This window comes from Verrucosispora sp. WMMD573, from assembly GCF_027497175.1.
Taxonomy (GTDB): Bacteria; Actinomycetota; Actinomycetes; order Mycobacteriales; family Micromonosporaceae; genus Micromonospora.
In genome coordinates this window covers 4,766,189-4,996,874 of the sequence record NZ_CP114901.1, presented here as the reverse complement: position 1 = coordinate 4,996,874, position 230,686 = coordinate 4,766,189, and the positions used below count along the sequence as shown (strand labels likewise).

The following is a 230,686-nucleotide window of genomic DNA, read 5'->3' as shown; positions in this document are numbered from 1 at the left end:
GGCACGCAGAGCAGGACGACGCAGGTGCTCAGGACGGCGCCGGTGGCGACCAGTAGCGCGACGGTCAGGGGCCCAGGGCCCTGCGGGTGCGCGACCCGGGCGGCAAGCAGGCTGCCGGCGAGCGTGGCGAACGCCGCGGCGACGTGGATCGAGCGCAGGCGTCCCATCAGCGGCTCAGCGTCCCACTGACCGAGGATGGTCAGCGGGCGCCCGGACCGGGCGCGCTCCGGAGGACGGAACGCGTTGAAGGAACGTCCGGGGCGGGTGCTGGCCCACCAGATCAGCCCGATGGCGGCGGCCGGGACCAGTGCGAGCGTCGCCAGCCGCAATCCGGTGGGTCGTCCACCCAGCCAGGACAGCCAGCTGCGGCCGGACAGACAGGCCGGGGCGGACATGCACTGCCAGGCGATCAGGTCCAACGCCACTCCGACGGTGGTGAGCACGTACAGCGCCGTGAGGGTGAGGCCGAGCACCCGGCACAGGGCCCGCACGGCGGGGTCGGTGGCGGGATTTCCCGGGCGCATCCAGGCCGCGACGTTGAGCAGCATGAACGGCAGCAGGAAGACCAGCGACAAGGTCCGGGTCATGGTGCCGGAGGGCAGATCACTCCAGCGGTACGCCTCCACGGTGCCGGCGTCCGTCCGGTCACGCTCGGCATCGGCGGATCGGGGTCGGTAGAAGCCGGCGTTGCGATCTCCCGCCACCTGCACGGGCGGTTGCGCCCCCTGGTCGGCCGCCGGGGCGGAGACTCCGTGCACCCGCAACTGCACCAGGTTCTCAGCCCTCGCCTCGCCCCCCGCTCCCGCTGACTCAGCCGACATCGACCCTCCGGGATTTCGCAGTGCGGGCGGCGTCACCCGCAGCAGAGCGGCCTACCCCACCCGAGCCGGTCCACGCCTTCGAGCCGAGGTGGCGGGCCGGCCCCGGATCCTGAACGCCGCGGCCCTGGTCACCAGCACCGGCCGAGCCTGCCGCCCGAGAAGCATCCGGAAGGGCGCTGGAAGTTCCGGTTGGCAGTGGCCTTGACCTGGCGTAGCCGATTGTTACCGCATGTTGCGGTGACCTGCCGGCCTGTTGTTGCTGACCAGCACCAACGCGCCTACACCTGTCGACGGCTGGCCGAGGAAGGTTTCGAGAGTATTTCCGGAAGTTGTTGACGGCTCGGCGGGGGCATGCCAATACTGTTGCCCATCGACGAATCTGGATGATCGTCGATTGTCGCTACCTACTCCGCCGGTCACGGTGCATCCCGACCGGCAGACCACCACCCGGTACGACGTCGACTGTCGATGGTGCCGACCAGCCACCGTGGCCGCCGGTTTCGTAGCACTGCTGGCCGTCGGCCAGCTGTCACGAGGAGGAAGCATGAACAACGTCCCCGTCCCACCACGAAGTCGCAGGCGTGGACGCCTCAGGTCGCTCATCGGTGCCGCCTGCGCCGTGGCGCTGATCACGACCGGCACCGTCGCGATCTCGGCCAGCCCCGCGCAGGCCGAGGCCGACCGGCAGGTCTGCTCGAACACGGAGGGCACCCACAACGGGTTCTTCTTCTCGTTCTGGAAGGACAGTGGCGACGCCTGCATGGTGTTGCGTGAGAACGGTCGCTACACCAGTTCGTGGAGCAGGAGCACCAACAACTGGGTCGGCGGCAAGGGCTGGAACCCGGGAACCCGCCGCACGATCACCTATTCGGGCAGCTACAACCCGGGTAACAACAACAGCTACCTCGCCCTGTACGGCTGGACCCGTAACCCGCTCGTCGAGTACTACGTCGTGGAGAACTTCGGCAGCTACAACCCGAGTAGCGGGGCCACCCGGCTGGGCAGCGTCACCACCGACGGCGGCACCTACGACATCCTGCGCAGCCAGCGGGTCAACCAGCCCTCGATCGACGGCACCGCGACGTTCTACCAGTACTGGAGCGTCCGGCAGCAGAAGCGCAGCAGCGGCACCATCACCACCGCCAACCACTTCGACGCCTGGGCCCGGGTTGGCCTGAACCTCGGCAATCACTACTACCAGATCATGGCTACCGAGGGTTACCAGAGCCAGGGCAGCTCGGACATCACCGTCCGCGAAGGCGGCAACTCCAACCCCAACCCCAACCCCACCACCACCGCCCCGCCGCCGGGCAACGGCAACTGCTCCGTCAGCGTGAGTCGTGCCGAGGACTGGAACGATCGGTTCAACACGACCTTCTCGGTCAGTGGCAGCAACAACTGGACCGTCACCATCCGTACCAACGGCGGCCAGAGCCTGCAGAACAGCTGGAACGCCTCGATCAGTGGCAATAGCGGCACGATCACCGCACGTCCGAACGGTAACGGCAACAACTTCGGCATCACGCTCTGGAAGAACGGCAACAACACCACGCCAACCGCCACCTGCTCAAGCAGCTGACCTGGTGCGCCGGGTGGGATGTCGACCTCGGTCGACATCCCACCGCCGGCATCGGCATTCGGCGGGCCGACCCTGCGGGGTCGGCCCGCCGTCGTCGCCGGCAACTGCGGTTCGTATTGACATCCATCGACGTTGGGGTGACGCTGGTCTGAGAGCGCTCTCTCGATAAGCACCGCACCCACCACCAGTCCGGCCAGGGAAGCTCCGATGTCTACGGCGGCGGCGCCGGAAGGACCCTGACCCTCCCCGACAGGAGCCATGAGATGGAAAGCGCCGCACCCCAACCCGTCGGCCGCGGCCGGCTACGCCTCGCCACCGCGATCGGCGCCCTGCTGGTGCTGCTCGGCAGCTACGTCGTGGCCACCACCGCGCCGGCCGACGCCGCCCCGGGCGTCAATGCCATCCGGGTGGCCGAGTTCCCGGCCGACTGCACGTACAGCCACCGGCTCCCGGACGACCCCATCGTCCTGCCCGGGCTGCCCGGCGCCTCGCACATGCACAGCTTCTTCGGTAGCACGGTGACCAACGCCCACACCACGCTGCCCGACCTGGTCCGCTCCACCACCACCTGCAATCCCCGGGTGGACGTCTCGTCGTACTGGGTCCCGACCCTCTACCGCGACAACGTGCCGGTGGAGCCGTCCATCGCCACCTTCTACTATCTCGGCGAAGGGGTGCGTCCCGACGTCGTCGCGCAGACGCAGCCGTTCCCGCTGGGCCTGCGCCTCGTCGCCGGAAACGCCCGGGCCGCCGGACCGGGCGACAGCATCGCCCGCTGGTCCTGCCTGCACGCCGGGCACGTGCCGCCCTCGAAGGACTTCGTCAACTGCCCGGCCGGCACCATGCTGGAGTCGTACCTGGACTTTCCGCAGTGCTGGAACGGCCGCGACCTCGACTCGCCGGACCACAAGAGCCACCTGGCCTACCCGGTGAACCAGGCCTGCCCGGCCAGCCACCCGGTGCACGTGCCGAAGCTACGGCAGGTGCTGCGGTACCCGGTCAACGGTGACCCGTCGCGGCTGCGGCTCGCCTCCGGGCCGGGCTACACGATGCACGGTGACTTCTTCAACGCCTGGCCGGTGGAGGAGCTGGCCCGCCGCGTTCGTGACTGCATCCGTCCGGTTATCAAGTGCGGGCACGACGGCAGGCCGCTCTGAGTCGACAGGTGACACCCGGCGGCGGAGCCGGTCGTGCCGGCCCGCCGCCGGGCGCACGCGAAGGAGGTTGCGTGCGAGGTCCACTCGCCGCGTTGCTCGCCGCCCTGCTGCTCGTCACCGGATGCGACGCCGGAACACCGCCGATCACCGGAACGCCAACCGCCACGGGACCAGCGCCGCTGAGCACCGGGTCGCCGCCAGCCCTCGCACCGGCGGCCTCGCCACCCTCGGCCGTCGGGTCGCCCACCGCGGTGCTGCCCGGTCCGACCGGACACTTCAGCGCCACCGACATCGCCTGGCTGCAACTGTCGGTGGCGATGGCCGAACGGCTGCTGCCGATGCTCGATCTGGTGCCGGACCGGACCACCGATCCGGCCTGGCGTCGGCTCGCCATCCGGATCGGGACCAGCGAGCGTACCCACCTGACCCGGTCCCGACGGCTGTTGGCCGACTCCGGCGCGCCGGTGGTCAATCCACACGAGGGCCACGACATGCCCGGCATGGTCACCGACGCGGAACTGACCGCGCTGCGCTCGGTCACCGGGCGGACGTTCCACCACCTGGTCGCCGGGCACCTGCGGGCGCATCTGACGCAGTCGGTGCGGATCGCCACCGCCGAGCGGCGGGTCGGGACCGACCCGGCGACCATCGCGCTGGCCGCCGCTGTGGTCCGGGCCGGCACCGCCGACCTCGCCCGGCTCGACCATCTGGACCGGTCGCCGACGCTTACCACGGTACCTGCTCCACCACAGTGACGGAGGCCCCTGACGGCGACCCGCAGCCCTGTCGAACCGGCCACGGCCGGTCAGCGGGCAGGCCGGGAGCGGGCCAGCGCGACCCCACCGAGAATCACGGCGATCAGCCCCACCATCAGCGCTACGTAGCCGCCGCCCCGTCCGTTGCCGGTGCCGATACCACTGTCCGAGCTGAGCACGACCAGGCCGCCGAGGCCCATCCCGCCCGCCCCGGCAGCCAGGGCGATCAAGCCCGCCCCCCGGGGCCGGCCGGTGCGAGGGCGACCCGAGACGAGCGCACGTACGCCGGCGACCACCCCCGCGAGCGCCAACAGGGCGGCCACCGTCGATCCGATCCGGCCGGCGCTCATGCTCGCTGCGTGAGCAGCGATGTACATGGTCGGCGGTGCGGCGACCCCGACCGCCCCGGCCGGGGCGGTCACGAGGTCGGCGAGCACGAGCTTGACGGCCATCATGGTGGTGGCCGAGGCCGCCGACGGCCGGCAGGCGCTGACCCTGGCCAGGGTGCACCTGCCCGACATCGCGCTCGTCGACATCCAGATGCCGGTCATGGACGGCATCGAGACGACCCGGCAGCTCGCCGCGGATCCGGCACTGGTCGGCGTGCACGTGGTCATCCTGACCAACTACGGTCTGGACGAACACGTCTTCCACGCGCTGCGCGCCGGTGCCGCCGGCTTCCTGGTCAAGGACATCGAGCCGGCGGATCTCGTGCACGCCGTCCGGGCCGACACCTGGAGACCGGGGGAACAGCCGCTCACGGTTGGAGCAACTGGTGCTCCACGGTCGCCAGGACCAGCCGGAGCAGCTGCTCGTCCAGCGGCTCCTGCCAGGCAGAGATGAACACCGTGACGACGGCGTACCCGATCGCCATCATCACGTACGCGTTGGCCGCGGTGACGGTGGTGCCGTCGGCGAGATCAGCTGTCATCGTGCTGTCGTACCGCCAGCTCAACTCGCCGAGCCCCGGCGCGGTGGCGGCCCGGACCTCGACGTCCAGTGTGTCGTCGAGCGTGAACGAGGGGCAGGCCCGCCGGGCGTCCCGGGCAGCCGTCAAGACGGTTTCGCCGACCGCAGCGTCGTACGCGTAGACGGTGACGGTCAGGTCGCTGTAGGGAAATTCTCCGTCCGTGGGCTCACTGGTGTAGGTCTGCTTGCCGGTGGCGCGCAGGTTGGGCTCGCCCACCGTCAGAAACCGCTCCCTGACCAGGGGCTCACACTCCGGAACGGACACGGCGACCCGCGCCGACGCGATGCCCTGACCCGCGGGACCCGACTCGACAACGCCCCAGCTGGACGGGATCACCTGCACGCTGGACTGGGCAGCCCGGTCGGCCTGCTCGGCGGTGAGCACCCGCCGCGCCACCTCGTACCGGCGGTCGAAATCCGCCAGCCGGCGCTGGCCGGCGTTCATGGCGACGCCACCGGGCACGCCGACATTGACGACCACGACCGCGACGGCGGTGACCAGTACCGCCGTCGCGGTCGTCGTGGCTGTCGTACCCAGCCAGGCCGGCGTGGTGCGGCCCCGCCCCGGGCTCTCGGTGATCATCGGCCCGCGCCGCGCGGCGCTCAGCGGTATCAGCAGCGCCGCCAGCAGCATCACCGCGTAACCAAGCCAGAGCGGGCCAACTGCGACGTCCCTGGTGAACATGTCCGGTTCGGTGGGCCGGTCCGTCAGCCGGCCGTACCCGTAGTGCGCCGCCGTGGCCGTGACTGTGGTCGCGGTCGCGGCGAGCACCCCTCGTGTCCAGCCGTCCGGCCAGCCGGTGCTCAGCGTCACGACGACGAGGACCACCACTCCGGCGGCGGCACAGAGCCACCACCGTTGCTGTTGCGCCCGCAACTGGTCGGTCAGGTCGGCGCTCTCCGCCGTCACCAGGATCGCCGCGGCGCCACCGAGCGCCGCCGCGACTAACGCCACCAGCCACGACCGGCGTCCTCCGGGCAGGCGTCGCGGCGACAGCAACGCGTAGACCGGCAGCGGCCCGAGGAGGAGGGCCGGCCACGCCTGGTTGGCCAGCCCGTAGGTGAGCAGGTAACGCAGGTCGTCGAGATCGTGCAGGACCGCGGCCACCACACCGACGGTCCAGAGCGCCGCGACGGCGGCCAGCCCGGCCGCGCCACCGGCCAACCAAGCGTGGACCGGCCGCTGCCGGCGGGCCGCCATGTCGGCCAGGTGGGCGGCGAGCGCGACCGCCCCGGCCGCGACAAGCATGACCAGCACCACGGAGAGTGCCGTACGCGCCGGTTCACCCGGCTGTGCCAGCGGGTAGCGAAGTGGCTCGGACAGAAACACGACAGGCATGAACACCGCTCCGCCGCCAACTCCGGCAGCGGTGCCGAGCACCGGCCGCCACCACCCCCGGTGCGGCAGCCGGGCCCGCCGCAGCAGCGACGGAAACAGCAGACCGAGCACGGCGACACCGGCCACCACCGGGACGATCCCGCTACCCCAGGTGTACCACTGTGGATCGCCGAAGGAGGCCATGACGAGGGTGGTGTACATAGCGGCGACGGCGACGAAGCCGACCGCCAGCGCCTGCGCGAAGCCGCCCTCGTAGCCGGGGGCCGGCTGCCGTAGCGCGCGTACCCGGTCCGCCGGTCGGGGATGGCGGGCCAGCATCCGGCGAGCCCAGCCGAACGGTCGATGCCGCGCTGCCGACGCCGTTCGCGCGAACGAGGCCGTCAGGGCGACCTCGGTGCCCACGCTCGCGGCGTAACGGTCGGCCTCGTGCTCGCGCAGCCGTAGCAATGCGGCCGCGAGCAGCGTCACGACCACCGCCAGCAGCGCGACCCCGAGCTGTGCCGCGATCCGCCCTGGGGTCACGCCGAACAGGTTCAGAAAGGGAACGCCGGCCAGCACCACGGCAGGCGGAGCCAACCATGCCGGACCTCGGGTCGTCGAGACCAGACTGACGTCGCGGGCCAGCACATGCGCGATCTCATGGGAGACGACCGCGTCGAACCGGTCACCGGCGTCGAGGGCCAGTCGCGCCGGCACCACCACGGTGGGTCGTCGGCCGGGCAGGGCGGTGGTGAAGGCGTGGCGCACCGCCGGCCCGGCCACCCACAAGCGAGGGGTACGTCCCCTCGACAGCCCCTGCCGCTGGCACAGCTCGGCGAATCGCTGCTGGGCCGGCGGGACGTCGAGCTGGCCGAGGCGACCCAGCCGACGCAGATCCCACCACGGTACGACCACCGCCAGCGTGAGGGTGCCGGCGAGCAGGACGAGCGCGACGGCTGCGACCACCAGCCCGTGGACACGCAGCTGCTCCGCCGCGCAGTCACCGAACATGTCGAGGGACTCTCGGTGCAGCGCCTCGCATCGCGCCGTCGTCAGGCCGTACGGAAGCAGCAGGGACCAGGTGCCGCGGAAGAACAGGTTGCCGGCCGCCACGCCCAGACTGGTGAGGGCGACCGCGATCAAGCCGTACAGCCACCACAGTGGCCGAGGTCGATGCTGGTCAGGGGTGCGTGTCATCAGGCGGCGCCGCGTTGAGGTGAACCGCGCCGACCAGGGCGTCGGCGAGCAGGTCGGCGGCGGCCTCGTCGAGCCCGAGCGTCATCGCGTGTCCCCGGGCCACCGCCCGCAACCCGGCCAACTGGGCGGCGGTGAGCACGACCCGACCGTCGATCGCCGGCAGAGCGGCGCGGTCCAGGTCTTTCGCGGCAGGCCGACGCCGGTCGCGTGCCCGCCAACGCCGCCACCGCGATCGAACAGTGGTGGCACCGAGACGCAGCACGTCCAGGATCGACGCGGCCACCACCTCGATGACGATCGCGCTGACCAACGCGTCCTCGATGCCGAAACCGACCCCGCCGCCCGGTGCCCGGCGTTGTGCCGACCCGGCCCGCCAGGCGGTGGCCACCTGGTCGAAGATGCCCGACTCCTCCGGGGCGATCCGCCCGCTCACCTCCCGGGCCAACCGGATCACGGCTTCGGAGCCGTCGACCGTCACCGCTGGACGTGTGGGTTCGATCGTCAACGCCGGCTCCCCGAGGCACCTCATGCACGGACGGCAGGTCCGCCACAGACTACCGTGCGCTACGGGCCCGGCAGGGTCCCGTGACCCGGCGGAATGACGCGCCGGGTGGCCGCCGAACTCGCCGCCGGTCGGACCGCCGTGGCACGATCGCTCAGGTGACCAGCAGATCCGCCACCGAACAGCGCCTCGGCGACCTGGCCCGGCTGCGCCGCGTGCGCGACCGCATCGACCGGGAGTACGCGCAGCCGTTGGATGTCGAGGCGCTCGCCCGTGGGGTCAACATGTCGGCCGGGCACCTCAGCCGCCAGTTCCGGCTGGCCTACGGCGAATCCCCGTACGGCTACCTGATGACCCGGCGCATCGAGCGGGCCATGGCGCTGCTGCGCCGTGGTGACCTGAGCGTCACCGATGTCTGTTTCGCGGTCGGCTGTTCGTCGCTGGGCACCTTCAGCACTCGCTTCACCGAACTGGTCGGCGTGCCGCCGACCGTCTACCGGCGCGACGCGGCCCGCTCGACGCGGGGGATGCCCTCCTGCGTGGTCAAACAGGTGACCAGACCGGTCAGGAATCGAGAAGCAGCGGCCCTCGCGGCGCAGCTAGCGTGACCGGCATGGACATCACGATTCACGCCAGCTTCCTGCCGCACAACGACCCGGACGCCGCCCTGGCCTTCTACCGGGATCTCCTCGGCTTCGAGGTTCGCAACGATGTCGGCTACCAGGGCATGCGCTGGATCACCGTCGGCCCACCCGGTCAACCCGGGACCTCGGTCGTGCTGCATCCACCGGCGGCCGATCCCGGGGTGACCGACGAGGAACGCCGTACCATCACCGAGATGATGGCCAAGGGCACCTACGCCTCGATCCTGCTGGCCACGCCCGACCTCGACGGCGTGTTCGAGCGGTTGCAGGCCAGCGACGCCGAGATCGTGCAGGAGCCGACCGAGCAGCCGTACGGGGTTCGTGACTGCGCCGTCCGGGACGCCGCCGGCAACATGATCCGTATTCAGGAAGTGCGATGAGCAGGGACGACCGGTCGGCGCCATCCGCCGCCGACAGCCACGATCTGATCCGGGTGCAGGGTGCCCGGGAGAACAATCTCAAGGACGTCACCGTCGAGCTGCCGAAGCGCCGGCTCACGGTCTTCACCGGCGTCTCCGGCTCGGGCAAGAGCTCGCTGGTGTTCAGCACCATCGCGGCGGAGTCGCAGCGGCTGATCAACGAGACCTACAGCGCGTTCATCCAGGGCTTCATGCCGACGCTGGCCCGGCCGGAGGTCGACGTCCTCGACGGGCTGACCACCGCGATCATCGTCGACCAGGAGCGGATGGCCGCGAACCCGCGGTCCACCGTCGGCACCGCCACCGACGCCAACGCCATGCTGCGGATCCTGTTCAGTCGGCTCGGCAAGCCGCACATCGGATCGCCTCAGGCGTACTCCTTCAATGTCGCCTCGATCAGTGGCGCCGGCGCGGTGACCATCGAACGTGGTGGCACCACGACGAAGGAGCGGCGGAGTTTCAGCATCACCGGTGGCATGTGCCCGCGCTGCGAAGGCACCGGGCGGGTCACCGACATCGATCTGACCGCGCTGTACGACGACAGCAAGTCGCTCAACGAGGGCGCGATCACCGTGCCCGGTTACAGCATGGACGGGTGGTACGGCCGGATCTACCGGGGGAGCGGCTTCTTCGACCCGGACAAACCAATCCGGAAATACACCAAAAAGGAGCTGCACGACCTGCTCCACAAGGAGCCAACCAAGATCAAGGTTGACGGGATCAACCTGACCTACACGGGTCTGATCCCGCAGATTCAGAAGTCGTTCCTGTCCAAGGACGTCGAGGCGATGCAGCCGCACATCCGCGCCTTCGTGGAACGGGCGGTCACCTTCACGATCTGCCCCGACTGTGGCGGCACCCGGTTGAGCGAGGCGGCCCGCTCATCGAAGATCGACGGCGTCAACATCGCCGACGCCTGCGCGATGCAGATCAGCGATCTCGCCGGGTGGGTGCGCGGGCTGCGCGAGCCCTCCGTGGCGCCGCTGCTGGCATCGTTGCAGCACACCCTCGATTCCTTCGTCGAGATCGGGCTCGGCTACCTCAGCCTGGACCGGCCGTCCGGGACGCTCTCCGGCGGCGAGGCGCAACGCACCAAGATGATCCGCCACCTCGGGTCGTCGCTGACCGACGTCACCTACGTCTTCGACGAACCCACCATCGGGCTGCACCCGCACGACATCCAGCAGATGAACCGCCTGCTGCTGCGGCTGCGCGACAAGGGCAACACCGTGCTCGTCGTGGAGCACAAGCCGGAGACGATCGCCATCGCCGACCACGTCGTCGACCTGGGCCCCGGGGCCGGCACGGCGGGCGGCACCGTCTGTTTCGAGGGCACCGTCGAGGGGCTGCGGTCCAGCGGTACGCTCACCGGCCGCCACCTCGACGACCGGGCCACCCTCAAGGAGTCGGCGCGTACGCCCACCGGGCACCTGCCGATCCGCAGGGCATCGACGCACAACCTGCGCGACGTCGACGTCGACATTCCGCTCGGGGTGCTGGTCGTGGTCACCGGTGTCGCCGGGTCGGGCAAGAGTTCGCTGGTGCACGGGTCGATCCCGCCCGGCGCCGGGGTGGTGTCGATCGACCAGGGCGCGATCCGTGGCTCGCGGCGGAGCAACCCGGCTACGTACACCGGGTTGCTCGACCCGATCCGGAAGGCGTTCGCGAAGGCCAACGGGGTGAAGCCGGCGCTGTTCAGCGCCAACTCCGAAGGCGCCTGCCCCAACTGCAACGGCGCCGGCGTGATCTACACCGACCTGGCGATGATGGCCGGCGTCGCCACCGTGTGCGAGGAGTGCGAGGGCAAGCGGTTCCAGGCATCCGTCCTGGAGTACCGCTTCGGCGGCCGGGACATCGCCGAGGTGCTCGCGATGCCGGTGAGCGAGGCGGAGGAGTTCTTCGGGTCCGGCGAGGCGCGTACGCCGGCCGCGCACCGCATCCTCAGCCGGCTCGCCGAGGTCGGCCTCGGCTACCTCAGCCTCGGCCAGCCGCTCACCACGCTCTCCGGCGGTGAGCGGCAGCGGCTCAAGTTGGCCACTCACATGGCCGAGCAGAGCGGGGTCTACGTGCTCGACGAGCCGACCACCGGGTTGCACCTCGCCGACGTCGAGCACCTGCTCGGTCTGCTCGACCGGCTGGTCGACTCCGGCAAGTCGGTGATCGTCATCGAACACCACCAGGCGGTCATGGCCCACGCCGACTGGATCATCGACCTGGGTCCGGGCGCCGGTCACGACGGCGGCCGGGTGGTCTTCGAGGGCACTCCCGCCGATCTCGTCGCTGCCCGGTCCACCCTCACCGGCGAGCACCTCGCCGCCTACGTGGGGGGCTGAGCCCGCCCACCCACCCGTGGCGTTGCTCCACCCCACGGTGATGATCATCACCGTGGGGTGGAGCCCACCCTCTCCGCAGGGTAGGTTTCGTGGTGGTCGTCGAGGTGCGGCGATGGTCCCTCGCGATCTTCATTGAGCGGTGCTTTCCCGGGCGACGATGCTCGGAGGCGGTCCGGCCCTGCCCGACCGGCACTGGTATGTGCAGATCACGTCGGTCCCGGACGGGAGCGGCATCGTGTGTGCGCCCGACGCGTGCACCCTGAGTGGAAACGGCTGTATGTCTTCGATGATGTCCGCGGTCGCCCGGCCGCGTCTGTCCCGCCCGTCCTGGCTGTCGCCGAAGGTGTTCCGGACCGAGGTCCTCGCCGGGCTGGTGGTGGCCCTGGCATTGATTCCGGAGGCGATCAGCTTCTCGATCCTGGCCGGGGTGGATCCGCGGGTCGGATTGTTCGCCTCGTTCACCATGGCCGTGGTCATCTCGATCTGCGGTGGCCGGCCGGCGATGATCAGCGCGGCGACCGGCGCAATCGCCCTGGTCGTCGCGCCCCTGGCGAAGGAGCACGGCCTCGACTACCTGGTCGCGGCGGTGATCCTGGGCGGGGCGATCCAGGTGCTGCTGGCCGCCCTCGGGGTGGCGAAGTTGATGCGGTTCATCCCGCGTAGCGTGATGGTCGGTTTCGTCAACGCGTTGGCCATCCTGATCTTCGCCGCGCAGGTGCCGTACCTGCTCGGCGTGCCGTGGCTGGTCTACCCGCTGGTCGCCCTCGCCCTGGTGATCATGGTTGGACTGCCCCGACTCACCCGGGCGGTTCCCGCCCCGCTCGTGGCGATCGTCGTGCTCACCGTGATCACGGTGGCCGCCGCGGTGACCGTACCGACCGTCGGCGACCAGGGTGAACTGCCGGACAGCCTGCCCACTGTCGGGCTGCCGCAGATCCCCTGGACGATGGACACCTTGGCGCTGATCGCCCCCTACGCCGTCGGTATCGCGCTGGTCGGGCTGATGGAGTCACTGATGACCGCCAAGCTGGTCGACGACATCACCGACACCCACTCCAACAAGACCCGCGAGTCCTGGGGTCAGGGCGTGGCCAACATCGTCACCGGCTTCTTCGGTGGCATGGGCGGTTGCGCCATGATCGGCCAGACGATGATCAACGTGAAGGCGTCCGGTGCCCGGACCCGACTGTCGACGTTCCTGTCCGGTGTCTTCCTGCTCATCCTGGTCGTGGCGCTTGGCGACGTGGTCGCCACCATCCCGATGGCCGCCCTCGTCGCCGTGATGATCATCGTTGCGGTCTCCACCTTCGACTGGCACTCGGTCGCCCCCGCCACGCTCAAGCGCATGCCACTTGGCGAGACCCTGGTCATGGTCACCACGGTCGCCACCACCCTGGCCACCCACAATCTGGCCATCGGTGTCGTCGCCGGCGTGCTCACCGCCATGGTGATCTTCGCCCGCCGGGTCGCCCACCTCGTCGAGGTCACCAGCGTGCTCGACCCCGAGGGCGGTACCCGCATCTACTCCGTACACGGCGAACTCTTCTTCGCCTCCAGCAACGACCTGGTCTACCAGTTCGACTACGCCGGCGACCCCGACAAGGTGATCATCGACATGAGTCGCGCCCACGTCTGGGACGCCTCATCCGTCGCCGCCCTGGACGCCATCACCACCAAGTACGCCGACCGCGGCAAGACCGTCGAGATCGTCGAACTGAACCAGCCCAGCGCGGCGATCCACGGCAGCCTCGCCGGCACCCTCAGCGCGGGCCACTGATCCCGCTCACCGCCGGCCTGGGGGCCCGTGCCATCCGTCACCACTAACAGGTCGGCTCATCGTCCCGTCGGCCCGCACCGATGGCCGTGTCCGCCGCCACACCGCCCCCGACCTGGATCGCCTCGGGATGGTCAAGTCGACCTGCAAGGTTCACCCCGGATGTCGTCCCGGCCACCTGTTGTCCATGCGGTGTCAACCTGAACTCCGCCCAGTGCCGGTACCTTGCGGTCTCCGTGAGTCGCGCCGGACCTGCCCGGCGGGCCGTCACGGTGCGCCAACGAATTCAGACACCTGCTCAGACGGGTATGCGGGGGAAGGCGGTTCTTCGGGTGTGGCTCGGGGCTGACAAGAAGGAGTTCGAGGCCTTCCTCGATTCCGCTGACGTTTACTGGCGCAAGAACCTCGGCTCCACGACGTCCCAGAACTACCTCGTCGTCGAGGTGTTCCACCAGGACATCAGGGTGGCGATGCGCAATCTGTCGGTCGCCAACGCGATCCGCCGCATCGTCCCCGCCCAACTGGTCGTCGTGACCGGGGTGGAGCAGATGTGGCACGAGGCGCTGTGGACCGATTTCGACGTGAAGCTGGTAGAGCGGATCGCGGCCGCCTACGGTGCCAGCCAGGTCATCGACCTGTACCGCCTCGTCGAAGGGCCGGCCAACTCCGCCACTCCGGGTGCCGTGCCGGTGGAGCTGTTCGGACGAACGCTGCCGCCCGGCGCGCCGATCAGCGAGGAGACCCTCGCCGAGTTCGTCAGCGCCACCTACTGCCGGGTGACCAAGCGGCCCCGGCCGCCGGAGAACCCCACCGCCGACCCGCGCTACAGCCGACGGCAGGCGCTGGCCCGGGCCATCTCCTCGGCCTACGACGCCCTGCTCGGCAGCGGCTCGGTGGTCGCGTTGGTCACCAGTCATGTCGACTACGACCACTGGGGGCTCGCGGTGGACTCCGCCCGTCGGGCCGGGGTGCCTGTCGTGCACACCCAGCAGACCGGGTGTCTCAAGGCGTACGCGCTGTTCCCCGAGAACGACACCGGTGAGCACACCTTCCGGGGCGAACTCACCCACCAGATCGGCACCTTCTTCGAACAGCGGGTGTGGTCGCGACGCCACGAGGTGCGGCGCAACGCCGAACTCGTCGCCTGGCGGTCGAAGGTCAACCTGGGTCGGCCCAGCTGGTGGCGGGGCGGTGCCAGCGCCTCCGTCGACATCACCAACAGCAGTGAGCGAGCCCGGCTGCGTACGCACTTCGCGGCGCGCCTGGGGTTCGACCCGGCTCGTCCGGTGGTGGCGGTGTTCAACCACGCGGTGTCCGACGCGCCGGGCACGAACCACCAGTCCTTCCCCACACTGGCCGACTGGTTCGAGGAGACCGCTCAGTTCGCCAGCACCGCCACCGAGGTGCAGTGGCTGTTCCAGGACCATCCGAGCCAGTTCCGTTACGACAGCACCGACTTCTTCGACTCGGTCGCCCGACGGTACGCCCGACACCGGCACATGGTGTTCCAGCCCAGCAAGGACCTGAGCAAGAACGGTCTGTGGAGCCTCGTCGACCTGGGCGTGACCGTTCGCGGCAGCGTCAGCAACGAGCTGCCGGCGTACGGCATCCCGGTGATCCAGGCCGGCTGGTCCGAGTGGAGCGAGTGCGGTCTGTCCACGGTGGTCAACGATCCGGAGACCTACTGGAAGGCACTCGACGCCGCGATCAGCGCCATGCTCAACGGCGAGGAGATCATCTCCGCCGAGCAGGTCGAGCGGGCCCGCCTGTGGTTGTGGTTCTACCGCAGTGCCACGGACCTGTTCACCCCTCAGGTGCCGCACTGGGAGGTCTGGCCGGCCGACTATCTGCTGCGCGCGGTGCGGACCTCCTTCCGGCACATCGAGAGCGACGCGGACCCGGTCTTCGAGGCCGTCGAGCGCATGTGGAACCGGCGCGAGCCGGTGCTGACCCGGACCGATCTCCAGGTGCCGGGAGGTGTCCGGTAGTGGCGATCGGTACGTGGTTCGCCACCGAGTTCGACGAGCCGATCCCGGCCCGCGAGCTTCCCGCGACGTTCACCTCGGGTGGAGATCCCGAGGTGTTGCTCGCCGACCAGGTCGCCCGGGGCGTCGCGATCGTGGGCCGGGTCCAGAGCGGATCCGGCGCGGTCGTGCTCAAGGTGCGCACCGACGGCCGCCCGGTCCGCGTCCGGGTCGACCTGCACATCGACGGTGCCTCGCAGACCGCCTGGTCGCGGGCGGCGGCACCGGCTCGGGGCATGCGCGAGCTGCCGCGACTGGTCATGGTCCGAGCCCAGGGCGCGGACCGCGCAGCCGCCCTGCTCAGCCGCCAACGGGGACGGCTGCGGATGGTGGAGGCCCACGCCTGGGTGGAGTTCGACCTGCGGGCCGACGAGGTGGGCGACGACGGCCTCCTGATCATCGAGGTGGTGGACGGCGCGTTGCCGGCCTGGGCGTCGACCGAGCTCAGCCCGTTGGCGGCGATCGGCGTTCGGATCAACCAGGTCGAGATCGTCGCTATCGACGCGGTCGAACGGGGCGGCGGTGCCGCTCGACTCGCCGGTGCCGCCGCGCAGTTGGCCGGGCTCGTCAGTGCCGGCGGCCTGGTCGGGGCGCGGGGCCGTGGACAGGGACACGCCCGATCGAGGTTCGTCGTGGTCAACGCCGCCGACCCCACCGTGCGGTGCCGGCTGCGGATCTCGGCCGCCACGGCCCCACCGGCCGCGGTGCGTCAGCCGAGCCAGAAGTGGCTGCGCCGCCAACGGGGCCAGACCGTGTTGAAGGCGTTCCGGGTGGCGCAACGCGGGGCGGGATACGCGTTGTTCGAGGCGTCGCCGTTCACCCGGCCGCCGCACCCGGACCGGCTGGTCGTCCGGGGCGTACATCTGGTCGACGGCACCGAATGCCGGGTGAGCGCCACCCCACAGGGTGAGGACTGCCTCGACGTCGTGGTCGAGCGTACGGCGCCCGGTCCGGTGCTGGTCGGGCTCGCCGAGCGGGACACCCCGGCGGTACGGCGGCGGGTCGCGGAGACCGTCTGCCAGCTCGTCGAGCTGGAGTGCCGCAGGTGAGCGAGCACAACCAGCACGACCTGACGCTAAGCGACGATCCAGCGGCCAACCGGCGGGCTATCGAGCAAGTCCTGGCGTCCGGGATCGGAGGCACCCTGCGGCTGCCGGCGGGCACCTTCACCCTGGACCGGGGAGTGGTGCTCGGCTCGGGCTGGACGCTTACCGGCGCCGCGCACGGACCCGGGCCGGCGACCACGTGGCTGACGTCGTCCTCGTCGGCCGGTGAACCCATCGTCCACGTGCTCGGTTCCCGGGTGACGGTCCAGGACATCGGCTTCCGCCCGCCGCCGTGCGCGCCGGGCGAGCACGGCGGCGACCGGGGGACCGCCATCACCATCGGGAACTACCTCTACCCGGCCGAGACGGAGTGGATCGAGGACATCCAGATCCGACGCGTCCAGGTCGAGCGCCACGACGAGCGCGCGGCCAACTGTGTCGCCGTCATGGGCGCGGTACGCGACATCACCATCAGCGAGGTGTCCATCGTCGGCGGCTGCACCGGCGTCGCCGTGCACTGGGGGGCGGTCGGCGACGGTGTCGACTCGATCGTCGGCCCCTCCTACCATCCGCACCACCTCGACATCCGTGACCTACGCGTGTCCGACGCGTTCGAGGGGTTCTACCTCAGCTCGGTGCACGACGTGACGGTGGACCGGGTCCACCTGAGCGAGGTCGAGATCGGCTTTCGGCTGCTGCCGGGGGACAACACGGACCGGTTCCACTCCGGCGGCGACAACCCGGTCGGCGCGCGGATCCGCGTTTGCGGCGTGTACGTGGCCTGGAACGGTCCGTTGTACGCGGTCCGAATCGCGGGCTGGGGACGCAGCGAGATCGACCGATCGTTCCGGGTACTCGACTATCGGGACGTGGTGGTCCGGGACTGCACGTTCGTGCCGCTACCGCTCGCCACGACCGGGTCCGGCGAGGCGCGGCGTCCGCGGTCGCCCGTCGTCGTCGAGCAGGCCTCCGGTGTGATCCTGGAGGGGATCCGCGTCGACCTGCGGGCGGACCCGGCCGCAGCCGGCCCGCAGGTCGACGAAGCGGCGACCGCCGTTCGCCGCCAGCCGGCCGGGCACCGGTAGCCGGAGGCCGATCAGCACGGCCGTTGGCGGTGACCCAGGTATCACACGGGAAGCGCCGTGTCCGCCCGGGCGCGCCGACCGCGAACCGCCGGGTGTGCTCCGGCGGTACCGCCGCGCCGCCGGATGATCCATTCCGCCAGCATCACGTTGATCAGCCAGGCGGCGGTCATCGTCCCGGTCCGGCCGGACGTGGTGAGTGGACCGACGGCGGCGAGCCAGGCCATCTGGGTGAAGAACTGGGTGCCCGCGCCCATCCCGATGGCGTAACCACGGATCATCCAGGCGCGGTGCCGGCCGAAGTCGCGGCGCCGGATCGCCACGAAGCCGAGGACGATCGACCCGGCCATGGCGACGCTGACCACCACGCGGACGGCGACCAGCGCGCCGCTGTCGAGTTCGCCCGGGGGCAGGAACAGGGTCAGCCACAGCCCGCTCAGTGCGGTGAGCAGCCCACAGGGGACCAGGATCCGGCCGGCGGTCCGGTGCCAGCGGCGGTGACGTCGACGGAACCGGGGTGCGAACTGGAAGGCGCCGAGGACGCTGAACATGGTCACCGCGACGATGTGGGCGATCACGGGCAGCGGGGCCGAGGCGATCCGGTCACCGTCGGGCAACACCCGGGCGCCACCGGCCAGTTCGGTGAGGCGGAGGCCGCCGGCGACCACCGGCACCGCGCTGAGCAGCAGTAGACCGGCGGGGATGAGCCAGGTCGGCCTGTCGGAAGACGGCACAGCGGTGAGTCCCTTCTCGCGGCGACCAACACCTCCGAGCGCGTCACCGCTCCGGACCCGTCCGAGCCTGGACGGACGCGGTGCGGTTCAGTGGAGGAGGGCCTCGGTCGCGTCTGCTCCGTCGATCCTGGCAACCCGGCGGGCCGTACTCATCGCCGTGCGGGCCGGCGTCATCTCGGCCGAAGGACGGGGAGGCCGGCCGTACTTTGGGCCGGGCCGCCAGCCGTGTTCAATCGTGGGGTGGCCATTCGTGTGATCGTCGCCGACGACCAGGAAATCGTCCGTACCGGCCTGGCGATGATCCTCAACGCTCAACCGGACATCGAGGTGGTGGGCGAGGTGGGCGACGGTCACCGGGCCGTCGAACTCGCCCGGCGACTACGTCCGGAGGTGTGCCTGTTCGACATCCGGATGCCCGGCGTGGACGGCATCGAGGCCACCCGTCGCCTCGCCGGCCCGGCCGTGCCCGACCCCTTGGCGGTGGTCGTGATCACCACCTTCGACCTCGACGAGTACGTCTACGCCGCGCTCCGCGCCGGAGCCCGTGGTTTCCTGCTCAAGGACGCCGGCACGGCGCTGCTCACCCAGGCCGTGCGGGCCGCCGCCGCCGGTGACGCGCTCATCGCGCCGAACATCACCACCCGACTGCTCCGGGCCTTCGCCGACGCGGGTCCGGCTGCGCCGCCGCGGCAGCCGGTCGACGCGCTCACCCTGCGCGAGGAGGAGGTGCTGGTGGCCGTCGCGCGCGGTCGCACCAACACCGAGATCGCCGAGGAGTTGCACATCAGCCTCAGCACGGTGAAGACCCACATCGCCAGCCTGATGGTCAAGCTCGGCGTCCGAAACCGGGTGGAGATCGCGATGTGGGCGTACCACACCGACCGCGTCCGTAACGGCCCGGCGTAGCGCCGCGACCGCCTGTCCGGAATCCGTCTCGGCCCAGACTTGTCATCGTCCACCTTGTTTCGTAACGTGACGTCGCCACAACGATGTGAATGCATTCCGGTCCGAGCTCACGGAGCGTTCATGCAACCGTCGGAAACCGACGTCGACAATTCCACAGTCGTACGCGAGATTCCGCTCGGCGAATCCGTCGATCTTCAACACCTCAAAGAGGTGTTCCGGCAGCGAGGCATCCGGTCGGACGACGACGCTCTCACCCTCATCGACTTCCGTGGCAGCCGCACCTTCGACGTGGTCGCCCTGCTCTGGGTGCTGGCGATGATGGGCACCCGGATCACCAGTGACCGGTTGACCCGCTTCCGGCTTCCCCTCGTCCGTGCCGCCCTCGACGTGCTGCGGCGGGACCGGTTCTTCGAGGCGGCCTGCCAGGTCGCGCAGGCGCCGCTGCCGATGCTGCTGCATCTGGAGGACGTCAAGCGGGTCAACGAGAGCGCCCCCGCCCCGTTCGGCACCTGGACGTCGGGCGATCCGAGTGACCAGATCGTCCAGCACCTGCGCAAGAAGCGCGTGTTCGGGCTGTCGCTGTACCGTCTCGACAGCGCCGACGCCCGGACGGCGATGATGCGGGAGGAACTCGGGCGGTGGACGGATCCGCTCGCGCTGGCCCTGTTCAGCCGGCATCTCAAGGGCACGGCGGAGTGGGACGTGGCTCGGGTGGTCGTGCACGAGATCCTGGCCAACGTCCAGCAACATCCGAACGCGTCGACCGCCGTCGTGGCCTCCGACATGGTGCTGCCGCGCGACGACGTACCGCAGGCCGTACTGACCATCGCGGTCTGGGACAATGGCGACTCCATCGTCGATACGCTGCGCAGGGGCCTGGTCGGGCGGGGCGACGTGCGGGTCGCGGCTGCTCCGGCGACGGACACCTTCAGGATCCGTCGGGAGGGAGCCGACCCACCGGTCGCGGACGAGCTACGGACGTCGGACTGGACGCCCGACGTCGCCAGCGACGACCGTGACCTGCTCATGGCCAGCCTGCTGCCGGGCATCTCCAGCAAGTCGGACGACGGCGACGCGCGGTCGCGGGACCGGCTGCTCGGCTGTGGGCTCTACTTCCTCTACCACCATGTGATCGACGTCTTCCAGGGCTCACTGGACATCTACGTCGGCGCGATCCGGTTGACCGTGGAGGCGGAGTACGAGCCCGACTCGTCGGCGCAGTACGTGGTCACCCTCCGGGAAGGGCTGGGTATTCCGAAGATCCGCGGCAACCTCGTCGTCGCCCGGTTGCCGACCCATGGCTGAACGCTGGCGGATCATCCCGAAGGTCATCCGGCTCGGCAGCGCGACCACAGAGGACGTACCCGACGAACGGCTGCGTTTCTACCGCGACCTCGTCGCCGACCTCCACCCGGGTACGGTGAGCGCGGAGCCGAGTCAGACGATCTATCTCAGCTTCGAGCAGTTGAGGTCAGCGTGGCAGGTGTACGACCGGCTCATCGCCGACGTCTCGGCGAGCGAGGACCCGGTGGAGGGCACGGTTGTCCTGGTCGATTTCACCCTGAGCCCGCCCGAACTCATCATCCAGACCGTCGCCGCGTACACCGGCAAGGCCCTCGGCACCCTGCTGCTGACCAGTCCGGGCCTGGAGGTGCTGGTCCTGATGCCGGCGATGGGGACCGGCCTGCAACAGGCGTTCCGCGACATCGTCGGCACCGACCATCCCGGCCACATCGTCATTCAGTACGGCGACGGCTCCCGCGTCCGGGTCTCGGCGGGGGAGACCGACGACGAACCGATCCAGCCGCCGGATCCCGAGTACGCCGAGCAACTCCAGCGACTGAACCAGCCGATCGGCGACCGGCTGGGCGGCAAGATCCTCCGTCGACTGGGTCACTACAAGTTCGGCACCAGCGAAAGATACTGCACCCGGTACTTCTTCGACGCGTCGTACGCCATCCAGGAGGTCAGCCAGCTGACCAAGGAGATCGTCCTGGAGGAGCAGAACGGCAGCTCCGGACCACTGATGATCGTTACCCATCAGGCGCACTCTCCGTGGCTCGTCGAGGTGGGCGCGGAGGTGGCGCAACGCCTGGGAATCAGACATTTCCCGGTCTCCGCCGGTGACGACCTCGCGAACCTGCCGACCTCCGGCGACGCGCTGCTGATGTTGGACGTGGTCAACACCGGCCAGACGACCGAGGCGCTGATCGGTCGGCTTGGTACGCGCGGCCTCGTGGTGCGCCCCACGATCATCGCGGTCTTCATCGACCAGGAGTGGTTGGGGCAAGCCAGGGACTTCTTCTCGATGGTGGTCGACCGGCGCACCTACCGGGTGCGTGGTGTGGCCGGCGCGATCGCCCGCCGGAAGACCGAACGCACCCGGTGCGAGCAGTGTCTCGCGAAGAGCCTCCCGGCCGATCCCCTGGCGGACGGGCCCGGCATCCGGTCCTACGACATGTGGGAGATGCTGCTGACCCACGCGTGGGTGCCGGAGAAGTACGGCCCCGGCGACCCGGACCAGAACTCTCCCGGGCCGCCACGGTTCTCCCTGGTGCCCGACTTCAAGCGGATGTTCGAGGAGTACGGCGACTGGATCGCCTACAAGCTCGACGAGATGCTGGAGGCGACCCGTATCGGCGGCGCGGGCGTCGAGGAGGCGGTCTACGTCTGTCCGGCGGAGCCGGCCATGAACACGCTCACCGACCAGCTCAAAGCCCGCCGGGGTGCCCGCCCGGTCGCGGTCAAGATTCCTCGCCGGATCCTCTGGGCGGCGGAGCGGGACAACTTCTCGGAGGTCGACCGGCACGCGGAGATGGGCTGGGGTCGCCAGGTCAGCCTGCTTGCCGAAAAGGACATGGGCTGGGGTCGGCAGCTCAGCCTGCTCGCTGAGCGCGACTCGTACGCCGTCGCCATCATCGACGAGTTCAACGGCTCGAACACGACCGCCCTGTCGATGCTGAAGATCCTGCGACGGTTCGGGATCACCGCGCTGGCCTACCTCCCCGTGATCAACCGCAATCCCGGTTCGGCGCTGCGGTTGGCCGGCGGCCCGGAGGTGCCCATCCGCCCGCTCTACGAGATTCCGTCCCCGCGGCTGTCCGTGCTGGACGCCGCTGACGCTGTGGGCGGCCGATGAGCACCGACGAACCATCCGAACGGCTGGCGCGGGTGTTGGAGGCCGTACCCGACCACGACGAAGGGGCGGTCACCACCGACCAACTCTGCTCGGCAGCCGGGTTCGGCGACGCCGGGCCAGCGGCGGAGGTGGTCGCCGGGTTCCTGCGGCTCTCGGGTGCCGTGGTGCTGACCGAGGATCCGGCCACCGGCCGGCACACGGTGAAGGCGGCGAGCCCGGCGGCGGCCCTGTTCCTCAAGAGCCTCGCCGCCTACGTACGCAGCGGCACCCCGGTGCTCGACAACTGGGCGCGAGCGGGTACCACCGAGCCGCCGTACCAGCCGCAGCAGGTACTGGCCGGCGCGCAGTTCCTGTACGTGATCGAGCACCGCCGTCTCAGCCTCGACCCGCAGGCGTCGCCGCTACGGTCCGGGCGGGTGGTCCAGGTGCTGATCAAGACACGCCTGCGGCTGCTCGGCCCGCGCTACCTGATGATCTACGACCGGGCGGCCCGGCAGTATCAGCTGCCCGGCGGGCACGTGCGCTCCGACGACCTGGACCCGTTGGCCACGGCGGTCCGGGAGTTGGAGGAGGAGCTACCCGGGTTCACCTTCGACCTCCGGCGGGACCGGCTGGTCGAGTTGGGCGAGGTCGAGGTCGTCCAACAATCGCGCACCTACGGTGCCGTCACCCGGTACCGGATGCACTTCGTCCAGTTGACGTCCACCCGCCGGGAGCTCAAGGCGGGACCGGACGGGCAGTGGGTCACCGAGCGGGCCCTGCTGGAGGAGGGGCGGCTGGTCGAGGGCAGCGGTGTCAACACGACCGGGTTGCGGCGGCTCGTCGCGGGACTGCCCGGTGGGCTGGGCCGGCTGGCACCTGGGCTCGTGCTGGGTCGGCGGCCGTCGACCACCGTACTGATCAGGGAGAAGCCCTGGGAGGTGCTCGGCGCGGTGCTTAGTGTCGCCGGGATCGTCGTCGCGATCGTCCAGCTGGTCGCCGAGTGGGGAGTCGGCTGATGCCCGACGAACCGGAGCTTACCGGGGACTGGAGTCGGATTCCGGCCGAGCAGACAGCCGCCTTCGAACGCTGGGCCCGGGTCAAGCGGGTCTCCGTCGACATCGTGCGCTATCAGCAGGGCGGCTTCAGCGGAACACCGATAGCGCTTGTGGTCTGGCGGGAGCCGGGCCAGCGTGACCGGCAACGGTTTCTGCGCTTCTACGAAGGTCAGACCGGCGAGATCGAGCGCGCGCGCGATGCGTACGTCGACTCACCGCCGACCTTCGTACGCCGGCATCTGCCCGCCGCACAGCTGGAGTCGCTCGGCGACAGCTGGGTCGCGGTGTTCGACGTCGCCGCCGGAGACCTGCTGGCCTGCCCGCCGCTGACCGAGGTGATGACGCAGTCGGACTTCCCCACTCAGCTACGAACCATCGTGCAGTCGGTGGCGCACGATTGGAACCAACCACCACCGGCGAGCCAACAGCGGACCACCACCGTCGGCGGTTACCTGAGCGAACTTCTCGACGGACGGCCGGAGCGGCGCGGTACGCCCGGTGCGCGCCTGCGGGCCTGGGCGAAGCGGGCGGGCGTACCGGCCGAGCAGGCGCGGGTCCAGTTGGGCTGGTGGCGGTCGGAGCTGCCCAACCCGCTCGCCTTCCTTGCCGGCACCGCGCCACGAAGCAGCGAGGAACTGTCGCTGCTGACCGGCCGTACCCATGGTGACCTCAACATCGGCAACATCCTGGTGCAGACCGAGCCCACCCTCGACGGGAACGGGTACCAGCTGATCGACCTCGGCGGCTACCACAACGACGGGCCGTTGGCCCGCGATCCGATGCACCTGCTGCTCTCCATGGTGGCGCACTGGTTGCGGACCTCCACCCGGATCGAGGGCGACACCGGCACCGAACTGATCCGTGCCCTGCTGCGCGCCGCCCCGGCCACCGACCCCCGGCCAGAGCTGCTCGGGCACGCCGAGGTCAGCGCGGCGGTCCATGAGGCGGGCCGGGCCATCGCCGCGATCCAGGGCTTCGGTGAGCGGTGGCGATTGCAGACGCTGTTGTCGTTGGCCGGCTGCGCGCTGCTCTTCGCTGACCGGAACCTGCGGATGCGCGACGAGGACCAGGCCCGTGGCTGGTTCTTCACGCTGGCCGCCACGGCACTGGAGGAGTACCTGTGGCAGACGAGAGCCTCGTCGGCGGCACCAGAAATCGGCGCTCAGCCGGCAGCCGACCTGCGTCGGCCGACGGCGGCGAAGCCGGCGGACGGCCTCGGGCTCGACGAGGTTGCCGCGGCCCGTGAGTCCTGCGCGGCGATCGTGCATCATCTCGTGCTGCGGGCCCGCTCGCCGCGTGGGTTGATCCCGGAGCAGGTTCACCTGCTCCTGCTCGATTTCGGTGCCCGGGCCCCGCTGCTGGACGAGGCGGAACATGCCCGACTTTCGGTGCAGGCCATGCACGCCTTCTCACCGCAGTCCACCCTCGGCGACGAACGTGACCGGGAAGCGACCGCGCTGTCGGTGCCCCGGCAGCCGTCGACTCAGCGACCCGCCCCGCCGACGACCGGTGCCGCCGGCAGATCGACGCGTCGCGGCGTACCCGGCACGCTTTCGGCGGAGTCGGCGAGGCGGGCCGACATCGCGGTGCTGACCTCGCACCCCGCGGAGTACCGTGCGGCGCTCCAGGTCTTCGTGCCGGAGCAGGCGTCGCAGAGCCGGGCCACGGAAATCGGCCGGTGGATCGAGGTGTCGGCGGAGCGGGCCGATCGACCGCTCTCGGTCTACCTTGCCCGGTCACCGGAGCGCTTGACTCCCGGGCGGGCAGGCGCAGTCCGGAACATCGTGGAGCGGTTCAACCCGTCGGCGTTCTTCCTGGTCGGCACGGCGCGAGGGGACGGCGCCGAATCGGGCCACGTCGTGGTGCCGCGCTGGGTCGGCCACTATGAGCTGCTGGAGTCGGGGGAGATGGTGACCCGGGTGCCGCAGCTGTGGATTCCCGACTATGTGCGGACTCTGCTGGCCTACTACCGCCGGGTCAACACCCGGTTCCAGGATCTCGTGGTCGACTTCCGCAAGTCGGCTCCGGCAGCGGACCTACCGGCCCCGCCGACGGCACTCCGTCCCGAGATCGACTTCGACGGCGCGGTGGCCAGCGGGCCGCCGGAGCTGATGACTGCGGCGGCCCTGACGGAGCTGCGCGATCAGGACGGACGCCTGGCGGCGCTGGACACCGAGTCGTACGAGTTCGGCCTCTGGAACGAGCGGCGGCTCTGGGCGGTCTTCCGGGGAGTGGTCGCCGAGGACGTGGCCAGTTCCGGCTCGGCGGCGGAACTCTTCCTGGCCGCCGGCCACGCGGCCGCCTGTCTCAAGGATTTTCTCGAGCACGAGTACCTGCCCGAATGAGCCACCGGCTGGTCTTCATGTGACGTTCACGGGGCTTGCGGCCCGACGACACGTATTGATCCGCATGTTTGCGAGAATCCTGGTGTCCCCTGCCGCGCCCCCAAGTCGGGTTCCCCCACCCGCCGTCGCAGGAGACAGTCAGGAGTCGCCCCGTGGCTCAGCTACGCAAGGTCGCCATCGTCTCGGTGGTCGCCGTGGCCCTGTCGGTCGTACTCGTGCCGCCGGCCGCCCACGCCACACCGCCCAACATCCCCTCCCACAGCACGGCGGTGAGCCGGCTGAACTCGCTCACCGTCGCGGCCGAGTCCAACCAGTCCAGCTACAACCGCGACCTGTTCCCGCACTGGATCACCATCACCGGTGCCTGCAATACCCGCGAGCAGGTGCTCAAGCGCGACGGCAGCAACGTCGTGGTGAACTCCAGCTGTTATCCGACCTCCGGGTCCTGGTACAGCCCGTACGACGGGGTGACCCGTACGAACCCCGCCGACATCTCCATCGACCACGTGGTGCCGCTGGCCGAGGCGTGGCGTTCGGGCGCCTGGGCCTGGAGCACCTCGCGTCGCCAGACCTACGCCAACGACCTCGGCGGGCCGGAGCTGTGGGCGGTCACCGGCACCGTCAACTCGTCGAAGGGGGACAAGGACCCGGCCGCCTGGAAGCCGCCGCGCGCGGCCTTCCACTGCACCTACGCCCGGGCCTGGATCCAGGTGAAGTGGTACTACGGCCTCACCGTGAACAGCGCGGAGAAGTCGGCGTTGAACACCATGCTCAACACCTGCTGAACTGTCGCCCGCCGGGGCGACACCGGTGATCGGGGCGTGGCGTCGACGGCGTCACGCCCCGTTGCGGTCGCTGGCGCCGTGCCCGGCCCATCGCGTCGTAGTCCCGCTGCGAGCCGTACAGCATGATCATGCATTTTCACGGTGTCCCCCTCTCGCGTCCGCCACCAGCTCCGGTGCCGGTTCGTCGGGGACGCCGGAGCCGGACGTCCGTGCCGGACACCGTAGGCGGTAATTCACCCGACCGGCCCGGCAAAGCCGGATGACACCCGCCGGCAGCCGGGCAACTGAACCGGACGGGACGGTCAGGCGTACCTGACGGCAACGGGCGTGACGGTCGTATCGTCGGGGTACTGGACCGGCGACGTCGAGGCGGGAGGAGCGCGGTGGCGGCAGGTGGGCGAGGGCGACGCCGGGGCAGGCTCGCCGGCCTGGCGGTGGCGCTGGTGACGGCGGCCGCCTGCATGGTGGAGCCGGTGGGTGGACCGGTGGAACCGGGCGGGCAGCGGGAACCGGCCGAACCGACGGCCGAGGTGACCCGTGCCGACGGCACCGACACGGTAGAGGAGTTCCGGCAGGACGTGGCCGACGCGCAGCGGCTCGCCGAGCTGTACTGGGCCGACCAGTTCGAGGCGTCGGAACAGTCCTTCCGGCCGATCCGGCAGGTCATCGCGTACCAGCGCGACGGTGAGGTTTCCTGTGGCGGGCAGGAGGTACCCCGCAACAACGCGGTCTACTGCACCGTCGACGACTACATCGCGTACGACATCAACTGGTCCTTCGGGGCCTTCCGGCAGATCGGTGACGCGTTCGTGTTCTACCTGCTCGGCCACGAGTACGCGCACGGCATCCAGACCCGGCTGGGCATCCGCTACAGCTTCACCATCCAGCAGGAGTTGCAGGCCGACTGCATGGCTGGGGCGTTTCTCGGCGACTCGGTCCGGGCCGGGCGGCTCACCCTTGAGGAAGGCGACCTCGACGAGTTCAACGATGGGCTGCTGGCCGTCGGCGACGAACCCGGCCAACCGTGGTTCGCCGAGGGCTCCCACGGCACCCCCGAGCAGCGGACCGAGGCGTTCTTCCGCGGCTACGAGCGGTCCCTGTCCGCCTGCGACCTCGGTTGAGAAAGGTCACTGTCGCGGGCACCGGACCACGCCGGCTGACAGGATTCACCGGTTACCCGAGCCCGAGGAGGATCCGGTGAACAGCACCCGTCCAGCCGCTGTGCTCTTCGACATGGACGGCACGCTGGTCGACAGCGAGCGGTTGTGGGACGTCGCGTTGGCCGAACTCGCACAACACTACGGCGGCACCCTGTCCGCCGACGCCCGCCGGGCGATCGTCGGCACGGGGATGGCCGACTCGATGCGCATCCTGCACGACGACCTGGGGCAACCGCACCGGGATCCGCGGACCAGCGCCGAGTGGATCAACGCGCGAATCCTGGAGCTGTTCCGCACCGGGCTGCAGTGGCGACCGGGGGCGCTGACGCTGCTCGGCGCGGTCCGGCAGGAGCGGATCCCGACGGCCCTGGTCACCTCCAGCGGGCGGGCCCTTGTCGAGATCGCCCTGGACACCCTCGGCCGCGACAGCTTCGACGTGGTGGTCTGCGGCGACGAGGTCGACGCCACCAAGCCGCATCCGGAGCCGTACCTGACGGCCGCCCGACTGCTCGGAGTGCCCATCGAGCGGTGCGTGGCGATCGAGGACTCGGCGACCGGGGTGGCCAGCGCGGTCGCCGCCGGGGCCGCGGTGCTGGCCGTACCCGCCGAGGTGCCGCTGGCGCCCGCCGACGGCGTACACCAGTTGGAGAGCCTGCTGCTGGCGGACCTGGACCTGCTGGCGGGGCTGCTGCGCCGAACCCCCGCCTGACACTGCCACCGTCCGGCCGATCTGCTGGGCAACACGCAGCGCGAGGCCCCTGCCACCGAGCCGGTGACAGGGGCCTTCGCTGCGGCACACCTCAGTCGTGGGCGATGGCGCCCAGCACGTTGATCCGGGCGGCCCGGATCGCCGGCAGCGCCGCCGCGATCACCCCGATGATCGCGGCCAGGCCGAGGAAGACACCCATCTGGCCCCACGGCAGCACCAGCTTGGTGATTCCCTCGTCGCGCAGCGCCTCCACCACCGCGGCACCCAGGCCGGCGCCGACCACGACGCCGAGCAGCGCGCCGAACACCGAGATCACCACCGCCTCCACAGTGATCATGCCCATGGTCTGCGACCGGCGCAGGCCGATGGCGCGCAACAGACCCAGCTCCCGGGTCCGCTCCAGCACCGACAGGGCGAGGGTGTTGACGATGCCGAGCACGGCGATCACGATCGCCAGCGCCAGCAGGATCTGGATCATCTGGAGCAGCCCGTCGAGCTGCCCGGCCTGCTGCTCGATGAACGCGTCCCGGTCGGCGACCGACACCTCCGGGCTGTCCGCCAGCAGCGCCTCCACCCGGGGCAGCACGTCGGCCGCCCGTACTCCCGGCTCCAACTGGAGGTAACCCTGGATGGGCTGCGGGATGGCGAAGTCACGCGCCGCCTCGGCGGGCAAGGTGATGCCGCCGAACAGCGGGGTGCTCTGGTAGATGCCGGTGACCGTGTAGCTGCGCTCCTCGCCGCGGGCCAACTGCACCGGCACCGTCGAGCCGACCGACAGGCCACGCGACTCCGCCGCGTCGGAACTGATCAGCATCTGGCCCGGCCCCAGCCGCCCGATGTCCCCGGCGGTGGCGGTCGCGCCGAACATCTCCACCAGCGCGCTCGGTTCGCTGCTGGCGCCGACCCAGGTACTCTCGCCGCCGACGAGCGCCATGTCGCCGTACTCGCCGTCGACGAGGCGGACACCGGGGATCGCCTTCGCCTCGTCCAGCACCGCCGGGTCGAACGTCGGCGGGCGCGGACCCGACTGCGCCCCGGCGATCACCAGCTCGGCGCGGATGCTGTCCTGCGCCAGCCCGCTGATGCTGCTCTTGGCCGAATCCAGGATCACCGTGATGCCGGTGACCAGGGCGATACCCACCATCAACGCGGCGGCGGTGATCGCGGTGCGGCGCGGGTTGCGACCAGAGTTGAGCCGACCCAGCTTGCCCGGCACCCAGCCGGAGAAGACCGTGCCCAGCGCCGCCACCACCGGACGACTGATCAGCGGCGTCAGCAGGGCCACCCCGATGAACGAGAACAGCACGCCACCGAGGATGGTGGCCAGCGTGCTGTCACCGGCGTGCCCGCCCAGGCCGAGGAAGAGCAGGGTGGCGCCGATCGCGGTGACCAGCGCACCGCCGACGGTCACCTTGGTCAACGGCCGGTCCGGCGTGGCCACGTCCTGCATCGCCGCGATCGGTGGGATCCGCGCGGCCCGCAGCGCCGGCAGCAGCGCCGCCAGCACCGTGATCACCAGACCGACACCGAACGCGCCGATCACCGCCGACGCCGGCACCGCTACCCCGGCCAGGGCCAGCCCACCGGCGAGGTTGCCGAACAGGTACGCCAGCAGCGCGCCGACGCCGATGCCGGCGGCCAGGCCGAACACCGAGGCGATCAATCCGACGGCGATCGCCTCCAGGACCACCGAGCCGATGATCTGCTTGCCGCTGGCGCCGACGGCCCGCAGCAACGCCAGTTCCCGGGTGCGCTGCGCGACGATGATGGAGAACGTGTTGAGAATCAGGAACGTACCGACCAGCAGGGCCACCGCGGCGAAGCCGAGCAGGATCCGGTTGAAGAAGGACAGCCCCTCCTTCAGGCCGGCGGCGGCGTCGGCGGAGAGCTGCTCGCCGGTCTTGACCACGTAGCCGTCGCCGACCGCCGTGGCCACCGCGTCGCGCAGTTGCTCGTCGGACACCCCGTCGGCGGCGGTGACCACGATGTTGCTGAACACGTCCGACTCGCCGAGCATCAGCTGCTGGGCCACGGGAGTGGTGAACATGACCTCGTTGGCGCCGCCGAGGGAGTCCCGGTCACCGCTGTAACCGAAGATGCCGACGATCGTGAACTCCTCGCGCGGCTGGAGGGTGAGCACACCCACCCGGTCGCCGAGCGCCACCCGGCCGGCGTCCGCCAGCCCCTTGTTGATCACGATCTCGTCGTCGGCCTGCGGCGCCCGACCCTCCCGCAACCGCACCAGGTCGCTCTCGCCGGTCCAGTTGCCGCCCAACTGCGGCGGCCCGAACGAGGTGACGGCCTTGCCGTTGCTGCCGATCAGCCGGGCCCCGTCGACGGAGACCACCCCGGTCGCCTCGGACACCCCGTCCACCGCGCGCACCGTCTCCAACGTGGCGGCCGGGAATGGGCTGGCGAGCTGCTCGCCCTCCAGCTCGCCGAGTTCCAGCTTCGGCTTGGCGGCCACGTTGACGTCCACCTCGGCGTACGCGTCGGCGAACAGCGAGTCGAAGGAGCGGCCCAGGGTGTCGGTGAGGACGAAGGCGCCCGAGACGAACATCACGCCGAGCACCACGGCCAGGCCGGACAGGATCAGCCGGACCTTGCGGGCCAGCAGACTCTTCACAGTTGCCCGGAACATCAGCCGGCCACCTCGGCGGGCGTGTCCAGCTTCTTCATCGTGTCCAGCACCGTGTCCGCGGTCGGCTCGATCAACTCCGAGACGATCTGCCCGTCGGCGAGGAACACCACCCGGTCGGCGTACGCGGCGGCCGTCGGATCGTGAGTGACCATGACGATGGTCTGCCCGTGCTGGCGTACCGAGTTGCGCAGGAAGTTCAACACCTCCGCGCCGGAGCGCGAGTCCAGGTTGCCGGTCGGCTCGTCCGCGAAGATCACCTCGGGGCGGGCGACCAGGGCCCGGGCGCACGCCACCCGCTGCTGCTGGCCGCCGGACAACTGCGCCGGCCGGTGACCCAACCGGTCCCGCAGACCCACCGTGTCGATCACGACGTCGAACCAGGCCGGATCCGGCCTGCGCCCGGCGATCGACAACGGGAGCAGGATGTTCTCCTTGGCGGTCAACGTCGGCAGCAGGTTGAACTGCTGGAAGATGAAGCCGACCTTGTCGCGGCGCAGCTTCGTCAGGCCCGCGTCACCGAGCCCGGTGACGGTGGTCTCGCCGATCTCCACGGTCCCCCTGGTCACCGAGTCCAACCCGGCGAGGCAGTGCATCAACGTCGACTTACCGGAACCCGACGGTCCCATGATCGCGGTGAACCGTCCGCGCTCGAACTCCGCGCTGACCCCCCGCAGGGCGATGACCTGCGCCTCGCCGCTGCCGTACACCTTCCACACGTCGCTCGCCCGGGCTGCGGCCGATGCCGGCTGGCCTGTGGTAGCGGTCACGTCACGTACCTCTCCGTCGCGTCTGCTCGCACCGCCCCCGCTGGTCCGGTGCGAGTCCATCATCTGTGCTGCCCACCGCCGATCCGTCCGACTCCGGACGGAGCCGAAGCGGATTTCCGGCTGCGGGTACCCCCCAACCGAAGTCAGGGTTGTCCCCGACTCCGGTAGCTGTCGGCCACCTGCCGCCGGTGTTCACGGTCATCCTGGACGTTGCCGTCGCGTGAGGGTCAACCGATTTCCACCGGAAGCCGTCACGGTAGGTGACTGATGCAACGGGGGCGTTAACCCCCAGGTCGGACCAGGCCCGACTCGTACGCCAACACCACCGCCTGCACCCGGTCGCGTAGCCCGAGCTTGGTCAACACATGTCCGACGTGCGTCTTGATGGTGGTCTCGCTCACCGACAGCGCTCGGGCGATCTCGGCGTTCGACAGGCCGCGGGCGACGTGCACGAGCACCTCCCGCTCCCGCTCGGTGAGTGCGCCCAGTGCCTTCGGTGGCGTCGCGGACGGATCCGGCAGCACGTCGGCGAAGCGGTCCAGCAGCCGGCGCAGGATCCGCGGCGCCACCACCGCGTCGCCGGCGGCCACCGTGTGGATCGCGGTGACCAGATCCTCCGCCGGCACATCCTTGGCCAGGAAGCCGCTCGCCCCGGCCCGCAGCGCACCCACCACGTACTCGTCCAGATCGAAGGTGGTCAGAATGAGCACCCGCACCGGCAGCCGGGCATCCACGATCGCCCGGGTGGCGCTCACCCCATCCATCCTTGGCATCCGGATGTCCATCAGCACCACGTCCGGCAGCAACCGACGGGACAGTTCCACCGCCTCCACCCCGTCACCGGCCTCCGCGACGATGTCCAGGTCGGCCTCCGCGCCCAGGACCATCCGGAATCCGGTACGCAGCAGCGGCTGGTCGTCGGCGAGCAGGATCCGCACCGGCCGGGCCTGCCCCGTCGAATCGGCCATCTGGTCCTCCCTGTCGACTGCACCGCTCACCAGAGCCACCTCACCGCCGGCTGGCCTCGGGCAGCGGCTCGACCGGAATCCGGGCGTACACCCGGTACCCGCCGCCGCTGCGCGCGCCGGTGCGCAGGGTCCCACCGTAGAGGCCGACCCGTTCCCGCATCCCGACCAGGCCGTGCCCGATCCGATCGGTGTCCGGTGACGGCCCGCGACCGGTGTCGGTGACCTCGACCTCCACCGCGTCCCCACCGAAACCCACCCGCACCTGCGCGGTCGCCGAACCGGCATGTTTGAGGGCGTTCGTCAGCGCCTCCTGCACGATCCGGTACACGGTCAGCGCCACCCCCTCCTCCAACTGCCCCGCCGTTCCCGTCACGGTCAAGGTCACCGGCAACCCGGCCTCCCGGACCTGATCGGTGAGCGTCGCGATACCGGCCAGGCCCGGCTGCGGCGCCAACTCCGCCGCCGGCTCGGCCTCGGTACGCAGCACGTCCAGCAGCCGGCGCAGCTCCCGCAGCGTCGCCCGGCTGGTCTCCTCGATCGTGGCCATCGCCTCGTCGGCGCTGTCCGGGTCGCGCCGCAGCACCCGGCGCACCCCGGTGGCCAACACCCCCATCACGCTGACGTGGTGGGCCACCACGTCGTGCAACTCCCGGGCGATCCGGCGCCGTTCGTCGGCCACCGCCTGTTCGGCCAGCGCCCGCTGGTTGGCCTCGGCGACCCGGGCCCGTTCCCGCAACGCCTCGGTGGAGGAGCGGCGGGCGTGCACCGTCCGGCCCACCGAGAACGACACGATCCCCACCAGGATGTTGTTCGCGATGAGGAACGCCGTGCTGACCTGCGGAACACCCTCCGGCGGCACCACCGTGTTCACCACGGCGACCGGAAGCCACAACCCCGCCGCCGCCACCACCGCCGGACGCGCCGGACGGTAGGCCGCCATCGTGTAGGTGAGCACCACGAAGGTGAGGCTCTGCGTCGCCGGCGCCACCTCGATGACGACCGGGAACAGCAACGTGACCAGCGCGGCGAGCAGGGCCGGCCACGGCGCCACCCGGCGCAGCACCACCGGCGTCGCGCACAACACGCTCCACCCCAGCGCCGCCGGCAGCGGTCGAGACCAGAACTCGCGGGGGGTGAGCAGGGTGAACACGGCCTCGCCCAGCACCAGGCCAACGGCCAGCAGCGCGTCGCCGGCCGCCGGATTGCGACCCAGCCACTGCCTCAACGCGTTACCCACGCCCCGACGCTAGCCGCCCCCACCGCTGAGAGATCGTCTTGTGTGGTGACTCGCCCCTCATCCCCGGGAAGGAGGGACGCTACTCGTCGGCGCCCGGTGGCGCGGGGGAGGACCGGGCGTCACGCAGCGGATCGGGCGTCGCCGTCGGCTCCGGGAAGGGCGGCGGAGTCCCGCCGTAGCTGGGGCAGCGGGCCTGATGACTACACCAGTCGCACAGCCGGCTCGGCCGGGGCCGGAAATCCCGGGCAGCGGTGGCCTGCTCGATCGCCCGCCACAACGCCACCACCGTCCGTTCGAAGCGCACCAACTCCTCGGCGTCGGGGGCGTAGTCGCACACCTCGGCGTCCTTGAGGTAGAGCAGGCGCAGCACCCGCGGCACCACGCCACGGGTGCGCCACAGGACCAGGGCGTAGAACTTCAACTGGAACAGCGCCCGCGCCTCGAACGCCTCCCGTGGGGCGCCGCCGGTCTTGTAGTCCACCACCCGCAGCGCACCGTCGGGAGCCACGTCGAGCCGGTCGAGATAGCCCCGAATCAGCAGCTCGTCGTCGACCACGGCGGAGATCAGACTCTCCCGCTCCGCCGGCTCCAGCCGGCGCGGATCCTCCACCGCGAAGTAGCCGCCCAGCAGGGCCGACGCCGATCGAAGGAACTCCGCCGCGGCGGCCGGGTCGTCATCGGGGAACAACCCGGCCAACTCCGGCTGCTCGGTGACCAGGCGGTCCCACTGGCCGGCCACGAGATCACCGGCGGCCTCCGGAGTGCGGGCGGCCGGCGCCAGGTCGAACAACCGCTCCAGCACCGCGTGCACCAGCGTGCCCCGAGCCTGCTCCACGCTGGGCCGCTCGGGCAGCCGGTCGATGCTGCGGAACCGGTAGAGCAGCGGGCAGGTCTTGAAATCCGCCGCCCGCGACGGTGACAGCGAGGCCCGCACCGTCGCCGGCAGCTCCGTCGGGGTCGGGGCCTGCTGAGTGATCACCGGATCGGCCGTCATGCCCCGGAAGGTTAGGCCACCGGTATGACAGGCCGGCCGCCGCCGCTCCGGTACGTGATCTCCCGCCGCGTAGCATCAGCCCGATGGAACAGCGCAGGCGACCACGGGCCGGCCAGCGCCCCGGCATGCGGGTGGGTCGGATCCTCGGGGTGCCGCTCTACCTGAACGCCTCGATCCTGCTGCTCGCCCTCCTGATCACGGTCCTGTACGGCGAACTGGCCGGCCAACGACTGCAACTGTCCCCGCTCGGCGGCTATCTCGTCGGCGCCGGGTTCGTCCTCGCGCTGCTCGGCTCGGTGCTGGCTCACGAACTCGGCCACGCCCTCACCGCCCGCCGCTTCGGCATCGGGGTGCGCGGAATCACTCTGGAACTGCTCGGCGGCTACACGGAGATGGACCGCGACGCACCCTCCCCACGGGTGGACCTGCTGGTGTCGCTGGCCGGGCCGGCCGTCTCCGCCGTGCTCGGCGCGGCCGCCGTCGCCGCGACGCTGGCCCTGCCCGACCGCACCGTGGCCGACCAACTCGCCTTCCAACTCGCCGCGAGCAACGTCATCGTCGCGCTGTTCAACATCCTGCCCGGGCTGCCCCTGGACGGCGGTCGGGCGCTGCGCGCGGTGGTCTGGGCGCTGACCCGGGACCGGCACCGGGCCACCGAGGTCGCCGGTTGGGCCGGACGGATCCTCGCCGTCGGCACCGCGCTGCTGGTGGCGGCGCTCTACGCGATCGACGTGCTGAGCCTGCTGGCCCTGCCGCTGACGGCGCTTGTCGCCCTCACCCTCTGGCACGGCGCCGGGCAGTCGATCAGGATGTCCCGCATCGGCCGGCGGCTCCCCCTGATCGACCTGGCCACCCTCGCTCGCCCGGTGCACACCGTGCCCACCGGCACCCCGCTGGCCGAGGCGCAGCGCCGCGCCGCGCAGACGCACCCGACTTCCGGGCCGCAGCATCCGGCCGCGCTGCTGGTCACCGACTCCGCCGGTCGGCCGGTGGCCCTGGTCGACCCGGCCGCCGCCGCGGCGGTGCCGGAGGCCCGCCGCCCCTGGCTGGCCGTGGACGCGGTCGCCCGTACCCTCGCCGACCTGCCGGCCATGCCGGTGGACACGGACGGCGAACGGGTGCTGGAGACCGTGCAGACCCACCCGGGCGCACAGTACGTCGTGACGGCAGGCGAAGATGTCGTCGGCGTTCTGCACATCGCGGATCTGGCTCAACTGCTCGAACCTCACCGGAAGATGAACACGTGACCGTCACCCACTCCGCCCACCCGGCCAGCGACCTTCCCGAGCAGAAGGTGGAGCCGCCCGCGGTGCGGCGTGGGCCGTTCCAGCCCGGTGACCGGGTGCAGCTGACCGACCCCAAGGGGCGGATGCACACGGTGACCCTGGAGCCGGGCAAGGAGTTCCACACCCACCGCGGCATCCTGGCGCACGACGCGCTGATCGGGCTGCCCGACGGCAGCGTGGTGACCACCTCCGGTGGTGGCACCGCCTTCCTGGCCCTGCGCCCCCTGCTGTCGGACTACGTGCTCTCCATGCCGCGCGGCGCCCAGGTGATCTACCCCAAGGACGCCGCCCAGATCGTCGCCATGGGTGACATCTTCCCCGGCGCCAAGGTTCTTGAGGCCGGCGCCGGCTCCGGAGCGCTGAGCTGCTCGCTGCTGCGCGCGGTCGGCACCGCCGGCGAACTGCACTCCTACGAACTGCGCGACGACTTCGCCCAGATCGCCCGCCGCAACGTCGAGTCGTTCTTCCAGGGTCCGCACCCGGCCTGGCAGCTGCACGTCGGTGACGTCGCGACGTGCCGCGAGACCGGTTTCGACCGGATCATCCTGGACATGCTGACTCCCTGGGAGAACCTCGAAATGGTCGAACGCGCGCTGCTGCCCGGCGGCGTGTTCATCGGCTACGTGGCCACCACCCCGCAGCTGTCCGAGCTGGTGGAGGCGCTGCGCGAGCGCGGCGGCTGGACCGAGCCCCGGGCCTGGGAGTCACTGGTCCGGGACTGGCACGCCGAAGGGCTGGCGGTCCGCCCCGATCACCGGATGATCGCCCACACCGCCTTCCTCGTCTCCGCGCGTAAGCTCGCCCCCGGAGTCACCGCCCCGCCACGGCGCCGCAAGCCCAGCAAGGGCACCGAGGCGTACGCGCAACGCCGGCAGGCGCTGCGCGAGGCGGAGGCGGCCCGGCAGGCGACAGCGGTGCCGCACGAGGCGCCCGCCGAGCAGACACGACCCGACATGGCGCAGGAGACGGACAGGCCGTGACGGCGGAGGTGATCCGATGAGTGAGCGTCAGCGAGCGAATCATCAACTCGGCGCCCAGCGCGGCGGAGGGCCGGCATGAGCCGTCCCGGCTTCGGCGGTGGCGACCTGCCTGCGGTCTTTCCCGACTGGTCGCCGTACACCGACCTGGAATCCGCGGCGCGCGCCTACCTGCGCGACCCCGACGTCGCCCTGGAAGCGCTCGGCGGCGTCCTGCGCGGGGCGTCGGTGCTCGGCTTCACCCTGGAACGCTTCGTCAACGAGGTGAACGGCGTGTGGCAGGAGGTCGTCGTCTGCGACGGCAGCCGCCTGGTGCTCTGGCACGGCGAGGACGTGCCGCCGGGGGAGGGGCCGCCGGGCTCGATGACCTCCTCGCTGCGGGTGGTGCCGGTCTCCTCGGTCACCGAGGTGGGCTGCCGACGCCGGTTGTTCCGCCACGACAACGGTGAGATCCGGGTCGACAGCATCGACGTCTACCTGCTGCTGACCTCGCTGGACGAGTCGCCGCCGGGTGAGGAGGCCGCCGGCGGCCCGCGCCACGACGCGCTGCGCTTCGGCAAGACCCTCGACGACGGCGGCGCCGGACAGATCGCCCGGTTGGAGGAGTTCGCCCGGCTGGTCGCCTCGGTGGTCGGTCGTCCGTTGCTGTAGCCCGACCGGGTGATTCCGGGATCAGCGGGTCAGTCCTCGGCCTCCGGGCCGGCCACCTCGACACCGTCGCTGCCGCGTACGACGTGAATGCACTCGCCCGGGCACTCCTTCGCCGAGTCGATCACCTCAAGGCGCAGGTGCTCCGGCACGCCCACCCGGCCGCCCGGTGCCTGCACCAGCTCACCGTCGGGGCCCTTGACATAGGCCAGCCCGTCGACGTCGAACTCGAAGACCTCCGGCGCGTACTGCACGCACAGCCCGTCGCCCGTGCACAGATCCTGGTCGACCCAGACCTGCAGCTGGTCGGTCGCGACCTCGGCCACCGGTGCACCCCCCATGTTCTCCCGTCCCACCCCTCGACGGTACCCGAATGCCCGTACCCGCCCGTCGACCCACCCTTGGCGATCAAGCTTCGGTGACGGGCGCGTTGCGGAGGACCGAATCGGGCTCATAGCGGCTAGTGTTAGGTCAGAACGTTCAAGCCCCCCGGGGAGGTGGGACGTGGCACGCAGCGACGACGCGGACTCGCGCGCCGCACGGTGGGAGAAGGAGGCCCACGATCTCTCCACGCAGGTCGCGTTCCTTCAAGAGGAACTCGCTCTGGTGCGGCGCAAGTTGACCGAGAGCCCCCGACACGTCCGGCAGCTCGAAGAGCGGCTGGCCGCCACCCAGGCGCAGTTGGCGCGGCTGACCGAGAACAACGAACGGCTCGTGAGCACCCTCAAGGAGGCTCGCGCGCAGATCGTGACGCTCAAGGAGGAGATCGACCGGCTCGCTCAACCCCCAAGTGGCTACGGCGTCTTCCTGGCCCGGCACGACGACGGCACGGTCGACGTCTTCACCGGCGGACGGAAACTGCGCGTGGCCGTCTCGCCCTCGCTCGACGTCGACGAGCTGCGACGCGGCCAGGAGGTCCTGCTCAACGACGCGCTCAACATCGTCGACGCGTTCGGCTACGAGCGGGTTGGCGAGGTGGTCATGCTCAAGGAGATCCTCGCCGGTCCCGAAGGCGCGCCGGGTGACCGGGCGCTGGTGGTCTCGCACTCCGACGAGGAACGCATCGTGCACCTGGCCGAGACCCTGATCGGCAGTCCGATCCGGGCCGGTGACTCGCTCATGATCGAACCGCGTTCGGCGTACGCGTACGAGCGGATCCCCAAGAGCGAGGTCGAGGAACTCGTGCTGGAGGAGGTGCCGGACGTCGACTACACCGACATCGGCGGCCTGCACTCCCAGATCGAGCAGATCCGCGACGCGGTGGAACTGCCGTTCCTGCACGCCGACCTGTTCCGCGAGCACCAGCTGCGCCCGCCGAAGGGCATCCTGCTCTACGGCCCGCCCGGCTGCGGCAAGACGCTGATCGCCAAGGCGGTCGCCAACTCACTCGCCAAGAAGATCGCCGAGCGGCGGGGCGAGGAGAAGCACACCAGCTTCTTCCTCAACATCAAGGGCCCCGAGCTGCTCAACAAGTACGTCGGCGAGACCGAGCGGCACATCCGACTGATCTTTCAGCGAGCCCGGGAGAAGGCCGGCGAAGGCACCCCGGTGATCGTCTTCTTCGACGAGATGGACTCGGTCTTCCGCACCCGCGGCTCCGGTGTCTCCTCCGACGTGGAGAACACCATCGTGCCGCAGTTGCTCAGTGAGATCGACGGCGTCGAAGGGCTGGAGAACGTCATCGTCATCGGCGCCTCCAACCGGGAAGACATGATCGACCCGGCGATCCTGCGTCCGGGACGACTCGACGTGAAGATCAAGATCGAGCGTCCGGACGCCGAGGCGGCCAAGGACATCTTCTCCAAGTACATCCTCTCCGGCCTGCCGCTGCACGCCGACGACCTGGCCGAACACGGCAGCGACCCCCAGGCCACCGTTGCCGCCATGATCGACGCAGTGGTGCTGCGGATGTACTCGGAGACGGAGGAGAACCGCTTCCTGGAGGTCACCTACGCCAACGGTGACAAGGAGGTCCTGTACTTCAAGGACTTCAACTCCGGCGCGATGATCCAGAACATCGTCGACCGGGGCAAGAAGATGGCCATCAAGGAGTTCCTCACCTCCGGACGCAAGGGGCTGCGCCTGCAGCACCTACTCGACGCCTGCGTCGACGAGTTCCGCGAGAACGAGGACCTGCCCAACACCACGAACCCGGACGACTGGGCTCGCATCTCCGGCAAGAAGGGCGAGCGGATCGTCTACATCCGCACGCTCGTCTCCGGCGGCAAGGGCGCCGAGGCCGGACGCTCCATCGAGACCGCCAGCAACACCGGTCAGTACCTCTGACCGAGGCGCGCCATCGGGGCCCGCGACGCACCGCGTCGCGGGCCCCGTCGTACTCCCGGACCGGGTCGCACAAGGCCCGCCACCCCGGTCCAGGGACGGACCCGCCCCACCGCCACGCCCCCGGGTGGCGAAGTGGCGACTACGCTCGACATGACGGGGACCGGTCGGGCAAACGAAGCGGGTAGGTCGATGAGCGTTAGACGAATCATGGGCACCGAGGTCGAGTACGGCATCTCCGTGCCCGGTCAGGCCGGCGCCAACCCGATGGTCACCTCCTCCCAGGTGGTCAACGCCTACGGCGCCCGACCGGAACTGAACCGCGGTGGCCGGGCCCGCTGGGACTACGAGGAGGAGTCGCCGCTGCGGGACGCCCGGGGCTTCACCTACTCCGGCGCGGCCTACGACCCGGCCGAGGCGCTCGCCGACGAGGACCTCGGCCTGGCCAACGTGATCCTGACCAACGGGGCGCGGCTCTACGTCGACCATGCCCACCCGGAGTACTCCACCCCCGAGGTCACCAACCCCCGCGACGTCGTCCGCTGGGACAAGGCGGGAGAGCGGGTGATGGCGGAGGCTTCGCGGCGGGCCGCCACGATCCCCGGCACGGCACCGATCCACCTCTACAAGAACAACACCGACAACAAGGGCGCCAGCTACGGCGCGCACGAGAACTACCTCATGCGCCGGCAGACGCCGTTCGCCGACATCGTGGCGTACCTGACGCCGTTCTTCGTCACCCGACAGATCGTCTGCGGTGCCGGCCGCGTCGGCATCGGCCAGGACGGCGGCCAGAGCGGCTTCCAGATCTCCCAGCGCGCCGACTTCTTCGAGGTCGAGGTCGGCCTCGAGACCACGCTCAAGCGGCCGATCATCAACACCCGCGACGAGCCGCACGCCGACGCGGACAAGTACCGCCGCCTGCACGTCATCATCGGAGACGCGAACCTCTCGGAGATCTCCACCTACCTCAAGGTGGGCACCACCGCGTTGATCCTCACGATGATCGAGGAGAAGGCGCTCGGCCCCGACCTCGGCATCGCCGATCCCGTCGGCGAGCTGCGCGCGGTCAGTCACGACCCGTCTCTGTCGCACCTGATGCGGCTGCGCGACGGACGCCGGCTGACCGCGATGGACGTGCAGTGGGCCTACCTGGAGCGGGTGCGCGCGTTCGTTGACGACCGCTACGGCAACGACGTGGACGAGCAGACCGCCGACGTGCTGAACCGGTGGGAAGACGTGCTCGACCGGCTGGGGCGCGATGTGATGCTCTGCGCCGACGAACTCGACTGGGTGGCGAAGCTGCGGCTGCTGGAGGGCTACCGGGAGCGGGAGAAGCTCGGCTGGGGCTCGCACAAGCTCCAGCTGGTCGACCTGCAGTATTCCGACGTACGCCCGGAGAAGGGTCTCTACCACCGGCTGGTCTCCCGCGGATCCATGAAGACGCTGCTCAGCGACGAGGAGAGCCGTACGGCGATGACGGAGCCGCCCGAGGACACCCGGGCCTACTTCCGGGGCCGCTGCCTGGCCCAGTACCCCTCCGAAGTGGTCGCCGCCAGCTGGGATTCGGTGATCTTCGACGTCGGCCGGGAGTCGTTGGTGCGGGTGCCGATGATGGAGCCGGAGCGTGGCACCAGGCGGCATGTCGGCGAGTTGTTCGACCGCTGCGCCAGCGCCAAGGATCTGCTGGAGACCCTGACCGGCGGCTGACCCACCGGCTCACGTCCACCAGCTGTTCGTCCCCGCGCGCCGGTACCGGCGCGCGGGGAACGTTTCGTCGCTCCCGCGAGGTAAGTTCATCGCAGGGAGATCGTGGAGGAGGCAACGATGGCCACTCGTGACAGCGGCGGTCAGTCGCAGTCCGGCAAGTCCCGTCAGGGCGAAGAGGTCGAGGACGTCACCGTCGAGGCGAACCCGGAGGTCGCCGAGCGGCACGCCGAGATCACCGAGGACGTCGACGACCTGCTCGACGAGATCGACTCCGTCCTTGAGGAAAACGCCGAAGAGTTCGTGAGAGGTTACGTACAGAAAGGAGGTCAGTGAACATATAGGCATAAATCGGACATGGCAGATTTTTCGGATGACCGGCAAGGTCAACGCCGATGTCGTGACTGCGAAGAGTGGAAGTCGCTGGCGGAGTTTTGTGCGAGTAGCAAGCGTCCCAGCGGTCGTGGCAGCTACTGCAAGCCTTGCTTCAATGTCAGGTCGAAGGCGAGCTATGCCAAGCGAGTGAAGCTCCAGTTTGGCCGAGAGGTGAAGCCAGCCAACGAGACCAAGCAGCGGCTCTACGGCGGCAATCGCGAGTACCACCTGCGGCGGCGGTACGGCACCGGGCAACAGGAGTTCGACGAGCTGCTGGCCGAGCAGGGCGGTGTCTGTGCGGTCTGCGATGACCCCCGATCCGGAACATGTGGACCACGATCATCGCACCGGGTGGGTGCGCGGGATACTCTGCTTCAACTGCAACGGTGGTCTTGGCCAGTTCCGTGACAGTCCGACGAGGCTGGCCAGGGCCGTCACGTACCTGAGAGGAACCACGTGGCAGCGGGTTTTGATCCATCCGGGCGTCTTCCAGATGTGTTCACCAACGCGGGGACGTCCTCCTTCACGGCATTCCTGAGCAAGGTGGCCCCTGAGATGCTGCCGGGCCGTCGGGCGCTGCCCCCGGGCATGGCCGCCGACATGGCCCCGCACGCCACCACGATCGTGGCCATCGCCGCGGCCGGTGGTGTCGTGATGGCCGGTGACCGGCGGGCCACCATGGGAAACCTGATCGCCCAGCGGGACATCGAGAAGGTGCACCCCGCCGACGCGTACTCGCTGGTGGGCATCGCCGGCGCCGCCGGCATCGGCATCGAGCTGATGCGGCTGTTCCAGGTGGAGCTGGAGCACTACGAGAAGATCGAGGGCGCGATGCTGTCCCTCGACGGCAAGGCGAACCGGCTCGCCTCGATGATTCGCGGCAACCTGGGTGCGGCGATGCAGGGGCTGGCGGTGATCCCACTCTTCGCCGGGTTCGACCTGGCGGCCAGCGACCCGGCGTGGGCCGGGCGGATCTTCAGTTTCGACGTCACCGGCGGCCCGTACGAGGAGACTGGCTACGACGCCATCGGTTCGGGTTCGCTGTTCGCCAAGTCGGCGTTGAAGAAGCGGTTCCGGACCGGGCTGTCCGTCGACGACGCGGTGCGGTTGGCGGTCGAGGCCCTCTACGATGCCGCCGACGACGACACCGCGACCGGCGGTCCCGACCTGACGCGGCGGATCTACCCGGTGGTGATGACCGCGACGGCGGAGGGCACGCACCGGCTGACCGACGCGGAGACCTCGGCGATCGCGGAGAGCGTCGTCGCCGGTCGGATGGAGAATCCGGGCGGCTGAGCCGCCCGTCCGCAGCTGATCCCGTTTCCCGAGTACCGCCCGAAGGAGAGCCGCCGCCGTGGCCATGCAGTTCTACGCCTCGCCCGAGCAGATCATGCGCGACCGTTCCGAGTTGGCCCGCAAGGGCATCGCTCGGGGCCGCAGCGCGGTGGTCGTCAGCTACGCCGGCGGGGTGCTCTTCGTTGCCGAGAATCTCTCCAGCACGCTGCACAAGGTCAGCGAGATCTACGACCGGATCGGCTTCGCCGCCGTGGGGCGGTACAACGAGTTCGAGAACCTGCGCCGGGCGGGTGTACGGATGGCCGACCTGAACGGTCTGAGCTACGACCGCCGGGATGTGACCGGTCTGGCGTTGGCAAACTCGTACGCGCAGATTCTCGGTGCCATCTTCACCGAGCAGTCGAAGCCGTTCGAGGTGGAGATCTGTGTGGCGGAGGTGGGTGCCACGCCGGAGGAGGACTCGTTGTACCGGTGCACCTATGACGGGTCGGTGACCGATGAGCCGGGCCGGATGGCCATGGGCGGTCAGGCCGAGGCGATCTCCGGGGTGCTCAAGTCGAACCATCGGCCGGACATGTCGCTCGGCGACGCGGTGAAGGTGGCGGTGCAGGCGCTGGGCAGCGTCGGCGGCGAGGGCGGTGCCGCCCGCACGATCGCCGGCGACCAGCTGGAGGTCGCGATCCTGGACCGTAACCGGGTGGGGCGTACCTTCCGACGGATCACCGGGGCCGCGTTGACCGCTCTGCTCGACGGCGATGCGGCCGGCGAGTCGGCGGCGGAGGGTGATCGGGCGCAGACCCCGACCACGCCGACCGAGGAGGGGCACAAGCCGACCACTTCGGCCGGCTCCGCCGACCTGGAGGACAAGCCGGGCGACAAGTCCGACAGCTGATCTTCATCCCGAGCAGCGGCGGTGCCCGAGCGGTTTCGACAGCTCGGGCACCGCGTCGTTCGGGTCGCCGGCCGGCGTACGGTGCGCGGCTTCGGGGTGGGTCAGTGGCGGGCGAGCAGCGGCCGGGCGACCGCCCACCACCCTGCGGCGACCGCGTTGAACACGCCCATCCCGGGTGGTGCTGCCACGTTCGACGGAGCGACGCGGGCGGTCATCAGGTCGGCGAGGGTACCGTCGCCGACGGTGCGTTCGGCCTGTAGGCGGCGCCGACGGGCGCGTATCCAGTCCCGGTGCCGCCACAGCCACGCCCAGCCGCGGGTCTTCTGGTGTCCCCAGCCGCCCGCCAGCGCGGCGGTGAGCATGGCAGCCTCGGTGAGCAGCAGCATCGGTGCCAGCAGTGCCAGGGTCCGGCCCTGGTACGCGGTCAGCAGGGTGAGCAGGCGGTTGCGTTCGACCAGGTAGAGCTTGAGGTCGTTGCGGGAGAACTCGTAGTGGTGCAGGACGACGGCGTCGGGCACGTATTCCAGCCGGAGGCCGCGTTGCCACAGCCGCAGGCTGAGTTCGGTGTCCTCGTGGTAGGCGAAGTACTCGTCGGGGAAGCCGTCGAGTTCCTGCCAGCGGTGCCGGCTGATGACGAAGCAGCAGCCGCTCAGCGAGGGTACGGCGGTGCGCCTCGCGTGGGCGCTTACCGGTTCGCCGTTGCCGCCGGCCCAGGACAGGCCGGTGAAGTGCAGCGGGTTGCCCGAGGTGTTGATCAGGTCGGGGTCGTGGGCGAGCCGGATGGAGGCCATCGCGGCGCCGATCCCCGGCTCAGCGGCCACCGCGATGATCTTGGCGAGGGCGTCGGGCGCCACGATGGCGTCGGAGTTGACGAAGGTCAGCCAGTCGCCGGTGGCCTCGGCGGCACCGAGGTTGCAGCCGCCGGCGTAGCCGGTGTTCGCCTCCGGCCGGATGACCCGCACGCCGGGCAGGCCCTTGACCACGTCGATGCCGTGCCCGGTGCAACCGTTGTCGACCACGATCAGTTCGACGTCGACGCCGGTGCTGGCCAGTACGGCCCGCGCGGCGTCGACCAGCCAGGGTTCGGCGCCGTAGGCGAGCATCACGGCGGTGACGCGGGGCCGGCTCATCAGGTTCCTCCGCTGGTGGTGGCGGGCAACGGCGCCGCGATCGGTGGGCCGGGCGGGGTGGCCCGGCGGCGGCGTAGCAGAGTGACCATGATGCCGGCGGCCACCACGGAGCCGACGGTGTAACCGAGTTCGACGCGCAGCGCGACGGGCAGCGGGGGCAGGGTCGCGACGACCAGCGCGGCGACGCCGATGGTCCAGGCCAGTGCCGGGGCGTGGTGCCGGCCGTGGGCCAGCAGGGCCTGACCGAGCACCATCGCCCACAGGTACGCCAGGGTGGCCACCGAGAGCCAGGCGAAGTCGCCGTGGCCGAGGACGTCGGGGGTGTCGAAGAGAGCCCGCACGAGCGCCGGGCCGAGCAGGGCAGCGAGGATGCCGCCGAAGGCCCCGAGGGCGGTGACGACGGCCAGGGATCGGTGGAGCAGGGCGCGGAAGGCGGGTCCGTCGCCGGTCGCGGCGGCGGTGGACAGACCGGGTAGCAGCGCGGCCTGCATCGCGCCGAAGACGAACAGCGGTATGCGGACCAGCACCAGCGCGGAGAGCAGCGCCCCGGCGACGGCGACCTCGGTCGGGTCGAGCAGCCGTACGTTGATCACTCCGACGTTGACGACCACCTGGGCGAGCAGGCTGGAGACGGTGAGCAGCGCGAGTCCGCGTAGCAGCGGCGGCCAGGGGACCGTCGGTCCGCGGCCGATGGTCCGGGCGACCGGCGCTACGGTCAGAGCGACGGCGGCCAGCGGTGCCGCGACCAGGACCAGCGCGTAGGCGACGGGGGAGTCGACACCGGCGACGGCGAGCGCGGCGACCAGGACGATGCGCAGTCCGCCGTCGAGGCCGAGCTGGGAGCCGTACCAGCCGAAGCGGCGCAGGCCGGAGAGCACACCTCGGCTGGTGTGCGCGACGGCCAGGGCGGCCAGCGCGCCACCGAGGGCGGGCACCATCGCGGGGTCGCCGTCGAAGAGCCGGTCGGTGAGGAGGTCCGCGCCGCCGATGGTGAGCGCCAGCAGCAGGCCGAGCACGGCGGCGGCGACGGCGGCGCCGCGGGCCAGTACCGGCCCGGGTGGTAGCCCGCGGGTGTGCCGGGCCGCGACGAGGCGGGCGACCTCCTGCTCGACGGGGAGGAACACGCCGATGCCGAGGGTGAACACGACGGACCAGAGCACCGACAGTGAGGAGTAGTCGGCGGCGTCGAGGTTGTGTCCGGCCACGGCGAGGTGGACGTAGGAGGCCAGTCCGACCACGGCGAGTCCGATGGCGACGCCGACGGTGCCGGGTGGGACGAGACGGAGCAGGCGGCGGATCACCGGCGGATGAGGGCGAGGGTGAGGACGGCCAGCGCCCGGCCGAGATAGATCAACGCCCGGGTGGGGGAGTGGCTGGGGGTGCCGGCCATCCGGCGGCGCATGGCGACCGGGACCTGCTGGATCCGGTAGCCGCGGCGAGCGGCGTGCACCAGCGTCTCGACGGTGTCGCCGAGGTACTCGACGGGGTACCAGTGGGCGAACATCGCGATCATCCGGCGGTTGGCGGCGCGGAAGCCGCTGGTGGTGTCGGTCAGCGTGGCGCCGGCCAGGCCGGACAGCACCAGCGACAGCACGGCCATCGCCCAGCGGCGGGGGCCGCGTACGGTGTATTCGCCCTCGCCGGCGAACCGGGCCCCGATGACGAGGTCGTAGTCGTCGAGCAGGTCGACCAGCTTCGGCACGTACCGGGGGTCGTGCTGCCCGTCGGCGTCGACCTGCACGGCGGCGTCGTAGTCGTGGTCGTGGGCGTAGCGGTAGCCGAGCCGCATGGCGCCGCCGACACCGAGGTTGTAGGGCAGCCGGGCGACGCGGGCGCCGGCGGCGGTGGCGACGGCGGCGGTGTGGTCGGTGGAGCCGTCGTCGACGACGAGCACGTCCGCTGCGGGTAGTTCGCCGCGGATCTCGCCGACGACGTCGCCGATGGTGGCGGCCTCGTTGAGCGCCGGAACGATGATGAGGAGTCGCTTGCCGTCAACCATCGCGGGAGGTCACTTCCGTCCGGTCCAGGGGGCGGGGCCACTGCGCCCGTGCCACCCGTTCGGCTTCGACTTCGGCGCGGAGCAGGGCGAACTCCTCGGCGAGGGTGCGGGTCTCCTCCTCCAGCGCGCTGACCTCCCAGCTCAGGTGGATGCAGACCAGCAGGAGGAAGACGATGCCGAGGAAGAGCACCAGGCTGACTCCGGAGGCGACGCCCAGCAGGTCGGCGACGCCGTCCAGCAGCCGGGGGAACAGCGACAGCGGGATCACCACGAACAGCAGGCCGAGCCAGAGCATGCCGTACTTCTCGCGTAGTTGGCGGCGGCGCAGCAGCTCGACGATGGCGGCCAGCAGAAGCAGGCCGGTCAGGCCGGTGACCAGGGTGAGCTTCATACGACCTTCTGCGGGGAGGGTGGGGCGGCGAGGGTGAACGCGTCGGCCAGGGTGGCGTGCCAGTCCGGTAGGGGCGGCAGCCCGGCCTCCGCCCACCGGCCGTGTGCCAGCACACTGTACGTCGGTCTGGCTGCGGGTCGCACGAACCGGGCGCTGGTGGTGGGGCGGATCCGGTCCGGATCGAGGCCGCGCTGGGCGAACACGGCGCGGGCGAGGCCGTACCAGGTGGTCTCGCCGGAGCAGGTGCCGTGGTAGATCCCGGGTGCGGCGTGTCCGGTGTGGGCGGCCTCGGCGAGCTTGACCAGGTGGCGGGCGAGGGCGTGGGACCAGGTCGGCTGGCCGCGCTGGTCGTCGACGACGTCGAGGGTGTCGCGCCGGTCGGCCAGGTCGAGCATGGTGGTGACGAAGTTGCGGCCGTGGGTGCCGTAGAGCCAGGCGGTACGCACCACGTATCCGGTGTCGGGCAGCAGGCGGGTCACCGCTTGTTCCCCGACGAGCTTGCCGCGACCGTACGCGTTGAGCGGGGCGGTCGGCGCGTCCTCGGGGTAGGGGGTGCTGGCAGTGCCGTCGAAGACGTAGTCGGTGGACAGCTGCAGCAGGCGGGCGCCGTGCGCGGCGCAGGCGGTGGCGAGGTGCACGACGGCGTCGCCGTTGACGGCGGTGGCCGCCGAGTCGTGTGTCTCGGCCCCGTCGACGTCGGTCCAGGCGGCGGTGTTGACCACCACGTCGTGTCCGTCGACGGCGGCGTGCACGGCGGCGCTGTCGGTGATGTCCAGTTCGGTGCGGGTGACGGCGGTGACCTGGTGTTCCGGTCGTGCGGCGAGGACGTCGACCAGGTCGCGTCCGAGCATCCCGCCGGCGCCGGTCACCAGCAACCTCACGCGTTCGCTGCTTTCAGCGGCTCCCACCAGGCGCGGTTGTCCCGGTACCAGCGGACGGTCTCGGCGAGACCGGTGTCGAGGGTGATGCTGGGGGCGTACCCGAGCTCTTTGCTGATCTTGGTGATGTCGAGGGCGTAGCGGCGGTCGTGTCCCTTGCGGTCGGCGACGTTAGTCACCCGGTCCCAGCCGGCGTCGCAGGCGTCGAGGAGTCGGGCGGTCAGTTCCTTGTTTGTCAGTTCGGTGCCGCCGCCGATGTGGTAGATCTCGCCGGCGCGGCCCCTGTCCTGGACGAGGGCGATGCCGCGGCAGTGGTCGTGCACGTGCAGCCAGTCGCGGACGTTGCCGCCGTCCCCGTAGAGCGGGACGCATTGTCCGTCGAGGAGGTTGGTGACGAACAGCGGTACAACCTTCTCCGGGTACTGGTAGGGCCCGTAGTTGTTGGAGCAGCGGGTCACCACCACGTCGAGTCCGTGGGTGCGGTGGTAGGCCAGGGCGAGCAGGTCGGAGCCGGCCTTCGACGCCGAGTAGGGGGAGTTGGGGGCCAGTGGCCAGTCCTCGGTCCAGGCGCCGTCGGTGATGGAGCCGTAGACCTCGTCGGTGGAGACGTGCACGAACCGGGCGGTGCCGTGGCGCAGCGCGGCGTCGAGCAGGTTCTGGGTACCGAGGACGTTTGTGGTGACGAAGGGGGCGGCACCGGCGATCGAGCGGTCGACATGGGACTCGGCGGCGAAGTGCACGACGACGTCCTGCCCGGCGACGGCCCGGTCGACCACGTCGGGGTCACGGATGTCGCCCGGCAGGAAGCGCAGCCGGGGGTCGTCGGCCACGGGCGCGAGGTTGGCCAGGTTGCCGGAGTAGGTGAGCGCGTCGAGCACGGTGACCTGGGCCGGTTCCCACGGCGGCACGTCCGCCGCGTCGCCACCGGGAACGCCGAGCAGCGTCCGGACGTACTCCGAGCCGATGAAGCCGGCGCCGCCGGTGACCAGGATCCTCACGAGTCCGAAAGTCTACGCGAAACGGCCACATCGACAGTGCAGGCGATGCGCGGTTGCTTGTCCGATCGCCGGTAGGCTGCGCGGGATGCGTGGAATCCTGCTGGCCGGTGGCACCGGGTCCCGGCTGTGGCCGATCACCCGGGCGGTGTCGAAACAACTGATGCCGGTCTTCGACAAGCCGATGATCTACTATCCCCTCTCCACCCTGGTGATGGCCGGGATACACGAGATCCTGGTGATCACCACGCCGGAGGAGCAGGGCCAGTTCCAGCGGCTGCTCGGCGACGGCGGTCAGTTCGGGCTCCGGCTGGAGTACGTCGCCCAGCCTCGCCCGGAGGGCATCGCGCAGGCGTTCGTGCTCGGCGCGGACTTCATCGGCGACGACTCGGTGGCGTTGATCCTCGGCGACAACATCTTTCACGGGATGAGCCTGGATCGGCAGTTGGCGGCGGGCGAGCCGGTGGGTGGCCGGATCTTCGCCTACCCTGTGGCCAATCCGCAGGCGTACGGCGTGGTGCACTTCGACGCCGACGGTCGGGTGCTGTCGATCGAGGAGAAGCCGCAGCACCCGACGTCCCGGTACGCGGTGCCCGGCCTGTACTTCTACGACAACCGGGTGGTGGAGATCGCCCGGGGGCTCACCCCCAGCTCCCGGGGCGAGTTGGAGATCACGGCGGTGAACGAGGCGTATCGGCGGTGGGGTGAGCTGTCGGTCACCGTGCTGGACCGGGGAACCGCCTGGCTGGACACCGGCACCTTCACCTCGCTGATGCAGGCCGCGGAGTTCGTCCGGGTGATCGAGGAACGACAGGGCATGAAGATCGGCTGTGTCGAGGAGGTTGTCTGGCGGGCCGGGCTGATCGACGACGCCCAGTTGCGTGCCCTGGCCGAGCCGTTGACCAGGAGCGGCTACGGGGACTACCTGCTCGATCTGCTCGCCGCTGGTGGGCGGCAGGAGCCGACGGGTGAGTTCTTCGAGGTGGGGGCGGCCCGATGAAGCTGCGGCCGTTGAGCGTCGAGGGCGCCTGGGAGATCACCCCGCAGCAGCACGGCGACCCGCGCGGGTTGTTCCTGGAGTGGTACCGCTTCGACCGGTTGGGCGAGGTGGTCGGGCATCCGCTGCGACTGGCCCAGGCAAACCTGTCCATCTCGGCCCGGGACGTGGTGCGCGGCATCCACTTCGCCGACGTGCCACCGGGGCAGGCGAAGTACGTCACCTGTGTGCGGGGGGCCGTGCTGGACGTGATCGTCGACCTGCGGCTCGGCTCGCCCACCTTCGGCAGGTGGGAGGGGGTGCGCCTGGACGACGTGGACCGGCGCGCGGTCTATCTGGCCGAGGGGCTCGGCCACGGGTTCTGCGCGTTGACCGACGACGCCACCGTGACCTATCTCTGCTCGACCACGTACGACCCGTCGGCCGAGCGCACGGTGTATCCGCTGGACGACGAGTTGGGCATCGACTGGCCGACCACCGGGGCGCAACTGTCCGCCCGCGACGCCGCGGCGCCGACCCTGGCGCAGGCCCGGGCGGCCGGGCTGCTGCCGCAGTACGACGCGTGCCGTCGGTATGTCGAGACTCTCGCCGTCATGGCCGGTTCCACCGACGGCTGAGGCCGGCAGCTCCCTGACAGTGACGAACAGGGCCTCCTTACGGCTAATGTCTCATCATGGAACGGCGAATCTTCGGTCTGGAGACCGAGTACGGCGTCACCTGTACCTACCGCGGACAGCGGCGGCTGTCCCCTGACGAGGTGGCCCGGTACCTCTTCCGCCGGGTCGTGTCCTGGGGTCGGTCGAGCAACGTCTTTCTGCGTAACGGCGCGCGGCTCTACCTGGATGTCGGCTCACATCCCGAGTACGCCACCCCGGAGTGCGACTCGGTGGTCGACCTGGTCGCCCACGACCGGGCCGGCGAGCGGATCCTGGAAGGGCTGCTCATCGACGCGGAGAAGCGGCTGCACGACGAGGGCATCGCCGGAGAGATCTACCTGTTCAAGAACAACACCGACTCGGCCGGCAACTCGTACGGCTGCCACGAGAACTACCTGGTGTCCCGGCACGGTGAGTTCGGCCGGCTCGCCGACGTGCTGATCCCGTTCCTGGTCACCCGGCAGCTGATCTGCGGCGCGGGCAAGGTGTTGCAGACGCCGCGCGGCGCGGTCTACTGCCTGTCCCAGCGGGCCGAGCACATCTGGGAGGGTGTCTCCTCGGCGACCACCCGCAGCCGCCCGATCATCAACACGCGGGACGAGCCGCACGCCGACGCGGAGCGCTACCGCCGGCTGCACGTCATCGTCGGTGACTCCAACATGAACGAGGTCACCACGCTGCTGAAGGTCGGCACCGCCGACATCGTGCTGCGGATGATCGAGGGTGGCGTGGTGATGCGCGACCTCACCCTGGAGAACCCGATCCGGGCGATCCGGGAGGTGTCGCACGACATCACCGGCCGGCGGAAGGTGCGGCTGGCCTCGGGCAAGGAGATCAGCGCCCTGGAGATCCAGCAGGAGTACCTCGCCAAGGCCACCGAGTTCGTCGAGCGCCGGGGCGGCGACCAGACCGCCAAGCGGGTGGTGGAGCTGTGGGGTCGGGTGCTGCGGGCGGTGGAGACCGGTGACCTGGAACCGGTCTCCCGGGAGATCGACTGGGTGACGAAGCTGCGGCTGATCGAGCGTTACCAGCGCAAGCACGACCTGCCGCTGTCGCACCCCCGGGTGGCGCAGATGGATCTGGCGTACCACGACCTGCGTCGGGGGCGGGGCCTCTACGCGCTGCTGGAGCGGCGTGGCGACGTGGACCGGGTGGCCACCGATCCGGAGATCTTCGAGGCGAAGGAGACGCCGCCGCAGACCACCCGGGCCCGGCTGCGTGGTGAGTTCATCCGGCACGCCCAGGAGAAGCGACGGGACTTCACCGTCGACTGGGTGCACCTCAAGCTCAACGACCAGGCGCAGCGGACCGTGCTCTGCAAGGATCCGTTCCGGGCGTACGACGAGCGGGTGGAACGGCTGATCGCCAGCATGTGACCGGCCGACCGGGGCCGTGCCGACCGGCCGGCCCCGGGTAGGCTGGTGGGGTCATGATTCCTCCGGAACCTCCCAACCCGGGCGCTCAGCGGCAGGGCTGGCTCGAACGCCGCCGCGACAAGATCCGCGCCGAGATCGAGCGTAACCGCCGCGGCGAGTACACCGTGCCCACCTGGGTGCTGGCCGTCGCCCTGGCCCTGATCGTGGGCGCCTGGGCCGCGCTGATCATCTTCGCCTGAGGTGCCGGGAAGGGCCCTGGCTCATCCCGGCGTCGGCTGGTCAGCGGTCGGCCGGTGGCGGGGGTGTCTGCGCCGCCAGCCGGGCGGCGTGCCGGCCGGCTGCGGCGGCGGCCAGGAAGTAGGCGTGGTCGGCGTCCAGCCCGCGCCCCATCGTCGACAGCGGCACCGGGCTTCGTCGCAGCGCCGCGTCCAACCCGGTGGTGGCCACCCGCACCAGGGTGTGCCGCCCGGCGAGCGGTTTCAGCGCGGCGTCGACCTCGGCGGCCAGCAGCGGCTCCAGGTCCGTCGGCACCACCAGCTCCGCACGGGCCAGCGCCACCCGGCCGTACGCGGTGAGGCTGTGGTGCGACACGCCACGGTGCCGGGGTCGCGGGTCGGCGGCGGAGATCCGCACCGAGCCGACCGGGCGTCCGCCGAGGGTGGCCACGGCGTTGACCGCCTCGCCGACGGCCACCCCGGAGAATCCCCACCGGGTGCCGGTGCCGAGATTGCCTGGCCCCTGCGCCACCACCGCCACGTCGGCGTCGAGCACGTGCCGGGCGGCGAGTAGCCCGCTGTGCAGTGTCGACGCTTCCAGGTCGCCGCCGAACGCCTGCCCGACGCTTATCGTGCCGACCAGTTCGTCACGCAGCCCGGCGAGGGTGCGGGAGAACCAGGCGGGTAACGCCCCACCGTCGGTGAGCAGGTACGCCACCCGCGCCTGCGGCGCGTCGACCCGAATTCCGGCCAGGATCGCCGGCAGCGCGGAGTGCAGGTCGGCGGTCACCACCGGCAGACCGGCCAGGTCGTCGGCGGCGGCCATGACCTCCCGGTGCGGTGACGCCTCCTCGTCGACGCCGAGCAGGATCGGCTGCAGCGGGGTGTAGCGGGACTTGACCAGATGACCCGCGTCCCGGGAGTCGAGGGCCTGCGGTGGGTCCGGCGGCAGCCGCTGGGGCAGCGCCACGACCAGGGCGTACCCGCCGGTGCCCAGGCCCATCAGCAGCGCACCGGCGTTGAGCAGCACCCGATCGCCCGGCTCGGGCTCACCGACCAGCGCGGGATAGGCCAGCGCCCGCATCGAGCCGCCGCCGTCCACCTCGACGTCCAGCTCCACCGCCCCGGCCCACCGCCGACGCACCCTGACCACCGCACCAACCCGCCACCGCACCACCCCCGCACGCTAACCCCCACCCACCCACCCCGACCCGCCGGGTCCCGCCGCCGATCATGCACTTGTGGCAGGAGCAAACTTCGTCTACCGGGGCAATTCGCCGACCACAACTGCATGATCGGCGAGACGGGGCGAGTGGGTGGCGTGGGGTACCTGCGGGCGGGGTGCGGGCTGCTAGCGTCTACGGGGTGTCGCGTAGTCGCACCGAACGGCTGGTCAACCTGGTGATCTGCCTGCTGTCCACGCGGCGGTTCCTGACCGCCGCGCAGATCGCCGCGACCGTGCCCGGTTATGAACACGATCCGGACGACGCTCGTGAGCACGAGGCGTTCCAGCGCAAGTTCGAGCGGGACAAGGCCGAGTTGCGGGAGCTGGGCGTACCGCTGGAGACCGGGACGGCGAGCGCTTTCGACGCCGAGCCCGGATACCGGATCGCCCGCCGGGAGTACGCGCTGCCCGACATTCCCCTCCAGCCGGACGAGGCCGCCGCGGTCGGCATCGCCGCGCGCCTGTGGCAACACGCCGGCCTGGCCGCCGCCGCCTCGTCGGGGCTGGCGAAGCTGCGCGCCGCCGGCGTGGACGTGGATCCGCAGGCCACCCTCGGGCTGGAGCCGATGGTCACGGTCGATCCGGCGTTCGCGCCACTGACCGCGGCCGCCCGCGACCGGCGGGAGGTCCGCTTCGACTATCGGGTGCCGGACCGCGACGCGCCCGCGCGGCGCCGGTTGCAACCGTGGGGTGTGGTCTGCTGGCGGGGCCGGTGGTACGTGGTCGGCCACGACCTGGACCGCGACGCCACCCGCTGTTTCCGGTTGTCGCGGGTGGTGGGCCCGGTGCGGGCCGTCGGTGAGCCGGGCGCCTACCAGCCACCCACCGGAGTCGATCTGATCAGTCACGTGGCCCGCTGGTCCGGCCCGGTCGAGCGACCTGGCCGGGCGACCGTGCTGGTCACCCCGGGTCGGGCCGCCGGCTTGCGCCGCTGGGCGGTCGAGGTCACCGCCGGGTCGGACGTGGACCGCCTGGTCCTGCCGTACGGCGACGCCTGCTCGCTGGCCGGTCACCTCGTCGGCTACGGGCCGGACGTGCGGGTGATCGAGCCGCCCGAGGTTCGGGAGGCGGTCATCCAGCGGCTCAAGGAGATCGCCGCCCGCCACGACACCCTGACGGTTGTCCGGTGAGCGGCACGACCCGTCCGGCGGTTCGCAACGGCTCCCGGGCGTCGGCCGACCGGCTGGCCCGGCTGCTGAACCTGGTGCCGTACCTGCTCGCCCGGCCCGGGATCGAGCTCGCCGAGGCCGCCGGTGACCTGGGCGTCACCGAGCGGCAGCTGCGGGAGGATCTGGAGCTGCTCTGGGTCTGCGGGCTGCCCGGGTACGGCCCGGGTGACCTGATCGACATGGCCTTCGACGGTGACCGGGTGACCATCACCTACGACGCGGGCATCGACCGGCCGCTGCGGCTCACTCCGGACGAGGCGCTGGCGCTGGTGGTGGCGTTGCGCATGCTGGCCGAGACGCCCGGAGTCGCCAACCGGGAGGCGGTCGAGCGGGCTCTCGCGAAGATCGAGGACGCGGCCGGTGACCTGGTCGCCGCGCCGGTGGAGGTGCGGCTGCCCGGCGACACCGGGCGGGTGGAGCAGTTGCGTGCCGCGGTGGAGGGTGGCCGCGCGCTGCGCATCACGTACTACACGGCGACGCGCGACGAGACCACCGAGCGGGTCATCGACCCGCTGCGGGTGCTGATGGTCGGTGGCCGGACGTACGTGGAGGCGTGGTGCCGTCGCGCCGAGGCGGTGCGGCTGTTCCGGGCCGACCGGATCGACGCCGTCACCGAGCTGGCCGAGCCGGCCGTGGTGCCGCCGCAGGCCCGGCCGCAGGACCTGCGCGAGGGGGCGTTCCGGCCCTCGCCCGACCTGCCGCTGATCACGTTGCGGATCGGTCGGCGTGAGCGGTGGATCACCGAGTACTACCCCTGCGAGCGGGTCGAGTCCGACGGCGAACGGTGGGTGGTGTCGCTGCGGGTCAGCGATCTCGGCTGGGCCCGTCGGTTCGTGCTGGGTCTCGGCCCGGACGTCGAGGTCGTCGCACCGGCCGAGCTCGCCGGGCAGATCCACGAGTCGGCGGTGGCGGCCCTGGAGGCGTACGCCCGGCCGGTGGCCGCCGACGCGGACCCGGCGGCGGCCGGCGACAGGCAGTAGGCTGGCCGGCGTGCTGAAATGGATCGTGCTCGCGCTGGTGCTGGTGCCGTTGGTTCTGCTCGCCCTGGCGGTACGACCCGTGTTGGCGCGACTGCCCCGGTTGCGTCGGGCGGCGCTGGCGTTGCAGCGGCGCGCCGACGAGGCGACGGCGCTGCGTGACGCGGCGGAGAGCCTCCAGCAGCGGGCGGAGGGGTTGCAGAGCCGGCTGGAGACGACCCAGCAGCGGCTCACCGTGATCAAAGCCCGTCGCGGCGACTGAAGGCGCCGGTCCACCGGCGGAGAACGCGCTGTGCGCGTTTCTGCCCGCACGGTGCATCCTCCTGCACGCGGCGGGTCGACTTCGCGCAGAATGATCCAGCTGCCTGGTTGACGGGACACTCGCGGTTGGCCGAGACTTCACCCGCCGGGACGAACCACCACCGCCCCGGCGGGTGGCAATGGCCCTCGTCGCACGTACGATGGGCTGCGGAACCACCCCCGTTGGCACAAGCGACTGGAGCTTCACATGGGTGCCCTCAAGCCGTGGCACATCGCCGTACTCGTGGTCGTGCTGATCCTGCTCTTCGGCGCGAAGCGGCTTCCCGACGCCGCCCGGTCCCTCGGTCGCTCGCTGCGGATCATCAAGGCCGAGACGAAGAGCCTTGCCGACGACGACCGTGACCTCGCCGGCAAGGCCGACGCGCAGGCCGGCTACCAGCCGTACCCGCCGCAGCAGCCGGCGCCACCGCCGCAGCAGCCCTACCAGGGCACCGTGCAGCAGCCGGTCGTCGACCCGGTGCAGCGCGTCCGCGAGAACTGATCCCCGGGTCCGGTAACCGTGGCCTTCGGACTCCGCAAGCGCGAACCGAGCAACTTCGAGCGGGCCGCCGACGGCTCGATGACCCTCGTCGAGCACATCCGCGAGCTGCGCGACCGGCTGTTCCGTGCCTCGCTGGCGATCGTCGTCGGACTGATCGGCGGCTACCTGCTCGCGCAGCCGGCGTTCGACCTGTTGAGCCAGCCGTACTGCCGCCTGCCGGGGATGATGGTCGACGGCGAGTGCCAGCAGTTCCTGATGCTCGCCCCCGCGGACGGCTTCATCCTCAAGCTCAAGCTGGCTCTCTGGATCGGTCTCATCCTCGGTGCCCCGGTCTGGCTCTACCAGCTGTGGGCGTTCATCGCCCCCGGGCTACACCGGCACGAGCGCAAGTGGGCGTACGTCTTCGTGGCGATCGCGGCACCGCTGTTCGCCGCCGGTGCGGTACTCGCCTTTTTGGTCGTCGACAAGGGCTTGGCGTTTCTGCTCGAGGCGGGTGTCACCGGCACCGACTCGCAGCTGGAGGTCACCCGCTACATCAGCTTCGTCACCACCATGATCCTGCTTTTCGGGGTGGCGTTCGAGTTTCCGCTCACCCTGCTGATGCTCAACTTCACCGGCGTGGTGAGCGCCCGGCGGCTGCTCAGCTGGTGGCGGGTCGTGGTGTTCATCTGCTTCGCGTTCGCCGCCGTGGCCACGCCCGACCCAGGGCCGTTCGGCATGACGCTGCTGGCGCTGTGCCTGTCGTTGCTCTACTTCATCGCGGTCGGTGTGGCGTTCCTCAACGACCGGCGGAAGGGCCGCGGTAAGGAGCTTTACGCGGACACCGACGACGACGAGGCTTCCCCGCTGGAGTTCGACCGGGACCCGGTGGAGGCAGGACAGCCGGTCGGCGGGGCCAGCCCGATCGAGGCCCCCGAGCCGGTGGCCCGGCCGCTGTCGATCGAACGGCGCTACGACGACATCACCTGATCGGTCCCTACCGCGAAGCTGCTGACGGCCTCGGAACACCCATCGGTGTCCCGGGGGCCGTGTGCGGCGAAGGGCGCGTCGCGGAGCGGTCTGCCGGATCGGGACCGCCCGGCGAAGACGGCATCGACCGCTCGTGCCGGCCGATCGCCGGCGGTGACCACGGCCGCGACGGGCCTGGTGCCGCTGCCCGGGGTGGCAGACGTCATCGCGCACCCGGCGGCCGTCACGCGGCCGGTGCTGGCCACGGTCGTCGCGACGGTGTCGTCCGGCGTGGCCGCGGTGACTACGCCGGTCGTGCGGGTGGTGGCTGCGGTCCTGTTGACGGATTCGAGTCTGTCCGTCCGGCCTATGGCGTCTCCAGTGTTCTCAGTCAAGGATATGAATGCGTGCCGCACGCGGTCATGACAAATGACAGTTGCGCCGCGGCCGGTGGGACTGTTCCGGCCGGCCCTTCCGGGGTCGGCCCGACGCTGGGCGGCCTCCTCGCGCCGGCGCCGGCCAGGCAGTACGGTGCTCGCCGTGACCTCAGACGATCACCCATCGGTGCCCGGCGGGCCCGTCGCCGTGCTGGCCAACCCGACCGCCGGGCGGGGCCGGCACCGGGGCCTGCTGCCGGACCTGCTGAACCGCCTCGCGGCTGCCGACCGGCCGGTGCGGCTGTTGCGGGCCGGCAGTGCGGCGGAGGCCGAGGCGGCCTGCCGAACCGCAGTGGCCGAAGGGGCCGGGGCGCTGGTCGCGGTGGGTGGCGACGGCACCGTGCACCGGGCGATGCAGGCCGTGGCCGGCACCTCGGTGCCGTTCGGGCCGGTCCCGGCGGGTACCGGCAACGACTTCGCCGTGGAGACCGGCTACCCGGCCGACCCGCGGGCGGCGGTCGACGTCATCGCGGCGGCCCTGCGTGAGGGACGCAGCCGGCCGGTCGACCTGGCCCGGATGACCGGGGCGGACGGCACGGTCCGCTGGTACGGCGCGGTGCTGGCGGCCGGGTTCGACGCGATCGTCAACGAGCGGGCGAACCGGATGCGCTGGCCGCGCGGCCCACGCCGCTACGACCTGGCCATCCTGGTGGAGCTGGCCCGACTACGGCCACGCCGCTACACCCTGACCCTCGACGGAGAGCGGATCGAGGTCGACGCAGTCCTGGTGGCGGTCGGCAACGGCGCCAGCTACGGCGGCGGTATGCGGATCTGTCCCGACGCGGACCCGACCGACGGCCTGCTCGACGTGGTGGTCGGCGGCCGGTTCGACCGACGCACCCTGATCCGGGTCAAGCCGCGCATCTATGCCGGCACCCACGTCGCCCATCCCCTGGTGCACACCTACCGCGCCCGCACCGTCGCCCTAGCCGCGGCGGAGGGCATCACCACCTACGCCGACGGCGAGCGCTCCCTCCCGCTCCCACTGACCGTCACCGCCGTCCCCGCCACCCTCCACCTCCTCCGCTGACCCCCGCCCCGCCTTCCCTGCGGATCATGCAGTTGTGGCACCGGATGAAAGCCGCTCAAGCGGACGAATCGGGTGCCACAACTGCATGATCGCGGCGGTCAGGGGGTGGGCAGGAGGTCGAGGACGGAGCCGAGGGCGTTGGGGCGGCCGGGGTCGGCGGCGGGAAGGATCAGCGCGGCGCAGCCGGCGGCGGCGGCGCCGGCGTCGGCGGGGGTGTCGCCGACCATTAGCGACTCCTCGGGGTCGACGCCGAGCAGACCGCAGGCCCGCCAGAAGATCGCCGGATCGGGCTTGCAGCGGCCCACCTCGTACGACAGCACGTGGGCGTCGACCAGGTCGGCCAGCCCCCAGGCGGCGAAGAGCGGCCGGATGTCGAAGCCGATGTTGCTGACCACGGCCACCCGCACGTCGGCGGCTCGCAGCGCGGCGAGGGTCGGCGCGGTGTCGGGGTAGGGCACCCACCCCTGCGGCGTCAGCACCCGCTCGTACAGCGCCTCGGCGAAGCCGTCGATGCCGGTGTCGACCGTGTCGGCCAGCCCGGTGTACGCACCACGGTGAGCGTGCTCGTACAGATCCCGGTCGGCCCACAACTCGGCCAGGTGGGGTGGTACCCGGGCGGGCAGCGGCCCACCGGCGCGGCCTGCGGTGAGCAGCCGGTCGGCCAGGGCGGTCGCCCGGGCGCGGTCCAGGTCCACCCCGCATGCCGACGCGGCGGCCAGCACCCACTGGCTGGGCTCCTCCACCTGCGCCAGGGTGCCATGGAAATCGAACAGGACCGCCCGCACCTGCCGACGGGACGGACCCCGACCGTCGACGTCGGGCACGGGGCTGGTCGGTTCGGCATGATCCGGCACGTCGTGCACCCTACCGACCCACTCCGACCGCCCCGGCGGTCGGCCTTGCCGGGTGCCCGTCGTGGGCACGCACTAATCTTGGTGACATGTCGAGCCCCGCCGAGCGGTACGCCGCGGCGCGCCGCCGGGCCGCCCAGGCCTCACAGTTCCCGGCGCTGGAAGAGTTCACCGCTGACCTGGGGTTCGACCTCGACGACTTTCAGCGGGAATCGTGTCAGGCCCTGGAACGGGGCAGTGGCGTGCTGGTCTGCGCCCCGACCGGAGCCGGCAAGACGGTGGTCGGCGAGTTCGCCGTACACCTGGCGTTGCGGGGTGCGCCGGGGCGGCCGGCACCGGCCGACGGGGCGCGGCTCAAGTGCTTCTACACCACGCCGATCAAGGCGCTGTCGAACCAGAAGTACCACGACCTGGTCGACCGGTACGGTGCCGCGCAGGTGGGGCTGCTCACCGGCGACAACGCCATCAACGGCGACGCCCCGGTGGTGGTGATGACCACCGAGGTGCTGCGCAACATGCTCTACGCCGGCTCGGCCACCCTCGACGGCCTGGCGTACGTGGTGATGGACGAGGTCCACTACCTGGCCGACCGGTTCCGGGGCGGGGTGTGGGAGGAGGTCATCATCCACCTGCCCGACTCGGTGACCCTGGTGTCGCTGTCGGCGACGGTCTCCAACGCCGAGGAGTTCGCCGACTGGCTGATCACGGTTCGGGGTGAGACCACCGTGGTGGTCAGCGAGCACCGGCCGGTGCCGCTGTGGCAGCACATGCTGGTCGGCAAGCGGATGTTCGACCTGTTCCACGACGCGGCGGCGGCACGCAAGCACGACGTGCACCCGGAACTGCTGCGCTACACGCGGGACACGATGCGCCGGCTGGATCTCGGTGAGGGACGCTCCGGCGGCTTCGGCGCCGGCCGGCGTGGCCCCCGCTGGCGCGGGCCGCTGCGTCCGGACATCGTCGACCGGCTGGACCGCGAGGGGCTGCTGCCGGCGATCCTGTTCATCTTCAGCCGGGCCGGCTGCGACGCCGCGGTGCAGCAGTGCCTCGCCGCCGGGCTGCGGCTCACCTCACCCGAGGAACGGGCGGAGATCCGCCGCGTGGTGGAGTCCCGGGTGACCGCCATCCCCGGCGAGGATCTGTCGGTGCTCGGCTACTGGGAGTGGCTCGACGGGTTGGAACGCGGGCTGGCCGCGCATCACGCCGGGATGCTGCCGGCGTTCAAGGAGGTCGTGGAGGAGCTGTTCGTCCGTGGCCTGGTCAAGGCGGTCTTCGCTACCGAGACCCTCGCCCTGGGCATCAACATGCCGGCCCGTTGCGTGGTGCTGGAACGCCTGGTCAAGTACAACGGCGAGGCGCACGTGGACCTGACCCCGGGGGAGTACACCCAGCTCACCGGCCGGGCCGGTCGACGGGGCATCGACGTGGAGGGGCACGCCGTGGTCGTGTGGTCCCCGGAGACCGACCCCCGGCATGTGGCGGGTCTGGCCTCCACCCGGACCTATCCGCTGCGATCCAGCTTCCGACCGTCGTACAACATGGCGGTGAACCTGGTCGGCAGCGTCGGCGCGGAGTCGGCGCGGGCGCTGCTGGAGTCGTCGTTCGCGCAGTTCCAGGCGGACCGTTCGGTGGTCGGCCTGGCCCGGCAGGTGCAACGCAACACCGAGACGATCGAGGCGTACGGCGTCGAGGCGGAGTGCCATCACGGCGACTTCGACGAGTACTTCGCCCTGCGGGTCGCCATCGCCGACCGGGAGCGGGCCATCGCCCGGCAGGGGCAGAGCCAGCGACGGGCGGCGGCGGTGGCGGCCCTGGAGCGGCTGCGGGTCGGTGACGTGATCCGGGTGCCGTCCGGACGGCGGGCTGGCCTGGCCGTGGTGCTCGATCCGGCGGCGGGTGGCTTCAGCGAGCCACGTCCGCTGGTGCTCACCCAGGACCGCTGGGCCGGCCGGATCAGCCCCGGCGACTTCACCACCCCGGCCGAGGTGCTGGCCCGTATCCGGGTGCCGAAGCACTTCAACCCACGCAATCCGGCGGCCCGGCGGGACCTGGCCGCCCAGGTCAGCGGCACTGGTCTGGACCGGCATTCCCGCCGCGGGGCCCGGGGTCGGCAGTCGGGCGAGGACCACCAGCTCAGCCAGCTGCGTACTGAGCTGCGCCGGCATCCCTGCCACGCCTGCCCCGAGCGGGAGGAGCACGCCCGCTGGGCCGAGCGCCGTCGCCGGCTGGAACGCGACACCGAGGAACTGCGGCAGCGGGTTGCCGGCCGGACGGGGTCGTTGGCGCGTACCTTCGACCGGATCGTCGCGCTGCTAACCGGGCGCGGCTATCTCGCCGCCGACGGCGCCGTCACCGATGCCGGCCGGACGCTCGGGCGGATCTGGACGGAGGCGGACCTGCTCGTGGCGGAGTGCCTGCGGCGCGGGGTCTGGGACGGGCTGTCGCCGGCCGAGCTGGCCGCGGCGGTGTCGGTGGTGGTCTTCGAGGCCCGTCGCGACGTCGACGAACGGGCCTCGCTTCCCCGTGGAGCGGTGGCCGAGGCGGTCGACGCGACCCTGAAGCTGTGGAGTGAGATCGAGGCCGAGGAGGCGTCGCGCGGGCTGGCCGTCACCCGCGAGCCGGATCTCGGTTTCGCCTGGCCGGTCTACCGCTGGGCCCGGGGTGAGGCGTTGGCGAAGGTGCTGGCCAGCGGGCACGAGCTCGACGGCGAGATGCCCGCCGGGGACTTCGTCCGGTGGGCCCGACAGGTGGTGGACCTGCTCGGCCAGTTGGCCGACTCCGGTGGTGCCTCGACCGAGCTGCGGGCCACCGCGCGGCAGGCGATCAACGCCGTCAACCGGGGTGTGCTGGCATACCACTCTCCGGCCTGAACCGGCCCGCCGGCCGTCGGAAACGACGCATCGCTGCGTTACCGCAGCGGCACCCCACGAATTGCCCGGGGGGCCTGTTGTGCCTGGTGAGAGCGTCCCGGATCATGTTACCGGCGCGTGCGCTACGCGCCGGTAGCAGCTCTGGGGGGAGCCCACGTGGCGGACATCAATCACTTTGAGTACGGCTGGATCACACCGGCGCTGAGCTACGCGCTGTCGGTGCTCGGCTCCATCCTCGGCCTGGTCTGTGCCGGCCGTATCCGGACCGCCGGCCGCACCGGTCAGAAGCTCTGGTGGGGCACCCTGGCCGCCTGGGCGCTCGGCGGCACGGCGATCTGGACGATGCACTTCATGGCGATGCTGGGCTTCGCGGTGACCGGGTCGCGGATCCGCTACGACGTGCCGATCACCGTTGCCAGCGCGCTGCTCGCGGTGGTCGCGGTCGGCACCGGGCTGGCGATCGTGGGCACCGGGCGGCTCTCGGCGAGGCGGATCCTCGGTGGCGGCCTGTTCACCGGCACCGGGGTGGCGGCGATGCACTACACGGGCATGGCGGCGATGCGGCTGGACGGTCGCCTGCTCTACGACAACCTCCGGGTGGGGTTGTCGGTGTTGATCGCCGTGGTCGCGGCCACCGTCGCGCTCTGGCTCGCGGTGACCGTACGCAAGGGGGCGGCGATCTTCGCCTCGGCGCTGGTGATGGGGGTGGCGGTCAACGGCATGCACTTCACCGGGATGAGCGCCCTGTCGGTGCACCTGCACGAGGAACGCGGCGAGATCAGTGGGGCCGGTGTCGGTACGTTGCTGATCCCGATCGTGCTGCTTGTCATTTTCGGCGTGGTCGGCCTGGTGTACGCGTTGCTCGCCGCACCCACCGACGAGGACCGCGCCGCGCTCGCCTACCTGGACGCCCGGCGACCGCAGCCGGCCACGGCCACCGCGACGCCGGACGCCGACGCACCCGATCCGGTGGGGCTGCGCGCCCGGTCGACGCTGGCCCGCCCCGGCGCCCAGTTTCCGTCCCGCCGGGACCATTCGTCGCGCTGACCGTCGCGGAAAGTGTCGTACCCGGCACCGACCATGTATTCATGGCTGTCCCCGCCCTCACTCCGCGAAACGCCCCGGCGCGCTCGCTGCCCCTTCGCGAGGCGCGCACCCGACTCAGCCAACTCGTCGCCATGGCCGACTTGACCGACTCGGTCACGGTGGTCACCCGGGACGGCGACCCCCGGCCGGTCGCCGCGATCGTGCCGGCGGCGGCCGCCCGCACCGTCGCTGAGGCCCGCGCTGACGCCGCGCGTCTGGCCGAGGTCACCGCCGGCTGGTCCCGGCGCCTCGACGCTCAGCGGCAGCAGAGCGGGCGTCGGCACGCCGCCGAGCTGCGGGCGGTGACCTCGGCGCTCGCCGAGGTCTGGGCGGAGCTGGATCGACGCTGCCCGCCGGGAAGTGATCCCGCGCTGACCCGGTTACGCGCGGCCCACGCCCAGCTGCTCGCCGGCTGAGCGACCGTCGGGGGCCCGTCCCGAGGTTCCCGACGGTCTCCGGGCCGGACCCTGCTCCGGTGCAGCTGCGCCGGCTCGACCCGCCCCGGGCCTCGGTTCCCGGGCCTAGGCCCGACCGGACCGGCCCTTGAGTCGGCGGCCCAGCTCGCGGGCGATCTCCCGGTTCGCGTCGCGCTCGGCCAGCACCTGCCGCTTGTCGTACGATCGTCGGCCCTTGGCCAGTGCCAGCTCGACCTTCGCCCAGCCGCCGGAGAAGTACATCGACAACGGCACCAGGGTGATCCCGCCCTCGCGGGTCCGGTCAAGGATCCGGGCGATCTCCACCCGGCGCAGCAGCAGCTTGCGGGTACGCCGGGGCGCGTGGTTGGTCCAGCTGCCGTAGCCGTACTCGGCGATGTGCAGCCCGTGCAGCGTGATCTCCCCGTCGTGTTCCTGCGCGAAGGCGTCCACCAGCGAGACGCGTCCAGCCCGCAGCGACTTGACCTCGGTGCCGGCGAGCACGATGCCGGCCTCATACGTCTTGAGCACGGCGTAGTCGTGGCGGGCCCGGCGGTTCGACGCGATCACGGTCCGCTCGGCGCTGCGGGGGGTGCCCATCCGGGGAGGATAGCCCGCACCGCCGGTCGGCTCAGGCCGGCTTGTCGTGTTCGCGCAGCTTCGCCCGCAATCGGTAAGCCAACTCCTTCACCGCGGTCTCGAAGCGCGGGTCGGCCTCGCCGGGCCAGTGCCCGATGATCGGTGGCGGGACGCTGTCACCCGGCGGCGGGACGACGTCGACCGGGTCGCACAGGCGCCGGTCCACCCTGCCGGCGGCGTCGGGGACGGTCGGCGGACGGTCCGGTCGGTGCGGCGAGAAGACCCAGCCGCCGATCGGGTCGGTGTCCCGCCACAGGTTCATCCACCGCCAGCCGACCCGGTCGCCCACATCACGGAGCACCTCCTCGCTGACATAGGCGGGAAACAGCCGGGTGTAGAGCCGGCGTAGTGGTGAGCCGTAGGTCAGTAGTGCCAGTCGGCCGCACACCTGGGGTGGCAGTTGCAGGATGGTGGCCGCGAGCAGCACCGAGCCGTGGCTGTGCCCGGTGAGCAGGACTCCGTGCCCCTGTTCGGTGAGGTAGACGATGCGTCGGCTCAGCTCCGGAACCGCGCGTTCGGCGTAGCAGGGTGGCGCGAAGGGGTGCGCCACCCGTGGCCAGAAGGTACCGAGATCCCACAGCACACCGATGTACCTGCGGAACTGGGCCGTGCGGTACGCGAAGATGCCGCCGACGAGCAGCGCGAGCACCACCACCCCGATGAGGAAGCTGCCCAGCTGGATGCCGAAGTCGGTCGCCGCCGCCGGGATGCCGGTCAGCTGCTGCACCGTGGTGCCCGGCGCCAGCCCCAGCATGCCGAGCAGGCTGCTGGGCATGCCCGCCCCCACGACACAGGCGTACACCACCGCGAGTGTCTCCAGCCGTTCGGTGAAGCGCGCCCGGGCGATCATCCGCTCGATCTGGCGCAGCCGGTATCCGGCGGCCGGTGGTGCGTCGGGATAGTCGTGCGCGACGGTGGCCCGGGCGGTACGCGTTCGGGCGGCCCGACTGGCCAGAACGGTGATCACGGCCGCCACCAGGGTGGCCGCCGCCGCCACCAAAAACACGAAGATGGCCCACTTGTACCCCAGCGGGGGACTGATCTCCTGCTCACCGTCGGCGTCGGCACGGCGGTTGAGGAAATCGGCGACCCGATAGACAAGATCGGCGGAGATCGCCACTGCCAGACCGGTCGCGGCGGCCGCGATCACGGGCGCGCCCAGCCCATGCAGCGGCCCGGCGCCCAGCCCGTCACGACCGAATCCGCGACGCGCCTCATCGGGCTCGACACTGGGTGCGGGTGCCACCTCGCGGCCGGTGTCTCGACGGTTGGACGAGCCGGCGTTGCCGGCGGGGTGGGCGGTGCCGTGGCGTCGCCGTCGGGCGATCAACGCGCCGGTGCCGAGCAGGAACAGCAGGACCGCCTGGGAGAAGATGACCAGACCGACGGCGGTGGCGTAGCCCGGCAACCCGTCCCGGATCCGCCATGGCGTGGGGTCGACCGACAGCGCGACCAGCACCACTGCGATCAGTACGAAGGCCAGGTTACGCAGCCCGCCCGCGACCCGGTCGGCGTACGAGCCGGTCGGCAGCACGTCGACGAACGAGTGCGCGCAGACCAGCACGATGCAGGCCAGCAGCATCGCCCCGCTGACGACGGCCAGTGTCACGCTGAGCGGCGACGGGCCCGACCTGATCCGGGCGGCGACCAGACCGAGACCCAGGGTCGTCAGGCCGGCGGCTCCGTGCAGTGAACAGAGCCGGTCCACGGTCGGCGCGCGGTCCCACTGGCCCACCGCGCTGAGCTGGTAGGCCCCCGAGGTGCTGAGGGGGGTGTGAAAGGCGTCGAAGTTGCGGCCGGGGCGGGCGCTGAGCCGCCAGACCAGCAGGAGCGCGCCGAGGGGCAGGAGCGCGAAGACGGCCAGGGTCAGCCCGGGAGGTCGGTCGCCGATCCAGGACAGCCACGGCCGCCCGGCCAGACAGGACGGGTTCGGCACGCACCGCCAGGCGATCAGGTCCAGCGCCACGCCCATCGCCGCCAGCACGTACAACAGGGTGAGGCTGAGAGCGAGCAGCCGGCACATCGCCTTCATCCCGGAGCCTGACCTGTCCCGGGGGGCCGGCCGCATCCAGATCGCGACGTTACAGAGCATGAAGGGCAGCAGGAACATCAGCGACAGCGTCCGGATGATGGTGCCGGAGGGCAGGTCGCTCCAGCGGTACGCCTCCGACGTCCCACCCGCCGGGCCGGTGGTGTCCGGATAGCCCGGGCGCGGGCGGTAGAACCCGCCGTTGCCGTCCCCGGCGACCTGGTGACTGTGTGGGCGGTCGAGGATCTGTTCGGCGTCGGCACCGGACACCCCGTGCACCCGTAGCTCCACGACGTCGTCCGACGTCCCCGGTTCGTCGTCCATTGGCCCCCCGGAACGTGTCCATCGGCCCGACCCGGCGCAGGCCCACCGCTCCGGCGTCCCGGTGCGGCCTCGCCCGTCTACCCGGATGGCCGCCAGCCACGCCTGCTCCCGGCGGCCGGCGGGTCAGGTCGACCGGCGGGCGAGGAACTGGGCGAGCACCTGGGTGTGGGTGGAGAAGGCCAGTTCGGTGGGCTCGATCAGCACCAGCCACTCGGTGGCCTCGGCGGTCGGCGCCGACGGCGGAAGATCCTCGGCTCGGCGTACCGGCAGCTCTCCGAAGATCAGCATGGTGCCGCCGGCCGGCGCGCTCTGCACGGTGACCAGCCTGGCACCGGCCGCCTCGGCCCGCAGCCCGGTCTCCTCGCGCAGCTCGCGGACCAAGGCGTCCTCCCACCGTTCGCCGTACTCGACGAACCCGCCGGGCAGCGCGAGCAGCCCTCGGGCGGGTTCGATGTCCCGCCGGACGACGACCACACCGAGACCGGTGGCGGTCAGCACCGGCTGTACGGCCACCGCCACCGGCAGCGGGTTACGCCAGACCTGCTGACCACAGCTCGCGCAGAGCCGGGGCCAGCCGACCGGCGGCGGGTAGGCCACGCCGCAGTACGAACAGTGCGAGTACGCCACGCCAGTCATGCCGCAGCACGTTACTCGGCGTGTGGCCGGGCGCCGCCGACGGCGGCGCCCCGGGCGGACGCCCCACCGCCGTCCGGAGGGCCTGGACAGCGCAATCGACCCGTTCGGTGGCGGCCCGGACGGCTCGGCCGGCGGACCGGCTCACCTCGTGTCACCGCGCGCTGCTGGTAGACCGTCGGCCCGGGCGTTGCCGATCGCGTCCTTACGACCCCAGCGCCCGGGAATGTTCAGCAGCTCGATCCGGCCGAAGCGCGGCGGGATCTCCGGATGCACCACCAGATGGTCACCATAGGGCTCCAGGCCGAGCAGGGTGCGCAGCAGCAGAAGGGTGGCCCCGGTGGCGGAGGCCTGGGGGCTGTTCGCAGCCGGGTACGGCACCGGAAAGCGGGTCAGCTCACGGTCGTAGCCGGCGAAGGCCTCCGGCATCCGCCCGGCGAAGTGCTGGGACGCCTCGATGACGGACTCCGCGATCACCCCTGCCTCCTCGACGAACCCGTAGTGGCGCAGTCCGCAGGCGATCAGCGAGTTGTCGAACGGCCACACCGTACCGACGTGGTAGCCGAGTGGGTTGTAGCTGGCCTGCCCGGTGGCCAGCGTCCGCACCCCCCAGCCGGAGAAGAGCCGGGGCCCGAGCAGGTGATCGGCGACCGCGGCGGCCCGGGAGGAGTCCACGATGCCGCTCCACAACAGGTGCCCCATGTTCGACGCCAGCGCGTCCACCTGGTCACCGTCGGGGCCGAGCGCCAGCGCGAAGTACTCGCCCCCGTCGATCCAGAAGTCCCGGTTGAACCGTCGCTTGAGCTGCTCTGCCTGCCGTTCCAGACGGTCGGCGTACATCGGGTCGCCCCAGAACTCGCGAGCCAGCCGGGCCCCGCGCCGCTTGGCGTCGTACGCGTACCCCTGCAACTCGCAGGTGGCGCGGGGCAGCCCTGGCAGCCGGCCGTCGCGGTAGCAGATCGCCTCCGGCGAGTCCTTCCAGCAGTGGTTCTGCGCCCCGCTCTCGTCGTTGCGTGGCTGGTACCAGAGGTAGCCGTCGCCGCGCAGGTCGCCGTACTCGTCGATCCAGTGCAAGGCCGCGCGGGCGGCGTCCTCCAGTTCCCGCACCAGCGCGGCGTCGCCGGTCCAGCGCTCGTACTCGTCGAGCAGCACGATGAACAGGGGAGTCACGTCAGCTCCGCCGAAGTACGGGGACTGGGGACGATGTTCGAAGGCGGCCATCTCCCCGTACCGGAACTCGTTGAGGATCTTGCCGGGTTCCTCGTCCCGGAAGTCGTCGAGCACCGTGCCCTGGTCGATGGCGAGCAGGCGCAGGGTGGTCGCCGCCATGCGGGGCACGAACGGCAGGGTCTGGTAGCAGGTGAGCAGGTTGTCCCGGCCAATGATGGTGGCCGACCAGGGCAGCCCGGCGGCGAGCATGGTCTCGTGCGGCAACGCCAGCGGGGAGAAACGCAGGCCGGCCAGGTCGTCCAGCCCGCGCCGGTAGGTGGTGCACAACGCCTTCCAGTCGCAGTACAACTGGGGGGCTTCGGCAACCCACTCGCTGAGGTCCTGGCGCAACTCGGTGCCCGCGTAGCCGTTCGGGTGCAGCAGCCGTGCCCGCACGTCTGTCCCGTCCGGACGCAGCACCAGTCCTTGCACCCGCAGGGTCGTGCTCCACCGGCCCTGCCGGTCGACCCGGATCCGGAAGGTCAGCCCGCGCTCGTCGAACTCCGCCGGTTCGCTCGTCGAGACGTCGGTGACGCGGTGGAACTTGTCCCGTCGGTAACCGAGCCGCAGGCCGTCCGCCGACACCTCGCGGTAGCCACGCAGCGCCGACCCATGCGGCCAGATCACGTTATAGACCGGCGCGAAGTCGCTGTCCACGTCGATGCGCAGCACGTAGTCGACGGGGCTGTTGGTGTGGTTGAGCACCATGAGGTGCTCGACGAAGGAGCTGTCGGCAACCCACCGGTCGCGGATCACCGAGACCTTCGCGTCGACGTAGTGGGTCGGGTGGCCGGGGACCAGGAAGAACCGGATCTTGTAGTAGCTCGGATCGTGCACGGCGAGCGGGTGCAGCGGCTCCCCGTCGAGACGCAGCTGCCAGGTGGACAGGAAGCGGGTGTCGAAGGCGAAGAAACCACTCGGGTTCGTGGGGCTGAAGACCATGTCGCCGTTGTCCGCGCTCAACGCGAAGATGTTGCCGTCGAGGATGCGGACCAGTTTCCTCACTGCGGTTCCCCGTCACCGGCCGGGGACGCCGCCTCACCCGGTGCCGGCTGCTGGTGTTCGGCCAGGGGGCGGGGATGCCGGCGGGCGGCCACCTCGCGGGGGTGATGGGCGTCGGGCGGTGGCGCGAACAGCCGTTCGAGCATGATGACGAGACGGAACTCACCGTCGGCGGTGAAGTCGTTGCGCAGCCACGCCGGCAGGGGTTTGACCTCGCCGCGAGCCATCCGCAGGAAGAGTCCTGTGTCGGTGTAGATCACCGTGTCCGCATGCGATGCGTCGTCGCGTGACACCGTGATCCGGCCCTGGTCGATGTTGACCAGCCAGTGGTCGACCCGGTCGGGGTAGCGTAGATCGAAGCGCACGGTGCCGCAGACCTGCCGAAGCATCCGCCCCCCACCTTCGGCGAGGCCGTCGAAGAAGTCGCGCACCGCCTCCGACATCCCGGCACCTCCTGCGGGGCGTTGCCGGCCGACGAGGGCTGGTGCCAGGGCGGCCCGAGCCGGCGGCGAAGCGCCGGTCGAACTCCTCCGCCACCGTCACCTTAACGGCTTTGGTCCGCCTTGGTGCTGGTCTGCGCGGGCCGGCCATCCTTCAGGTAGGTCCGGGTGGACCGGCCGCCGCACGTCTCACGGGTACGGCGGCCGGTCCGTGGCCACCTCGGGCTGGTCGCGCAGGCTGGCGGTGACAGTCGCGGTCAGCCCGTCGGACCGGCGGGTCAGCGTCAACGCCCCGGTCAGGTGATGGGCGAGCCAGAGACCCCGGCCACCCGGGGTGTTCGTCGCCGGCAGGTTCACCGGCAGGTCTCCGCCGCGCTCATGGCCGTGATCGGTGACCTCGCAGACGAGCAGGTCGGCCCGCCGGAACAGGTCCAGCCGCCCCCGGCCCCCGCCGTGCAGCACGGCGTTGGTGACCAGTTCGTGCACGGCCAGGACGAGATCCTCGGCCACGTCGCCGGTGAGACCGGCGGCGGCCACCCGGGCGGTGAGCAGGTGCCGCAGCGCCGTCACGGTCTGTGCGGTGAACGACTGGGACAGCAGTGGGGTCGCCTCGCCGTCGCCAGGGGCCGGGTCGCGGGAGTCCCGGGCGTCCGGCGGGCCGAGGTAGTTCATGCAGGCAGATTACGTCGTCCGCGAGCATCCGCGACCTTTGCCGAGGGGCAACCATCCGGACGCTACTGGCCACCCTCCACCGACGTCCGACCGAAGGACCGGCCGAGGCGGTGTACCTCCGCCTCCAGCCGCTCGGCCAGCTCGGCGCCGCCGAACCGGTCGATCAGCCGGTCGGCGAACCCGCTGAGCAGCACCGGACGCAGCGCCTGGACCAGAGCGATGGACCGTGGCACGTAGACCTTGCGTCGACGGCCTTCGACGCCACGTAGCAGTGCCTCGGCGCACCGTTCGACACTGACCACGGTGTTCAGCGGCCAGGGCAGCTTGCGCTGGGCGGCGTGGAACGAAGCGAGGTCGTCGCGGAAGTCACGCACCAGGTCGGTGTCGATCCAGATCGGGTGTGCGGTGCCCACGGTCAGTCCCTGCCGGCGGTTCTCCAGCCGCAGCACGTTGCCGAACTGCTCAACCCCGGCCTTCGACGCACAGTACGCGGCCATTCCAGGCATTGCGGCGAAGGCCGCCGCCGACGAGACGATCAGGACGTGGCCGCGGGCGGCGCGTACGTGTGGCAGCGCCGCGCTGACTGTGCGTACCACGCCGGTCAGGTTGACCTCGATGGTGCGTGCCAGGGCGTCAACCGGGCCGGTGGACACGGTGCCGATGTTGGCGATGCCGGCGTTGGCCACCACCACGTCGATGCCGCCGTAGCGTTGCACGGTCGAGGCGACGGCATCGTCGAGGCCAGCCTGGTCGGTGACGTCGCACTCGTACCAGTGCCCGCCCACCTCGGCGGCGACCTGCCGCAACAGCACCGGTTCCAGGCCGACCACGGCGACCCGGGCACCCCGTGCCGCGGCGGCTCGGGCCAGTTGGGCGCCGATACCCCGCGCCGCTCCGGTGATCAGGATGGTCCGGTCGCGTAGGTCTAGCCGCATGCTGCGCTCCTGGTCCCGGTCGCCGCCGGCGGCGACCCAGTGGTGGTCTGCCGAACGGTACCGGGCATCCGCCGACCTACCCATCCGGTGCCGGTCCGCCCGCCCGGCCCGCCGCACCCGGCGTCCGTGCAGCCGTTCGTGGTCAGCGGCGCGGACATCGGGAAGGATCTACCCCCGAGGCCGTACCGCAGCGAGGACCAGGACAAGGAGAACCGCATGGCTGACTTCGTCGGCGCCGTGGACCAGGGCACCACCAGCACCCGGTTCATGATCTTCGACCACGGTGGCAACGAGGTCGGCCGCCACCAGCTCGAACACCAGCAGATCCTGCCGCGTGCCGGCTGGGTCGAGCACAACCCACTGGAGATCTGGGAACGCACCCAGACGGTCGTGCGTACGGCGCTGAACACACACAGCCTGGCGGCGGGCGACCTGGTGGCCCTCGGTGTCACCAACCAACGGGAGACGACCGTGGTGTGGAACCGGCGCACCGGCCGGCCGTACTACAACGCCATCGTCTGGCAGGACACCCGGACCGACCGGATCGCCGCGGCGTTGGAGCGCGACGGGCGTGGCGAGATCATCCGGCGCAAGGCCGGTCTACCGCCGGCGACCTACTTCTCCGGCGGCAAGATCCAGTGGATTCTGGAGCACGTCGACGGGGTGCGGTCGGCCGCCGAACGCGGTGAGGCGATCTTCGGCAACACCGACACCTGGCTGCTCTGGCACCTCACCGGTGGCCCGGACGGCGGCGCCCACGTCACCGACCCCACAAACGCCAGCCGGACCATGCTGATGAACCTGGAGACCCTGGACTGGGACGACGAACTGCTGTCCATCTTCGGCATTCCCCGCGCCATGCTGCCCCGGGTCGTGCCGTCGTCCGATCCGGACGCCTACGGCGTCACCCTGCCCAACGGCCCCTTCGCCGGCTCGGTGCCGATCACCGGCGATCTGGGCGACCAGCAGGCGGCCACGGTCGGGCAGGTCTGCTTCGCCCCGGGCGAGGCGAAGAACACCTACGGTACGGGCAACTTCATGCTGTTGAACACCGGGCCGGAGATCGTCCGCTCCGAGGCCGGGCTGCTCACCACCGTGTGCTACCAGTTCGCCGGCCAGCCGCCGGTCTACGCGCTCGAAGGTTCCATCGCCGTCACCGGTTCGGCCGTGCAGTGGCTCCGCGACCAGCTGAAGATCATCAGCAGTGCGGCGCAGAGCGAGGACCTCGCCCGCCAGGTCGACGACAACGGCGGGGTCTACTTCGTACCGGCCTTCTCCGGCCTGTTCGCCCCGTACTGGCGATCCGACGCCCGGGGCGCGATCGTCGGCCTGTCCCGCTACAACACCGACGCGCACATCGCCCGGGCGACGCTGGAAGCCATCTGCTACCAGAGCCGCGACGTGGCCGAGGCCATGGCGCGGGACTCGGGCGTACCGTTGGAGCGCCTCAAGGTCGACGGCGGCGTCACCGTCAACGACCTGTGCATGCAGCTACAGGCGGACATTCTCGGCGTGCCGGTCAGCCGGCCGGTGGTCGCCGAGACCACCGCCCTTGGCGCGGCCTACGCCGCCGGGCTGGCCGTCGGATTCTGGCGGAACACCGAGGAACTGCGGGAGAACTGGAACGAGAGCCGGCGTTGGCAGCCGTCCTGGTCGCCCGAGCAGCGCGCGGCCGGCTACGCCCGCTGGCGGAAGGCGGTGCAGCGCACCCTCGACTGGGTCGACGTCGGTTGACCGCACCCATCACGCAGCTGATCACGTTACGTCGACGTAAACGTTACTGCGTGTCTATGTCGCGGTCGCGGAATGTCCGGTGAGTCTGCCTTAGCATCCCGATGTCCGGCAGCTGCCGGAGGTGGGCACAGGGAGGGCATCCATGCGGATCACGCGCGCGATCATGGCGGTCGTGGTCGTCCTGTCGGCCGGCGTACTGGCTGGCGCGGCGCACGCGGCGTCACCGTTCACCGTGGTCAACGGCTCGATCCAACCGGCGACGGGCACGCCCCGGCCGCCGTCGGGCACCCACGCCACGCTGTGGCACAACGCCAGCCACGCCAGCATTGCGGTGCGAGGTGCCGGCCGGCTGGTCGTCGGGGCGATCGGCGATCACTGCGACGGCTGGCCGACCCTGCGGGTCAGGGTGGCCGGCGCGCCGATCGGCGAGGTCACCGTGACCAGCGCCACCGACTACGGCAGCTATCCGATCGGTGCCGAACTGCCGGACGGGACGCACGACGTTCGGATCGAGCTGGTCAACGACCGCTACACCGGCGCGTGCGACCGCAACGCACACCTGGCGTACGTGCGGACGCAGTCGCCACCGGCGGTCGACCCGCGCTTCACCTTCGCCGTGGTGCCGGACACGCAGGAGGAGGTGCTGAGCGCCCGCGACACCCGACTGCGTCAGCGCGTCGACTGGCTGGTCGCCCAGCGCACCACCCTCGACCTGCGGTTCGTCACGCACTCCGGCGACGTGGTCAACTACGACACCCCCGACCACGCGCAGTACGAACGGGCCCGCGCCGCGCTGCGTCCGCTGGAGACGGCCGGCCTGCCGTACACCCTCGCCGTCGGCAACCACGACACCCAGGCCGCCGGCCCGGACGGGGAGCTGCGCACTCCCGCCGGACAGTTGCTGCGCGACACGACGGTGTTCAACAGGTACTTCACCGCCGGGCGGTTCGGCGCGGTGGGTGGCCAGTTCGAGGCGGGCAAGGTGGACAACGCCTACGCCACCTACACCGCCGGCGGGGTGCGGTGGCTGGTGCTGAGCCTGGAGCTGTGGCCGCGCCGGGCGGCCGTGGACTGGGCGAAGGCGGTCGTGGCGGCCCATCCCCGGCACAACGTCGTGGTCGTCACCCATCACCACCTGGAGAGCGACGCCTCGATCGGTCAGTCGGCCGGCTACGGTTCGACAAGTCCGCAGTACGTCTTCGACAATCTCGTGCGGCGCTACCCGAACATCCGGTTCGTCTTCTCCGGGCACACCGGCACGGCGGCGTCCCGGGTGGACACCGGGGTGCACGGCAACCGGATCTACTCCTTCCTCCAGACGTTCCACTCGCGCAGTACCAACCCGGTGCGGCTGGTGGAGATCGACACGACGGCCGACTCGCTGCGTACCTGGATCTACGCCCCGCACACCAACGAGGAGTTTCCAGCGCACGGGCGCACGTACGCCGGGATCGGCCTGGTGCGGTGACCTGCCGGCGCTGTCTCAAAACTATCTTGTAACCGTCTCGCTATCCTGGTCCGCTTCGAGGTGGCGGTAGACGGTCGCGCGCGAGACGCCGAACTCGGCGGCGATCTCGTCGGCCGAGTGGGTGCCCGTCCCATGCATCCGGCGGGCCGCCCGCACCTGGTCCGGACTCATCGACCGGGGTCGTCCCGGCCGTCGCCTCCCCACCCGGTCGGGCGTCGCCGCGACGGTGCCGGTGGGTGCGCCGGTCACCGGCCCGGTCCGGTCGGTCACCACCACCTCAGCGGGCGTCTCGCCCAGTAGCCGGCAGGCGCCGTCGAGCATGTCTCCGCGCAGGACCGACGCGGGCACGTCGATCATGAAAACCACCGGATCACTGCACATGGCGATGGCCTGGATCGCCCGGACCCGGTCCCGGCGTTCGGCGTCCGGTCCGGCGACGATCTCGTTGGCCCGCATGGCGATCTGCACCAGCCGGTGGTAGGTGCTGCCCCGGTCGACGAGCGCGAGATCGTGGAAGAGCATGCCGAGCGGGCCGCGGTGGGCGAGCATGGTGTCCACCCAGCCCTCCAGCAGCGCCCACCTCGCCTGCCGGCTGGGCAGGGCCCCGGCGGTGTCCAGCAGCGCCTCCAGATCGCGGACCAGCGGCTCGGCGAGTGCGGCGAGCAGGTGCGCCTTGCTGGGGAAGTGGTAGAGAATCGCGGCCTTGGTCAGCCGCAACCGTTCGGCGATCTGCCGCAGCGAGGTGCGTTGGTAGCCCTGCTCGGCGAAGAGGTCCAATGCGGCGCGCAGGATCCGACTGCGGGTGCCGTCGGTCTCCTCGCTGGTCATGGCCCTCAGCGTAGTCGCTCCTGACCGCCGGATGGTGGTGGTGCGTGCATCACTTACCATCGGTCAGTGGCAGACACTGGTAACGACGGGAGGCGTCCATGTCCGTGATCTCCATCGAGAACCTCGTCAAGACCTTCGGCGGCGTACGCGCGCTCGACGGGCTCGACCTGACGGTGGAACCGGGGGAGGTGCACGGATTCCTGGGACCCAACGGATCGGGCAAGTCCACCACCATCCGGATCCTGCTCGGCCTGCTGCGCCGCGACTCGGGGCAGGTCCGCATCCTGGACGGCGACCCGTGGCGCGACGCGGTCGCGCTGCACCGGCGGTTGGCGTACGTGCCGGGCGACGTCAACCTCTGGCCCAACCTCTCCGGCGGGGAGGCGATCGACCTGTTCGGTGCGTTGCGCGGCGGGCTGGACCCGCGTCGCCGCGACGAGCTGCTGCAACGCTTCGATCTGGACCCGACGAAGAAGTGCCGCACCTACTCGAAGGGCAACCGGCAGAAGGTCGCCATCGTCGCCGCCTTCGCCTCCGACGTCGAACTGTACGTGCTGGACGAGCCCACCTCCGGCCTGGACCCGCTGATGGAGGCGGTGTTCCAGGAGGAGGTTCGCCAGCTCACCCAGGCCGGTGCCAGCGTCCTGCTCTCCAGTCACGTGCTGGCCGAGGTCGAGGCGCTCTGCGACCGGGTCAGCATCATCCGGGAGGGCCGGATCGTCGAGTCCGGCACCCTGTCCGAGCTGCGCCACCTGGCGCGCACCACGGTCACCGTCGAGACCGGACGCCCGGTGACCGGCCTGACCGAGCTGCCCGGCGTGCACGAGGTCCGCCCCGTCGACGGTCGCGTCCGGCTGGAGGTCGAGCCGGAACACCTCGACGCGCTCCTGGCCCACCTGGTCCGCTTCGAGGTCCGCGCGCTTACCAGCACACCGCCCACCCTGGAGGAACTGTTCCTGCGGCACTACGGCGAGGCCATCGACGGTGACCGGCAGGCGACCGCCGGAGGTGCCCGATGAGCGCCTTCAGCGGCACCGGCCGGCTCACCCGGCTGGCCCTGCGCCGCGACCGGGTCCGCCTGGCCATCTGGACGCTGGGCAGCCCGCTGATCGGCTACGCCCTCGCCGAGAGCGTGGCCAGCATCTACCCCGACGAGCAGAACCGCATCGGGTACGCCGAGGTGGCCAACACCAGTGTCGTCGCCCGCGCCTTCAACGGCCCGGTGGCCAGCACCGATCTCGGTGCCGTGGTGGTCACCGAGACGTACCTCACCCTGGCCGTGCTCGCCGCGCTGCTGAGCACCTTCGCCGTGGTCCGGCACACCCGGCAGAACGAGGAGACCGGCCGCGCGGAACTGCTCGGTGCCGCCGCCGTCGGCCGGTACGCGCTGCTCACCGCGGCCCTGGTCGTCGTGGTCGGCGCCAACGTGCTGGCCGGTGTGCTGCTGGCGCTCGCCTTCGTCGGTGCCGGGCTGCCGGCCGCCGGCTCGGTGGCCGCCGCCGCCGCGATCGTCGGGGTCGGCCTCGCCTTCACCGGCGTGGCCGGCGTCACCGCCCAGCTCTCGGTGACCTCCCGGGGCGCCAACGCCCTCGCCTCGGCCACGGTCGGGGTGGCGTTCCTGCTGCGGGCCACCGGTGACGTGCTCGGTCAGCCCGCCGCCGACGGGGTACGCCTGGACAGCGCCTGGCCGACCTGGTTGTCGCCCCTGGGCTGGGGCACCCAGATCCGTGCCTTCGACGACGAGCGGTGGTGGGTTCTCGCGCTGCCGGTCGCCCTGCTGGTCGCCGGGGTCGCCGGGGCGTACGCGCTCGCCGAGCGGCGTGACCTCGGTGCCGGCCTGCTCGCCGCGCGCCGAGGGCCGGCCCGGGCCACCGCCGGCCTGCTCAGCCCGGCCGGACTGACCTGGCGGCTGCACCGTGGCGCGTTGACCGGTTGGGCGGTCGCGGTGGCGGTGCTCGGCCTCGCCATGGGCCTGGCCGGCAACGAGGTCGACGACATGATCGCCGACAACCCGGCCGCTGCCGAGGCGATCGCCCAACTCGGTGGTGGTGCCGCCCTGGTCGACGCCTTCCTGGCCGCGATGCTCGGGCTGTTCGCCCTGACCATCGGGGCGTACGTGGTGCAGGCCCTGCTGCGGGTACGCGGTGACGAGTCCGACGGCATCCTCGAACCGCTGCTCGCCACCGCCGTCAGCCGCTACCGGTGGTTGGGCACGCAGGTGGCCGGAGCCGTGCTCGGTGCGCTGGCGCTGATGCTGCTGGCCGGCGCCACCACCGGCCTCGGGTACGGGCTGGCGGTCGGTGACCCGGTCGGCTGGACCGTCGAGCTGACCGGTGCGGCGCTGCTGTGGTTGCCCGCCCTACTGGTCGTCGCCGGGGTGGTGACCGCCCTGTTCGGCGCGCTGCCGCGCTGGTCGGTCGCGTCGAGCTGGGCGGTGCTCATCGTGTTCCTGCTGCTCGGCCAGCTGGGTGCCGCGCTGGACCTGCCGCAGGCGGCGCTGAACCTCTCCCCGTACACCCACGTGCCGTCGGTGCCCGCCGTCGACGTAACCGTCCTGCCCCTGGTGGTCCTCACCGCCGTAGCCGCCGCCCTGCTGACGCTCGGCCTCACCACCTTCCGCCGCCGCGACACCCCCACCTGATTCGGACCGATACGACTTGATCACTTGCAGTCGAGAATCTGGGCCAGGGACAGCAGCGGTGCGGTCATGTTGCCGGCACCTTGAGGGCGGCGGCGAGCTGGACGATCGTCGTCGGGGCGTGTCGGCTCCGGAGCACCTCGGCGAGCAGATCGCGGGCGGCGGGCCGGTGCCGTACCTCAGCGGGTGCGATGCTCTGGGCTTGCAGCAGGGTCCGAGCCGCGCTGGTGGGATCGTGGGCATGCAGGTGCGCGCGGGCGGCGTCGATCAGGTGGGCGGCGCGATGCTCGACGGGTAGCCACCGCCAACCGTCGCGTTGGACCGTCCTCTGATGCCAGGCCACCGCCTCACCCGCGTCGCCCAACTCCAGTGCCGCCACGGTCCGCGCTGCGGTGACGGCGGTGGGCCCGAAGGCGGTGCGATGGTGGTCATGACCGTCGCCTACCCCGTCGGCCAGGTCGGCGGCCTCGTCGAGCAGGTCGGCGGCGGCGCGCTCGTCGCCGTCGCCGGCCGCCGCCAACGCGCCCTGCACGAGCAGCGTTCCGCACAGGGACAACTGCGCCGACGAGCCGCCGTCGAGGTCCGGCGGGGCGATCCGGTACGCGGCGGTCCGCACGGTCGACACCGCCGATCGCGCCCGCCCGGTGGCACGCAGCACCTCGCCGAGCTGCACCGCCGCCATGGCGACCAGCACAGCATCGCCGGTGGCCAGCGTCATCGCCCGGTCGGCGGCCAACCAGGCCAACTCGGTCTCACCGAGCTTCGTCAGCAGTGCCGCGCCGATCCGGTACGCCTCCACCAGTGGCACGCGCCCCGACGCCGGCTCGCGGGCGTAAGCGCCCTGCGCTCCGCTGATCAGCTCGGGCAGCAGTTCGGTCAACTGGGGATACTGCGCGTGCTGGTAGCTGGTCCAGGCGTAAGCCACGCCGCGCGTCACCTGAGCTGCCGCCGATACGTCGCGGGCCGGCACCCGTCGGCCCACCGCGATGTCGTACGCCGACAGTGCCGCCCGGATACGCTCCACCCCGCCGGTCCGCTCGCTGTCGGCGACGGGACTGACCTCGTGGCCCAACAGCACCGACTGATCGACCCGCAGCACAGCGGCGATCTCCGCGATCGTGGATACCTTGTCCAGCGACCGGGCACCCCGCTCGACCTTGTCGACCCAGCTCTTCGACTTGCCCAGCCGGTCGGCGAACACCTGCTGCGACATCCGTCGCCGCCCCCGCCAGTACGCAACCCGCCGACCGATCGGCAACCCGTCACCCACGCCGCCACCGCCGATCCGGCACCGTACGGGTCGTCTCCTCGACCGGTATCCGTTCCGCCTCGGCCTGCGCGAGCACCCGCCGCCGCGCCGCTTCCCGCTCGCCCGCCTCGATCCGCTCGCCCCTACTTGGCGTACCGGCGTTGTCCATACCGCTCATCCCCACCTCCGCTGGTAGGGGTGCGACGGCTCGATCAGACCGAGAATCGTTACCACCGCACCGGCTACGGGCGGGTTCGCGATCTACGACCTACCTGAGGACTGTTTGCAGTGCTCCCGCCACCGATCACAGCATGTGGTGACTGGATGGTGACGGAAAGATAACGGCTGTCCGCTGGTAGCGCGTGCTGTCCGCTAACGGGTGGGCCGGTACGCCTTGTATACCTCGCGGAACGCCGCCGCCTCCGCTGTACCGGTCAGTTCGACCCGCCGAAGCACCTCCCGCGCCCGCCACCAGTTCGACGACACCACCCGCCCCGACCGGACCGCGTCGGCGGCGATCACGCTTGCCTCGTCCGGCTGGTCGGCGGCCAGCAGCGCCATGGCGAGATCCAGACGCGCCGACGCAGAGCGCCGTGGCCGCTCTCCACCGTCGCCGTGCGGATCCAACTCCGCCAGAGCGGTCCGAGCGATCTGCTCAGCCGCCGGATCGCCCGCCCACGCTAGCGTCGTCGCCGTATATGCCAACGCCTTCGTCGGGTCGTACCGGTAGTGGTGCTCGGCTCGCTCCGGCACGGACAGGTTTGCCGTCAAGCGATCCAGCCGATCCAGCGCATCACGCGTCCGTCGTAGGTCGGACAGCCGCGCCCACACCCGTGCCTCCTGAGCGGTCGCCTGAATGTGCGCCGAGCTACCCCTGGGAGCCGCTCGCTGAGCCTGCTGCGCGAGACTGATGGCCCGCCGGTAGTCGCCTCGGGTCAGTCGATCCCACGCCTGCGTCTCCAGGCACCATGCCTGGACCTCTGGATCCTCACCATCCTCCGCGAACGCCATGGCGGTCCTCAGGTGCGCGCCGGCCGCAGACCGCTGCAAAAGATCAATATGCACTGTTGCCCGCAAGACTGACAACCAACCACCGGCGACCACGAGCCGTCGCCGTTGCGCCAACGTCCCGCGACCCTCCAGCAGCCGCCCTACATAAGCCAGTTGCCTCCGCACCCTCGGCAGAAGATCCACCGGCCGCGTGGTCGCATACGCGCTTGCCAGATCGTCCACACCCGCCTCGATCCGGGCGAGCGTCTCGGCGCTCACATCGCTTGCCCGCGCCCGGGCCAGCAGTTCGCCGGCCTCAGCGTCGTGGTCGACGGGCTGGTGAACCAGACAGGCGAGTGACCCGCCTGCGCGCAGCACCTCATCGAGGTGACGGGCCGTCTCAGGCGTGGGAGCCTTCGTGCCGGTTTCCAGGTCATGCAGGTGGCTCTTGCCTCGATGCGCGAGCTGACCGAGCGCACGTAGCGAGAGACCTTGGCGTGTGCGCAGGGTGCGGAGTAGCACACCGAAGCGCGGATCGACGTGCGACACGATGGTGCTCCCAGTTCGTCAGCCGGGAACGGAACCCGAACCGGGTCGACGGATTTAATGTCACGGACAGTACTAGGGACGACCATCTGGCGGACAGCCGAGGGTTCGACGCTGCCGACGGGTACGCCCAACGTATCTTCACATGAATTCCTTACACATTCGGTTTGGGTGCGCCGTGGGGGACGACGCGCCGGCACCTTGAGCAACTGCTCGTTCCTCCCTTATGGATAATGGCCTTATGGCGCTGATCAACATGTCGCTCCTCGATGGGAATCCCAGCGATTTGTATTCCCTGGCCGACTGGCTTCAACGCACCGATGACTTCCGGGGGAGGGTCAGGACGGTGCCCCGCCAAACGGGTCCGGAGGACATGGGCAGTGCTATGGAGATCCTTTCCGTAGCGCTCGGCAGTGGTGGTGCAGGCGCCGTACTGGCCGGCGCGCTCTCCACCTGGTTGCAGACACGAAGGGCACGCATCAGCGTGGAGTTCGTCGAGAGCGACACGGGCGAGACCGTCCGGAGGGTGGAGGTCGAGGCCAACAACGCGGAGTCCGTTAAAGATCTGTATGCCCTGCTGGCCCCCGGCCGGGTGGTGCCATGAACGCTCGGCTACCGGAGCGACAGGCATCGCGGGCACTGCTCATCGGGGCGTCACAGTTCAGCTACCCGGGTCTGCATGCCCTTCCTGCCGTGGTCAACAATGTGCAGGCGTTGGCCGACGTGCTCACCGATTCGGAGTTCGGTGGGTTTGATGAGACGAACTGTCGAGTTTTGACCGATCCCACGGCGCAACAGGTAGGCGACGCCATCCATGCCGTCGCCGACGAGGCGTTAGACACCCTCGTGTTGTACTACAGCGGCCACGGAGTACTGAGCCAACGCGGTGACCTGTTCCTGGCGGTTGGCGACACCAACCCGGACCCACGACGCGTCCGCTACTCAGGGGTTCCGCTGGACTGGTTCCGATCCGCGTTGGCCGAGAGTCCCGCCCAGAACCGGGTACTGATCCTCGATTGCTGCTTCTCGGGCCGGGCTGCGGAAGCAATGTCGGACACCGCCTCGATGGTCCGCGGCGCACTCGACATCCGGGGCACCTACACGCTGACGTCCGCGCCTGCCCATGAAACCGCTGTCGCGCCGGTCGGCGCACGCTTCACCGCATTCAGCGGCGAGTTGCTGATGGCGTTGCGGCAGGGCATCCCTGGCGGTGGGCCGCTGCTGACACTCGGCGACATCTATCCCGCGCTGACCCGGGCGCTGCTGGCCAGCGGCCTGCCCCGCCCGCAGCATCTCGGCACGGGTCTGGCCGACCACATCGCCCTGACCAGGAACCCCGCACATCGGGCACCGGCAATGACACCCCCGGAGTCACATACCGTCTCGAAACAGCGGCGAAGCCGTGCTGCGTCACAACGGCAGTCCCCTGCTGAGCCCGGCCCGAAGTCCGCTGCGGACTTCCACAGCGCCATGCTGGATGTGTACCGGAAGGCCAAGAAGGAGGCGGGCTACAACGCCGCCTACTTCTTACAGATGGTGCAGGAAGCTGGTGGTCTGGAGGCAGCCCGAAGGTTGATCCGGGCGGGCTCGGTTTCCAGCGGCTTCACCGCCCTCTGGGAGAAGGGTCGGCTCGACCTCTCCGTGGAGGCCGTCGTGCTGCAAGACCGGTTCGCGGGGCTGTTCACCGACGAGGAACTGGACATTGCCCAAGACCGGTTGGCCCAGTACGGGTACTCGCCGGCTCAGACCTCGTAGACCTTGACCACCTCGTCGCCGTAGTGGTTGACCACCTTCACGGCGATCTTCCCTGACTCCGGCCGGGGGAACGGGCGAGAACGGTGGCCGTAGAGGCTCTCCCAGGCCGACTCGTCGATCTGTGCACGGAGCACCTTGCGCAGTCGGGAGTAAGGGTCCAGCCCGTCCGGCTTGCCCTCCTTGCCGGCGAAGTAGATGTGGCGGACGAAGAACTCTTCCTCGTTGTAGTCGGTGTCGATCATCCACAGGGCGATGTCGCCGACGCCGTTGTCCGGCCGCAGCTCACCAGTGGTCGGGTTGTAGACGTCTACACCGCGGATCTCGACCACGAGCCCATCCGGCGCCGGATCGATGGCAATGTCCGGCTCGCCGAAGACCGTGAACAGGTTGGCCGTTCCGGTCTTCTTGAGCAGCGTGTCGCCCATCGCCAGGTCCGCGTTCATCCGGACCAACAGGATCGGAAGGCGACCGAGCTGCCGCTGCTCCGCGACGGTGGCGAAGTCGTTGCCTTCTGGAGCGAACTCACCGGCAGCGTCGCTGGCCCGCCCGTCGAAGCCGAACGCGCATACGAGCAGCAGGTCGAAACCGACGCCTTTGAGTGCCTCCCGGGCCGCGTCCTTGACCCAGTCGGCGTCCACTGTGCCGTACTGAGGGCCGACGCTCACCGCGATCCGAGCCGACGTGCCCTCGTCGTCGTTGCGTCGCGCGGCTTCCGCGTGGACGAACTTGCCGGGGTACGGATTCAGCGAGGCGAACTCCAGCCGCTCGTTGCGCCAACCGTTCTGTACCCCTGCCTTGGCGAGGTTGTCCAGGATCGTCTTGACGTAGGCGTTGACATCAGTCCCGTTGGCCTGCTCCTCGCCGACCGAGAAGCTTGCCGGCCGATGCGGCGACAGGCTCTCTACGGTGAATCTACCGGCGACGCGGATACGCTTCTTGTCCTCGTAGGGCCGGTCGTAAAGCAACTCGGTCTCGGCATGACGAGCGATCGCCGCGTCGATCTCCTTGCGGCTCATGCCTTCCTTGATATCCGGGTTGTTGGCGATCGACTTGAGCGTCACGTGCGGGACACGCTCGTAGACGAAACCCTTGCGGATGTCGTTACCGGGCGGTGTAGGGGCCACCTCGCTGCCGGACAGCTCGCGCTCTTTAGCCCGGCCTTCAATAGAGTCAGCGAGTAGGTAGGCAGGGTACTTGGCACCGACCAGCCGCTGGCGGGCTAGCGTAATTGCCACCCGCGAGGTGTCGATTGTGATCCACCGCCGCCCCCACTGCTCAGCCACGTACGCCGTGGTACCCGATCCACAGGTCGGGTCCAGGACCAGATCCCCGGGATCGGTGCACATCAACATACACCGCTCTACAACTTTGGTGTTGGTCTGAACGACGTAGACCTTGGGGTCGCCGAAGCCCGAGGTCACTGTGTCGTCCCAAAGATTTGTATGTGGACTGACGGGGAAGTCGGCAAGATAGCGGACGTACTCCAGGGTCTTTCCGATGGCAATCAGCCGATTTGCAGCACGGAGGCGAGACATTCCCTGTTCGTTCGTCTTCCAGCGCTGCTTGCCGGGGGTGAACACCTTTCCCTCAATCTCAATTTCAAACCACGAGGCGGCACCATCGCCTTTTGCCCTACCGATGCTCTGGCTGGTTAGTGGACTGTGGCGGAGGCGTGGCAGATGTTCATCGCCCTTTTGTGCTCGCCGGAAGTGACCGTCTTTCTCCACCCATGAGTACTGGCCGTTGTCGTCGACTTTAGCCTTCGGTTTGTACATCTGCCGGTATCTGGTGCTCTCTCGGTGGCGACCATACCAGATTATGTAGTCGTTAATGCCACCTAGGAAATCGGTTGTAGCGCCACTCGTCTTCTTGAAGGTTATCAAGGAGATGAAGTTTTCGGGGCCGAAGATCTCATCGAGGAGGCAGCGGACGAGGTGGACGTTTTCGTCACCGATCTGGACGAAGATGCTGCCGGACTCGGTGAGTAGGTCGCGGGCGATGATCAGCCGGTCGCGCAGGTACGCCAGGTAGGAGTTGATGCCCAGCTCCCAGGTGTCCCGGAACGCCTTGATCTGCTCGACCTCGCGGGTGACATCGGCGAGGTTGCCGTCCTTGACGTCACGCTTGCGTGCTGACATCTGCCAGTTGGAGCCGAACTTGATGCCGTACGGCGGGTCGATGTAGATCATCTGGACCTTGCCGCGCAGTCGTTCCTTCTCGGCGAGTGACGCCATGACGCGCAGCGAGTCGCCGAGGATCATGCGGTTGGACCAGTTGGCCTCGTGTTGGTAGTACTCGACCGACTGCCAGTCGTCCAGTCCGTCGAAGTCGGCGTAGTCGTCGGCGAAGAGGCCGAGCTGCTCGTTGTCACGAGGGCGGGACTCCTCGCTTGCCCTGCGCAACTCCTCAACCAGGGTGCGTGGGGCGATTTTCTCCTGGATGTAGATCGGTGGAGCCTCGACCACCAGGTCTTCGGCGTCCTGGTCCTCCTTGCCGATCCAGACGAGCTGCGGGTCCAGGCTCGGGTCGCGCTCCTTCTTGACCTGCTCGATCCGGGCGGCGTCGGGCGAGACGAATTCCTGGCCGTCCGCCGTCGGGATGTGCACTCGCCGTTCCGTCGGGTGCGCGATCGCCTGCACCGGCACGGTGCTGACGGCGGGCTTGCGACTCCTCGGGGGCATCAGACCAGCTCCTCCTCGGCGGATACGGCATCGGTGATCGCCGCCGCGCCTTGCAGGGCGAACAGCGCATCTATGGCGGGTCGAAGGTCTCGTTTTGCGGTCGTCGGATCACGAAGCTCGCAAAAGCTCCAGCGCCCGAACCGGCCGTTGTTGTTGACCGCCTGCACCCAGAGATTGCGGGCGGCCCACGCCTTCTGCGCAGCCTCGGACTGTGACTTGCGACCGCCGGACACCTCGACGATCAGGGTGCGGGCTATCCCATCGCCGGCATCGGCCAACTTGACCAGGAAGTCCGGGTAGAACCGCCGGCTCCGCCCGGCGTGCTCGTACGGGATGAAGAAGTCGAGGTGGTCGTTGCGGACGTACGCGGCGACCTGGTCCTCCGGCAGCGACTCGATCGCCTGGGCGACCGCCCGCTCCCAGGCGTTGCCATCCTTGCCGTCGAGCGTCACGAGGTTGACCTGGCACCGTCGCGGATCCGTTGGCCAGACCTCCCTGGTCGTCCGGAAGTCGACGCTGGACGTGGTGCCGATCGGATCGGTCGTCCGCAGCACGGGCAGCACCCAGCGTTCCCGCCGACGACGCTGCCATGCGATCGACTGCCAGATCTTCTCCACCGCCTCGGCCTCCCGAAGCAGGATCAGACCGATCGCCTGATCGTCCCGGATGTCGACGCAGCGACGGAGCCACTCCTGAGCGATCTCCAGCACCTGCGGGAAATACCACGGCCGCAGGTCACCGTCCCCGGTGCGCAGCTTGCGGGTGAGTACCTCACTGGCCAGCCGGTAGGCCACGAACTGCCCACGCAGGCCCTTCAACCGTTCAAGGTCGTGCACGTCCTCCTCGCCGACCTGTCCCGCCACCATGGTCTTTGTCGGCAGATCCTGCCGAGACAGGATCATCTTCAGGTCGGGATCCGAGAAGTCGCCGACCAGCGGCGCGTCGGGTATCTCCAGGTGGTACCCGACCACCCGCGGAAAGGTGATCTCTAGCTTCGCCGCGTCGCGGTCCGGCTCGGCCCGCACGTTGCGAACCGGCTTCATCGGCAACTCACGGGACACGGCCACCGTGGGGATGAACTGGAACGGAACCCCGTAGACATCCGCGTACTCAGGGGTGAACATGCCGTCCTCGTCGGCGACGTACGAGCGTCGCCGCAGGCCCCGGCCGACCACCTGCTCGCACAGCAACTGGGTGCCGAAGGCTCGTACGCCGAGAATGTGGGTGACCGTGTTGGCGTCCCAGCCCTCCGTCAGCATGGAGACGCTGACGACACACCGCACCGGTTCGCCGAGCTTTCCCGGTTTGCCGACGGTGTTCATCACTTCGCGCATCAGTTCCGCGTCGCCGATGTCGTCCGCGCTACGGCCTGGGAAGCGGTCCGCGTACTCCTGTTTGAACTCGGCGATCTCGCGGGCCGCCGTGCGGCGGAACTCCGGTGACAGGCTGCCGGACTCGAACTCCGCTGCGTCGACGAGAATCGTTCGCTGCCGGTGCAGCCACCGCCCGTCCGCCACGTTGCTGAACAGGGGTAGCTGTCCGGCGGTCGGCAACAGATGACCGGCCTGCTCACGGTCGTAGCCGCCGATCCACTCGTAGACGGCCTTCGAGATCGTCGTGTTGCTACAGACGACGATGAACACGGGCGGCGGTTGCCCGTGCGCAGCAGCCTCTGACTTCTCCCAAGCCTCGAACGCTGACACGTAGGAGCCGTAGAGGCTGTGCAGGGCGGCGGTCAGCGCGCCGGGCAGATCCGCTGCGGTGAAGTCCTGGTTGGACCGGCGTCCACCCTTGGGTAACGAATCCCGGATCTCCTGCCAGAGGTTCAGGTAGGTCACGCGGTTGGCGACCCGGTCGTCGTCGACCGGCACCCGGGGGATCTTGACGATGCCGGCCTCGATGGCGTCGATCAGCGAGAAGTCGCTGACCACCCAGGGGAAGAGGGTGCCCTCCCGGTAGCCGGATCCGGCCAGGAAAAAGGGCGTCGCGGACAGGTCGTACACCCTCTTGATGCCGACCTTCGCCCGGACCGCTTCCAGGCCGCTGAACCAGATCCGAGCGTCCTCGGCCCGGTCGGCGGCCTCTTTGCGCTCGTCGCCGCGCAGATTCTCGACGGTGTCGGCGTCCGGTTCCGGCTCACCGGCACGTCCCCGGTAACAGTGATGTGCCTCGTCGTTGAAGACGACGATCTCCGACGAGCCGCCAAGCTCGCGTAGTACCCGGCTGACCATCTGGGCCGGGGTTTCCCGGAACGGGTCAGGTCGACCGGGTGCCACCAAAGCCTTGGTGTTTCCGGTCGCGTTGCGGCCGAAGCGGGTTTCGCGGAGTTGGAAGGCGTGGAAGTTGGTGATGACGATCTTTGCCTGGCCGAGGTCATCGGTGAACTCGGCCGGCACCAGATCGCGCTCGCGGTAGTAGTTGCCCGGATCTTCCGGCAACAGGACCCGCAGCCGGTCACGGATGGTGAGGCCGGGAGTCACCACCAGGAAGCGCTTGGCGAACGTCTTGTCGTACCGCGCGTGGACCTTGTTGATCGTCTGCCACGCGATCAACATGGCCATAACGACTGTCTTGCCGGTGCCGGTCGCCATCTTGAGGGCGACTCGTGGCAGACCGTTGTTGTGCTCGGTGTTGTGCGCGTCCAGGTCGTTGTTGATCCAACTGCCCTGCCACTTGGTCGCACCCTCGGCGAGGAAGATCGCCGTTTCGACCGCCTCGCGCTGGCAGAACAGGATCTTGTTGTCCCGCTCCGGATCGTTCCAGTACTCCAGCAGGCGGCGGGTCACCGGTGTGACGTTGGGCCAGCCCGCCTCCCGCCACGCGTCGACGCGTTCCCGGACATCATTGACCTGCTTGTTGGGCTTGATGTCGTCTTCGGTGAAGACCTGCAGCTCAAGCTGCTGCCCACGCTTGCGAGGTCGCGGCACCGGGATGAAGAAGCTCGACGGCCGCCGCTCCTCCTCGATCCGGTCGGTGATGCCGTCCCGGTCGAAGGCGAAGTGGCGGGTGGGCCGGCCGTACGGTGAGTTGATGATCGGGTTGTCGATGACCCGGTCGCTCAACGTAGACCTCCCGCTTAAGTTGGATGTTGCAGATTCGAGCGACAGCCTATACCGGGCGTTAGAAGCCGAGGTTGCGGAGCCTGCCGTGGCGACCGGACGGCGCGTCACTGCAACGCAAGGTGCATGGAAGCGTGTACCGGAGGGTGATGTTCGACGCGCTCGCGTCGGTCTCACAGCACCTGGGACAGGAAGCGGCGTAGTCGTGGGTGCTGGGGCGACTCGAAGACGGCGGCCGGCTCGCCGGCCTCCAGCACCATCCCGGCGTCCATGAAGGCGACGGTGTCGGCGACCTGGCGGGCGAAGCCCATCTCGTGGGTCACCACCACCATGGTCATGCCCTGGGCGGACAGCTCCGCCATCAGCGCCAGCACCCCCTTGACCAGTTCCGGGTCGAGCGCCGAGGTGGCCTCGTCGAAGAGCATCACCTGCGGCCGCATGGCGAGTGCCCGGGCGATGGCCACCCGCTGCTGCTGCCCGCCGGACAACTGCGCCGGCCGGGCGTCGGCCTTCGCGGCCAGGCCGACCCGGTCGAGTTCGGCCCGGGCCCGGGTGACCGCCTCGTCCTCGCCGAGCCGGCGGATACGGCGCAGCGGCAGGGTGACGTTGCGTAGCACGCTCATGTGCGGGAAGAGGTTGAACTGCTGGAACACCATGCCGATCCGCTGCCGCAGCGCGTCCGGGTCGTCGCGCAGCACGCTGCGGCCGTCCAGCAGCACGTCGCCCCGGTCCGGTTCGAGGAGCCGGTTGACGGTGCGCAGCAGGGTGGACTTTCCCGACCCGGACGGGCCGATCACGCAGGCGGTGCCGCCGCGCGCCACGTCCAGGTCCACCCCGCGTAGCACCCGATGGTTGCCGAAGGCCAGGTGCACGTCGCGCAGGCTGAGACTGACCGAGGTGTTCATCGTTGGTTGCCTCCGGCGGCGCCGGGCAGCGCCAGGTCCAGGTCGTCGGGGTCGTCGGTCGGCCCGGCCGCCGGCCGGCCGTGTCGCAGCCGCCGGTCGATCCAGTTGACGACGTGCGTCAGCGGCACGGTCAGCACGAGGTAGCACAGCCCGGCCAGCAGCAGCGCCGACTGGTTGCCGGTGTTCGCGGCGTAGTCCTGACCGATGCGGAACAGCTCGCGCTGGCTGGCCAGCAGGCCGAGGAAGTAGACCAGGCTGGAGTCCTTGATCAGCGCGATGAGCTGGTTCACCCAGGCCGGCAGGATCCGTCGGACGCCCTGCGGGATGACCACCCGCCGCATCGCCTCCCGCCAGGAGAAACCCAGCGCGCGGGCCGCCTCCAACTGGGTGGCCTCCACCGACTGGATGCCCGCGCGGAAGATCTCCCCGAGGTACGCCGAGGCGATCAGCGACAGCGCCAGGATGCCCAGCGGGTACGGATTCGGCCCCCACACCTGCAACCCCAGCGGGGCCAGCCCGACCCCGATCAGCAGGATCGTCGCCGCCGCCGGTAGGCCCCGGAAAATGTCGGTGTACACCCGCGCCGGCCACCGCAGCCAACGGGTACGCGAGATGCCCGCCACCGCCAGCACGATGCCCAGCGCCGAGCCGAGCAGGGCGGCGGTGACCGCCAGGATCAGCGTGTTCGGCAACCCGACGGTGAGCATCTCGGGTAGCGCCTCGCGCATCGACTCCCAGTCGAAGAACGTCTCCCACAGGGTGCGCAACGGATCCACGGTCAACCTCCGCCCTGCTCGCTCGTGGTCCTAGCGTCAGGAAGCGGCCGACGCCGACGGTGCCGCCGCGCCGACCGATGCGGAGGGTGCCACCACGTCGCCGCTGCCCGGGGTGAAGTCGGCCGGGATCGGCCGGCCCGGGTAGTACTGCTCCTGCAACCGGGTCCAGGTGCCGTCGGCGATCACCTCGTCGAGGGCCTTGTTCAGTGCCTCGCGCAGCGCGTCGTTGCCCTTGGCGAAGGCGTACGCGGTTGGCGCCGGGCTGAGTTCCTTCGCAGCCACGGTGATCTTGCCGCCGCTGTCTGCGGCGGTCTTCTCACCGATCTCGGCGGGGGCGATCCACGCGTCCGCCGTACCGGCCTTGAGCTGGTTGATCGCGCCGTTGTAGTCGGGCACCCGCACCGGGTCCAGACCCTTCCCGGTGGCGTAGTCGTCCTGGACGGTCCCCTGCACGACCACCACCCGCTTGCCGGGCAACTCGTCGAAGCTGGTCAGCGTCGAACCGGCGGGCACGTCGAGCCCGAAGTAGCCGAAGTCGTACCCGTTGCCGAAGTCCACGGTCTTCTTCCGTGCCTCGGTGATGGTGATCGAGGAACTGCCGACGTCGAACCTGCGGTTGCCGACCTGGGCGAGCAGGGCGGAGAAGTCGGTGCCGACGAACTCCACCGTCAGGCCGAGCCTGTCGGCGGCGGCGACCAGCAGGTCGTTGTCGAAGCCGGTGAACCTGCCGTCCTTCAGGTACACGTTTGGTGGGGCGTCGGTGAGCGTGCCGGCCCGCAGCACACCTGGCTGCGCCAGGTTGTACGGGTTGTCGGCCGCGTTGCCGGCGGTGTCGGAGCCGCAGGCGGTGAGGGTGGCGGCGGCGAGGATCGCGGCGACACCGACGGCGGCGGCGCGGGTCAGGGCGGGAGGGAATCGCACAGGTGTCTCCTGGTTGAGCTGCGGCGGGCACGGACGTGCCGCACCGACGGTCCGCCGCCGGGCGGACCGCTGGGATGGGATCGATGGCAGAGGGTCAGCCGACCCGTGCGGGATCGGTGACGGGGAGCGACGCGGTCAGCTACACGCGGCGCTGCACACCCGCATCATGTCGACGTGCCGACGCCGGGTCAGGCCCGGGCGGGCCACCGAACGATCGCGGTACGACATGGTGCTCCTCAAGGTCGTGATGACCTGGGAACCCAGGCCACGCTTGCACCGAAGATCGCTCCGATGCCTGGTCCTCACCCGGGGCACCCCTGCGCGGTGGAGGGTTGCCGGCCAGCGAGCCGGGGCTTCGCGCTGGCACTCATGACCTGCCGCCGACGCTATCAGCCCCCGCCCGCCCACCCACCGTCCACCCCCTATGACCCCCCTCACGCCGGCCCCCTCACACCCCGCCGAGTTGACCATGAGGTTGGCGGCGAGTTCGATCTCCCTGACTGCCGCTAACCTCATGATCAACGCGGCGGGGTTGGTGCGTACGGCGGGTGGGGGTGTTGCCGGGGGAGTGGGTGATCCCTTACGGTCTGGTCAGCGGTGGGCGGTGCGGTCCGCATCCGATGACACCGCCGGTGGTCCGTCACGTGGGCCGGGAGGGTGGAACTCCCGGGTCCGACGCGCGTGACGGTCGAGTCGGCGGGCGAACCCCGACCCGTGCGGCGGCGCGTCGAGGCGCCGGGCCGGCGGTCGACGGGAGCGCGGACATCCACCGGGAGCCACCCGTGTATCTCACCCCCCACGAGCAGGACCGCCTGCTCGTCCACGTGGCGGCGGACGTCGCCCGGCGTCGCCGCGAGCGCGGCCTGCGCCTGAACTATCCGGAAGCCGTCGCGGTGATCACCGCCTTCCTGCTCGAAGGGGCACGCGACGGGCAGTCCGTGGTGGACCTGATGGCCGCCGGGCGCACCGTGCTCAGCCGCGACGACGTGCAGGACGGCATCCCCGAGTTGCTGAGGGAGGTGCAGGTGGAGGCGACGTTCCCGGACGGCACCAAGCTGGTGACGGTGCACCACCCGATCCCGTGATCCCCGGGGAGATCCTGCCGGCCGACGGACCGGTGGAGATCAACGCCGGGCGGCCGGTGACCACACTGCTGGTGGTCAACACCGGTGACCGGCCGGTGCAGGTCGGCTCGCACTACCACTTCGCCGAGGCCAACCCGGCGCTGGACTTCGACCGGGACGCCGCCTGGGGGCAGCGCCTCGCCGTACCGGCCGGCACCTCGGTGCGATTCGAGCCGGGGGTGAGTCGCCGGGTGGACCTGGTGCCGCTGGGCGGCGCGCGGATCGTGCCGGGCCTGCGCGGCGAGTGCGCCGGAGCACTTGACGAAGGACGGACGGCATGAGCGCGCGGATCAGCAGGTCAGACCCGCCGCCCGGCGGCATGGAGCGAAGCGGAGTGCTGGCATGAGCAGCGTCGAGCGGGGCCGCTACGTCGCCCTGTACGGGCCGACCACCGGCGACCGGATCCGGCTGGCCGACACGAACCTGCTCATCGAGATTGAGCAGGATTACTGCGCCGGTGGGGACGAGGCGGTCTTCGGCGGCGGCAAGGTGATTCGTGAGTCGATGGGCCAGTCCCGGGCCACCCGCGCCGAGGGTGCCCTGGACACCGTGATCACCGGTGCGGTCGTCCTCGATCACTGGGGGGTGGTGAAGGCGGACGTCGGGCTGCGCGACGGGCGGATCGTGGCGCTCGGCCGGGCCGGTAACCCGGACACCATGGACGGTGTTCACCCGGACCTGGTGATCGGCCCGGCCACCGAGGTGATCGCCGGCAACGGTCGGATCCTCACCGCCGGGGCGGTCGACACCCACGTGCACCTCATCTGCCCGCAGCTGGTCGCCGAGGCCCTCGCCAGCGGAGTCACCACCCTGGTCGGCGGCGGCACCGGACCGGCCGAGGGCACCCGGGCCACCACCGTCACCCCGAACGTCTGGCACCTGGCCCGGATGCACGAGGCCCTCGACACCTTCCCGGTCAACGTGCTGCTGCTCGGCAAGGGAAACACCGTCTCGGAAGAGGCGCTGTGGGAGCAGCTGCGGGCCGGAGCCGGCGGATTCAAGCTGCACGAGGACTGGGGCACCACCCCGGCGGCGATCGACGCCTGCCTGCGGGTCGCCGACGCCTCCGGCGTGCAGGTCTCCATCCACACCGACACCCTCAACGAGGCCGGGTTCGTCGCCGACACCCTGCGCGCCATCGGCGGCCGGGCGATCCACTCGTACCACACCGAGGGGGCCGGTGGCGGACACGCGCCGGACATCATCACCGTCGCCGGTGAGCCGAACGTGCTGCCGTCGTCGACGAACCCGACCCGCCCGTACACCCGCAACACCCTTGCCGAGCACCTCGACATGCTGATGGTCTGCCACCATCTCAACCCGGCGGTGCCGGAGGACCTGGCGTTCGCCGAGAGCCGCATCCGGCCGTCCACGATGGCCGCCGAGGATCTGCTGCACGACCTAGGCGCGATCTCCATCATCGGCTCCGACGCGCAGGCGATGGGCCGGATCGGGGAGGTCGTGCTGCGTACCTGGCAGAGCGCGCACGTGATGAAGGCCCGGGTGGGCGCCCTGCCCGGGGACGGCGCCGCCGACAACCACCGGGCCCGTCGGTACGTCGCGAAGTACACCATCTGCGCGGCCATGGCGAACGGTCTCGACCACGAGATCGGGTCCGTGGAGTCGGGCAAGCTCGCCGACCTGGTGCTGTGGGAGCCGGCGTTCTTCGGCGTACGACCGCACCTGGTCGTCAAGGGCGGCCTCATCGCGTACGCCCAGATGGGTGACGCGAACGCCTCGATCCCCACCCCACAGCCGATGCTGCCCCGGCCGATGTTCGGCGCGTACGGCGGCGCGGCGGCGGCCACCAGCCTGGCGTTCGTCGCGCCCGCGGCGCTGGAGGCCGGGCTGCGGCTGGACGTACGACGTCGGGTGGTGCCGGTGACCGACGTACGGTCGCGCGGCAAGACCGACCTGCCGGAGAACGACGCCCTGCCACGCATCGAGGTCGACCCGGACACCTTCACGGTCCGGATCGACGGCGTGGTGGTGGAGCCGGATCCGGTTGCCGAACTGCCCATGGCCCAGCGGTACTTCCTGTTCTGATGACCGCCACGACGATGCTGCTGCTCCTCGCCGACGGGCGCTTCCCGGCCGGTGCGCACGCGCATTCGGCCGGGCTGGAGGCGGCTGTCGCCGCCGGCCGGGTGACCGACCTGGACACCCTGGGGGAGTACCTGCGGGGCCGGTTGGCCACCGCAGGACTTGTCGCGGCGGCGTTCGCCGCCGCCACCTGCCGGATGGCCTCGGGATCGCCGGGTTGTCCGGTGACCGGTGGCCGTCCCGCCGGGGGCCGGCCACCACGGCCGTCGGCACCGGAGCGGGTCGCGCCGGGCCGACGGGCGGCGCTCGTGCGCCTCGACGCCGAACTGGACGCCCGGACCGCCTCGCCGGCCCAACGGTCGGTGTCCCGTCGGCAGGGGCGGGCGCTGCTGCGGGCCGGTCGCCGGATCTGGCCGGCGACCACCTTCGACGACCTGCCCGCCGGGCCGGACGGTCCACACCAGCCCCTGGTGCTGGGGCTGGTCGGTGCCGCCGCCGGTCTGAACCCCGGTCAGGTGGCCACCGTCGCCGCCCACGCGACGGTGACCGGCTCGGCCAGTGCCGCCGTACGCCTGCTCGGCCTGGACCCGTACCAGGTGCAGGCCCTGCTGGTGCGGCTCGCCGGCGCCTGCGACGCCACCGCGGCGCGGGCGGCCCGCGCCGCCGAGGAACCACCGGAGCGGCTGCCCGCCGCCGCCGCTCCGCTCGCCGACATCCACGCCGAAGCTCACGTCACCTGGGAGGTGCGTCTCTTTGCGTCCTGAAGTCGACCACGACGAGTCCGTTCCCCACACCCACCCCGAGCCGGGGGTCGACCCGCACGCCCCGCTGCCGACTGCCGCGCGGGCACTGCGGGTCGGCATCGGCGGGCCGGTGGGCTCCGGCAAGACCGCCCTGGTCGCGGCGCTGTGCCGGGCGTTCGCCGACGAACTGCGCCTGGGGGTGGTGACGAACGACATCTACACCACCGAGGACGCGGACTTCCTCAAACGCGCCGGGGTGCTCGATCCGACCCGGATCCGCGCGGTGGAGACGGGCTGCTGTCCGCACACCGCCATCCGCGACGACATCGGCGCCAACCTCGACGCCGTCGACGACCTGACCGACGCGCTGGGTCCGCTGGACCTGGTGCTTGTGGAGAGTGGCGGCGACAACCTGACGGCCACGTTCAGCCGGGGCCTGGTCGACCGGCAGATCTTCGTGGTGGACGTGGCCGGCGGGGACAAGGTGCCCCGTAAGGGCGGCCCGGGGGTGACCGCCGCCGACCTGCTGGTCATCAACAAGACCGACCTGGCGCCGATGGTCGGTGCCGACCTGTCCGTGATGGACCGCGACGCCCGTGCCCGCCGCGGCGACCTGCCCACGGTGTTCCAGTCCATCAGCGAGGACCCCCTGGCGACCCAGGTCGCCGGGTGGATCCGTCACGAACTGGCCCACCACCGGGCCGCGTCGGCAGGCGCGGACCGGCCCGCGCCGGTCGTGGCGGCCCCCGCCGGGCAGGCCTGATGCGGGCCACCGCCCGGCTGGCGGCCCGCGTCGACAGGAACGGCCGTACCACCCTGGTCGAGCTGCGCGGCGAGAGTCCGCTGCTGCTGCGCCAGGTGCCGGCCCCCGGCGGTGGCCTCACGGTGTACGTCGTCGGCGGCGCGGCCGGGCCGCTGGCCGGCGACGACCTGCGGCTGGATGTCGAGGTCGGCCCCGGTGCGGCGGTACGCGTGCACACCGTGGCCGCCTCGGTGGCCCTGCCCGGCCGCCCCGGCGCGGTGTCCCGGATGCTGGTCCGGGCCACCGTCGCCGAGCGGGCGACCCTGCTCTGGCTGCCCGAGCAACTGGTCGCGGCGGCCGGCTGCGCGCACGTCGCCGACTCGCGGGTGGACGTCGCGGCCGGCGGCACCCTGCACTGGCGGGACGAGCTGATCTGCGGCCGGTATGGCGAGCAGCCCGGCAACGTCGAGGTCAACACGTGGGTGGACCTGGACGGTCGGCCGCTGCTGCGGCAGTCCCTGACGGTCGGGCCGAACGCCGCCGGCTGGGCCGGACCGGCGGTGCTGGCCGGCGCGCCCGCCACCGGCTCGCTGCTGATCGTGGACCCGGACCGCCCGGCGGAGCCGCCCGCCGTGGGCGCCACGTGGGCCCGGCTGCCGCTGGCCGGTGGCCCGGCGACGCTGTGGAGCGCCACCGCGCCGGACGCGCACACCCTGCGGGAGTACCTCGAACCGGAGACCGCTCTGGATACCATCGCTGCTTCGGGCGGGCGAGGGGAGCGTGGGGTTGTACGAGTTGGGTGAGGTCGTCGCCGAGCGGCGGATCGCAGTGGTCACTCCGGACGATGTCACCTCGGAGGTGGTCGTCCGCTTCGGCAGGCCGCACCCCGACCCGTTGCCGGGCGGTGACTGGCGCTGCCCGTTCCAGATCGAGGGGCTGGCCGACGGTGCGGTCGACGCCGCGTACGGGGTGGACTCCCTCCAGGCGATGCTGCTGGCCGTGTACAGCGTGCGGCTGCTGCTCACCGAACACGCCGAGCGCATCTCGGCCCGACTGGACTGGCTGGACCAGCCGGACCTGGGCCTGCGCGTCGATCCGGGGCTGGTGCCCGAGAACATCACCACCCGGAGCGCCTACCTCGCCACCGCCGACATCGCCGCCGCGCTGCTGCGTACGCCGGTGCTGGCCGAGCGTTGGACGACGCCGAGCGCTCTGCCGCACTGCTCCACCGGCGGGCTGGCCCGGCACCTGGCCAACCAGATCACCCGGACCGCCGAACTGCTCGACGCGCCGCCGGGACGGACCGCGATCGACGTCCTGGCGCACTTCACCGGCAGCGCGTGGGTGACCACCGGTGCCGAGGAGGAAGACAACACCGACATCCGCGAGCGGGGGGAGCGGGCCGCCGCCGAGACCACCGCCAGTCGACTCGCCGCCGAGGTCGACGAGTTCCTGGGCCGGCTGCGCCGCACCGTGCCGACACAGCCCTCGTACCGGATCGTCGACCTCGGCGACTGGGGACTGGCCGTCGACGACTTCCTGCTGACCCGGCTGCTGGAGCTGGTGGTGCACACCGACGATCTGGCGGTCAGCCTGGGCCTGCCGACGCCCGAGATGCCGGCCGCCGCCACCGAACTGACGAGTGACCTGCTCACCCGGATCGCCGCCTGGCGGCACGGTCCGCTCGCGGTGGTGCGGGCACTGTCCCGCCGGGAACGGGCGCCGGAGACGATAAGCGGGCTCTGACCGGTCCGGTGTCGGCAAGTGTCCTCTGTGGACATGTGGCAGGGTGGGTCAGGTGCCGGCGGTCGCCGGTGGCAGCGGAAACCCTGGGAGAGGCAATGATCAAGCGGGTCAGTCGTCGGGCCGCGATCGGATTCGGTGCGGCAGCTGTGACGTTGGCGGCGACGCCGTCCGGTGCGGTGGCCGCGCCGGCTGACGGCACCACGGCGGGCATCGACAGGGTGCCGCCGCGAGAGGTGATTCGCCGGACGTACCGGCAGCAGAAGGCCCGCGCCGGTGGGGTGTGGCGCTCGCACGTCGCGATGCTCGACGCCAACGGGACCCTCCGGACCGTGATCGCCGACGACGCGGACCGGGTGACGCACGGGTACAGCGTGCAGAAGCTGGCGGTCGCGGTGGCGGTCATGGACAAGATCGACCGGGGCGAGCTGCGGCTGGACCAGCGGCTCGACCTCACCGCCGACATCATCCTCGGCGGCAGCGGGATCTACTTCCTGCAGACGGTCTGGGGCGACGAGGTCACCGTGGCGAACTTCCTCACCGCGATGCTGCTCGTCAGCGACAACACGGCGGTACGGATGTGCGGCCGGGTGGTGCCGGCACTGGAGATCAACGAGATCCTGGCGGCCAAGGGATTCACGCACACCCGGGTCGAGCCGGTGGCCAACCCGAACCGGTTCTTCCTCGGTGTGACCACTCCGCGCGAGACCCACGACCTGCTGTGGCGGCTGGCCAACAAAACCCTGCTGTCGGCCCGGTCGAGTGACTTCCTGCTCGGCATCCTGCGGTGGATCAACGGCTACCACGACGGCATCCGCCGCGACATGTCCTCGGCGGAACGCAGCCGGGTCGCCACCAAGTACGGCGCCGACTTCGATGCCTCGGGTGCCGCCCGGCACGAGGCCGGCATCATGTTCGACGCGACGGGCGCACCCACCCTGACGTACGCCTTCTTCGCCGACTCCCTCGGCGACCTGGACAACTACGGCGGCACCCACCCGGCCGTACGCGCACACGCGGTCCTGGGCCGGACCATGTTCGACGCCGTCGCCCGCACCACAAGCCCCACCCCCCGCGCCCGCCACACCGTCCCCCACTTCCGCCCCGTCAACGGCGGCTGACCCATTCCCCACCCCCACGTTCGGCGATCTTGCACTTTTGGTCGGGTTGTAAGCCGCAAATAGTGCTTATCGGCGACCGAAAGTGCAAGATCGCGGCGTTCGGGGTGTGGGGCGTCCTCGGCGCTGGGCGGGGGCAGGTCAGGCGGGGGTGGGGGTGCGGTGGCTGGTGTCGAGGCGGGTGATGAGGGCGTCCAGTAGGACGGCGAGGGTGGTGTCGTCGGTCGCGTCGAGGCCGGCGAGGTGGGCGCGGATCTCGGCGTCCACCCGCTCGTGCTCGCGGCGGCCCCGTGCGGTCAGGTAGGCGCGGATGCGACGGCGGTCGATCGGATCGACGCGGCGGAAGACGAGGTTACGGTCGACGAGTTGGTCGACAAGCTTGGTCAGCGTGCCGGGTGGCAGCGACGCCTCGGCGGCGACCTCGCTCATCGGATGACCGAGACCGTCGGCGAGCAGGCAGAGGACCCGCCACGCCTCGATGGTGAGCGACTCGGCGGCGAGCACCCCGCCGACCCGGCGCGAGAGCAGCCGCTCGGCGCGGGTGAGCAGGGGTAGCAGGTCGGCTGCGGAACCGGGAAGGTCTGACATGGCACTCCCGCCTCGCGGTTGCGGTGTCATCGTAGCGAGATGTCCCGGTGACTGGGGAGGGCTGGTCTTCACCAGCGGCGGCGGCCACCATGTGTTCATGTCCGCGCCGGCACCGGGGTCCGGGCGCCCGCAGGCGGGGGAGAGCATCTCCGCCGGGGCGTCCTGGCTGACCGTCGATCGCGGTGTGGTCAGTATCGCGTTGGTGTATCCGATGCGTGGGCCGGCGGGCATGTTCGGCCCGAGCTGTGAACTCTGTGCGCAGCTCGCGGTCGAGGAACTCAACCGGCGTGGCGGCGTGCTCGGCCGGGAGTTGCGGCTGGTGCCGGTCGACGGCGGGGCACCGCCGGCCGAGGTGGCCGCCGAGGTGGAGGCGCTGGTGTCGGTGGGCGCGGTGCAGGGCGTCACCGGCTGGCACATCTCCTCCGTGCGTCAGGCGGTGGCGCCGCGCATCGCGCACCGGGTGCCGTACGTCTACACCGCCCTGTACGAGGGTGGCGAGCGTACCGAGGGTGTTTTCCTGACCAGCGAGACGCCGGACGCGCAGCTGTGGCCGGCGATGCGGGTGCTCGCCGGGGATCTCGGGGTGCGGCGCTGGTTCGTGGTCGGCAACGACTACGTCTGGCCGCGCCGGACGACCCGGGCGGCACACCGGTACGCGCTGCGCAGCGGCGGACGCGTGGTCGGCCAGCACTTCCTGCCGTTGGAGACCCACGACTACGCCGAGGTGCTGCGGCGCATCGAACGCAGCGACGCCGACGCGGTGCTCATGATGCTCGTGGGGGCCGACGCGGTCCGGTTCAACCGGGCGTTCGCCCGAGCCGGTCTGGACCAGCGTTGTCTGCGCCTGAGCACCCTGATGGACGAGAACATGCTGCTCGCCAGCGGTGCCGCCAACACCCGGGGGCTGTTCAGCACGGCGGGTTTCTTCGCCGGCCTGGTGACCCAGGAGAATCTCGACTTCCACGGCAGCTTCGGTCGGCGCTTCGGCCTGGAGGCGCCACCGCTGGGCAGCCTGGGGGAGTCCTGCTACGAGGGTGTGATGTTGCTGGCCGCGTTGATCGCCAAGGCCGGCACGCTGGACGTACGGGCGGTGGAGGCCTCCGCCGACGTGGTGTCGTACGACGGGCCGCGCGGAGAGTTGCGGCTGCGCCGCCGGCACGTCCGTCAGCGGATCTACCTGGCCGAGGCCGACGGCCTCGACTTCACCGTCCTGACTGAACTGTGATCTCCGCCGGGTGTGACCGGACCGTGCCTTGACAGGTCCGCCGGCCGGCGGCCAAGATACTTCCTACGTGAAGCATCCGACCGTAGCGTCGGATATCACCACCCGTCCGGCGATGGACGGAAAGTGCAGCCGAATGCGGCTGAAAAATCGTGTGCCGGTGTCATTCCGTCGATTCTGCATCGGCGATGCGCCGGCATTTTTCGTGCCCTCGTCGAAGTGGTCGGGCCAGCGGAAACACTCTATTGAGGACTGGGAAACATCCGTGCAATGAAACGGATCGAAGCTTTCCCTGCCCGATATCCGAATCGCCGCCCGGGTCGGTGTCCACCCGCCGCACCGGGCAGCGCCAATGTTCCGACGGACCGCACCGCAGTTAGACAGATCCGCACTTCGACTCGGGGCCGACGATCGTTCCCGGGCACTGACTGACGTCACACGCGCGACGCAGGGAGAATTGATGACACTGATCCGGGGACGCCGCATCCTGGCGGGTGCCATGACCCTGGTCGCCGCGGCCGCGCTGGCCGCGTGCGGCAGCAAGACCACCGACGGAAACACCGCTGCGGGCGTCGCCGCCGACGTCTCCGGCGACACCGTCAAGGTGGGCCTGCTCAACTCCCTATCCGGCACGATGGCCATCAGCGAGGTCACCGTCCGAGACGCGATCATGCTGGCGATCGAGGAGATCAACGCCGCCGGGGGCGTGCTCGACAAGAAAATCGAACCCGTCGGCGAGGACGGCGCCTCGGACTGGCCGACCTTCGCCGAGAAGGCCGAGAAACTGATCCGGGAGGACCGCGTGGCGGCCGTCTTCGGCTGCTGGACCTCGGCCAGCCGCAAGGCCGTCAAGCCGGTGTTCGAAAAGAACAAGTCGCTGCTGTTCTACCCGGTGCAGTACGAGGGGCTGGAGCAGTCGCCGTACATCTTCTACACCGGGGCCACGACGAACCAGCAGATCGTCCCCGGCCTGGACTACCTCAAGGCGCAGGGGGCCACCTCGCTCTATCTGGTCGGTTCCGACTACGTCTTCCCGCGCACCGCAAACAAGATCATCAAGGCGTACGCCGAGGCCAACGGGATGAAGGTGCTTGGCGAGGACTACGCCCCGCTGGGCTCCACCGAGTTCGGCACCATCACGAACAAGGTGAAGTCCGCCGGCGCCGACGCGGTGTTCAACACGCTCAACGGTGACAGCAACGTGGCCTTCTTCAAGGAGTACAAGTCGGCCGGGCTGACCGCCGCCAGCATGCCGGTGGTGTCGGTGTCGATCGCCGAGGAGGAGGTCAAGAGCATCGGCACCCAGTACCTGGAGGGCCAGCTCACCGCCTGGAACTACTACCAGACCACGCCCGGGACGGCGAACGAGAAGTTCGTGGCGGCGTACAAGGCCAAGTACGGGGCGGACAAGCCGACCAGCGACCCGATGGAGGCCGCGTACGTCTCGGTCTACCTGTGGAAGGCGATGGTCGAGAAGGCCGGCACCTTCGACGTGGAGAAGGTCCGGGAGGCCTCCGACGGCATCACCTTCGAGGCGCCCGAGGGCATGGTCACCGTGGACGGCGCCACCCAGCACATCGCCAAGACGGCACGCGTCGGCAAGGTCGGTGCGGACGGACTGATCACCGAGGTCTGGAACTCCGGACAGCCGATCACTCCCGATCCGTACCTCAAGAGCTACCCGTGGGCCGGTGGCCTGAGCTGACCCGGTGGGCCCGGGCGGCACACCCGCCCGGGCCCACCCCCACCAGCAGTTCGGAGTACGCACCGTGACAGTTCTCATCGGCCAACTCTTCACCGGCGTCAGCATCGGGGCGGTGCTGCTGCTCATCGCGCTCGGCCTGGCCCTCACCTTCGGCCAGATGGGCGTGATCAACATGGCCCACGGCGAGTTCATCATGGCCGGGGCCTACACGACCTACGTCCTGCAACAGGTCATCACGGCGGCCGGCTGGTCGCTGCTGATCGCACTGCCGGTCGCCTTCGTGGTGGCCGGCGCGATGGGGGTGCTGTTGGAGGTCCTGCTGATCCGCCGCCTCTACGCCCGCCCGCTGGACACCCTGCTGGTCACCTGGGGGGTGTCGCTGATCCTGCAACAGTTGGCCCGGGACATCTTCGGCAGCCCCAACGTGCAGACCCGCGCACCGGAGCTGTTGACCGGCAACATCGCGCTGCCCGGCGGCATAACCGTGGCCAACAACCGGTTGTTCATCCTGGCCCTGGCCGGCGGCGCGGTCGTCGCGTTGACCCTGGCCCTGCGGGTCACCCCGCTGGGCCGCCGGATCCGGGCCGTCGTGCAGAACCGGGACCTGGCCGCCGTATCCGGCATTCCCACCGCCCGGGTCGACCGGATGACCTTCTTCATCGGTTCCGGCCTGGCCGGCATCGCCGGAGTGGCCCTCACCCTGCTCGGGCCGATCGGTCCCACCATGGGCACCAACCTGATCATCGACGCCTTCCTGGTCGTCGTGGTCGGCGGGATCGGCCAGCTCAAGGGCACCGTCATCGTCGCCTTCGCCCTGGGCGTGCTCCAGGCCACCGGCGAGTACCTCACCACCCTCAGCGTCGCCAAGGTGATGGTCTTCATCGCCATCGTCGCGTTTCTCCAGTGGCGACCCCAGGGCCTGTTTACCCTGCGTACCAGGAGTCTGGCATGACCACCGTCGCCGGAGATCCCGTCACCGCCGCCGACCCGGCGTCGACGCCACCGACCAGACCGGCGGCCGGACCGTCCCGCCACCGGTACCGGGCCGCCGTCGGGTTCGCCTTCGGCGCGGCACTGCTCTTCGCCGTCGCGCCGCTGCTGCTGTCGGACTTCCGGCTCTCCCTGCTGGCGAAGTATCTCTGCGTGGCCATGGTCGCGGTCGGCATCGGCCTGGCCTGGGGGCGCGGCGGCATGCTCACCCTCGGCCAGGGGGTCTTCTTCGGCCTCGGCGGCTACGCGATGGCCATGCACCTCAAGCTCGCCGACGCGGGACCGGGCAACATGCCCGACTTCATGATGCTGTACGGGCAACTCGACGAGCTGCCCCTGTGGTGGCGACCGTTCGCCAGCCCATGGTTCGCGCTGCCCGCCACGGTGCTGCTGCCGATGGCGGTCGCCTTCGTACTCGGATCGCTGGTGTTCCGCCGCCGGGTGCGCGGCGCCTACTTCGCCATCCTCAGCCAGGCCCTCGCCGCCGCCATGGTGATCCTGCTGATCGGCCAGCAGGGCACCACCGGCGGCACCAACGGGCTCACCGACATCCAGGGCTTCTTCGGCTACGACCTGGACGACCCGGTCAACCAGCGGATGGTCTACTTCATCATCGCCGGCACCCTGCTGGCGCTGCTGGCTGTGGCTCGACACCTGATGCAGAGCCGCTACGGCGAGCTGCTGGTGGCCGTCCGCGACTCGGAGGAACGGGTCCGTTTCCTCGGCTACGACCCGGCCACCGTGAAGCTGGTCGCCTACGTGGTCGCCGCCGGCATGGCCGGGTTGGCCGGCGCGCTTTTCGTGCCGGCGGTGGGCATCATCTCCCCGGCGCTGATCGGGATCGTGCCCTCCATCGAGTTCGTCATCGGCGTCGCCATCGGCGGCCGGGCCACGCTGCTCGGCCCGGTACTCGGGGCGGTCGCGGTGGCGTGGGCGCGTACCGCCCTGTCGGAGCGCTTCCCGGGCACCTGGACGTACCTTCAGGGTCTGCTCTTCGTGGTGGTGGTGGCGTTCCTGCCCGGCGGCCTGGCCTCGCTGATCGGTCTGGTCCGGCGTCGCGACGACGGCGAACCCCGCCCGAGCCGATTCGGCCGATTGCGACCACGGCGGCGGGAGGGGGCGGCATGACCGGGCAGTTGCACGGGCTCTACGTGCGTGACCTGCGGGTCAGCTTCGACGGGTTCACCGCGGTCGACGGGGTCTCCCTCGACGTCGCCCCCGGCGACATCCGGTTCCTGATCGGGCCCAACGGCGCCGGCAAGACCACTCTGGTGGACGCCGTCACCGGCCTGGTCCGGGCCACCGGCTCGGTGCGCTTCGGCGACCGGGAGCTGCTCGGCCGGCCGGTGCACCGGATCAGCCGGCTCGGCGTCGGCCGCACCTTCCAGACCTCCACGGTGTTCGAGGAGCTGACGGTGTTGCAGAACCTCGACATCGCCGCCGGGGCCCGACGCGGCTGGTCGACCTTGCTGCGTCGCCGCCGCGGCGTGCCCGACGAGGTGGCCGAGGCCCTCGACGTGATCGGCCTGTCAAGCCGGGCCGACCAGCTCGCCGGCACCCTCGCCCACGGGCAGAAGCAGTGGCTGGAGATCGGCATGCTGCTGGTGCAGGACACCCGGCTGCTGCTGCTCGACGAGCCGGTCGCCGGCATGAGCCACGAGGAACGCGACGCCACCGGACAGCTGCTGGAGAAGGTGAGCCAGGACCGCACGGTGGTGGTGATCGAGCACGACATGGACTTCCTGCGCCGCTTCGCGCGTACCGTCACCGTGCTGCACGCCGGCCGGGTGCTCAGCGAGGGCACCGTCGCCCAGGTGCAGGCCGACCCGCGCGTGCAGGAGGTCTACCTCGGTCACCCGGTCGACGCCGGGTCGGCCCCGACACACACGGAGGCATGATGCTCGCGATGCGCGGCGTGCACGCCGGTTACGGGCGCAGCCGGGTGCTGCACGGCGTCGACGTGACGGTGCCCGCCGACGGGGTCGCCACGGTGCTGGGCCACAACGGGGCCGGCAAGTCCACCCTGCTTCGGGTGTCCGCCGGACTGCTGCGCCCCAGCGCCGGCCGGGTCGAGCTGGACGGCGAGGACATCACCCGGCTGGCTCCGCACGAGCGGGTCGCCCGGGGGATCGCGTACGTGCCGCAGGGGCAGCAGTGCTTTCCCCATCTGACCGCGGCGGAGAACCTGCGCCTGGTCGCCGACGGTCGTCGGGACGGAGCAGCGGCCACCGCGGAGGTGCTGGACCTGTTCCCGGCGTTGCGTCCACTGCTGCGGCGGCGGGCCGGGCTGCTCTCCGGCGGCCAGCGTCAGCAACTGGCCATCGCCCGGGCGCTGATCACCCGGCCCCGGCTGCTGATGCTCGACGAACCGACCGAGGGCATCCAGCCGTCGGTGGTGACCGAGATCCAGGACCGGATCGTGGCCCTGATCGCGCAGACCGGGTTCAGCGTGCTCCTGGTCGAGCAGCACCTCGGCTTCGCGCTGCGGGTCGCCGACCGCTACCACGTCCTGGAGTCTGGCCGCGTCACCTCCGCCGGCGACGGCGGCACCACCGCCGAACACACGGTCCGGGAGGCCCTCGCGGTGTGACGTGGCTTCCCCTGGTGGCCGAGACCGCCTAGGGTGTCGATGGAAGCGCTCCCACGACCCTTGGGCACGGGTCGTCGACGTTCCTCGTCACCCATCACCAGAGGAAGTCGCATGTCCGCACGTACCAAACTCACGGCCGTCGCGGCGGCGGCCGTCGTCCTGTTCGGCGTGGCCGCCGCCGCGCCTGCCGCGACGGCGGCGCCGACGGTCGGTGCTCCGGCCGTCGCCGCCGCACCCACCGACGACTGGCTGCACACCGACGGCAACCGGATCGTTGACGAGGCCGGCAACCAGGTCTGGCTCACCGGGGCCAACTGGTTCGGCTTCAACGCCAGCGAGCGGGTCTTCCACGGCCTGTGGTCGGGCAACCTCGAATCGATCACCCGTCAGATGGCCCAGCGCGGCATCAACATCGTCCGGGTGCCCATCTCCACGCAACTGTTGCTGGAGTGGAAGGCCGGGCAGACGATCCGGCCGAACGTCAACACGTACGTCAACCCGGAGCTGGAGGGCCTGAACAACCTCCAGGTCTTCGACCACTGGCTCGCGCTGTGCGAGAAGTACGGTCTGAAGGTCATGCTCGACGTGCACAGCGCCGAGGCGGACAACTCCGGCCACGTCTATCCGGTGTGGTGGAAGGGCAGCATCACCCCGGAGCTGTTCTTCCAGGGCTGGGAGTGGATCACCACCCGCTACCGGACGAACGACACGATCGTCGCGATGGACGTCAAGAACGAGCCGCACGGGACGCCGAACGATCCCCAACGGGCCAAGTGGGACTCCAGCACCGACCAGGACAACTTCAAGTACGCGTGCGAGACGGCGGGCCGGCGGATCCTGGCGATCAACCCGAACCTGCTGATCCTCTGTGAAGGCATCGAGATCTACCCGCGCGCCGGTGCCACCTGGAACTCGCCCAACACCAACCCCGACCGCAGCCCCAACTACCACTACAACTGGTGGGGCGGCAACCTGCGCGGCGTCGCCGAGCACCCGGTCAACCTCGGCGCCCAGCAGGACCAGCTCGTCTACTCCCCGCACGACTACGGACCGCTGGTGTACGAGCAGCCGTGGTTCACCGGCGACTTCGACAAGGACTCGCTTACCAACGACGTGTGGCGGCCGAACTGGTTCTACATCCACGAGCAGAACATCGCGCCGCTGCTGATCGGGGAGTGGGGCGGCCGGCTGGGTCAGGACGCCCGGCAGGACCGCTGGATGGCCGCGCTGCGCGACCTGATGATCGAGAACGGCATCCACCACACGTTCTGGTGTCTCAACCCCAACTCCGGCGACACCGGGGGCCTGCTGCTCGACGACTGGGCGAGCTGGGACGAGACGAAGTACAACCAGATGCTCAAGCCCGCGTTGTGGCAGCACAACGGCAAGTTCGTCGGCCTCGACCACCAGGTGCGCCTCGGCGGCGCCGACTCCACCACCGGCATGAGCCTCGCCGAGCGCTACGCCGGCGGCCCCGGCCCCGGTGACACCACCGCGCCGACCGCACCGGGTCGGCCGGCCGCCACCGAGGTGACCGCCACCGCCGCCACGCTGAGCTGGGCGGCGGCCACGGACAACGTGGGTGTCACGTCGTACGAGGTGCTGCGGGCCACCGGATCCGGGGCGGCCACTGTGGTCGGCACGGTCTCGGGCACCACCTACCGGGCCACCGGGCTGAGCGCCTCGACCAGCTACATCTTCACCGTGCGGGCGCGCGACGCGGCCGGCAACGTCTCGGCGGCCTCGCCGTCGTCGACCGTCACCACCCCGGCCGGCAACGACAACGGCAACGGCGGGTGCGCCGCGACGTACCGGGTCACCAGCTCCTGGCAGGGTGGCTACCAGGCGGAGGTGACCGTACGCAACACCGGCACGTCGGCCACCACCGGCTGGACGGTCAGCTGGACCGCCCCCGCCGGCACCACTATCGCGTCACTGTGGAACGGCCGGCTCACCACCTCCGGAACGACGGTGACGGTGCGCAACGAGCCCTACAACGGGCAGCTCGCGGCAGGCACCAGCACCACGTTCGGGCTGACCGGCAGCGGATCGGGTACGCCCTCCGGGCTGACCTGCACCGCGTCCTGACGATTGGTGTCCCTGCCCCGCCCGCTTGATCGTGGGTGGGGCAGGGGCCGTCCGGGGGCGTGACGCCACCTCGGACGGCCCCGCGCGGCCCGGGCCTGGGTGGGCCGCGTCACCGCGTTCGCATCGCCGGGCGCCGGGTCAGGCCAACCGGATGGCGTCCCCGTCGACGGTGACGTTCGCGGCGGGCAGCGGCGCCCTCGCCGGGCCGCTGCGCACCGAACCGTCGGCGATGTCGAACACGCTGTTGTGGCAGGCGCAGACGATGGTGCCGTCGGAGACCGAGGTGACCGTGCAGCCCTGGTGGGTGCAGGTCGCCGAGTACGCCTTGATGGTCCCGTCGGTCGGCTGGGTCACCACCACGCCGGCGTCGGCGAAGATCGCGCCGCCACCGACCGGGATGTCGGCCAACGTGGCCAGTGCCGGCGTACCGGGATCTGCGTCGTCGTCGCCCGGGGTGGCGGTGCCGGACGGGTCGACACCCGTGGTGCCCGACGGGTCGACGCCGGAGGTGCCGGCGGGTGACGCGGCCGGCGGTGCCGCGGTGGGCTGACCGTACGTCGCACAACCGGTCAACGCGGCCACGCTCACCGCGCCGGTACCGGCCAGCAGGGCTCGTCGCGACCGGCAGCAGCCGACCTGCTCGTGGTTCATCCGAGGTGCCTTGCCTTTCCGGGGATCAGAACTGGATGCCGAACGTGGTGAAGTACCAGACCGACGAGGTCAGGAAGACCCCGATCAGGGCGACGAACACGACCCCGCCGACCGTGGGGAGCACCCAACCGGCAAGGCCCCGCTTGGGCAGGGTCAGCATCTTGGTGGCGAAGGCACCGAAGAAGAAGCAGCCCAGCAGGGAGTGCAGCAGCGTACGGGTGTCGTAGTCGGCGAAGCCGAGCGCGTAGAGGCAGTGCACCGCGACCGGCACGGTGAGCAGGAACGCGATCCGCCCCGACCACCGGTGCGCCGAGCCGGCCCAGGACGGGGAGAAGCCGCCGAGCCGACCCCACATCGCCAGCGCGGACAGCAGTTGGATGACGGCGAAGAAGGCCGCCCCGGTGCCGAGCCACACCTTCACCGTCAGCGGCGAGGAGAAGCCGGCCACGTTCACCGCGATGCCGGTGGGGGTGTGGGTGCGTCCGTAGACACCGAGCGCCACCGCCACCCCGGCCCCGACCACCAGCGGCACCAGCAGCGAGGGCCGCCGCCTCGGTGCGCTCGGCGGCGGGGCCCCGAAGTCACGCATCACCTCGACGGTGGGCTCAGGCGCCCGGCGGGGCACCGTGCGTGCCCCGCCCTGCCGGTGCTGGGACATCACCGCGCCCCGGGGACGACCGGCTCGGCCACGAGGGTCACTCCGTTCACGACGGTGCTGTTGAAGGCGGGGTCCAACGGCGGTGCCGGAATGGGCTGGCCGTTCCAGGTGACGATGCCGATCTGGGTGCCGTCGGGCAGCATGATCCAGCCGCCGTCGAAGCCGGCCTTGCGGGTCTCGTCGGTCACCCGGTAGATCGCCGGAGCGGTGCCCGAACCGGATTTCACCACCGCTTCGTCGGCCGACGTGTCGTCGGGTCGGGCGGTGAACTTCCAGCGCCGTACGCCGACGACCATCTCACCGCTGGCGCGGTCACCCCGGATGACACCGGTCAGCTTCGCGTCCTTGCCGGTCAGTTCGAGCTTGCCGTCGCGCACCGTGCCGGACAGCCACAGTTCCATGCTCCGGCCGTCGCAGACGTACGCCTCGGCCTTGCCGTCCTTCACGGTGATGGCGATGGTGGCCCCGTTTTCGAGTTCACCGATCCAGTTCTGCTCGACCGACGTCACCTCGGTGCCGGCCGACGAGGCATCCGGATCCGTCGGCGGCGAGGTGCCGGCCGGTCGCCGGGCGTCGGCGTCGGTCGGTTCCTCCCCGGGCACCTCGGCGTCGGGGTCCACCGCGGCGTCGGCGTCCGCCTCCTCGTCGGCGGGTGCGGCCGGCGCGGCGGCCGGTGCACCTCCACCGGCCTCGGGTTGGGTGCCCGGCGGAGATGCCTGCGCACTCATTGTGAACAGCACAGCAGCCGTCACCGCCCCCGACAGGAGGGTGAGCAACGGGGTCAGGCGCTTCATGGGCCACTCCCTTCGCCCTCAGGTACGGGCGGAGGTGGTGGATCGGTTCAACCGCGCGCCAGGAACCTCTCGCCCGCGCCGTCGGCGCGCGAGTGGCCCGACGGACGCGCCCAGCTCCGGCCCGAAAACAAGCAGCAGGACGGCGGCGACCAGACACAGCGCACCCAGCGCGATGGCCGGCAGCACGAGCCCGTGGCCGAGGGAGAGGACCAGCAGCGTGGTGGATGGTCCGAGGATGCCACCGACCTTGGTGGCCGCACCGGCGAAGCCGGAGCCGGTGGCCCGCATCGCGGTCGGGTAGATCTCAGCGCTGTAGGGCAGCAGCATCGCGTTGACCGCGGACAGCGACAGCACCAGCACGCCGATGGAAGCCAACAGCAGCACCGTCCCGCCGCTGCCGGCGGTCCAGAGGGCCACTCCGCCGAGCCCGATCGCGGTGATCGCGATGAACAGCGCCAGTGCCCGGCGACCGCTCCAGGCCGCGTAGAGCAGCACGACGAGCGCCAGGGCCGGGGTCGAGTAGAGCGCCGAGTCGGCCAGCAGTCCGCTCGCGACGCCACCGGCCAGCCCGGCCTCGCGTAGTTGCGCGGGCAACATGACCAGGAAGCCGAAGTTCACCAGCCCCCACACGACACCGACCACGCCGATCACCGACGTCACGACGGGATACGCCCGCAGCATCGCCCCCACGCCGAGGCGTGTCGCCGCGAGCCCGACGGCCGGTGGCGTGGCGCCAAGACGGGATCCGTAACGACGGAGCACCGCCTCCGCCTCGGTGCGCCGCCCGGCGCGCAGCAGGTACAACGGCGATTCGGGAATCAGCGGTGCCATCAGCAACAGCAGCAGCCCGGAGGGCAGCCCGACCAGCCAGAGCGCGCGCCAGGTCAGCGCCGGCTCAAGGTGACGCGCCGCCTCACTGGCCGCCAGGTACCCGCCCAGACCACCGATCCCACCGACGGTCACCGCCACCCAGCCGCGATGTCGACGTGGAGTCAGCTCGGCGATCAGCGTGAACACCAGGGGCAGCAGGCCACCGGCGGAGGTGCCCATCGCGAAGCACATCACCAGGTTCCACTCGAAGCTGGGCATCGCCCCGCACGCCGAGGTGGCGATGAACAGCAGGGTGGCCAGGAGCAGGGCGGTCCGCCGCCCGTACCGGTCGCCGAGCAGGCCCCAGAGGACCGACCCGACGGCGGTACCGGTGAGGGCGACCAGCGGCAGGACCGAGATCGATTCGAGCGACATGTCGTACTCGTCGCTCATGCCGGGCATGACGAAGCCGAGGGTGAGTGGCTTCATGATGTCCACCACCAGGGCGATGGTCAGCACCGCGCAGGTGATCCAGTAGGCCGGTCTCAGCCGACCATGCTCGATCGACTCCACGGTGACGCCTCCGGAGTCCGGTCGCTGGATGCCCGCGAACAACGCCCGCCCAGCCATCAGCAGGCCGGCGAGGAGCAGCAGCATGCCGAGGATCATCGTGGGCGTCCACATGTCCATCGGCTCGCCGGGGGGAGTGCCCTCCATACCCGGCATACCGGGCTGTGCCGGTTCCATGCGGGCATGCTCGATCATCATCCGCACGTCGGGCAGTTGAAACAGGACGCCAGCCGTCACCAGCGCCACGCCGAGCGGGAATCCGGGCCGTCCGCGACGTCGCGTGGACACGACGCCGGTATCACGGGATTCGGGCATGGATCACCGACCTCCGGACTGTCCCGGTACGGGAAGAATGTCGGCGGATTGACGACTACCGAAAGCTACGGGTGCTTTATCAGACAATCATCAATGCGGCGCGGCGTCAGACGGTGACGCGGCTTGCCGGACGGCGGCTCGTGGGCAGCGACGACACCTCGGCGGCGGGCCGTGGCACGTCGCTGGGAGTCACGTCGACCGACGAGATGCCGACCGAAACGGCGTTCTGCACCGCCGCGGCACTCAGTTGATCGAGAGCAGCGTCGAGGCTGTCGAAGATCGGGAAGACCCCGTCGAGCTTCATGGTGTGCAGCACGGTGCGGATGAACCTCGACGGCGCGGCGAGACACAGCCGCCCGCCCTGCTCGCGTACGTCCCGGTGGGCCCGGACGAGCATGCCCAGCCCGACCGAGTCGATGACCTGTACCTGGGTCAGGTCCACCACTACCGTCCCGGCCAGGTCGAAGGCGGCGCGCAGCGAGGCCCGCAGCGGGTCGCCGGTGCCCGGATCGGCACCGCTGTCGGCGGGGGCCGCCGCCGCCTCGGTGCCGCCGCCCGACCCGCCGCGGTCGCCGTCACCGAGTGGGCTGCCCGGCGGCAGTGAACTGCACCGGGGACAGCGGTGCGGACCGGTGGCGAACGGTGAACCGCTCCACCCGTGATCGGAGACCAGCGTCCAGACAACCTCGGCGTCGGGCAGCACGCAGGCGGTGCCGGTGGTGGTGTCACCACAGACGTCGCAGATCAGGGTCATCAGGTTGTCGTCCGGTACGACGGTCATCCTGCTTCCTCTCCGGTGCCGCGGCCGCTCGGCCGGGGTACGGAACTCGGGGCGGCGGGGGAGCACCGTCGCCGGGCGGACTACTCACCGGGAGTCGGAGCGTTCCTTGCCGGTCGTGGCGACCACGATCACCACCGCGATCGCGGCGAGCCCGGCCTGCACCACCAGACCCAGCAGGCTGAACCCCTGAACGCCGGCGAGCCAGGCGGTGATGGCGCCGAGCAGCGCGGCAACAGCTCCGATGGTCGTGGTGAGCCACAACGGCACGGCCGGGCGGCCGGGCAGGACCAGTCGGCCGAGGGCACCGACGGCAAGGCCCACGGCGAGAGCCGCGACGATCCCGGCGCTGGTCATGCTGCTCCTCGTGCTCACGGTCTGGTGCGGTCGGCTGCGGTGGGGTCAGGTGCGTACGGTGACCGCGGCGCGGCCGTACGCGGCAGCGCGCGGCGCCGCACCCGGCGACGGTGTCCCGCCGGCCGGTAGGACTGCCACTTCGGCGGAGGTAGGTGCGGCGGAGGCAGCTGGGGCGGCTGCCTCTTCGGTGGCCGGGGCCGGGGCGGCTCCGGCATCGTTGTGCACCGGCAGGATCTGGTCCAGCCGGGCGGTCTGCAGGATCCGGGTGATGCGCGGGTTGGGATTGCGTACCGCCAGCACACCCCCGGCACGGACCATCCGGCGGTGCACATCGAGCAGCAGGCCGATGGCGGCGGCGTCGATGTGCCGGCAGCCGGCCAGGTCGATCACGACCTGCTGGGGGCGCAGGGCCAGTAGCTGATCGAGCACCGCGCCGGTCTCGGGCAGGCAGCTCAGATCGAACTCGGTGATGGACACCTCCACCAGCGGCACCGAGCACTCGGGGCGTCGTGGTGCGGTCACGGCCAAGGCCCCCTCTCCTGCGGTCTCCGGGTGGCTCTCACCCTGCCCAGCGGGGTTGGCGGGCACCGCGCGGACGGATGACAGTTGCGTGACAAAACACCCTGTTGTCGATCGCGGTTGGCCCGGCGGCCAGGGCTTGGGGATGATTCCGGTATGACAGCGGTACTGGTGATCGAGGACGACGACCGGATCCGGTTGGCGTTGCTGCTCGCCCTGGAGGACGAGGGCTACGAGGCCCGGGGAGCGGCCACCGCCGAGGAGGGCCTGCGCACGCAGCGCCGGGATCCCGCCGACTACGTCCTGGTCGACCTGATGCTGCCCGGCATCGACGGCTTCGAGGGCATCCGGCAGCTGCGCCGCGACGACGACGTCCCGATCGTCGTGGTCAGCGCCCGCGATGACACCCACGACATCGTCGCCGCGCTGGAGGCCGGCGCCGACGACTACGTGGTCAAGCCGGTGGCGATCAAGGAGCTGACCGCTCGGCTGCGCGCCCTGCGCCGACGCGGCCGGGCGGCGACCGCACCGGACGGTCCCGAGCCGGTGCCGGTGCTCGCCTTCGGCGACCTGGAGGTAAGCCCCGAGGCGGGGGAGGTGCGGCGGTCCGGCGAACCGGTCGCGGTCACCCGTACGGAGTTCCGGTTGCTGTGCGAGCTGGCCGAACACGCCGGTCGAGTGCTGTCGCGCCAGCAGCTGCTCAGCCGGGTCTGGGGGTACGACAGCGGCGACGAACGGCTGGTCGACGTGCACGTCGGTCGGCTGCGCCAGAAGATCGAGGCCGACCCGGCCAATCCCCGGCACCTGGTGACGTTGCGCGGTCTCGGTTACAAGCTGCAACGATGAGACGTCTCGGACTGCGGGCCCGGGTCACCGCCGCGTTCGCGATCGGTGCGCTGCTGCTGTCCGCCTCGATGGCTCTGGTGTCGTACGAGCTGACCCGCCGTACGTTGCTCACCGAGCGGGAGCGCACCGTGTTGCGGGCGGCGTACTACGACGCGGCGGTGGTCCGCGCCGGCCTGAACACCGAGAACCCGGACGTCGCGGAGGCGCTGCGGGCGCTGGACACCGGCACCGGCCGACGCCCCCTGGTGCTGCTCGACGGCGAGTGGTACGCGCGCAGCGCCGACACCGGGCTCACCACCATCGTGCCGGCCCGGCTTCAGGACCTGGTCTCGGCGGGGGAGCCGGCGGTGCAGCGGGTCCGCCTCAACGACAACCCGGTGATGCTGGTCGGCGTGCCGCTGTCCGAGTCGACAGCCTTCTACGAGATCGCCTCGCTGCGGGAGCTGGAGCAGACCTTCCAGGTGCTGGCGCTGGCACTCACCGCGGTCGCGATCATGGTGGCCGGGTCGGGGGCGGCCCTCGGGTGGTACGCCACCCGACACGGGCTGCGTCCGCTGACCGCAGTGGCCGACGCGGCCGAGCGGATCGCGGCCGGCGACTTCACCACCCGGCTCGCCCCGGACACCGACCCGGACCTGACCCGCCTCTCCACCTCCTTCAACCGGATGGTCGACGAGTTGGCCGGGCGGATCGACCGGGACCGGCGCTTCGCCGCCGACGTCAGCCACGAGTTGCGCTCGCCGTTGCAGACTCTCGCCGCGGCCGCGAGCGTGTTGTCCCGGCGTCGGGAGAACCAGGACGAGCGGACCGCCACCGCAGCCCGGCTCGTCGCCGACGAGATCGAACGCTTTCAGCAACTGGTCAACGACCTGTTGGACCTGGCCCGTGGCGATCAGCCGGTGCACCGGGAGCCGGTCGACCTGCCCGAGCTGGCCCGACAGGCGTGCCGGGACCGGGACCTGCCGGAGACGATGGTGCAGCTGGAGACGGGGACGCCGTCCAGCTGGCGGGTGGACCGCCGCCGGGTCACCCAGGTGTTGGCCAACCTGCTGGACAACGCCGAGCGGTACGGTGCCGGGCCGGTCGCGGTGCGGCTGTCCCATGTCGCGGACACGGGCGTGATCGAGGTCGACGACGAGGGCCCGGGAGTGCCGATGGAGGACCGCAAGGTGATCTTCGACCGCTTCGTCCGGGGCCGGGCCGCCAACTACCGGGGCGGCGGCGACGGCACCGGCCTGGGGTTGGCCCTGGTGGCCCAGCACGCCGCCGCGCACGGCGGCGACGCCTCGGTCAGCGACCGCCCGGAGGGCGGTGCCCGGTTCCGCGTCACCCTGCCCGGGAGCGTCTGATGACCCGACCCGCCAGCGTCGAGCCCGAGCATGCCGGTCAACCAGCCCGCACCGGGCGTACCGTGCGCAAGACCGGGGTAGCCCTGGCGGTCGCCGCGGTGCTCGCCCTGCTCGGGGCGTGTGGGGTGCCCGTCGAGGACCAACCTCGCGCGGTCACCCCGCCACCCGTGCCCTTCCCGTCCACCGCCACGGCGGCACCGACGGCGGCCGAGACCGGCGCGGTCACCGAGGTGCTCTACTTCTCCCGCGACGAACGCCTGGTGCCGGTGATCCGCCGCGCCGACCAGGTGCCCGCGCTCGACGCGCAGTTGCGGGCCCTGCTGGCCGGGCCGACCCCGGCCGAGCGCGACGACGGGCTGACCAGCGCTCTGCCGGGGGCCTTCACCAGCGCGGTGGTCGAGCTGGTCGACGGGCTGGCCCGGGTCACCGTCGGGCTGACCGCGGTGGACACCGGCCGCATCGACGGTCGGCTGGCGTACGGCCAGATCGTCTGCACCCTTGGCGCCCGCACCGACGTCACGGCGGTGCTGTTCCTGGAGGGCGGCACGCCGTTGAGCGTCCCCCGGGCGGACGGCTCGCTGTCGTCGGGGCCGCTCACCGCGGCCGACTACGCCGTGCTGATCAATCCGCGTTGAGAACAAGCGGACCACCCGACGCACGCGCAGCGCGACGACTCGTATCCTTTCCGCGAACCGCCGTGGCGACGACCGGAAAGGACTTGGTGTGAACGACCGGGCCGAGACGTTGGAGTTCCAGGCCGAGGCGCGTCAGCTGCTCCGGCTGATGGTCCACTCGATCTACTCGAACAAGGACGTGTTCCTCCGCGAGTTGATCTCGAACGCCTCCGACGCGCTGGACAAGCTGCGCCTGGCGTCGATGGTCGACAAGGACCTCGCCGTCGACACCGGCGATCTGCACATCGCCATCGAGGTCGACCGGGACGCCCGTACCCTCACCGTGCGGGACAACGGCATCGGCATGAGCCGTGACGAGGTGGTCTCCGTCATCGGCACGATCGCCAAATCCGGCACGGCCGAGCTGCTGCGGCAGTTGCGGGAGGCCAAGGACGCCGGTGCCTCGCAGGAGCTGATCGGTCAGTTCGGCGTCGGCTTCTACGCCGTGTTCATGGTCGCCGAGCGGGTCGAGCTGGTCACCCGCCGGGCCGGCGAGAGCGGCGGTACCCGCTGGGAGTCCACCGGAGAGGGCACCTACACCATCACCGAGCTGGACGACGCTGCCCAGGGCACGGCGGTGACCCTGCACCTCAAGCCCGCCGACGCCGAGGACAATCTGCACGACTACACGGCCGAGTGGACGATCCGGGAGATCGTCAAGCGCTACTCCGACTTCATCGCCCACCCGATCCGGATGACGGTCGAGCGTCCCGGCACCGACGACGCCCCCGCCACCATCGAGACGGTCACGCTCAACTCGATGAAGGCGCTGTGGGCCCGGCCGCGCGGTGAGGTCGAGCCCACCGAGTACCACGAGTTCTACAAGCACGTCAGCCACGACTGGGCGGACCCGCTCGAGACCATCCACATGCGCGGGGAGGGGACCTTCGAGTACGAGGCGCTGCTGTTCATCCCCACCCACGCGCCGCTGGACCTGTTCTCCCCTCAGGGCCGCCGGGGGGTGCAGCTCTACGTCAAGCGCGTGTTCATCATGGACGACTGCGACGCGCTGATGCCCAACTATCTGCGGTTCGTCAAGGGTGTGGTGGACGCACACGACCTGTCGCTGAACATCTCCCGGGAGATCCTCCAGCAGGACCGGCAGATCCGGGCCGTGCGCCGCCGCCTGGTCAAGAAGATCCTCGCCACGGTCAAGGACCTCAAGACCGACCAGCCGGAGCGCTACCGCACCTTCTGGGGCGAGTTCGGGTCGGTGGTCAAGGAAGGTCTGCTGGAGGACACCGACAACCAGGAAACCCTGTTGGAGATCCTGTCGGTGGCCTCGACCCACGACCCGGCCGAGCCGACCGACCTGGCTGGCTACGTCGAACGCATGCGGGAGGGGCAGAGCGACATCTACTACGCCACCGGCGAAAACCGGGCCACCATCGAGAACTCCCCGCACATGGAGGCGTTCCGCGCCAAGGGCTACGAGGTGCTGCTACTCACCGACCCGGTCGACGAGGTCTGGGTCGAGCGGGTCGGCAGCTACGCCGGCAAGACGCTGCGCTCGGTCGCCAAGGGGCAGGTCGACCTGGACACCGAGCAGGAGCGGACCGAGGCCGAGGCCGAGCGGGAGCGGCAGCGCACCGAGTACGCCGACCTGCTCGGCTGGATGGGCACCGTGCTGGCGGACCACGTCAAGGAGGTCCGGCTGTCGTCGCGGCTGACCACCTCGCCGGCCTGCGTGGTCGGCGACGCCCACGACCTCACGCCCACCCTGGAGAAGATGTACCGGGCGATGGGGCAGGAGGTGCCGAAGGTCAAGCGGATCCTGGAGATCAACCCCACCCACCCGCTCGTCACCGGCCTGCGCAAGGCACACGAGCAGGGTGCCACCGGCGACTCCCTCGCGGAGACCGCCGAGCTGCTCTACGGCACCGCGCTGCTCGCCGAGGGCGGAGACCTGACCGACCCGTCGCGGTTCGCCCGGATCCTCGCCGACCGCCTCGCCCGCACCCTGTAGCCACCCCCGCTCCCGGGATCGAGTGGCGTCGGAGCCCACTCGATCCCGGGAGCGAACCCTGACCGTCGCGGTGTCGGCCGGCCCCCCACAACATGTCGTCGGGACGCGGGGCGGCGTGGGGTCCCGACGTCGGTCGGGGCGACGGCTCAGCGGGTGAGGCCGGCGAGAGGAACGGAAAACAGCCGTGAGGAATGCATGCCCTCTGGTGTGTTTCGCACCTTGCCCCGGCGATCGGCACGCGGATAGCTTCCGAGAGGGAAATCTGAACGTGAAGCAGCTGAAACCGCAGCGTAATACCAGAGTAAGGGACGCCAACTGATGATCATTCTGGGGTGCAACGGTTTTTCCCGCAGCGCGGAAATGTTTGCCGAGCATTATGGCGCAGTTGGCACCGAGAAGCATTATCTGCTCGGGCACGACGCCGGCGCGGCGCTGCTCGTGGACGGCGAGCTGGTCGCGGCGGTGGAGGAGGAGCGCCTCAACCGGCAGAAGAAGACGTCAGACTTCCCGATCAACTCGGTCCGCTGGGTCCTGGATCATGCCGGGATCGATTTCGATGACGTCGACCTGATCGCGATCCCGTGGAACTTCGACGCCAAGGTCTTCGACAGCACGCTGGCCGAACTGGCGTCGATCCCGATGCCGCCGACGCAGAAGCTGGTTCGTCTCAACCATATCGGCATGGTGTTCGCCACGGTGCTGGGACACGACGCGATCCTGGCTGACTTCGCCGCTCGAACCGGGTTCACCCCGGATCCGGCGAAGGTGGTATTCGTCCCGCACCACTTCGCCCACGCGATGACGGGCTACTACATGGCGGGGGTCAAGGACGCGGCATTCCTGATCAGCGATGGCCGGGCCGAGCTGCTGTCGTCGTTGACCGGGGAGATCCGGGACGGCCGGATCCGGGTCTTCGAGGACTCGTTCGTCACGGCCAATGACTCGCTGGGCAATCTCTACTCCTGCGTCACGCGGTTCTTGGGATTCGTACCCAACAACGACGAGTACAAGGTGATGGGCCTGGCCGGGTTCGGCGAGCCGCCGTCGCCCAACCCGTTCTTGGAGCACTTCGTCGAACTGCACGAGGGCGGGCGGTACACCATGGTCCTGCCGAACGACCTGGAGAACCCGCGGCAGTTCGAGCCCCTGCTGGAGAAGCACTTCGGTCCGGCGCAGGACACCATCGAGTACCAGTCCCGGGTCGCGGCGGCGGTCCAGGAGATGGTCACCGTGGTGACCCGGCACCAGGTGGCGGCGCTGGAGACCCGGACCGACCTGGATCACCTGCTGGTCGAGGGTGGGGTGGCGCTCAACTGCGTCAACAACACCGAGCTGCTGGAGGGCTCGCGGTTCTCCGACGTATCGGTGAGCTTCGGCGCCAGTGACACCGGTGTGGCCATCGGCGCGACGGTGTTCGCGTGGGTCAACCACCCGGCCACCACCGCCGAGGTGAAGTACGCGCCGTCGGTCACCCCGTACCTGGGGCCGGAGTACGACGACGCCGAGGTCGAGCGGGCGCTCGGTGAGTTCGCCGACCGGGTGGAGTGGACCGCCCGGCTGACCGACGACGAGGTCGTCGACCAGGTGGCCGAGCTGCTCACCGGCAAGGTCGTGATCGGCTGGTTCGAGGGTCGGATCGAGCACGGGCCCCGGGCCCTCGGGCACCGCAGCATCCTGGCGAACCCGAACTTCCCCGACATCAAGGACATCATCAACAAGCGGGTCAAGCACCGGGAACCGTTCCGGCCGTTCGCGCCGCTGGTGCTGGAGCACGACGCGCCGAAGGTCTTCGAGATGGGCCGCAAGGTCCGGTCGCCCTACATGACCTTCGTCTTCCCGGTCCGGCCGGAGTTCCGGGAGGTCATCCCGGGTGCTGTGCACGTCGACGGCACCTCGCGGGTGCAGACCGTCACCACCGAGCAGACCCCGAGGCTGGCGGCGCTGCTACAGCGGTTCACCACGCTGACAAACGTGCCGTGTCTGATCAACACGTCCTTCAACGTAGCCGGCGAACCGATCGTGTGCAGCCCGACCGACGCGCTGAACTGCTTCCTGAGCACCGAGATCGACCACCTCGTGCTCGGCAACCGCATGGTGGCCAAGCGTGTCACGGGTGCCTGACCGTCACGAGCGCCCACGGAGAGCGGACCGTGGACCTGGCGGTGACACAACGTCTCCCGACTACCTCCACCAGGCGTGAAATCGCTGGCCGTCGGGTACCACTGCCGGCATGAGTGCGAGTGTGCTGGTGGATCCGGACCGGCCGGCGCCCGCCGTGGCGGTCGGCGCCGTCGCGGTCGTGGCCCACCGGAAGAAGAACCTCGGTGGCGGCCTGGACGAGCTGCGCGCCGCCCTCGTCGGCGCGGGCGTCGAACATCTGCTCTGGTACGAGGTACCCAAGAGCCGTAAGGCGCCGAAGAAGGTCCGCAAGGCGCTCGACAAGGGTGCCGAACTGGTCTTTGTCTGGGGCGGCGACGGCATGGTCCAACGCTGCGCGGACACCCTCGCCGGATCCCGCGTACCGATGGCGATCCTGCCCGCCGGCACCGCCAACCTGTTCGCCACCAACCTGGGCATTCCCGAGGATCTGCGGGAGGCGGTCCGGATCGGTCTGCACGGGCAGCGGCGCCGGCTCGACCTGGGCAAGCTCAACGGCGAGCATTTCGCGGTGATGGCCGGTGCCGGCTTCGACGGCGACCTCATCCGCGAGGCCGACCGGGAGATGAAGGGGCGTCTCGGCCGGCTCGCGTACGTGTGGACCGGGCTGCGCCACGTGCGCGGCGAGCTGACCCGGACCCGGATCACCGTCGACGGTGCCCTCTGGTTCGACGGTGAGGCCAGTTGCGTGCTGTTCGGCAACGTCGGCACCATCACCGGCGGCATCCCCGCCTTCGACGACGCCCGCCCCGACAGCGGCTCGCTGGAGATCGGTGTCTCCACCGCCAGCGGCGCCGTCGACTGGGCCCGGACCCTCGGCAAGATGGCCACCGGCCGCTCGGACGACTCCAAGTTCGTGCGGATCACCCGGGGACGCAAGGTCAAGGTCCGTTTCGCCGACCCCAAGACGTACGAGTTGGACGGCGGCGCCCGCAGCACGGCCCGGAAACTGAAGGTACGCGCCGTGCCCGCCGCCCTGACCGTGTGCTGCCCCGACCGGGACGCCGAGGAGGCGCCGGTAGCCGTGCCCGGCGCGGATGAGTGCGAGGGGTCGGCATCTCCGCGAGGATGAGCGGAGACAGGACTGACCGCTCCCGCCGACGCCGTGCTCGTCTTTCGACGGCGTCCTCCTCATGCGCCCGGAGCCGATGCGCAAGCCGGTCACGACTGCGACGAGCGCAGGTGCAACGGTCATTGCCCCACGAGCAAGCGGCCAGGATCACCGGCGACCGCCGGGCCCCGTAGCCCGAGCCGAATGCGATCCGATCCTCGGAGTCGAAGCGTCGGGGGTCGATGATGGGGGCAGGGAAGACCTCGTCGGCGTTTCGGCTCGTGACGGTGAACGGTCGCGCCGACGTCGCCAGGTCAGCGCGCAAGTGGTGAGGCAGACGGCGGCGGCGAGGATCAGCGGTGGTCGTGGGCCGATCAGCACGGCGGCGGAGCCGAGCGGCGTCGTCGCCGCGATCGACCCGAACATGACCGTGTTGGCGGTGGCGGCGACCCGGCCGAGCAGGGCGTCGGGGCTGTGTGTCTGGACGGCGGTGACGGCCGCGACGAGCGCCCACGGCAGCCCCAGACCGGTCACCACCGACGCGGCGACCACCACTGGCCACCACGGCAGGCAACGGCCCAGGCAGCTGATCGCGAAGAGTCCGGCCCCGGCGAGGGCCACCGCTGTCGGGTCGAACCGGGCGATCAACCGGCCGACGACCAGTCCACCGGCGACCGACCCGACGCCCTGGGCGCTGAGCAGCACGCCCAGGAACGTCGCCGGCAGGCCGAGCGTGTCGGTGACGACGGCGTAGCCGGCGGCGGTGACGAGGCCGGACATGCCGATGGCGACCCCGGCCAGCACGACCGGTCGTCGGATGGACGGGGATCCGAACAGGACGGCCAGGCCGACGCGGACTCCCCCGGGCCGGGGCGCGACCGGCGGCGGCGTGCGGGTCAGGCGCAGCGCCGCGAAGCCGGCTGCGGCGAGGGCCGGCAGGACGGCGGCGAGCAGGGCGACCAGATGGCCGCCCCGCCAGGTGTACAGGCCGGCCCCGGCCAACGGTGCGACCAGCTTGACGCCCTCCTGGGCGCTGGAGCGCCACCCGTTGACCCGTCCGAGATGGACCGGCGACAGGGCCGCCGGCAGCAAGGCGCTCTCGCCCGCGTCGATCAGGACGTACGCGATGCCGTAGACCGTGGCCACGCAGAACAGCAGCCACACCTGGCCGGGGCCACGCACCGCCAACAGGCTGGGCAGGGTGGCGGCGAGGGTCAGGTTGGCCGCGACGACGACCGGGCGTCGGGGCAGCCGGTCGACGACAGCGCCGAGCCACGGGCCGGCGAGGGTGGGCGCGTAAGCGCAGAGGCCGGCGAGCGCGGCCAGGCCGGGCGAGCCGGTGAGATCGAGGATCCAGATGCCGGTGACCAGGGCCATAGCGCTGCCGCCGAGGCCGGACAGCAGGGACACCGCCACGAACAGGATCGCGTTGCGCCGCACGAGCCCTCCGGAATCAAGTCAGAGTGGCCCACAGCGTCCTGTCTTGAGTCGCGCCGAGGCAATACCTGCGGGTGGAGGTCAACGTCGCGTTGACAACGCCTCGGCGAGATGGCGGGCGACGGCGCGTACCGGAGCGGGCAGGCCGGGATCGGCGGCCGGCAGGTCGGCGCGGATCCGGGCGGCCAGGTCGTACAGGGCGCCCGGCTCGGCCTCCAAGGCGAGCAGTGTGGTGCGGCGGGTCAGCGCGGCCCGGGGGAAGCGGGTATCCCAGCGACGGTCAGCGTCGATCCAGCGCCGCAGCTCGGTGAGGAGGCCGCGCAGTGTGGCGACCTCGGCTGGCCAGCGTCTGTCGGATTCCTTCCGGCGGCTCGTACGCGCGACGGCCAGGCGCTGACGGCGCTGCTCGGCCGCCTGGCGACTGCTCAGCCCCAGCGCTACGGCGACCTGGTTCCAGGTGGCGCCGGCCTGCCGGGCCCGGTCGATGAGATCGAGTTCGGCGTCGTCGAGCCGGTCCCGGGTCCCCGGAATGCCGGCCAGTTGATCGAGCGGATCAAGCACCTGTCAACGTTACATTGACATCCTGGGTCCGGCCGGCTCGCTCAGGCGGCGGCGGACCGGCGGGAGTGATCCGTCGACCAGGTTGGGCGGGCGGTCGGGGCTACCCAGGTGTCGTCCCGAGTGGTGGCAGGAGCGGTTGTCTCGTCGGCCGTGCCGCCCTGGGCGAGGTTGAGCGCCCGCTGGGCCCGCTGCCACGGCTCGCACGGCCAGTTCTGCCCGGCGCACAGCAGGTGGGTGCAGCCACCGTCCTCGCCCGGCGCGTGCGCGTCGGCGACGTCCAGGGCGAGCCGCCACAACAACGGGTCGGTGACCCCGGCCGGACGGTCGGCGGCGTGGTGGTGCCGGTCGATGGCGTTGTCGGACACGCGTGATCCCCCTCGTTGTCGAGCCTCACGCTCTTGATCTCCAGTCTGCACGCAGGTCAAACACGAGTTCCGGGACGGTCGTGCGGGGTGGGCGCGGTCACCGGGGGCGGGGCCGCCGATGATTGACAGATCCCTATCTGCGGGCGAAGGATGTCGGCAACTCGATCACTCCTACGATCCGGATGCGCGACGCTGCGTAATCGGCGATGCGGGCAGCGTCGACCGCCGAGCGCCTCGTCGTAGTCGCCCGCAGCCGGGCGGCTCGGCGGATCCGCGCTGAACCCGCTGCCTCCGTGCCGCGCGCCGAGAAGAGGGGCGACCGCCTCATGTCCAAGGTCCGTACGGGCTTGCGCTGGCGACCCCAGCTGCCCGCCGCCACCGCACTGGCCGCCTTCGCGGCCGTGCTGCTGCTGGTCAATCCCGCTGCGGCGATCGTGCCGCAGGCCGCCGCACCGGTCACCGCGCCCGCCGACCTCGGCCGGCTCGCCGACGAGCGGGCCAGCGTGGTCGAGGTGATCCTGGCCGACAACGCCGAACTGGACGCCCTGGTGGCCACCGGCGTCGACCTCGACCATCACATCACCCATACCGGCGACGGCATCGTCGTGCACGCCGTGGTGACCGGCAACGAAGTCGCCACGCTGACCCGGGCCGGCTACACCTTCGGCAAGGTGCTGCACACTCCGGCGGACGCGGCGCAGCGGGTGGCCGAGCGGGAGGCCACCATCGCCGCCCACCTGGCCGAGAACCGGGAGTACGCGGCAGCGGCCGACTTCTCGGCCCGGTCCACGGTCTCCGACGTCAAAATCATCCGGGCGGACTACTACACCTCGGGCGACACGCAGGTGCTATCGGTCGAGGCCAAGTGGGCGCAGGGGCAGGCCGACGGCAGCCCGTTGACCGTCGAGCGGGACAGCGGGCCGGGCACCGAGATCGGCTCCGGCGGCACCCAGACCATCTCCCGGTTCGTCGACGCCGGTGTCTACCTCTACCACCGGGGCGCGGCGCAGGTGACCAGCCGTCCGGCGTACGTGCGGATCACCAGTCCGAGCGGTGACGTGGCGGTGGCCAAGGTCAACGAGTGGCTGCCGATCCCGCCGAAGGACCCCGAGGGGCCGGGCTACATGAAGGACTTCGTGGCCAGCTACCTGACCCCCACCGAGCTGTACGACCGGATCAAGGCCCTGTCCGCGCAGTACCCGAAGATCTCGGAGATCGTCGAGCTGCCGTACCGGACCAACGGCTACCGGCGTAAGGCGCAGGCCGTGCTCGGCACCGTCGACGCCAGCCGGGTCGCGGTCGACTCGCTGGCCTGGGGTCACCAGGGCGGCAACGACATCTCCGTCGAGTTCGCCGATCCCGGCGTCGCCGGCGCACCGCTGGCGGTGACCGTCACCGGCACCGGAGTCCGCGTCGACCTCGCCACCGACGGCAGCGGCACCGTCACCAGCACCGCCGAGCAGGTCGTCGCCGCGCTCAACGCGCAGGCGGGGACGCTGCTGACCGCGTACACCTATCGGGGCAGCCCAGGCGCCGGCGTGGTCGCGCCGGTCGCGCGGACCGCGCTCTCCGACGGCCTCGCCGCACCGGCGTCGGTCTCCCGCGACCCACACCCGGTGTACGCCATCCGCATCGGCAAGCACCGCGACGGCTCCCGGCTCGGGGTGCTCGCCTACGCCCAGGAACACGCCCGGGAGTGGGTGCCGCCGCTGGTCACCATCGAGACCGCCGAACGGCTGCTGCGCAACTACGCGCACGACCGGAAGACCCGCGACCTGGTGGACAACCTCGACATCTGGATCGCGCCGTCGATCAACCCGGACGGCGGGCACTACTCGTTCTACGACTTCAACTCCCAGCGCAAGAACATGACCAACCACTGCGGGCCGGAGGCGCCGGCGGACTTCCTCGGCCGCAACTCGTGGGGCGTGGACAACAACCGCAACTACACCGAGTACAGCCTGTTCGACGGCTACGCGGGCGCGTCGACCAGTTGCACCAGCGGCACGTACGCCGGCCCGAGCGAGCTGTCGGAGCCGGAGAACCGCAACGTGGATTGGCTGGCCGCCCGACCGAACATCAGGTTCTCGATGAACCTGCACTCGTCGGGCAACTACTTCATGTGGTCGCCCGGTTCGTACGCCGTGCCCGGCCGGATCTCGGCGCCGCGGCCGACGCTGGCCGAGGAGTCGCTGTTCTGGGGTGCGTCGTCGCGGATCCTGACCGCCATCAAGCGGCACCGCAACCTGGCGGTCACCCCGGCCCGGACCGGCCCGATCGCCGACGTGCTGTACTCGGCGGCCGGCAACTCCGGTGACATGCTCTGGTACAAGTACGGCATCTACGCCTGGAACTTCGAGGTCGGCACCTCGTTCCAGCCGGCCTGGCAGGAGGCGCACGCCGAGACGATGGAGTTCGCCAATGGCCTGACCGAGATGCTGCGGGTGGCCCGGGACTTCGACACCGACCGGAAGCGCCCGAGAAGCTCGTTGTCGGTGCGCGCGAGCGCCACCCCGGGCATGGTGGACGTGACCTTCTCCACCAGCGAGCCGGCGGCGGTCTTCTACACCCTGGACCGGAGCCGGCCCACCTACGGCTCCACGCTCTACGGCTCGGCCGGCATCCGGGAGGGCGGCGAGACGCTCACCATCCCCGTCGGCACGACCGTGCACTGGTTCTCGGTGGACGCGGCGGGCAACGTGGAGCGTAACTACAAGCCCGACGGCCGGGGCAACAACCACAACAAGCAGAAGGTCAAGGCGCCGAAGCGCTGACCGGACGCCTCGGCGGGCCGTGGGTGACCGGCGATCTACCGGGCACCCACGGCTTGACCTTGACAGAGTGACAAGGTCTTCACTGTGTCGAGGAGGTGATCCGGATGAACCCGTCACAGGAGGCCACGGACACGGCGCGGATGCTGCGTGGGCTGGAGCACGGCGACCCGTCGGTGCGGCTGCGAGCCGCACTCGCGGCCGGCACGACTCCCGACCGCCAGTTTATCGACAAGCTCGTGGAGCGTTGCGCCGTCGAACCCGAGTTCTACGTGCGCGAGATGCTCACCTGGGCCCTCACCCGGCATCCGGGCGCACTGACCCTACCCGGGCTCGTCGAGGAACTGCGCTCCGGCACTGCGCAGGCCCGGAGCCAGGCGCTGCACACGCTGTCGAAGATCGGCGACCGGCGGGCGTGGCCGGCGATCACCAGGGCGTTGCTGACCGACGCCGACGACGAGGTGGCCCGCAGCGCCTGGCGGGCGGCGGTGGTGCTGGTACCCGACGGTGACGAGCCCGCCCTGGCCGAGGTGCTGGCGACCCAGCTCGGGCGCGGCGGGCGGGAGACCCAGTTGAGCCTCAGCCGGGCGCTGATCGCGCTCGGTGAGGTGATCACACCGATCCTGCGGGCCGCGGCGCGCGATGCCGACCCCGGGGTACGTCAGCACGCGATCGCCACGGAACGTCTGCTCGACGATCCGGACGCCGGCTTCGAATTCGCGCTCGATGAGGCGAAACGGGTGGTGGCCCTCGGTGAGAACGATCGGAAGCGGTGACCGCGGTGTTGATCGGTGATGTGGCGCGACGATCCGGCGTCAGCGCCCGCATGCTCCGGCATTACGAGTCGCTCGGCCTGGTGGAGCCGACGGGCCGCAGTGGCGCCGGCTACCGGGAGTACTCCAGCGACGACATCCGCCGGATCTTCCACATCGAGAGCCTGCGATCGTTGGGGCTGTCGCTGCGGGAGGTCCGGCGGGCGTTGGACGATCCCGGCTTCGCCCCCGCACAGCTCGTGGCAGACCTGATCCAGCAGACCCGGGAGCGGATCGCGGCCCAGACCGAGCTGCTCACCCGCCTACGTCGGATCGGGGCCGCGCAACCCGCCGACTGGGCGGACGTGCTCCAGGTCGTCGCCCTGCTCCAGGCCCTCGGTTCGGAGCACGCCGGGCGACGCCAACACGCCGCCCTGTCCTCGACCGGCGAGGCGGCGGTGCCGGTGGAGGTGCTGGTCGAGGCGGCGTTGAGCGAGTCGGACCCGAACGTCGCCGGTGCCCTGCGCTGGGCGCTGGCGCAGTCGGCCCACGGCGTCGCCGCGCTGCTGGCGCCGGGCCTCGACGCACCCGACGCCGAGGTACGCAAGCGCGCCGTCCAGTCCATCGCCGAGATAGCGGACGAAGACGCGACCGCGTTCCTGCGGGACGCCCTAGCCAACCCCGACGTCGTGGTCCGCAGGTACGCGGCGCTCGCGCTCGGGGCACGTGGCGTGGCAGCGGCGATCCCGACCCTGATCGAGATGGTCGTCGAGGAGACGAACGAGGCCGACGCGGCCGACGCGCTGACCGCGCTGGCCGGTGAGCCCGCGCTGGCGGAGCAGATCGCCGGCCGCCTGGTCGAGCGCCTCGGCACCGACGGCGTCGCCTCACCCGTCCGCAGTCGGCTGACCCAGGCGCTCGCCGACATCCCCGGCGCCACGGCCGCGCGTGCCCTCGCCGAGCTGTCTCAGGACGAGGATCGCGCCGTCGCGCTCACCGCCGCGTACGTGCTCACCCTGCGCGACGGGCGCTAGGACACCGCACTAGCCTCGTGGGCTCCGCGCGGCGGGGACGGTGGCGGGCTCGACGGTCGCGTCCTGGAGCACGCTGGGCACGGCGTCCAGCAGTGCCCAGTCCCGGCTGATGTCGGCGGCGGTGCAGAGCAGGCGCGGCAGGTGCTCCTCGGTGAGGGTACGTACCGACGTCTCGGCCGCGTGCACGGTGACGTTGATGGCGGCCACCACCCGCCCCTGGCCGTCGCGGACACCGGTGGCGACCGACCGGATACCCGGGGCGAGATCCTCGTCCGCCAGGGCCCAGCCCCGGGCTCGTACCTCGCGCAGCGACGCGTCGAGGGCGGCCCGGTCGGGCTGCCAGCGCGGGATGATGCCGGACCGGCCGGGCATAGCGAGGACCCGATCGAGTTCCTCGGCGTTCAGGGCGGCGAGCAGCACCTTGCCCATCGAGGTCGCGGGGGCGGGGAAGCGGGTGCCGATGGTCACCGCCAGCGTGATGATCTTCGGTACGGCGACCCGGGTGACGTAGACGATGTCGCTGCCGTCGAGCTGCGCCATCGACGTCGACTCGTTGGTCTGGGCGACGAGCCGCTGCATGTGCGGCCGGGCGACCTCCCACCCGCCGAGCGCGTTGATGTACGTCATGCCGAGTTCGAGCACCCGGGGGGTGAGGGCGAAGCCGCGTTCGGCGGAGCGTACGTAGCCGAGGTCCTCCAGGGTGAGCAGGATCCGGCGGACGGTCGGCCGGGCCAGCCCGGTCGCACCGGCGATCTCGCTGAGCGTCATCACCGGTTGACCGGGCTGGAAGCAGCGCAGGACGTCGAGGCCACGAGCGAGGGCTTCGATGAAGTCGGGTCGGGCGTCGCGTGCCATCACTGCCTGCCTTCCGAGGGTCACGTGCCGCTCAATGCTTCCACTGCGCCGAGCCGGCGTCCCACTCGGTGTAGGTGTACGGGTTCTCCTGGATCTTCGTCTCCGGGATGTCGGGGTTCATGCCCTTGGCCCAGGCCTCGGCGCCCATCTCGCCGATCAGGTGGTCGATGGTCTGCTCGACGTGCCGACGGGCAGCGGTCAGGTCCACCCCGAGCAGCTGGTGGTCGTGCTTGACCAGCCGACCGTTGACCACGACGCTGTGCACGTCGCCACGCTGCGCCTGGAACGCGACGTGGCCGTACGGGTTGAGGATCGGGAACATCACCGGCGAGCGGTCGTTCTTGATCAGTACGAGGTCGGCCTTCTTGCCCGTCGCCACGCTGCCCACCACGTCGTCCAGGCCGAGGGCGCGGCTGCCGCCCCGGGTGGCCCACTCGACGACCTGCTCGGCGCGCAACCGGCAGTGGGTGACGGTGTCGGCTCGGGCGTGGGCCTCCAGGTGCTCGCGGGAACGGTCGGCGCCGAGCGTGGTCCGCATCGCGGAGAACAGGTCACCGCTCCACCAGACGCTGGTGTCCATCGACAACGACACCGGGATGTCGTGGTGGCACAGCGCCCAGGTGGGCGGATAACCCTGACCTGCGCTCTGCTCGCTCTCCGTCGACACCGACACCGAGCCGCCGGTCGCGACGATGCGATGGTACGAGTCGTTGGTGAGCGTGGCGGCGTGCACGTACACCGTGGACGGAGTCATGAAGCCGTTCTCGTGCATCAGCCGGATGCCGTCGTCGTTCGTCGCACCCCACACTCCGGCGTGCGTGGTGACCGGCAGGTCCAGTTCCCGGGCCACCTCGAACGCCGCCCGTTCCGGGAAGGCCGGGTCGCCGGTGACGTCGAAGGCCAGTTGCAGGCCGAGCAGGTCGTCCCGGCTGTGGAAGCGACGCTCGACGAAGTCGCGGAACTGCGGGCTGGTCGCCCATTCCCACGGTCCCTGCTGGATGTTGCCGTACGCCAGCACGAAGCGGCCGGGTACCTCGCGCAGGGCGTCGACGGCGGCGTCGGCGTGGTCGGTGCTCTGCAGGCCGTGCGACCAGTCGACGGTGGTGGTGACACCGGCGTCGATCGCCTCGATGGCGGCGAGCAGGTTGCCGGCGTAGATGTCCTCGGGGCGGAACAGCTTGCCGGATTCCAGGTAGTACCAGACGAAGTACTGGGTCAGCGTCCAGTCGGCACCGTAGCCGCGCATCGCGGTCTGCCACATGTGCCGATGGGTGTCGATCATTCCGGGCATGAGGATGCCACCGGACGCGTCGATCTCGATGGCGCCGTCGGGTGCGGCCAGCCCGACGCCGATGTCGGCGATCCGTTCGCCGACGACCAGGACGTCGGTGCCGGGCAGGACGCGGTGCGTGTCGTCCATGGTGAGGACGAGGCCGTTGCGGAACAGCAGGGGACGGTCGGGACTCGGGCCTGATACGGGTGCGCTCATGGCGGTCAACTCCCAGCGGTGGTCGGTGCGGCCCACTTAACGGACAGCTGTCCGTACTGCGGTCGCGCCTGTGATGGGCGCAAGTGTGGGCACCATTTCCGGCAGGTGTCAACGGTTGACATGGTGCATCTACACTTCGATACTCGGCATTCACGGACACATGTCCGCCTAGCGGTCGGGAGTGGGATGTCGATGGCAACCGAGCACGGACGCGAACCGGATCCGACACCGGGCGGTGGTCCGCTGCGGGGCCTGCTGGTCGCCGACTTCTCCCGCATCCTCGCCGGGCCGTACGCGACCATGCTGCTGGCGGACATGGGCGCCGAGGTGGTGAAGGTGGAGAGCCCCGGCGGCGACGACACCCGCACCTGGATGCCGCCGGTACGCGACGGCGTCTCCACCTACTACCTGGGGATCAACCGCAACAAGCGCTCCATCGCCCTGGACCTGCGCGACCCCGACGACCTGGCCGTGGCCCGCGCCCTCGCCGGCCGCGCCGATGTGCTGATCGAGAACTTCAAGCCGGGCGGGCTGCGTCGCTTCGGCCTCGACTACGACACGGTCGCCGCCGCCAACCCCCGGGTCGTCTACGCCTCCATCAGCGGGTTCGGCACCGGCCCCGGGGCTGCCCTCCCCGGCTACGACCTGATGGTGCAGGCGATCTCCGGCCTGATGAGCCTCACCGGCGACCCGGGCGGCTCGCCGTACCGGGCCGGCATCTCCGTGTTCGACGTGATGACCGGCATGCACGCCACCATCGGCATCCTCGCCGCCCTGCACCACCGGGGTGTGCACGGCAACGGTCAGCACGTCGAGGTCAACCTGCTCTCCTCGGCGCTGTCCGGGCTGGTCAACCACTCCAGCGCCTTCGTGGCCGGTGGCACCGTGCCCTACCGGATGGGCAACGCCCATCCGAGCCTGTTCCCGTACGAGCCGCTGCCCACCGCCGACGGTGAACTGGTCGTCATCGCCGGCAACGACGGCCAGTTCGCCAAGCTCTGCGAGGTGCTCGGCGTACCGGAACTGGTCGACGACCCGCGCTTCGGGCGCAACCAGGACCGCACCGCCAACCGCGAGGAACTGCGGCCACTGCTGCTGGAACGGCTGCGTACCCGGGGCAAGGACGAGTGGTTCCGACAGCTGATCGCAGCGGGCGTGCCGTGCGCGCCGATCAACACCATCGACGGCGGGGTGGCGCTCGCCGACGAACTCGACCTCGACCCGGTCGTCGAGGTCGGCGCGGGCGACCGGGCGGTGCCCAGCGTCCGGCACCCGATCACCTTCTCCGCCACCCCGGCCCGCTACGACCTGCCACCGCCCGGTCTCGACGAGCACGGCACCGAGATCCGCAGGTGGCTCACCGAGAGGCAGGACCAACCGTGACCAGCTTCCCGACGTCCATCGGCACCTCCGACGCGAGCAGCATCCGGCTGCTCGGCCAGGATCTCGCCGCCGACCTGATGGGCCACGTCGGCTTCGGTGAACTCGCCTTCTGGCTGGTCGCGCAGCGCCGCCCCACCCCGTCGGAGGTACGCGTCTTCGAGGCGGTGCTGGTCGCGCTCGCCGACCACGGGTTCACTCCCACGGCCATCGCCGCCCGGCTGACCTACCTCAGCGCGCCCGAGTCACTCCAAGGGGCCCTCGCCGCCGGACTGCTCGGCGGTGGATCCCGCTTCCTCGGCGTGACCGAGGACTGCGGCCGGTTCCTCGCCGACACGCTCGCCGCCGCCGACGGTCCGGTGCCCGCCGACGACGCCGGCTTCGACGATCTGGCCCGTGACGCCGTCACCGCCGCCCGGGCCGCCCGGCGGCTGGTGCCGGGACTGGGTCACCCCGTGCACAAGACCGAGGATCCGCGTACGACGGTGCTCATCCGGATCGCCGAGGAGGAGCAGCTGCGCGGGCCGCACCTGCGGCTGTTCGAGGCGATCGGCCGGATCCACCCGGAGGTGCTCGGCCGGACCCTGCCGCTCAACGGCGCCGGGGTCTGCGGAGCGGCCCTGGCCGACCTGGGTCTGCCGGTCGACCTGCTGCGCGGCTTCGCGTTGCTGGCCCGGGCCGCCGGCCTGCTCGGGCACCTCGCCGAGGAACGCCGCACCCCGATCGGCATGGACGTGTACCTGACCGTCGACCGCAACGCCACCTACACCACCCCCGACCCGTCCTGAGAGGAGCCGTCCATGGCCACACTGGCCGCGGTCATCGCCTCCACCCACCACCCCTTCTACTACCGGGCCAGCACCGCCCAGGGCGAGGACCGGCCACCCTTCGCCGACGAATGGGTACGCAAGATCACTGCGTTCCGCGAGACGCTCACCCGGGCCCGCCCGGACGTGCTGGTGATGGTCGGCTCCGACCACTTCCACCAGTTGTGGCTGGACAACATGCCGCAGTTCCTCATCGGCAAGGCACCGTTCTACGACGCCAACTGGTACAACGAGGAACGCGAGTTCGGCCTGCCCCGGATGGTGCTGCGCGGCCAGGAGGACCTGTCGGCGTTTCTGCTGCGCGAGGGCCTCGACGCCGGCTTCGACCTGGCCTACAGCAACGAGCTGCGCATCGACCACAGCATCACCTGCCCGATCATCACCCTGCGGCCCGAGGCCGACCTGCCGATCGTGCCGGTCTACACCAACATCTTCGCCCCGCCGCTGCCGCAACCGAAACGCTTCGTACAGTTGGGCAAGACCATCCGCGAGCTTGTGGAGTCCTGGCCCGGCGATCAGCGGGTCGCCGTCGTCGGCACCGGGCACCTGTCACTGGAACTGGGCGGGCCACGGCAGTTCGGCCCGCACGGCCCCGACCCGGAGTTCGACCGCCGCGCGGTGGAGTGGATCGCCAGCGGCGACCTGGAGGGCTGCCTGTCCGAGGTGACCCTGGACAGCCTGCACGCCCCCGGCAACGCCACCCACGGCTTCATGGACTTCATGCTGATGATGGGCGTCGCCGGTGAGGGCGCGAAGGCCGACTACGTCGACACGCTCGACCTGTTCCACACGATGGAGGCGTACTTCACCTGGTATCCGAACGGAGCGGCGGCATGAGCAGGTACCTGCTGAACAAGTTCCTCTACACCGTCGACCGCGACCCCGACCTGGTCGAGCGCTACCGGGACGACCCGCGCGGCACCGTCACCTGGTGGGAGGCCGAACGGGCCAACCAGATCCTCAACTGCCACGTCCCCGAGGCCAGCACCTGGCTGCGGTTCGACGAGATCGAGCGGGAGGCCCTGGCGACCCACGACTACGTCAGACTCTTCGAGCTCGGTGCCCACCCGTTCCTGACCCTGACGCTGTTCATCGCCATGTTCGAACGCGACCACCCCGAGCCGTTGGGCTTCCAGAAGGAGTACGCCCGCCGGCTGGCGCACCTCTCGCTGCCGTACCCGGACATCGCCACCTGATGGACGCCGCCGTCATCACCGCCTGCGGTCGAGCGCCCGCCGTCGACCGTCGCGAACCACCACGGCCCGGCGACGGGCAGGTACGGATCCGGGTGGCCGCCGCCCCGATCACCCCCCTGGATGTCCTCTGCGCCACCGGCACCTCGTACTTCGGCACCCCGGCCACCCCGTACGTGCCCGGGGTGCAGGGCGTCGGCCACCTCGACGACGGCACCCCCGTGTGGTTCGCCACGACGGCCGGGATGCGTCCCGGCGACGGCAGCATGGCCGAACACTGCGTGGTGCCGTACGCCGACGTGGTCGCCCTGCCCGACGGCGTCGACACCATCCTGGCGGCCCTCGGGCTCTCCGCGGTCGCCGGGCTGATGGCACTGACCTGGCGTGGCGAGCTGAGCCCGGGGGAGCAGGTGGTGATCCTCGGCGCCGGCGGCGTCGTCGGTCAGGCCGCCGTGCAACTGGCCCGGCTGCACGGCGCCCGACGGGTCGTCGCCGCCGCCCGGTCGGCCAGTGCGCGGGAGCGGGCCCGGCTGCTGGGCGCCGACGCCGTGGTGGCGCTGACCGACACCGACGACGTGGACACCCTCGCCGGTCGGCTGGTCGACGCCTGCGACGGGCCGGCGGACGTCGTGCTCGACCCGCTGTTCGGGGTGCCGGCCGCCGCCGCGCTGCGTGCCCTCGCCCCGCACGGCCGGCTGGTCAACCTGGGCAGCTCGGCCGGCGAACAGGCGCCCTTCGACTCCGCGACGTTGCGCAGCCGGTCGCTGCGCATCCTCGGTTACACCAACAACGAGTTGGACCCGGCACAGCGGGCGCAGGCGATCCGGGAGATCGCCGACCACGTCGCCGGCGGCCGACTCGCCGCGACCCACCAGACCGTGCCGCTGGCGGAGGTCGCCGATGCGTGGACCCGGCAGGCCACCGGTCGGGCGGCCGGCCGGATCGTGCTGACCATGCCGAGGCGCTGAGCCGCCACCAGCCCGGCCGGCTCGGCTGGGTAGCGGGGCCCGGCCCCATCGCGGGCCGCCGACCGCCATGATGAGACGGTGAAGATCCTGTCCATCCAGTCCTCGGTCGCCTACGGTCACGTCGGCAACTCGGCGGCGGTGTTCCCGTTGCAACGGCTCGGCCACGAGGTCTGGCCGGTGTTGACCGTGCACTTCTCCAACCACACCGGCTACGGCGCGTGGCGCGGCCCGCTGCTGGCCCCCGCCGACGTCGCCGAGGTGATCGCCGGCATCGCCGACCGTGGTGTGCTCGGCGACGCCGACGCGGTGCTTTCGGGCTACCAGGGGGATCCGGCGATGGGCGCGGTGATCCTCGACGCGGTGGCCCTGGTGAAGACCGCCAACCCGGACGCCCTCTACTGCTGCGACCCGGTGATGGGCGACGTCGGCCGGGGCATGTTCGTCCGGCCCGGCATCCCGGAGTACCTGCGCGACGTGGTGGTGCCGCGCGCGGACATCGTCACCCCGAACCAGTACGAGCTGGAGTTCCTCGCCGGCCGCCCAACGAACACGGTCGACGACCTGCTGGCCGCCGTCGACGCGGTACGCGCCACCGGTCCCCGGCACGTCCTGGTGACCAGCGTGCTGCACGGCGACCTGCCGGCGGACACGCTGGAGGTGGTGGCGGTCTCGGACGCCGGTGCCTGGGCGGTGACCACCCCGCTGCTGCCGATCAACCCCAACGGTGGCGGCGACGTCACCGCCGCCCTGTACCTGGCGCACCTGGCCACGACGGGTTCGCCGGCCACGGCGTTGGAACGCACCACCGCCTCGATCTTCGCGGTGCTGGAGGCCACCCTGGCAGCCGGCACCCGGGAACTTCAGCTGATCGCCGCCCAATCGGCGATCGCGGATCCGCCGGCCCGCTTTCCCGCCCGCCGGCTGCGGTAGCCAACTGCGGCGGCGCTCGGGCGCGGCCGGAGATAGAGGCGCTGCCGTCCTGCGGACGCCCCGGGTCGAGGGGAATCGGGCAGGTTGAGCAGGCGGCGGCACCCCCATTGGCCATCTAGACTGCGTCAGCTCCCCCCATCGGGGCAGGCGAACCGTGTCCCCCGGGTCCGGACGGACATAGTGGATGGACAGCGAGCCCCTGGGTGCCCGGGTCGTAGCGCAGTCGAAGAGGAGGCCGAATGGCCGTGATGTCGGTCGAGTCGGAGTTGTTGCTGCTGCTTGGCAGGCAATATGTCGCGGACCCGCAGCTGGCTCGCGTACGCGAGATCCTTGCCCAGGACGCGCCGGGGCTGGACTGGGGGCAGTTCGCCGCTCAGGCGGCGCGCCACCGCGTCGCCGCTCTCGTGGGTTGGCACGGGTGGCGCTTCCTGACCGACAAGACGGTGACCGGTCTCGACCCCGCCGTCATGATGCTGCTGTACGCCACCTACCGCGACACCCGGCGGACCAACGAGGTCATGTTGCGCGAGATCCAGGCGATCAGCGACGCCGCTGTCACGCAGGGCGTCACCGTCCTGCTGCGCAAGGGCGGCCATCTGGCCTTCTCGGCATATCAGGAGCCGGGCCTGCGGCCGATGGGCGACCTGGACGTCCTCGTCGTCCGCGAGCAGGCGCCGGCACTTGTGGAGGTGCTTGAGCAACTGGGCTATGTGGAGGGTCATCCGTCGGTGAACGGAATCGTCCCGCTCAGCAAGCGGGAGCGTGCGTTCTGGCGTCTTTACGGCAGCGACCTGCCCAAGTTGAACAAGCTGACCGGTGAGATCGACTGCCCGATCGTCAGCGTCGACGTCAACGTGTCGCTGGCCCTGCCGGGCAAGGGGTACGACGTCCCGGTCAGCGCCGTCGTGGCACACGCCCAGCACCACCGGTACGGAGGTGCCTCGTTCCTCGTGCCGTCCGCCGAGGACGCGGTCGTCGATCTGGCCGCCCACATCTACAAGACGTCGACGACCCTCAGGTTCATGACCCGTGGCGGCAAGCATCGCCGGCTGATCAAGTATGTGGACATCGCCGAGTTGGTGCGTTCGGCCGGCCCGGACTTCTCGTGGGACCTGCTGCTCGCACGCGTCGACGAGTACTGCGTCGCTGAGCCCGTGTACTACGGGCTCGCCCACCTCAACATGCTCTTTCCGGACACCGTCGCGGCGGACACCCTCGCCGCGCTCCGGCAGCGATGCAGCGCGCCGGACCAACTGCTCGCCCGGTACGGCCAATGGGATCTGGCCGAGCCTCGGGTGTGGGAGCAGGACTTCCTCAGCCGGTTCTTCGACCCGGCCGCCGACCGTGAACTGCCCGCCTCGAAGTCGCTCGTCTGAAAGCGGGACGGAGGCGCCTGAGCACACCGGCTCAGGCGCCTCCTAGCGACTAGTCGTCACTGGCAGGCGTTGGGGCCGCCGACGATGTCGTCCAGCTCCTCGTCAGCCATCTCGCGGATGTCGACGGCCTCGAACTCGACCTCGGTCATGTGGATTCACCCCCTTCCAGGGTCGCCGATTGGCGTGTTCCTCCACCACGGCGGTCGATCCAGGAGTAGGAGGTGGAAGTGGTCGATTTCCACCAGTAGCTCCAGAGCGGATCGATGACACCGATGGAGCGTGGAGGCCACAGAATATCTCCGAAATGTCGGCAAAGACGCCGCCCTATCGTGTTCAACCAACAGCCGGTGGCGGTCGTCATCGTGACTCCAGGTCGGCCTTGACCGCCCGTAGGAATGCCGCCGCCGACCGGCCGTTGATAAAGCGATGGTCGTATGCGAGACCGAGATGGAGATACTCGCTTGTCGTGACGGATCCGTCACCCTGAAGTGTCAACTCGCGCTGCATCGAGGCAAGCGACAACGCACAGGTGTGCTCCGGGAAAATGAGCGGCTGTGCGTGGACGATGTCGGCGTCCGTGTGGATCGTGAGCGCGATGTTCGATCCGGTGAGATCCGCTTCGGCGAAGCCGCCACGAACCGCGGCATGCCGGAACCGCAGCAGATCGGCCGCGATGTCCCGCAGCGGTCGGGTGTCGGCGTCGGCGACGACCGGCAGGTAGAGGCCCTTCCCGACGTCGATCGTGACACCGACGTGGGCACCGGGCCGTACGGTCGCCGCCTCGTCGTCCACCGGACGTGCGAAACACAGGGGGAACTCGGCCCGCTGCGCCGCGATCGCTTCGACGACAAGCTCCGCAACGCCGAGATAGCCGATGGACGCCGCCTGCTCACGCAGGCGTCGTCCGAGCCGGTCGGCGACAACCTTCACCACGGTGTAAGCGGCGGGGATCTCACGGTGTGCGGCGGACACGGTGCGGGCGATCCGTCGCTGCGCGGGTGTGAGGGTCACCCGGTCGGCCGCGTCCGGCGCCGGCTTCCCGGCGACGAGCCGTTCGATGTCCGACCGGGAGACGACCTGCTTACCGATCGAACGTATCGCCGCGTCGGTGAGACCATGTCGAGCCATGAGCTGCCGAGCCGGTTCGGTGACGGTGAACGCGACCGGATCGGTGCCGGCGGTCACCGATGCGGCACCGGGAGCATCGGTGTCCGCCCGCGACCGCTGTAGATGGTCGCCGTCGGCGACGGTGGCGACCAACTGCCCGGGGTGGCAGGTGGCGGGTGCGTCCAACCGGTGCCACAGCATTCCGGCGACGTCCGTGACCAGTTCGTGCGCTGCCTTGGACGTCTCCACGAGAGCCACTGCGGTCCCCACGCCGACCGGTGCGCCGTCGCCGACCAGCCATTCGAGGAGCGTGTACTCGTCGTCGGTCGCATTGAGCCGGGGCAGGCGGAGGTCACCCACGGGCGACCGCCGTCACCGTGGCACGGATATCGTCGGCCTGCACCAGCACCGCACGCTCCAGATGAGCGGCGGCAGGGATGGTGCCCGACGGCGCGTGGAGCAGTCGGACGGGCCCGGACAGCAGGTGCCACATCCGCTGGTGGATGGCGTGGGCGACCTCGGCTCCCCAAACCCCGCCGGCCATCGCGTCCTCGACGACCACCACCCGCCGCGCCCGGCCGACGAGCGGGGCCAGCGGGGCCGGGTCGAACGGGTAGAGCCGGGACGGCACCACCGCCCGCACCGCTGTCTCGTCACCGAGATAGGCGTCGCGCATCGCCCGGAGGACCCGGTCGGTGAGGCCGCCCGGCGCGATCACGACGACGTCGACCGGATCCACGTCGCGAATGCCCAGCACCGCGAAGTCGCAGGAACCACCGATCACCTCACAGTGGAACATCTCGTCACCGGTGGCCGCGCCGAACCGCCGCCGGCCGTAGAGCACCTTGTCCTCGAAGTACAGCGCGGGAGCGGCGGAGTCGAGGATCTGGGCGAGTGTCGGGTACCCGTCGTGCACCGGGCTCATCTCGTACAGGGCGACATTGGGGATCCCCAGGAAGTGCTTCTGGAGGCTCTGGCTGTGGGTGGGACCGTAGCCTCGGTTGCCGCCGGTCGGGCAGCGGATCACCAGTGGCATCCGCACCTGCTCGCCGTACATGCTGACCACCTTGCCGGCGAGATTCGCGATCTGGTCGAAGCACAGGGTGGTGAAGTCGGAGAACATGATCTCCACCACCGCTTCCCGGCCCCGCAGGGCCAGGCCCACCGCGAAACCGACGATCGCCTGCTCGCTGATCGGCGTGGTGAGTACCCGGTCGGGATGCTCGGTGGAGAGGCGCCGGGTGACACCGAAAGCTCCGCCGTACGGGTCGGCCACGTCCGCACCGATCAGGTAGAGATCCGGCCGCCTCGTGAGCAGGGCGGCCAGCGCACGGTTGAGGTGCGCACCGACCCGCTCCGCGCGCTGGTCATCCATGACCGGCACCGATCAGCGGCCGGGCCAGTACCTCGTCGACCACGTCGCGGATCCTGGCGGTCGCGACGGCGTCGAGCCGGTCGACCTGCTCGGGGAAGGCCGCGCGGCACCGTGCGTACCAGTCGCGTCCGGCGACGGCGTCGAGCTGCGCCGGGGTACGGGTGTCGTCGCCCTTGCTGTGCGGTCCCAGCCGTACCGTCTCGAACTCGACCACCAGCGGGGCGCCGTCGTGGCGGACCTCGGCGATGAGCGGCGCGAGGGTGGTCCGTACTCGGTGGATGTCGACATCGACCAGCTTGACGTGCCGGATGCCGAACCCGGCGCAGCGCCCGGCGACGGTCCCGGCCATCTGGGCGTGGGTCGGAGTGGACTGGGCGATCCCGTTGTGTTCGACGATGACGACCAGCGGTGCCCGCCAGAGCGCGGCGAGGTTGAGCGCCTCGTACACCACGCCCTGCCCCCAGGTGCCGTCGCCGATGTAGGCGACCGAGACCGCCCCTGCGCCGGTGCGACGCAGGTCGAAGGCGGCACCCACCGCGACGGGTACCAGCTGCCCCTGGACCCCCGTGGAGATGAAACCGGCCCGGCGGATGTGCTGCGAGCCGCCCATCCCGCCACACACCGCACCCACCCGGCCGGCCAGCTCGGCGAGCAGGCCGGCCGGGTCGTCGTACCTGGCCAGGTAGTGCCCGTGTCCGCGATGGTTGCTGAACACCTCGTCGTCCGGCCGGAGCAGGGACTCGACGGCCACCGGGATGTACTCCTGCCCCAGACAGGTGTGGGTGGTGCCGCTGATGAGTCCGCGGCCGAGCAGGTCGAGTACCGCGTACTCGAAGCGGCGGATCGACAGCATCGCACTGAGGTCGGCGTCGGCGGGCGGGCACATCGGCGGGCACTCAGGCATGGGGGACGCGCTCCCCGCCGGTGAGGTCCCGGGCGCGCGCGGCGAGGCCCACGCGGTCGATCTTGCCGTTCGCTGTGTGGGGCAGCGCCTCGACGTGCTGGCACAACCTCGGCACCAGGTAGCCCGGCACGAGCGAGGCCATCGGGCCGCGGACGTCCAGGCCGGGCGCACCGACGTAGAACACCGCCAGTTCGGTTCGCCCGGCCGCCTCGTACGCCACCGCGACGGCCCGCTGCACACCGGGCACCTGCTCGACGTGCCACTCGACCTCGTCCAACTCGACCCGATACCCGCGCAGCTTCACCTGGCGGTCCATCCGGCCGAGGTAGGCGAGTTCAGCACCGGCGAGCTGCCGGACCCGGTCGCCGGTGCGGTACCAGCGCCGGCCGTCACCGGTGTGGAAGCGGCCCTGATCGTCGGCGGGGTCGAGGTAGCCGGGGAACAGCTGCGTCCCGGTCACGCACAGCTCACCTTCGACGCCGTCGACCCCGTCCTCGATGATCCGGTACCGCAGATGCGGGTACAGCGGGCCGATCGGGACGACACCGTGCACGGCGAGGTCGGCGGAGTCGGTGGAGAGCCGATGCGCCGAACAGGCGATGGTCAGCTCGGTCGGGCCGTAGAGGTTCTCCACGGCGGACCCGGGTGCCGCCCGCTGCCAGTCCAGGGCGTCGGTCAGGCGCAGCGCCTCACCGCAGAACAGGCTCCACCGCAGCGTCGGCATCGCACCGGGGGCCAGCCCGCCCCGGCGCCGTACCACGGCGATGGCACTCGGCACGGAGAACCAGAGCGACACCCGCTCGGCGGCCAGGAAGTCCGGTAGCGCGGCGAACACCTGTGGTGGCGTGGACACCACCGTCGCGCCCGCGCCCCAGGCCATGAACAGGTCGAACATCGCCAGGTCGAAGGTCTGGTCGAAAGTCTGCGAGCAAACGTCGTCGGGGCCGATGTCGTACCGCCTGAGGTTGTACCGCAGGAAGCTGTCCATGTTGGCGTGCGTGATCGGGGCGCCCTTGGGCTGGCCGGTGGAGCCCGAGGTGAACAGCACGTAGGCGGCGTCGTCGTACACCGCTTCGGGCAGGGTGAGCAGCGGCGTCGTGGCCGGCGCCGCCACCCGAAGGCCGGGCAGGGCGGCGACGAGGTGCGGCAGGGCCGCCACCGACCGGTCGGCGATCACCGTGTCGACACCGGCGATGGCCGCCATCCGGCAGGTCCGGGCGGCCGGGAAGGCCGGGCTGAGCGGCACCGCCGTGGCACCGGCGTAGAGCGTGGCGAGAAGTCCCGCGTACGACTCGATGCTGCGCGCCGCGAGGATGCCGACGGTCCGGGCACCGCCGGCGGTCAGGTCACCGGCCCAGCGTCGGGCCACGTCGTCCAGCTGGGTGTAGGTCCACTCCTGGCTGCCGATTCGCAGCGCGACGCGGTCGGGTGCCGTCGCCAGGCCGGCGGTGAACCACTCGTGCAGGAGCCGTCGCGGTAGCTGGCCGGTCACCAGGCGACCGTTTCCTCGGTGAACAGGCCCATCCGACCGAAGAACCGGGTGGTCTTGCGCATCACGGCCCGGTGGAACTCCTGACGGTAGGGGTTGCCGATCACCTCGGACCGGATGCGCCTGGCGCCGTCGAGGCCCGCGTCGGCGTACACCGCCGGGTTGTAGAAGGCCCGCAGGCACGAGGTGATGTAGCGCGACAGATACGCCGCGGCTCTCTCGACCTCCTCCGGTGTCGCGTTCCGGGTGGCTTCGTCGTACAGCGCCCACATCATCTGCCGGCCGAACGCGATGTGTCTCGACTCGTCCTGGTGATGGACGGCGTTGATCCGCTGCGCGATCTCCGGAAGCCGGGTGTCCGTCGCCATCTTCGCGTTGAAGTAGTCGCACAGTTCCTCGGCGATGAGAATGCGACCGAAGACCATGACGTCGCGGATCGCGTCGTTGCCCTCGGCGGCCTGTCCGACGACACGTTTGGTGCCGTAGACCCTGCCCCCGTACCGGTTGCAGAACTGGGCGAAGAACCACATGTGCTCGTTCTCTTCATGAATGAAGTCGTGGAAGAACTCCGACAGTCCCGGGTAGCGCGTGTCGTAGATCCGTCCGGCCACCTCACCGATCAGGTCCCGGATGAGGTGAACGTTGAGGCTGAAGAAGTTGACCGCCTCGGCCTGGGTCAGGCGCAGCCGATCGGTCTCCGACAGGCGGTCCCACACCGGGGTGCCGTAACACGTGGTCAGCTCCGGGCTCATCCAGTATTGATCGGTCGGCAGTTCGCGCGGCCAGTCGAAGACGTCGAAGACGTGGTAACGCTGGTCGCGCGATTGATCACTCAACTTGGCGGCGACGGTGGCGAGCCGAGCCCAGGTCGGCCGCAGCTGTTCCTCCTCGGCGAGGCCGCTCATACCAGACCCCTGACCGCGGCCCAGATGGTGCCGGGCGTCGCGAACACCTCTGGCCGCAGCAGCCCGGGCGGGAGTTCGATGTCGAACTCGGTCTCCAGATTGACGATCAGCTCGACCACCTCCAGCGAGTCGACCCCCAGGTCGGACAGGCCGCGGTCGGGGTCGAGTGGCGTGTCGGCGCCGAGCAGCCGGCTACGCTGCCGGATGAGCGATTCGAAGGCGGGTGGCCAGTCCACCATGTCAATCTCCTGTCTCGACGTAGGTGGGAAACTTCGCGGCAACCGGCTGACCGGCATGGGTCACGAGGTCACGTCGTCGGGCGCCGACGCGGCCGAGGACGGTGCCGAGCGACGAGGTCCGCTGCCACCCCGGTCCGGCGATGCCCCAGTGCCGCAGCGCGTCCACGAGTACCGGGTCGACGGGAACCCAGACCCCGTCCAGGTGGAACTCGGCCCACGAGTGTGACGCGGAGATGGGCGGGGTCAGTGACCTGCCGTGGGAGAACCGTGCCGCCAGTCCCCGGCGGCCGGCCTCCTCGACCAGCAAGTGGGCCACGCCGACGCAGTCCCCGACGCCGGTGGCCCGGACGAAACTGGCATCGGCGCGCAGCGTCTCGGGGAGCCAGAGAAACCGGATGTGCCGGGTCTCGTCCAGCAGGCCGAGCAGCGCGGCCGGCAGCTCTGGCCACCTGCGTGGCCGGTCGAACGTCACCGAGTGCAGGACGGCGCCGTCCTCCGGCACCGCGCCTGTCTCGTGCCAGTCGTCCTCCGGCACCGCGAGGCGGTACCGGCACGGCCCGGCATGGCCGGGCTCCGGGCACCGTGCCACGTAGTCCATCCGGTAACGGGTGACGGCGGCGGGGCGCTCCAGCTCCCGGATCCACCAGGCCAGCACCCTCCGCTCGCGGGACCGCGCGAACAGGTGAACCGCCACGTTGCGCAGGTCGGTGGCGTCGAACCGGCTGCCGTCCGGACCGGACGTCGAGGGTAGGCCAGCGGCGGCGAGGAAGGCGGTCGTGGGCTCGTCGATCTCGTACCTGGCGACGGCGGTGGCGGCGTCGACCTCGAACCGCCGGTGTCTGTCCGGGACACGCAGGATCAGCGCCAGCAGGTCGTCGAGTGCCCCGGCGTCGAGGCCCTGCGGCGCGGTCACGGCGCAGCCCCTACGAGCCGTCGGTACGGGCCGTCCTCGGCGATGAGGCTCTCGTGTCGGCCGCGTTGGACGATCCTGCCGTCGCTCATCACCAGTATCTGGTCGGCGGCTTCCGGGTGAGACAGCCGGTGCGCGACCACCACCAGGGTGCGGCCCGTTCCGCGCAGGTTGGTCACGATCCGGTCCTCCGTGAGCCGGTCGAGGGCGCTTGTCGCCTCGTCGAGGATGAGCAGTTCACAACCGCGGATCAGGGCCCGGGCCAGCGAGATGCGTTGGATCTGACCACCCGACAGGCCCGCCCCGGCGGCGCCGAGCAGCGTCTCGTACCGCATCGGCATCGCGTCGATGTCGTCGTGGACCTCGGCCAGCCGCGCCGCCGCAATGACGTCGTCGAGAGTGCACTCCGGCCGGCCCAACGCGATGTTCTCCCGGATGGTGCCGGCGAACAGCCGGGCGTCCTGGCGTACGTAGGCCATCGACCGCCGCACGGCAGGTCGGTCGAGCTGCTCGAACGGCCTCCCGTCGAGGTGGACCGTGCCGGCGCTGGGCAGGTAGAGCCCAGCCAGCAGCATGGCCAGCGTCGACTTGCCGGAGCCGGACGCACCGACGACGAGGGTGAACTGACCGGGCACGATCTCGAAGTCGATGTCGGCCACCGCCGGTGTCCTGGTGCCGGGGTAGGCGAACCGGACCGCGTCGAGCCGGACCGCGCCGGTGACCCGGGCCGGCGCCACCGCGTCCGGACCGGCCTCGGGGCGAGCGTCGAGGATGTCGGCCAGCCGGGTCAACGTCGCTCGTAGCCCGGCGACCTGCAGGCCGGTCTGGGTGAGACTGGCCAGCGGCACGAACATGCCCAGGGCCAGGGCGGAGAAGCCCACCACCCGGGACAGTGAGATCTCGCCCCGGTCGAGCAGGACCAGACCAGCGGCGAGCACGGTGAGGGGCGCCAGGAACTGGATCGCCGTGCTGGCGGCCTCGCAGACGGCGAGGAACCGCCGGCTGCTGGTCCTGGCATTCACCTCGGCGGCGAAGGTGTGGCTCCAGTTCTCGGCCGCCGCACCCTCCAGCCCGGACGCCTTGAGCGTCGGCACGCCGTCGAGCAGTTGGAACAGCTCAGTCTGTGCCCTCGCCTGCGCCTCCAGCAGCGCGGCGGTGAGGTACTCCTGCCGGCGCCAGCTGACGGCGAGCACACTGACCTGGACGACGGCGAGAGCGAGTACCAGCGTGCCAAGGCGCGGGTCGGCGATGACGACGAGCCAGCCGTACACCAGCACCAGCACGCCGTCGAGCACGGCCGACAGCGCACTCCCGGTCAGCACCTGACGGACCGCGTTGCTGGTACGGACCCGGATCGCGAGGTCGCCGGTGTGGCGGCGGGCGAAGTAGTCGAAGGGCAGGGACACGAGATGTTGGACCGTTCCCAGGGTCACCGACTTGTCGGCGAGAGTCTGGATGGACAGCAACGCCATCCGCCGGGCGGTCTGCATCCAGAAGTACATCGCGAACAGCACCAGCGGCGCGGCGACGAACAACCAGACGCTGGCCGGTTCGCCGGGCCGGCTGGCCCAGTCCACGACGTAGGAGGAGGCGATCGGCACGACCAGGCTGCACAGGGTCAGGGCGACCGAGGTCAGAACCAGGGGCAACCAGGCGCTGGTGCGGGGGAAGAACCTGGTCGCGTAGGGCATGCGAGCGGCGCCGAGGGCTCGGCGGCCGGCTGCGCGCGTCGGATCCGCGCCGCCGATCGGCGGGTGGAACTCCAACGCCACCCCGGTGAACGCCTTGCCGGCCTCCGCCAGGCTGACCTTGCGTCGCCCGAAGGACGGATCGACGACGTATATGTGGCTGTCGGTCACCCGCTCCAGCACGACGAAGTGGACGAAGTTCCAGAACAGGATGGTGGCCGGGGGAAGGTTACGCAGCCCGCCGATGGAGACGCGGACACCGCGGGCGACAAGGCCACGACGCCGGGCGGCGGCCAGCATCGAACGGGCCGCGACCCCGTCCCGGCCGGTGTCGGTCTCGGTCCGGAGGGCATCGAGCGGCACCGGCTGACCGAAGTAGGCGAGGACCATCGCCAGGGCGGCGGCCCCGCAGTCGCTCATCTGGGACTGGATCACGACTGGTACACGGTTGCGCCGATACGCCAGCGCCGCCCGCAGGTTTCGCCACCGCAGGTCACGCAGGAAACCCAGCCCTGGTCGGGCCCGCCAGCGCAGGTCCACCGGCTCTCCGGTCTCCCGGGTGAGGCCGTAGTTGCGTACCGCCTCGCGCCGGAAACGTTGGCGCCGGTTGGTGAATTCGGTTGGCGGTGGGGTGGGCTGCTCCACCTGCCCACGCTCGTTCAGCGTGCTCATCCGCCGCTGCCCGAGTCGACCCGGACCACCTGCGCGGTGATGGCCGCCGCAGCGGGGGAGAGCAGGAACTCCACCGACCGCGCCACGTCGCCGGGGGTGGCGTCTCGGTCGAGCATGTTGCGACGGTGGATCGCGGCGCGGACGTCGTCCGCGATCGCGGTGGTCATCGCGGTGTCGATGAAGCCGGGAGCGACACAGTTCACGGTGATGCCCCGGCGGCCGACCTCGGCGGCGAGCACCCTGGAGAACCCTTCGAGAGCACACTTGGTGGCGGTGTAGGCGCCGAGCCCACGGAAGGTCCGGTGGGCCGCGATCGACGAGATGTTGACGATGCGTCCACCACTGCCGTACATCGCCTTGACCGCGGCCTGGCACAGGGACATGGGCACCTCGACGTTCAGCTGCCACATCCGGCTCACGTCGGCGCTGGCGGTGGCCACGTGCAGCGCACCGGTCGCCACCCCCGCGTTGTTGACGAGGCCGTGCAGGTCGGCGCAGCCCCGGATCCGGGTGGCCACCGCGACCCGGTCGTCGCCGCGGGTGAGGTCGGCGGGAAGGAACGTCAGGGCAGCACCGACGGTGTCCCGCAGGCTCGCGAGTTCGCCGGACAGGGTGCGCGATACGGCGACGACCCGGTATCCGGCGGTGAGCAGCTGGCGGGTGACCGCCAGTCCGATGCCGCGCGACCCGCCGGTGACGAACACCGTCCCGTTCGTCTCATCCACCACGGGCCGCCTTGCCGGAGGTGGCCACCGCGAGCTGGTCGACCACGGCGAACCGACGCGGCTGTTCCGGCGGGGAGAGCACCCGGCGGGCGTACGCCCTGACCCGCTGGACGACCACGTCGGGGTCGTTCTCGGACCGGGTGACGATGTCCACGCCGACAACGGCGCCGAGCACGCTGCTGCGGACCGCGTACACCCGGGCCGCGGCGACGTCCGGGTGCTCCTGCAACAGCCGGGCCACGTGACCCGGCACGACCTTCGTGCCGCCCACGTTTATGACATCGCCCTGACGGCCGAGGATGTGGACCCGGCCGTCGTGGACGGCAGCAAGGTCGCCGGTCGGCAGGTACGGCGCACCCGACCCGGACGACACCAGGAGTTCGCCGTCGCGGATTGCCAACGCCTTACCCTCCGGCCCGTACCCGTCGAGGACCGAGCGGGGCAGGCCGGGAAGCCCGTCGGTGACCGTGGCGATGCGGCCGAGTTCGGTGCTGGCGTAGATCTGCAGCACGCGGCGTGGGGTGAAGGCGGCCCGGATCAGCCGCAGCAAGCTCGCGTCCACCGGTTCGCCACCCATCGAGACGGTGTCTATCCGGGGTCGGGCGCTCTCGGTGCCCAGGTGCAGCGCTGCCATCCGCCAGAACGAGGGGGTGCCGGCGACGACGTCATAGTGCGCGGCTGGGCGGGTGGCGACATCGGTGGGGGTGAGGAAGTCGACGTGGGCGGCCCGGCCGAGCGCCTGACTCACGGCGGCCACCGCGGCGTACGTGGACGGGCTGTAGCCGACTCCCCACCACTCGCCGCCGGCCGCGTCGAGCCAGTCGGCACCGCGGCTCAGCTCGTGCCAGCTCCAGTGGGTCGGGGTGGGGGTGCCGGTGGTCCCCGACGAGAATATCCACACTCCGGGCGGCTGGCCGCCGGGCTCGCCGTCGGCCTCGGTGGTTCGCCGGATCCGCTCCTCGCCGACGTCCAGCAGGGCCTGCGGCCGAAGGTGAGTCAACGCCAGCGCGGCAGTGGTCGGGCCCACCAGGATGACGGACACGTCGAGCGGGCGCAGCGCGCGCAGCGCCACCACGAGGTCAGCTCCGGCGGTCACGTTGACCGCGAGGTGGCGTAGGCCGGCCGCGGCGACGGTGGCCCGCAGCCGCGCGACCCGCGAGCTGATCTGGTCATCACAGAGCGACACGGGCACGGATCAACCCGCCGCCGGTCGTAGGGCCTGGCACAGGTCACCGAGCGTATCCATGCGGTCGACGGCCACGACGTCGAGCAGGACACCCAGTTCCTGCTCGAACTCGACGATGAGTTCCGCCATCACGAGGCTGTCGATCCCCAGGTCGGCCAGCCGCATGGCGGCGGTATAGCGTGCTGCGGCATCGGTCGGTGGCACGGTGAGGACCCGGGTGGCCACCACGTCGAGGACCTTCTCGTCGATCATCGGGTCCGAGTGGACGTTCTCCACCGGTCAACCAACTCCATCCCTGAGTAGCGCCTCGGGCCGGTCGCCGGAGGCGGAGTCGTATCCGACCGAGATCCGTCCGGGCACCGCCAGGTATGGCCGGTGCGCGAGCGTGGCGCGGACCCGGTCGGCGAGTTCGTCCGCCGTGACCGGGACGTCGCCGGTCGTGACCTCGGCGGCGACCCGCGATCCACCGTCGTCCGCGATCTCCACGGCGGCCGTGGCGCTGGTGACCTCGGGATGCCTTTCGAGGGCCGCGGTGACCTCGGCCAGGTCGACGACCAGCAGCACCGCGCCGTCGGGTGCCCGCAGTGACGCGAGAGTCGGTGCGCCGGGCGGGGCCGCGGCGACCCGGCCGGAGTGATCATCCCCGTTCAGTCGCGCCCGGAAGGCGGTGACGAACCTGGTGAAGCTGTCCTGCGACATGCTGCCGCCGTCGACGGTCAGCCGGATCCGCAGCCCGTCGGGACGCTCGTTGACGGCGATCCGCAGGCCGTCGGCGATCCGCTGGAACGCGGGGGTGTACGCGCCACGTTCGATGGTGACCGGGGCGCGACCTGACGGGTCGAGGCCGGCGGTGACCGGGGCGCGACCTGACAAGTCGAGGTCGGCGGTGTCCTCAAGGTAAGTCATCAGCAGCGTGCGGTGGACGGGGTGGCCCAGCCGCCGTGCCGTTGCCGCCCACATCTCGTCCAGGACCTGCGGCGACACGTCCCGACGCGAGGTCGCCGTCAGTTGCTCTCGTCTGACCTGTACCAGCAGGTCGGCGGGCCGTGCCGGTCGGTCGAGCACGACCGGCACGGTGACGTCGAACATCCCGACGATGCCGCGCTCGGGGTGACGCCTGCCGTTCAGCCGCATCGAGATGGCGATCCGGTCCTGCGGCGTGACCAGGAAGACGGTGGCGGCGAACACGGCGAGCAGCCACTGGGCCGTGGTGAAGCCGGACTCCTGCCAGCGGCGGCGCAGCACTTCCCATTCGGGGCCGACGACGGGCAGCAGTTCGGTCCGGGCGGTGGGCGTGGCCGGTCCGCCGATGCCGGGAAGGAACTGGCAGCGAGGCGGGAGCCAGGGTGCGCGCCGTCGCCAGTACGCGGACACGGCCCGCGAGCGTCCGGTGGTGCCGGCAGCTGTCCGGGAGGTCACCGCGGCGAGATAGTCGGCGTCCTTCGGCTCGGCGCCGGGCGGGCGACCGAAGTACGTGTCCCATATCTCGCGCACGACGGCCATCCGAGCGGTGGCGTCGACGGCGAGGGCGGAGAACACCCCGATCGCCGCATGCAGCGTCGGTGAGAATCGCAGGAGTCGGATGATGAACGGGTAGTCGACCGCCAGATCGAAGGTGTGCCTGAGATCGGTCGCCAGCACGGCGCGTACGTACCGGGTGAACTGTTCGGTGTCGTTCGCGGTGACTCGGGTCAGCGTGACGATCGGGTGCTGGTCCGGAATCGGGCGAACCCACTGGACCGGGGCGCCGTCCTGCGTCGTGACGCCGATTCGCAGCCCCGCGTGCCTGGCCACTGTCGACCGCACCGCATCGACGAATGCGGAAACGTCCAGCGGACCGTCGACCCGATAGGACATCCAGAGGGATGTCATTGCCTCCGGCATTTCCTGGAGTGTGCGGTGAAGCGTGAGCTGACCCGGCAGCAACGCATAGACCGCGCGGTTTTCTGAATGGACCGCGTCGGTTTCGGTATCGGCCGCAGTGGGGCGGGCTTGTCGAGACGACATCCGGTCCTCATCCCAACAATGGTCATCGACGGGGGCTGACTCAAGATCGGCAGACTAACAATCTCCCCGATATCGTCAAGATGTCGGCACTTGAACGGGGGTCGGCGATCGGCGTGAGTCCACGATCGTGCGAATTCTGCGACGGTCGACTTTGCCGTGTGGGGTGAGTGGCAACGCGTCGAGCGTCACGCAGTGGACCGGCACCTTCGCCGGTTCGAGCCGGCCGGCCAGCTCCCTGAGCACGTCACTGGTTGGCCGGCCGGTGACCACCACGACGGTGAACGGGCCCCGCTCGTCCGGCGGAAGGGCGACGGCACCGCCGACACCGGCGATGTCCATCGCCGCCGCCTCGATCTCGGCGGTACTCGACCGCACCCCGCGATGCGTGAAGACATCGTCGCGCCGGCCGTGCAGGTACAGGTAGCCGTCCGCATCGAGGTGACCGCGGTCGCCGGTACGCAGTCGCCGTACCCCCGCGGTCAGCTGGAAGGCGGCGGCGCTCAGCCGCCGGTCGCGCCAGTAGCCGGACATGACGTTGCCACCCTCGACGACGATGTCACCGACGCTGCCCGGAGGCAGCGGACGCCCGCGACGGTCGACTACCCGTACCACGGTGCCGGGAATCGCGCGTCCGACCGAGCCGGGGCGCACCAGGTCGCCGTCCGGCTCCAGGATGGTGGCCCGTTTGCACTCGGTCAGCCCGTACATGTGCGTCAACGCGGCGCCGGGGAACGCGGCGCGCAGGCCGTCGGCGAGCTGCGCCGGCATCCGGGCGCCGGTGCTCGTGAACAACCGGACCGGCTGCGTTACCGGCGGCGACTTTCGGGCCGCCAGCCGGAGCAGCGCGGTGGCGATCTCGGGCACCAGGGGTACGACGGTGGCCTGGGCACTGGCTATCCGGTCCAGCAGGGCGAGGCCCTCTCCCGCCCCGAGGATCTCCAACCGCGCGCCAGCAGCCGTGCTGAGCAGGATCTGGTAGAGCCCGTAGTCGAACGACGGCGGCACGCAGGAGAGCACCACGTCGTCCGGCCGATATGCCAGGACCTGCCCGATCGCCTCGGTCGCGAAGAGGATCCGTTCGTGCGGGCAGACCACACCCTTGGGCTGCGAACTGCTACCCGAGGTGTACATCAGGAGTGCGGGCGCCGCCGACCCACCGTCGGTGCGGTCGGCGGCACTTGAACGCGGACCCGCGACGGGCTCGTCGAGGGTGGCCAGGATCTGCCCGAACCGCTCCGTGGACCAGGTCGGGGCTGGGACGTCGACACTCGCCGGGTCGACCCCGACCACCAGGCCCGGGGCAACGTCCGCGAGGACCGCACGAAGCTGGAACGGGCGCATCCCGGTCGACAGCGGCGCCAGCGTCAGGTCCGCGTACGCGGCGGCGAACAGGATCGCCGCGAAGCCGGCGCCGCCGGTTCGCGCGGCGATCCGGTCACCCGGCCGCAGGCCCGCCGCCCGGAACAGGTTCGCGAGGTTGATGCTGCGACGCCGGAGCTGTTGGTAGCTCCACCGATGGATCCGGTCGCCGACCGCGACGCGGTGTGGATGCCGTCGCGCGGCGGTGTCCAGCAAAGAGTTGATCCGCATGTCACCTGGTATCGGAGCAGGGCGCGACGAGACACGACGCTCGCGGCGTGGGGGCAGCTATTCGGCAAGCATCTCGCTGAACTGGTGCCACCCACCCGCACAGGCCTGGGCGACCGCCCGCAGCGGTTCGTGGCAGTGCGCGGGAACGGTTCCGGCGGCATCGGCGGACTGCGCGATGAACGTGAGCGTTGCCGTGAGCAGCCGGAGCAACGCCTTGCCGTGGTCGGTGTACCGCAGCGAGGGATCCTGGACGAGCCGCTCCAACCTCGGCCGGATGACGGCTTTGAGGTCCGCGGCTGTCGCCGGCAGCCGATCGGTGGATGCGGATGCCGGCGGCTCGGGTGCCGTCTCGGCGGCGGTCACCTCGACCGCCAGGGCGGGAGCCTCGCCGAGCGCCTTACGCCGGACGTCAAACGCCGTTCCCACGGAGATGCCCGCCCGGCGCGCTATCTCGCGCAGGCTGACACCCGGCTCACGGCGCACGATCTGCTCGGCCAACCGCCGGCCCGCCTCCGCCGACACCGGACGCCGGCGGCCGTCCCGGCCGATCCGGACGTTCAACTGGTGACTGTTGTCGGTTGAACGTCGCCGAAGCGCGGCCACGGTCTTCGCGGCGACCCCGCACACCGACGCGATCCGGCGGTCGGACCACTGGGAGTGCGAGGCGAGGATTCGCTCGGCCGCGGTCAGCCGATCCCGAGTGCTCAGTGGCAGGCCGTGCGCGATGTTCAACTGCACCGCCGCGACGAAGGCGTCCGCGTCGGAGCCGTCGAAGTAGACCACCGGCACTCGCCTGTCGCCCCGCGCACGTGCCGCCCGCAGTCGATGCATGCCGTCCACCACCCGCAGCGAGGACCGCTGGACAACGATCGGCGGCACCGCGTCGGTCAACTCTCCGAGCAGCCTCGTGTGGCTCGCGCTGATCCCGTCCAACCTCGGCGAGAAGCCCCCTCGCAGCGAACTGACATCGACCATTTCGATTTGCGGAATTGTATCCGCTGCCTCACTGTACGTGTTGTCGACCTCGGCGACCTGGCCGCTATCCGGTTGCCTCTTCATTTACACCCCGGTACCTGTTCTCCCCCGCATTGCACTTTGTCGCAGGTGCATCCGCGGCGCACATGGTACGACCGCGTGAGCATATTCAGCGCACATGGCGTGTACATGCGGGACCTGCGAAGTGGTGGAGTCGATGGGGCGGCGGAGTGCGCGTTCAAACCGCTCGTTGATCGGTCTTGTGGATCACGGTAGTGCCGGGTATGGTCCGAATCCCGAAGCCTCCAGCGTGTTATCGGGCTAGAAAATGGGCGGCGACGAGGCTGTGTTGTCCGTCTTCCTGTACGAGGTGCCGGATGTTTCCGGCACCTATTCGGGACGCATGGGCGGGATACCTGATGACCCGACAATCAGAACTGTCGACTGCGGATAAGGGCGATCTCCTAGATAGGTCACGGTGGTGGCAGCGATGACGACAGAGCAGGCGAACCTGCGAATACCCGGACCGGCTGAGCCGTTGTCGGTGATCCTGAAGCTGGTCGGCGACGCCTGCAACATCAACTGCTACTACTGCTACGAGAAGCGCAAGCCCTACGCCGGCTACGACAAGCTGCCCCTCGACGCCCTCGCGCGCCTGCTCGACCTGGCCGGCGGCCGGCCACTGAGCCTGGAACTGCACGGCGGCGAGCCGCTGCTGTACGGGATGGAGGCGACCGCCGACCTCCTGCGGCTCCTGCGGGGCTACCCGGGGAACATCTCCCTGAGCGTCCAGACGAACGCGACGATGTTGACACCCGAGTGGTTCGATCTGTTTGCCGAGGAATGGCCCGAGATAGACATTGGCGTTTCCCTCGATGGTGATCCTGAGGCCAACCGCAACCGGGTCGACTATCGCGACCGGAGCACCTCCGAGCGCGTCCATGTGGCATTGGAAATGGCCGCCGGGCGCGGTCTCGCGGTGGGCCTGATATCGACCGTGACGAAGGACGTGTCCCGGCGCCCGGAGGAGACGCTCGACTTCGTTGCCGGGTTCGACGCGGTGAAGGCGCTGAAATTCTCTCCCTGCTTCGACTTCAACGTCATGCCGAAACGCATTCCGGTCGGTAACCGCGAGACGATGCTGCCCCTGCTGCCCAAGGGGGAGGAGCATGCCGGTTGGGCGATCACGCCACTCGAGTTCTCCGCGTTCCTGGTCCGGGCGTACGACCACTGGCGCGGCTCCGGTCTGTTCCGGCGGTTCCTGCTGGAGCCGTTCACCAGCGTGATACGCGTGCTCGCCGGCCGCGACACCCGCTTCTGTCACTTCGCCGAACAGAAATGCGCGTTCGTGCTGACCCTCTATCCGGACGGCCGCCTTGGCAGCTGTGACGAGTTGGGTGTACCCGACGGGCTGCTCGGCACCATTCACGACCTGCCGTCCCTCGACGTGGCCACCTCCCTCGTCACCAACCCGACGCTGCGCGGCGGCCTCGACGAGCTGCTCGACAAGTGCGTGGGCTGTGGCTATCGGAGTACATGCGGCGGCGGTTGCCTCGCCACCCGCATGCGCTACCGCAACAGCGCCTTCTACGAGGACTACTGCACCCACCGGATCGAGATCATTGACCACATCGCGGCGGATATCGCCAGAGAGCGAGTAGCCAGTGAGCACTGACCTCGCACTGCCAGAAGTCTGGCCGGGCCTCGCCCAAGAGTTGGCGACGCTACGCGAGCATCGCGTGGCACAGGTACGCACCGCCGCGGCCCGCCTCGACGGGCGGTTCGTCGTGCCACCGGCCCTCGATGCCCGACAGTACGCCCTGATGCACCACTTCACGTACTCCATCACGGCGGCCGTGCGCGAGCGGCGCCTCGACGACGCACGTGACCTGGTCCAGCGTTGGGCAGCGGTGGGTGCGGCGGGCGGCGTGCCGGTGCTGCCGGGCCATGACGTGCGGGTCGTGGCGGCCGACCGTTGTGCGCGGTCCGACGACGACCGCTACGAGTCGCCGCTCTTCCTCGACCTGGAGCCCGACCGGCAGGCGGTGCCGTCGGCCCCGTGGCCGGCTGCCGGGGAGGCCATCAAACGCGCCGGCTTCGACCACTTCATCACGTCGGTGACCGGCGTCGTGGTCACCATGCAGCTACGCGCCGAACGCGACACCACCCAGAGCTACGCCCTGAAGGCGCTGCCCGGCACGATCTTCATCGACGTCGTGCAGGACCCAGTCCGCCTTGGTGAGCTGATCCTGCACGAGTCGGCACACACGTTGCTGAACGAGATCTTCGCGGCCTGCGGGGTCGAGCTGGATCCCGAGGCGCGCTGGTTCTCGCCATGGAAGCAGGCATACCGCCCGGCGTACGGCTTGCTGCACGCTGGCTTCGCCTTCGGGGTCCTCCAGAAGTACTTCGAGTACCACGCGGCAGCCGATGAACGGCCGTCCGCGTACGCCCGGATCCGAGCCGAGATCGGCTCGGAACAGTGGGACCTCGCGCGCGGATCAGTACGAGACGCCCTGACCGAGGTCCGCGATGAGCGGGTGGCGTCACTGCTGTGGAGCTTCGTCGCCTGAGGGCGTGCTCCCCAGCTCCGGACGCCGGCCGGTCCAGGTAAACCACCAGCCGCAGAAAGGAGCAGCATGAAGTCAGACCAGGAGTTCGAAGAGTTCGTGGACGCGATCCAGTCCGCCAACTTCGACCCTCGCGACACCCGCGCCACCGCGCACACGGCAGCGGTCTTCGCGAGCGACTGGGATCGCGTCGAGAAGGCGATCCAAGCCGACAAGACCGACAACTGATCCGGTGCGGCCAGTGGCTCCCGAGCCTCGGTGGCCACTGGCCGCTCCCGGTCGACAGCCTCGGAAGAGTAGCAAGTGATCATGCCGTCGAATCCCACCGAGGACGCCGTGCTGGCGATGGCCCGTGCCTGGTCCGCCGATGTGGGAGTGACCCGCAGCAGCAGCATCACCCGGCTCGACCGGGTGGGGGTGCCCGTCGCCATGGCCGTGCGCCCGGGAGCACTCGTCGGATCCCTTGTCGTCACGGGAGGCAAGGGGACGACGGAGGCGGCAGCCGAGATCGGGGCGCGGCTGGAGGCGATGGAACTCGCGGCGGCCGAGCACACTCGCTGTCAGGTGCCGCTCGTACGGACCACGTACCGGGCGATCGCCGCCCAGCTCGGCGGCGCCGCCGAGCTCCTGCGGCTCTGTCCCCGCCTGGGCGTCCGGATCCCGTTGGACGAGGAGGTGACCGCGGCGCAGGGGACGGACCTGCGCAGCGCCACGCCCGTCCTGCTGCCGAGCGAACTGGTTCTGCTGCCGCCACCGCCGGACGCTGCCGCCCGGGCGTACTTCGGCGCGAACTCCTTCGGACTGGGCTGTGGCCTGACGCTGGAGCAGGCCACGGCGCACGCCATGCTCGAGGTACTGGAGCGCGACGCCCTCTCGTTTCCGGCCGCCGCCGGTCAGGAATGGGCCATCGACGAGCACTCGCTGCCCGACCGGCTCACGAGCCTGACCGCGCGGATCCGTCGCGCGAACGTGGCGATCCGCCTGCTGGCCGTCAAGCAGGACCTGGGCCTGCCGGTCGCGCACGTCGTGCTGTGGGACCGCGACGAGACGGACCGGCGGTTCGTCAACGGCGGGCATGCCTGTGCGCTCGACCTCGACATGGCGATCGAACGTGCCCTGCTGGAGGCGTTACAGAGCCGCGCTGCCTTCATGCACGGCGGCCGTGAGGATCTGCCGAGCCTGGTCGACGTCGCGACGGATCAGGCCACGGTCGGTGAGCGCAGCGCGCTGTCCGACGTCCGGCAGCAGTTCAGCCAACCGGTACCCGCAGACGCCGTCGGGCTGGCCGACTGGCTGGCCGAACGCGGCATCGGCCCGGTGATCCGCTTCGTCCTCCGGGACGGAAGCACCGACGGGGCCTGGGTGGTACGCACCGTCATCGTCGGCTGCGAGTCGTATGTCGCCGGGCTCTCGCCCCGGGTGGGGCCACGGCTGGCGGCGTGGTCCCATGGCTGACCGGGATCTGATCTTCGTTGGGCCGACCGGCTACCAGTCGAACCTGCTCGGCGTCTCCGCGCGATATTCGGTGCTTCCGCCGCTGACCCGGGGAATGCTGGCACCGGCGCTACGCCACCACCCGTCCGGACGGGTGATCATCGTGGACGGTGGGTTCTACCACGAGTTCGCCGTCGACCACCGGGAGATATGCGCCGCGCTGCGCGACGGACGTGACGTGATCGGGCTGGGCTCCATGGGCGCGCTGCGCGCCGTCGAGCTGCGTACCCACGGCATGCGCGGCTACGGCGCGGTGGTGGGGCTCATCGAACGCCACGGACTCCACGACGACGAGGTCATGCTCCTGCACGCGGCCGAGCCGCCGTACCGGCCGGTGACGGTTCCGCTGGTGGAGGTGCGTGCGGCGCTCGGGCAGCTGCTGCTCGCCGGGCTGGTGGACGGCGAAGAGGTGGCGGGAGTCATCGCCGAGATCGGCGACCTGTGGTTCGGCGACCGCAGCCTGCCCAGGATCCTGCAGGCGCAGCAGCGGCGAACTCCGGACCGTCCGCACGTGGCAGCGGCACTACGCGGCAAGTTGCAGGGTCCGGCGCTGTTGAAGCGGATCGACCTGGAGTGCCTACTCACCGGCGCACCGCCGCCCGTGGTCCGCATGCTGCCCTGCGGCGCGGTCATCCCGAACCCGTCGCAGCCGCCCGGACCGGCCTGATGGTCACCATGCCGGACACCACAGTGGACTGGGCCCACATCTGCGCGAACGGCATCCCGTACCGCGATCCGGTGATCGGATCCTGCCTCGCCGACGTGCAGTGCCGCGACGACAGCGAGGTCGCCGGCCGCAGCGCTGCGGCGGTGCGCCGGGAACTCGACTGGCTCACCCTCACCGGCGACGAGCGGATCTACCACCCCTGGTGCGGCCCGGGCACCTACGCCCGCGAGATCGCGAACGGCACCGGCTGCCGCAGTTACCTCGGCGTCGATGTCAACCCGGCGGCGATCGTCGCGGCGCGCCGCCGATGCCCGGATCGACGGTGCCACTTCGAGGTCGGTGCCTTCGACACGGGCTCTATGGTGCCGGCGCACGACCTCTGTCTGCTCACCTATGAGCTGGTCAACCAGTTCGACCCGTCGACGCTCGGCCCAGCACTCGGCCGGATCGCCGCGGCCCTGCGGCCCGGCGGGCGGGTGTTCGCAGACGTGCGGACCCGCACCGGCTCGGGGATGCACCCGGTCGACCGTGAGTCCACCCACTATCCCGCCGGCACCGGCATCTTCCTGCGGACCGAGCACGTCGTCGAGTATCAGGCGCGGTTCGCGGCGGAAGGTCGCCTCTACCTGCAACGTTTCCGGATCACCCGGGACGACGGCCCGAGGCGGGAGTTCTACTCCTGGCTGTGGCTGTACGACCAGGACGAGATCGAGCGAGCCGCCGCGTGCGCCGGGCTTGCCCTGACCGCCGCCGCGCACGTCCACGCCGGCAGTGACATGCGGCCACCTTCGGCGGCCGGCTCGATCCAACTGGTATTGGCCAAGAAGGGGAAGGGCACGGAATCATGTTGACGACCTCGGAATCCCTCCTGGTGCACAGTATCGAGCAGTTCCTGACCCCGATGGAGTGCCAGGCGATCTGCGATGCGGTGGACCGGCAGATCACCGCCGACGGCCGCGCCGCCTTCGAGGGCGAGCGCGCCGTGTCGGTGCACGCCGTCGACGGGATGAGTACCCGCGACGTGATGGAGCTCTACGAACCGGCCGGGCGGTTGGAGCTCTTCCCGCTGCCGGTGGGGGCGACGACGGTACTGGACGAGGCGGCGCGGCGGGCCCTGCCGCACCTGCGCAGCCTGTTTCCCAGCGGCCGTCGCCTGACCTCGTGGATCTATCTCGAGTACGGCGTGGGCCAGTACATCACACCGCACATCGATATGCCGTTCGACGAGACCGACCCGGATCACGTGAAGGTCGCCGGGGTGAGCATCACCCTCAACGACGGCTTCTCCGGCGGCGATTTCGTGGTCGAGACCTGCGGCAGCCCAGACCTGTGGGAGGAACCCACTGACGAGCCGCGCAGCCTCCCCGAGGGCGACGGGCTGCGCAGGGTCCGCGAGGGCGCGGACCACACCACGCAGTGGTACAAGGCGCTGCCCCGGACCCGCTGGCGCACCCGGATGGCCGCCGGTGGCCTGGTCATGTTCGGCAGCCAGCTCAGCCACAGCACGGAGCCGGTCACCCACGGACGGATCAAGAAAGTCATCGGCTTCTTCACCAACTGACGGAGAGTGCAATGGACGCACGTCTTGCCTACGAGCTAGCTGAGCTCAATGCCAACATGTCCGATGTCGAACGTCTCGTCACGCTGCACTGGGGCCTGTCCTCGGTGCTCCGGGCGAACGTCGCGGGCGACGTCGTGGAGGTCGGTTGCAACGCCGGCTACACCAGCGTCTGGCTCGCGACGACCATGCGGGCGCTCGCCCCGGAACGCGAACTCGTGCTGTTCGACAGCTTCGCCGGGATGCCGCCACCGGGGGAGTTGGACACCCACCTGCCGGAGGGCGAATGCCTGGCCTCGGCGGAGCAGGTGGAGCAGAACTTCCGCAGCAGGGACCTGCCGATGCCGCGCGTCGTCGCCGGCTGGTTCGACGAAACGCTCGCCGAACTGCCCCAGCGGATATGTTTCGGTTACCTCGACGGGGACCACTACCGCTCCATCCAGCTCAGCCTGGAACGGGTGTGGCCCCGCCTGGAGCCGGGCGGACTGCTCGTCATCGACGACTACTGCGACCTCAGCCGCAACGAGCGGGCCTGGGACGGGCTGCCCGGGGTGAAGAAGGCCTGTGACGAGTTCTTCGCCGGCACCGACCATGTGGTGGAGGTCGTTCCGGGCACCTCGGACCTGACCCTCGGTTACGTCTACAAGCCCACGTCGGACGGCGGACCCCGATGACGGTCGACACCACCGCGGCGGTGAACCTCGATTCCTTGGCCGGCATCTCGCCGACGCGCGTGTTCCGCCAGGTGCTTGAGACGAGCACGCGCTACACGTGCAGTTCGGTCGTCTCGTTCACCGGATGGAGCACCCTCCTGCTGGTCGAGCGGGCCGACCTGCCCGGCGTGAAGTTCGTCGCCAAGGGGCTGTTCGGCTACCACAGCGTCATCGCCGCCGCGCCGCCGCACCTACGGGCCGAGCTGCACGGCTACTACTGGTACCGCCAGTTGCCGGAGCGGGCACACCGGCAGGCGAGGGACCAGTTCGGCCAGGAGGCCGACCTCCTCTCCCGCCTGAGCGGCTCGCCGTACTTCCCCGACCTGGTCGAGATGGACCTCGGTGCCCCGGTGCCGTACTACGTGATGGAGCACCTGCCGCTCGGCTCGGTCCGTCACTGGCTCGGCGCGCACGGGGCACCGGACGCCGAGACCGCCATCGCCTTCGCGCGCCGGCTGTTGACCGGGATGACCGTCCTGCACGACATCGGCTACGTCCACCGGGACATCAACGCCGAGAACGTCCTCATGGCCGACGCAGGACCGGTCATCGCCGACCTCGGCTGCGCCCGCGCCCGCACCGCCACCGAGCCCCGCTCGCCGAAGTCGGCGCTGATCTCATGGCCACCGGAGTACGACGTGGGCTACCACGAGGCGGACATCACCAGCGATATCTACTGTTTCGGCATGGTCATGTACGAGTTGCTGACCGGCACCATGCCCCGCTACGGCGCACCGCCGCTGCCCAGCGTGGTGACCGGACACGACCCGCGCCTGATCGAGCTGGTCGAACGGTGCGTGCGGTGGGAGCCGGACCGCCGGCCACCCAACGCCACCGCCGCATTGGAGGCGCTCTCGTGACGACCCGGACGCTCGCCCCCCGACCGCAGACGACCGCCCCCGCCCACCCCGACGACCTGATGCGGCACATGTTCCTCGGCCGGTTGATCAGCCAACACACGATGATCTTCGAGCCGCTGGTGTACGCCGAACACCTGCGCGTCCTGGCCAAACTGGTCGACGACTACGTATTGACCCCGACCGGAGCCGGACAACTTGCCACGTACACGCCCGCGAACGTCGCTACCGTCTGCGTGGCCGCCGCCACCGGGGTGCCGGACGGTGGCTGGCCGGAGTTCGCCGCGAGCCTGCGAACCCACGAGGTCGTGGTGGGTGTCCGCCGCCACCAGCTCGTGGTCGGCTCGTCCGGCCCGGCGGACCTGCGAAACGTCCGGGAGGCGGTGGAGATCCTGGTCGACGGTGACCTGGGCGCGCTGGTGGAGCTGGGCACGGGCGGGCTGCTCCCCGCCGCCTCGCTGCCGCGCCCGCCGGGCCTGGCCGCCGGGCTGCTGCTGGCACCGGACCGAGCGTTCACGTCGGAGGCCTCCGCGCTGGAGCGCCTGCTGTACGAGATGATCGCCGCACCTGCCCGGATCTGGGCGGCGGTCGAGCCCTCCGTGTACGAGTGCCTTCGTCGCAGTCTCGGCGACGTCGGCGTCGACGATGTCTTCGTCGCCGGCTGTGTGGCCCAACTGCTCACCAGCGCCGACGAGCGGGGGCAGGACCTGGCCGCGCGGCTACCCGCGCTGGCCGCACTGGTGGAGACGGTCCGTTCGCCGCGGACCAGCGCCGCCCGTACCGTGGCCCTGGGGTTGAAGGAGGCGTCCCTCTTCGCCGAGCTGCTGTGCTGCTGGTGGCCGGGGACCGAGCGGTCGGTGCATCTGTTCACCTCCCGGCTCGACTACCTGACCCGGCACCCGGCCGGGCGTGCACCGCAGGAGCGTCAGCCGTGATCCCGGCGGGCCGGCAGGACCGGCGATTTCCGTTCATCGCGTTGGAGGGCACCGACGGCAGCGGGAAGTCGACGTTACGGATCAGCCTCGCGCGGGCCCTCCGGCAGGTCGCGTCGACGGTGACGGAGTTCGGCCAGCACAGCTGGCTCGACACCGACGCCGCTCGGCTCATCGTGGGCAATCGGATGGCCCGCAGCAACGGGGACGCCGACGCCGTCGTGGAGGCGTACCTGCGCGACAAGCGGCTGCACTTCGAGTTCAACATCAAGCCCGCCCTCGCCGTCGGTCCGGTCCTCACCGACCGGTACGTGCTCAGCGACATCGTCTACCACCACGTCCTGCACGGCGTACCGATGGAACGCATCAGCGCCACCATGACGGCGCTGCGGATGCCGACCCCCGACGTCATCGTCTTCGTGGACACCCCACCCGCGCTGGCCTGGACGCGCATCGGCACGCGCAACAAGGAGCTGCGTCCCTACGAGCGCCCGGACACCCTGGTCCAGCTGTACGACGCCTACGACCGCGCCATCCAGGCGAACCTCGTACCGACGCGCGTGCTGCGTTTCCGCAACGACGAGGAGTTGTCCGACAGCGCGACGCAGCGCCTGGTCGCCTCGCTGCTGTCACCGTTTCCGCAGTTGTCCCACGACCGAGAGGTGCATACAGATGTCTGAGGTCCGAGTCCGCGTCGCCGTCTATGTCGTGCGTGACACGCTCACCGGGCCGGAGCTGCTGGTGTTCGACCACCGAGACCAGCCCGAGGCGGGCACGCAGGTGCCCGCCGGGGGCATCGAGGCCGGCGAACCCCTTGAGGACGCGGTGCTGCGCGAGGTGGCCGAGGAGACCGGCGTCACCGCCGTCACGGTGCGGACGAGTCTCGGCGTGCAGCAACGACCGCACCCGCACACCGGCCAGCCGCGGGTCACCGTCTTCTACCACGCGAGCACGACGGAGCGTCGGGACCGCTGGTCCCACCAGGTCGCCGGCAGCAGCGGCACCGATGACGGCATGGTGTTCGAGTGTTTCTTCATCCCGGTGGAGAAGGCGCTGGACCTGCTGCCCGACCGACAGGACGAGTTCGTTGCGGCGTTGCTCCAACTCCTGCCCGAGAATGGGTAGCGCGGCCACGGGCCTGCGGGAGGCGCCCCGTCCGACGTCGCGGTCGGGTGACCTTTCGTCGGGCAACCCGGATCCGGACCTGCTCCTCTGGCGTCACGACCGCTGGCCCACCACCGTCGCGGCCAACCTGCTGCTCTACGGCACCCCCCGGATCGTCGATGCCCTGCTTGTCCCGGCCCAGGCGTACCTGGCCGGCCAGGGCGTCGCCAACGACCACCTGACGGCGCTGCCCGGTGGGCTCGAGGCTGTCGATCGGGCGTTGGCCACGCTGCTGCGTCCCGGGGACCGCGTGATCGTGGAGAGCCCCACCTACAACGGAGACCTTCCGCTGATCGCCGCGCTCGGCCTGGTGCCGGTGCCGGTACCCGTCGACGAGGAGGGGCTGCGACCGGAACCGTTCGACGCGGCGCTCCGGGACGCCGCCGGTGTGCTGTACCGCCCGCGCGCACAGAACCCCACTGGGGCAGCACTCACGTCCGGGCGCGGCAACATCCTGCGCGCCATCATCGAACGCTTCCCGAGCCTGCTCGTGATCGAAGAGGACCATGCGGGCGGGATCGCGGGCGCCGACTACCACTCCCTGATACCAGCCGGCCATCCACGATGGCTGCACGTCGCGTCGGTGTCCAAGTGGCTGGCCCCCGACCTCCGGTTCGCGTTGCTCTGTGGTGACCGGGAGTCGATCCGGCGGGTGGACCAGCGCAGGCTCCTGGGCGGTGGGTGGATCAGCCGGATGACCCAGCTCGCCGTGGCCGCCCACCTGGCCGACCCGGACCTCGCGGCCGACCTCGCCCGGGTGCGGGACGAGTACGGCAGACGCCGCCGACACGTGCTCGATCTGTTGGCCGAGCGGGGTCTGCGCGGATACGGGCGCACCGGACTGAACGTGTGGATCGAGGTGCCCGACGAGGCGGAGACCGTTTCCCGGCTGGCCAGGCGTGGCTGGCAGGTCGCCCCCGGGTCGCGATTCGCCGCACCGACACCGGCGATCCGGGTGACCGTGGCCGCGCTCGCTGTGGCGCAGGCCCAGCGGTTCGCCGACGATCTGTCGTCGGTCGCTCGGGGGGCCGGCCGTGTCGCTGATTGAGACCGCAATCCGCCACGAGTTGCGCAGGTGTCCGGGTCAGGGCCAGCGGTCGGTCGACGAGATTCTGACGGGCAGGTCCTTCGCAGCTGTCGTCCTCGATGACGGCAGCATCGGCACCGCCATGGACTACCAGGGTTACCACGGCGGCGGGCCACCGGGTGCGGTCGTGTGCCGGCGTGGCAGCCAGGTCACCGACTACCTCGGTACGTCGCCCGGCAGGTCGCTGCTGGACTGTGACCTAGTGCGTACGGCCCCAGCCGGGTTGGACCTGACCCGGCAGGCCGTCAAGATCGCGCTCTTCAGTGCGCTGTCCCGGCCCTGGTTCCGGCCGACCGCACTGGCGGAAGCGGGCCTGGGTCACGTGGTCGCGCCCTTTGACCAGGTGCACACCCACCAGGCGGGGTCGGCGGTGACGGAGGCGCTGACCCGGGCGGTGGGGAGCGCGGGCACGGTCGGGGTCATTGGCTTCGGCGGGCTGATGGAGCACCTGGCCGAGGTGGACGGGGTGGGTCGCGTGCTGGTGGCCGATCTGCACGACGCGCCACGAGCCGAGCGCGTCCGGTCCACTCTCGCCCGGTTCAACGCGAGGTTCGGTGAGGCGCGCCTCCAGCTGGTCGGCGATGACCTGCACCGGCTGGCCGACGAGTGCGAGATCGTCCAGATCACCCCATCGTCGCTCTGCAACGCGACGATGGACGAAGTCCTTCGTACGCTACGGGGGTTGCGGCTGATCGTCGTCGGGCCTAGCGGCGCGGTGCCACCCCCGGTGTGGCAGGCCCACGGAGCCGTCCTGGTCTGCACCGAGCTGAGGGACAGCCGTTTCGTCCGGGCGTACCACCACGACGATCATCTGTACGAATGGTACGTGGAATACGATCGGCGGCTCACCTACTGGGCGGAGGAACAGCGACCGACCGTGTGACCGGGCACTCCCGGTCGAGTCGCGCCGGGTTCCGCCCCGGTTGGTCGGGGCACCACCTCGACCGTGGCCGACGTGGTGCCCCGACTACCGCAGAGCGAGCGTCAGTACCGCAGGTTGCGCAGGTAGCGGTAGCCGACCTCGGCGGTCTGCTGGGGCGTCACGTCCGGAGTGTCGTTCTCCACGATGTACTCCAGCACCGGGTGCTTCCGGAAGATTCGCCTGAAATCGATCATCCCGGTGCCCAGGTCGGCCATGTCGCCGTCGGCGGCGTGCCGGTCCTTGACGTGGTACTGGAGCACCCGCTGCGGCGCGGCGCGGATGACGTCCAGGGTGAAGCCCTCGGGGTCGGTCGCACCGTCACCGGACTCGATGCCACCGGTGACCGCCCAGTAGATGTCGATCTCCAGGTGGACGAGCCGGGGGTCCAGTTCCTCGGTCAGCACGTCCCACGGGGTGCGACCGTTGCCGAGGTCGATGGTGAACTCGTGGGCGTGGTTGTGGTAGCCGTAACGCAGACCGGCGCGGGCCGCCGCGGCGGCCTCGACGTTCATCTGCTCCGCCCACCGCTTCCAGTCGTCGGCGTTCTCCGAGTAGAGGTACGGCACCACCATGAACTTCTGACCCAGCGTCACCGCGTTGCGGATCTTCTCCTGGAGCGCGGCGGGAGTTTCGCTGATCCCGTCGTGGCTGGACGTTGCCTTGATGCAGATGCTGTCCAGGAAGCGACGCAGCTGGGCGGCGTTGCGGCCGAAGTAGCCCAGCGCCAGCTCCACCTTGGGGTAGCCGATCCGGGCCAGGTGCCGCAGCGTGGCGTCGTAGCCCGGCTCGCCGTTCAGCGCGTCACGGACCGTCCACAACTGAATGCTGATCAGCCCCGGCGGCACCCGCCGCCGACCGGCGTGCCCGTGCCCGGGCCCATGTCCATGCCCGGGACCGTGCCCCGGGCCGTGCTTGGGACCGGCGGAGGCGGCCGTCGCGCCCACCCCCGCCGTGGCGAGGCCGACACCGGCCATCGCGGCCACCGAGCCGCGTAGCAGGCCCCGCCGGTCGAGGACGGAACGCCGCAGCGCGGCCATCCCGTCGTAGCCGTAACACATGATGACTCCTCTCGTGGGTCTACACGCCGGGTACGAGCACGACCTGGTCGGTCCCGGTCAGCGGCGGCAGCCCGTCGTCACCCGGGTCGGTGTAGGAGGCGACGAACACGGCGGACAGGTTGTCCGTCTCCGGGTCGTGCCCCGACGGGACAGTGGTCAGGATCGACCCGGTGCAGCCGTTCGCGGTGGTCTGCGGGTGGCCGTGGTCGTCGTGGCCGAGGATGTAGGTCACGCTGACCCGGGCACAGTCCACCGGCTGGTCGTCGGTCACCCGTACCTCGTACTGAATGGTGTCGCCGAAGGCGAAGGGTTGGCCCTCGACCGGTGCGACCAGCTCGACCACCGGCACCGCGTTGCCGACCACGACCCGCACCGACGCCGACGCCGAGCGTCCCTTCCGGTCGGTCACCTTGAGCGTCGCGTCGTAGCTGCCGTTCTCGCGGTAGGTGAACGTCGGGTTCGCCGACCGCGAGTCGACCCGGTCGTCGTCGTCCAGGTACCACTCGTAGCGCAGTCGGTCGCCGTCCGGATCGGTGGTGCCCTCGCTGGAGAACTCCACCGTCAGCGGGGCCAGACCCGCGGTCTGGCTGGCCGAGACCGCCGGAATCGGGCTGCGGTTGCCGTCCCGACCGATGAAGTCGATCCGGGCCACCTGCGCCTCCGGGTTCTCGCTGAAGAAACCGTCACCGTACTCAAGGACGTAGAGCGCACCGTCGGGGCCGAACTCCAGGTCCATCGGGTTGTCGAAGACGACCGAGGGCAGCACCGGCTCGATCCCGTCGAGCTTGCCGCGCCGGTCCAGCTGGAACGCCTTCACGTAGTCCCGGGTCCACTCGTAGAACAGCGGCTTGCCGTCGTAGTACGCCGGCCACGCCACCGGGTTGCGGCCCCGGGTGGTCGACCGGTCGAAGCGGTACGCGGGCCCGGCCATCGGGCCGATGCCGCCGGTGCCCAGCTCCGGGAACTCCGGAGAGACACCGTAGCTGTACCACACGTCCGGCTGCTGCGGCGCGGGCAGCTTCCGCAGCCCGGTGTTGTTCGGCGACTCGTTGACCGGCGCCGTGCAGTCGAACTCCGCACCGGACTCCTCGGTGGCGAAGTCGTAGTCCCGGTATGGCAGTTGCGGGGTGATGCAGTAGGGCCAGCCGTGATTACCGGCCTTACGCGCCACGAACCATTTGCCGTGACCCGCCGGTCCGCGCAGCGGGTCGGGCTGGCCGGCGTCGGGTGAGTAGTCGGCGACGTACAGGTCGTTGGTCTTGCGATCCAGTTCGATCCGGAACGGGTTGCGCAGACCCATCAGGTAGATCTCGGGGCGGGTGCCCCGGGTGCCGGGCTTGAACAGGTTGCCCTTGGGGATGGTGTACCTGCCGTCGGCGCCGACCCTGATCCGGAGGATCTTGCCGCGTAGGTCGTTGGTGTTGGCGCTGGTGCGCTGCGCGTCGTACGCCGGATTGCGGCCGGGCCGCTCGTCGATCGGGGCGTACCCGCCGGACTCGAACGGGTTCGTGTCGTCGCCGGTGGACAGGTACAGGTTGCCCTTGGCGTCGAAGACGATGTCCCCGCCGACGTGGCAGCAGATGCCCCGGTCCACCGGCACGTCGATGATCCGCTGCTCGGTGCGCAGGTCCAGGGTGTCCTTGACCAGCCGGAACCGGGACAGTCGGATGACGCCCTGGAATGGCGCGAGTTCCTCCTCGGAGCCCCAGGCGGGCGCGTCGCCCTCGTTGACGTCCGGTGTGGACGGGTCGTCGACCGGAGTGTCCATCGGCGGCGAGTAGTACAGGTAGACCCAGTTGTTGCCGCGTCGACCGAAGTTCGGGTCGACGGCGACGTTCTGCAGGCCCTCCTCGTCGTGCTGGTAGACGTCGAGGGTGGCGGCGATCGTGTTGCGGCCGGTGTCGGGGTTGTGCAGCCACACCACCCCGGCGCGGGTCACGTGCAGCACCCGGCCGTCGGGCAGCACGGCGAGGTCCATCGGCTCGCCGGGGCGGTCGTTGAGGGTGACCTTCTGGAAGGCCGTGTCAGGTGGGGGACTGGTGGTGCCGGGCGCGGCCGTGGGGTTGGTCGGCGCGGCCATCGAGCTGGCGGGCGGGGCGACGAGCGTGATGGTCGTCAGGCCCGCCACGGCGAGCGCGAATCGTCTCTTCAACTGCCTCTCCTATGTGTGAGGACGGGTCGGGCAGATCGGGACGTACGGGTTCTGGGCTTCTCCTCCGGGTGTCGGGCAGCACCGAGTGGCCCGCTGAATCGCCGGGGGGCGACGCGGGCGCGGGAACTGGGAGTTGGGGTAGAGGTGTCCGAGGGCCATCGGAAGTCACGATCGAGGCGCTGGCCCCGGCGGCGGTTCATCCCGTCGTAACATCCGGGCTGAAGTTAACAAAAGTGATGTCGATGTGTCTATGGCTTCTGCCGGATCCAGGCGAACTTTCGACTCTGGTAGCGAAAGCAACTTCCACGCAGGAGAAACCGCCCTCAGGCCGCCGGTGGGTCCCGGGGCCGGAGGGCGGTGAAGGTGGGATCGACGGCTCGGCGTGGCCCGTCAGGCGACCGGGCCGGCTTCGCGGGCGTTCCGGACCGCGTACCGGTGCATCGTCACACCCTGATCGAACGACGCCTGCTCGATCAGGTCCAACTCGACCGGTTCGTCGTGTGCGTCGAACAACGGCCGGCCGGTGCCGAGCACGACAGGGTGGGTGAAGAGCAGAAGCTCGTCGAGTAGCCGCGCCCGCAGCAGACCGGTCGCCAGGGTTGCGCCGCCGACTCCGATGTCGCCGTCGGTCTGCTCCCGCAGCCGTCCGAGCTGCTCGATCGCGTCGTCCCCGCCGATGACCCGGGTGTTGTGCCCGGCGCTGTCACGGGTGCGCGAGACCAGGACCTTGGGCATCGACGTCCAGATCTCGCCGTACTCACGCAGGAAAGCCGGCAGGGATTCGTCACCCCGTGCACCCGGCCAGAACGCCTCCATCGTCTCGTAGATGGTGCGGCCCTCGATCATGAGCGACATCGCCCGCGCCCGCGCGTTGAACTCCCGGTGCAACGACTCCCCGATGCGCATCCAGTCGCCGCCGCCCTGCTCATTCAGGGCGCGCTCGATCCGCAGATCGACAGACACGTTCATCCAGTACACGAACCGACCCGACACACTCTCTCCCAAGTGGTATTGATCTTCAACTGCTCTCGGCTCGACGCCGGGTGCCGCCGACACATGGCTACGGCACCGTCAGGGCGACGGCGGGGCCGCCGGAGGATGCCGTTCGTCGAGCTGGACGAGTAGGGTCCGCGGCGCGACCGTCCGGTAGCCGTCCTCGATGACCTCGGCCAGCTCGGCCTCGCCGATGCCCGTGTCGAGGCGTACGCCGACCCAACCGCGATGCCCCACGTAGGGCGGGCGAAAGTAGGTCTGCGGATTCTCCGCGATCAGCTCGGCGGCGGCACCCGGCGGGGCGGCACACCAGAGATGGGCGAAGTCGTCCTGGTGGTGGCCGTCCGGCCAGACGGTGGCGAACGACCTCCTGCCCCGGACGAACCAGGTCGGGGTGCCGTGACTCAGCCGCTCGCTGACCTCAGGAAGACGCAGGCACGCCCGCCGGACGATCGCCACCATGTCGGTCATCGCCCCACGCTATGGCACCGGTCCGACAGAACTCTGGAGCGCGCCGGAGGCCGGATCGCGACGCCGGGCACGGGTGGCACTCACCGGCCCGGTCGAAGTCGGCAGGTGAGCTGGCGGCGGTAGGGTTCGCCTCCGTGGAGAACGAACCGAACGACCCGAGGTTGGCGGACCTGGTGCACCGGCTGCGCCGGTTCGCCGATGAGCGGGACTGGCAGCGGTTCCATACGCCGAAGAACCTGGCGATGGCGCTCGCCGGTGAGGTGGGCGAGCTGTTGGCGGAGTTGCAGTGGCTCACACCGGAGGAATCCGCGCAGGTGATGGCCGATCCCGAGCACGGTGCCCGGGTGCGCGCCGAGATCGGCGACGTCATGATCTACCTTGCCCGCCTGAGCGACATCCTGGGCGTCGATCCGCTGGCCGCCGCCACCGACAAGTTGACCGAGGCGGCGCGGCGTTACCCAGTCGAGCGCTCGTACGGATCTGCGGCCAAGGCTCCTTCGGCCGACCGCACCGGCTAGCCACCAATCCCCGATCCGACTCGGTAAGGTGCTCAGAGCCAAGCGGTCCGACGGGCTTCCGGTGCACGGATATGCCCCCCATCCGCACGATCACATCGTGCTGCCTGGGGGCAAGTGCCAATGTCGGCGTTTCGGACGTCCGCCGCCAATCTGTTGCGTCTGGCCACTGACGGCACCCTCGCCGACCGCGTCGCCGAGCACCTGTGGTCGACCCGTCACGGCGTGAGCCCGGCAGAGCGGCGGTCCTGGATGAACAGCCTGCCGATGCTGGCACAGGATCTCGCCGACGCGGGCCTCGACCAGGTGGAGGTGCTGGTCGAGTACCAACTGCCCCTGACCAGCCGACGCATCGACGCGGTGCTCGTCGGCGTTGATCCCGGTAGCGGAGATGACTCCTACTTGGTCGTCGAGCTGAAGCAGTGGTCCTACGCCACCGCGTACGAGGAATCCGACACCCTGGTCGCGGTCGAGCATGCGCGTGGACCACTACTGCATCCCGGTGCGCAGGTCGCCGACTACTGCCAGTATCTCACCGACTTTCTCGGCATCCTGGGCCGCGAGCGGTATCCGCTACACGGGGCCGCCTACCTGCACAACGCCGCCGACCGTGACATCACCGATCTGCTCGACCGGCCAGTCACCGACCAGAGTCGGCTGTTCACCAGGCAGCGCCGTGGCCAGTGGCTCACTTATCTTCAGTCGCGGTTCGCGCCGAAATCCGGCGCGACCGCAGCCGATCGATTCCTCACCAGCACCGTCAAACCCAGTCGGCACCTGCTGCGGTACGCCGCGCAGGAACTCAAGGACCGGCCACAGTTCACCCTGATCGACGAGCAGCACGTGGCGTACGAATTGGTGCTGCACGCGGTCGAGCGGGCCCGGAAGGCAAACCGAAAGCGGGCAGTGGTGGTGGCCGGCGGACCGGGCAGCGGCAAGAGCGTCATCGCCCTGTCGGTGATGGGTGAACTGGCCCGTCAGGGTCGGACCGTGCTGCACGCCACCGGTTCGCGCGCGTTCACGCAGACACTGCGGCGCTACGCCGGTCGCGGTTCGACCCGGCTCCAGGGGATGTTCAAGTACTTCAACAGCTTCATGGACGCCGGGGCCAACGACATCGAGGTGCTGCTCTGCGACGAGGCACACCGGATCCGGGAAACCTCCGTCAACCGGTACACACCCAAGGCTCGGCGGGACCGGGCAAGGCCCCAGTTGGACGAACTGATTTCGACAGCGCGCGTCCCGGTCTTCCTGCTCGATGAGCATCAGGTGGTGAAACCGGGGGAGCTGGGAAACGTCGAGGTCATCTCGGCGTACGCCGAGAAGCTGGGCCTGGAGGTCGAGGTCGTCGCCCTGCACGACCAGTTCCGGTGTGGCGGCAGCGCGGCGTACGAGGACTGGGTGCTCACCTTGCTCGGCCTCGACGGCGATGGACCGACCGTGTGGGCCGGCGACGGACGGTTCGATCTGCGGCTGGCGGAGTCCCCCACGCAGATGGAGGCGTTCCTGCGGGCGCGTCAACGCCCGCCGGGCGCTGTCGGTGAGCCGGGACAGACGGCCCGGATGTCGGCCGGCTACTGCTGGCCGTGGAGCGACCCTCGACCCGACGGCACCCTGGTGCCGGACGTAGTGGTCGGCGAGTGGGCCCGACCCTGGAACGTCAAGAGCGATCGCAGCGTTGGTGATGCTCCCGGTAGCGCCTTCTGGGCCACCGATCCGAACGGCTTCGACCAGGTGGGCTGCGTCTACACCGCCCAGGGCTTCGAGTACGACTGGTCCGGCGTCATCATCGGCCCCGACCTGGTGGCACGCGACGGCCGACTGGTGACCCGGCGGGGCGAGTCGACAGACCCAGCATTGCGGAGCCGCAAAGCCGTGAGCGACGACGAGGCTGACCGGCTGATCCGCAACACCTACAAGGTGCTGCTGACCCGCGGTATGCGCGGGACGATCATCCACTCGGTCGACCCCGATACGCGCGAGTTCCTGGCCGGTCTGGTGAGACCGACCCGCACCGTCGAAGTCCACTATGAGCCGAGTGACGATGATCGGGGTGCCGGGTAACCGACTCCGTACCGCGTTACTTAGAGTGTTCCCGGATCAGCGGATCGACGGGCTTCAGTGATGGACGTGCCCCCACCGCAGGGACCGCAGCTCTTCGTGAACCGGCCGTTCCTGTACGTCATCCACGACCGGGTCACCGGCGTGCCGCTGTACCTCGGCCGGGTCCACGACCCGCTGGTCACCGGCTGACCGGCCCGGCGGCACGGCCACGTCCGAGCCGGTCGCGTCCGAGCCGGTCAGGTCAGGTGGGCGGGGTGCGGTCCCGACGGGCGTCGGCCAGCACCTCCGCCCACCAGCGCAGTTCGGCCAGGCTCGCGGTCAGTCCACGGGAGAACTCCGCGTCCGGTGTGTAGCGGCCCTGACCGTCCAGCGACGTCCACGGCGCCCGTAAACCCAGGGCCCGGCGGGTGGTCACCACGCTGAGTTCGGCAAGGACGCCGCGCAGGTGTTCGATCGCCGCGTACCCGCCGTGGACGCCGTAGGCCACGATGGTCGCGGGCTTGAGCCGCCACTCGCCGTAGTGCCAGTCGATCAGGCGCTCCAACGAGGCGGGGTAGCTGTGGTTGTACTCCGGTGTGACGAACACGAACGCGTCGGCTGTGGCTATCCGGTCGGCGACCTCGCTCTTCGGCCCGCCGCCGGGGTAGAGGAGGCTGTCGTCGGGCAGCTCCACCTGGGCCACGTCGATCAGGTCGACCGGAGCAGGGTCGAGGACGGCAGCAGGGCCCGGTGCGGCAGCGGGTTCCAGGGCGGCGGCGACCCAGCGGGCGATCGTCGGGCCCATGCGGTCCTTACGGACGCTGCCCGAGATCACGGCCACCCGTAGGCCGGCGGTGGGAGACAAGCTGCTGTGCTGGTCGGTCGAAATACTCATGTCCCAGACCGTGCAGGTTCAACATATGTTGAAGTCAAGTCGCCCGCGTGCCTATCCTGCCGCCATGACAGTGCTCGCGGGTTCCCCTCGGACGTTCAGCGTCGGTGAGGTCGCCGCCGACAGCGGCGTCGCGCCGTCCGCCGTGCGGTTCTACGAGAGCCACGGGGTCATCAACGCGGTACGCACGGCCGGCAACCAACGTCGTTTCGACGGGTCCGCCGCGTGCCGGATCCAGGTGGCCAAACTCGCCCAACGGGCGGGTCTGAGTGTCCGCGAGATCGCCGCCCTCTTCGCCGCCCTGTCGGCCGATCCGACACCGGACGAGTGGGCAGGCGTCGCCCACCGGCTGGTGGCCGAGGTCGAGGAGCGGGTGCGCGACCTCAAGGCGCAGCTCGCGGCGATGGAGTCGGGCACCCGGCTGTGCGAGATCGGACGGGACGATCCCGCACGGTGACCGTTCCGCGAAGGTGACATGCGTCGCGGACTTGACTTCACCATATGTTGAACCCCGATCGTCGGGGGCATGAGTGATCTCCCTTCGTCCGCCCGGACGCTTGCTTCCCTCGTCGAATCGGCCACCATCGTCGGCCTCGGCACCAGCACCCGGGAGGCCAACGAGACCTTCCGGCTGGTCGAGGAGACCACCCACGAGTTGATCCGGCGCGGCTTCCGGACCGTCGCGCTGCTGGACAACCAGCGGGTCGGCGACCTCTACGACAGGTACGTCCGGGGCGAGGACGTCGACCTGGACGCGGCGCTCAGCCAGGCGTGGGGTCCGTGGCGGACGACCGAGATGCGCGACGCGCTGGTCCGGCTGCGCCGGCACAACGCGCGTCACCCCGACGATCCGGTACGCGTCATCGCGGTCAACGGGCGGCGTACGCTGCCGGCCGACTACGACCGGGTCGTGGCGCTGCTCGACCCGGTGGAACCGGCGACCGCGGCGCGGATCGGCGAGATCTTCGCCGTCATCCGTACCGCCCACGACAACGGTGAGCACGTCCAACGCCTGCGCGGCACCCATCCGGGCGTACCCTTCGTGGAACTCGCCCGCACCGCCCGCGACCTGGCCGCCAAGCTGCCCGACAGCCCGGGGCGCGACGAGGCGTTACGGCTGATCGGGGGAATCGTCGACTTCCACGCGCACGCCCTCGGCGCCGGGTACGACGCGGCTTCGGAGGAGCGTGCGGCGGCCGAACGACTTCTCGATCACCTGCGGTGTACCGGCGACCGGGTCGTGTTCTGGGAGGGCAGCGCACACGTCGCGGCACACGGCGACACGATGATGGGCGCACACCTCAGGGCCGCGCTGGGCGATGGATACGCAGCCGTCCACGTCACCTTCGGCCACGGCCGGATACCCGCGACGGACATCCCGCGCCCCGTCGCGTCGTCACTGGAGGCGGTGCTGCTCGACGACCATGGTGAGCGGATCATCGACCTGCGCTCGGTCCCCGGGCACCTCGCGGACCGGATCGACAGGCCGTGCCGGACCCGGTTGATCTCCGGCCTCTACCAGGCCGAGCACGACGAGGACCACTACTACGAGCTGCCCACCCCTGCCGGCAGCTTCGACGTGATCGCCTTCGTCCCCACCGTCACCCCGATCCACCCGCTGGTGGTCGAGCCGGAGACCCCGACCGGGCCAGTACGGTCAGCGGACTCCGCGCCACCCCGTCCTCGATGACGGTGATCGCGCGGCGGCGAATTGTACGGCTTGGAGCCGGATCCGGTGAGCCCGTCGGGCTTGGGATTCTTTCTGACACTATTCGCGTCGCACGCATCCGAGACTGAGACGGCACATCCACCGATGGATGTGCATATCTCGACGAGGAGGCGCCGATATGACCACAACCAGGCAGCGGGCCACCGGGCAGGTGATCGCGGTGATCGGCGCTTTCGCGCTGCTGGCCGCCTGCTCCGGCACCGGTGGTGGCAGCGGGGGCGACGTCGCGAACTACCCGGACCGGAACATCACGTTCGTCGTGCCGTTCAGCGCCGGTGGCCCGACGGACACCGTCACCCGCATGATCGCCGAACCGATGGCCGCGAAGCTGGGTGCCAAGATCGTCGTGCAGAACGTCGAAGGCGCGGGCGGCACGGTGGGGGCCGGCGATGTCGCGCGGGCCGAGCCCGACGGCTACACCGTGCTGATGCACCACATCGGCATGTCCACCGCGCCCGCCCTCTACAAGAACCTGGACTACCAACCGCTTGAGGACTTCGAGATGGTCGGGCTCGTCACCGAGGTGCCGATGACGATCGTGGCCCGCAAGGACTTCCCACCCGCGACCCTGCCGGATCTGCTGACCCACGTGCAGGCGAACGCGGAGAAGGTCACCCTCGCCAACGCCGGTGTCGGCGCCGCCTCCCACCTGTGCGGCCTGCTGTTCCAGCACGCCGTCGGGGTCAAACTCCAGGAGGTTCCGTACAAGGGGACCGGCCCGGCGTTGACCGACCTGGTCGGCGGCCAGGTCGACTTCCTGTGCGACCAGACCACCAACACCAGCGGCCAGATCGCCGCGGGTGAGGTCAAGGCGTACGCGGTGACCACCCCCGAGCGGGTGCAGAGCCTGCCGGATCTGCCCACCACGACCGAAGCGGGCCTGCCCCAGCTTCAGGTCAGCGTCTGGCACGGCCTCTACGCTCCGGCCGGCACGCCGCAGGAGGTCGTCGACAAGCTCTCCGAAGCCCTCCAGGCGGCGCTTGCCGACCCAGGGGTGATCGACCAGATGGCGAAGCTGGGCACCGCACCGGTCGCGGCGGCGGACGCCACCTCGCAGGCCCACCGGGCGCACCTCGAGGAGCAGCTCGGCACCTGGGCGAAGATCATTGCCGACGCCGGGGTCGAGGCCTCCTGAGGTGGAACGCCGACGATCGTTTCCGGACGTCCTCGCCGGAGGAGCCTTCGTCCTCATCGGTGGCGCATTCGTGGTGGGGTCGCTCAGCTACGAGCTGGGCACCCCACTGCGGATGGGCCCCGGCTACTTCCCGCTGCTGGTCGGCGCGATACTCGCCGCCCTGGGTCTGCTCATCGTCGGCAAGGGGCTGGTCGCCGGCGAGGTGGTCTCGTTCGGGGCGGTCCCCTGGCGGGCGGTCGGCGTCATCGTGGTCGCGGTGGTGTTCTTCGGATACACCGTGCGGCGCCTCGGGTTCGTGCCGACCTCGGCGGTGACCGCTCTCCTGGTCACCCTGGCCAGCCGGCAGGTGCGGATCGGTACGGCGCTGGCCGTGGCCGTCGGGCTGACCGTGCTCAGCACGCTCATCTTCGTCGTCGGACTTCAGCTACGGATCCCGCTCTGGGGTCCGTGGCTTTCGTTCTGAGCGGGCCGGGCTGTCGCATGGAACTCTTCGAAAACCTCGTGCTGGGCTTCTCGACCGCTCTGCTGGTCCAGAACGTCCTCTACTGCTTCGTGGGCGTCCTGCTCGGTACGGCGGTCGGTGTGCTACCCGGCATCGGACCGACCGCGACGGTGGCGATGCTGCTGCCGATCACGTTCAACTTCGAGCCGGTGACCGCGCTGATCATGCTGGCCGGCATCTACTACGGCGCGCAGTACGGCGGCTCGACCACGGCCATCCTGATCAACCTGCCGGGTGAGTCGTCCGCCGCGGTGACCGCGCTCGACGGCCACGAGATGGCGCGGCAGGGCCGGGCCGGACCGGCGTTGGCCGCCGCCGCGATCGGTTCGTTCGTCGCGGGCACCGTGGCCACCGTCGCGCTGGCCGTCGCGGCGCCACCGCTGGCCCGGATCGCGTTGCAGTTCGGCCCGGCCGACTACTTCTCGCTGGTGCTGTTCGGCCTGATCGTGTCGATCGCGCTGGCGCGCGGCAGCGCCCTCAAGGCCCTGGCGATGATCGCGCTCGGCGTCCTGCTCGGGATGGTCGGCCAGGACATCTACACCGGCGTGCCCCGGTTCGTGTTCGGCCAGCGCGAACTCTACGGCGGGATCGACTTCGTGTCGGTAGCCGTCGGCATGTTCGGGGTGGCCGAGATCCTGCGCAACCTGGAGCACGAGCAGACCCGTACGGCCATCGTCGGCAGGGTGACGAACCTCTGGCCGACCCGCGAGGACCGGCGTCGGATCGTCGGCCCGATCCTGCGCGGCACCGGGCTGGGCAGCGCGCTCGGCGTGCTGCCGGGTGGTGGCCACGTGCTCGCCTCGTTCACGTCGTACGCGGTGGAGAAGCGCATCTCGAGGCGGCAGCAGGAGTTCGGGCGCGGCGCGATCGAGGGCGTCGCCGGTCCCGAGTCGGCCAACAACGCTGCCGCGCAGACGTCGTTCATCCCGCTGCTCACCCTGGGCCTGCCCGCCCACCCGGTGATGGCCCTGATGGTCGGGGCGTTCATCGTCCACGGCATCACGCCGGGCCCGAACGTCATCAACGACGAGCCGGCGCTGTTCTGGGGCCTGATCGCCTCGATGTGGATTGGCAACGTGCTGCTCGTCCTGCTGAACCTGCCGTTGATCGGCGTCTGGGTGCGGATGCTGCGCATCCCGTACCAGGTGCTCTTTCCGATGATCGTCCTGTTCGCCGCGATCGGCACGTACTCGCTGAGTTTCAACGCGTTCGACGTCTACGCGATCGCGTTCTTCGGAATCCTCGGCTATCTCCTGATCAAGTGTGGCTGCGAGCCCGCGCCCCTGCTGCTCGGTTTCGTCCTCGGCCCGCTGCTGGAGGAGTACCTGCGCCGTGCGCTGATCATCTCTCGCGGCGACGCGTCGGTCTTCCTGACCCGACCGATCTCCGCGGTGCTCCTGGTCATGGCGGTGGCGGCCCTCGTCGTCGCGGCTCTCCCGGCGATCCGTAGGCGCCGCGAGGAGGTGTTCGTCGAGGACGAGTAGACCGGTAGGCCGTCACGACCGCCGTCAGCGGACCCGGAGCGTGGTGGCGGGCGCGTCGGCGACCGCGTCTTCGGCTTCACCAGCTTCGGCGCCGGCGCGAACGCCGAGTACAAGTGCCTGTCCGAGCGGGCCTCGGTCAGCTACACCGTGGAGGACTTCACCGGCAGCGGCGAGCGCTACGACGTCGTCTTCGACACAATCGGCCGCAGCTCGTTCGCCCGGTGCCGGGCGTTGCTGGCGCCGGGTGGCCGTCATCTGCCCACCACCGGCCTGGTGACGAACGGCCTGCTCGCGCTCGGCACCACCCTCACCCGCGGTCGACCGGTCCGGACCGGGATGTCGGTGCGCAAACATGCGGCACTTGCCGCCCTGCGGGACCTGCTCGCCGAGGAGCGGCTTCAGATCGTCATCGACCGCAGCTACCCGATGACCGAGATCGTCGAGGCGCACCGGTACGTCGACACCGGACACAAGGTCGGCAACGTCGTGGTCGACGTGCTGCCGACACCCGATCGGTAGGCCGGCCGGCCGGAGACCGGTGCGAAACGAAAGAGAAGCATCGAGGTAACTCGCCACTGAGATCGTCAGGTATCGATCTTGTGGGAGGTGGCGGTGACGATACCGACGACACGGCGGCAGTTCCTCCAGGCCGTCGGGGTGTCCGGCGGGGCCGGGGTGCTCTACGGAACGATGGGCGCGCTCGGCCTGGCGCCCGCCGCCCAGGCCGCACCGCCGTTCCGGGCGCCGAACCGGTCCGACTTCACGCTTACCGGCCGCTCGGCAAAGTCCGTGCTGGTGCTCGGGGCCGGTATCGCCGGCCTGGCCACCGCGTACGAGCTAAGCAAGGCGGGCTACCGGGTGCGTCTGCTGGAGGCGCGTGACCGGCCCGGCGGGCGCAACTGGACGGTGCGCGGCGGCACCACCGAGACCGACCTGGACGGGCGTACCCAGCGGGCCCGCTTCGCCGACGGCCAGTACCTCAACGCCGGCCCGGCCCGCATCGCCCAGCACATGGTGACCCTCGACTACTGCCGGGAACTCGGCGTGCCGATCGAGATCTTCGGCAACCAGAACGCCGACGCCTACTACGTCAACGACAATGCCGGGGCGCTGTCCGGCCGGCCGATCCGGCACCGCGAGGCCAAGGCGGACGTCTACGGGTACGTCTCCGAGTTGCTCGCCAAGGCCACAGACCAGGGTGCCCTCGACACGTACCTGACAGGTGAGGACAAGGAACGGCTGCTGGAGTTCCTGCGCGGCTTCGGCGCGATCGGCGGCCGGGTGGCCGACGACCCGGCGGCCAGTTGGCGGTACACGGGCACCAACCGGCGCGGCTACCTGGTGGAGCCGGGCGCCGGCTTCGAGGCGGGCACCCCGAAACTGACCCCGTACCCGTTGACGGACGTGCTGGCCAGCGGCGTCGGGCGGTACTTCTCCTTCGAGTTCGGCTACGACCAGGCGATGCTGATGTTCCAGCCGGTCGGCGGGATGGACCGCATCGCGTACGCCCTCGAAGCGGCCGTGGGTCGTCGCCTCGTCACCTACGGCGCGCAGGTGCGCTCCATTTCCAACACCGGCTCCGGGGTCACCGTGGTCTACGACGGGCCGGGCGGCCGGCCGCGTACCGCCACCGCCGACTTCTGCGTCTGCACGATTCCGCCGCAGGTGCTGGCGAAGATCCCGGCCAACTTCACCGAGCCGGTCCGGGACGCGCTGGCCTACCCGGTCCCGAACGCCACCGGCAAGATCGGCTTGCAGTACCGGCGACGGTGGTGGGAGCAGGACGAGAACATCTACTCCGGCATCACCAACACCAACCTGGACCTCGCCACGATCTGGTACCCGTCCTACGGCTACCACGGGGCGAAGGGCGTGGTGGTCGGCTACTACAACTTCGGCGCCAACGCCCAGGCGTACGCGGCGTTGACGCCCGCCGAGCGGGAGACCCGCGCGGTCGCGCAGGGCGTGCGGATCCACGGCGAGGCGTACCGGACGGAGCTGGAGACGTCGTTCTCGGTGGCCTGGGACCGTACCCGCTTCTCGGAGGGCGGCTGGGTGTCGTGGCCGTCGCGCACCAGCGGGCAGTACGGCCGGCTGCTGGAGCCGGACGGTCGGGTCTACTTCGCCGGTGACCACCTCAGCCACTACATCGCCTGGCAGGCCGGTGCCTTCGAATCCGCCCGCAAGGTGGTCACCGACCTGCACGCCCGGGTCATGTCGAGCTGAACCCCGACATCTCGACCCCGACGAAACGGCGTCACCTGCGAAAAGTGCCCGACCGGCCGGCACGTCACCGACCCTGGTGATCGACTTTGTTTAATAGCATGGCGCGCATGGTCGTTATCCGGTGGCTGGGGCATCGGCGGTTTCAGGCAGCCGCGCGATGACCCAGCCGGTCCCCGGTGCGGCCCGTCCCGCCGCGTGGTGGCTGCGGGTCGTCTTCGGGGTGATCGGCCTGGTCGCCTCGGTGCTCGGCTACATCGGCCTGGAACGCCTGTCGCAGGTACGCCCCGAGGCCATCGGGGACCGGTACGACATCCTCTACTACGACCTGCAACTGTTCTTCCTCAGCGCCGAACTCTTCGAGCAGCCCGGTCCCTATCCGTGGCAGTTGCAGGTCGCCCGGTTCATGGCGCCGCTGTTCACCCTGCTGGCGGTGGCCGAGGCCGGTCGGCTGCTGCTGGCCACGGAGATCCGGCGCCGGCGGGCCCGGCGGGCGAGTGGCCATGCCGTCGTCTGCGGCGACTCCCAGTTCGCGCACATGCTGGCCGACCGGCTGTACGCCGACGGTGACCGGGTGGTGGTGGTACGCGCCGAACCGTTCGGGCCGTTGGAGTACCGGCGACGCCGTTACCTCGGCGTCGTCGGCGACCCGACGAACGCCGAGGTGCTGCGGGGTGCCGGTCTGCCCCGGGCGCAGACCGTCTACGCCTGCACCGACGACGACGACCGCAACCACGCCATCGCCAACACGGCCAACCGACTGATCCAGGACCGCCGCCACCCGCCCCGGGTGTACGTGCAGGTCCACGACCCGGAGATGTGCCTGTCGTTGCAGGCCCGGCGGCTCGGCGCCGCCGGGTCCAGCCGACTGCGCCTGGACTACTTCCACGTCGACGACATCGCCGCCCGGGCGCTGCACCGGCACCATCCACTGCCGTCGGCCCCCGACCGGTCGACCACGGTCCTGATCGCCGGTGGCGGCAGCTTCCGCCGGGCGCTGCTGGTGGAGACCGCCCGGCACTGGCGGGCGCGCCAGGCCGACCAGAGCGGGCCCGACCGTCGGCTACGGGTCGACCTTGTGGCACCGGACGCCCGGGCCGAACTGGCCCTGGCCACCTCCCGTTACCCGTTCCTCAGCGAGGTCTGCCGGTTGGTCGGGTACGACCGGGACATCGCCGGACTGGTCGGCCTGGAACACTTCGCCGCCGAGGGCTACGACCGCATCTACCTCTGCGCCCCCGACGAGATCAGCGGCCTGCGTCTCGCGCTGGACACCCCCGCGCTCTGGCGTGGGGCGCGCAGCATCGTCTTCGTGCCGGTCTACCGACAGGCCGCGCTCGCCGCCGCCTTCCACGGCGACGTCCGCCACGACCTGCTCGACGAGGTGCACGGCAAACTGCGGCTGTACCCGGTGCTCACGCACGCCTGCGACGCCCGGCTGATCGCCGAGGACCTCACCGAACGACTCGCCCAGCAGATCCATCTGCGGTACCTGCACGCCCAGCAGCGGGCCGGCGTCCGTCTCGGTGAAGCGCCCGCCATGGTGCCCTGGTCCCGGCTGCCGGAGTCGTTGCGCCGCGCCAACCGCAGCCATGTCCAGGACATCGCGGCCAAGCTGCTGAACCTGGGTTGCGTCGTGGCGCCCCGCCACGGCGGTGCCGGTGACGCCTCCGCGGCTGGGCGGGCCATCGACGACCGGGTCGAACAGCTGGCCCGGCTCGAACACGAGCGGTGGTGCCGGGAACGGCGCTCCGAGGGCTGGACGTACGGCGAGCCGCGTGACGACGTCCGTCGCCGGCATCACCTGCTGCGGCCGTGGGACGAGTTGCCGTCGGCGGCGCAGGAGCAGAACCGGGAGGAGATCCGGGCGTTGCCCGACGTGTTGTCCGACAGCGGTTTCGAGTTGATCCGGCTGGGCCCCACCGTGCCCGTCCAGCGGGGAGGGTCGGCCGATGCCGCCTGAACGGGAACCGGTCCGCGTCGGGGTCACCGGCCACATCAATCTGACCCGGGCCACCGAGCGGCTGGTGGCCGAGGCGATCCGGGTCGAACTGCGCCGGATCAGCGACCGGCCGGTGCACGGCGTCACCTGCCTGGCGGCCGGCACCGACCAGATCTTCGCCCGCGCGGTTCTGGACGGCGGTGGTACGTACGAGGTGGTCCTGCCCGCCCCCGACTACCGGGACACCCTCGCCCCGGCGGCCCGGGGCGCGTTCGACGAGCTGCTGGGCCGAGCCACCCGGGTCCTGCACACCGGCCACCGCACCTCCGGCACCGCCGCCTATGTGGCCGCGAACCGGGAGTTGCTGCTGCGGGTGCAGCGGCTGGTGGCGGTCTGGGACGGCGAGCCGGGCTGCCACGACGCGTCGACCGACCGGGCCGTCGGCTGGGCCCGCGAGCGGGGCATCCCCACCACCGTCATCTGGCCCACTGACGCCCGGCGGTTCCCGGCGGGATGACCGGGGCAGGCGCGGCCCACGCCGGCGGGCGACGAGCTACTCGAACGGCTCGTCACGCGGACCCGCGGCCACCGAGAGCCAGAAGAAACCGTGACCGGCGACGCCCAGGTCGTACTCGCCCGAATCCGGCACCCCGGGAAATTCGGCACCGCCGGTCAGCTCGCGGGGTCGGCAACCGACGTGTGAGGCCAGGCCCAGTGTCGTGGTCTGCGGGTAGCGGGAGAAGTTGAACAGGCAGAGCACCTCGTCGTCGGGCTCACCGCGCAGGAACGCCAGCACCGCCGGGTTGGTGGAGCGGACGATGCGGCAACCGGGGCGGGAGAACGCCGGGCAGGCGTGCCGGGTCTCGATGAGTTTCTCGACCACGTGCAGCAGCGACGAGCGCGAGCGGAGCTGATTTTCCACGTTCACCGCCATGTAGCCGTAGATCGACTCGTGGATCGGGGGTGCCGGCAGGTTCTCCGGCTGCGCCACGGAGAAGCCGCCGTTTCGGTCCGGGGCCCACTGCATCGGGGTGTTGAACGCCAGGTGGCCCGGCAACGCCAGGTTCTCACCCATGCCGATCTCGTCGCCGTAGTACAGCACCGGCACGCCGGGCATCGACAGCAGCAGGGCGAAGGCGAGCTCCAACTGCCCCCGGTCGTCGTTGAGCAGGGTCGCTGTGCGACGCCGGATGCCGGTCGCGCCGCGCATCCGGGCCAGCGGCGCGTACGCGTGCAGCAGGTCGTCGCGTTCCCGCTCGTGCAGCAGGCCCAGCGACATCTCGTCGCCGTTGCGCAGGAACACCACCCAGTGCCGGTCGGGCGGCTGGTCGCCCATCTGCGCCAGCACCCGGGACACCGGCCGGTGCGCCTCCCGTCGCATGGCCAGCAGCAGGCTCGGCATCAGCGAGGCGTACATCACCAGGTGGCACTCCGGATGCTCGGCGGTGCCGAAGTAGGCACCCGCACCCTCCGGCCAGTCCTCGCTCCAGGCGATCAGGATCCGGTCCGGGTACGTCGTGTCCAACCAGGACCGGAGTTGACGCAGGTAGCCGTGGGTCTCGTCGAGCCCCTTGCTGGAGGTGCCGCTGCGCTCGAACAGGTACGGGACGGTGAGCAGGCGCAGCCCGTCGACGCCCTGGCGGAGCCAGAAGGCCATCACGTCGCGCATCGCCGCGCGCACCTCGGGCGCGTCGTAGTTCAGGTCCGGCTCGGACCGGCTGTAGCGGTGCCAGTAGTACTGGCGGCGTTGGCTGTCGTAGGTCCACCCCGCGCCGTGGCTGCCGAGCGGGTCGTCGGCCTCGGCGTAACTGTCGCCGCTGTCGCTCCAGACGTAGAAGTCGCCGTACGGGCCGGCCGGGTCGCTGCGCGACGCCTGGAACCACGGGTGCTGGTCGCTGGTGTGGTTGAGCACCAGATCCAGCACCACCCGCAACCCCTGCCGATGCGCGAGGCTGAGCAGCTCCAGCAGGTGCGACGGTGCGCCGAGCCCCTCGTCGATCGCCTCGAAGTCGGCGGTCGCCCGACCGTCGCCCAGCGCCGGCGCCGCCATGATCGGGTTGAGCAGCAGGCAGTCGACGCCGAGGCGGCGCAGGTAGTCGAGCTTCTCGGTGACACCCCGCAGGTCGCCGTGGCCGTCACCGTCGGAGTCGTAGAAGAACCGGACGTTGACCTCGTAGAAGGTGCTGCCCGCCGCCCAGCCCGGCTCGCCCGCAGGCTCCGGCGGCCCGGGATCCTCCGCCACCTCGGCCCGGGTGACCCGCAGCCGCCCCGACAGGGCCTGGCGGGCGCGCTCGGCCACCCGTTCCGCCGGATCCCGTTCCAGGGTCTCCAGCGTCTCGAAGGCGGCGACCAGCTGTTCCCGGCTGCGCTGGTGGCCGTACGCCCAGTTGCTCAGCTCGTCCACCGCCAGCACCCGGGCCGCCGCGAGCCGGCTGCGGGTGAGCGTCAGCAGTTCCTCCGGGATCAGTTGGGGCCGGCGGGGCGCGTTGCTGAGGATGAGGTCACCGACTCCGGCGGCGCGCATCTGGGGTGTCTGCCGGCGTTCCCGGTCGACCATGCGCACGGCCGCGTACTCGAACGCCTCCCGTACGCTGATGATCCCGTTACCGTCCCGGTCGGCCCCGCCGGTACGCAGCCCTTCCAGGAACGGACCGGAGAACGCCGACGGCAGCGCGTGCTGCTTGTGGCCGTCGCCCTCGTGGGCCAGCTCGGTGGCCCCGGCGGAGACCACGACGATGCGACTGCGGTCGCCGCGCTGCTTGAGGTCGCCGAAGGCGCCCGCGTGGCAGCAGTCGAGGATCAGCACCAGTTCGCCGGCCCGGCACTCGTCGACCCAGTGCCGGAACTCGTCGGTCGGCACCGAGGTCGGCGGCAGCCGGTCGAGGTCGGTGTCGGTCGCGGTGAGGTAGAGCCGGTGGTCGTGATGCAGCCGCCCGTGGCCGGAGTAGTAGACGAGCAGGAAGTCGTGCGGGTCGGCGCTGGTCAGGAAATCGTAGAGGGCCAGCTGGAGGCGGGACGAGTCGGCGTCCAGGAGATCGCGTACGTCGTCGAAGGCGCCGAGCGTCGGATCCCGTAGCAGCCGGGCCCAGTCCTTCAGGTCGCTGGCGGGGGAGTCGAGGGTGGGCAGCGCCTCGCTGGCGTAGCTGCCCACCCCGACCAGCAGCGCCCGCTTCACCGTGGCTCCGCCGGGTCAGTCACCGTCGACCTTCTCGGGCAGGGCCGCCGTGCCCTGCCGGGGCACCGACACCGACTTGATCAGCTCGGCCAGGGTCTTCTCCGACACGTCCCGTACGTCGATCTCGGTGCCGTCGGGAAGGGTCATGCGCAGTCGCTTGCCCTTGTTGCGCTCCTGATAGCGCTTGATGACCTCGGCCAGGTGCCGGATGTCCGCCGCCGCCCGCTTGACCGTCGGCACGGTGAACACGGCGAGGGCGAGTACGCCGAAGAGGTAGCTCGCGGTGTCCCGGGTACCCGGTGCGGCCTCGGCGGTCAGTTCGCTCGCCTCGACACCGGGCAGCTGGTTCAGGTGTTCCTTCAGATGGCGGGCCTGCTCGGCCAACTCCTCGTCGCTGAGCGGACCGTCCGACCCGACCTGCAAGATCAATCCATCGACCATGATCCCATCGTGGTCGGTGTCACTACGCCGTGCAAGGGCCGCCACGGTGGGATACGGGTCAGGGCCGGCAGTGACGGGCATCCGACAGAAGCCGGGGGATCCGCGCGGCGGACGCGGTGCTTTCCGTTCCGCTGATGCCAAATCGTCGTACCTGAGGAGTAGACCGACCAGGACTGAAGAATGTCGGTGCGGTGGCCGCGCGGCGACCGTCGCGCCGACCCGACGAAGACGAGAGAACGCTCATGAGTGGTGTACGCGTACTGGTGGGGACGCGCAAGGGCGCGTTCATCCTGACCTCCGACGGCAGACGCGACAGCTGGACGGTAGACGGGCCGCACTTCGGCGGCTGGGAGATGTACCACCTCACCGGATCGCCGGCCGATCCGGACCGGCTCTACGCCTCGCAGTCCGGTGGCTGGTTCGGGCAGCTGATCCAGCGCTCCGACGACGGCGGGCGGACCTGGACCACTGTCGACAACGACTTCGCCTACGTCGGCGACGTCGGCGACCACCTGTGGTACGACGGAACCCCGCGCCCCTGGGAGTTCAAGCGCATCTGGCACCTCGAACCGTCCCGCGACGATCCCGACACCGTCTACGCGGGGGCGGAGGACGCGGCGCTCTACGTGTCCCACGACGGCGGCGGCAAGTGGACGGAGCTGACCGCCCTGCGCACCCATCCGAGCGGGCCGTCATGGCAGCCCGGCGCGGGTGGCCTGTGCCTGCACACGATCATCCTGGATCCGGTCCACCAGGGTCGGATCTACACCGCCATCTCGGCGGCCGGCGCGTTCCGCAGCGACGACGGCGGCACCAGCTGGCTGCCGATCAACAAGGGGCTGCGGTCGGGGGAGATTCCCGACCAGGACTCCGAGGTCGGCCACTGCGTGCACCACATCACCCAGCACCCGTCGCGCCCCGACACGCTGTACATGCAGAAGCACTGGGACGTGATGCGCAGCGACGACGCCGGCGCCAACTGGCGCGAGGTCAGCGGCAACCTGCCGTCGGACTTCGGCTTCCCGGTCGCGGTGCACGCCCACGAGCCGGAGACCATCTACGTGGTGCCGATCAAGAGCGACTCCGAGCACTACCCGCCGGAGGGGAAGCTGCGCGTCTACCGCAGCCGCACGGGCGGCGACGAGTGGGAGCCGCTGACCGACGGGCTGCCGCAGTCCGACTGCTACGTCAACGTGCTGCGGGACGCGATGGCTGTCGACACGCTCGACCCCTGCGGCATCTACTTCGGCACCACCGGTGGCCAGGTCTACCGCTCCGCCGACGGTGGCGACAGCTGGGCGCCGATCGTCCGGGACCTGCCACCCGTGCTCTCCGTGGAAGTCCAGGTGCTGCCGTGATCCGGGTGGTCCTCCCGGCGCACCTGAAGACCCTCGCCGGGGTGACCGGCGAGGTGCGGATCGAGGTGGCCGGCCCCGGGCCGGCCACCCAGCGCCTGGTGCTCGACGCCATCGAGGCGCGGTACCCGATGCTGCTCGGCACCATCCGCGACCGGCACAGCGGCAAGCGCCGCGCCTTCGTCCGCTTCTACGCCTGCGAGGAGGATCTCTCCAACTGCTCACCCGACGCGCCCCTGCCCGAGCAGGTCGTCGCCGGGCAGGAGCCGTTCATCGTCCTCGGCGCGATGGCCGGCGGTTGACGCCGCTCACAGTCCGCGGGCGAACAGCGCCAGGCGTACCCGGTTGGGGCTGCCTGTCTTGGTCATCAGGCTGGTGATGTGGGACTTGACCGTGGTGACGCCGACGTGCAGCCGCTCGGCGATCTCGCCGTTGGACAACCCGTCGGCGACCAGCTCCAACACCTGCTGTTCCCGGGCGGTCAGCCCGGTGACCGGCGGCGGCGTCCCGGTGCCCGCGTGCACCGCGCGCTGCACCAACCGGCGCAGCACCTCCTGACTGAACGGGCTGTCGCCCGTGGCGGCCCGGCGCACGCCATCCAGCAGCTCGGTCGGCGGTGCGTCCTTGAGCAGGAAGCCACAGGCGCCGGCCGTCAACGCCGGATAGAGGTGGTCGTCGTCGCCGAACGTGGTAAGCACCAGGACGCGGGCACCGGGCCGCTCGGCGATGATCCGGCTGGTGGCGGAGATCCCGTCGACCCCGGGCATGCGCAGGTCCATCACCACGACGTCGGGCACCAGCCGCGCGGCGAGGGTGATCGCGTCGCGGCCGTTGTCGGCCTCGCCGACGACCTCGATGTCGGGCTGAGCCTCACAGAGCATGCGCAGGCCGGCGCGGATGAGGTGCTGGTCGTCGACCAGCAGTACCCGGATCACGCGCGCTCCGTCGCGCGTGGGCCGGCTCGGGTCCCGTCCAGCACGGTGGCCACCCGCCACCCCGTGCCGGTCGGGCCGGCCGTCAGCTGTCCGCCGAGCACCTCGACGCGTTCGCGCATGCCGGTGATGCCGTGGCCGCCGCCGACCGGCACGATGTCGGGCACCGAGCCGCGACCGTCGTCGATTACCTCCCAGTGGACGGCCCCATCGACCACGCTGACCGAGAGCCGTGCCACCGCAGCGGTACCGGCGTGCTTCGCCACGTTCGTCAACGCCTCCTGGCTGAGCCGCAGCACCGCGAGACCGCGTACCGCGTCGAGGGTGCCGACCGCCGGGTCGATGTCGGCGACCACTGTGACACCGGCCTGGCGGGCCCGGTCCACCGCGGCGCCGAGCGCGGCCGGCAGCGCCGACGGTTCGATCGCGGTCAGCGCGGCGTCGCCGCGTACGCCGTCGGGGTCGCGCAGCACCGCGACCAGCCGGCGCAGGTCGGCAAGGGCCGCGGTGCCGGTGCCGTGGACGTCGTCGAAGACCTCGCCGACCCGTGGATCCAGGTCGGTCAGCACGTGCCGGGCCACCCCGACACGCAGCACCATCGACGCCACGTGGTGCGCCACCACGTCGTGCAGCTCCCGGGCGATGGCGCTGCGCTCGTCAGCACGTGCGGCACGGCTCTCCGACTCGCGTCGCCGCTGCTCCTCCTCGGCCCGCTGCCGCGACTGCTGCCCGAGCTCCCTGGTGGTCCGGATGACCAGCCCGAGCAGCAGCGGAACGCCGACCTCCGCCAGCAGCCCGAACACACCGGAGAGCAGACGCGGCAGCGGATCGCCGATCGAGTCGGTCAGGTCGACCACGGCCAGCAGACCCGCCGCCAGCCAGATGGTCCGCCCCCGGCGGGCGGCCATGGTCAGTTCGAGCAGCGCCCAACTGGCACCCACCTGATTGATCATGAAATCGTCGAGAAGCCAGATCGCGACCGCCAGCAGCGTGGCCTGGGTCAGCATGCCGGCCAGCGGCCGGTGGTGCAGCGACAGCCCGACCGCGAAGGCGAGCGCCGCGAGCACCCACTGGGTGCTGGTCGGTGCGGACAGGGTGCCGAAGAACAGATAGCCCAGGCCGGAGAGGATGAGCAGCACCATCCGTACCAGGCTGTCGCGCGCGTCGAACAGCCGTCCCACCCAGGCCACGGCCTCAGCCTAGGCGGTGCTCGTCGGGGCCGTCGGACCCGCCCACCTGGTGCGTACGGCCAGATAGGCGGCGAGGCCGAGCGGGCCCAGCAGGATCGTCAGCAGCAGCACCGGCGCCATCACCAGCGGCGGGACTTTCCGCTCGCGGCTGTCGAGCCAGGCCCAACGTCCGACGAACAGGTCGAAGGCGATGAAGTGCGCCCAGGCCGCCGCCGCGCCGTCGGCGGTGCCCAGCAACTCCCGTACGGCGTCGAGGCTGGGGTCGAACACCGCCGGCAGGACCTCTGCGAACGCCGGGATCACCAGGATCGCGTAGATCACCACGGCCGGGACCACGATCAGCGGTGACCTGATGATCCGGTGGGTCACCGTCCAGTTCGGCAGCAGGATCATCAGCGCCCAGAAGGGTGCCGCCACCACGAAGGTCAGGGAGAACAACGTGGCGCTCACGCGGTCACCTCCGTCCGCTCGTCACCCGCGACCCGGCCATCGCGCGGACCCGCCGCGCGCCGCTCACCCGCGCCCGCCGCCTGGTGTTCGACTGTCGCCGCCGGAAACCGGTGTCGAGCCAGCACCGCGCCGGCAGCGGCTACGGTCACCACCGCCAGCGCCGCGGCAGCGGCCAGGGTGAGCGTGTCCGGCCGGAGCAGCGGCTGCCCGCGCAGCGCCTGCCAGGTCAGCAGTACGGTCGCCGCACCGTAACCGACGCCCACGACGAGCAGCAACCGCACCCGGGCGCGCTCGTCCAACGCACCACCGGCGAACCGGCTCAGCAGCAGCGCCAGGATCGGCAACACCTGCATCCCGTGCAGCCCCACGAAATGCCCGATCCGCAGATCCCCACCGGTCGTGCTCCAGCCGACCAGCGGCAGCCCCGGCCCGCCGTCGGGCACCCCCACACTGTGCGCCCCGGCGACGCCCTCGACCATGGGAGCCTGATCCGACAGGGTCATCGGTACCGCCACCAGCATGCCGAGTGCCGCGAGTCCGAGTCCCAGCCCGATCGCGTACCGGACCGCGCGGTCGGCGATCGGCTGTCGCAACACCGCGACACCGATGACGACGTGCGCGACGAACAGCACCATGATCGCCGCACCCATCAGCTGCCACAGCGCGGCGTTGACCGCGCTGGTCTCGTTGTAGTGGCTGGTGGTGCCGCGGAGCACCTGCCCGACGATGATGACCATCTCCACCACACCCATGGCGACCACCACGGTCACCGCCCACTCCGCGACCCGGCTACGGCGACGCAGCAGGGAGAGCAGCCAGACCAGGGTGCCGCCGTACAGGACGAACGACACCGCGAACTTGAACGGCTTGAGCCAGATCGGCACGCCGGTGAGGACCCGCTGGTCGGCGACGATGCCGACCGCGCAGACGACGGCGAGCACCGCCATCGCCGAGACGAAGACCATCAGGGGGCGGTGCCGGTACGCCCGCCGCGACAGGTTGTCAGTCATGCCTGTAGATGCTGGATCGAGCGACTGTCCACCGCGCCCGACCAGAAGCCTCAGCCGCGGCCAGTGGGTGGTCCGCCACATCCTCCCTGGGTAGGAGTCCGGCGGTGGGCGTCATGTCACTGGTCTTCTCGACCGAGTAGCCAGCTATCGGCGTCCGTCACTGCATAGTGTGGAAGGAGCTGGTCGAATCTTGTCCGCGCAAAGGTTCTCCGGCTAGCCTGCGGAGGGGAGTCTCGGGCGGCTCCGAGCGTATGGATTGGCTGCGCTCGGGTGCGACGCATCGCGGCGCGCAGGTCGGCTCGTCCCGGCCAGCGGGTTGGTGTGGCCTCCGCCGTGAGCGCATTCAGGGCACCGTCAGTGGATGGATCGTGGGCACGACCGTCCTCCGCTGCCACCGTCACCACGTATGAAGCGCCAACGGCCGTGGCGACTCGACCGACCGCAACGGATCAGATCGGGGAATGTGCCCATGCTACGAAGATTGAATGTGTCGGCGCTCTTCGCGGCCCTTGCCGCCGTCGTGGCTACCACGGCGGTCGCCGCCGGGCCGACCAACGCCGCAGCCGACGCCCCAGTACGGGTGATGCCGCTCGGCGACTCGATCACCGACGGGTTCAATGTGCCCGGCGGCTACCGGATCGACCTCTGGCAGAAGCTCGTGGCCGACGGCTACCAGGTCGACTTCGTCGGCTCGATGTCCAACGGCCCGAGCAGCCTGGGTGATCGCAACCACGAAGGTCACTCGGGGTGGACGATCGCGCAGATCGACGCCAACGTGGTCAACTGGCTGCGGGCTACCACACCCCGCACGGTGATGCTGCACATCGGAACCAACGACATGTTCGGCAACTCGTCCGGCGCACCGTCCCGGCTGTCCACGCTCATCGACAAAATCACCGCCACCGCGCCGGCGGCGGATGTGTTCGTCGCGACCATCGTGCCGCTGTCCGGAGCGGACAGTCAGGTGCGCGCCTTCAACGCGGCAATACCCGGCATCGTGCAGAGCAAGGTCGACGCCGGACGTCGCGTACACCTGGTCGACATGTACAACGCGTTGACGCTGGCGGACCTGGCGGACGGCGTACACCCCAACGCTCGTGGCTACAGCAAGATGGCCGCCGTCTGGTACGACGCCCTGCGGGCGGTCCCGGGTGCGATCGGCGGCGGTACTCCGCCTCCGACGACCGCGCCTCCGACGACACTGCCGCCCACCACTGCGCCGCCGACCACTCCACCTCCGACGACTCCGTCGCCGGGGCCGGGTTGCACCGCGTCGGTGTCGCTGAATCAGTGGAACGGTGGTTTCGTGGCCACGATCCGGGTGACCTCGGGCGGAACGTCGATCAATGGTTGGACGGTGACTGTGGCGCTGCCGTCCGGCGCTACCGTCACCAACGCGTGGAACGCCAGCCGCAGCGGCAGCACCGGAACGGTCCGGTTCGTCAACGTCAGCTACAACGGCTCGATGGCCGCTGGTCAGGCGACTGAGTTCGGTTTCCAGGGCACCGGGTCAGGGACGGGCATGGCACCGGCGTGCTCCGCTACCTAGCGGGAGGCTCCGGCCCGAGGTGCTCCGATTCGTGACGGCACCCGCTGCCGCCCGCGTACCGGGCGGCAGCGGGCCCCGGGACCGGCGGTAGTCTGCCGCGGTGGTGTTCCACCCCGATCGAAAGAAGCGGCCACGCGCGGTGGGCTCGCGGGGGACCGGCGAGTCGGTCCGCCCGAAGCCCGGCTGGTATCGGGGCGATGTCCACCTGCACACCACACTCTCCGCCGGCGGCGAACTCACCCCGGGGCAGCTCGCCGCCACCGCCCGCGAGATCGGGTTGGACTTCGTCGCCACGACCGAGCACAACACCACGGCCGGGCATGGTGAGTGGAGCCGGTACGCGGGCGAGGACCTGCTGGTCATCCTCGGGCAGGAGGTCACCACCCACACCGGCCACTGGCTCGCCCTCGGCTTCGACCCCGGGCATCAGGTCGAGTGGCGGTACGGGGTGCGCGACGACGCTATCGACGCGGAGTTGGCCCGCGTTCGTGAACTGGGTGGGATATGCGTCGCCGCCCATCCGTACGCGCCGTACGAGTCGGGGACGCTGGCCTATCCGTACCGGTGCTTCGACGCCGTGGAGGTTTGGAACGGGCAGTGGCGCTCGGACCTGCCGTGGAACGCGGACAACGAGGCGGCGCTGGCCGAGTGGGGGCGCAACCTCGGCCACGACATCCATCGGGGACGGTGGTGGCCGGCGCTCGGTAACAGTGACGCCCACCTCGCCGGCCAGCTCGGCATGCCGCATACCGTGGTCTGCGCCGAGGAGCTGAGTGTCGAGGGGATCCTCGCCGGCCTGCGGGCCGGCCGAAGCTGGATTGCCGGCTCCGCTGCCGTCGACCTGGAACTGACCGCTGCGGCCGGTGACCGCGCTGCCGGCATCGGTGCCCGCCTCGACTCCGAGGGCGATCCGATCGAGGTTCGGGTGCGGGTGTCCGGGGTGCCCGCCGGCATCGTCAGTCTGCACACCGAACGCGGCAGCGTGCTCCGCAAGCGACTTCCCGCCGACGGGGTGGGCACGATCCGCTGGCGCACCGCCGCGCGGGACGGCGGCTTCGTCCGGGCCGAGGTGCGCCATCCTGACCGGCAGATGGCGGCCCTGACCAACCCCGTCATCCTGGCCTGACGGGTGTCGCCATCCGTGGCGCAAGACGGGCGGTGTCGCGGTGTCCGTGTCGGGTCAGCGCGGCGCGGCGTACGCCAGTGGGGCCTGGGCGTCGTCCCAGCTGCCGGTCAAGGTGGCGCCGGCTGGGGCGGCGGTGGATCCGGGGCGGCGGATCACCCCCAGCTCGACGGTGTCGGTGACGATGAGCGTCGGGTCACCGTCGACCACCCGGCGCACCGCGCCGACCTGGGGCACGACGACGGCGGGAGCGTCACTGGTGATGCCCATGCTGGGCGGGCGTACCTCGCGCCGGCCGTCGACCTCGAAATACTCCTGCGCCTGTCCGCTGCCGGCGAAGATGGCCTCGGCCAGGGCGGCGGCGTACACCGGGTCGCCGACCGCGTCGTAGACCCAGCGCCGGCCCAGCACCGAGTGCTCGGTGGTGCCCACCAGCCACTCGTCGGCGCCGTCAAGCGGCGCGCCACGGTAGGTCAACGGCACCTGGTGCACCGGCCCGTCGCCGCCGGCGACCAGGAGCGTCTCGATGCCCACCTCTCCGGCCGGGTCGTCGAACCGGTACGCGGCCACCCGCGCCACGTCGGTGTCGCCCTCGTACCAGTCGCGGGTCGGTAGCCAGGCCGCCAACAGCTCCAGCTTGGTGGGACGGATGTCCGCCCGGTGCAACAACGCCATGTGCCGCATCGTACGCACAAGCGAGGTGGTGTCCCGGCGCGCGTGTCGGGTAACGGGGTGGCCCCCGACGCCCGGCGTGGGCACAGACTCGGCCCGTGACGGACCAGATCCGGCAACTCGTCGGGCTTGTCGAACGGGCGCTCGGCGGCCGGCTCGTCGATGCCTACCTGCACGGTTCGGCGGTGCTCGGCGGGCTGCGGCCCGCCAGCGACATCGACGTGCTCGTGGTCGCCGCACGGCGCCTGACCGGACGGGAGCGGCTGCTGCTCGACGGGCTGCTGGCCACCTCCGGTTCGGTGAACCGGGCCCGCCCATCGAGCTGACCGTGGTCTCCGCCGAGGTGTATGCGGCCGGCCGGGGCGGGTTGCCGGATGGCGGCGCGGAGGCGTTGTGGCCTAGCATCTCGGGCCAGTACAACGTCGAGCTCAACGCGGGTTCCCCCGACTCGCCGCCGGTGCCGCCGCCGGGTTAACGGCCCGCGGGAAAGGCACCCCTCGTGAAGATCGTGGCCGCCGACGTCATCGTCACCAGCCCGGACCGCAACTTCGTCACCCTCAGGATCACCACCGAGGACGGCATCACCGGCCTCGGTGACGGCACGCTCAACGGGCGGGAACTCTCCGTCGCCTCGTACCTGCGTGACCACGTCGTGCCGTTGCTGCTCGGGCGCGATGCGCACCGTATCGAGGACGCCTGGCAGTTCCTGTACCGCTCGGCGTACTGGCGGCGCGGGCCGGTCACCATGGCGGCCATCGCCGCGGTCGACGTCGCGCTCTGGGACATCAAGGCCAAGGCCGCGGGGATGCCGCTCTACCAGCTGCTCGGCGGCGCGTCGCGCACCGGCATCATGGCGTACGGCCACGCCTCCGGGCGGGACCTGCCGGAACTGTTCGACTCCATCCGGGCCCACCTCGATCTCGGCTTCCGGTCGATCCGGGTGCAGACCTCGGTGCCCGGCATCAACGCCGTGTACGGCGTGGCCACCCAGCCCGGCCCTGACGGCAAGCGCTACGACTACGAGCCGGCGCAGCGCACCCCGCTGCCGGCCGAGGAGGACTGGGACACCCGGGCGTACCTGCGCCACCTGCCCGGCGTCTTCGAGGCGGTCCGCAACGAGTTCGGGCCCGAGCTGCCGCTGCTGCACGACGGGCATCACCGGATGACCCCGATCCAGGCCGCGAAGCTGGGCAAGGCCCTCGAACCGTACGACCTGTTCTGGCTGGAGGACTGCACCCCGGCGGAGAACCAGGAGGCGCTGCGGCTGGTCCGCCGGCACACCACCACGCCGCTGGCGATCGGCGAGGTGTTCAACACCGTCTGGGACTACCAGACCCTGATCCAGGAACAGTTGATCGACTACGTACGCTCCGCGGTCACCCACACCGGTGGCATCACCGCCATGCGCAAGCTGCTCGACTTCGCCGCCCAATACCAGATCAAGTCCGGCATCCACGGGCCTACCGACATCTCGCCGGTCGGCATGGCCGCCGCGCTGCACCTGGACCTGGCCATCCACAACTTCGGCATCCAGGAGTACATGCGGCACGGCGCCCTCACCAACGAGGTGTTCCGTCAGTCGTTCACCTTCACCGACGGCTACCTACACCCAGGTGAGCAGCCCGGCCTAGGCGTCGAGTTGAACGAGGAGGCCGCCGGCCGGTTCCCATACCAACCGGCGTACCTGCCATTCAACCGCCTCCAGGACGGCACCATCCACGACTGGTGACCATCCCCGCCCCCGCACAGATCTTGCACTTTTCGCCCTGCGAAAAGCCGCGAAAGGGGTTGTTTCGCCGACCGAAACTGCAAGATCGACGAGGCGGGAGTGGTAGCACGGGGTGGGGTGGGACGGGGTGGGTTTGGGGGTTCTGGGGGTACGGCGGGTGATCGGCGTTCAGCATTTGTTCGGATGGCCTTGGCTGGGTTAGCGACGGCAGGTGGACGGGCGTGCGGGAGACAGCGGTCGAGCCGATCGTCAGCGGCGAGGACACCACTCTGGCGGAGCAGGTGTGGCGCAACGCCGTCGAGGACCCGGACGCGGTGCAGTTCGTCCGGCCCGACCCGGATCCCCGGTCGTGGCCGGTACGCCGCTCCGGGCGGGGCGGCGCCCTGCCGGTGACCTGCCGGCAGTTCCGCGACGACGTGGCGGCGGTGGCCCGCGGATTCCTCGCCGCCGGGATCGCGCACGGCGACCGGATCGGGTTGCTCAGCCGCACCCGGTACGAGTGGACGCTTGTCGACTACGCCCTCTGGTCGATCGGTGCGGTGACGGTGCCGATCTACGACACCTCCAGCCCGGAACAGATCCGTTGGATGCTCGGCGACTCCGGTGCGGTGGGCTGCGTGCTGGAGACCGCCGACCACGCCTTCAGCGTCGCCGATCTGAGGTCGGAGCTGCCCGAGTTGCGGCAGACCTGGCGCATCGACGCCGGTGATCTGATCGAGCTGGTGGCGCGGGGCCGCACCGTCGGCGTGACCGAGGTCGATGCCCGCCGAGCCGCCGTGACCAGCGCCGACATCGCCACCATCGTCTACACCAGCGGCACCACCGGCCCGCCGAAGGGCTGCGTGCTGGCGCACCGCAATCTCTCCGCCGACATCGGCAACGCCACCGCGGTGCTGCCCCAGTTGCTGCATCCGGGTGCGACGACGGTGCTGTTCCTGCCGTTGGCGCACGCCTTCGCCCGACTGATCCAGATCGGCATGGTGCACAACCGCGCCACCATGGTGCACAGTGCCGACATCTCCGGGGTGCTCGACCAGCTGCGCCGGTTCAAGCCCACCTTCATCCTCGCCGTGCCCCGGATGTTCGAGAAGATGCACGACCAGGCCCGGCACACCGCCGAGGACGCGCACCGTGGCTGGCTCTTCGGCCTGGCCGAGCGGGCTGCCGTGCGCTACAGCCGCGCGCTGGACAGGCCGGGTGGGCCCGGAAAGCTACTCCGCCTGGCGCACCTGGTGTTCGACCTCGCCGCGTACCGCCGGTTACGCGCCGCACTCGGCGGGCGGTGCCGGATGGCCATCGTGGGCGGCGCGCCGCTGGGGGAGCGGCTGGGTCACTTCTTCCGGGGCGCGGGCATCACGGTGCTGGAGGGGTACGGGTTGACCGAGACCTCCCCGGCGCTGACCGCGAACCTGCCGACGGCGATGCGGATCGGCACGGTCGGGCGACCCCTGCCGGGGGTACGGATCCGCGTCGCCGACGACGGTGAGGTCCATGCCCGGGGTGAGGTGGTGTTCGGCGGCTACTGGAACAACCCGGAGGCGACCCGGGCGGCATTGACCGAGGACGGTTGGCTGCGCACTGGCGACCTCGGCACGATCGACGACGACGGTTTCCTACGGATCACCGGACGGACGAAGGACATCATGGTCACGGCCGCCGGCAAGAACGTCGCGCCCGCGCCGATCGAGGAGCGGATCCGAGCGCATCCGCTGATCAGTCAGGTGATGCTGGTCGCCGACGGCCGTCCCTACGTCGCCGCCCTGGTGACGGTGGACCCGCAGGCGTGGAGGCGCTGGCGGGAGCAGCACGGGCACCCGGGGGCGTCGGTGTCGTCGTTGCGGGATGATCCGGAGCTACGTGGCGAGATCCAGGTGGCGATCGACCGGGCCAACCGGAGCGTTTCCCGGGCCGAGCAGGTCAAGACCTTCCGCATCCTGCACCGTGATCTCACCGAGGTGGACGGGGAGCTCACCCCCACTCTCAAGATCAAGCGGGAGGCGGTGCAGGATCACTTCGGCGACGAGGTCGCCGCCCTCTACCAGGGTCACTAGGGCGGGCCACCCAGCCGGTGCTGATCAGGAACAGCGCGGCGCTGTAGGTCGCCATCACCAGCACACCGTGTCCGGGCGCCGTCGTACCGGCCGCACCGAGGCCGATCAGCAGGTCCGAGAAGAGGAACAACGCCCCGCCGAGCGCGACCCGCCGGCCGAGGGCGGTGGCGGTCGCGGCCATCAGGCACAGCGCCAGGCTGTACCCGAGCACCGGTAGCCGTAGCTCGCCCAGGCGTGGCCACAGCAGTGCGTTCGCCACCGTCCACAGCGCCAGATATCCCGTCACCGCCGCCGGCCGAGGCCGACGGTGACCGATGAACGCGGTGACGAACGCCAGCTGCGTGCCGAGAAAACAGCCCATCCCGACCAGGAACGCGGTCTCCGACGGCACCAGCAGCGCAATGTCTCCGGCGGTGGCGAGCAGCAGACCTGCCGCGATCGGGACGTCCGCCGCGCGTACCCGCCACAGCCAGGCCAGCAGCAGCGGCGCCAGCAGCGGCTTGGCCATCCACTGCGCCGCGAGCACGTCGGTGGCGACGGCGACCAGTTCGACGGCCGCCACGACGGCGAACACCCAGAGCCACGCCACCCCCCGCTGCGGCTGCCGCAGTCGTACGCCCACCAGCCGCCGGCCGGCGCCGGTTGCGGTGTTCATCGGGCCGGCTGCCAGCCCGGGCGGCGCAGCAGGTATCCGAGCCGCTCCCGCCAGCACCTGGCGGCCCGCAGATCCCGCCAGATGGCCGCGTACTCGTGGGTCGCCACCCGCAGCGGGTTGTAGGTGCCGATGTTCTTGGTCAGGCCGTACCGGACCGCGTCGCCCTCCGCCTCGAAGGTCCCGAAGAGCCGGTCCCAGATGATCAGGATGCCGCCGTAGTTGCGGTCCAGGTACTCGTCGTTCGAGCCATGGTGCACCCGGTGGTGCGAAGGGGTGTTGAACAGCAGTTCGATCGGCCTGGGCAGCAGATTGATCCGCTCGGTGTGCAGGAAGAACTGGTAGAGCAGGCTGATCGACTGCTGAAGGAAAATCATCCACGGTGGAATGCCGAGCAGGGCCAGGCCGAGCCAGAACGGTAGGGAGGTCATCGGCGTCCAGCTCTGCCGCAGCGCCGTGGAGAAGTTGAAGAACACGCTGGAGTGGTGCACCACGTGCCCCGCCCACAGCAGTCGCACCTCGTGGTGCGCCCGGTGGAACCAGTAGTAGGCGAAGTCGTCGGCGAAGAACAGCAACACCCAGACCCACCAGTCGCCGGGGGAGAGGCTGAACGGCGAGATCGTGTACGCGGCGGCGTAGAGACCGATCGTCAGCAGCTTCCACGGCACGCCGACGACCTGGCTGCCGGCGCCCATGGTCAGGCTGGTGGCGGTGTCCCGGGCCTCGTAGCCCCGTTCGGCGTCGTCGGGTGCGAACCGGTACGACAGCGCCTCGACGGTGATGAGCAGGAGGAACGCGGGGATGGCGTAGAGCACTGCGGGGATCATGCCCGGCTGTCCTTTCTGGTCGGGGCGGTGAGCGCGGCGGTCAGCAGCGATCTGGCCTGTTCGGCGGCCTCGACGTCCCGCCCGTCGGCGATGGCCGAGGCCAGCCGGCGGTGCCCGGTGACGTCGAGCAGTTCGGTGGCGCGCCGCTGCGGCGGCACCTCGGCCACCGCCAGGGCGCCGGCCACCAGGCTGTTGAAGGCCAACAGGTACGCGGTGTTGCCGCAGCCCGCCAGGATGAGCCGCCAGACGGCGATGTTGGCCTCACCCATCGCGGTCAGGTCGGGTGCGAGGTCGGCGAACTCCTCGACAGCGCGGACGATCCGTCGTCGCGCCGCGTCGTCGGCCCGGCGGGCGCAGAGCCGGGCCGCGTCGACGCCGATGCAGGCCCGCATGTCCATCATGTCGCGCACCAGGGTGGCGACCGGCAGGACGTCTCCGGAGCGTACGAGGGACAGCGCGAGATCCAGACCGGCGTGCACCCGCCAGTCCAACACCCGGGTGGCACCCCCCTGGCTGATCCGGACCAGGCCGAGTTGCTGCAACCGACGCAGCGCCTCCCGGACCGCATGCCGGTTCACCTGAAAGGTCGCGGCCAGTTCCCGTTCGCCGGGCAGCGTGTCGTCGGTGCGGTAGGTGCCACTGACGATGGCGTCGCGCAGCTGTCCGAACACCAGGTCGGAGACGGAAGCCCGGGTGACGGGGACGAATGTCATGCCCGGCAGTGTGGCCCAGGGCACATCAACTCGTCAACTGGTTGGACCAGTTCGGCACCTGCGGATCGACACGCCCGTGGCTCGTGACCGCACTGTCGCAGTGAGTTATGGTGCGTTCGCAGCGAGTGGCAGTCGGGCACGGGAGGCGCCGGTGGCGAAACGACGGCGTGGCCTCGCCCGCGCGGTCCTACGACTCGGTTTCCTGACCGCGGTCGCCGGAGCGGCATGGTGTGCCTACGACGTCGCCTCGACCGATTCCGCCCGCGCCGCCGGGGAGCCGCCGGTCACCACTCAGGACGGAGCAACGCCCCGCGTCGGTGACCTCATTCGAGGGCTGTTTACGCCGGTGCTCGGGTCGGATGCGCCCGCCCCGGACCCCCCTCCGCCGCCCGGTCCCGCGCCCCGATCGGCCGATCCGCACGCGTCCGATCCGCCCAGGGCCGATCGGCCCCGCCCCCTCCGGCCCGACGATCGTCGGCGGCGCACCGAGCCCCCGCCACCGAAGCGGGACGCCTCGCCGAAGCCGCCGGGAAAGCAGGCGCCAACGCCGCCACCCGGCCAACCAGCGGAGGCTCAACCCGAGCCCGCTGGTGGCCGGCCCGGGGGACGGCAGTCTCCCCCTGTCGGTGGGCAACCGCCGCAGGACACCACGCCGCCGCTGCTCAACTCCGTTCTGGAGGGTGCGGACCCGGTCCTGCGGGAGCTGACGCCGGTCCTCGACCTGCTGGATCCGCTCCTCGATCTGGTGGAGCCGGTGCTCGACGTGCTGGATCCGGTCGTCGAGCTGCCCCAGCCAGCCCCGGTACCGACACCGGTGGACCCGACCCCGCAACCCGCCCCGGATGCCGGAGCCCCGGCGGCACCGGGAGCCGATCTCGTGCCACCAGCACCGGAGGTCGAGCCCGCGCGACCGGTCAGCCCGGACCGCACTGACCTCGACCCGGAGAGCGCCCGGCAACTCGGCACCGCCGATCACCACGCCCGTCACCTCTCCGGCTACCCGTCGGCGTCGTCGTCGCGCTCCGACAAGGGGGCCGTCGACGGTGGAGAGCACGACCGAAGCTGGCCGGCCGAGCGCGGGCCGAGTACGCCGCCCCCGGCACCGGGCCACAGCGGCGCCGAGAAGGCCCCGACCTCGCACGGCGGCCCGGCCGACATGGCTGTGGCCGGCTGGTCGCCGCCAGCGGTCAGCGGCCGGGTGACCCGGCTGGCGCGTACCCGGCGACGGCCCTCCCGCTCGCCGCGACCGCGCAGCCGGCCAGCCTGACCGCAGCCCTGCCACTTCCGCGCGGCCACGCCGGTCGTGGCCGCGTCACACGACACTCCACGGCGGTCGTCACCGCCCTCCCCCGAGCCTGCTCGCGCGTGTCCTGTCGCGACGGCTCGGCACCGTCCTTCGACTTCATGCCACACCAGGAGTACCCATGCACGTCACCCTGCCCGTCAACCGTGCCCGATGGTGCGACCTCGACTGGATCGTCGACCTGCTCACCGCCACGATCGTCCCGACCTCTCTCGGCGCGTGGCTCGTCCCCGACGAGCGGCGGCGTCCCGCCGTGATCGCCGCCGTGGCCCGCATCTGGACCGAGCACGCCCTGCTGTTCGGCGACGCGTTCCTGCTCAAGGACGGGACCGCCGCCACCGTCTGGTTCCACCGCTATCGCCCGATCCCGCCGCCACCCCGCTATGACGAGCGACTCGACGACGCCAGCGGAGAACACGCCCCGCGCTTCCGCCATGTCGATCACCTGCTTGCCGCGCGGCGGCCCGCCGAGGCGCACAACCACCTCGCGTTCCTCGCCGCACCCCCGGACACCGACCGGGCTCGTCAGGCCGCCGCCGTCCTCGCCGGCAGCCACCGATACATGGACAATCTCGGCCTGCCCGCGTACGCGGAGGCGCACGGCGACGACGACCTGCGCCTCTATCGCCGGCTGGGCTACCGGGGCCGGCAACGTCTGTCGGGTCCCGGCGGCGTCACCGTCAACCTGCTCTGGCGGCCGGTCCCGTCGGTCCGGATCGGTCACTCCACTTTTCCGGCGCGACGGGTACCACCCGCCCTACCGGCGCCGCCGCCCAGGACGGTGGTGACGGCCGACGCCGGAGGAGGGGTCGGTGCCTGCCGCTGATCCGTACTGACATGGCACGAACGCAATCCGTCCTCGGGCGGCCCGAACGTGCGCGGGTCGGTCCCGGCTGACCCGCGCCGCGCCCACCCCGGTTCACGGCACCACTGCCCACCGCCGGGGTGGCCGCCGGGCGTCAACGCTGGGCGGTCGGCGAGGGGGGAGCGCTGCCGCCCTGAGGGCCCTCGACGGACATCAGCTCCACCACCGCCTTGCGGTCGGCCGCCGACGGCAGGCCCCAGCCCGGACGGTACCCGTACACCTCGCGCAGCGCAGTGGCGCTGGTCCGCCCGCCGAGTATCTCCACGGAGTCGGTGTCGATCAGCCCTGGATGCTCCACCCCGCACGCCTCGGCGACCTTCATCAGGTCCCGCCGCAGCGTCTTGATGTAGTGCGCCGCCCGGACCGACTTCGATGCCGGGTCCAGTCCTCGGGTCAGCCAGGCGTTCTGGGTGGCCACCCCGGTGGGGCAGGTGTCTGCGTGGCACTTCTGTGCCTGAATGCAGCCGATCGCCAGCATCGCCTCCCGCCCCACGGCCACCATGTCGCAGCCGAGCGCGAACGCGACCACCGCGTTGTCCGGCAGGCCGAGCTTGCCGGAGCCGATGAAGACGACCTGTTCGTGCAGGTCACGTTCGGCGAAGATGGGGTAGATCCGGGCGAAGCCCTGCTGGAACGGCAGCGACACGGAATCGGTGAAGATCAGTGGCGCGGCGCCGGTGCCGCCCTCGCCGCCGTCGATGGTGACGAAGTCGACGCCTCGGCCGGTGTCGCGCATCAGGTCGGCCAGCTCGGTCCAGAAGTCGAGGTCGCCCACGGCCGACTTGATGCCGACGGGCAGACCGGTCTCGGCCGCCAGGAGTTCCACCCAGTCGAGCAGACTGTCGCAGTCGGAGAACTCCGCGTGCCGCGACGGGCTGACGCAGTCCTGTCCGGTCGGGATGCCCCGGGTCGCGGCGATCTCCGGCGACACCTTCGCGGCCGGAAGCAGACCGCCCAGGCTGGGCTTGGCGCCCTGGCTGAGCTTGATCTCCAGCGCGCGCACCGGTGCGCCGGCGACCGCATCCTTGAGCCGGGCCAGGTCGAACCGGCCCCGGTCGTCCCGGCTGCCGAAGTACGCGGTACCCAGTTGCAGGATCAACTCGCCGCCGTGCCGGTGGTACGGGGACAGCCCGCCTTCGCCGGTGTTGTGCAGGCAGCCGGCGAGGGCCGCGCCCCGGTTCAACGCCTCGACTGCGGGGCCGGACAGGGAGCCGAAGCTCATCCCGGAGATGGTCACCACCGATTCGGGGCGGAACGCGTGGGTGCGTCGCCGTGCGCCCCCGAGCACCTTCGCCGACGGCAGCCGCACCTCGTGCCCGGACGTCGGCGTCGACGACGGTACCGCCCGGCCGAAGGTTCGATGCTTGATGACGGGATATCCCGGGGTGTACTCGATGTCGTTGTCGGTACCGAACCCGAAGTAGTTGTTCTGCTGCTTCGCGGATGCGTACACCCAGCGGCGCTGGTCCCGGGTGAACGGACGCTCCTCGTTGTTGCCGGCCACGATGTACTGCCGTAGTTCGGGTCCGAGCGATTCGAGCAGGTAGCGGGCCCGACCCAGCAAAGGGAAGTTGCGCCTCAGCGCGTGCTCGCGTTGCAGCAGGTCACGGGCGGCGAGCGCGGCAAGGGCGGTGACGGCGGCGGGTACGGCGTGGCGGGCCCATCTCATCCCGCCACACTTTCCGCCGCCGCCCCCGGTCAAACGTCCTGGCCGCGCAGCCCGGCACCGCGTCCGACAGCGCCTTCTCGGTCCGGCCGGAGAACCGAGTCGCCGGCGCTGTCAACCGCCGAAAGTTTCGATCCGACCCGTCGATCGGCCTACTTCGTGGGTCGCCGGACGTTGCATCGGCCCAGGTGGATGCCGCATTGTCGCCCTTAACGCCGAGACCGACCAACTCGGCACACACCAATACCAAAATAGATCATTGTTGACATTCATCTGAGCCGATGCTTGTCTGTCGTTGGAAGCGCTCCCACACTGACACCACCGAAGAAACGGAGGAGGCACCATGCCTTCACGCAGGCCCGACCGCTCCGGACGAACCCGGTCCGGCGTCCGTCAGCCCCTTCGGGTGCTCGCCGTGCTGCTCGCGATGATGGTTGGCGTGCTGCCCTGGAGCAGCCCGGTCCAGGCCCACGGCACCATCATCAACCCGGCCTCCCGCGCCTACCAGTGCTGGCAGAGCTGGGGAAGCCAGCACACGAACCCGGCCATGCAGCAGCAGGACCCCATGTGTTGGCAGGCGTTCCAAGCCAACCCCGACACCATGTGGAACTGGATGAGCGCGCTGCGGGACGGTCTGGGCGGCAACTTCCAGGGCCGTACCCCGGACGGGCAGCTGTGCAGCAACGGGCTGTCCAGGAACAACAGCCTGAACCAGCCTGGTGCGTGGCGGACGACCAACGTGAGCAGCAACTTCACGGTCCAGCTGTACGACCAGGCCAGCCACGGCGCCGACTTCTTCCGCGTCTACGTGAGCAAGCAGGGGTTCGACCCCACCACCCAGCAGCTCGGCTGGGGCAACCTCGACTTCATCACGCAGACCGGCAGGTACGCGCCCGCGCAGAACATCTCGTTCAACGTCTCTACCTCCGGCTACACCGGACGCCACATCGTCTTCGTCATCTGGCAGGCTTCGCACCTGGACCAGGCGTACATGTGGTGCAGTGACGTGAACTTCGTCTGATCGACCAGCTCCATCGCTCCGGCCCAGGGTTGTCGTCCTGGGCCGGAGCGGCTCGTCGAGGTGGCCGCGGCGCTGCGGCGGGCCGGCGCGGGCCCGCTCACTGCGTGCGGTCGGCCCGAGCGCGGGCGATGCCGGCGCCGATGAGGCGTACGCCTCGGGCTGTCGCGGGGTGAAAGCCGAGCAGGTCGTGGGCCCGGCGGATGCGATAGTCGAGCGTGCGCGGGTGGATGTTGAGGGCGGCCGCGGTACGGAGGCGGTTCATGTCGTTGTCGTAGTAGGCGGCGAGCGTCTCCACAAGATCGGGGCCGGCGGAGAGGCGGCGGGTGAGGTCGTCGAGCCAGCGATCGACCGCGGGTAGCTGTGCGACCGCGAGTTCGATCAGGACGTCGGCGACCGTGTGCAGGCACTCGGGGCTCGGCTGTGCGGGCGCGACGCAGCTGACCCGGCGGGCCAGGTCGACGGTCTGGGCGAGGCTGCCGGCGGACCCGGCGGCGGTGCCGATCGACAGCGGACGGCCGACGGCGTCGGCGAGACCGCGGATCACCGCGAGAGCGGTCTGCTGCTCCGTGGCGACGAGCGTTCCGACCGTCCCCGACACGGGGGTCAGCAGGACGAACTCCGACGGCTTGCGCCACATCATCGGCCAGCGGTGCAGATGCAGAAGCGTCTCGACGATCCGGGCGCGCACCTTTGCGGTCAGGCGTCGCGTGTCACCTCGGATGGTGACGACCGTGACCAGGTACTGCCCTTGGTGGGACAGGGCGAGGTCCCCGGCGAGCTGGCCGGCGGCGGGGTCGTCGTGCAGTAGCGCCAGCGTGAGGCGCTGTATCCGCGCTGCGAACGGCACACTGCGGTGCTGCCCGGCGAGGAAACCCCGGGTGTACGCGGCCTGGGCGACCGCGCCCTGCGGGCCCAGCCACCGCAGCATCCGCATAACGTCCTCGATGTCGTCCGGCCCGGACGCCTCGCGGATCTCCTGAAGTGTCAGTGTCGAGTGCAGCATCAGCACCTGGCGCTGGGCTCCGGCGGAGATGCCGCGTTCGCCGCGCTCCTGGCCGACCGACTCCATCTGCCGCAGGTCGTCGTCGGTGAAGGGCTGCTCCTCGGCCGCGAGCGCAGCGGTGCGGCGGCGGAGCAGCACCGCGAAATCCATCATCGCGGCGAGCCCATGGCTGGACGCATCGACCTGCCGAAACTCGGGTAGCTCGCGTTGGTACACCCGAACGGCCCGTCGGGCATTGCGGTCGACCTGCTTGCTGAGCTGGTGGAACAGGTCTCCCATTGAAGCCCCTGCCTCGAAGGTCCAGCCGTTCCCGCGTCACCTCAACCTCAGAGATTAGTGCCCCGACCCGAGCAATAACCAGCGGTCCGCGAAGGGTGGCACCTCGTCCGATCGGGTCACCACAAGTGACAAGCGGTGCTGCCCGATCGCGCATCCGAGTTGTCACCGATGACGAAGACAAGCCGGTGGTGTGCGGTCCACGCTATTCGCGTCCGTCGATAACAGGGCGAAGGAGAGATCGCCATGGGACGTCAACCGGTACGTACGCTCGTCGCCGCCACGCTGGCGGTCGCCCTGGCTGTCTCGGGTACGGCGGTGCCGGCGCACGCCGCCGACGGCACGGTGCCCGTGCAGAAGGTCGGCACCACTGTCATCCAGCTACTGAACCTGTTCAGTGACGGCGGGCTCAGCCCCGAGGAGATCGCCCAGCTGGTGACCGACACCATCTTGGCTGTCGACGATGCCGAGTCGGTGGTGCTCACGCACATGGACGCCCTCGCCGCGGCACCGTGGCTCGGTGCGGCACGGGCGCACATCGTGGAGTTCAACGACATAGAGATCTTCGAGGAGGAGACGCTCTGGGACTGGGCGATGGCCGTCACCCACGACGCCGACGTGGCGGCGAGCGTCTTCAACGCGATGACGGACAGGAAGTCCCGCAACGACCTCGGATACGCGATCCACACGCTCTACCCGATGGCGCTGACCGCCCGGGTCAAGGCCGGGTTCGGCACGACCACGCTGATGCGCCACTACCGGGAGGCACTGGAGTCGATCGTGGAGAACCTCAAGCCGGTCTGCACCTCCGCACCAGGTGAGCTCGATCCGCACCCGTCGATCTACCAGGTCGTGCACACCTGCACCGCGCCCGACGGTCGGCGACTGGAATTCCAGGACTACGAGTACTTCGGTGACTGGCGGGAGGGCCCGTACTCGCCGGATTCGCTGTTGGAGGCCGCCGGGGCGGGCACGAGCTGGGCGGTGGCCCGGGCGGTCCTACAAACCATGGACAACCAGGGAGGCGATCGGTGACAAGACTACGTAAGCGATTCGCTACCGGCATGGCCGCTGCGGTGCTGGCCACCGGGCTCGTCGTGCCGGGCGGCGCCCGACCGGCGCAGGCGGCCGTCGACCCGGCTACGGTGGCGACGATCATCCAGTTCGCCGCCGCGGCCTACTCGTACTTCAACAGCTCGCAGAACGGCGGCCTCACACTTGAGCAGGCGACCAGCCAGATCATCGGCGCGGTAAACGCCTCCCGGGACGCGATAAACGCACACGCCGACGCGCTGGCGGTGGCCGAGGCGACCGGCTGCGTCCGGCACCACGTGCTCGAGTTCGCCGACATCGCCGAGTTCCCGCTCAGCCTCAAGCAGCGCTGGGCGCAGGACGTGACAAGCTGCGTGACGCTCATCGACGCGCTGTGGAACGCGGTCACCAACGCCTCGGCGAAGAACCAGCTCGGCATCCTGCTCGGCGCCGTCGGGCCGATCGCGCTGATCGCCCGGGCCCAGGCCCGCTTCAGCGTCACCGAGCTGAGGTCGTTGCTGGTCAACGCGTTCACCCGGGTGCAGACCCAGTGGCAGCCGTACTGCATGGGAACCCCGTACGGCGTCAACGAGGAATTCTGGATGAACTACCACGATCCGATCTGGCTCAACGGTGGCTTCTTCTGTTTCGGCCCGTACGACACCGTCACTCGTACGCACGTGGCCCAGGCAAGCGCTGGCGGCATGGGGCTCTTCCAGTACGGGGCGCTCATCCAGTACGACTTCGGTCCGCTGATCGACGCGGCCTCGAAGCAGTACGCGCACGGCGTCGCGGTCGCCTCACTGGCCCAACTGCGCCCGTAGCTCGTCACCGTCACTGGTTTCTGCGCAGGGGCAGGCGGGTAGGTCGGGCCGGACGAACCACCTGCCCCTGTGGAGGACCATCCGATGCGAGACGACTTCGGTGACGCGGTGGGGGACACCCTCCGCTCGATACTTCTCTTCCTGCCCAAGGCGCTCGCCTTCGTGGCCATCCTGGTTGTCGGCTGGCTGCTGGCCAAGACCGCGCTGAAGCTGGTGAACCGGCTGCTCGAACGGGTCGGCTTCGACCGTGCGGTCGAGCGCGGCGGCATCCGCCGGGCCCTGGCCCGCGCCCGCTACGACGCCAGCGACATCGTCGCCCGGCTGGCGTACTACGGGATCCTGCTGCTCACCCTCTACCTGGCCTTCGGGGTCTGGGGGCCGAACCCGATCTCCGACCTGATCGGCGGGGTCATCGCCTGGCTGCCCCGCGCCTTCGTGGCGATCGTCATCGTGGTCGTGGCCGCCGCCATCGCGAGCGCGGTGAAGGACATCATCTCCGGCGCGCTCGGCGGGCTCTCCTACGGTCGGCTGCTGGCCACCGTCGCCTCGGCGTTCATTCTCGGTCTCGGCATCATCGCCGCGCTCAACCAGATCGGTGTCGCCACCGCGGTGACCACGCCGGTGCTGATCGCGGTACTGGCCACCATCGGCGGCATTCTCGTGGTCGGGGTCGGCGGAGGTCTGATTCGTCCGATGCAGAGCCGGTGGGAGTCCTGGCTCGACCGGGCCGAGCGGGAGTCACGGACCATCGCCGAGCACGCCCGGGCGTACTCCGCCGGCCGCCGCGACTCCGACGAACGTCTCGCCGACCCCGCACCGGGCCACCGCGCCCCGGACGCCGCCCCCCACACCTCCCACCCGGTGACCGGTGCGGTGGCTGACCCCGCCGCGGGCTCGTCGTCCGTCGACGACCCGGAGGCGACCCAGGTCGTCACCGGACGTTCCCTCGATGCCGACGAGACCCAGATCGTCACCGGGCCCGCCGACGATCCCGACGCGACCACGCCGCTGCCGCGCCAGAGCGCCGCCCCGACGCGGCCAGCGCCGGAATCCTCGACGCCGCCGGAGAACGACCCGGAAGCCACCCAGGTGGTCGCCCCGAATCCGCCGCAGGTGCCGGCACCGCGGGACTCCGCCGACAGCGACTCGACCATCGTGCTGCCGAAGACCGGCGAGCAACGTTGACCGACGGGCGGGACGGGACCCGTGCCGGTCCCGTCCCGCCCGATTCACCTGCGCCCGAAACACCTGCGCGCAGGTGCCGAGCGGGGCGTTAGCATCGACGCCATGACCTGGCGACATTGATCCGTCATCCGAGGCCGTGGGCCGCCCGGACGCCGTGACACTCGCGTCCGTGACCGTCCCACCCGAAAGGCCCCGATGACCTCGACCTCGCCGCGTGCCCGCCGCCTGGCCGGCACGCTCTACGCGTACGCGTTCCTCACCGACCTGGTGCTGCTCTACCCGGTGTACGCGCTGCTCTTCGCCGACACCGGCCTGTCGGTCGGGCAGATCTCCTCGCTGTTCGTCATCTGGTCGCTGGCCGGCATCGCGCTGGAGGTGCCGTCCGGGGCCTGGGCCGACGCGACCTCCCGGCGGCGGATGCTCTGCCTCGCGCCGCTGTGCACCGCCGCCGCATTCGCCCTGTGGACCGTCGCTCCGTCCTATCCGGCGTTCGCCGCCGGGTTCGTCCTCTGGGGGGCCGGCGGCGCGCTCGCCTCCGGCGCGACGGAGGCCCTGGTCTTCGACGAACTCGACCGGCTCGGTGCCGTCGACCGGTACGCCCGCGTCATCGGCCGGGCGCGTACCGCCGGCACCGTCGGCGTGCTGGGGGCGATCGTGCTGGCCGCTCCGGTGCTCGGGCTCGGCGGCTACCCGGCGGTCGGCGCGGCCAGCGTCGCGGCCTGCCTACTCGCCGCGGCCGTCGCGATCCGCTTCCCCGACGACCGCCGGGCCGCCGGCCTTGACCTCGACCGGGCCGGCGACGGCATCTGCCGGCCGGGCCGCCTCGACACCGATCACACCGTGCCGCACGGCCTCGACGCCGACTCCGTCGTGCCTGGCATGGGTAGGGAGGTGCCAACGGTGGTCAGCGGCGTAGACACCGCGACGGCGAGACCCGACCAGGATGAGGACGAACCCGGTTGGTGGCAGGCGCTGCGCGCGGGAGTCGCCGAGGCCCGTGGTCACCGGTCGGTGCGCCGGGCGGTGCTGCTCGTCGCCGGGGTCGGTGCCGTCTGGGGCGCGCTGGACGAGTACACGCCGCTGTTGGCCCGCGACACCGGCGTCGCGTTGACCACCGTGCCGCTGCTGCTCCTGGCCGTCACGGTCGGGCAGATCGTCGGTGGTCTGCTCGCCCCGGTCGGTCAGCGGTTCGGCAGCCGCGGCTACGCGCTGCTGCTGGCCGGCTCGGCGCTGGCCCTGGCCGGGGGCGCGCTGTCGGGTCATCCGGCCGGGTTCGGGCTGGTGGCAGTGGCGTTCTGCGGCCTGCAACTGGCCTCGGTGCTGGCCGACGCGCGGCTACAGGCCCGCATCACCGGGCCGGGCCGGGCCACCGTCACCTCGCTCGCCGGCATGGGCACCGACCTGACGATCATTGTGGTGTACGCCGGGTACGGTCTGGTCGCCACCGTGGCCGGTAACCCGGTGGCGTTCGCGGTCGCCGCCGTGCCGTACCTGCTGATCGCGGCGGCACTGGCTACCCGGCCGAGCGGCGACGAGAGCCCGCGCGCGCCGGTCGTGGGGAACCCGCGCGCTGACCAGCTTCAGCCGAGGTCGTCGTCCAGGTAGACCCAGCGGCCGTCCTCGCGGACGAAGCGGCTGCGTTCGGTCACCGTGCCCGGCGCGCGTCCCTCCCGGTAGTGGGCGCGGAACTGCACGGTGCCGGTGCTGTCGAACAGGCCGCCGCCGTTGGTGTCGAGCACCTCCAGCCGGGCCCAGCGCTGAGCGGGGTCGAGGTGCAGCCGTGGCGGCCTGGTACGGGAGTGCCAGCTGCGCAGCAGGTAGGCCAGGTCGCCGACGGCGAAGGCCGCGTACCGGGACCGCATCAGCGCCTCGGCGGTGGGCGCGTCGGCCTCGCCCCGGTGCAGCCGACCGCAGCAGTCCGGGTACGGCAGGCCCTGCCCGCACGGGCACGCACCGGTCACCTCGGGTCCGCTGGTTGGTCGTCTGTCTCGCTTGGCCACCTCGCCATCCTTCCGGTCGCGGCTTCGGCCACCGCCAGCGGGGGCGCGCGTCGCCGCAAAGGGCCGACCGGCCGCGTCGACAGTCAGGAAGGTTCCGCCACGGCTAGAATGCCGGCGGCCGGGACTTCGCGTCGCTCGGGCCCTGAGTGACCGACGTTCTCGCTGGCGGGCCGGTCAACGCGATCCGGTTCGGGCACCCCGGCGACTGCCGAACGACTCCATCGTGGTGCCCCGCTTCGCCGGTGCCGGGCTGGCGGAGCGGGACCGGGACGCGGCGGCCTGGGAGGCCGCGAAATCTGCCGTTGGCGACGGGTCTTCCCGGCGCCCCGAGGGTCAAACGCGGTTCACGCTGCCCGGGTGGCGAACACGATGACGTTGTCGACGTACTCGCCGGTGTCCCGGTCGAACCGACCGCCGCAGGTGATCAGTCGGAGGCCGGCGGTGTCGCCCGGGCCGTAGACCAGGTCGGTGGGGAACCGGTCCTTCGGATACGCCTGGACGTCGTGCACGGCGAAGCGCACCATCCGGGCGTCGGCCCGGACGATCTCGATGGTGTCCCCGGGACGCAGACGTCCCAGGTGGAAGAAGACGGCCGGCCCGTCGGGGGAGTCCACGTGACCCACCAGCACCGCGTTGCCGGTCTCTCCCGGACTGACCCCGAGCCGGTACCAGCCCGCCACAGCTGGGCGGTCCAGCGGCGGCACCTCCAGCGCCCCGGCGGCATCGGCGGCGACGGACAGCAGTGGCGCGCGGACGTCGATGGCGGGGATGCGTACCTCGACGGGGACGGCCCGGGGTAGTGGCGGCAGGTGCGGCACCGTCCGGTGCGGAGCGGCGGTACCGTCCGGTTGCGGTGGTCGCACCGGCAGCCGCGTCGCACCCGCGCCGACCAGCGCGATACCGCCCACCGCGAGCGCCGCGACCAGGAGGCGGCCCAACTGGTACGCCCGCACCGAAACCTCCGTTCGCCGGTGCCCGCGTGGGGCGGGAACCGCGTCTGCCCGGCCACCTCGGGTGCCCGTACCGTCGAGCACGGTACGGGCACCCGTCACAGGATGGGATGGGGTGAGTCGTGGGTCAGTGTGTCGCGGCGGTGACGGCGTGACGTCGTCGCCGGGCCAGGATGACGCCACCGCCGAACGCGGTGGCCAGCAGGGTGACGCCGGTGGCCATCGTCCCGACACCGTCGTCGCCGTCACGGCCCCCGGCCTCGGCGCCGCCGATCGGGGTGACCGTGAAGGTCGCGCTGCCGTCGGCCGTACCGTCGCCGCAGGTGGCGGCCACCGTGTAGGTGCCGAGGGTGAAGCCGGCGGTGAACAGCTCCGCGCTCAACCCGCCGCCGGCGGCGGCGGTGGTGGAGCGGACGTTCTGGTCGCGGTCCGGCCCGGTGACCCGGAAGATCGCGTCACCTGACTTCGGGTTGCAGCCCGTCGCGGTCAGTACGACGGTTCCACCGACCGGCGTGGTGGACGGCGACACGGTCGTGTCGGCCAGCGCGGCACCGGGCAGCAGCAGCGCGCCGAGAGCGACCCCGCCTGCCGCCGGTACGAGAAATCTTGTTGCCTTCATACGCGTCTTCCCTCACTTTTCGTCCGCTGACTGTGTGGGACGTCGTTCGGGTGGCCAACTCCGTGACTAGCACCGGTGTGCCCAACACTAGGTGGGCTTGCGACCCGATCCGGTGAAAATGAGAAATCCTCGTTGCCGTCCGGTGTTCTCCCGGACGCCGGAGGCGTCGCGGAAGGGCGGTCGGGCTCCGTTGCGGGCGTGGTTGGGGGTGTGTCGCTGCGGATGGGGTGTGGCCCGCCGTGCCCCGTGCCCCGTGCGCCGGATGCGCCCTGTACGCCGGATGCGCCCTCTGCGCAGTGTGTCGGTGTTCAGCCGCGATCTTGGTGCAGTTTGGCCCCCAGGGGGGCGGTTTCGGACCAACATTGCAGGGCGGTCGGGGGCTCGGGGTGGAATGGGTGGCGGGTCGGGGGCGTTGGACATCCCTGAACGGCCGTGAACGACTGCCCGCCGCCGCGGGTGGCCCCCGGGAATGATGGCGGGTCGGTGGTCGTTACACATGGTCCCGGCGATGCGAAGCGGCCCTATCGGCCCCGCGTCCCGGAGAACTTTCCCCCTCTTTGAGTGCCTTTCTGGTGCTTGCGTGTATGCGCCCGTTTCCCCCTGGGTGTGTGTGCGTCGACCCCCGGATGGAGCTTTGTCATGAACACGATGCTGCGGAAGAGTGTGTTGGGTATTGCGGGTGTGGCGTTCACCGGTGGTCTGTTCGCCGGTCCGGTGGCCGCTCACGCCGACACCACCCCCGTGAAGACCGTTGCGGTCGCGGTGGTGCAGGCTGACAAGCCGGATGTCAGCAAGCTGCTGCCGCACGGCGTCCCGTCCAACCAGTCGCATGTTGATCTGAATGATGAGCAGGTCGGTAATGTGAAGGCGATCATCGCGGCGACGAAGAAGGCCGGTATGGACGAGCGGGCCGCGGTGGTGTCGATCGCGACCGCGCTGCAGGAGTCGAAGCTGGAGAACCTGGGTCACCTGGGTGACCGCAACGACCACGACTCGCAGGGCCTGTTCCAGCAGCGCCCCTCAAGCGGCTGGGGCACGGTGGAGCAGATCACCGACCCCGAATACTCGACCCTGGCCTTCCTCAAGGGCCTCAAGCAGGTCGACGGCTGGCAGGACATGCCGCTGACCGAGGCCGCGCAGACCGTACAGGTGTCGGCCTACCCCGACCACTACGCCCAGTGGGAGCAGCAGGCCGCCGACCTCGTCGCCCAGCACTGGACCAGCTGACCCCACCACCACCAGCCAACAACCGAAGACATTCCTCCACAGGGGGAACAAGAACCGCTGGCCGGCACCCCACCAGGGTGCCGGCCAGCGGGCTTTCGTCGTCCGGAGGGTCGGGGACGGCCCCTGCTCCTTCGACGAGCCTGACGATGTGGCAGCGTGATCGGATGGACTCCTCGCCCGTCGACGTCGATCTCGCCCTGGTGGGTGGGGGCGGCGCGGCGTCGCTGGTGCTGGCCGCATTGGACCGGCACCGGGTGCGCGACGTGCGGATCGCCGTCGTCGATCCGGTGCACCGGCGTGGGCAGGACCGCACCTGGGCGTTCTGGGGCCAGCCCGGCAACGACCTGGACGAGTTGCTCAGCGCCAGCTGGTCACGGGTCGAGGTGGTCACGCCCGACACGCATCGTGCCCTGGACCTGACGCCCCTGCGGTACGCGATGCTGCGGTCCGGCCCGATCTACGCCCGCGCCGCCGAGGCGGAGCGACGCCTGGGCGCGATCCGGATCGTCGCCGCTGCCGGTCGCGTCGACGACGACGGCGAACGGGTGCTGGTGCACGCCGTCGACGGTCGACCGCTGCTGCGGGCCCGTTGGCTGCTGGACTCCCGGCCACGGCCACCGCACCGACCTGGGCACACCAACTGGTTGCAGCACTTCCGAGGTTGGTGGTTGACGGCGGACCGGCCGGTCTTCGACCCGGCGCGGGCCGTCCTCATGGATTTCCGTACCCCGCAGCCGGCCCGAGGCGTCTCCTTCGGCTACGTGCTGCCCGTCGATAGTCGGTACGCGCTTGTCGAGTACACCGAGTTCTCACCCGACCTGCTGACCGGTGCGGCGTACGACGCGGCCCTGGCCGGCTACCGCGACCTGCTCGGCCTCGACCCGGCCCGGCTCACGGTGACCGAGGTCGAGAACGGTGTCATTCCGATGACCGACGGTCCGTTCGTGGCCCGACCCTCGCCCCGGGTGGTGCGGCTCGGTACGGGCGGCGGCGCCACCCGCCCCTCGACCGGCTTCACCTTCTCGGCGATGCACCGTCAGGCCGAACAGGTGGCCCGGGCGGTCGCCGCCGGCCGGTCGCCGGTGCCGGCGCCCGCGTACCCCCACCGGCACCGGTGGATGGACGCGGTCGCGCTGCGGGCGCTGGACGCCGGCCTGGTCGACGGACCGGAGTTCTTCGACCGCCTCTTCGACCGCAACCCGGCAAGCCGGGTGCTGCGCTTCCTCGACGGTGACACCACCGTCGCCGAGGACCTGGCGGTGATGCGCTCGACCCGCCTCCGACCGATGGTCACCGCCACCGTCGCCGACGCCGCCGGACGGATACGCGACCGGCTCGCGCCGTCGCGCCGGCCGGCATGGAAGGTGCCGCCGCCCGTCGTGGACACCGCGCCGCCGAACGTCGACGCCCCAGGTCACTGAGCCAGGACCTGGTCGACCCCGGACCGGTGGCGGTCGGCGGCGAGTGCCCGCAGGTGCGGCCCGTCCAACCGCAGCACGTCGATCTCGTCGACGGTGCGGGCGTGCAGCCGTCGGTAGAAGCGCAGCGCCGGATCGTTGGTACGCAGCACCCACCACTCCAGGCGGGCGCAGCCACGGGCCACGGCCAGCCTCGCCAGATGGGCCAGCAACGCCCGACCGACGCCGTCGCCGCGATGTTCCGGCCGGACGTACAGGTCCTCAAGGTGGATGCCGGGCCGGCCGGCCACGGTGCTGTAGGTGGGGTAGTAGAGCGCGAAACCGACAGGCGCGCCGCCGATCTCGGCCATCACCGCCTCGGCCACCGGCCGGTCACCGAACAGGGCGTCGGCCACGTCCGCCGGCTGCGCCGTCACCTCGCCGGGATACTGCTCGGCCTCGGTCAGCTCGACGATGAAACGGTGCAACACCTCCGCGTCGCCCGGCTCCGCCGGCCTGATCAGCAGCTGACTGTCGGTCACGACTCCACTCACCCGCCGAGCGTAGCGGGCCTGTCGGGTCGCTCGGCGGCCCGCGGACGGTAGGGTTTGCCGCCATGGTGGACGAGACGGCCGGCCGGGTGGTGCGGATCTGGACCGACGGGGCGTGCAGCGGCAACCCCGGTCCGGGTGGCTGGGGCGCGGTGCTGCGCTACGGCGCCCACGAGCGCGAGCTGCGCGGCGGGGAGGCGAACCCGACCACCAACAACCGGATGGAGCTGACCGCCGCCATCGAGGCGCTGGAGAGCCTGACCCGTCCGGTCACCGTCGAGCTGCACACCGACAGCACGTACGTGCGCAACGGCATCACCAGCTGGCTGGCTTCCTGGAAACGCAACGGTTGGTTGACCGCCGCCAAGCAGCCGGTGAAGAACGCAGACCTGTGGCAGCGGCTGGAGACGGCCTGCGTCCGGCACCAGATCACCTGGCTGTGGGTGAAGGGCCACAACGGGCACCCGGAGAACGAGCGGGCCGACGCGCTGGCCAACCAGGGCATGAACGAGGCGCGGAAGGCCGCCGCGCCAGTCCGCCGCTGACCGATCGCGCCGTCCCGGGCCGCGCCGTTCCCGTCGTCCCGTACCGATCAGCGGCGCCGGCCGCGCCGCGACGCTCCCGGCGAGGCGAGCGGCAGCTGTGACCAGTGGGCCGGGCGGTCGATCCGCCCCGGCAACCGGGTTCGTAGGTCGCCCCGGGCGGCATCGACCTGCGACCGGTGCAGGAAGAGAGCACCGGACAGGTCTGCCCCGCGCACATCGGCTCCGCGCAGATCCGCGCCGGTCAGGTCGGCTCGGGCCAGGTCCACTCCGCGCAGGTCGGCGCCGACCAGCGACGCGCCCCGCAGGTTCGCCCCACGCAGGGCGGTGCGGCGCAGGTCGCGGCCGACCAGCGTGGCGCCGCGCAGGTCGGCGCCGGCTCCGCCCCGGGCGCGGGCCAACTCGGCGGTACGCGAGAGCAGCGAGTTGACAGCCGCTCGATGCGCATCGACATCGAGGGCGAGCAGCGTTCCCGGGTCGCCGCCGGCCAGCCGCTCGGTCTCGGCGAGCGCGGCTGCCAGGCCCGGCCGCAGGTCGGCTGGAGGACTCAGCCGCAACGCCTCGGTGAGCAACCACAGCAGCTCGTGCAGCGGGCGCATCACCGCGAACACGTCGAACATCTGCCGGGCGCGTCGCGGCTCGTCGCGCCAGCTCCGCCCGCCGAAGACGACCTGGGCGACCCGCTGACCCGCGCCGAAGCAGTCGTAGACGGTGCAGCCGGGGAAACCCCGATCGCGCAGCTCGGCGTGGATGGTGCAGCCGAAGTCCGTCCCCAGGTTGCGGCACGGCTGGCCGGCGGGCTTGTCGAGCGCGAAGTCGGCCGACGCGGCGAAGGCGGGGGCGACGCAGCACAGGCCGAAGCAGCGGGCACAGTCGGCCCGCAGCTCGTCGCCGGCCTGCCCACCCTCGTCGGACATCCGATCCGTTCCTCTTCGCGGCGGTTGGATAACGTCTAACAGCTCTATTGCCTGCGGTGGATCTCTCTGACATATTCCTGCGTGGACGCTGCCAGCGACGGTCGCCAATCCGGATGCCGCGCTGCGGTGACGCCGTCATGCCGGAGGAACCCTCGTGAAGCGTAGACGTCGCCATCTTCTTGTTGGCCTGGCGGTCGGTGCCCTGGTGGCGTCGACAGGTCTGGTCGGCATCCACTACGCCGGCGCCGAGGTGCCAGCACCCGTCGCGGTCGGCGGGGAGATGCCCAACGCGCTCGGCGCCCACCTGGAGCGGCTACGCCGAGCCGTCCCGGGCGACAGCGGAATGTCCCCCGACGGACCGGGCGGCGCCGCCCAGCAGGCGTTCCTGGAGCGCGCCTACCCGGCGGACGCGATCACCATAGCCCAGTTGGACCGGTCGAAGGCGGCCTTCACGGCGGCCGACAAGCGGTTCCGGGGCAGCCGGCAATGGACCAACGTCGGCCCGAGCGAGGCGCTCTACCCGTTCACCGAGTACCGCAACGCCTTCAACTACGTGCCCAACGAATACGTCGCCGGTGGTCGGGTCACCTCGATCGACATCAGCCCGGACTGCTCGAAGCTGCTCTGCCGGGCGTATGTCACCCCGGCCGGTGGTGGGGTCTGGGGCACCCTGAACATCCTCGCCGCCGAACCGAAGTGGTTCTACCTGGGCGGCCCGCTGGGCATCAACGCCGCCGGCGCGGTGACGATCGACCGCAACGACCGCACCGGCCTGACCATCTACGTCGGCACCGGCGAGGCCAACACCTGCGGCTCTGGCTGTGTCGCCGGCGTCGGTCTGTACCGATCGACGAACGGTGGCCTGACCTGGTCCGGCCCGCTGGGCAAGGACGTGCTCGGCGGCAAGGGCATCGGTGAGATCACCATCAAGCCCGGCGACCCCAAGACCCTCTACGTGGCCACCACCACGGCGCTGCGCGGCATGTCCAGCTCCTGCTGCACCGGGGTCACCCGGCCGGTGCCGGACGCCGAGAAGTGGGGTCTGTACAAGTCCACAAATGGCGGCAAGAGCTGGAAGTTCATCCACAACGGCTCGGCCGACGCCACCGCCTGCACCGGCAGCGCCGCCGAGTACAACAACACCGCCACCTGCTCGCCGCGCGGCGTACGCCAGGTGAAGCTCGACCCGCGCGACGCCAACATCGTCTACGCCAGCTCGTACGCCCGGGGCGTGTGGCGTTCGTCCGACGCCGGAGCGACCTGGACGCAGATCAAGCCGTCGCTCAACCCGGCGATGTTCCAGACCCGCCCGGCGATCGACGTGACCGCCCTGCCCGGCGGCAAGACCCGGATGTACGTCTACGAGGGCAACACCGGCACCCCGTACTCGCGACTGTTCCGCAGCGACGACGTGGCCGCCGGCTCGCCGACGTTCACCGACCTGACCAGCTCCAACCCGGCCGATCCGGGCTTCGCCACCTACAACCAGTGCACCGGCCAGTGCTGGTACGACGTGTTCGTGCACACCCCGGCGGGGCACCCGGACATCGTCTACACCGGCGGCTCCTACGTGTACGGCGAGACGGTGGCCAACAAGCGGGCCGTGATCCTCTCCACCGACGCCGGGGTCAGCGGCACCGACATGACCTACGACGGCACCGACGAGCTGCACCCCAACGGCCTGCACCCCGACCAGCACGACCTGGTCACCAACCCGCGTAACCCGTACCAGTTCTTCGAGGCCAGCGACGGCGGCGTGATGCGCTCCAGCGGCGAGTTCGTGGACCGCTCGTCGTGGTGCGACAACCCGGACCGGAACCTCACCACCCAGGCCCAGCGGGACCGCTGCCGGCAGCTGCTGTCGAAGATTCCGTCGAAGCTGGACGGCGTCAACAAGGGCATGAACACGCTGCAGTTCATCAGCCTCTCGGCCAGCCCGCACGACGTGAACCTGTTGCAGGGCGGTACCCAGGACAACGGCACCTGGGAGAACAAGGGCCAGCGGCAGCGCTGGGTCAACACGATGATCGGTGACGGCGGGGCCTCCGGCTGGGACGTCGCCCGCCCCGAGTTCCGGTTCCACACCTACTACGACGTCTCGCCCGAGGTGAGCTTCGCCAACGGTGACATCGCCAGCTGGATCTGGACCGCCGACCCGATCTACGGTCAGCCGGGCAGCCTGTTCTACGCTCCGGTGATCAGCGACCCGAAGGTCAGCGGCACCATGTTCGCCGGCACCGGCCTGACGGCGTACCGCACCAAGACCTTCGGCCTGGGCGACCGCAGCCTGGCCGAGGCCGACCGGATCTGCAACTCCTGGACCGGCACCTACGAGGAGGACTGCGGTGACTGGGAGCCGCTGGGCACCACCAACCTGACCGGTACCGGCTGGGGCGACCGGGCCGGCGGCGCGGTGTCGGTGATCCAGCGGGTCGACTCCGACAGCTCCACCGCCTGGGCGGCCACCAGCACCGGCCGGGTCTTCGTCAGCCGCAACGTCGACGCCGAGCCGGCCGCCGCGGTGACCTGGACCCGGGTGGACAGCGCCACCACCCCGAACCGCTTCGTCACCAGCATCCACATCGACCCGGCGAACCCGGCCCGGGCGTGGATCTCCTACAGCGGGTACGGCTCGAACACGCCGACCACTCCCGGCCACGCCTTCGAGGTGACGGCCACGGCCGACGGGGCGACCTGGAGCGACAGGTCGTACGACTTCGGGGACCAGCCGATCACCGACCTGGTCCGTGACGACGTCACCGGCGACCTGTACGCCTCCACGGACTTCGGGGTGCTGCTGCTGCCGAAGGGCAAGAAGTCCTGGACCAAGGCGGCTCGGGGCATGCCGAACGTCGAGGTGGCCGGCCTGACCATCGTGCCCGGCGAGCGGATCCTCTACGCTGCCTCGCACGGTCTCGGCGCCTGGAAAATGACGTTGAAGTAGGGAACACGATCATCGGCACAACGTTGGTGAGGGGTCGCCGTCGCGGCCCCTCACCGCTGCCCGAACGGGCCGCCCGGCTGTGGCGTACGCTCGGCGCGGCCTTCGTCCTGTTGGTCTTCGTTCCGCCCCTGCTGCTGCTGGTCTCCGGCTCCCTCACCGAGCCCGGCCTGCCACCGTCGCCGACTCCGCAGCTGGTGCCCGACCCGCTCTCCACCACCGGCTACCAGCGGGCCCTCGACCTCGGGGGTCTGCTGCGTGCCTCGCTCAACTCGCTGCTCGTCGCCGTGGTGGCGGTGCCGTTGAGCGTGCTCGTGGCCGCACTGGCCGGCTTCGCGCTGGCCAGAATCGCCCCGCGCACCACCGTGGTAGTGGTGGCCGCCTCACTCGTCGCGCTGATGGTGCCGGCGACCGCCCTGCTGGTGCCCCGTTTCGCGATCTTTCGCCTGTTCGGGCTGACCGACACCCTCGTACCGTTGATCGCCCCGGCGCTGCTGGGCACCTCGCCGCTCTACGTCCTGGTCTACTACCTGGCCTTCCGAGCGCTGCCGGCCGACCTGTACGACGCCTGCCTGGTGGAGGACCTGTCGCCGCTGCGCACCTGGTGGCGGGTCGCGTTGCCGCTGGTACGCCCGGTGACCGCCGGGCTGACCGCCCTGACCTTCGTGCTGACCTGGTCGAATTTCCTCGACCCGCTGATCTACATCTACGACCGCGACCTGTTCACGCTGCCGCTGGCGCTGCGGTCGCTGTCCCTGCTGGACCCGACGAACTTCCCCGTGTTCCTGGCCGGGGCGGTGATCGCCACGGTGCCCGCACTTGTGGTCTTCGCGCTGGCGCAGCGGCGTTTCCTGCACCACGACGACCGAGCCGAGGGATGACCATCGTGCGAATCAGAACCCTGTCCGCCCTCGCGTTGAGCGCCCTGCTCGCCCTCACCGGCTGCGGCTCCGGTGGCGGGTCGTCGGCCGGCGATCCGGTCAAGCTGCTGGTGTTCGGCGCTCCGGAGGAACTGGGCGCGTACCGCACCCTGATCGAGGCGTACCAGCAGGCCCGGTCCGGCGAGCGGATTCAGCTGATCGAGGCCAGTGACCGCAAGGACCTGCTCGCCCGACTCGCCACCTCGGTGGCCGGCGGCGCACCACCGGACCTGTTCCTGATGAACTACCGCTTCTACGGCCAGTTCGCCGCGAAGGGGGTGGTGGAGCCGCTGGACGAGTGGATCGCCGGCTCGTCGGTGCTCGACCCGGCCGACTACTACCCGGTCGCGATGGAGGCGTTTCGGTGGGACGACGCCCAGCTGTGCCTGCCGCAGAACGTCTCCAGCCTCGCCGTCTACTACAACCGCACCCTGTTCACCAAATACGGGGTGCCCGAGCCGACGGCCGGCTGGACCTGGAACGACCTGGTCACCACCGCCACCCTGATGACCCGCGACGACCGGGGGCTGGTGATCAAGGGCACCGAGGCCGAGGGGGCGGCTCGGCTGCCCGCCGTACACGGGCTCGGCGTGGAGCCGTCGATCATCCGGCTCGCCCCGCTGGTCTGGTCCAACGGCGGTGAGATCGTCGACGATCCCGAACGGCCCACCCGGCTCACCCTGGACAGCCCGGCCGCCCGCGAGGCGCTGCGGAACCTGATCGACCTGCGGCAGGCGTACGGGGTGGTGCCCAGCGACGCCGAGGTGGAGGCGGAGGACGACGAGTCACGCTTCCTCAACGGCCGGCTCGCCATGTTGATGAGCTCCCGCCGAGCCACCACCAACTTCCGCACCATCACCGGCTTCGAGTGGGACGTCGCGCCGTTGCCGGTCTACCGGCAGCCGGTCGGGGTGCTGCACTCCGACGCGTACTGCATGACCCGTGGATTACGCAACAAGGATGCCGCATGGCGATTCATGGAGTACGCGATGTCCGGGGAGGGACAGCGGATCATCGCCGCCACCGGGCGTACCGTGCCGTCGCACATGGAGGTGTCCCGCTCACCGGCGTTCCTGGACCCGAACCAGCCGCCCCGCAACTCGCAGGTCTTCCTCGACGCCATCCCCACCGTCCGGGCGCTGCCGACCGTCTCCACCTGGCCCGAGATCGAGGATCTCAGCTACGGCATCCTGGAGAACGCCATGCACCGCGGCGACAAGCTCGACGACGTGATCCGGGAGTTGGACGCCAAGAGCCGGCCGATGTTCGCCCGGGGAGAGAACGGGTGAGCGACGGGCTCGTCCTCGACAGGGTCAGCGCCGCCTACCGCGACACCACCGTGCTGCACGAGGTGGACCTCAGCGTCGCCCGGGGTGAGCTGCTGGTGGTGCTCGGCCCCTCCGGTGCCGGCAAGTCGACGGTGCTGCGGGTGGTCGCCGGGTTGGAACCGGTCACCGCCGGGCGGGTCCGCATCGCCGACCGCGACGTCACCGGGGAGCGACCCGGCCGACGCAACGTGTCGATGGTCTTCCAGTCGTACGCCCTGTTCCCGCACCTGACCGTGGTCGAGAACATCGCCTTCGGGCTGGAGGTACGCGACACCCCACGCCGACTGGCCCGCGAGCGGGCCCGGGCGGCGGCCGAGACGGTGGGCTGCGCCGGGCTGCTCGACCGGCGGCCCGGGCAGCTCTCCGGTGGGGAACGTCAACGGGTCGCCCTGGCCCGGGCGTTGGTCCGCGAACCGGACGTGTTCCTGCTCGATGAGCCGCTGTCCAACCTGGACCTGGCGCTGCGCGCCGAGATGCGGACCGAGCTGCGGGCCCTGCACGACCGGCTCGGGGCGACAATGGTGCACGTCACCCACGACCAGACCGAGGCGCTGGTACTCGCCGACCGGATCGCGGTGCTGCGTGCGGGTCGGGTCGAGCAGGTGGGCACCCCGGACGAGATCTGGCGTAGCCCGGCGACCAGCTTCGTGGCCCGGTTCGTCGGCTCGCCGGCGATGAACCTGCTGCCGGCGGACGGGCCGCTGCGACCACGAGGCGACGCGCCGACGCTGACGGACGAGGAGCCGCTGGAGATCGGGTTCCGCCCCGAGGCGGTCACCCTCGACGCGGCCGAGGGCACCCCGGCCACAGTCGATCGGGTCGAGGTGATCGGTGAGGACGCCTTCGCGTACCTCCGCCTCGCCGCCGGGCACCAGGTGGTCGCCCGGATGCCGGCCGCCCGCCGGCCCGAGCGGGGCGCGACCGTGCGCCTCGACGTGCCTTGGGCGGACACGCACCTGTTCCACACCGTCACCGGCCGCCGGTACCAGCCGTGACCGCCGGCGACGCGGCGTCGAGGCGGCGAGCGGTCCGGCCGGACACCCGGGCGCGGCGGCAGTTGGCGTTGATGCTGACGCCGTACCTGATCGGTCTGGTCGGGTTGGTGCTGGTGCCCGCTCTGGTCACGCTCGGCATGTCGGTCACCGACTACGACCTGCTGCGCCCGCCGACCTGGGCCGGGCTGGACAACTTCGCCGCCCTGCTGGAAGATCCGATCTTCCGGGTGGCGCTGCTCAACTCGGTGGTCTTCGCGCTGGTGGCGGTACCGCTGCGGGTGCTACTGGCGTTGGGCCTGGCGCTGCTGCTGCACCGCCGGGCGGCCGGCGTCGGCACCGCCCGCACCGCCACGCTGCTGCCCACCGCCGTACCCGAGATCGCGTACGGACTGCTCTGGTTGTGGCTGTTCAACCCGCTGTACGGGCCGATCAACCAGCTGCTGCGGGTCGGCGGGGAGAACGGGCTGACCGCGCTGGGGCGTACCCCGCCCCAGTGGTTGACCGACCCGACAAGTGCCCGCGCCGGCATCATCCTGATGAGCCTGTTCACCATGGGGGAGACCTTCGTGGTGCTGCTGGCCGCCCGGCGGGCGCTGCCCCGCGACGTCTACGAGATGGCCGCCATCGAGGACGCCACCGGCTGGGACATCTTCCGCCGGATCACCCTGCCGCTGATGGCGCCGGTGCTCGCCCTGCTGGCCGTCCGCGACGCCGTGGCCAGCCTGCACTTCACCTTCGTGCCGGCGTTCGTGGTGACCGACGGCGGCCCCCCGCCGTACGCCACCACCTACCTGTCGCTCTTCGTCTACCAGACCGGATTCGAGTACCTGCGGTACGGCTACGCGGCGGCGGCGACCCTGGTGATGATGCTGCTGACCGTCGCCGCGGTGCTCGTGCAATGGCGGCTCATCCGCCGCTACCGTCGCTTCTACCAGGTGTGACCGATGCCTAGTGTACGCCGAGGCGGGCGATCGGCTCGACCAGTTCACGCTCCTCGTAGGACAGGTGCGACAGCAGCGTGTCGCTGAGCAGGTCCACCGCGGCGCGCAGGTCGGCCATTCCGTCCGGGGTGGCCACGAAGGCGACAAGCGCCCGGTCGACGCCCTCCAGCACGTCGTGGATGGCGTGGTGTTCCTCCTCGAGCCGGTCGATGACCGGTGCGAGTCGTGGGTCGGCCCGCCGCAGGTGCGGGAAGAGCGACCGGTCCTCGATCGTGTGGTGGGTGGTGACCACCCGGCAGTACGACTCGCAGTAGGTGCCCAACGTCCACTTGTTCTGCCGCATGGTCATCGTGTTGATGTGCGAGCGGGCCGCACCCACGTCGATCAGGCCGGCCGCGACCTGCTCGATCAGGTCGTGGATCTGCGCCAGCTCGGCGCGCAGGCCGTCGTGCACGTCGATCAGGTGCTGCGCGCCCGCCTGGTCGTGCGCGGTGTAGGTGCGCTGCGGATCCGGGGTTGGTCCGGCCGGTCGGGCCGCCTCGTCCCACACCCGCACGGCGCTGCGGCGTACGCCGTCATCGGGTGTCGGCACCACGGCGAACGTGGCCGCGCCGACCGCGGCCGGGCGGCCGGTCGGGCCGGCCGAGGTGGCGCCGCGGCGCGTGTCGCCGGTGGTGTCGGTAGTGGCGCGGGTCTGGTCGGCCTCGGTGCGGGTTCGGTCGGCCGGGGCACCGGTCGGCGGGTCGGCCCGTTCGGTGGCGACCAGTTCCCGGGTGGCCGGTGCCACCTCGGCGGCGAACCGCCGCAGATCGTCCGGATCATCGCTGGCCAGGATGAACGTGCTGATCCCCTCGGTGAGGGCCAGGTCGGCGAGTTCCTCGGCCCACTGCTCGGCCGGACCGTTAAGCGGGCCACGTCCGGTGGCCGCGAACCGTCCGTTGACGTTGAGCAGCCGGCGCACGTCGGCGGGGGAGCGGCCGGCGTCGGTGGCGGCCTCGTCGATGACGGCGTTGCCCCGGGCCAGGTCGCCGGGTTGCAGGTAGGCCAGTGAGGGCAGCCAGCCGTCCGCCCGCCGGCCGGTCAACGCCAGCATGCGCGGCTTGTACGCGCCGAGCCAGATGCCCACGTCGTGAGCGGGGGCCGGCCCGCGTTTGGCGCCGACCGCCCGGTGAAACTCGCCGGGGACCCGGACGCCGCCGGGGGCGTCGACAGCCCAGATCTGGCGGATGATCTCGATTGCCTCCTCCAGGGCGCGTACCCCCTGGCCCGGAGAGAGGCGTCGGCCGCCCATCGCCTCGATGGCGTCCCAGAACGCGCCGGCGCCGAGGCCAAGCTCCATTCGGCCGTCGCTGAGCAGGTCGAGGCTGGCCACGCTCCGGGCGAGCACGGCGGGCGGGCGCAACGGCAGGTTGGTGACGTTGGCCGACAGGCGTACCCGTTCGGTGCGAGCCGCGACGAAGCTGAGCAGTGTCCAGGTGTCCAGGAAGGCCGGCTGGTACGGATGGTCCTGGAACGTCACCAGGTCGAGCCCGACCTGCTCGGAGAGCATGGCCAGGCCGACCGGTCGGGTCGGGTCGGCGTTGCCGGGCGTGAGAAACGACCCGAAGGTCAGTGGGTGCCCGTAGTCGCTCATCTCGGCCGTCCTTCCGGTCGTGCGGCGCGAAACCGCGCCGGCAGGGGGAATGTTATGTCGCACAGAACATCATTACTCAAGAAAATATGTGATCTACGCTATCGTGGGTTGATGAGCGGCGCCCAGGCCAGTGACCCGATCAACGACGACCTCGGTTGGATGCTCGGTGTCGTCTTTCGTGCCTACATCCGCGCCGCCGAGCATGCCGTCGGTGACCTGCCCGGCGGGCCCCGCGGATACCAGGTACTCACCTCGGCCGACCGGGAGCCGGCCCGCAACCAGGGCGCCATCGCCGAGGAACTGGGCATCGACCGCACCGTGCTGACGTATCTGATCGACGATCTGGAGCGGGCCGGGCTGGTGGTCCGCCGACCCGATCCGGCAGACCGGCGCAGCCGCCTGGTCACCCTCACCGAGTCCGGACGGACGGCCGCGCGGGAACGCCGCGAGGCCCTCGGCGCGGTCGAGTCGCGCCTGTTGCGGGAGTTGTCGCCGGAACAGGCCGGCACCCTGCGTGACCTGCTGCGCCGGGTGGCCTGCGCGGCGCAGGCGGTCGACCCGCTCACCGACCTGTGTCAGGTGGTCGAGGCGGAGCGGCCGCCGGCCGGTCGCGCGGGACGGCGGCGTCCGACCCGGACCTGACCCTGGGCGCGTCGGCCGCCGCGCGGGGGCATCCGGCGATAGGTTCCGCGGCGTACCGTCCCGGAATGCGGATCACGAAGTACACCCATTCCTGCGTCCGGCTCGAACACGACGACGTCGTGCTCGTCATCGACCCGGGCACCTGGAGCGAGCCGCGGGCACTGGTCGGCGCGGACGCCGTACTGGTCAGTCACGAGCACACCGATCACATCGACGTGCTCCGGCTCGCCGGCCTCGGGGTGCCGGTCTTCGCGCCGGAGGGAGCCGCCCTGCCGGACCTGGCGCCGCTGCCGGTGACCCGGGTGCGCCCGGGGCAGCGCTTCACCGCCGCCGGCCTGGACGTCACCGCGGTCGGTGGACGGCACGCCACCATCCACGCGGGGCAGCCCGACTGCCCGAACCTCGGCTACCTCGTGGCCGACGCGGTCTACCACCCGGGCGACTCGCTGGCCCCGCCGGACCGGCCGGTGCGCACCCTGCTGGTGCCGGCGCAGGCGTCCTGGCTGAAACTGACCGAGGCGATCGATTTCGCGGTCGGGGCCGGTGCGGCGGAGGTCCTGCCGATCCACGACGCGCAACTCAACGAGCGTGGCCTGGCCAGCGTCAACGGCTGGTTCGGCGAGACCGTGCCGGGCTACCGCTACCTCGCGCCGGGCCAGACCCGCTGAACCGGGCGGGCCCGGGACGGTCGCCCCGCGCCGGCCGGCGGCGGACCGACCCCCGCCCCGCCGGCCGCCGCCGCAGTCACCCCGGGCGAGGCTCGGCCGGGCGCTCACCGCCCAGCCGGACGTCGGCCGCCTGCTGGCCATCATCGTCCCCGGCCATCTCGCAGATCGCCGCCGCGTCCGCCCAGTGCCCCCGGGCCTCCTCGTGGTCGCCGAGCGCCGCCGCCGCGTCGCCCAGGTGCAACAGCGTCCGGCCCAGCCCGGCATCCGGGCGGCCACCCTCGCGCAGCCGCCAGCTCTCGGCCAGCAGCTCGTACGCCTGCCGGGCCTGCCCCGGCGCCACGCCCAGCAACGCCACCCCAGCGTTGAGCAGCGCCACCGCCCGGTTGGTCGGATCACCGAGCGACTCGTGTTCGCGCAGCGCGGCCCGCCACGCCTGCGCCGCGTCGAGGTGTTCACCCATCGCCGAGTGGACCAGCACCAGATTCGTCAACGCCGCCGCGTAGCCGCGTGCGTCGCCGAGCGATCGGAACGAGTTCGCCGCCCGCACCAGCAGGTCGTGCGCGGTCTCAAACTCGTGCCGCGCCAGCCGCGCCGTCCCCAGCCCGAGGTCGCTGAGCGCTCGACCGGCGCGGTCGGCGCTGGCCCGGTGGCGCCGCGACAGCTCCAGATGCTCCACCGCCTCGTCGGTACGGCCGAGGTCGAGCAGGGCCAGCCCGAGATTCATCCGCGCCTGGGCGGTGCCCCGGCGGCTCTGCCCGGCCACCGCCAGACTGAGCGCGGCCACCGCACCGTACGGGTCGTGCCGGCGACGACGCAGCACGCCCAGCTCGTTGTGGGCCCAACCGGCGATCTCCGGTCGGTCGTGGGCGGTGGGATTGACCAGCACCGTCCGGCAGGCGTCCTCCCACTCGTCGAGCCGTTCGGTGTGGGCGAGCCACCCGCACAGCGCCACGGCCAACCGGAACCACCAGTCCCGCACCCGGCGCGGCAGCGTCTCCACCGCGCCGGCCGGCACCTTCACCACCGCCAGCAGCAACTCCTGATGCAGGTCGAACCAGCCGTACGGATCGTCGTCGGGCAGCCGCTGGTCGCGGTCGAGCGCACCGGTCGCCAGGGTGGCCACCTGCTGCTCGGCCCGGCGGGCCAGATGCCGGGTCAGCCGCGCCTGCCCGGTGACCCGCCGGTGCACCGGTTCGGCCTCCCGCAGATGCATCCGGGCGTACCCGGCGAGCAGCGGACGGACCTCGTACCGGTCGCCGGGCGCGCCGACGACGAAGGCGCCGTCGGCCAGCTCGTCCAGCAGGGCGGCGACCTTGTGCGGTCGGCGACCGGCGAGCGCGGCGATGGTCGCCCGGTCCAGCGGTACCCGACTCAGCGACAGCAGCCGCCACAGCCGGCGAGCCTCGCCACCGAGCGCCTGGTACGCCGTGTCGCGCGTGGTGACCAGACTCGTCACGGGAGACACGCCCACCCGCTGGTGCGGCGGAGTGTCGGCGGCGCGTCGCAACGCGTGCAGCACGTCGGCGGGCCGCCAGCCGTGCTGCGCGCTGCGCCGTCCCAGCTCCGTCACCGCGCGTGGCTGTCGTCCACACAGCTCGACGATGGCCCGTACCGCCGGGTCGGCGCGCGGATCGGGGCGGTGCGGGCGGGCCACCGCGGTCGCCTCGCCGGCGTCGGCGAACATCTGCACCGCGTCGTCGACATCCGGCTCGGCCAGCCAGTACGCCACCACTCCGTCGACGGCGGCGAGCCGGCCGGTGCCGGCCAGCAGCAGCCGGCAGGCCCGGGCGGTCGGCGGCAGCAGCGGCCGGATCTGCGCCGCCGAGTCCACGTTGTCGAGCACCAGCAGCACCTTGCGGCCGTCCAGTTGGCCGCGCAGCTCGTCGGCGGCGTCGGCGAGGTCGTCGGGCCGACCGGACCGGGGCGCTCGGGTGCCGACGATCCGGGCCAGCGCGGCCAGCACCTCCCGGGGTGAGCGGGCCT

At 70.7% G+C, this 230,686-nt stretch carries 213 protein-coding genes, 3 pseudogenes and 1 riboswitch (2 of these 217 cut by a window edge); of the genes and pseudogenes, 130 read left to right on the top strand and 86 right to left on the bottom strand.

The window, feature by feature from the left end; translation table 11 throughout:
* A protein-coding gene (locus O7601_RS22835) for a hypothetical protein (RefSeq protein ID WP_281563131.1) crosses the window boundary here: on the bottom strand, positions 1-821 show its start. 1,456 nt of this gene lie to the left of the window's left edge; 821 of the gene's 2,277 nt are visible here — the first part of the coding sequence; the start codon lies at positions 819-821; the stop codon falls past the left edge of the window.
* Between the two features lie 544 nt (positions 822-1,365).
* Here O7601_RS22835 and O7601_RS22830 point away from each other — a divergent pair.
* The 3 genes from O7601_RS22830 (at position 1,366) to O7601_RS22820 (ending at position 4,312) form a co-directional block, all read left to right on the top strand.
* The gene (locus tag O7601_RS22830) at positions 1,366-2,400 is read left to right on the top strand and encodes a glycoside hydrolase family 11 protein (protein WP_281563130.1); all 1,035 of its coding nucleotides are present in this window, start codon (positions 1,366-1,368) and stop codon (positions 2,398-2,400) included.
* 263 nt (positions 2,401-2,663) lie between these two features.
* Complete coding sequence (locus O7601_RS22825) at positions 2,664-3,557, top strand: DUF1996 domain-containing protein (RefSeq protein WP_281563129.1); 894 nt, start codon at positions 2,664-2,666, stop codon at positions 3,555-3,557.
* Positions 3,558-3,628: 71 nt separating this feature from the next.
* The gene (locus tag O7601_RS22820; RefSeq protein WP_281563128.1) at positions 3,629-4,312 is read left to right on the top strand and encodes a DUF305 domain-containing protein; all 684 of its coding nucleotides are present in this window, start codon (positions 3,629-3,631) and stop codon (positions 4,310-4,312) included.
* Between the two features lie 50 nt (positions 4,313-4,362).
* On the opposite strand, the gene O7601_RS22815 is transcribed toward O7601_RS22820, so the two are convergent.
* Complete coding sequence (locus tag O7601_RS22815; protein ID WP_281563127.1) at positions 4,363-4,767, bottom strand: DUF6223 family protein; 405 nt, start codon at positions 4,765-4,767, stop codon at positions 4,363-4,365.
* Between O7601_RS22815 and O7601_RS22810 the strand changes: the two genes are divergently transcribed.
* On the top strand, positions 4,754-5,155 hold the full coding sequence (locus O7601_RS22810) for a response regulator transcription factor (protein WP_281563126.1): 402 nt from the start codon (positions 4,754-4,756) through the stop codon (positions 5,153-5,155). The genes O7601_RS22815 and O7601_RS22810 overlap by 14 nt on opposite strands.
* Here the strand turns inward: O7601_RS22810 and O7601_RS22805 are convergent.
* The gene (locus O7601_RS22805; RefSeq protein WP_281563125.1) at positions 5,070-7,796 is read right to left on the bottom strand and encodes a M48 family metalloprotease; all 2,727 of its coding nucleotides are present in this window, start codon (positions 7,794-7,796) and stop codon (positions 5,070-5,072) included. The two genes, O7601_RS22810 and O7601_RS22805, sit on opposite strands and share 86 nt — an antisense overlap.
* On the bottom strand, positions 7,780-8,301 hold the full coding sequence (locus O7601_RS22800; RefSeq protein ID WP_281563124.1) for a hypothetical protein: 522 nt from the start codon (positions 8,299-8,301) through the stop codon (positions 7,780-7,782). Before O7601_RS22800 ends, O7601_RS22805 begins: the two co-directional genes overlap by 17 nt.
* Before the next feature lie 155 nt (positions 8,302-8,456).
* Between O7601_RS22800 and O7601_RS22795 the strand changes: the two genes are divergently transcribed.
* From O7601_RS22795 to O7601_RS22765, 7 genes are all read left to right on the top strand, one after another.
* Positions 8,457-8,906, top strand: coding sequence for a helix-turn-helix transcriptional regulator (locus O7601_RS22795; protein WP_281563123.1), 450 nt, complete (start codon positions 8,457-8,459; stop codon positions 8,904-8,906).
* Positions 8,907-8,911: 5 nt separating this feature from the next.
* The gene (locus O7601_RS22790) at positions 8,912-9,322 is read left to right on the top strand and encodes a VOC family protein (protein ID WP_281563122.1); all 411 of its coding nucleotides are present in this window, start codon (positions 8,912-8,914) and stop codon (positions 9,320-9,322) included.
* Positions 9,319-11,694: an excinuclease ABC subunit UvrA gene (locus O7601_RS22785; RefSeq protein ID WP_281563121.1), complete on the top strand. Its 2,376-nt coding sequence runs from the start codon at positions 9,319-9,321 to the stop codon at positions 11,692-11,694. The genes O7601_RS22790 and O7601_RS22785 overlap by 4 nt, the downstream gene beginning before the upstream one ends.
* 277 nt (positions 11,695-11,971) lie before the next feature.
* Positions 11,972-13,471: a SulP family inorganic anion transporter gene (locus tag O7601_RS22780; protein ID WP_281563120.1), complete on the top strand. Its 1,500-nt coding sequence runs from the start codon at positions 11,972-11,974 to the stop codon at positions 13,469-13,471.
* Positions 13,472-13,800: 329 nt separating this feature from the next.
* Positions 13,801-15,456: a hypothetical protein gene (locus tag O7601_RS22775; RefSeq protein ID WP_281563119.1), complete on the top strand. Its 1,656-nt coding sequence runs from the start codon at positions 13,801-13,803 to the stop codon at positions 15,454-15,456.
* Positions 15,456-16,541 (top strand): hypothetical protein, encoded by a 1,086-nt coding sequence (locus tag O7601_RS22770; protein ID WP_281563118.1) that lies wholly within the window; start codon positions 15,456-15,458, stop codon positions 16,539-16,541. The genes O7601_RS22775 and O7601_RS22770 overlap by 1 nt, the downstream gene beginning before the upstream one ends.
* On the top strand, positions 16,538-17,623 hold the full coding sequence (locus O7601_RS22765) for a hypothetical protein (RefSeq protein ID WP_281563117.1): 1,086 nt from the start codon (positions 16,538-16,540) through the stop codon (positions 17,621-17,623). The genes O7601_RS22770 and O7601_RS22765 overlap by 4 nt, the downstream gene beginning before the upstream one ends.
* Before the next feature lie 41 nt (positions 17,624-17,664).
* Here the strand turns inward: O7601_RS22765 and O7601_RS22760 are convergent, their stop codons facing one another.
* A complete protein-coding gene (locus O7601_RS22760; protein ID WP_281563116.1) occupies positions 17,665-18,354 on the bottom strand; it encodes a DUF2306 domain-containing protein in 690 nt (229 codons plus the stop codon).
* Between the two features lie 240 nt (positions 18,355-18,594).
* Between O7601_RS22760 and O7601_RS22755 the strand changes: the two genes are divergently transcribed.
* The 8 genes from O7601_RS22755 (at position 18,595) to O7601_RS22720 (ending at position 28,435) form a co-directional block, all read left to right on the top strand.
* Positions 18,595-19,260: a response regulator transcription factor gene (locus O7601_RS22755; protein WP_281563115.1), complete on the top strand. Its 666-nt coding sequence runs from the start codon at positions 18,595-18,597 to the stop codon at positions 19,258-19,260.
* A 120-nt stretch (positions 19,261-19,380) separates the two neighbouring features.
* Positions 19,381-20,565 carry a hypothetical protein gene (locus O7601_RS22750; RefSeq protein WP_281563114.1) on the top strand — a complete coding sequence of 395 codons (1,185 nt, stop codon included), beginning with the start codon at positions 19,381-19,383 and terminating at the stop codon, positions 20,563-20,565.
* Positions 20,558-22,399: a hypothetical protein gene (locus O7601_RS22745; RefSeq protein ID WP_281563113.1), complete on the top strand. Its 1,842-nt coding sequence runs from the start codon at positions 20,558-20,560 to the stop codon at positions 22,397-22,399. The genes O7601_RS22750 and O7601_RS22745 overlap by 8 nt, the downstream gene beginning before the upstream one ends.
* Positions 22,396-23,397, top strand: a complete 1,002-nt coding sequence (locus tag O7601_RS22740; RefSeq protein WP_281563112.1) for an NUDIX hydrolase — start codon at positions 22,396-22,398, stop codon at positions 23,395-23,397. Before O7601_RS22745 ends, O7601_RS22740 begins: the two co-directional genes overlap by 4 nt.
* Positions 23,397-25,781, top strand: a complete 2,385-nt coding sequence (locus O7601_RS22735; protein WP_281563111.1) for a hypothetical protein — start codon at positions 23,397-23,399, stop codon at positions 25,779-25,781. Before O7601_RS22740 ends, O7601_RS22735 begins: the two co-directional genes overlap by 1 nt.
* 152 nt (positions 25,782-25,933) lie before the next feature.
* Positions 25,934-26,566 carry an HNH endonuclease family protein gene (locus tag O7601_RS22730; RefSeq protein ID WP_281563110.1) on the top strand — a complete coding sequence of 211 codons (633 nt, stop codon included), beginning with the start codon at positions 25,934-25,936 and terminating at the stop codon, positions 26,564-26,566.
* Positions 26,567-26,916: 350 nt separating this feature from the next.
* Entirely contained in the window at positions 26,917-27,687 is a 771-nt protein-coding gene (locus O7601_RS22725) for a neutral zinc metallopeptidase (protein ID WP_281567009.1), read from the top strand.
* 100 nt (positions 27,688-27,787) lie between these two features.
* A complete protein-coding gene (locus O7601_RS22720; protein WP_281567008.1) occupies positions 27,788-28,435 on the top strand; it encodes an HAD family phosphatase in 648 nt (215 codons plus the stop codon).
* 91 nt (positions 28,436-28,526) lie between these two features.
* On the opposite strand, the gene O7601_RS22715 is transcribed toward O7601_RS22720, so the two are convergent.
* From O7601_RS22715 to O7601_RS22695, 5 genes are all read right to left on the bottom strand, one after another.
* A complete protein-coding gene (locus O7601_RS22715) occupies positions 28,527-31,076 on the bottom strand; it encodes an ABC transporter permease (RefSeq protein WP_281563109.1) in 2,550 nt (849 codons plus the stop codon).
* Entirely contained in the window at positions 31,076-31,843 is a 768-nt protein-coding gene (locus tag O7601_RS22710) for an ABC transporter ATP-binding protein (protein WP_281563108.1), read from the bottom strand. The genes O7601_RS22715 and O7601_RS22710 overlap by 1 nt, the downstream gene beginning before the upstream one ends.
* 281 nt (positions 31,844-32,124) lie before the next feature.
* Positions 32,125-32,811 carry a response regulator transcription factor gene (locus tag O7601_RS22705; protein WP_281563107.1) on the bottom strand — a complete coding sequence of 229 codons (687 nt, stop codon included), beginning with the start codon at positions 32,809-32,811 and terminating at the stop codon, positions 32,125-32,127.
* A gap of 40 nt (positions 32,812-32,851) precedes the next feature.
* A complete protein-coding gene (locus tag O7601_RS22700; protein ID WP_281563106.1) occupies positions 32,852-34,048 on the bottom strand; it encodes a sensor histidine kinase in 1,197 nt (398 codons plus the stop codon).
* A gap of 79 nt (positions 34,049-34,127) precedes the next feature.
* A complete protein-coding gene (locus O7601_RS22695; protein ID WP_281563105.1) occupies positions 34,128-35,042 on the bottom strand; it encodes a PD-(D/E)XK nuclease family protein in 915 nt (304 codons plus the stop codon).
* An 83-nt stretch (positions 35,043-35,125) separates the two neighbouring features.
* Here O7601_RS22695 and O7601_RS22690 point away from each other — a divergent pair, with 83 nt between their 5' ends.
* From O7601_RS22690 to O7601_RS22680, 3 genes are all read left to right on the top strand, one after another.
* The gene (locus O7601_RS22690) at positions 35,126-36,289 is read left to right on the top strand and encodes a M50 family metallopeptidase (protein WP_281563104.1); all 1,164 of its coding nucleotides are present in this window, start codon (positions 35,126-35,128) and stop codon (positions 36,287-36,289) included.
* Complete coding sequence (locus O7601_RS22685) at positions 36,286-37,308, top strand: tRNA (adenine-N1)-methyltransferase (protein ID WP_281563103.1); 1,023 nt, start codon at positions 36,286-36,288, stop codon at positions 37,306-37,308. Before O7601_RS22690 ends, O7601_RS22685 begins: the two co-directional genes overlap by 4 nt.
* 75 nt (positions 37,309-37,383) lie before the next feature.
* A complete protein-coding gene (locus O7601_RS22680) occupies positions 37,384-37,956 on the top strand; it encodes a hypothetical protein (RefSeq protein ID WP_281563102.1) in 573 nt (190 codons plus the stop codon).
* Positions 37,957-37,985: 29 nt separating this feature from the next.
* Here O7601_RS22680 and O7601_RS22675 read toward each other — a convergent pair whose 3' ends face one another.
* Positions 37,986-38,279: a ferredoxin gene (locus O7601_RS22675; RefSeq protein WP_281567007.1), complete on the bottom strand. Its 294-nt coding sequence runs from the start codon at positions 38,277-38,279 to the stop codon at positions 37,986-37,988.
* Between the two features lie 178 nt (positions 38,280-38,457).
* On the opposite strand from O7601_RS22675, the gene arc reads away from it, so the two are divergent.
* The 7 genes from arc to prcA all read left to right on the top strand — a co-directional run bounded on the left by arc (position 38,458) and on the right by prcA (position 44,506).
* Positions 38,458-40,239, top strand: a complete 1,782-nt coding sequence (gene arc / locus O7601_RS22670; protein WP_281563101.1) for a proteasome ATPase — start codon at positions 38,458-38,460, stop codon at positions 40,237-40,239.
* A gap of 189 nt (positions 40,240-40,428) precedes the next feature.
* Positions 40,429-41,946 (top strand): depupylase/deamidase Dop, encoded by a 1,518-nt coding sequence (gene dop, locus O7601_RS22665; RefSeq protein ID WP_348650208.1) that lies wholly within the window; start codon positions 40,429-40,431, stop codon positions 41,944-41,946.
* A 117-nt stretch (positions 41,947-42,063) separates the two neighbouring features.
* Positions 42,064-42,279, top strand: a complete 216-nt coding sequence (locus O7601_RS22660) for a ubiquitin-like protein Pup (protein ID WP_013734319.1) — start codon at positions 42,064-42,066, stop codon at positions 42,277-42,279.
* A gap of 186 nt (positions 42,280-42,465) precedes the next feature.
* A complete protein-coding gene (locus O7601_RS22655; RefSeq protein ID WP_281567099.1) occupies positions 42,466-42,726 on the top strand; it encodes a hypothetical protein in 261 nt (86 codons plus the stop codon).
* Positions 42,626-42,856, top strand: coding sequence for an endonuclease VII domain-containing protein (locus tag O7601_RS22650; RefSeq protein ID WP_281563100.1), 231 nt, complete (start codon positions 42,626-42,628; stop codon positions 42,854-42,856). Before O7601_RS22655 ends, O7601_RS22650 begins: the two co-directional genes overlap by 101 nt.
* On the top strand, positions 42,775-43,614 hold the full coding sequence (gene prcB, locus O7601_RS22645; protein WP_281563099.1) for a proteasome subunit beta: 840 nt from the start codon (positions 42,775-42,777) through the stop codon (positions 43,612-43,614). The genes O7601_RS22650 and prcB overlap by 82 nt, the downstream gene beginning before the upstream one ends.
* Positions 43,615-43,672: 58 nt before the next feature.
* Positions 43,673-44,506, top strand: a complete 834-nt coding sequence (gene prcA, locus O7601_RS22640) for a proteasome subunit alpha (RefSeq protein WP_281563098.1) — start codon at positions 43,673-43,675, stop codon at positions 44,504-44,506.
* Between the two features lie 101 nt (positions 44,507-44,607).
* On the opposite strand, the gene O7601_RS22635 is transcribed toward prcA, so the two are convergent.
* The 6 genes from O7601_RS22635 to rfbB are packed head-to-tail and all read right to left on the bottom strand — an operon-like array spanning position 44,608 to position 49,902.
* A complete protein-coding gene (locus O7601_RS22635; RefSeq protein WP_281563097.1) occupies positions 44,608-45,636 on the bottom strand; it encodes a glycosyltransferase family 2 protein in 1,029 nt (342 codons plus the stop codon).
* On the bottom strand, positions 45,636-46,937 hold the full coding sequence (locus tag O7601_RS22630) for a polysaccharide biosynthesis protein (RefSeq protein ID WP_281563096.1): 1,302 nt from the start codon (positions 46,935-46,937) through the stop codon (positions 45,636-45,638). The genes O7601_RS22635 and O7601_RS22630 overlap by 1 nt, the downstream gene beginning before the upstream one ends.
* Entirely contained in the window at positions 46,934-47,635 is a 702-nt protein-coding gene (locus O7601_RS22625) for a glycosyltransferase family 2 protein (protein ID WP_281563095.1), read from the bottom strand. Before O7601_RS22625 ends, O7601_RS22630 begins: the two co-directional genes overlap by 4 nt.
* A complete protein-coding gene (locus tag O7601_RS22620) occupies positions 47,628-48,026 on the bottom strand; it encodes a DUF2304 domain-containing protein (protein ID WP_281563094.1) in 399 nt (132 codons plus the stop codon). The genes O7601_RS22625 and O7601_RS22620 overlap by 8 nt, the downstream gene beginning before the upstream one ends.
* Complete coding sequence (gene rfbD / locus O7601_RS22615; RefSeq protein WP_281563093.1) at positions 48,023-48,907, bottom strand: dTDP-4-dehydrorhamnose reductase; 885 nt, start codon at positions 48,905-48,907, stop codon at positions 48,023-48,025. The genes O7601_RS22620 and rfbD overlap by 4 nt, the downstream gene beginning before the upstream one ends.
* Positions 48,904-49,902 carry a dTDP-glucose 4,6-dehydratase gene (rfbB, locus tag O7601_RS22610; RefSeq protein ID WP_281563092.1) on the bottom strand — a complete coding sequence of 333 codons (999 nt, stop codon included), beginning with the start codon at positions 49,900-49,902 and terminating at the stop codon, positions 48,904-48,906. The genes rfbD and rfbB overlap by 4 nt, the downstream gene beginning before the upstream one ends.
* Positions 49,903-49,987: 85 nt before the next feature.
* Here rfbB and rfbA point away from each other — a divergent pair, with 85 nt between their 5' ends.
* From rfbA to O7601_RS22590, 4 genes are read left to right on the top strand one after another with little or no spacing between them, the layout of a single operon-like run.
* Positions 49,988-50,899 (top strand): glucose-1-phosphate thymidylyltransferase RfbA, encoded by a 912-nt coding sequence (gene rfbA / locus O7601_RS22605; protein ID WP_281563091.1) that lies wholly within the window; start codon positions 49,988-49,990, stop codon positions 50,897-50,899.
* Positions 50,896-51,513, top strand: coding sequence for a dTDP-4-dehydrorhamnose 3,5-epimerase (rfbC, locus tag O7601_RS22600; protein WP_281563090.1), 618 nt, complete (start codon positions 50,896-50,898; stop codon positions 51,511-51,513). Before rfbA ends, rfbC begins: the two co-directional genes overlap by 4 nt.
* Positions 51,514-51,569: 56 nt before the next feature.
* Entirely contained in the window at positions 51,570-52,928 is a 1,359-nt protein-coding gene (pafA, locus tag O7601_RS22595; RefSeq protein ID WP_093405965.1) for a Pup--protein ligase, read from the top strand.
* Between the two features lie 53 nt (positions 52,929-52,981).
* On the top strand, positions 52,982-53,167 hold the full coding sequence (locus tag O7601_RS22590) for a hypothetical protein (RefSeq protein ID WP_281563089.1): 186 nt from the start codon (positions 52,982-52,984) through the stop codon (positions 53,165-53,167).
* A 40-nt stretch (positions 53,168-53,207) separates the two neighbouring features.
* Here O7601_RS22590 and O7601_RS22585 read toward each other — a convergent pair whose 3' ends face one another.
* Positions 53,208-54,320, bottom strand: a complete 1,113-nt coding sequence (locus O7601_RS22585) for a DUF3866 family protein (RefSeq protein WP_281563088.1) — start codon at positions 54,318-54,320, stop codon at positions 53,208-53,210.
* A 188-nt stretch (positions 54,321-54,508) separates the two neighbouring features.
* Here O7601_RS22585 and O7601_RS22580 point away from each other — a divergent pair, with 188 nt between their 5' ends.
* The 6 genes from O7601_RS22580 to O7601_RS22555 all read left to right on the top strand — a co-directional run bounded on the left by O7601_RS22580 (position 54,509) and on the right by O7601_RS22555 (position 59,731).
* Positions 54,509-55,498 (top strand): WYL domain-containing protein, encoded by a 990-nt coding sequence (locus tag O7601_RS22580; protein WP_281563087.1) that lies wholly within the window; start codon positions 54,509-54,511, stop codon positions 55,496-55,498.
* Complete coding sequence (locus tag O7601_RS22575; protein WP_281563086.1) at positions 55,495-56,517, top strand: YafY family protein; 1,023 nt, start codon at positions 55,495-55,497, stop codon at positions 56,515-56,517. Before O7601_RS22580 ends, O7601_RS22575 begins: the two co-directional genes overlap by 4 nt.
* Before the next feature lie 10 nt (positions 56,518-56,527).
* The gene (locus O7601_RS22570; protein WP_210933935.1) at positions 56,528-56,776 is read left to right on the top strand and encodes a hypothetical protein; all 249 of its coding nucleotides are present in this window, start codon (positions 56,528-56,530) and stop codon (positions 56,774-56,776) included.
* Between the two features lie 246 nt (positions 56,777-57,022).
* Entirely contained in the window at positions 57,023-57,316 is a 294-nt protein-coding gene (gene tatA / locus O7601_RS22565; RefSeq protein WP_281563085.1) for a Sec-independent protein translocase subunit TatA, read from the top strand.
* An 18-nt stretch (positions 57,317-57,334) separates the two neighbouring features.
* Positions 57,335-58,285: a twin-arginine translocase subunit TatC gene (tatC, locus tag O7601_RS22560; RefSeq protein ID WP_281563084.1), complete on the top strand. Its 951-nt coding sequence runs from the start codon at positions 57,335-57,337 to the stop codon at positions 58,283-58,285.
* 510 nt (positions 58,286-58,795) lie between these two features.
* Entirely contained in the window at positions 58,796-59,731 is a 936-nt protein-coding gene (locus tag O7601_RS22555) for a diacylglycerol kinase (protein WP_281563083.1), read from the top strand.
* Between the two features lie 98 nt (positions 59,732-59,829).
* On the opposite strand, the gene O7601_RS22550 is transcribed toward O7601_RS22555, so the two are convergent.
* Entirely contained in the window at positions 59,830-60,585 is a 756-nt protein-coding gene (locus O7601_RS22550; protein ID WP_281563082.1) for an HAD-IA family hydrolase, read from the bottom strand.
* Between the two features lie 86 nt (positions 60,586-60,671).
* Here O7601_RS22550 and O7601_RS22545 point away from each other — a divergent pair, with 86 nt between their 5' ends.
* From O7601_RS22545 to O7601_RS22535, 3 genes are all read left to right on the top strand, one after another.
* Positions 60,672-63,452 (top strand): DEAD/DEAH box helicase, encoded by a 2,781-nt coding sequence (locus tag O7601_RS22545; RefSeq protein ID WP_281563081.1) that lies wholly within the window; start codon positions 60,672-60,674, stop codon positions 63,450-63,452.
* Between the two features lie 156 nt (positions 63,453-63,608).
* Entirely contained in the window at positions 63,609-64,499 is an 891-nt protein-coding gene (locus O7601_RS22540) for an MHYT domain-containing protein (protein WP_281563080.1), read from the top strand.
* Positions 64,500-64,540: 41 nt separating this feature from the next.
* Positions 64,541-64,954, top strand: a complete 414-nt coding sequence (locus O7601_RS22535; RefSeq protein WP_281563079.1) for a type II toxin-antitoxin system Phd/YefM family antitoxin — start codon at positions 64,541-64,543, stop codon at positions 64,952-64,954.
* 105 nt (positions 64,955-65,059) lie between these two features.
* Here O7601_RS22535 and smpB read toward each other — a convergent pair whose 3' ends face one another.
* From smpB to O7601_RS22500, 7 genes are all read right to left on the bottom strand, one after another.
* The gene (smpB, locus tag O7601_RS22530; protein ID WP_281563078.1) at positions 65,060-65,551 is read right to left on the bottom strand and encodes an SsrA-binding protein SmpB; all 492 of its coding nucleotides are present in this window, start codon (positions 65,549-65,551) and stop codon (positions 65,060-65,062) included.
* Between the two features lie 31 nt (positions 65,552-65,582).
* Entirely contained in the window at positions 65,583-67,943 is a 2,361-nt protein-coding gene (locus tag O7601_RS22525; RefSeq protein ID WP_281563077.1) for a hypothetical protein, read from the bottom strand.
* 123 nt (positions 67,944-68,066) lie between these two features.
* A complete protein-coding gene (locus O7601_RS22520; protein WP_281563076.1) occupies positions 68,067-68,579 on the bottom strand; it encodes an NUDIX domain-containing protein in 513 nt (170 codons plus the stop codon).
* A 141-nt stretch (positions 68,580-68,720) separates the two neighbouring features.
* Entirely contained in the window at positions 68,721-70,790 is a 2,070-nt protein-coding gene (locus tag O7601_RS22515) for a glycogen debranching N-terminal domain-containing protein (RefSeq protein WP_281563075.1), read from the bottom strand.
* Entirely contained in the window at positions 70,787-71,230 is a 444-nt protein-coding gene (locus O7601_RS22510) for an SCP2 sterol-binding domain-containing protein (protein WP_281563074.1), read from the bottom strand. Before O7601_RS22510 ends, O7601_RS22515 begins: the two co-directional genes overlap by 4 nt.
* Positions 71,231-71,416: 186 nt before the next feature.
* Positions 71,417-71,899: an ATP-binding protein gene (locus O7601_RS22505; protein ID WP_281563073.1), complete on the bottom strand. Its 483-nt coding sequence runs from the start codon at positions 71,897-71,899 to the stop codon at positions 71,417-71,419.
* Positions 71,900-71,961: 62 nt separating this feature from the next.
* On the bottom strand, positions 71,962-72,834 hold the full coding sequence (locus O7601_RS22500; RefSeq protein ID WP_281563072.1) for an SDR family oxidoreductase: 873 nt from the start codon (positions 72,832-72,834) through the stop codon (positions 71,962-71,964).
* A 216-nt stretch (positions 72,835-73,050) separates the two neighbouring features.
* Between O7601_RS22500 and glpK the strand changes: the two genes are divergently transcribed.
* A complete protein-coding gene (glpK, locus tag O7601_RS22495; protein WP_281563071.1) occupies positions 73,051-74,568 on the top strand; it encodes a glycerol kinase GlpK in 1,518 nt (505 codons plus the stop codon).
* Positions 74,569-74,710: 142 nt separating this feature from the next.
* Positions 74,711-76,036, top strand: a complete 1,326-nt coding sequence (locus O7601_RS22490; protein ID WP_281563070.1) for a carbohydrate-binding domain-containing protein — start codon at positions 74,711-74,713, stop codon at positions 76,034-76,036.
* A 21-nt stretch (positions 76,037-76,057) separates the two neighbouring features.
* Here the strand turns inward: O7601_RS22490 and O7601_RS22485 are convergent, their stop codons facing one another.
* Positions 76,058-76,864 carry a TetR family transcriptional regulator gene (locus O7601_RS22485; protein ID WP_281563069.1) on the bottom strand — a complete coding sequence of 269 codons (807 nt, stop codon included), beginning with the start codon at positions 76,862-76,864 and terminating at the stop codon, positions 76,058-76,060.
* A 98-nt stretch (positions 76,865-76,962) separates the two neighbouring features.
* Between O7601_RS22485 and O7601_RS22480 the strand changes: the two genes are divergently transcribed.
* Positions 76,963-77,883, top strand: coding sequence for an ABC transporter ATP-binding protein (locus O7601_RS22480; protein WP_281563068.1), 921 nt, complete (start codon positions 76,963-76,965; stop codon positions 77,881-77,883).
* Positions 77,880-79,505, top strand: coding sequence for an anibiotic ABC transporter (locus O7601_RS22475; RefSeq protein ID WP_281563067.1), 1,626 nt, complete (start codon positions 77,880-77,882; stop codon positions 79,503-79,505). Before O7601_RS22480 ends, O7601_RS22475 begins: the two co-directional genes overlap by 4 nt.
* Positions 79,506-79,569: 64 nt before the next feature.
* On the opposite strand, the gene O7601_RS22470 is transcribed toward O7601_RS22475, so the two are convergent.
* From O7601_RS22470 to O7601_RS22460, 3 genes are all read right to left on the bottom strand, one after another.
* On the bottom strand, positions 79,570-80,715 hold the full coding sequence (locus tag O7601_RS22470; protein WP_281563066.1) for a helix-turn-helix domain-containing protein: 1,146 nt from the start codon (positions 80,713-80,715) through the stop codon (positions 79,570-79,572).
* Positions 80,716-80,764: 49 nt separating this feature from the next.
* Entirely contained in the window at positions 80,765-80,929 is a 165-nt protein-coding gene (locus O7601_RS22465; RefSeq protein ID WP_281563065.1) for a hypothetical protein, read from the bottom strand.
* A 194-nt stretch (positions 80,930-81,123) separates the two neighbouring features.
* Positions 81,124-82,293, bottom strand: a complete 1,170-nt coding sequence (locus O7601_RS22460; RefSeq protein ID WP_281567005.1) for a helix-turn-helix transcriptional regulator — start codon at positions 82,291-82,293, stop codon at positions 81,124-81,126.
* Between the two features lie 235 nt (positions 82,294-82,528).
* On the opposite strand from O7601_RS22460, the gene O7601_RS22455 reads away from it, so the two are divergent.
* Both O7601_RS22455 and O7601_RS22450 read left to right on the top strand, forming a co-directional pair.
* Positions 82,529-82,891, top strand: a complete 363-nt coding sequence (locus tag O7601_RS22455; RefSeq protein ID WP_281563064.1) for a hypothetical protein — start codon at positions 82,529-82,531, stop codon at positions 82,889-82,891.
* On the top strand, positions 82,888-84,042 hold the full coding sequence (locus O7601_RS22450) for a caspase family protein (RefSeq protein WP_281563063.1): 1,155 nt from the start codon (positions 82,888-82,890) through the stop codon (positions 84,040-84,042). The genes O7601_RS22455 and O7601_RS22450 overlap by 4 nt, the downstream gene beginning before the upstream one ends.
* Here O7601_RS22450 and O7601_RS22445 read toward each other — a convergent pair.
* From O7601_RS22445 to O7601_RS22425, 5 genes are all read right to left on the bottom strand, one after another.
* Positions 84,030-86,681, bottom strand: coding sequence for a site-specific DNA-methyltransferase (locus tag O7601_RS22445; RefSeq protein WP_281563062.1), 2,652 nt, complete (start codon positions 86,679-86,681; stop codon positions 84,030-84,032). The genes O7601_RS22450 and O7601_RS22445 overlap by 13 nt on opposite strands.
* A 41-nt stretch (positions 86,682-86,722) precedes the next feature.
* Complete coding sequence (locus O7601_RS22440) at positions 86,723-89,893, bottom strand: DEAD/DEAH box helicase family protein (protein ID WP_281563061.1); 3,171 nt, start codon at positions 89,891-89,893, stop codon at positions 86,723-86,725.
* 62 nt (positions 89,894-89,955) lie between these two features.
* Positions 89,956-90,687 (bottom strand): amino acid ABC transporter ATP-binding protein, encoded by a 732-nt coding sequence (locus tag O7601_RS22435; RefSeq protein ID WP_281563060.1) that lies wholly within the window; start codon positions 90,685-90,687, stop codon positions 89,956-89,958.
* Positions 90,684-91,463, bottom strand: a complete 780-nt coding sequence (locus O7601_RS22430; protein ID WP_281563059.1) for an amino acid ABC transporter permease — start codon at positions 91,461-91,463, stop codon at positions 90,684-90,686. The genes O7601_RS22435 and O7601_RS22430 overlap by 4 nt, the downstream gene beginning before the upstream one ends.
* 36 nt (positions 91,464-91,499) lie before the next feature.
* Positions 91,500-92,384 (bottom strand): ABC transporter substrate-binding protein, encoded by an 885-nt coding sequence (locus tag O7601_RS22425; protein ID WP_281563058.1) that lies wholly within the window; start codon positions 92,382-92,384, stop codon positions 91,500-91,502.
* A 262-nt stretch (positions 92,385-92,646) separates the two neighbouring features.
* Positions 92,647-92,759, bottom strand: a riboswitch (SAM riboswitch).
* Positions 92,760-93,166: 407 nt separating this feature from the next.
* On the opposite strand from O7601_RS22425, the gene O7601_RS22420 reads away from it, so the two are divergent.
* From O7601_RS22420 to O7601_RS22385, 8 genes are all read left to right on the top strand, one after another.
* Positions 93,167-93,469 carry an urease subunit gamma gene (locus tag O7601_RS22420; RefSeq protein WP_281563057.1) on the top strand — a complete coding sequence of 101 codons (303 nt, stop codon included), beginning with the start codon at positions 93,167-93,169 and terminating at the stop codon, positions 93,467-93,469.
* Entirely contained in the window at positions 93,466-93,789 is a 324-nt protein-coding gene (locus O7601_RS22415) for an urease subunit beta (RefSeq protein WP_281563056.1), read from the top strand. The genes O7601_RS22420 and O7601_RS22415 overlap by 4 nt, the downstream gene beginning before the upstream one ends.
* A 61-nt stretch (positions 93,790-93,850) precedes the next feature.
* Positions 93,851-95,554, top strand: a complete 1,704-nt coding sequence (locus tag O7601_RS22410) for an urease subunit alpha (RefSeq protein WP_281563055.1) — start codon at positions 93,851-93,853, stop codon at positions 95,552-95,554.
* A complete protein-coding gene (locus O7601_RS22405; protein WP_281563054.1) occupies positions 95,554-96,315 on the top strand; it encodes an urease accessory UreF family protein in 762 nt (253 codons plus the stop codon). The genes O7601_RS22410 and O7601_RS22405 overlap by 1 nt, the downstream gene beginning before the upstream one ends.
* Positions 96,305-97,057 (top strand): urease accessory protein UreG, encoded by a 753-nt coding sequence (ureG, locus tag O7601_RS22400; RefSeq protein ID WP_281563053.1) that lies wholly within the window; start codon positions 96,305-96,307, stop codon positions 97,055-97,057. The genes O7601_RS22405 and ureG overlap by 11 nt, the downstream gene beginning before the upstream one ends.
* Positions 97,057-97,839, top strand: a complete 783-nt coding sequence (locus O7601_RS22395) for an urease accessory protein UreD (RefSeq protein ID WP_281563052.1) — start codon at positions 97,057-97,059, stop codon at positions 97,837-97,839. Before ureG ends, O7601_RS22395 begins: the two co-directional genes overlap by 1 nt.
* Entirely contained in the window at positions 97,817-98,782 is a 966-nt protein-coding gene (locus O7601_RS22390; protein ID WP_281563051.1) for a maleylpyruvate isomerase N-terminal domain-containing protein, read from the top strand. The genes O7601_RS22395 and O7601_RS22390 overlap by 23 nt, the downstream gene beginning before the upstream one ends.
* Before the next feature lie 95 nt (positions 98,783-98,877).
* Complete coding sequence (locus tag O7601_RS22385; RefSeq protein WP_281563050.1) at positions 98,878-99,900, top strand: serine hydrolase; 1,023 nt, start codon at positions 98,878-98,880, stop codon at positions 99,898-99,900.
* A 138-nt stretch (positions 99,901-100,038) separates the two neighbouring features.
* On the opposite strand, the gene O7601_RS22380 is transcribed toward O7601_RS22385, so the two are convergent.
* Positions 100,039-100,485 carry a MarR family transcriptional regulator gene (locus tag O7601_RS22380; protein WP_281563049.1) on the bottom strand — a complete coding sequence of 149 codons (447 nt, stop codon included), beginning with the start codon at positions 100,483-100,485 and terminating at the stop codon, positions 100,039-100,041.
* Positions 100,486-100,582: 97 nt separating this feature from the next.
* On the opposite strand from O7601_RS22380, the gene O7601_RS22375 reads away from it, so the two are divergent.
* The 8 genes from O7601_RS22375 (at position 100,583) to O7601_RS22340 (ending at position 109,080) form a co-directional block, all read left to right on the top strand.
* The gene (locus O7601_RS22375; protein WP_281563048.1) at positions 100,583-101,710 is read left to right on the top strand and encodes a substrate-binding domain-containing protein; all 1,128 of its coding nucleotides are present in this window, start codon (positions 100,583-100,585) and stop codon (positions 101,708-101,710) included.
* A gap of 67 nt (positions 101,711-101,777) precedes the next feature.
* Complete coding sequence (locus O7601_RS22370) at positions 101,778-101,981, top strand: hypothetical protein (RefSeq protein WP_281563047.1); 204 nt, start codon at positions 101,778-101,780, stop codon at positions 101,979-101,981.
* 186 nt (positions 101,982-102,167) lie between these two features.
* Positions 102,168-103,412 carry an urea ABC transporter substrate-binding protein gene (gene urtA / locus O7601_RS22365; RefSeq protein WP_281563046.1) on the top strand — a complete coding sequence of 415 codons (1,245 nt, stop codon included), beginning with the start codon at positions 102,168-102,170 and terminating at the stop codon, positions 103,410-103,412.
* A gap of 64 nt (positions 103,413-103,476) precedes the next feature.
* Positions 103,477-104,364 carry an urea ABC transporter permease subunit UrtB gene (gene urtB / locus O7601_RS22360; RefSeq protein ID WP_210933882.1) on the top strand — a complete coding sequence of 296 codons (888 nt, stop codon included), beginning with the start codon at positions 103,477-103,479 and terminating at the stop codon, positions 104,362-104,364.
* Positions 104,361-105,530, top strand: coding sequence for an urea ABC transporter permease subunit UrtC (urtC, locus tag O7601_RS22355; RefSeq protein WP_281563045.1), 1,170 nt, complete (start codon positions 104,361-104,363; stop codon positions 105,528-105,530). The genes urtB and urtC overlap by 4 nt, the downstream gene beginning before the upstream one ends.
* Positions 105,527-106,300, top strand: coding sequence for an urea ABC transporter ATP-binding protein UrtD (urtD, locus tag O7601_RS22350; RefSeq protein WP_281563044.1), 774 nt, complete (start codon positions 105,527-105,529; stop codon positions 106,298-106,300). The genes urtC and urtD overlap by 4 nt, the downstream gene beginning before the upstream one ends.
* The gene (urtE, locus tag O7601_RS22345) at positions 106,297-106,992 is read left to right on the top strand and encodes an urea ABC transporter ATP-binding subunit UrtE (protein WP_281563043.1); all 696 of its coding nucleotides are present in this window, start codon (positions 106,297-106,299) and stop codon (positions 106,990-106,992) included. The genes urtD and urtE overlap by 4 nt, the downstream gene beginning before the upstream one ends.
* Before the next feature lie 111 nt (positions 106,993-107,103).
* On the top strand, positions 107,104-109,080 hold the full coding sequence (locus tag O7601_RS22340) for a cellulase family glycosylhydrolase (RefSeq protein WP_281563042.1): 1,977 nt from the start codon (positions 107,104-107,106) through the stop codon (positions 109,078-109,080).
* A 138-nt stretch (positions 109,081-109,218) separates the two neighbouring features.
* Here the strand turns inward: O7601_RS22340 and O7601_RS22335 are convergent, their stop codons facing one another.
* From O7601_RS22335 to O7601_RS22305, 7 genes are all read right to left on the bottom strand, one after another.
* On the bottom strand, positions 109,219-109,731 hold the full coding sequence (locus O7601_RS22335; RefSeq protein ID WP_281563041.1) for a Rieske (2Fe-2S) protein: 513 nt from the start codon (positions 109,729-109,731) through the stop codon (positions 109,219-109,221).
* A gap of 25 nt (positions 109,732-109,756) precedes the next feature.
* The gene (locus tag O7601_RS22330; RefSeq protein ID WP_281563040.1) at positions 109,757-110,320 is read right to left on the bottom strand and encodes a DUF6529 family protein; all 564 of its coding nucleotides are present in this window, start codon (positions 110,318-110,320) and stop codon (positions 109,757-109,759) included.
* A gap of 68 nt (positions 110,321-110,388) precedes the next feature.
* Positions 110,389-111,183, bottom strand: coding sequence for a hypothetical protein (locus O7601_RS22325; protein WP_281563039.1), 795 nt, complete (start codon positions 111,181-111,183; stop codon positions 110,389-110,391).
* An 18-nt stretch (positions 111,184-111,201) separates the two neighbouring features.
* Positions 111,202-112,851 carry an MFS transporter gene (locus O7601_RS22320; protein ID WP_281563038.1) on the bottom strand — a complete coding sequence of 550 codons (1,650 nt, stop codon included), beginning with the start codon at positions 112,849-112,851 and terminating at the stop codon, positions 111,202-111,204.
* 133 nt (positions 112,852-112,984) lie between these two features.
* Positions 112,985-113,659, bottom strand: a complete 675-nt coding sequence (locus O7601_RS22315; protein ID WP_281563037.1) for an STAS domain-containing protein — start codon at positions 113,657-113,659, stop codon at positions 112,985-112,987.
* 84 nt (positions 113,660-113,743) lie between these two features.
* Positions 113,744-114,013 (bottom strand): GlsB/YeaQ/YmgE family stress response membrane protein, encoded by a 270-nt coding sequence (locus O7601_RS22310; protein WP_093405816.1) that lies wholly within the window; start codon positions 114,011-114,013, stop codon positions 113,744-113,746.
* A 45-nt stretch (positions 114,014-114,058) separates the two neighbouring features.
* Positions 114,059-114,535, bottom strand: coding sequence for an STAS domain-containing protein (locus O7601_RS22305; protein WP_281563036.1), 477 nt, complete (start codon positions 114,533-114,535; stop codon positions 114,059-114,061).
* Between the two features lie 153 nt (positions 114,536-114,688).
* On the opposite strand from O7601_RS22305, the gene O7601_RS22300 reads away from it, so the two are divergent.
* The 6 genes from O7601_RS22300 (at position 114,689) to O7601_RS22275 (ending at position 122,596) form a co-directional block, all read left to right on the top strand.
* Entirely contained in the window at positions 114,689-115,378 is a 690-nt protein-coding gene (locus tag O7601_RS22300) for a response regulator transcription factor (RefSeq protein ID WP_281563035.1), read from the top strand.
* Entirely contained in the window at positions 115,375-116,727 is a 1,353-nt protein-coding gene (locus tag O7601_RS22295) for a HAMP domain-containing sensor histidine kinase (protein WP_281563034.1), read from the top strand. Before O7601_RS22300 ends, O7601_RS22295 begins: the two co-directional genes overlap by 4 nt.
* Positions 116,727-117,362 carry a GerMN domain-containing protein gene (locus tag O7601_RS22290; RefSeq protein WP_281563033.1) on the top strand — a complete coding sequence of 212 codons (636 nt, stop codon included), beginning with the start codon at positions 116,727-116,729 and terminating at the stop codon, positions 117,360-117,362. Before O7601_RS22295 ends, O7601_RS22290 begins: the two co-directional genes overlap by 1 nt.
* An 88-nt stretch (positions 117,363-117,450) precedes the next feature.
* Positions 117,451-119,367 carry a molecular chaperone HtpG gene (htpG, locus tag O7601_RS22285; protein ID WP_281563032.1) on the top strand — a complete coding sequence of 639 codons (1,917 nt, stop codon included), beginning with the start codon at positions 117,451-117,453 and terminating at the stop codon, positions 119,365-119,367.
* Between the two features lie 318 nt (positions 119,368-119,685).
* Positions 119,686-121,488, top strand: a complete 1,803-nt coding sequence (locus tag O7601_RS22280) for a carbamoyltransferase C-terminal domain-containing protein (RefSeq protein WP_281563031.1) — start codon at positions 119,686-119,688, stop codon at positions 121,486-121,488.
* 109 nt (positions 121,489-121,597) lie between these two features.
* Positions 121,598-122,596, top strand: coding sequence for a diacylglycerol kinase family protein (locus O7601_RS22275; protein WP_281563030.1), 999 nt, complete (start codon positions 121,598-121,600; stop codon positions 122,594-122,596).
* 147 nt (positions 122,597-122,743) lie between these two features.
* On the opposite strand, the gene O7601_RS22270 is transcribed toward O7601_RS22275, so the two are convergent.
* The 3 genes from O7601_RS22270 to O7601_RS22260 all read right to left on the bottom strand — a co-directional run bounded on the left by O7601_RS22270 (position 122,744) and on the right by O7601_RS22260 (position 124,938).
* On the bottom strand, positions 122,744-124,015 hold the full coding sequence (locus O7601_RS22270; protein WP_281563029.1) for an MFS transporter: 1,272 nt from the start codon (positions 124,013-124,015) through the stop codon (positions 122,744-122,746).
* A 78-nt stretch (positions 124,016-124,093) separates the two neighbouring features.
* Positions 124,094-124,573, bottom strand: coding sequence for a hypothetical protein (locus O7601_RS22265; protein WP_281563028.1), 480 nt, complete (start codon positions 124,571-124,573; stop codon positions 124,094-124,096).
* 41 nt (positions 124,574-124,614) lie between these two features.
* Positions 124,615-124,938, bottom strand: a complete 324-nt coding sequence (locus O7601_RS22260; RefSeq protein ID WP_281563027.1) for a hypothetical protein — start codon at positions 124,936-124,938, stop codon at positions 124,615-124,617.
* Between the two features lie 326 nt (positions 124,939-125,264).
* Between O7601_RS22260 and O7601_RS22255 the strand changes: the two genes are divergently transcribed.
* The 3 genes from O7601_RS22255 to O7601_RS22245 all read left to right on the top strand — a co-directional run bounded on the left by O7601_RS22255 (position 125,265) and on the right by O7601_RS22245 (position 129,495).
* On the top strand, positions 125,265-127,712 hold the full coding sequence (locus tag O7601_RS22255; RefSeq protein WP_281563026.1) for a M14 family metallopeptidase: 2,448 nt from the start codon (positions 125,265-125,267) through the stop codon (positions 127,710-127,712).
* A 104-nt stretch (positions 127,713-127,816) separates the two neighbouring features.
* Positions 127,817-128,485, top strand: coding sequence for a HEAT repeat domain-containing protein (locus O7601_RS22250; RefSeq protein WP_281563025.1), 669 nt, complete (start codon positions 127,817-127,819; stop codon positions 128,483-128,485).
* Between the two features lie 5 nt (positions 128,486-128,490).
* A complete protein-coding gene (locus tag O7601_RS22245) occupies positions 128,491-129,495 on the top strand; it encodes a HEAT repeat domain-containing protein (RefSeq protein WP_281567004.1) in 1,005 nt (334 codons plus the stop codon).
* Between the two features lie 9 nt (positions 129,496-129,504).
* Here the strand turns inward: O7601_RS22245 and O7601_RS22240 are convergent, their stop codons facing one another.
* The gene (locus O7601_RS22240; protein WP_281563024.1) at positions 129,505-130,350 is read right to left on the bottom strand and encodes an IclR family transcriptional regulator C-terminal domain-containing protein; all 846 of its coding nucleotides are present in this window, start codon (positions 130,348-130,350) and stop codon (positions 129,505-129,507) included.
* 31 nt (positions 130,351-130,381) lie between these two features.
* Positions 130,382-131,839, bottom strand: coding sequence for an amidohydrolase family protein (locus O7601_RS22235; protein WP_281563023.1), 1,458 nt, complete (start codon positions 131,837-131,839; stop codon positions 130,382-130,384).
* 192 nt (positions 131,840-132,031) lie between these two features.
* On the opposite strand from O7601_RS22235, the gene O7601_RS22230 reads away from it, so the two are divergent.
* The 7 genes from O7601_RS22230 to O7601_RS22200 all read left to right on the top strand — a co-directional run bounded on the left by O7601_RS22230 (position 132,032) and on the right by O7601_RS22200 (position 138,513).
* The gene (locus O7601_RS22230; RefSeq protein WP_281563022.1) at positions 132,032-133,222 is read left to right on the top strand and encodes a CoA transferase; all 1,191 of its coding nucleotides are present in this window, start codon (positions 132,032-132,034) and stop codon (positions 133,220-133,222) included.
* The gene (locus O7601_RS22225; RefSeq protein WP_281563021.1) at positions 133,219-134,007 is read left to right on the top strand and encodes a citryl-CoA lyase; all 789 of its coding nucleotides are present in this window, start codon (positions 133,219-133,221) and stop codon (positions 134,005-134,007) included. The genes O7601_RS22230 and O7601_RS22225 overlap by 4 nt, the downstream gene beginning before the upstream one ends.
* Before the next feature lie 12 nt (positions 134,008-134,019).
* Complete coding sequence (locus tag O7601_RS22220) at positions 134,020-134,883, top strand: extradiol ring-cleavage dioxygenase (RefSeq protein WP_281563020.1); 864 nt, start codon at positions 134,020-134,022, stop codon at positions 134,881-134,883.
* Positions 134,880-135,242, top strand: a complete 363-nt coding sequence (locus O7601_RS22215; protein ID WP_281563019.1) for a hypothetical protein — start codon at positions 134,880-134,882, stop codon at positions 135,240-135,242. The genes O7601_RS22220 and O7601_RS22215 overlap by 4 nt, the downstream gene beginning before the upstream one ends.
* Positions 135,242-136,207 (top strand): zinc-binding alcohol dehydrogenase family protein, encoded by a 966-nt coding sequence (locus tag O7601_RS22210; RefSeq protein ID WP_281563018.1) that lies wholly within the window; start codon positions 135,242-135,244, stop codon positions 136,205-136,207. Before O7601_RS22215 ends, O7601_RS22210 begins: the two co-directional genes overlap by 1 nt.
* A 78-nt stretch (positions 136,208-136,285) precedes the next feature.
* Positions 136,286-137,137, top strand: a complete 852-nt coding sequence (pdxY, locus tag O7601_RS22205; protein ID WP_281563017.1) for a pyridoxal kinase PdxY — start codon at positions 136,286-136,288, stop codon at positions 137,135-137,137.
* 239 nt (positions 137,138-137,376) lie between these two features.
* Entirely contained in the window at positions 137,377-138,513 is a 1,137-nt protein-coding gene (locus O7601_RS22200) for a nucleotidyltransferase family protein (RefSeq protein WP_281563016.1), read from the top strand.
* A 357-nt stretch (positions 138,514-138,870) separates the two neighbouring features.
* On the opposite strand, the gene O7601_RS22195 is transcribed toward O7601_RS22200, so the two are convergent.
* The 14 genes from O7601_RS22195 to O7601_RS22130 form a co-directional block, all read right to left on the bottom strand.
* A complete protein-coding gene (locus O7601_RS22195; RefSeq protein ID WP_281563015.1) occupies positions 138,871-139,980 on the bottom strand; it encodes a 2-oxo acid dehydrogenase subunit E2 in 1,110 nt (369 codons plus the stop codon).
* A complete protein-coding gene (locus O7601_RS22190) occupies positions 139,973-140,995 on the bottom strand; it encodes a transketolase C-terminal domain-containing protein (protein WP_281563014.1) in 1,023 nt (340 codons plus the stop codon). The genes O7601_RS22195 and O7601_RS22190 overlap by 8 nt, the downstream gene beginning before the upstream one ends.
* Positions 140,988-141,899 carry a thiamine pyrophosphate-dependent dehydrogenase E1 component subunit alpha gene (locus tag O7601_RS22185; protein WP_281563013.1) on the bottom strand — a complete coding sequence of 304 codons (912 nt, stop codon included), beginning with the start codon at positions 141,897-141,899 and terminating at the stop codon, positions 140,988-140,990. The genes O7601_RS22190 and O7601_RS22185 overlap by 8 nt, the downstream gene beginning before the upstream one ends.
* Complete coding sequence (locus O7601_RS22180) at positions 141,892-143,391, bottom strand: AMP-binding protein (protein WP_281563012.1); 1,500 nt, start codon at positions 143,389-143,391, stop codon at positions 141,892-141,894. The genes O7601_RS22185 and O7601_RS22180 overlap by 8 nt, the downstream gene beginning before the upstream one ends.
* The gene (locus tag O7601_RS22175) at positions 143,388-144,293 is read right to left on the bottom strand and encodes a diiron oxygenase (protein WP_281563011.1); all 906 of its coding nucleotides are present in this window, start codon (positions 144,291-144,293) and stop codon (positions 143,388-143,390) included. Before O7601_RS22175 ends, O7601_RS22180 begins: the two co-directional genes overlap by 4 nt.
* A complete protein-coding gene (locus tag O7601_RS22170) occupies positions 144,290-144,532 on the bottom strand; it encodes a phosphopantetheine-binding protein (protein WP_093405757.1) in 243 nt (80 codons plus the stop codon). Before O7601_RS22170 ends, O7601_RS22175 begins: the two co-directional genes overlap by 4 nt.
* A gap of 1 nt (position 144,533) precedes the next feature.
* Positions 144,534-145,445 (bottom strand): transglutaminase domain-containing protein, encoded by a 912-nt coding sequence (locus O7601_RS22165; RefSeq protein ID WP_281563010.1) that lies wholly within the window; start codon positions 145,443-145,445, stop codon positions 144,534-144,536.
* On the bottom strand, positions 145,442-147,802 hold the full coding sequence (locus tag O7601_RS22160) for a peptidase domain-containing ABC transporter (RefSeq protein ID WP_281563009.1): 2,361 nt from the start codon (positions 147,800-147,802) through the stop codon (positions 145,442-145,444). The genes O7601_RS22165 and O7601_RS22160 overlap by 4 nt, the downstream gene beginning before the upstream one ends.
* A complete protein-coding gene (locus tag O7601_RS22155) occupies positions 147,799-148,527 on the bottom strand; it encodes an SDR family oxidoreductase (protein WP_170863468.1) in 729 nt (242 codons plus the stop codon). The genes O7601_RS22160 and O7601_RS22155 overlap by 4 nt, the downstream gene beginning before the upstream one ends.
* Positions 148,520-149,719 (bottom strand): class I adenylate-forming enzyme family protein, encoded by a 1,200-nt coding sequence (locus tag O7601_RS22150; RefSeq protein WP_281563008.1) that lies wholly within the window; start codon positions 149,717-149,719, stop codon positions 148,520-148,522. Before O7601_RS22150 ends, O7601_RS22155 begins: the two co-directional genes overlap by 8 nt.
* Positions 149,720-149,722: 3 nt before the next feature.
* Positions 149,723-149,989 (bottom strand): acyl carrier protein, encoded by a 267-nt coding sequence (locus O7601_RS22145; protein WP_281563007.1) that lies wholly within the window; start codon positions 149,987-149,989, stop codon positions 149,723-149,725.
* Positions 149,990-149,992: 3 nt separating this feature from the next.
* A complete protein-coding gene (locus tag O7601_RS22140) occupies positions 149,993-151,720 on the bottom strand; it encodes a condensation domain-containing protein (protein WP_281563006.1) in 1,728 nt (575 codons plus the stop codon).
* A 75-nt stretch (positions 151,721-151,795) separates the two neighbouring features.
* Positions 151,796-153,310, bottom strand: coding sequence for an AMP-binding protein (locus O7601_RS22135; RefSeq protein ID WP_281563005.1), 1,515 nt, complete (start codon positions 153,308-153,310; stop codon positions 151,796-151,798).
* Positions 153,311-153,367: 57 nt separating this feature from the next.
* Positions 153,368-154,369: a ParB N-terminal domain-containing protein gene (locus O7601_RS22130; RefSeq protein ID WP_281563004.1), complete on the bottom strand. Its 1,002-nt coding sequence runs from the start codon at positions 154,367-154,369 to the stop codon at positions 153,368-153,370.
* A 406-nt stretch (positions 154,370-154,775) separates the two neighbouring features.
* Between O7601_RS22130 and O7601_RS22125 the strand changes: the two genes are divergently transcribed.
* The 14 genes from O7601_RS22125 to O7601_RS22060 all read left to right on the top strand — a co-directional run bounded on the left by O7601_RS22125 (position 154,776) and on the right by O7601_RS22060 (position 166,210).
* Positions 154,776-155,960 carry a radical SAM protein gene (locus tag O7601_RS22125; RefSeq protein WP_281563003.1) on the top strand — a complete coding sequence of 395 codons (1,185 nt, stop codon included), beginning with the start codon at positions 154,776-154,778 and terminating at the stop codon, positions 155,958-155,960.
* Positions 155,950-156,858, top strand: coding sequence for an HEXXH motif-containing putative peptide modification protein (locus O7601_RS22120; protein ID WP_281563002.1), 909 nt, complete (start codon positions 155,950-155,952; stop codon positions 156,856-156,858). The genes O7601_RS22125 and O7601_RS22120 overlap by 11 nt, the downstream gene beginning before the upstream one ends.
* Positions 156,859-156,924: 66 nt before the next feature.
* Positions 156,925-157,083 (top strand): hypothetical protein, encoded by a 159-nt coding sequence (locus O7601_RS22115; RefSeq protein WP_170863464.1) that lies wholly within the window; start codon positions 156,925-156,927, stop codon positions 157,081-157,083.
* An 81-nt stretch (positions 157,084-157,164) separates the two neighbouring features.
* Positions 157,165-158,310, top strand: a complete 1,146-nt coding sequence (locus O7601_RS22110; protein ID WP_281563001.1) for a YcaO-like family protein — start codon at positions 157,165-157,167, stop codon at positions 158,308-158,310.
* Positions 158,303-159,016, top strand: a complete 714-nt coding sequence (locus tag O7601_RS22105) for a TfuA-like protein (RefSeq protein WP_281563000.1) — start codon at positions 158,303-158,305, stop codon at positions 159,014-159,016. The genes O7601_RS22110 and O7601_RS22105 overlap by 8 nt, the downstream gene beginning before the upstream one ends.
* Complete coding sequence (locus tag O7601_RS22100; RefSeq protein WP_281562999.1) at positions 159,016-159,867, top strand: class I SAM-dependent methyltransferase; 852 nt, start codon at positions 159,016-159,018, stop codon at positions 159,865-159,867. Before O7601_RS22105 ends, O7601_RS22100 begins: the two co-directional genes overlap by 1 nt.
* On the top strand, positions 159,861-160,577 hold the full coding sequence (locus O7601_RS22095) for a hypothetical protein (protein WP_281562998.1): 717 nt from the start codon (positions 159,861-159,863) through the stop codon (positions 160,575-160,577). The genes O7601_RS22100 and O7601_RS22095 overlap by 7 nt, the downstream gene beginning before the upstream one ends.
* Positions 160,578-160,588: 11 nt before the next feature.
* Positions 160,589-161,248, top strand: coding sequence for a TylF/MycF/NovP-related O-methyltransferase (locus tag O7601_RS22090; RefSeq protein ID WP_281562997.1), 660 nt, complete (start codon positions 160,589-160,591; stop codon positions 161,246-161,248).
* The gene (locus O7601_RS22085; protein ID WP_281562996.1) at positions 161,245-162,147 is read left to right on the top strand and encodes a protein kinase; all 903 of its coding nucleotides are present in this window, start codon (positions 161,245-161,247) and stop codon (positions 162,145-162,147) included. Before O7601_RS22090 ends, O7601_RS22085 begins: the two co-directional genes overlap by 4 nt.
* Positions 162,144-163,079, top strand: coding sequence for a hypothetical protein (locus O7601_RS22080; RefSeq protein ID WP_281562995.1), 936 nt, complete (start codon positions 162,144-162,146; stop codon positions 163,077-163,079). The genes O7601_RS22085 and O7601_RS22080 overlap by 4 nt, the downstream gene beginning before the upstream one ends.
* Positions 163,076-163,756, top strand: coding sequence for an AAA family ATPase (locus O7601_RS22075; protein WP_281562994.1), 681 nt, complete (start codon positions 163,076-163,078; stop codon positions 163,754-163,756). Before O7601_RS22080 ends, O7601_RS22075 begins: the two co-directional genes overlap by 4 nt.
* Complete coding sequence (locus O7601_RS22070) at positions 163,749-164,201, top strand: NUDIX domain-containing protein (protein ID WP_281562993.1); 453 nt, start codon at positions 163,749-163,751, stop codon at positions 164,199-164,201. The genes O7601_RS22075 and O7601_RS22070 overlap by 8 nt, the downstream gene beginning before the upstream one ends.
* Complete coding sequence (locus O7601_RS22065) at positions 164,194-165,288, top strand: aminotransferase class I/II-fold pyridoxal phosphate-dependent enzyme (RefSeq protein ID WP_281562992.1); 1,095 nt, start codon at positions 164,194-164,196, stop codon at positions 165,286-165,288. The genes O7601_RS22070 and O7601_RS22065 overlap by 8 nt, the downstream gene beginning before the upstream one ends.
* A complete protein-coding gene (locus O7601_RS22060) occupies positions 165,275-166,210 on the top strand; it encodes a DUF364 domain-containing protein (protein ID WP_281562991.1) in 936 nt (311 codons plus the stop codon). The genes O7601_RS22065 and O7601_RS22060 overlap by 14 nt, the downstream gene beginning before the upstream one ends.
* 101 nt (positions 166,211-166,311) lie before the next feature.
* On the opposite strand, the gene O7601_RS22055 is transcribed toward O7601_RS22060, so the two are convergent.
* From O7601_RS22055 to O7601_RS22040, 4 genes are all read right to left on the bottom strand, one after another.
* Complete coding sequence (locus O7601_RS22055; RefSeq protein WP_281562990.1) at positions 166,312-167,307, bottom strand: sugar phosphate isomerase/epimerase; 996 nt, start codon at positions 167,305-167,307, stop codon at positions 166,312-166,314.
* A gap of 19 nt (positions 167,308-167,326) precedes the next feature.
* The gene (locus O7601_RS22050) at positions 167,327-169,459 is read right to left on the bottom strand and encodes a PQQ-dependent sugar dehydrogenase (protein ID WP_281562989.1); all 2,133 of its coding nucleotides are present in this window, start codon (positions 169,457-169,459) and stop codon (positions 167,327-167,329) included.
* Between the two features lie 390 nt (positions 169,460-169,849).
* Entirely contained in the window at positions 169,850-170,428 is a 579-nt protein-coding gene (locus O7601_RS22045) for a dihydrofolate reductase family protein (protein WP_281562988.1), read from the bottom strand.
* Between the two features lie 102 nt (positions 170,429-170,530).
* Positions 170,531-170,923: an MmcQ/YjbR family DNA-binding protein gene (locus O7601_RS22040; RefSeq protein WP_281562987.1), complete on the bottom strand. Its 393-nt coding sequence runs from the start codon at positions 170,921-170,923 to the stop codon at positions 170,531-170,533.
* Positions 170,924-171,057: 134 nt separating this feature from the next.
* Between O7601_RS22040 and O7601_RS22035 the strand changes: the two genes are divergently transcribed.
* The 3 genes from O7601_RS22035 (at position 171,058) to O7601_RS22025 (ending at position 173,691) form a co-directional block, all read left to right on the top strand.
* The gene (locus O7601_RS22035) at positions 171,058-171,441 is read left to right on the top strand and encodes a nucleotide pyrophosphohydrolase (RefSeq protein ID WP_281562986.1); all 384 of its coding nucleotides are present in this window, start codon (positions 171,058-171,060) and stop codon (positions 171,439-171,441) included.
* A 120-nt stretch (positions 171,442-171,561) separates the two neighbouring features.
* Complete coding sequence (locus tag O7601_RS22030) at positions 171,562-173,502, top strand: DUF2075 domain-containing protein (protein ID WP_281562985.1); 1,941 nt, start codon at positions 171,562-171,564, stop codon at positions 173,500-173,502.
* 66 nt (positions 173,503-173,568) lie between these two features.
* Positions 173,569-173,691: a serpin family protein gene (locus tag O7601_RS22025; protein ID WP_281562984.1), complete on the top strand. Its 123-nt coding sequence runs from the start codon at positions 173,569-173,571 to the stop codon at positions 173,689-173,691.
* A gap of 52 nt (positions 173,692-173,743) precedes the next feature.
* On the opposite strand, the gene O7601_RS22020 is transcribed toward O7601_RS22025, so the two are convergent.
* Positions 173,744-174,376 (bottom strand): NAD(P)H-dependent oxidoreductase, encoded by a 633-nt coding sequence (locus O7601_RS22020; protein WP_281562983.1) that lies wholly within the window; start codon positions 174,374-174,376, stop codon positions 173,744-173,746.
* A gap of 64 nt (positions 174,377-174,440) precedes the next feature.
* Here O7601_RS22020 and O7601_RS22015 point away from each other — a divergent pair, with 64 nt between their 5' ends.
* The 9 genes and pseudogenes from O7601_RS22015 to O7601_RS21975 all read left to right on the top strand — a co-directional run bounded on the left by O7601_RS22015 (position 174,441) and on the right by O7601_RS21975 (position 183,905).
* Positions 174,441-174,830: a MerR family DNA-binding transcriptional regulator gene (locus O7601_RS22015; RefSeq protein WP_281562982.1), complete on the top strand. Its 390-nt coding sequence runs from the start codon at positions 174,441-174,443 to the stop codon at positions 174,828-174,830.
* Positions 174,831-174,899: 69 nt separating this feature from the next.
* Positions 174,900-176,063, top strand: coding sequence for an erythromycin esterase family protein (locus O7601_RS22010; RefSeq protein WP_281562981.1), 1,164 nt, complete (start codon positions 174,900-174,902; stop codon positions 176,061-176,063).
* 157 nt (positions 176,064-176,220) lie between these two features.
* Positions 176,221-177,237, top strand: a complete 1,017-nt coding sequence (locus O7601_RS22005; RefSeq protein WP_281562980.1) for a tripartite tricarboxylate transporter substrate-binding protein — start codon at positions 176,221-176,223, stop codon at positions 177,235-177,237.
* Position 177,238: 1 nt separating this feature from the next.
* Entirely contained in the window at positions 177,239-177,700 is a 462-nt protein-coding gene (locus O7601_RS22000) for a tripartite tricarboxylate transporter TctB family protein (protein ID WP_281562979.1), read from the top strand.
* Positions 177,701-177,717: 17 nt separating this feature from the next.
* Positions 177,718-179,223, top strand: coding sequence for a tripartite tricarboxylate transporter permease (locus O7601_RS21995; RefSeq protein ID WP_281562978.1), 1,506 nt, complete (start codon positions 177,718-177,720; stop codon positions 179,221-179,223).
* Between the two features lie 51 nt (positions 179,224-179,274).
* A pseudogene (locus O7601_RS21990) lies at positions 179,275-179,742 on the top strand (zinc-binding dehydrogenase); the annotation flags it as partial.
* Between the two features lie 93 nt (positions 179,743-179,835).
* Positions 179,836-181,449 carry a flavin monoamine oxidase family protein gene (locus O7601_RS21985; RefSeq protein ID WP_281562976.1) on the top strand — a complete coding sequence of 538 codons (1,614 nt, stop codon included), beginning with the start codon at positions 179,836-179,838 and terminating at the stop codon, positions 181,447-181,449.
* 157 nt (positions 181,450-181,606) lie between these two features.
* Positions 181,607-183,409, top strand: a complete 1,803-nt coding sequence (locus O7601_RS21980) for a RyR domain-containing protein (protein ID WP_281562975.1) — start codon at positions 181,607-181,609, stop codon at positions 183,407-183,409.
* Complete coding sequence (locus tag O7601_RS21975) at positions 183,399-183,905, top strand: hypothetical protein (RefSeq protein WP_281562974.1); 507 nt, start codon at positions 183,399-183,401, stop codon at positions 183,903-183,905. Before O7601_RS21980 ends, O7601_RS21975 begins: the two co-directional genes overlap by 11 nt.
* A 36-nt stretch (positions 183,906-183,941) precedes the next feature.
* Here O7601_RS21975 and O7601_RS21970 read toward each other — a convergent pair whose 3' ends face one another.
* Positions 183,942-186,563 carry an alpha-amylase family glycosyl hydrolase gene (locus O7601_RS21970; protein ID WP_281562973.1) on the bottom strand — a complete coding sequence of 874 codons (2,622 nt, stop codon included), beginning with the start codon at positions 186,561-186,563 and terminating at the stop codon, positions 183,942-183,944.
* 15 nt (positions 186,564-186,578) lie between these two features.
* Positions 186,579-187,004: a hypothetical protein gene (locus O7601_RS21965; protein ID WP_281562972.1), complete on the bottom strand. Its 426-nt coding sequence runs from the start codon at positions 187,002-187,004 to the stop codon at positions 186,579-186,581.
* Between the two features lie 242 nt (positions 187,005-187,246).
* Here O7601_RS21965 and O7601_RS21960 point away from each other — a divergent pair, with 242 nt between their 5' ends.
* Positions 187,247-188,362, top strand: coding sequence for a sialidase family protein (locus O7601_RS21960; RefSeq protein ID WP_281562971.1), 1,116 nt, complete (start codon positions 187,247-187,249; stop codon positions 188,360-188,362).
* Positions 188,359-188,661 carry a MoaD/ThiS family protein gene (locus O7601_RS21955; protein ID WP_281562970.1) on the top strand — a complete coding sequence of 101 codons (303 nt, stop codon included), beginning with the start codon at positions 188,359-188,361 and terminating at the stop codon, positions 188,659-188,661. Before O7601_RS21960 ends, O7601_RS21955 begins: the two co-directional genes overlap by 4 nt.
* 6 nt (positions 188,662-188,667) lie before the next feature.
* On the opposite strand, the gene O7601_RS21950 is transcribed toward O7601_RS21955, so the two are convergent.
* The 4 genes from O7601_RS21950 to O7601_RS21935 are packed head-to-tail and all read right to left on the bottom strand — an operon-like array spanning position 188,668 to position 191,941.
* Positions 188,668-189,294 (bottom strand): response regulator transcription factor, encoded by a 627-nt coding sequence (locus tag O7601_RS21950; RefSeq protein ID WP_281562969.1) that lies wholly within the window; start codon positions 189,292-189,294, stop codon positions 188,668-188,670.
* Complete coding sequence (locus O7601_RS21945; protein ID WP_281562968.1) at positions 189,291-190,481, bottom strand: histidine kinase; 1,191 nt, start codon at positions 190,479-190,481, stop codon at positions 189,291-189,293. Before O7601_RS21945 ends, O7601_RS21950 begins: the two co-directional genes overlap by 4 nt.
* 9 nt (positions 190,482-190,490) lie before the next feature.
* Positions 190,491-190,931, bottom strand: coding sequence for an ABA4-like family protein (locus tag O7601_RS21940; protein ID WP_281562967.1), 441 nt, complete (start codon positions 190,929-190,931; stop codon positions 190,491-190,493).
* Positions 190,928-191,941, bottom strand: a complete 1,014-nt coding sequence (locus tag O7601_RS21935; protein WP_281562966.1) for a hypothetical protein — start codon at positions 191,939-191,941, stop codon at positions 190,928-190,930. Before O7601_RS21935 ends, O7601_RS21940 begins: the two co-directional genes overlap by 4 nt.
* Positions 191,942-192,410: 469 nt before the next feature.
* Here O7601_RS21935 and O7601_RS21930 point away from each other — a divergent pair, with 469 nt between their 5' ends.
* Both O7601_RS21930 and O7601_RS21925 read left to right on the top strand, forming a co-directional pair.
* Positions 192,411-193,490, top strand: coding sequence for a cellulose binding domain-containing protein (locus O7601_RS21930; RefSeq protein ID WP_281562965.1), 1,080 nt, complete (start codon positions 192,411-192,413; stop codon positions 193,488-193,490).
* Between the two features lie 100 nt (positions 193,491-193,590).
* Entirely contained in the window at positions 193,591-194,616 is a 1,026-nt protein-coding gene (locus O7601_RS21925; protein ID WP_281562964.1) for a CehA/McbA family metallohydrolase, read from the top strand.
* 54 nt (positions 194,617-194,670) lie between these two features.
* On the opposite strand, the gene O7601_RS21920 is transcribed toward O7601_RS21925, so the two are convergent.
* Entirely contained in the window at positions 194,671-195,288 is a 618-nt protein-coding gene (locus O7601_RS21920; RefSeq protein ID WP_281562963.1) for a hypothetical protein, read from the bottom strand.
* A gap of 95 nt (positions 195,289-195,383) precedes the next feature.
* Here O7601_RS21920 and O7601_RS21915 point away from each other — a divergent pair, with 95 nt between their 5' ends.
* The 3 genes from O7601_RS21915 (at position 195,384) to O7601_RS21905 (ending at position 199,065) form a co-directional block, all read left to right on the top strand.
* On the top strand, positions 195,384-195,611 hold the full coding sequence (locus O7601_RS21915) for a nucleotidyltransferase domain-containing protein (protein WP_281562962.1): 228 nt from the start codon (positions 195,384-195,386) through the stop codon (positions 195,609-195,611).
* A gap of 173 nt (positions 195,612-195,784) precedes the next feature.
* Positions 195,785-197,014 carry a D-mannonate dehydratase ManD gene (gene manD, locus O7601_RS21910; RefSeq protein ID WP_281562961.1) on the top strand — a complete coding sequence of 410 codons (1,230 nt, stop codon included), beginning with the start codon at positions 195,785-195,787 and terminating at the stop codon, positions 197,012-197,014.
* Positions 197,015-197,235: 221 nt separating this feature from the next.
* Positions 197,236-199,065: an AMP-dependent synthetase/ligase gene (locus O7601_RS21905; protein ID WP_281562960.1), complete on the top strand. Its 1,830-nt coding sequence runs from the start codon at positions 197,236-197,238 to the stop codon at positions 199,063-199,065.
* Here O7601_RS21905 and O7601_RS21900 read toward each other — a convergent pair.
* From O7601_RS21900 to O7601_RS21890, 3 genes are read right to left on the bottom strand one after another with little or no spacing between them, the layout of a single operon-like run.
* Positions 199,001-199,720, bottom strand: a complete 720-nt coding sequence (locus tag O7601_RS21900; protein WP_281562959.1) for a lysoplasmalogenase — start codon at positions 199,718-199,720, stop codon at positions 199,001-199,003. The two genes, O7601_RS21905 and O7601_RS21900, sit on opposite strands and share 65 nt — an antisense overlap.
* Entirely contained in the window at positions 199,717-200,544 is an 828-nt protein-coding gene (locus O7601_RS21895; protein ID WP_281562958.1) for a sterol desaturase family protein, read from the bottom strand. Before O7601_RS21895 ends, O7601_RS21900 begins: the two co-directional genes overlap by 4 nt.
* Positions 200,541-201,257 (bottom strand): GntR family transcriptional regulator, encoded by a 717-nt coding sequence (locus tag O7601_RS21890; RefSeq protein ID WP_281562957.1) that lies wholly within the window; start codon positions 201,255-201,257, stop codon positions 200,541-200,543. The genes O7601_RS21895 and O7601_RS21890 overlap by 4 nt, the downstream gene beginning before the upstream one ends.
* Positions 201,258-201,408: 151 nt before the next feature.
* On the opposite strand from O7601_RS21890, the gene O7601_RS21885 reads away from it, so the two are divergent.
* Entirely contained in the window at positions 201,409-202,524 is a 1,116-nt protein-coding gene (locus O7601_RS21885; protein ID WP_281562956.1) for a hypothetical protein, read from the top strand.
* Positions 202,525-202,681: 157 nt separating this feature from the next.
* Positions 202,682-203,386: a hypothetical protein gene (locus O7601_RS21880; RefSeq protein ID WP_281562955.1), complete on the top strand. Its 705-nt coding sequence runs from the start codon at positions 202,682-202,684 to the stop codon at positions 203,384-203,386.
* Between the two features lie 133 nt (positions 203,387-203,519).
* On the opposite strand, the gene O7601_RS21875 is transcribed toward O7601_RS21880, so the two are convergent.
* Positions 203,520-205,094: an FMN-binding glutamate synthase family protein gene (locus tag O7601_RS21875; RefSeq protein WP_281562954.1), complete on the bottom strand. Its 1,575-nt coding sequence runs from the start codon at positions 205,092-205,094 to the stop codon at positions 203,520-203,522.
* Between the two features lie 340 nt (positions 205,095-205,434).
* On the opposite strand from O7601_RS21875, the gene O7601_RS21870 reads away from it, so the two are divergent.
* Positions 205,435-206,112, top strand: a complete 678-nt coding sequence (locus tag O7601_RS21870) for a lytic polysaccharide monooxygenase (RefSeq protein ID WP_281562953.1) — start codon at positions 205,435-205,437, stop codon at positions 206,110-206,112.
* Positions 206,113-206,209: 97 nt separating this feature from the next.
* On the opposite strand, the gene O7601_RS21865 is transcribed toward O7601_RS21870, so the two are convergent.
* Positions 206,210-207,394, bottom strand: coding sequence for a helix-turn-helix domain-containing protein (locus O7601_RS21865; protein ID WP_281562952.1), 1,185 nt, complete (start codon positions 207,392-207,394; stop codon positions 206,210-206,212).
* A 243-nt stretch (positions 207,395-207,637) separates the two neighbouring features.
* On the opposite strand from O7601_RS21865, the gene O7601_RS21860 reads away from it, so the two are divergent.
* The 4 genes and pseudogenes from O7601_RS21860 to O7601_RS21845 all read left to right on the top strand — a co-directional run.
* Positions 207,638-208,426 carry a hypothetical protein gene (locus O7601_RS21860; RefSeq protein ID WP_281562951.1) on the top strand — a complete coding sequence of 263 codons (789 nt, stop codon included), beginning with the start codon at positions 207,638-207,640 and terminating at the stop codon, positions 208,424-208,426.
* Positions 208,423-209,247, top strand: a complete 825-nt coding sequence (locus O7601_RS21855; protein ID WP_281562950.1) for a hypothetical protein — start codon at positions 208,423-208,425, stop codon at positions 209,245-209,247. The genes O7601_RS21860 and O7601_RS21855 overlap by 4 nt, the downstream gene beginning before the upstream one ends.
* Before the next feature lie 84 nt (positions 209,248-209,331).
* Positions 209,332-210,057, top strand: a pseudogene (locus tag O7601_RS21850) (hypothetical protein); the annotation flags it as partial.
* Positions 210,058-210,645: 588 nt separating this feature from the next.
* A pseudogene (locus O7601_RS21845) lies at positions 210,646-212,037 on the top strand (MFS transporter); the annotation flags it as partial.
* Here O7601_RS21845 and O7601_RS21840 read toward each other — a convergent pair.
* From O7601_RS21840 to O7601_RS21830, 3 genes are all read right to left on the bottom strand, one after another.
* On the bottom strand, positions 212,013-212,432 hold the full coding sequence (locus O7601_RS21840; protein ID WP_281562948.1) for a YchJ family metal-binding protein: 420 nt from the start codon (positions 212,430-212,432) through the stop codon (positions 212,013-212,015). The pseudogene O7601_RS21845 and the gene O7601_RS21840 overlap by 25 nt on opposite strands.
* A gap of 344 nt (positions 212,433-212,776) precedes the next feature.
* Positions 212,777-213,385 carry a class F sortase gene (locus tag O7601_RS21835; RefSeq protein ID WP_281562947.1) on the bottom strand — a complete coding sequence of 203 codons (609 nt, stop codon included), beginning with the start codon at positions 213,383-213,385 and terminating at the stop codon, positions 212,777-212,779.
* Positions 213,386-213,509: 124 nt separating this feature from the next.
* Positions 213,510-214,001 (bottom strand): hypothetical protein, encoded by a 492-nt coding sequence (locus O7601_RS21830; RefSeq protein ID WP_281562946.1) that lies wholly within the window; start codon positions 213,999-214,001, stop codon positions 213,510-213,512.
* A 639-nt stretch (positions 214,002-214,640) separates the two neighbouring features.
* On the opposite strand from O7601_RS21830, the gene O7601_RS21825 reads away from it, so the two are divergent.
* Together O7601_RS21825 and O7601_RS21820 are read left to right on the top strand one after the other, a co-directional pair.
* Positions 214,641-215,228 carry a hypothetical protein gene (locus tag O7601_RS21825; protein ID WP_281562945.1) on the top strand — a complete coding sequence of 196 codons (588 nt, stop codon included), beginning with the start codon at positions 214,641-214,643 and terminating at the stop codon, positions 215,226-215,228.
* A gap of 146 nt (positions 215,229-215,374) precedes the next feature.
* Entirely contained in the window at positions 215,375-216,649 is a 1,275-nt protein-coding gene (locus O7601_RS21820; RefSeq protein ID WP_281562944.1) for a lycopene cyclase family protein, read from the top strand.
* Here O7601_RS21820 and O7601_RS21815 read toward each other — a convergent pair.
* Positions 216,643-217,179 carry a GNAT family N-acetyltransferase gene (locus O7601_RS21815; RefSeq protein ID WP_281562943.1) on the bottom strand — a complete coding sequence of 179 codons (537 nt, stop codon included), beginning with the start codon at positions 217,177-217,179 and terminating at the stop codon, positions 216,643-216,645. The two genes, O7601_RS21820 and O7601_RS21815, sit on opposite strands and share 7 nt — an antisense overlap.
* A gap of 62 nt (positions 217,180-217,241) precedes the next feature.
* Between O7601_RS21815 and rnhA the strand changes: the two genes are divergently transcribed.
* Entirely contained in the window at positions 217,242-217,721 is a 480-nt protein-coding gene (gene rnhA, locus O7601_RS21810; protein WP_281562942.1) for a ribonuclease HI, read from the top strand.
* Positions 217,722-217,768: 47 nt separating this feature from the next.
* Here rnhA and O7601_RS21805 read toward each other — a convergent pair whose 3' ends face one another.
* Positions 217,769-218,635, bottom strand: coding sequence for a pentapeptide repeat-containing protein (locus O7601_RS21805; protein ID WP_281562941.1), 867 nt, complete (start codon positions 218,633-218,635; stop codon positions 217,769-217,771).
* Between the two features lie 154 nt (positions 218,636-218,789).
* Here O7601_RS21805 and O7601_RS21800 point away from each other — a divergent pair, with 154 nt between their 5' ends.
* The 5 genes from O7601_RS21800 (at position 218,790) to O7601_RS21780 (ending at position 225,760) form a co-directional block, all read left to right on the top strand.
* Positions 218,790-221,579: a sialidase family protein gene (locus O7601_RS21800; protein WP_281562940.1), complete on the top strand. Its 2,790-nt coding sequence runs from the start codon at positions 218,790-218,792 to the stop codon at positions 221,577-221,579.
* A 26-nt stretch (positions 221,580-221,605) separates the two neighbouring features.
* Entirely contained in the window at positions 221,606-222,457 is an 852-nt protein-coding gene (locus O7601_RS21795; RefSeq protein WP_281562939.1) for a carbohydrate ABC transporter permease, read from the top strand.
* A complete protein-coding gene (locus O7601_RS21790) occupies positions 222,454-223,785 on the top strand; it encodes a sugar ABC transporter substrate-binding protein (RefSeq protein ID WP_281562938.1) in 1,332 nt (443 codons plus the stop codon). The genes O7601_RS21795 and O7601_RS21790 overlap by 4 nt, the downstream gene beginning before the upstream one ends.
* Entirely contained in the window at positions 223,782-224,819 is a 1,038-nt protein-coding gene (locus O7601_RS21785) for an ABC transporter ATP-binding protein (protein ID WP_281562937.1), read from the top strand. The genes O7601_RS21790 and O7601_RS21785 overlap by 4 nt, the downstream gene beginning before the upstream one ends.
* A gap of 71 nt (positions 224,820-224,890) precedes the next feature.
* The gene (locus O7601_RS21780) at positions 224,891-225,760 is read left to right on the top strand and encodes a sugar ABC transporter permease (RefSeq protein ID WP_281567003.1); all 870 of its coding nucleotides are present in this window, start codon (positions 224,891-224,893) and stop codon (positions 225,758-225,760) included.
* A gap of 7 nt (positions 225,761-225,767) precedes the next feature.
* On the opposite strand, the gene O7601_RS21775 is transcribed toward O7601_RS21780, so the two are convergent.
* Entirely contained in the window at positions 225,768-227,393 is a 1,626-nt protein-coding gene (locus tag O7601_RS21775; protein WP_281562936.1) for an LLM class flavin-dependent oxidoreductase, read from the bottom strand.
* 111 nt (positions 227,394-227,504) lie between these two features.
* On the opposite strand from O7601_RS21775, the gene O7601_RS21770 reads away from it, so the two are divergent.
* The gene (locus tag O7601_RS21770) at positions 227,505-228,035 is read left to right on the top strand and encodes a MarR family transcriptional regulator (protein ID WP_281562935.1); all 531 of its coding nucleotides are present in this window, start codon (positions 227,505-227,507) and stop codon (positions 228,033-228,035) included.
* A gap of 65 nt (positions 228,036-228,100) precedes the next feature.
* Positions 228,101-228,703, top strand: coding sequence for an MBL fold metallo-hydrolase (locus O7601_RS21765; protein WP_281562934.1), 603 nt, complete (start codon positions 228,101-228,103; stop codon positions 228,701-228,703).
* Positions 228,704-228,779: 76 nt separating this feature from the next.
* On the opposite strand, the gene O7601_RS21760 is transcribed toward O7601_RS21765, so the two are convergent.
* Positions 228,780-230,686, bottom strand: the 3' portion of a protein-coding gene (locus O7601_RS21760) for a tetratricopeptide repeat protein (RefSeq protein WP_281562933.1). It continues 478 nt past the right edge of the window; 1,907 of the gene's 2,385 nt are visible here — the last part of the coding sequence; its start codon lies beyond the right edge, outside the window; it ends in the stop codon at positions 228,780-228,782.

Coding starts and splice junctions, on each gene's coding strand:
- O7601_RS22830 (WP_281563130.1), top strand. CDS start 1,366: ATGAACAACGTCCCCGTCCCACCACGAAGTCGCAGGCGTGGACGCCTC.
- O7601_RS22825 (WP_281563129.1), top strand. CDS start 2,664: ATGGAAAGCGCCGCACCCCAACCCGTCGGCCGCGGCCGGCTACGCCTC.
- O7601_RS22815 (WP_281563127.1), bottom strand. CDS start 4,767: ATGATGGCCGTCAAGCTCGTGCTCGCCGACCTCGTGACCGCCCCGGCC.
- O7601_RS22805 (WP_281563125.1), bottom strand. CDS start 7,796: ATGACACGCACCCCTGACCAGCATCGACCTCGGCCACTGTGGTGGCTG.
- O7601_RS22790 (WP_281563122.1), top strand. CDS start 8,912: ATGGACATCACGATTCACGCCAGCTTCCTGCCGCACAACGACCCGGAC.
- O7601_RS22785 (WP_281563121.1), top strand. CDS start 9,319: ATGAGCAGGGACGACCGGTCGGCGCCATCCGCCGCCGACAGCCACGAT.
- O7601_RS22780 (WP_281563120.1), top strand. CDS start 11,972: ATGTCTTCGATGATGTCCGCGGTCGCCCGGCCGCGTCTGTCCCGCCCG.
- O7601_RS22750 (WP_281563114.1), top strand. CDS start 19,381: ATGCAACCGTCGGAAACCGACGTCGACAATTCCACAGTCGTACGCGAG.
- O7601_RS22745 (WP_281563113.1), top strand. CDS start 20,558: ATGGCTGAACGCTGGCGGATCATCCCGAAGGTCATCCGGCTCGGCAGC.
- O7601_RS22740 (WP_281563112.1), top strand. CDS start 22,396: ATGAGCACCGACGAACCATCCGAACGGCTGGCGCGGGTGTTGGAGGCC.
- O7601_RS22735 (WP_281563111.1), top strand. CDS start 23,397: ATGCCCGACGAACCGGAGCTTACCGGGGACTGGAGTCGGATTCCGGCC.
- O7601_RS22715 (WP_281563109.1), bottom strand. CDS start 31,076: ATGTTCCGGGCAACTGTGAAGAGTCTGCTGGCCCGCAAGGTCCGGCTG.
- O7601_RS22705 (WP_281563107.1), bottom strand. CDS start 32,811: ATGGCCGATTCGACGGGGCAGGCCCGGCCGGTGCGGATCCTGCTCGCC.
- O7601_RS22695 (WP_281563105.1), bottom strand. CDS start 35,042: ATGACGGCCGATCCGGTGATCACTCAGCAGGCCCCGACCCCGACGGAG.
- O7601_RS22690 (WP_281563104.1), top strand. CDS start 35,126: ATGGAACAGCGCAGGCGACCACGGGCCGGCCAGCGCCCCGGCATGCGG.
- O7601_RS22680 (WP_281563102.1), top strand. CDS start 37,384: ATGAGCCGTCCCGGCTTCGGCGGTGGCGACCTGCCTGCGGTCTTTCCC.
- dop (WP_348650208.1), top strand. CDS start 40,429: ATGAGCGTTAGACGAATCATGGGCACCGAGGTCGAGTACGGCATCTCC.
- O7601_RS22660 (WP_013734319.1), top strand. CDS start 42,064: ATGGCCACTCGTGACAGCGGCGGTCAGTCGCAGTCCGGCAAGTCCCGT.
- O7601_RS22650 (WP_281563100.1), top strand. CDS start 42,626: ATGACCCCCGATCCGGAACATGTGGACCACGATCATCGCACCGGGTGG.
- O7601_RS22635 (WP_281563097.1), bottom strand. CDS start 45,636: ATGAGCCGGCCCCGCGTCACCGCCGTGATGCTCGCCTACGGCGCCGAA.
- O7601_RS22625 (WP_281563095.1), bottom strand. CDS start 47,635: ATGGTTGACGGCAAGCGACTCCTCATCATCGTTCCGGCGCTCAACGAG.
- O7601_RS22620 (WP_281563094.1), bottom strand. CDS start 48,026: ATGAAGCTCACCCTGGTCACCGGCCTGACCGGCCTGCTTCTGCTGGCC.
- rfbA (WP_281563091.1), top strand. CDS start 49,988: ATGCGTGGAATCCTGCTGGCCGGTGGCACCGGGTCCCGGCTGTGGCCG.
- rfbC (WP_281563090.1), top strand. CDS start 50,896: ATGAAGCTGCGGCCGTTGAGCGTCGAGGGCGCCTGGGAGATCACCCCG.
- pafA (WP_093405965.1), top strand. CDS start 51,570: ATGGAACGGCGAATCTTCGGTCTGGAGACCGAGTACGGCGTCACCTGT.
- O7601_RS22590 (WP_281563089.1), top strand. CDS start 52,982: ATGATTCCTCCGGAACCTCCCAACCCGGGCGCTCAGCGGCAGGGCTGG.
- tatA (WP_281563085.1), top strand. CDS start 57,023: ATGGGTGCCCTCAAGCCGTGGCACATCGCCGTACTCGTGGTCGTGCTG.
- O7601_RS22545 (WP_281563081.1), top strand. CDS start 60,672: ATGTCGAGCCCCGCCGAGCGGTACGCCGCGGCGCGCCGCCGGGCCGCC.
- O7601_RS22535 (WP_281563079.1), top strand. CDS start 64,541: ATGGCTGTCCCCGCCCTCACTCCGCGAAACGCCCCGGCGCGCTCGCTG.
- smpB (WP_281563078.1), bottom strand. CDS start 65,551: ATGGGCACCCCCCGCAGCGCCGAGCGGACCGTGATCGCGTCGAACCGC.
- O7601_RS22525 (WP_281563077.1), bottom strand. CDS start 67,943: ATGGACGACGAACCGGGGACGTCGGACGACGTCGTGGAGCTACGGGTG.
- O7601_RS22520 (WP_281563076.1), bottom strand. CDS start 68,579: ATGACTGGCGTGGCGTACTCGCACTGTTCGTACTGCGGCGTGGCCTAC.
- O7601_RS22510 (WP_281563074.1), bottom strand. CDS start 71,230: ATGTCGGAGGCGGTGCGCGACTTCTTCGACGGCCTCGCCGAAGGTGGG.
- O7601_RS22505 (WP_281563073.1), bottom strand. CDS start 71,899: ATGAACTACCTCGGCCCGCCGGACGCCCGGGACTCCCGCGACCCGGCC.
- O7601_RS22500 (WP_281563072.1), bottom strand. CDS start 72,834: ATGCGGCTAGACCTACGCGACCGGACCATCCTGATCACCGGAGCGGCG.
- glpK (WP_281563071.1), top strand. CDS start 73,051: ATGGCTGACTTCGTCGGCGCCGTGGACCAGGGCACCACCAGCACCCGG.
- O7601_RS22490 (WP_281563070.1), top strand. CDS start 74,711: ATGCGGATCACGCGCGCGATCATGGCGGTCGTGGTCGTCCTGTCGGCC.
- O7601_RS22485 (WP_281563069.1), bottom strand. CDS start 76,864: ATGACCAGCGAGGAGACCGACGGCACCCGCAGTCGGATCCTGCGCGCC.
- O7601_RS22480 (WP_281563068.1), top strand. CDS start 76,963: ATGTCCGTGATCTCCATCGAGAACCTCGTCAAGACCTTCGGCGGCGTA.
- O7601_RS22475 (WP_281563067.1), top strand. CDS start 77,880: ATGAGCGCCTTCAGCGGCACCGGCCGGCTCACCCGGCTGGCCCTGCGC.
- O7601_RS22470 (WP_281563066.1), bottom strand. CDS start 80,715: ATGTCGCAGCAGGTGTTCGCCGACCGGCTGGGCAAGTCGAAGAGCTGG.
- O7601_RS22465 (WP_281563065.1), bottom strand. CDS start 80,929: ATGAGCGGTATGGACAACGCCGGTACGCCAAGTAGGGGCGAGCGGATC.
- O7601_RS22455 (WP_281563064.1), top strand. CDS start 82,529: ATGGCGCTGATCAACATGTCGCTCCTCGATGGGAATCCCAGCGATTTG.
- O7601_RS22450 (WP_281563063.1), top strand. CDS start 82,888: ATGAACGCTCGGCTACCGGAGCGACAGGCATCGCGGGCACTGCTCATC.
- O7601_RS22435 (WP_281563060.1), bottom strand. CDS start 90,687: ATGAACACCTCGGTCAGTCTCAGCCTGCGCGACGTGCACCTGGCCTTC.
- O7601_RS22410 (WP_281563055.1), top strand. CDS start 93,851: ATGAGCAGCGTCGAGCGGGGCCGCTACGTCGCCCTGTACGGGCCGACC.
- O7601_RS22405 (WP_281563054.1), top strand. CDS start 95,554: ATGACCGCCACGACGATGCTGCTGCTCCTCGCCGACGGGCGCTTCCCG.
- O7601_RS22395 (WP_281563052.1), top strand. CDS start 97,057: ATGCGGGCCACCGCCCGGCTGGCGGCCCGCGTCGACAGGAACGGCCGT.
- O7601_RS22385 (WP_281563050.1), top strand. CDS start 98,878: ATGATCAAGCGGGTCAGTCGTCGGGCCGCGATCGGATTCGGTGCGGCA.
- O7601_RS22380 (WP_281563049.1), bottom strand. CDS start 100,485: ATGTCAGACCTTCCCGGTTCCGCAGCCGACCTGCTACCCCTGCTCACC.
- O7601_RS22375 (WP_281563048.1), top strand. CDS start 100,583: ATGTCCGCGCCGGCACCGGGGTCCGGGCGCCCGCAGGCGGGGGAGAGC.
- urtA (WP_281563046.1), top strand. CDS start 102,168: ATGACACTGATCCGGGGACGCCGCATCCTGGCGGGTGCCATGACCCTG.
- urtC (WP_281563045.1), top strand. CDS start 104,361: ATGACCACCGTCGCCGGAGATCCCGTCACCGCCGCCGACCCGGCGTCG.
- urtD (WP_281563044.1), top strand. CDS start 105,527: ATGACCGGGCAGTTGCACGGGCTCTACGTGCGTGACCTGCGGGTCAGC.
- urtE (WP_281563043.1), top strand. CDS start 106,297: ATGATGCTCGCGATGCGCGGCGTGCACGCCGGTTACGGGCGCAGCCGG.
- O7601_RS22340 (WP_281563042.1), top strand. CDS start 107,104: ATGTCCGCACGTACCAAACTCACGGCCGTCGCGGCGGCGGCCGTCGTC.
- O7601_RS22335 (WP_281563041.1), bottom strand. CDS start 109,731: ATGAACCACGAGCAGGTCGGCTGCTGCCGGTCGCGACGAGCCCTGCTG.
- O7601_RS22330 (WP_281563040.1), bottom strand. CDS start 110,320: ATGCGTGACTTCGGGGCCCCGCCGCCGAGCGCACCGAGGCGGCGGCCC.
- O7601_RS22325 (WP_281563039.1), bottom strand. CDS start 111,183: ATGAAGCGCCTGACCCCGTTGCTCACCCTCCTGTCGGGGGCGGTGACG.
- O7601_RS22315 (WP_281563037.1), bottom strand. CDS start 113,659: ATGACCGTCGTACCGGACGACAACCTGATGACCCTGATCTGCGACGTC.
- O7601_RS22310 (WP_093405816.1), bottom strand. CDS start 114,013: ATGACCAGCGCCGGGATCGTCGCGGCTCTCGCCGTGGGCCTTGCCGTC.
- O7601_RS22300 (WP_281563035.1), top strand. CDS start 114,689: ATGACAGCGGTACTGGTGATCGAGGACGACGACCGGATCCGGTTGGCG.
- O7601_RS22295 (WP_281563034.1), top strand. CDS start 115,375: ATGAGACGTCTCGGACTGCGGGCCCGGGTCACCGCCGCGTTCGCGATC.
- O7601_RS22290 (WP_281563033.1), top strand. CDS start 116,727: ATGACCCGACCCGCCAGCGTCGAGCCCGAGCATGCCGGTCAACCAGCC.
- O7601_RS22280 (WP_281563031.1), top strand. CDS start 119,686: ATGATCATTCTGGGGTGCAACGGTTTTTCCCGCAGCGCGGAAATGTTT.
- O7601_RS22275 (WP_281563030.1), top strand. CDS start 121,598: ATGAGTGCGAGTGTGCTGGTGGATCCGGACCGGCCGGCGCCCGCCGTG.
- O7601_RS22255 (WP_281563026.1), top strand. CDS start 125,265: ATGTCCAAGGTCCGTACGGGCTTGCGCTGGCGACCCCAGCTGCCCGCC.
- O7601_RS22250 (WP_281563025.1), top strand. CDS start 127,817: ATGAACCCGTCACAGGAGGCCACGGACACGGCGCGGATGCTGCGTGGG.
- O7601_RS22240 (WP_281563024.1), bottom strand. CDS start 130,350: ATGGCACGCGACGCCCGACCCGACTTCATCGAAGCCCTCGCTCGTGGC.
- O7601_RS22235 (WP_281563023.1), bottom strand. CDS start 131,839: ATGAGCGCACCCGTATCAGGCCCGAGTCCCGACCGTCCCCTGCTGTTC.
- O7601_RS22230 (WP_281563022.1), top strand. CDS start 132,032: ATGGCAACCGAGCACGGACGCGAACCGGATCCGACACCGGGCGGTGGT.
- O7601_RS22220 (WP_281563020.1), top strand. CDS start 134,020: ATGGCCACACTGGCCGCGGTCATCGCCTCCACCCACCACCCCTTCTAC.
- O7601_RS22215 (WP_281563019.1), top strand. CDS start 134,880: ATGAGCAGGTACCTGCTGAACAAGTTCCTCTACACCGTCGACCGCGAC.
- O7601_RS22210 (WP_281563018.1), top strand. CDS start 135,242: ATGGACGCCGCCGTCATCACCGCCTGCGGTCGAGCGCCCGCCGTCGAC.
- O7601_RS22200 (WP_281563016.1), top strand. CDS start 137,377: ATGGCCGTGATGTCGGTCGAGTCGGAGTTGTTGCTGCTGCTTGGCAGG.
- O7601_RS22190 (WP_281563014.1), bottom strand. CDS start 140,995: ATGGATGACCAGCGCGCGGAGCGGGTCGGTGCGCACCTCAACCGTGCG.
- O7601_RS22185 (WP_281563013.1), bottom strand. CDS start 141,899: ATGCCTGAGTGCCCGCCGATGTGCCCGCCCGCCGACGCCGACCTCAGT.
- O7601_RS22175 (WP_281563011.1), bottom strand. CDS start 144,293: ATGAGCGGCCTCGCCGAGGAGGAACAGCTGCGGCCGACCTGGGCTCGG.
- O7601_RS22170 (WP_093405757.1), bottom strand. CDS start 144,532: ATGGTGGACTGGCCACCCGCCTTCGAATCGCTCATCCGGCAGCGTAGC.
- O7601_RS22160 (WP_281563009.1), bottom strand. CDS start 147,802: ATGAGCACGCTGAACGAGCGTGGGCAGGTGGAGCAGCCCACCCCACCG.
- O7601_RS22140 (WP_281563006.1), bottom strand. CDS start 151,720: ATGTCGTCTCGACAAGCCCGCCCCACTGCGGCCGATACCGAAACCGAC.
- O7601_RS22135 (WP_281563005.1), bottom strand. CDS start 153,310: ATGCGGATCAACTCTTTGCTGGACACCGCCGCGCGACGGCATCCACAC.
- O7601_RS22130 (WP_281563004.1), bottom strand. CDS start 154,369: ATGAAGAGGCAACCGGATAGCGGCCAGGTCGCCGAGGTCGACAACACG.
- O7601_RS22125 (WP_281563003.1), top strand. CDS start 154,776: ATGACGACAGAGCAGGCGAACCTGCGAATACCCGGACCGGCTGAGCCG.
- O7601_RS22115 (WP_170863464.1), top strand. CDS start 156,925: ATGAAGTCAGACCAGGAGTTCGAAGAGTTCGTGGACGCGATCCAGTCC.
- O7601_RS22110 (WP_281563001.1), top strand. CDS start 157,165: ATGCCGTCGAATCCCACCGAGGACGCCGTGCTGGCGATGGCCCGTGCC.
- O7601_RS22105 (WP_281563000.1), top strand. CDS start 158,303: ATGGCTGACCGGGATCTGATCTTCGTTGGGCCGACCGGCTACCAGTCG.
- O7601_RS22100 (WP_281562999.1), top strand. CDS start 159,016: ATGGTCACCATGCCGGACACCACAGTGGACTGGGCCCACATCTGCGCG.
- O7601_RS22095 (WP_281562998.1), top strand. CDS start 159,861: ATGTTGACGACCTCGGAATCCCTCCTGGTGCACAGTATCGAGCAGTTC.
- O7601_RS22090 (WP_281562997.1), top strand. CDS start 160,589: ATGGACGCACGTCTTGCCTACGAGCTAGCTGAGCTCAATGCCAACATG.
- O7601_RS22085 (WP_281562996.1), top strand. CDS start 161,245: ATGACGGTCGACACCACCGCGGCGGTGAACCTCGATTCCTTGGCCGGC.
- O7601_RS22070 (WP_281562993.1), top strand. CDS start 163,749: ATGTCTGAGGTCCGAGTCCGCGTCGCCGTCTATGTCGTGCGTGACACG.
- O7601_RS22065 (WP_281562992.1), top strand. CDS start 164,194: ATGGGTAGCGCGGCCACGGGCCTGCGGGAGGCGCCCCGTCCGACGTCG.
- O7601_RS22055 (WP_281562990.1), bottom strand. CDS start 167,307: ATGTGTTACGGCTACGACGGGATGGCCGCGCTGCGGCGTTCCGTCCTC.
- O7601_RS22045 (WP_281562988.1), bottom strand. CDS start 170,428: ATGAACGTGTCTGTCGATCTGCGGATCGAGCGCGCCCTGAATGAGCAG.
- O7601_RS22040 (WP_281562987.1), bottom strand. CDS start 170,923: ATGACCGACATGGTGGCGATCGTCCGGCGGGCGTGCCTGCGTCTTCCT.
- O7601_RS22030 (WP_281562985.1), top strand. CDS start 171,562: ATGTCGGCGTTTCGGACGTCCGCCGCCAATCTGTTGCGTCTGGCCACT.
- O7601_RS22020 (WP_281562983.1), bottom strand. CDS start 174,376: ATGAGTATTTCGACCGACCAGCACAGCAGCTTGTCTCCCACCGCCGGC.
- O7601_RS22015 (WP_281562982.1), top strand. CDS start 174,441: ATGACAGTGCTCGCGGGTTCCCCTCGGACGTTCAGCGTCGGTGAGGTC.
- O7601_RS22010 (WP_281562981.1), top strand. CDS start 174,900: ATGAGTGATCTCCCTTCGTCCGCCCGGACGCTTGCTTCCCTCGTCGAA.
- O7601_RS22005 (WP_281562980.1), top strand. CDS start 176,221: ATGACCACAACCAGGCAGCGGGCCACCGGGCAGGTGATCGCGGTGATC.
- O7601_RS21995 (WP_281562978.1), top strand. CDS start 177,718: ATGGAACTCTTCGAAAACCTCGTGCTGGGCTTCTCGACCGCTCTGCTG.
- O7601_RS21980 (WP_281562975.1), top strand. CDS start 181,607: ATGACCCAGCCGGTCCCCGGTGCGGCCCGTCCCGCCGCGTGGTGGCTG.
- O7601_RS21975 (WP_281562974.1), top strand. CDS start 183,399: ATGCCGCCTGAACGGGAACCGGTCCGCGTCGGGGTCACCGGCCACATC.
- O7601_RS21965 (WP_281562972.1), bottom strand. CDS start 187,004: ATGGTCGATGGATTGATCTTGCAGGTCGGGTCGGACGGTCCGCTCAGC.
- O7601_RS21960 (WP_281562971.1), top strand. CDS start 187,247: ATGAGTGGTGTACGCGTACTGGTGGGGACGCGCAAGGGCGCGTTCATC.
- O7601_RS21935 (WP_281562966.1), bottom strand. CDS start 191,941: ATGACTGACAACCTGTCGCGGCGGGCGTACCGGCACCGCCCCCTGATG.
- O7601_RS21930 (WP_281562965.1), top strand. CDS start 192,411: ATGCTACGAAGATTGAATGTGTCGGCGCTCTTCGCGGCCCTTGCCGCC.
- O7601_RS21920 (WP_281562963.1), bottom strand. CDS start 195,288: ATGGCGTTGTTGCACCGGGCGGACATCCGTCCCACCAAGCTGGAGCTG.
- O7601_RS21900 (WP_281562959.1), bottom strand. CDS start 199,720: ATGAACACCGCAACCGGCGCCGGCCGGCGGCTGGTGGGCGTACGACTG.
- O7601_RS21895 (WP_281562958.1), bottom strand. CDS start 200,544: ATGATCCCCGCAGTGCTCTACGCCATCCCCGCGTTCCTCCTGCTCATC.
- O7601_RS21890 (WP_281562957.1), bottom strand. CDS start 201,257: ATGACATTCGTCCCCGTCACCCGGGCTTCCGTCTCCGACCTGGTGTTC.
- O7601_RS21880 (WP_281562955.1), top strand. CDS start 202,682: ATGCACGTCACCCTGCCCGTCAACCGTGCCCGATGGTGCGACCTCGAC.
- O7601_RS21875 (WP_281562954.1), bottom strand. CDS start 205,094: ATGAGATGGGCCCGCCACGCCGTACCCGCCGCCGTCACCGCCCTTGCC.
- O7601_RS21870 (WP_281562953.1), top strand. CDS start 205,435: ATGCCTTCACGCAGGCCCGACCGCTCCGGACGAACCCGGTCCGGCGTC.
- O7601_RS21865 (WP_281562952.1), bottom strand. CDS start 207,394: ATGGGAGACCTGTTCCACCAGCTCAGCAAGCAGGTCGACCGCAATGCC.
- O7601_RS21860 (WP_281562951.1), top strand. CDS start 207,638: ATGGGACGTCAACCGGTACGTACGCTCGTCGCCGCCACGCTGGCGGTC.
- O7601_RS21830 (WP_281562946.1), bottom strand. CDS start 214,001: ATGAAGGCAACAAGATTTCTCGTACCGGCGGCAGGCGGGGTCGCTCTC.
- O7601_RS21825 (WP_281562945.1), top strand. CDS start 214,641: ATGAACACGATGCTGCGGAAGAGTGTGTTGGGTATTGCGGGTGTGGCG.
- O7601_RS21820 (WP_281562944.1), top strand. CDS start 215,375: ATGTGGCAGCGTGATCGGATGGACTCCTCGCCCGTCGACGTCGATCTC.
- rnhA (WP_281562942.1), top strand. CDS start 217,242: ATGGTGGACGAGACGGCCGGCCGGGTGGTGCGGATCTGGACCGACGGG.
- O7601_RS21805 (WP_281562941.1), bottom strand. CDS start 218,635: ATGTCCGACGAGGGTGGGCAGGCCGGCGACGAGCTGCGGGCCGACTGT.
- O7601_RS21790 (WP_281562938.1), top strand. CDS start 222,454: ATGACCATCGTGCGAATCAGAACCCTGTCCGCCCTCGCGTTGAGCGCC.
- O7601_RS21780 (WP_281567003.1), top strand. CDS start 224,891: ATGCTGACGCCGTACCTGATCGGTCTGGTCGGGTTGGTGCTGGTGCCC.
- O7601_RS21775 (WP_281562936.1), bottom strand. CDS start 227,393: ATGAGCGACTACGGGCACCCACTGACCTTCGGGTCGTTTCTCACGCCC.
- O7601_RS21770 (WP_281562935.1), top strand. CDS start 227,505: ATGAGCGGCGCCCAGGCCAGTGACCCGATCAACGACGACCTCGGTTGG.
- O7601_RS21765 (WP_281562934.1), top strand. CDS start 228,101: ATGCGGATCACGAAGTACACCCATTCCTGCGTCCGGCTCGAACACGAC.